Below are 201,320 nucleotides of genomic sequence, written 5' to 3'. Positions count from 1 at the left end.
TGGCTTTCGAAACTTCAAAAACTTTAAAACTAAAATTCTTATCGCTTTGAACATGCAAAGAGAGAGAACCAATCTGATTCTCTCTCGTGCTTAGTTATAAGTCACCCACTACAGTTGACAAAGAGCCTTTTTATTCTGGGGTGATGGCCACTGACCGGTTTAATCGTGCTTTAAGGTGGCCGCAAAGCGTGCGACTTTACTTTTGGCATACTTGAAGTCAACACTGTTGCGCTCCAGAAAAGCTTTAAAATCAGCTTTGCCTTTTTCAGCGTCAGAGACTTCCAGCTCTAATTCGTAATCTTTTTTATTAGCATAGACATTGACATCAAGAGCCATGAGACCGATATTTGTTTGGCATTCTCGGCGGGTCGTAGTGAGATTTCCTAAAATCGTCAGTTCCTCCAAAATGATACCATTCTCTAACAGAATAGTTTTGATCTGACAGTCAGGAAAATCCAGTGTTTTGGTTAATTGTTTGGCTTCTTGGAGATTCAGTTTGACATTATATTCCATATTGCCGACTTTTTCTGGGATTTTTAAGGTTAACTCGCCGTGACTGGGAAGCGTCCGAATACGCAACGATAACTTTTTAGCTTTCATATTGCTATTTGGCGTATCAATATAATAATTGGTCTGGGTAACTGGCGCTACGTGGGAGAAGAGCACTGTCAATCGATTGTATTCATCTTTGGTGAGAAGAGTTTTGTACTCAATCTCTAAGTGATTCATAGATAGCCTCCCTTGTTTTCGTCTCATGTCTATTGTGGTATAATGTTTTGTATTAGTTTTATTTTATAAAAAACAAGCCTATTTGACAAGGAGGACTTAACAGTTTGGCTATGGATTGGGAAGAATTTCTAGATCCCTATATTCAGGCGGTCGGTGAATTGAAAATTAAGCTGCGCGGCATTCGTAAGCAGTTTCGTAAGCAAAAACGCCATTCTCCTATTGAATTTGTGACAGGACGTGTCAAGTCGGTGCAGTCCATTCAGAAAAAAATGGTCTTGAGAAATATATCGCAGGACAATATTGCTCAAGATATGCAGGATATTGCAGGCTTAAGAGTTATGGTGCAGTTCGTTGATGATGTTGATGATGTTTTGGAATTGCTGCGCCACCGCGGGGACATGACTATTGTTTCAGAGCGAGATTATATCCGCAATCGAAAGGGCTCAGGCTACCGTTCTTATCATGTGATTGTATCTTATCCTGTAGATACGATTAGCGGCAGAAAGACTATCCTGGCGGAGATTCAGATTAGAACCTTAGCGATGAATTTTTGGGCAACTATTGAACATTCCCTAAATTATAAATATCAAGGAAATTTTCCTAATGAGATTCGACTGCGATTGGAAAATACGGCCAAAATGGCCTATAATTTAGATGAAGAAATGCGTAAAATCAGAGATGACATTCGAGAAGCACAGCTGCTTTTTGATCCTGTCAGCAGAAGTTTAAGTGATGGTATAGGAAACAGTGATGACACAGACGACGAAATTTTCAGATGAAATCAAGGTAGCGATTATTGCTAATGGTAAATATCAGAGCAGGCGGGTAGCTGCTAAGCTTTTTGATGTTCTGAGAGACGATCCTGACTTTTATTTGACCAAGAGAAATCCTGATGTGGTCATTTCCATCGGAGGAGATGGCATGCTCTTGTCTGCCTTTCATGCTTATGAGAGAGAATTGGATCATGTGCGTTTTGTTGGAATTCATACGGGACATTTGGGCTTTTATACGGATTATTTAGATGATGAGGTAGATAAGCTGATTGATAATCTGCGCAAGGATAAAGGAGATAGGGTATCTTATCCCATCCTAAATGTTAAGCTGACTCTGGCTGATGGGCGTTCTTTTACCTCACTGGCTCTCAATGAAGCTGCGCTCAAACGTCATGAAAAAACCATGGCTGCTGAGGTATTTATTAATGGGGTGGCTTTTGAAAGCTTTCGCGGAGACGGTTTGTCTGTATCCACACCGACAGGTTCTACTGCCTATAATAAATCACTGGGAGGAGCGGTGCTGCACCCAACTATAGAAGCCCTGCAATTAACAGAAATTGCTAGTTTAAACAACCGTGTTTATCGGACATTGGGCAGTCCAATTATTGTACCAAAACATGAGAAAGTAACCATTTATCCTAAGCGAGTAGGCAGCTATACTTTGTCTGTTGACAATAAGACTTATACCAATCGCAATGTGGATAAGGTTGAGTTTTCTATTGATGAGCACAAAATTTCCTTTGTAGCAACTCCCAGCCATACGAGCTTCTGGGAACGCGTACGAGAATCCTTTATTGGAGATGTGGAGGAATGATTTATACTTTTACGGTTCATCGTTCTTGTCAAGTTAAAACTTTTTTAAAAGAACATGATGTCTCAAAGAGTCTTTTAGCTAAAATTAAATTTGGCGGCGGCCATATCTGGATTAATGGAGAAGAACAGTTTGCAACTTATCCTGTCCATGCTGGTGACCTTGTCAGTATTGAAATTCCCAACGAAGCCCCTCATCATAATTTGGCTCCCATTCCTTTTGACTTGGATATTGTTTATGAAGATGAGCATTTTCTGGTGCTGAATAAGCCTTATGGCTATGCTAGTATACCGAGTGTTAATCACTCCAATACTATCGCTAATTTTGTTAAATACTATTATATGAGTAAGGGCTATCCCAATCAGCAGGTGCATATTGTAACCCGTCTGGATAAGGATACTAGCGGTCTCATGCTCTTTGCTAAGCACGGCTATGCCCATGCCCGAATAGACAAACAGCTGCAGACAAAGAGTATTGAAAAACGCTATTATGCTCTGGTTGCAGGTGATGCAGAGCTGAAGAAACAGGGAGAGATTATTGCACCTATTGCGCGTGATGGAGACTCTATTATCACCCGCCACGTTGATAAGTCAGGTAAATATGCTCATACCAGTTATCGTTTACTAGATGACTATGGGCCGGTCAAACTGGTAGACATTAGACTTCATACGGGGAGAACACATCAGATTCGGGTACATTTTGCCTACATAGGTCTGCCACTTTTAGGAGATGATCTTTATGGTGGCAGTCTTGAGCATGGCATTACCCGTCAGGCTCTTCACTGTCACCACTTGGCTTTTGTCAATCCTTTTTCTAAAGAAAAGATGGTCTTTCGTTCAAACTTGACAGATGACTTTGAAAACGTTATCATAGATTTACAAAATAAATAGAATAGAAGGTGTTTTATGTTGCGTTCTTTATTCGGTAGTCTTCGCGAGAAAATTGTTGGTAAAAACATTAAGATTGTCTTTCCAGAAGGAAACGATGACCGTGTAGTTCGTGCGGCAGCACGGCTGAAATTTGAAGGATTGGTGGATCCTATTATTCTTGGAAAACCAGAAGAGGTTCGTGCGATTTTAACCAGACTTGGTTTTGCAGACCCTGGCTACACGATTCTTGATCCAGACAACTATGCTGATTTTGAAAAAATGAAAGAAACCTTCCTTGAGTTGCGCAAAGGAAAAGCAACTCCTGAGGATGCGGATAAATTGCTGCACGATGTCAATTACTTTGGTGTGATGCTAGTCAAACTGGGATTAGCTGACGGTATGGTTTCAGGGGCTATTCATTCAACAGCTGATACAGTGCGGCCTGCTCTGCAAATTATTAAAACTAAACCAGGTATCTCACGAACTTCAGGTGTCTTTCTGATGAACCGTGAAAATACAAATCAGCGTCTCGTTTTTGCAGATTGTGCTATTAACATTGACCCTAATGCTCAAGAGTTAGCTGAGATTGCGGTCAATACGGCTGATACAGCAGCTATTTTTGATATTGATCCCAAGATTGCTATGCTGAGTTTTTCTACCAAGGGTTCTGCCAAAGCACCTCAGGTTGAAAAAGTGTCAGAAGCAGTAGTTATTGCTAAAGAACTTAATCCAGATCTTTCCCTAGATGGTGAATTGCAGTTTGATGCAGCCTTTGTACCGGAAACGGCGGCTATTAAGGCTCCAGACAGCGATGTGGCCGGTCAAGCTAATGTCTTTATTTTCCCAGATCTTCAAGCGGGAAATATCGGTTATAAAATTGCTCAGCGCTTGGGAATGTTTGAGGCTATCGGTCCTATCCTTCAAGGACTTAACCAACCGGTTAATGACTTGTCCCGCGGTTCTAGTGCGGATGATATTTACAAATTGGCCATCATTACAGCTGCTCAAACTCTGGATGGCAAATAGAAAAAAGAGTTGGATGATTAATCCAACTTTTTGTCTTAAGGAGGTAAAAAATGGCAGCCTAGCTTACCTAAAAGAACCTACCACAGTTTACACTTAAGACTCACTGCAATTTATAATATACTGGCCTTAATAACGAATGATAATAAAGAGAGGAGCTAACATGAAACAGAAACCACAAGACCGCCTTTACCAGCTTTACCGCCATGCTTTCCAGCTTTTGGAGGAACAAATCGCTTTTTACATCAAGGAACATTACTCCAGAGTCAGCAAGATTGAATTCTCGCCTATCTTTATAGATGGGGATGGTCGATTTACGATTTTAACCCTAAATGTTGTACCAGTCATTTATGATAATGATGGCAATCGAGTAGTGTTTGGTAAGGAAATTGGAAACTTTATTCCGCCATCATATGGATTGTTAAGTGGAATTCCTACCCTTGATATTGATGTTTATGGTAATGATTTTATTTATTTATCACGTTCTGCGACAGGTGAAGAAATTAATGTGTCGAAATATAATCATCTACCTGATGAGGCTAAACTATCTAAGCATAGTAGTATAGATGAAAATATTGAACTTTTGGTTGAAGATGGTCAAATTAAAGGGGTTGAAAAGGATGCGTTAGGCAGTCCTCAGGCTGAAATTATTTACAATCTAGAAATTCAAAGGGGAGAGTATTGGGAATGGGATTGAAGATGAAAGACAAAGGACAAGACCGCCTTTACCAGCTTTACCGCCATGCCTTCCAGCTTTTGGAGGAACAAATCGCCTTTTACATCAAGGAACATTACTCCGGAGTCAGCAAGATTGAATTCTCGCCTATCTTTATAGATGGTGACGGCCGATTTACGATGTTTAGAATGCATGTTGTTCCTCGGATTTATGATAATTATGGTAGTAGAAGCATATTAGGTGGTGAAATTGACGATTTAACTTATGATAAATATGGGTTGTTACATGGGTTATCTACTTTGGATATAGATGTTTATGGCAATGATTTTATTTATTTATCAAACTCTGCAACAGGAGAAGAAATCAATGTTTCCAAGCATGATCATTTACCTGATGAAGCTAAATTATCTACTAGTAAAAAAATTGATCTTAATTTAGAAGGATTGATATTGGATGGACAGTTAAAACAAATTATGAAATCTGATGCTGGTAGTCCAAATGTCGAAATTCACTACAATTTAGAAATTCAGAGGGGGGACTATACCGAATGGCATTAACAGACGAACAAATGCAGGATCTTCAAGAAATTGTTAAAGATGAAGTGGCGAAAGGTCATTTAACTTTATCAGGTAAACCTAGGAAGATTGTAGTAAAAGATCAATTCTACCAAATTGCTCATAACCTCAACGACGTCACTCAAGCCATTGCTGTTTCTCCCCTTGATGAAGCTGGCAATCCCAACTACCAAAGCACCGCCATTGTTATAACCTACCTAAAAGAATCTGCCGCAGTTTACACTTAAGCCTCACTGCAATTTGTGGTATACTGACTTTAATAACAGATAATAAGAGAGGATTTAAGATGAACCAAGCCCCAAACGACCGCCTTTACCAGCTTTACCGCCATGCCTTCCAGCTTTTGGAGGAACAAATCGCCTTTTATATCAAGGAACATTACTCCGGAGTCAGTAAGATTGAGTTTTCGCCAATTCAATTAAGTGGTGATAATTTTTTCACAATGCTGTCAATAACGATCGACCCTTATATTTATGATGAATTTGGAAATAAGGTCATGTTAGGTGGACGAATCGGACGAGTTGTTTATGGAAGTTACGGTTTACTAGGAGGAATTTCTACTCTTGATTTTGATGTTTATGGTAATGATTTTATTTATTTATCACACTCTAATTCGGGTGAAGAAATCAATGTTTCCAAGCATGATCATTTACCTGATGAAGCGAAATTATCCGTTGATAGCCATATAGACGAGATTATTGAAGTACTTACTGAAAATGGACAATTGAAAGGTATTTCTAAAAAAGAAAAGGGAAGCTCTCAGGCAGAAGTTATTTATAATTTAGAAATCGTAAGGAATGATTAACTATGTTATTAACTGATGAACAGATTTAAGAACTTCAGGTTGGGTTAAAAGATAATTTAACAAAATTTAAATTAAAAGCAGGAGATACTTTAAAAACTGTCACCAATAATAGTATTTAGTTATTAAAAATATCAATGACATCACCCAAGCCCTAGCTGTTTCTTCTCTTGATGAAGCTGGCAATCCCAACTACCAAAACACTGCCATTGTTGTAACCTACTTAAAAGAACCTGCCGCAGTTTACACTTAAGCCTCACTGCAATTTGTGGTATACTGACTTTAATAACAGATAATAAGAGAGGATTTAAGATGAACCAAGCCCCAAACGACCGCATTTACCAGCTGTACCGCCATGCCTTCCAGCTTTTGGAAGAACAAATCGCCTTTTACATCAAGGAACATTACTCCGGAGTCAGCAAGATTGAGTTTTCGCCTATCTTTATAGATGGGGATGGACGGTTTACGATGTTTAGTATAGATGTTGTACCAGTCATTTACGATAATGATGGCAATCGGGCAATATTAGGTGGGGAAATCGGTAATGTTATTTATGATTCTTATGGATTATTGAGTGGGATAGATTCACTTGATATAGATGTTTATGGCAATGACTTCATTTATTTATCAAAATCTGCAACAGGGGAAGAAATCAATGTTTCTAAATACAATCACCTACCCGATGAAGCTAAATTGTCTGAGGATGTTTGTACTGATGCGAATATTGAAGCTCTTGTCCAAGATGGACAATTACAATCAGTTCACAAAGATATTAATGGGAGTCCAGAGGCTGTCATCACATATAATCTAGAGATAAAACAAGGGGATTTTACAAAATGGCATTAAGTGATGAGAAAATTCAAAATTTACAGGGACTTGTTAAGAAAAGATCTAAAGATGCGACTGGCAAGGTATTTTTCTCTAGAAAAGATAATCAATTCTACCAAATTGCCCACAGCCTCAACGATGTCACTCAAGCCCTAGCTGTTTCTCCTCTTGATGAAGCTGGCAATCCCAACTACCAAAACACCGCCATTGTTGTAGCAGGAACCCAGCTCTATGTAAAGGAGGGGCTTCAGCCAACAGCTATGAAGTCCACCATAAACGCCATTGACGCTAGCGGTGTTTTCGGTTTGAAGCAAGGACATTTGACCAAGCAGTATGAGACGGTCAAGCGTTTTTATGAAGAAACGATGGCTAAGATTGCACCTTACCAGGGCCGTGTTTCCAATATGTCTGGTTTCAGTCAGTCTGGTCCAGCGGTTGCCAAGGTTGCAGCAGACTACCATGTTGAAAAGGTGACCAATTTCATGGATTGGGGCAGTCAGATGGCGGTCAAGAATGGCGATATCACTGCTAGTGATTTGGCCTATCTGAACGAGCATGCCACGGTTTACAGTGATGCAGGGAAAAATTTGACCTATATTGATGGCGGCCGCGGTCAGATTGCCTATGGACAGGTTAAAACGGTGGAAGGAAGTCCATCTCCTAAAGCACCGTGGAAAGATCATGATCCAGGCTTTCCTAATATTAGAGAAAACGACTTGGCTATTGATAAATACTTTCTCAAAGGAAGCTTTTGTTCAGGCATGACACAGGAGCAGGTTCAGCGTGTATCAGAGGTTAAGGCAAGTCAAGGGGGTCAGAGTGCAGAGAGCTATCTGGCTGCTTATGAAGGAGTATATGGTCCTTTTGCTTCCTCTGAGCGTCAGCACTTATCCAAAGAAGGTCGTAGATTAGGGACAGCCTCTGCCATATCGGCAGGGGAAAAGAGGACGTCGAAGGAACAATTGCGAGAGGTTAAGCGAACGCGTCCTGAGGTAGTAGAGGCTACAAGGCGAGGTCGAGGCCGAGGCGGCGGTCGTGATGACAGAGGAGATGATGGCCGCGATTAGGGTGGCGGAAAGGAGCTAGTTTGATGAAAGTGGAATATTGGGAGCAGATTGCAGATAAATGGTGCTTGATAACAGATGGTCTTGATGCTTTGCTTGTCTCAACGGAGACGGATTTATCGGATCCAGATTTGTTGAAGAGATTTCAAGCCGAGGCAAAACCGCTGGCAAAGGAACGCTTGCGGCTTTTTCAGCGCTGTGTTGCACGGAAGATAAGGATCACGCCATTTGATATGAAGCAGTATTTTTTGCGTCAGGGAGATATGGAGAACCATGGTAAAGCAGAGCAATTAGCTAGTGATTATCCTGGTGCAGGGATTCGGCAAATTAAGGATGAGCTTGATTATTTTGGGCAGGCTTTTTTGGCAGGCTTTTTAGATTTTTACCATCAGCGGCTGACTAAGGAGGTTGAAGGTTATGAAAGAGTGCTGCATCTTCTTGAGGAGAGGAACTTAAGCGGAGAAGCTGCTGCCTTTTATCTTGTTAAGGCAACTAAGGGAGCTTTAGATATTGTTATATCGGGTTTTAGTGATTTAGAGGAGGCTAGGGAAAGCTTGTTGCATTTCTATGAAGAGTGAGGCTTTTAGGGGATGTATTTGGTTTATTACTCAGCCCTTTATTTTTAAGGAGGTAAAAAATGGCAAAAACAGTAATGATTACAGGTTCTTCGGCAGGTTTTGGTTTGGCAATGGCAAAGCTATTTGTTGCTAAGGGGTATCGAGTGATAGGAGCGGCTAGACGCTTAGATAAATTACACAGTTTAAAAGCAAAGCTGGGAGATAATTTCTACCCGCTGGCTATGGATATGGTTGATAAAGACAGTATTTCACAGGCGCTTGCTAGTTTGCCAGAGAAATGGCAGACCATTGATATTCTTATCAATAATGCAGGATTAGCTTTGGGTCTTGATAAAGCTTATGAGACTGATTTTGCTGACTGGGAAACCATGATTAAGACAAATATTATAGGATTGACCTATTTGACGCGTCAGCTATTGCCCAAAATGGTAGAAAGAAATCAGGGGCTTATTATCAATATGGGCTCAACCGCTGGAACAGTGCCTTATCCTGGAGCTAATGTCTATGGTGCCAGTAAAGCTTTTGTTAAGCAATTTAGTTTAAATTTGCGGGCTGATTTAGCGGGAACTAAGCTGCGCGTAACTAATATTGAGCCTGGGTTATGTGAAGGGACAGAATTTTCAAATGTTCGCTTTAAAGGAGACAATGAACGGGCAGATAAACTTTATGAAGGGGCTCATGCTATTCGTCCAGAAGATATTGCTCAAACGGCTCTTTGGATTGCAGAGCAGCCGGAGCATCTCAATTTTAATCGCATTGAAATCATGCCAGTATCACAGACCTTTGGTGCCCAGCCGGTTTATCGAGATTAAATCAAAAACAGCTGCCGATCAAGGCAGCTGTTTAATTTGGTTTAATACCCAATAATCTCCCTTGAAACAATGTCTATAATTTCTTGGGGAATATCAGATATTTTTAAAAGAAGGACTTTATTTTGTCTAGGATTATAGATACCTAATTTTTTTATAGAGTTAAAATCAGGGATAACTGAATGCTGTCCCATAATATAATAAATAAGTAATTGCATAGTTTGCTCTTTTGTTGGCTTGGATTTTGAGATTTTAAAATCCCATAGTGTATCTAATGTTAGAAAATCACCATCTCCAGAAGTTATTGTATCAGTATACCCACCATCAAAAGTAAAACCATCCTTTGTAATCGGTCCATAGAGTTTAAAGAAGTTTAAACTTCTTTCGATCATCGTACGAATATTTGATATTGTTTCTGAATCGGGATTTATTGCCTCAATTGGTTTATAACCCCGGGGTCCAGATCTAAAAACGACATCAAAGCCAGCAAGTTTACAAGCACTGGTTATTGATTGATTGTCTAATCCCCTAATGCTCTTTAAAAGTCTTTTGGCTACTTTTTCTTTATTTATACGCTGTGCTCCTCTTAAAGAAATTTTGAATGCTTCCTCAGTGTCACTCCCACTCATAAATCTTGACATATAGTCAACACAAATTCCTACTAATGACGGATGAATATTCTCTACTGGGGTCAGTTCTGTATCGTTGACCAGAAAATTCTCTTCAAACAATTTTGGCGGTAAATATCCTCCGCGTGGTTGGTTAATCTGCTTTATTCTTTGAGTTACAGATACCATATTGTTTCCTCCAATTTATAGATAGTTTTAAATACATTATAACATTTTTTAAAATATTGTAAATTTAATCTTTTGTATTTGTTTTTTAAAATAGAGCATTTAGATGTTATTAAGAGTTTGAAATGTTATAAAAATCTTGTCATGAAATAAAAAGACTGCTATGCTCGGCAGCTGTTTTTGACAGGTTATTCTGTTTTTGTCTGAGATGGTTTGATGCTAGGGCCGCTGGTTGCGTCTGACCAACCGACAAGAGCCTGACCAGATTCGTTTAGGTAGGTATTTAGCATTGGCTTTAGATCTTGAATATAGCTGCAAATTCCTTGGAAGACTCCTTCATTATCATAGAGAGCTTGATAGGTTTGAATTAAGATGCGTTCAAAGGCATCGTCTGCCACGGGAAGGTGAAGTGATTTATCTGGTGCAGTTTGAAGAGCTTCCCAAATCCATTTTGGCAGTTCTTGCTTCTCAGCATCTGGAAAGAAAGAGCCATCGGATTGGTTGTTGCTGTAAATGAGCTGCAGGTTCTTATCGTAGAGACTAAAGCGATAAGGCAAAAGAGTGAGGAAATCTTGTGGAGCTTTGCTATTTAACATAGTTTTATAATAAACACTTTCGCTTAAAAAGGCAACTGGCTTGCTTAGGTATGGCACCCACCAAATAGGGCAGTGCCCTTAGCTGTCTGTTTTTTCTTTTTGACAAAAATGGGCATGTCATGCTCAGTCAAAATAATTCTTAGATTGAAAATATGGGCAAAGGCTTGATTCAATTTGGGATGGAGAAAATAGAATCCCAAGATTCCCAAAGCAAATAGAATCCCACCTATCCAAAAATTCGACATCATCATAAAGATAGCATAAACCAAATAGATTAAAAGGACATAAATAGCGATCAAAAAGTAGTAGTAGAGACTGTTATAAAAAAATATCACGTTTGCAGTAGTGTTCTTGATAAGCCGAGTCGATTTTTTCAAAACTGGGAAGGGCGATATATCCGTCTTCGTTGCTACTATAATAAGTTAATGCGGCTTTGGCATGATAACCAAGAAGCCGACAAATTTTATAAATTATATTACGAATGATGAGATAAGCAGCAACAGCTGCTGCAAGACGATGAGGGCTGATGTTAGTCTGAGAATTATAAAGAACAATCGTTACAGTGATGAATAAATTGATTAAAGATAGATACATGGCAACTAAGAAGTTGAACGTGCGTTTATACGAAGCAAGTTTTTGAAGGCTAAACAATTTCATGATAAAAGCTTCTGTCTAAATAGCACGTGAAAAAGGCTTTGCTTTTTGCCAACTGTTCATAGGATAGTACCAGATCGGGGACTTATACTACAAGAAAAATGTAACTTTTAAGGGTATAATACTAATCAAAGAAGAGAGATGAGGTAACAATATGAGTAAAATTATCTTTTTAGATGTAGATGGAACCTTGGTTGATTACCACAACCGTATTCCCGAATCTGCAGTGATTGCTATTCGTCAAGCACGCAAAAATGGACATCGTGTTTATGTTTGTACTGGCCGCAGTCGGGCTGAAATGCAGCCTGAAATTTGGGATATTGGTTTAGATGGTATGATTGGCGGCAACGGCTCTTATGTTGAAGATGACGGTCAGGTTATCTTGCATCAATTGATTTCTGAACAAGATGCTCATGCTATTGTAGATTGGCTGCAAGAACGCGGACTGGCATTTTATCTTGAAAGCAACAATGGTCTTTTTGCCAGTCCCGATTTTCGTGAGGCTGCCAGACCCGTTTTAAGAAAGTACATGCTTCAAAAAGGAAAAAGCGAGGAAGAACTTATTGGTTTAGAGGCAGAAGATGTTATGCACGGCATGATTTTTGACGGTCAGCTCTACCGCGATGATCTCAACAAAGTCAGTTTCATTCTGAATACTTATCAGGATCATTTAGATTCTAAAGAAGCTTTCCCGAATCTTAAGGCGGGCACTTGGGGCGGCCGTGGCGAAACAGCGCTTTTCGGTGATTTAGGTGTTAAAGATATCAGCAAAGCCTATGCCATTGATGCGCTTTTGGAGCATTTAGGCGCTGAGCGTTCAGATACGATTGCTTTTGGCGATGCTAAGATTGATATTCCCATGCTGGATTATTGCGCTGTTGGTGTTGCTATGGGCAATGGCGGAGCTGAAATTTTAGCTATGGCTGATATGATAACTGACGATGTTGAAGAAGACGGACTCTATCATGCTTTTGACAAATTAGGCTTACTTGATTAACAGCTATTGATCTAGGTTAACATTGTAAAAACCTGTATTCACAAAATTCCTCTGAATGATATAGGTAGAAAAAAGCGACCGAAAGGTCGCTAAGACGACAGTTGCCGCCGTGGTGATGAGATTGTTGCCCGTTTCGGGCAACAATCATGGGGATTTTCGAGACCTTAGGCTCGAAAATTAGGCATGGAACGACGTAGTCGGCCGCTGCCGTCCCCACCACTTAAGGCAGACTGTCACAAAAATTCTTATGAATACAAGTTCTAAAAATTAACTATCTAAATAAAGCGTCCCATACTAAAATCTTTAAAGGGCTGATGTTATATAAGGAGACATTACATGAAAGCCATTCAAGTAAAAATGGCAGGTGGACCAGAGGTTTTGGAACTGGTTGATTTGCCAAAACCAAATCTTAAGGAAGGCTGGTCCTTGATTAAAATAAAGGGATTTGGACTCAATCGTTCTGAAATTTTTACACGGCAGGGATTTTCTCCCAGTGTTCAATTTCCCAGAGTTCTAGGAATTGAATGTGTTGGCATCATTGAAGAAACAACAGATAATGAACGTCTTCCCATAGGCCAGAAAGTGCTGTCTACTATGGGCGAGATGGGGCGTGCTTTTGACGGTTCTTATGCAGAATACGTCCTAGTTCCCAATGAACAGATTTTTCCTATTCAGACAGATTTAGCTTGGGCAGATTTCGCAGCTATTCCGGAGTCTTATTTCACAGCATACGGGTCAATGCTGCAGCTTAAAATTGCTGAAAAAGACACGATTTTGGTTCGAGGAGCTGCATCTGGTGTTGGTCTAGCCTTTGTTAATTTGGTAAAGTCAGCTTTTCCGAATACGCGAGTCTATGGCTCAGTTCGGAATCTTTCAAAAAAGGCCAAGCTGTTGGTAAAAGGCTATGATGGTATCATTTTGGAGCATCATGGAAAATTGGAAACAGATCTGATCTTTGATAAGGTTCTTGAATTGGTTGGACCTAAGGTGATCAAGGATAGCATAAGTCATATGGCAAAGGGCGGCATTATCTGTAATACGGGTCAGCTGGGCGGCCAGTGGTATCTGGAGGATTTCGATCCTATTATGGAACTTATGAACGAGATTTATCTGACAGGCTTTTATTCTGGTTTCGTTTCTGCTAAAAAATGGCAGAGCTTGTTTGATTTTATTGAGCAATATCAGGTGACAGTGACACCTGAAAAGGTTTTAAGTTTGGAAGAAGTAGCAGCTGGACACGCTTATATGGAAAGTCCAAATGCATTTGGTAAGGTTGTTGTCCTACTTGATAAGGACTAAACGATACATAAAAACACAGTACAAAAATAAAAGACAAATCTCATTTCGAGGTTTGTCTTTTGTCTAAAATGAGCCAAGGATCGTTTTTTGATTAGGCTAACAGCGTAAAGTCTTTTTTCTTAAGCTGAAAAGTCATATCTGTTTCCTGAGCAACCGCTGTCTCATGCGTAACGATAATAACGGTCTTGTTTTGATTGTGAGCAATATCTTTGAAAATAGCAACGATATCCTGTGTGGTTTCTTCATCAAGATTACCTGTAGGTTCATCAGCAATAATAATATCGTGATCGGTTGCCAAAGCACGAACGATTGCGACACGCTGCTGCTGCCCGCCAGAGAGCTGCAAGACAGGTTTGTCAATCATTTCTTTAGGAATACCGACTTGCTGAAAAAGTGCTTCAATTGTAGCAGCGTCAGCTGTTTTTCCAGCAATATCAAGTACTGTTTCGATATTTTGACGAGCCGTCATGTAGGTCATGAGGTTATAGGACTGAAAAATGGTTGACACAGAATTCTTACGGTAGTTGGTCAATCCAACTTTACTGATATCCTTATCATTCAGGAGAATTTGCCCTGCTTTTGGTAGATCAAGTCCAGCTAAAAGAGAAAGAAAGGTCGTTTTTCCGCTTCCTGACTGTCCAAGAATAGAATAAATTTTGCCTTTTTCAAAGGTGATATTTACATCTTTAAAGAGATAATCATCAGGATTATCGCCATACCAATAGCTGATGTTTTGTGTTTGTAATGTCATAGTCTGACTCCTTTAGTTTGAGCTGAGGATGTCCTTAGGCTTCATGCGGACAATGCCGATAGAAGCAAGGATAGTTGAAAAGAAAGAAATAAGAAGAGCAATACCGCCTAATTTTGCAACATCGGCAGCTGAAAGCTTAATATCTAATTGATCTATTTTCGCAGAACCTGCAAGAGGTGTCATCACACTGCCTCCTGATGGCGCATCAGCTGGAGCTTGTTCTTGTTTTTGATTGCTGTCAGAGTTGGAGATAGAGCTGTTAGAGGTGTCTGGCTGAGGAGCACCGCCATTTTCATCTGGCCTTTGGCTGACCTGTTGGGTAGTGTTAGATACTGAGGAGAGCAGCTGATTGCCAAGAGCATTGCCAATAAAGTTGCCTGCAAATATTGCAATAAAGACCGAAACGACTGTTACCATAAAGAGTTCCATGAAGAATTGGCCGATAATCTTGAGACGGCTTTCACCAAGACTCATGAGAACCCCTATTTCATAGCGGCGTTCGCGGATGTTAAGAATGACAATGAGCGTCAGAATAACAGCACCGGCAATCGCGACTAGAATCACAATATTTTGAGCGATAGCGGAAATATTGTTGAGAGGCTCCAGCATTTGTTGGTAGATTTCATCAGAAGTCGTAACAGAATAGTGATCGGTATCAATTTCAGATTCCACTTCTGAAGCGAAGCTTTCCACCTTTTCGGGATTTGAAAGGGTGTAAACTGCTGCATCAAGCGCATCAGATTCTCCTTTTAGCGTATTTGCTGTTGCTAGATTGGTATAGATATTATTTTGCGGGTTTGAGGCATTAGACATCATTTGGGCTGTTGTAGCTGTTGATGAATTGTCGTAAATACCAATAACAGTCAATGTATAAGAGCTTTCTGTACCATCAACAGTTGCAGTAACTGAGAAAGTATCGCCGACTTGCAAATTATTAGCTTTTGCTAAGTCAGACGAAATGACTGCTGAATTGTCAGCACTGTCTTCAGTGATTCCTTCCCCATCAGTAATTTCTGATGTTCCAGATGTAAAATCTGTTGCATTGGCAGTTGCATTTACCCCAGTGATAGTGAAATCACCTGAAGCCATCTTCCCTTTGCCGTCATCGGACATGCTGCTATTGGAGTCGCTTGAACTGCTTGCAGAGCTGGAATCGGTTGAAATAGCTGAAATTCCATCACCTGCTGAGACTGTAGTAGTAGAAGTAAAGAGGTAACTTGAGATGCCGTCTTTATCTAAAATGCTCTGCGCTGTTGCCAGAGAGAGGGCGGTCGTATTTGTCTCTTCACTTGATGAATCATCAGAGCTGCCGCTATTAGAATTCGGGTTCATAGCCTTCATCATAGCCTCACGATTGACTTGAAGTGTTACAGTTGCGCCAGCTTCACTCTTGGCTGATTCAACGGCAGAATCGGCAGCGTTTTTTATTGTCAAACCTGCTAGAACGAAAACTAAGATAGCGGAAGTCACCAAGGTTAATAGGAGTGTTCGGCCTTTTTTGGCCTTGGTGACCCACCAAGCACGTTTTATAAAATTCATTGAGAAATCCTCCAAAAAATTTGATGATTCAAAATTAACTTAAGTTTCTTAATCCTCACTGAAAGAAGTCTGAAAAACCCCTTAAGTTAGCATTTTTTAGAAGAAAACTAATGATTTCCCATTTTAAAAACACTTTTTGGTTGCTGGTTTTAAAAAGCAATCAGCTTGTATTTTAAGCTGATTGTCGTTTGATTAGTTATGTTGGAAACAGCATTTTCATCCAAAATCATTGAAACAAATGCTATCAGAGTGCTGCTTTATTATAGACGCTCAGGTTTATGCAGCTGAGCATTTGGCTTTTTGCAAATCAATCGATCCAAGGGATGGATTTTGATTGTGGACGAAGGCATCAAGGGGACTGTTTCGGGTGATTATGACACCACGCAGAAGTAAGGAGAACAGATGAGTGATAAGAAAAATTATTGGATGATTGCAGCAGCAAACGGGCTTATCGATTTTTATGATAAAAATCATATAGTAAGATGAACAAAAGGTGTCCGCACCTTTTTTCTTTTGGCAAAACAGGCCTTTGCGCCCATCTTTATGGTAAAATAGAAGAAAAAATTAGGAGATTTGCCATGCGCGACAATCATTTACATACCTATTTTTCCTATGATTCCGATGCTCAGTTTGAGGACTACCTGACTCACTATGATGGCGACATCGTCACGACTGAGCACTATGACCTGTCAAACCCCTATACCCAGCAGGATGACGTTCCCGACTATGAGGCTTATTCTAGGAAAATAGCAGAGCTTAATGCTAAATACGACAACCGCATCAAGCGCGGCATTGAAATCGGCTATTACCAACCCCGCGAGGCTGACATTCTCAGCTTCCTAGCCGATAAGGACTACGACCTCAAGCTCCTTTCCGTCCACCATAACGGCACCAATGACTACTTGGACGACGAGGTGGCTGATATGGACAAGGAAGTCATTATCCAAGAATACCTAGACAAGCTGGAATACGCCATTGGGCGCGTGGAAGCTGATGTGCTGGCGCATTTCGACTATGGTTTTCGCTTGTTTGACGTGACGGTTGATGAATTGAAGACCCATGAAGCCCAGCTGCGCCGCATTTTCCAAAAAATGATTGACTACGACCTAGCCTTTGAGCTCAACAGCAAATCCATGTACCTCTATGGCCACGAGCACCTCTACCGCTATGCGCTTGATCTAGTCAAAAACTTAGGCTGTCATAAATACTCCATCGGCTCCGACGGCCACAAACTCGAACACTTCCGCCTAGCCTTCGACAAAATCCAAGCAATCTTGGATGAGTATGGGATTGAAGAAGGGGAGGTGATGTGATGGAAAATAGAGAAGTTAATATTTGGAAGATGAGTCACAGTGGCGATGTTACAAAATATAGAGAAAAATTTTTAGAGCGACAAGTTATTGTACTACACGAACAGACGGGTAAAAATCAAGGGAAATTTTTCAGAGAAGAATTAAAAAAGGGAGACCTATTTTATCTATGCTTTGGTAGCAGTTCTATTAAACTAATCGGGAGAGTCACTTCTGATAATGCTGTTGAAAATCCAGAAATGGGTAAAGGGTGGATAGAAAGAAAGTACGAGATAGTTAGAAAATCAACGAGTAATAACAAGTTTAAGGGGTCTTCTAAATGGTGGCTTCCTTCTGGAAACACAACAATTAGGAAAATCAAAGCTTTAGAGTTATCAGAGTTTGAGGAAATTATCTTAAAACCTTTTTTTGGAATTACATTAGATCAAATAGAAGGGGCAAATAAAAGAGACATGATAAGTTATGTTAATAGACTGAAAAAGAGTAAAAACCTCATCCTCCGCGGTGCGCCAGGTACTGGGAAAACTTACCTTGCTAAGCAGGTTGCTAGTGAGTTAATCAGTAATGGTAAGAAGCATGAATGGGAAGAACTTTCTGATGATGAAAAATTGCAAATCGGCTTTGTTCAATTCCACCCGTCCTATGATTACACTGACTTTGTGGAAGGGTTGAGACCTGTTACTCAGGAGAATGGTCAGATTGGATTTGAATTGAAGGATGGGATTTTTAAAGACTTCTGTGCGAAAGCGAAGAAAGCTACTGATAAAAAATTCGTCTTCATCATTGACGAAATCAACCGTGGGGAGATTTCCAAGATTTTTGGGGAGCTGTTCTTTTCGATTGACCCGGGCTATCGCGGTGAAAAGGGAGCTGTTTCAACGCAATACGCCAATCTGCATACATCAACTGAGAAATTTTATATTCCCGAAAATGTTTATATCATTGGTACCATGAATGATATTGACCGTTCTGTTGATACCTTTGACTTTGCCATGCGCCGCCGGTTTAGGTTTGTGGAGGTGAAAGCTGAGGATAGATTGGAAATGTTGGATGAGGAATTAGGCGATAAGGCTGAGGAAGCCAAGACACGTTTGACCAATCTCAACAATGCCATTTCTGACACTGAAGGTCTCAACAGTCATTACCATATCGGGCCAGCTTATTTCTTGAAGTTAGAAGATGTTAACTACGATTACAGTGCACTCTGGTCAGATTACTTAAAGCCGCTTTTAGAAGATTATCTGCGTGGGTCTCATGACAAAAAGGGAAAACGGAAGGAGTTAGAAAAAGCCTACAATTTAGTAGAAAAGGAAGGGTTAGATGATACTGACGGATAATCAGCAGAAGTTCCCAAAATCTGATTTTGAAAATGAATTTCCTAATTTATCAGCTTATCTTCTAGACAGAACTCTGGAAAGTCTTTCCGAAGAGGACAATATCTTTATTTTTCCGCATGACTTGCTGGCGTCTCCTGATTTGGAAAAAGACGGCAAGGTGCTGGAGACGGTCAATAATCAGATTAAAACACGGAATATTATTGGTTTTCTGGGCTGTGGTGATGAGCGTTTGACCATTCATTCTCGCTTTACTGATGATGACAACGATTATTTTCTGCATTATATGCTGCAAAAGGTACTGCAGCTTAACCTGACCAGTCTGGATATCGGTCTGTCTCGTGAAGACAGCTGGTATCAACTTTTAGTTTACCTTTTTCCAAAATATCTTCAGGCGGCCTTGCGCAAGGGACTTTACAAGGAATACCAGCGTTTTTCCTACAATGACAGCCATGTTAAGGGGACAATTGAGGTTGCTAGGCATATCAGGCAAAACACGCCTTTTACCGGAAAGATTGCTTATTCGACCAAAGAATTTTCCTATGACAATGCCCTCATGCAGCTGATTCGGCATACCATTGCCTTCATTCAGCAAGTTGTTCCAAATGGCAGAGCGCTTTTAGCTAATGCGCCTTCGGTCAAGGAAAATGTGACTGAAGTGGTGCGCGTGACACCTTCTTACAAGCTTGCAGACAGATCCAAGATTATTCGGCTGAATCAGACACATCCTATTCGGCATGCCTATTATCATGAGTATGGGAAATTGCAGCAGCTTTGCCTGATGATTTTGCATCAAGCAAAGCATGGGTTGAATCAATCTAATCAAAAAATTCACGGAATTCTTTTTGACGTTGCCTGGCTCTGGGAAGAATATCTAGCGACCTTGCTGCCTGAGTTTGAACATCCGCAGAATAAGGCGGGAAAAGGTGGTTACTCTTTATTTAACGATGGAAATGGCAGGATTTATCCCGATTTTTTACGGCTTTCAGATTCTCCCATTGTTGCCGATGCTAAGTACAAACCTATTGAAAACATCAAAGGACGGGATTATTTGCAGGTAGTAGCTTACATGTATCGTTTTAATGCTAGATTAGGCTTTTATCTTTTTCCGCATAACAAGAATGACGAGAGTACTAGTCAATTTAATTTATTGCAAGGAAAAGGTGAAATGCGAGATACTAAGGTTGTTGTTGAAAAATTAGGACTTAAAATTCCCCAAGACAGCAGCAGTTATGATCATTTTGTCAATACAATCCAAGACTCTGAAAAAACGTTTCAGGAAACTATTCAAAATAACCTCAACGAAAGCGAGTTAACCTAATGACTGAATCAACTTTACGGAGAAACAGCATAGGAAACTCATTTTTTTGCATGGTTTAGGTCAGGACAAGACGGCTTGAGACGGGGTGATGACAGCTTTACCTAATTATGACTGTTTAGCGCTGAATTTATTTGACAATGGTCGCTTACCAGACAGTTTTGAGGATTTGCAGAAGCAAGTAAGGCAGGTGTTGGATAAGCAAGAAGATTTTATTTTAATCGGCCTATCCTTGGGCGGAATCTTGGATTTGACGTTGAGTAAATACACCTTTCCCCATCTAAAGGGTTTTATCGCTTCTGGTGCTCAGCATGATTTGAAGAGAAGTTTTCTTTACAAACTGCAGCTTTTCATCAAGTTTGGATTCTATAAGTTGCAGGATTTTATACTCAAAGAAAATCAAAATCAGATTAGGCAACGAGCCGCAGGTAGTACTGGAGTACGGCAAGGCGAAGTTAACGACGTATTATTTTGATTTTCAAAGAGTGTTATCTAGCTCTTGGGACTCTCAGCTTGGTTACAGTAGCAGGTGTTTATATTGGTGCTAGTTTACATAGATATAGTCATTTCGTTTTGAAACGGTAAAGACAACTTTTTATAAATCTGCAGGAAACAACGGAAGATACCTAAAGCCAGTCGCCGCAGTAGCCATGAAACCGCAGGTTTGCTGGCGTGCCGAACACCTAATACTCAAAGAAAATCAAAATCAGACTAGGCTAGGATACTAGTTATAAACTAAATAACTATAAAAAAAGCATATCTGACCAAATGAAATAAAATTTAGTGATATGCTTTTTCGTTATATAGTAAAGAATTGTTATTGAATACGTTTTTCAGTCTCTAAGTCAAAGAAGTGTCCTTTAGCAACGTTAAAGGTTAATTTGACCTTTTCACCAGGATTATGAGTATCTCTGGCATTCACACGAGCGGTAAATTCAGTATGACCGAATTTGACATAGAGCACGATTTCGTTACCTAGTAATTCTGATACTAAAACTTCGGCTGTTACGTCAGCATTTGGGAAGGTTTCGTGAACAATTTGATTGCTTGAAATATCTTCTGGACGAATACCAAAGATGACTTTTTTGCCTAGGTAACCCTTCTGCTCAAGAATTTTTTCTTGTCCTTGAGGAAGAGCAAGGCTGAGTCCATCCTGATTAACTAACTGTTCTTTTTCAACGGTCACTTCAAAGAAGTTCATGGCAGGACTTCCGATAAAACCAGCTACAAATTTATTAGCAGGTTCATTGTAGAGTTCCTGTGGTGTTCCAATTTGTTCAATACGACCGATAGAACCAGTCTTGTCTGGATTTGGAGTAGCGCTCATGATAACGATACGGTCTGCCAGAGTCATTGCTTCTGTTTGATCGTGAGTGACATAGATCGTCGTTGCTCCAATGCGACGATGGATTTTAGCGATTTCAGCCCGCATAGAAACGCGAAGTTTAGCATCTAAATTTGACAAAGGTTCATCCATCAAGAATACCTTGGCATCTCGAACAATAGCACGTCCCATAGCGACCCGTTGACGTTGACCACCAGACAGATCTGCAGGTTTTCTTTCAAGGAATTCTGTCAGACCAAGAATCTCGGCAGCTTCATGGACACGTTTATTGATTTCGTCTTTTTTATATTTACGAAGTTTTAGACCAAAAGCCATATTTTCGTAAACAGTCATGTGAGGATAGAGAGCGTAATTTTGGAAAACCATGGCAATATCACGATCTTTCGGCGCTTCATCATTCATTAACTTGTCATCAATATAGAAATGACCTTCGGTGATATCTTCTAAGCCAGCAATCATGCGAAGTGTGGTTGACTTTCCACATCCTGAAGGTCCAACAAAAACGATAAATTCTTTGTCTTTAATATCAAGATTAAATTCTTCGACAGAGTAGTGAGTACTATTTGGGTATTTTTTATAAATGTTATCAAGTTTTAAAGTTGTCATAATATCTTTCCTTATTCTTTTTATTTAACAGATCCACCAGTAATGCCTTCAACATAATATTTTTGCATAAAGATGAAGAGTATCGTGATTGGAATGGCAATCAATACGGAACCTGCTGCAAAGGCCATGAACCAATTATTGATGGTATCGGCTTGAAGCATAGAGAATAGACCGATAGCTACCGTGTATTTGCTGGTAGCATCACCGAGAATAACTTGAGCAAAAATAAAGTCAATCCAAGGACCAATAAATGCTAAAAGGGCAGTGTAAACAATGATAGGTTTAGAAAGTGGCAAAGTAATTTTTAAGAAAATATCTTTACGCGTTGCGCCATCAATCATAGCCGATTCATCTAGTGAATAAGGAATAGTGTCAAAAAATCCTTTAGCAATATAAAAGGTCAAAGCAGCTCCCGCTGAATAGACAAAGACTAAGGATGTTAATGTTTGGGTGAGGCTGAGTGCTTTTAAAATATAATAAACAGCAATCATACTCATAAATCCCGGAAACATATTAAGAACAAGAGCTAGTTTTAAGAAACCATTACGATGTTTAAATTTAATACGGCTAAGAGAATAAGCCATTGCTACAGTAATAAAAGTGGAAAGGATACAAGTAGCTGTTGAAACTGCTAATGTATTTAAAAACCAGCGTCCAAATGGGAAAGAAGAGTTGGTAAATAGTTTGACATAATTATCTAAAGTCCATGTTTTTGGAATAAAGTAAGGGACATAAGCTGTTCCCTCACCACGAAAACTGGTTAAGACAACCCAAGCAATGGGAAAAAGCCAAATGAGGGATAGGAAAACTAATAAGGCATAAGTTAAACCGAGCTGGAGACGTTTTTTTCTTTTCATTATTTAACAGCTCCTTCCTTGTATGATGCTGTGCGGGTATAAGCTAAAAGACTGAAGATAGCTGAGATGGCAAAAATGAAGATACCAATAACAGAAGCTAGATTATAGTCTGCAGCATTCACTGTTAGTTTATAAAGCCAGGTGACCAATAGGTCAGTAGTGCCGGCTTGGTAAAATTCTGAATTAGTCGGTCCACCACCAGTTAAGAGATAAATAACATTGAAATTATTAATATTTCCAATGAATTGTTGGATTAAAGATGGCATCATAATTAAGAGAATTTGAGGAAAAGTGATAGATTTGAAAATTTGGAATTTACTTGCTCCATCAATTTCTGCGGCCTCAATTTGTTCACTTGGAAGGTTCATGATAATTCCTGTTGCAACTAGCATTGTAAAAGGAATACCAACCCACATATTAACGAAGATGATCGAGAATTTAGCCCAAGTAGGATCTGATAAAAAAGGCATAGAATGCGAGATTAGTCCAATTTTTTCTAGAAAAGCATTGAGAGGACCTTGGTCATTGAGGAAATTTCTCATCAATAGAAGCGAAATAAATTGGGGAACGGCGATGGTAATAACAAAGATAGTTCGCCACATTTTTTTCAATTTTAGACCCTTAGCATTGATGATAAGAGCTAAAATCACCCCAAAAAGGAAGTTTGTCACGGTTGCGAAAACAGCCCAGATAAGTGTCCAAGAAAGGACAGGGAAGAAGGTTCCAGCCATGCGACCATTCAAGACATTACCAAAATTAGCCAACCCTACCCAATCAAAAAGGGATTTAGGAGGAAGATGATTGTGATCATAATTGGTAAATGCTAAACAAATCATGTAAACAAGTGGCAAGATGGTAAAAAGAAGGACACCAATTAAAGGAATAGCCATTAATGTCATATGAAAACGTCCATTTGCCAAGGTCATAAAATCTTCCTTGAAAGATGGAATGTGACGGCCTTCTTTTTTCAGGACATAAAGATTTCTGGCACTTTTAAGATTGCACCAGTAGACATAGGCGAAAACTAAACAAAAAATGAGTGATGCCAATCCAAAAATAAGCATCAGCATAGAATTGTCGCCTTCAACTGCCACCTGCATCTTAATACCGTCTACAATTTTTTCGTGCATCCCTTGTGTTTTCGTACCGAGAGTTATCAAGCCTGTGAAGCTTGGAATAACTTGTGTGACAAAAGCAATAAGAAAAGCTATTTCACTTAAAAGAAAGAGAGCGCCTTTTATAAATTGCTTATTCATCAAATTGGCAAATCCCATAATTAAAAATGATAATTTGATATCTGTTTTCCCTTGTTTAAAAGCTTCAAGTACAGATACCTGATTATGAGAAGATGATTGGCTCATGTTTATCTCCTTTACTTTAATTATTCAATTAAGTTAAAAGAATAAGTGAGGAGATTTAGTTTCCCTCACTTATGATGTTTTATTTAGCAGCTGCTAAATCTTTATCAAATTGTTCTAATTTAGCAAGGTAATCACTTTCTTTAATTTTACCATTGTAAGCATCACTGAGAATAGCTGCGCTTTCAGTCCAAAATGTTGTCATTTGACTGAGTTTAGGCATAACAACAGTATAATCTGAAGAAGATCCCATTTTGATAACAGCTTGTGCTAGTTCACCATTTTTGACTGCATCGGAGTTTTGAACAGTCTTGTTAGATGGGATGATGTCACGTCCTTTTGTTTTAAATTGATTTTCTTGACTTTCAGCGCTGGTTAAGTAAGAAGCCAGTTTGTAGCTAGCAGCAATACGTTTTGTATCTCCATTTGAAGGTGCTTGGTTAACAGCATATAGTTTGACACCTAAGAAGGCTTTTTGTTGGACTTCTTGGCCATTGATATTTATTTTTGGATAAATAGCAACGCCTAAATTGTCTTTACCGATGGCTTTTTGTGCAGCTTCATAATCCCAAGGACCTGATTCGAAGGAAGCGACGGAACCATCACCAAATTTAGACATGACATTATTATCGTCAAGATTGACAAAACCAGTGTTGGTTTTTTGACTAGCAATCCATTTCAAAACAGACACACCAGCATCATTTCCCCAGTTAGTTCCTTTGACATCTTCACCATTTTCACCAAAGATGGTATCGCCTACTGATAAGAAGAGAGGAGCAGTTGCATAAGCATTAACTTGTTTAAATTTTGCTCCAAAACTTGCCTTGCTCGTAATGGTTTCATAAGATGTCACGTCATCAGCTGTAAGTTGAGTTTTATTGTAGTAAAGAACCTGAGACTCGATTCCAAAAGGAAAAGCATAGGTTTTACCCTTGTATTTAGCTCCTTCTACAGCTTGTTCTGTTTCGCTTTCAGCGATTTCCTTTGAATATTTTTCAGGAATTTCCTGAATAACACCAGAATCAACTAATTGTCCTAGCTGATCATGCGGCAGTGAGAAAACATCTGCAGCTGTGCTAGGGTCCTTCTTAATTTTTTCTTGAGCTTTAGTATCTTCAGATTCAATAATCTTAACTTTGTAGTTTGAATCTTTTTCAAATTTCTTTACGATTTCTTTATAAGACTCTTTAGCTCCTGTTGGAACCCAAAGTTTAATGGTTTTTGAATCTGCGCTACTTGATTTGGAATCTTTTGACCCACAAGCAACGAGAATGCTGCCTGCAAGCAAAAGGCTCGCACTACCGACGACTAATTTTTGCCATGTTTTCATAGCTATCTCCTCCTGAAATTGTTTTGTAACATTTCTTACAATAATTATTATGCAACCGGTTTCATAAATTGTCAAGCTTTTTTTTGATATTTTGATGGAATGTTATTTTATTTTTCTTTCTATTTAACAATTTTCTATTAATCTTGCAAGCAGTGCAGAACTGTTGTAAAATAGGTTCATTAAGCATAAAGGAAAGTCATATGGTTACTATTAAGGATGTAGCAAGGGAAGCAGGAGTCAATCCCTCTACTGTCAGCCGAGTTTTGAAAGATAATCCCTCTATCTCGCAAAAAACAAAAGATAGAGTCAAACAGGCCATGGCGGATTTGGGTTATGTGCCTAACTTGGCTGCTCAAACCTTGGCTAGTGGCTTAACTTACTGTGTTGGTGTGGTTTTGCCGCCCTTGGTGAGTCCAGATCGTTTAAATGAGCCTTTTTTTATGGAAATCTTGACAGCGATTAATGATGAGGCTAATCATAATGAGTTTACTGTTTCAATTGCAACAAGTGATACTTTGACTGATTTAAAAGATCAGGTACAGCTCATGTATAAGCAAAGACGAGTGGATGGTTTTATTGTTCTCTATTCGGAAAAAGAGGATCCTGTAAGTCAATACCTAATCAAAAATAAAATTCCTTTTGTTATTATTGGTGCTCCAGTTGATTCTAAAAATAAAACGACCTATATTGATAATGATAACCAATTGATGGCAAAAATTGCTGTTGATTATCTCTATCAAAAGGGGCATGAGCAGATTTTATTTGTCACTAATGATCAGAAAAGTGATATTTGTATTGAGCGTTTTATTGGATATCAAAGAGGCATGCAAGCATTAGGGTTAAACTCTTATGATAGTGTGCTTTTTGATCCCAAGCAGACTGCTACATTAGAAGTTTTTATGGAAAAAATTCAGCAAGAAAAAATAACGGCTCTCCTTATTATTGGTGACGTTGTTTCCCTTCGGATTATTCAATTTTTATCTTATTATGGGATAGCAGTGCCGGATGATATGTCTATCGTATCTTTCAACAATTCTAGCTATGCTACTATTTTACATCCGTATTTAACAACATTTGATATTAACGTTGACCGTTTAGGAAGAAAAAGTTTGCATTGTTTACTGGAAAAAGTTCAAAAGCGTCAATCAGAAGATCAAAAAGTGACCGTTCCTTTTACGTTGAAAGAGCGTGAGAGTGTTCGTGATCTTAAGAAAAGCTAGAGATATCAGTCTTTGTCTCTAGTTTTTTTATTTTTGAAAAAATTCTTGATTTATGCAAACGATTGCGCTATACTCTTTTTTAGAATGATAATTAAAAAAGTTAGGAGAATATATGGAAAAACGTGCGAGTGGTATCTTGATGCATATCAGTTCTCTACCAGGAAAATTTGGAATTGGCACTTTCGGTCAGGAAGCTTATGATTTTGTTGATTTCCTTAAAAAAACAGGTCAAACATACTGGCAACTCTTGCCTTTGACAACAACGAGTTATGGTGATTCTCCTTATCAGTCTTTTTCTGCTGTTGCTGGTAATGTGAATTTTGTTGACTTTACTAAATTGCAAGAAGCTGGTTTATTAGATGAGGCTGACTATAATTCTGTTTCTTTTGGAGAAGACGAAGAAGCTGTTGATTATGCTCTTTTGTTCAAAGTGCGCCGGCCTATTTTAGAAAAGGCTGTTGCTCATTTTTTAGCCAATCAATCAAATAGAAAAGCATTAAGTCAATTTGAAAAAGAAAATGACACTTGGCTATCTGACTATGCTGAGTTTATGGCAATCAAGGAACATTTTGGTCACAAGGCCTTGCAGGAATGGGGAGATAAAAAAGCTATTCAACGTGATGAAGAGCGTCTCGTGCACTATCGTCGTCTTTTGGCCGATGAAATTAACTATTATAAAGTAACCCAATATTTCTTTTTTGAACAATGGCTGGCGCTGAAAGCATATGCCAATAAAAATCATATTAAAATTATTGGCGATATGCCCATTTATGTCGCCAAGGATAGTGTTGAAGTTTGGACGATGCCTGAGCTCTTTAAGATGGATGAGGATCTGCAGCCTCTATCAGTTGCAGGCTGTCCACCGGATGAGTTTAGTGATGAGGGCCAGCTTTGGGGAAATCCTATTTATGATTGGAAAAGTCATCGCGAAACAGGTTTTGCTTGGTGGATTTATCGTATTCAAGAAAGTTTTAAAATCTATGATATTTTGCGGATAGACCATTTTAAAGGCTTCTCAGATTACTGGGAAATTGAAGGAGGTTCCGATACGGCTAAAAATGGTAGTTGGCAACCTGGTCCTGGCATAGCGCTTTTTAGAGCTGTGCAAAATGCCTTGGGAGACTTGCCAATTATTGCTGAAGATTTGGGGTATGTTGATGATAAGGTAAGAAAACTGCTAAAAGATACAGGCTTTCCTGGCATGAAAATTTTAGAGTTTGGTTTCTATGATTTGACTGGTCACAGTATTGACATTCCCCACCATTATGTTCCCAATAGTGTTGCCTATATTGGGACGCATGATAATGACGTGGTTAATGGTTGGTATGAGAGCCTCACTGTTGAACAAGAGGAATTTGTGGATGCTTATACTCATCGCAAACCTATTGAGCCAGTTAATCAGGCCATGCTTAGGTTGCTCTTTTCAACGGTTAGTAAGACAGCCATCTTAACGATGCAAGATTTGCTCAACAAACCGGCTAATTCTAGAATGAATACCCCATCAACTATCGGTGGTAATTGGCAATGGCGTATGCGAGCAAAAGATTTAACACAAGACAAGATAGACTTTTTAAGTAAAATAACGAAACTTTATCAAAGAGGAAATGAAGAAAATGACACAAAACGTAAAACAGTTCAGTAACTATGTTCAGGAAAAAACAGGTCAGGACTTAGCACAATTAAGCAATGAAGCGATTTATATTCAACTCTTGCACTTTGTCAAAGAAGTGGCCAAAGATAAGCCTAAAAATACTTCTAAACGCAAGGTTTATTATATCTCTGCTGAGTTCTTAATTGGGAAGTTGTTATCTAATAATTTGATTAACTTAGGTCTTTATAAGACCGTTAAGGATGAATTAGCTGCCGCTGGCAAGTCTATCAGCCAAATAGAAGATGTGGAATTAGAACCATCACTTGGTAACGGTGGTTTGGGACGTTTGGCTTCTTGCTTTATTGATTCCATGTCAACGCTTGGTATTAACGGGGAAGGTGTTGGGCTGAACTATCACTGTGGACTTTTCAAGCAAGTTTTTCGTGATAATCAGCAGGAAGCTGAACCGAATTATTGGATTGAAGACAATTCTTGGTTGGTTCCAACTGATATTTCTTATGATGTGCCTTTCCGTGATTTTACGCTTAAGTCCAAATTGGATCGTATTGATATTTTAGGTTATCACAAGGATAGTAAGAACTACCTTAATCTCTTTGATATTGATGGTCTTGATTACGGTTTAATCAAGGATGGCATCACTTTTGATAAGACAGAAATTAAGAAGAACTTGACTCTCTTCCTTTATCCTGATGATTCTGATAAAAATGGGGAATTGCTGCGCATTTACCAACAGTATTTCATGGTTTCAAATGCTGCTCAGCTCTTGATTGATGAAGCGCTGGAACGTGGTTCCAATTTGCATGATTTGGCTGACTATGCCTATGTGCAAATCAATGATACTCATCCGTCAATGGTTATTCCAGAGCTTGTTCGTCTCTTAAATGAAAAACATGGCTTGGACTTCTATGAAGCAGTGGACATTGTTAAGAACATGATTGGCTATACTAACCATACCATTCTAGCAGAAGCTCTTGAAAAATGGCCTTTGGAATATTTAAATGAAGTTGTTCCACATTTGGTAACCATCATTGAGCATTTAGATAGTATTGTTCGGAGTGAATACAAAGATGATGCTGTTCAAATCATTGATAGAGATAATCGGGTTCACATGGCGAACATGGATATTCACTTTTCAACCAGTGTTAATGGGGTTGCTGCTCTCCACACTGAAATCTTGAAAAATAGTGAATTGAAACCTTTCTATGATATTTATCCTGAAAAATTCAATAACAAAACCAATGGAATTACTTTCCGTCGTTGGTTGGAATTTGCCAACCAAGATTTGGCAACCTACATTAAAGAATTAATTGGTGAAGGTTACCTTAAAGATGCTACTGAGCTTGAAAAATTGTTGGCCTTTGCGGATGACAAGACTGTCCATGGCCAATTAGCAAAGATCAAGTTTAATAATAAATTGGCTCTCAAGCGCTATCTTAAGGACAATAAGGGGATTGAGCTTGATGAAAATTCCATTATTGATACTCAAATCAAGCGTTTCCACGAATACAAGCGTCAGCAAATGAATGCTCTTTATGTTATTCATAAATATTTGGAAATCAAAAAAGGCAATCTTCCAAAACGCAAAATTACCGTTATCTTCGGTGGTAAAGCAGCACCAGCCTATACCATTGCCCAAGATATTATTCATTTGATTCTTTGTTTATCGGAACTGATTAATAATGATCCTGAAGTCAGTCCTTACCTGAATGTCTTTTTGGTTGAAAATTATAATGTTACTGTGGCCGAAAAATTGATTCCAGCTACAGATATTTCGGAACAAATTTCCTTGGCTTCAAAAGAAGCTTCTGGTACAGGTAACATGAAATTCATGCTTAATGGCGCTTTGACGCTGGGTACTATGGATGGTGCCAATGTGGAAATTGCTGAATTGGTTGGTTCAGATAATATCTACATTTTTGGTAAGGATTCAGATACCATTATTGATTTGTATGACAAGGGAACTTATGTTTCTAAGGATTATTATGCTAATGATTCTGCTATAAAAGAAGCTGTCGATTTCATTGTTAGTGATGCCATTCTTGCTTTGGGTAAAAAAGAACGCTTGGAACGTCTTTACCATGAACTTATTAATAAAGATTGGTTCATGACCTTGATTGACTTAAGAGAATATATTGTCAAGAAAGAAGAAATGCTGGCTGATTATGAAGATCAAGACGTATGGAACAAAAAGGTCATTCAAAACATATCTAAAGCTGGTTTCTTCTCATCAGATAGAACCATTGAACAATATGATAAGGATATTTGGCACAGTTTGTAAGAAACAAATCTAAAAAACGAGATTCATTCAATAAAATCATAAAATAAAAGTAAGCAAATCTATTTCGGTTAAGCTCCGAAGTAACATTTGCCTGCTTTTTCCTTTTGACCTTCACTCAATTTGATATGTCAATTACAGTTTTTAGTTTACTTTTAGTATCAGACAACGAGCAGCAGGTAGCTCAAAAGGTCCGGGGAGCTTTTGAGGTTATGGCAATAAGGAAGCTTGCCTTTCCTCAAAAAGTACAGCAAAGCGAGTTAACGAAGTCATAAAAGAAAAACTGAATGGCTATATATGACAAATCCTAGGAACTTTTGTCCCAACCTCTAGACATGATTGAGTTGAATTGATCAATAGAAATGGATTGTGAATAAAAAAATGAATTAAAAATTGGAGGATTAAGTATGCAGGAAGAAAATAAACAGTCATTGTCATCTGAAAATAAAGAGGGTAGGAAGAAAAGAAATCGTCATTTGGTGAAACGTATTATTCTGGGGCTTTTATTCTTTTTCTCTAGTGTTTGTTGTTTTTCAATGATTGCCGGTGTAGTATCGCATCGTTTTGTGATGGAAAATATTCTTGCTATCATTGGATTTATATTTTCTTTCTTTCTGTTAATCGTCTTTGAAAGATGGATTTTACAGATGGAACAGAAAATTAATTCTAAGAAGATTTTATTTTTACCAATTCTGCTTATCATTTCTATTTTTATCGTAACATTCGCATTAATGGCATATCAGGTAAATAAATCTTCTCCTTATGCTGCACTTGGGAAAAATGTAAATACTTCTGGCTACAATCATGATTTTACAGATTTTGGAAGTGATGATCTGGAAAAACTAATTCAAAAATCTCTTGTGAAATCTAAGGACAAGCCTATCGCACGTATTGATTTGAAAGATTATCATGAAGTTTTTGTGAGTACAGGAAATGAGATTACGGCATATGAGTTTGCCGAACAGGATCACAGATATTTTTATCTTGGAATGCGAGACCTCCTCTATCATGCTGACTGGTATCCATCTGCTTCATACAATGGGCAGGAAACTGTGTTTTGTGATGCATCACAAAGTCGTTCATCTCATGGAATCCGAATGTTTCAGGAGGGGGACAGTGATCCTGCATGGGGTGTAACAGAGTTTAATCCAGAAAAAGCTATAAAGATTAAAGACAAATATCCGGATCAGGTTGAGAAAATAAAGATTGGATCAGACTCGGTTATATATCTTTGGATTTATTATAATCTGGATAATACAGAAAAACTCAAGCTTAAAGATGTAGAAGTGGTAGAACCATAACTTTATTATAGAATTATTGAAATATCTACCTTGATTTAGGATTACATAGTTACTTCAACAATAAAGCATATATGGAAATTCTTAATGATATGCAATGGTTTTTAAACAAACTATATTTAAAAATTAATACTCAAAGAAAATCAAAATCAGATTAGGCAACGTCTTAAGAAAATCCGCTAATGCTGGATTTTCTACGCCAAGCTCTATGAAGCTGGCTAAAAACCTTACTAGCTCGTTGGTGAAATAATATCGATTTCACCTCCTCTAAATCGGTATCATACGGTTTTCTTATCATATCTTTAGTTTAACATTTTTTTGTGAATACAGGTTCTCAGTTGCTTCCCAAGTCTTTTTTTAAAAAACAAAAATTAGATAAAGTTACTTTTCTTGCATTTTTAAAGTTCATTTTTGGGAATAACTTGCTAATTTATTAAAAAAGTTCTACAATTTAGATGTAAAATTATTAAAGTAATATTAGGAGGACTTTAAAATGAAACTTTCTACGCATTTCAAACTTCACAAAGTTAAAAAGCATTGGGTAACGATTATGGGGACAGCTATTGTCCTTACAGTGCTTGCTTCTGTGAGTACAACTGTTACCGCTGATGAAGTCTCTCAAACGCAAACAGAAACAGATACGGAACTAGTTTCTGAGCAAGTCAGCAACACGACTGAAGATATTCAGCAAACAACCGAAACTCCTATCAATGATGAAAATGCAGCTACTGTCTCTTCAGAAAATGCTTCAACTAACAGTAACTCTGAAACCACATCTAACACAGTTGCCTCTCAAGATGTTAGGGAAGTCCTAACAAGTGAAACAGAAGGGACTCCTGAGACTAAGCAAAGTGAGACGAGCGCCTCTGATGGAGCTAAAGAAACGGCAGAAAGCGAAACCGTTTCCAATCAATCTGAAATAAATCAGGTTCAAACTGAAAGCGAGACACCTCTGGAAACGACTGGTACAGAAGAAGCAGCTAGTTCATCTCAAGGTTTCTACGAAAAAGATAATAATTGGTATTACAAAAATGATAGTGGGCAATTAGTTACCGGTTACCAAACTATTGATGGCTTTAATTATTATTTTGATGAGGATGGTCGTCAGCTTAAAGGAATAGGCTACGATACGAATGGGAAATACATTGCAACAGATCATGATACGGGTGTGCTCCTAGAGGGAGGAGCAGCCAAAACAGCTCAGTACCGTGATCAAGTCAGCAGAGAATTTACCAAGGGCAAGGCCGATATTATCTATTATGATGAGAATGGCAAAACTGTCAGCAACCGTTTTGTATTGGATAAGTACTATCCAACTAACATAAAGAGAAGCGCTCATCAGACAGGATGGCTTTACATTGGGGCAGATGGTAAGGCAGTCACAGGAGACCAGCTCATTGATGGTGTACTTTATCATTTCGATAAAAAATACGGCGGTCAGTACAAAGACACTGTTTACCATCAGCAAGAACAAGGTTTAGATGGTAGTTCAGCTGGTTACTATTATTTAGACGATAATGGCCGTCCAGTTAAAAATTCCTTTATCCAAGTAACCACTGATAATTATCAAGGTTATTACTATGCAGATCAGGATGGACAATTAGCTGAAGGCTGGAAAAATATTGATGGCAAGACTTACTATTTTGCTAAGTTAGATGATACCACTTTCTATAATGATCATCGGACTAGATTTGGGCAAATTAAAGGACAAATGCTGCTTATTGATGGTGCCAAATATTACTTTGATCCTAACACCGGTGAACTTTTGAAAAATCAAACAGTAACTGTCAATGGAAAAGATTACACCCTAGGACAAGATGGTAAAGTTCAGGAAAACTATGGTTTTATTACCAAGGAAGATGGACAGACTTATTACCAGCTGGAAAATGGTGATTATGCCAAAGGCCTGACTGTTATCAATCATAAGAACTATTATTTCGATAAAGAAACCGGACAAATGGTTAGAGATAAAATTATCTTGGACATGGATCACTATCTCTACGGTTTTAAGGGCAGTCACTATTACAGTACCTACTACTTTGGTAAAGATGGCTATGGCGTTCAAGGTTTCCAAACCATTGATGGTAAACTCTACTACTTTGGAGCTGGCGGTCGGTCTGTTTCCAGTAACTACTCACAGGCTATTTCTGTGGAGGATGACTATTACTTCATAGAAGATGACCAAGTTGTTACAGATCAACTCGTCAACTACGGCCTCTTAACATTTGGCTACAATCCATATTATGAAAATAAGGTTGGTTATTTCGGTTCTGATGGCAAGCTCCAACAGGGCTGGTACGAAAAAAATGGCCAAACTTACTACACTATTGAGCCTGAAAATAGTAGATCCGAAAATTACAGACCATCCTATACTCGTGCTGAAGGACTGACTAGTATTGATCATAATATTTACTACTTTGACAAGACTACAGGTCAACTCAAATCTAACGGTTGGTATCAAGTAGATCCAAGTAAGAATGAATGGCGCTATATGGATGCAAATGGCAAAGTCTTAACAGGTTGGCAAGTGCTTAATGGAAAAACCTATTATTACAGCACTGGACAAATAGATAATGGCGCTTCATCTAAGTCGACAACCAGTGTTGGTATCCAAGTCAAAGGTAAATTAGTTGATATTGATGGCAGTCAATACTATTTTGACCCAGATTCTGGTGAACTCTGGACTAATCGGACATTAAACTATGACGGACATACCTACCAACTTGATGATAAAGGAAAGGCAACTCAACTATAACAAAGAGTTTTGAACAATAGTGTCTTAATCCAAGAAAAAAGCAATGGTTGCGGACTGCACCCCAAAAGTTGGACACAAAATCTAACGATTGGGATGCAATTCATGCGGCTGTTGCTTTTTGCATTGGAAAGAGTTAGAACCTGTATTCACAAAATTCATCTGAATGATATAGGTAGAAAAAAGCGACCGAAAGGTCGCTAAGACGACAGTTGCCGCCGTGGTGATGAGATTGTTGCCCGTTTCGGACAACAATCGTGGGGATTTTCGAGACCTTAGGCTCGAAAATTAGGCATGGAACGACGCAGTCGGTCGCTGCCATCCCCACCACTTAATACTCTTTGAAAATCAAAACTATACTTTGTTGACTTCAGCTTGCCGTACTCCAGTACTGTCTGCGCTTCGTCGCCTCGTCTAATTTTGATTTTCTTTGAGTATAAGGCAGACTGTCACAAAAATTCTTATGAATACAAGTTCTTATAGAGTCCGTTCAATCAATTTAGAAAGGATTCCATGCACATTTGCTATCGCACAAATCAAACGATATTAGCATTAGAGCTGTCATCATGTTTACCATCAAGTTATGCTGTTTTTACCATTGAAAAAGTGAGCACAGAGATGTCTGATGAACAGTTTACTCTTTTTCATCATGCTCTCAGTCGTTCGTCTTATCTTCCTAAAATGCTTCTGGCTATCCTGTTATTTATCTACTTATAGAGGATATTTTTAGGATGGAAAATTGAAAAAGATGGTAGAAAACAAGGATATGGAATATCTAATATGAGTTTATCGCATCATCAATTGTTTTCGTGTGACTGCCAATATTAAAGTATGAAAGCTATCAAGAAGTATGTGAAAGGCCTATCCTAGACTGTTTTATTTTCATTATTAACTGCGTAATAGTTATGCCTTTTTATTAGGTTTATTAAAAATATATAAATTAAAAACTAAAAGCATTTAAAATTTTTGCTATTTTTATCTTTTTGTGCGATAATAATACTATCTTAATACAATTTTTAACGAGGAGGGATAATCAATGGATAGTAAACAACGTTTTTCATTGAGAAAATCAACTTTTGGAGCAGTTTCTGTTTTATTGGGAACAATTTTTTTGCTGATGACAGCACCGCAGGCGGCTGCAGAAGAGCTGAAAACTGATACAAAGGCAGCGGTAAGCACAGAGCAGGTTGTGCAAACTGATACTTCAACTGTCAAACAAGAACAGGCTGAACAAGTACAGGAGACAGATAAGGTCACAAATAGTTCTAACAGTCAAAGTGCAAAAGAGCAGCCTAGTTCTTCGGTCTCAGAGGTGAATGCTGCAGGCGACAATCAGCCTCAAGCCTCACTTTCAGAAGTAAGCAATGCGGCTAACTCTCAGACGCAATCTACTGTTTCATCAGAATCTCAGACAGATTTAGCAAGTTCAAGTGAAGCAATAGAATCTAAAACGGAGCAGGCGGCTAAATCAACCGTTTCAGAAGGAGGTCAGCTTCAATCAGATGTTGCAGATAGCGGCAGTTCCAAAGAACAAGAAGATAAGAGTCAGGCCAGCTCAGAGAGTCAAGCAAACAGCTCCAGCTCTGCCATTTCTCAGACCCAAGAAACAAGTGATACAGCCTCAGAGCAGCCAAGTTCTGGAGAGATTTCTCAGTCTAATCTTAACATAATCTCAGCGACAGATGCTTGGAAAAAAGGCTATAAAGGGGAAGGGACAGTTGTAGCAATTATTGATACAGGACTGGATGTTAATCACGAGATGCTAGGCTTAACAGATATCTCAAAGGCTAAATACCAAAATCAAACGGAGCTGGAAATGGCTAAAGCTGCAGCAGGTATAGACTATGGTAAATGGTACAACAACAAGGTTATCTATGCTCATAACTACTATGATGTTAGTGAAGAGATTAAAGAAACAAAATCTTCTTCTCATGGCATGCACGTAACTTCAATAGCGACAGGAAATCCCACTGATGAAGACGAAGCTACTGATTTGTCTATCTATGGGGTTGCGCCAGAAGCTCAAGTTATGCTTATGCGAGTCTTTTCAGATCGTAATGGAAGCAGCAATGCTGGTTACTACATCCAAGCTATTGAAGATGCTGTAGCTTTAGGAGCAGATACTATTAATCTTTCCTTAGGAGGTGCAGGTGGGTCAACTAGTGAAGTTGGAGATGGTCTCAAAGCAGCTATTCAAAAAGCTAAGGAAGCAGGTGTGACTGTCGTTATGTCTGCTGGTAATGATGGTTATTATAGTGCTGGTGCTGCTACACCATTAACAACCAATCCTGATTACGGTGTTGTAGGCAGCCCCTCAACAACAAAAGATGGGATTTCTGTAGCTTCCATTAATACCGACGAGATAGTGCGGGATGCTCTTACCATCAAAAACAGTGATGGAACGGAAACAAAGGCTGTTTACTCGACATCTTATGATACCAGCGGAACTACTCAATTAGCCGCATTTAAAAATGGAACCTATGACTATGTTAATGCTGGCAAAGGAACAGTCAAGGAATTGGCTAATCTGGATTTGACAGGTAAGGTAGCCTTGATTGAACGCAGTGATTTAGATTTCAATCAACAAGTGCTCAATGCGCAGGCTAAGGGAGCCGTCGGAGTGGTTGTTTTTGATAATGTTGATGAATACGTTTATTCAATGTTTCTTGATGAATCAGCGGTTTCCATCCCCTCTGTCTTTATCAGTAAGGAAGCAGGACAGACTCTTATCTCTGGAGAACACCAATTAGTTTTTGATGATTCTAAAGCTTTTGGGAAATTTTGGTCAGCGGGTTCTTTATCCGATTTTTCAGCTTGGGGAATGACAGCTGATGGTTACTTAAAACCAGATCTGACAGCTCCAGGGAGTATAATCTATGCGGCAGCCAATGATAACGCTTATATTGATAAGAGCGGGACCAGTATGGCTTCACCGCATGTAGCAGGAGCAGCAGCCATTGTCAAAGAATACCTTCAGAAAAATTACCCCAACATTACAGGCAGTCAGCTGAGCGATTTGGTTAAAAATCTGTTGATGAGTACGGCTGATCCGCATTATGATAAGACCACCAACGCTTATTCGTCGCCGCGTAAGCAGGGTGCAGGAGTCATTAATCTTGATAAGGCGACTTCGACAGGCCTGTATGTGACGGGTGCGGATAATTACGGCAGTATCACCCTAGGTGAGGTTGAGGATTCCTTTGGTTTTGATGTAGTGGTTCATAATATCACCAATGAAGATAAAAGCTTGAAATATGTGACCAATCTGAATACAGATAACACTGATGGTCAGCATTTCGCCCTGACTCCTAAAGCTCTGTCTGAAATTACGGGACAAACCATCACTGTTCCAGCTAACGGTACGACAACTGTCAGAATTTCAGTTAACGCATCCGAATATGCCAATGCCTTGAAGAACCAGATGCCTAATGGCTACTATTTGGAAGGATTTGTGCGTTTCCTTGATACGATGACAGGCGCAGATGTTGTTTCTATCCCTTATGTTGGTTTTCGTGGTGATTTTGACAATTTGCCTGTCCTCGAAGAATCTATTTATGACCTAGTAGAATTTGGCAAACCAGGTAATTATGTCACTATTGACAATAATGGTAATTTTGCTGACGAAGCGACTTATACGGCTCTAATGACGGAAAGCACAGACAAACTCTACAGTCAAACCTATACACCTGTAGCGACCACTAAAGTTTTGGGAAGCCATGCGAACGCAGACGGTACTTGGACGCTTTATCAAGACAGTAATGGCAAGACTCAGCTGGCTATTTCTCCGAATGCTGACAACAACCAAGACAGTCTGACCCTGCGCGGAACATTCCTGCGCAATTATAGTAATCTTACCGCAGCTGTTTATGTAGCAGATGATGCTAACTTGGAAAATCCTATCTGGACCTCAACAGCTGGCGGTGGAAGAAAAAATTATTTTGGCTATGGTGATCTAGGTGAAGAAAAAAGCACTCTCGTAGCTGCAACCAAATGGGATGGTAAAAATAGTCAAGGACAAACGGTGGCAGATGGTAAATACAAGTATGTACTGACCTATAATTCAGGAGTCCCAGGCAGCAAAACACAAAATATGACCTTTAATATCGCAGTTGATACTGTTGCTCCGGAAATACCGACTGGAAATCTTGTCAGCAATGCAGACGGCAGCTTTACCTTTGCTTCTCATACGGCATCAGATACAGGATCAGGAATAGCAAGTGAGCAAGTCTTCTACCTTGTCAAAGGCGATAATGGCACTTATACCAATATTGCGACTGACAGCACAACGGGTACAGTTACAATGACGGATAATAAAGTAGTAATAACACCTAATAGCAACGGAACTTATACGATTCCAAAAGGTGTGGAATTATCAAAGGTTTATCATGTTGTTACCGACTATGCTGGGAACTCTGGCTATAGAACTTTGGATAGTTTAACATCTGTTCCAGTAAATTCTGGACTTGTTCAAGTTGGTCTAACTAATGGTGAAAGTTTTGTGGCAGGCGCATTTCTATTTACCTACCGTGTGACTGACAGTAATGGTAAACAGGTTGTTGCCGACTTTTATGTTGATGCAGCGACTGGACAGCCTATGTTAGATAATCTTGTTCTTCCATTCGGCACTTATACCTTTGAGTTGGTCAGTTATAACACGGACTGGGGAACTGTAGTTGGCGACCGAACCAAAAAAATAACCCTAACGGCTGATGATTCTATTCAAGGTGTTTTCTTTACCATAGATATCGCAAAAACAAGCACTGTTCAAGTTCGTTTCAATCAAAAATTAGGAGAGGGCGTCAAAGTCTATGCTGTGGCTGAAGATGGCAGTAAAACAGAACTAGCTGGTGCGATTTACAATAAAGACGTTTATGTAGCTGATTTGAAAAATGGGGTTTATACCTTTGAAGCTGATGGCTATGAGTTCTTATCAGACAATAAAAAAGATATCACTCAAAACAGTGAGTTTACCTTTGATGTGGTCAATAAAGAGGTTCTGCGCCAAAAAATAGCAGAGCTTAGCAAGGCGACAGAAACAAAAGACTATTCAAAAGCTGATAATAACCTAGTCTCAGCCTACCAAATCGCCTACACTGCAGCAAAGGAAGCCATAGATGCAGCTTCAGATCAAAAGACTATTGATACAGCATTGGATAATTTGAATGCAGCCTACTTTGCCTTAACTACTCAGACGAGTTCATCTGCAGCAGCAGACAGCAAGATTGTCACGGTTTAAAAGCTTTTGCCGAAAGGCGGCACTTATAGCGATTTGATTTATTAAATGAGCACTAAAAAACCCCTTGGCTTTATTAGCCAAGGGGTTTTAATTGAGAGTAACGTCAAAATTTTTCGATTGTTTTGAACAGAAGCATTTAGCGAAAAAATTAGCAATAAAGCGGTCTGAGGATAGAGCGTTTCAGACTCTAAATCAGACTTGCTGAACAATTGACTTCTATAAATGGTATCTATTATCTACTTGCTTAATTTCTAATCAAATAATCAAAGGCACCTAAAGCTGCTGTAGCTCCAGCACCCATGGAAATGATAATTTGTTTGTAGGCACTGTCTGTGCAATCCCCAGCTGCAAAAATAGCCGGAATATTGGTTGCGCCATCTTTAGCGACGATGATTTCACCTTTTTCATTGAGCGCCAGTCCACTATCTTTTAACCAATCGGTACTAGGAACTAGACCAATTTGAACGAAAACACCTTCCAAATCAAGCAAGTGTTCTTCATTGCTTGTACGATCGCTGTAACGAAGGCCTTCCACGTGGTCATGACCAATAATTTTTTTCGTTGCAACATTGGTTAGAATGCTAATATTATCAAGAGCTTTTGCACGATCTTGTAAGATTTTATCAGCCTTTAACTCAGGCAAAAATTCTAAAACATAGACATGGCTAGCCAATCCAGCCAAATCAATAGCTGCTTCTAAGCCTGAATTGCCGCCACCGATGACAGCCACTTTTTTATCAGTGAAAAGCGGCCCATCACAGTGTGGACAATAGGTGACACCCTTATTAAAGAGTTCTTCTTCTCCGGGTACATTGATTTTACGCCACTTGGCACCTAAGGCCAAAACAGCTGTCTTTGCTTTCAAATGAGCTCCATTATCAAGCTCAACTTCAACTAAATCTTTCTTCTTAATAGATTTTGCACGCTGGGCTTTCATAATATCAACAGAATAGGACTTGGTATGTTCTTCCACCTGAGCCATTAATTGGGAGCCCTCAACATAAGGGGTACCGATCATATTTTCAATACCAACCGTCTCCATGACCTGACCGCCCATGGTTTCAGCTAACAGTCCTGTTTTGACACCTTTTCTTGCAGCATATATAGCTGCGCTATTCCCAGCAGGACCGCCACCAATGACAAGGACATCAAAGATTCCCTTATCATCAAAAGCTTCTTCACTAAGGGGACCTGTAATCAAATCCAGTAACTGCTCTATGCCAGCACGCCCCGAGGTAAATTCTGTTCCATCTTTATAGACAGTTGGCACAGACATAATTCCCTTAGCCTCGACTTCAACTTTAAACATGCCACCTTCCACCATTGTATGTGAAATGTTAGGATTAACAACTGACATGATATTGAAGGCCTGAACAACATCTGGACAATTATGACAAGTCAAACTGACATAGGTTTCAAAATGCATAGGTTTATCAATAGCTTGAATGCGTTTGACAATATCAGCTTCTATCTTAGGCGGACGCCCTGAAACTTGTAAGAGAGCCAAGATAAACGAAGTAAATTCATGACCAAGAGGTAAACCAGCAAATTCAACACCAGAGTCTTGCCCCTTTTTAGCTATGCGGAAACTAGGTGTTCGCGAAAGTTCCTTTTCTTCCAAAGAAATCATAGGAGACATTGCAACGATTTCTTGGAGGAATTCCTTAACTTTTTGAGAATTAGCATCATCTTTTAATTGAGCTTGTAAAACAATCTCAGACTCAAGTAATTGAAGATACTGTCCTAATTGCTCTTTGATTTCTGCGTCTAATGCCATAGTTTCTCCTTAAATCTTACCAACAAGATCCAAACTTGGTTTTAAAGTTTCAGCTCCTTCTTTCCATTTGGCAGGACAAACTTCGCCTGGATGCTGACGAATATATTGAGCTGCACGAACCTTATCAATCAAGGTACTTGCATCACGACCGATACCATCAGCATTAACTTCCATCATTTGAATGATTCCATCTGGATCTACAATAAAGGTTCCACGTTGTGCTAAACCATCTTCACCTAAAACTTCAAATCCTTGTGAGAGAACATGCGAAGGATCCCCAATCATGGTATAAGTAATCGTTCCAACGACATCTGAATCATCATGCCAAGCCTTGTGAACAAAATGGGTGTCTGTTGAAACAGAATAAACTTCCACACCTAAAGATTGCAAGGTTGCATATTGTTCTTGAAGATCACCTAACTCAGTAGGGCACACGAAAGAAAAATCTGCTGGATAGAAACAAAAGACTGCCCATTTCCCTTTAACATCCTCATTGCTAACCGTGACAAATTCTCCCTGATGATAAGCTTGGGCTGAAAATTCAACCATTTCCTTTCCGACTAAAGACATAAATTTTCCTCCTTTTATTAAATTATTTTCATTATATGAAAGCTATCTAAAAAAGTCCAATGATTAAACCGCAAATAAATCTTGAAAACAAAAAGAAAAAGCGTGAGTTTTCACACTTTTTTCGATTGAGAACGATACCCCACAAAGCGCTTAAGCGTTAAAACGAGATAACCTACCAAGGTGTAGACAAGAGTAATTAGAATAACATTGCATCCAACAGTTCCCCAGCCGTAATCAGTCACATTAATGAAGAAATAAGCAAAAGGGCTGTCTTTGGAGCCAGGGATTGGCAGTTTTAGGATAAGACCATTGATGAGAGCAAAGCCAAAATAAAGAAGAGGCATTAAAGTCCATGCAAGAGGAAGAAACCAGCGATAGGATTTTCTAAGGTCAAAAAATAGCGTATCAGCAACAAAAGCCCACGGTACGATATAATGAACAATGATATTCTGAACCGTCCAAAAATGGCTCTGCGATACCTTGGGAGCTAATAAGATATGATAGATAACACCCGTAATCATAATAGACATGGTCACTCCGCCCTTAAACCAAAGGAGATGCTGATTTTGATTAATATCGCCCTGCCTTTGCTCATAGATAACCAGATAAAACAGAAAAGACCAAACCAAGATGTTTGATAAGACAGTATAATAGAGCAGCATCCCCCATCCGTTTTGATAGAGTTGAATAGAAACACCTATAAGACCAATAATGGCCAGAAGGCTGCGGTAGATTTGAGTGAATGACATAGAAATCCTTTCTGATAAATCAGCTTCTTTTATCATATCATATTTGTTCTTGACGCAACAGGCAAATATCGGTAGAATTGACGGGATAAGATAGAAAAAGGAAGGTTTCATGGCTAATATTTACGACTACATCCTAACAGTTAAAGATAAGACTTTTGAGGAATTTCCGCTCAATCTTTTGGATAAAACCTGTCTCAATGAAATTGGCTATATTTTCTATGGTGAACTCTTAAGTCAGGATTTTGATTTGCATCAAAAATTAGTGCTTAAACACTTGCTCAGCCATTATTCAGATAGCAGCAGTACTAATCTGCCTTATAATTTCACCATGACTAAAGAACGTGTACAGTTGTTTGAAGCTATGATTAAGAGCAAACGGTTTGCCGATTTAGAACTCAGTCATTATATTAATGACGTTGATACCGATTATGAAAAGCAATTTGCCGCTATGATTTTCAGTCTGCCTGAACTTGCCTATCATCAGATTGTTTTTAGAGGGACAGATGACAGCTTGGTAGGCTGGCAGGAAGATTTTCGTTTGACCTATATGCGAGAGATTCCTGCTCATCGCTCGGCCATTTCCTACCTCAAGCGCTATCTGCCTGATTTGGAAGGTCAGATCGTTATTTCTGGCCATTCTAAGGGCGGTAACTTGGCGCTTTATGCGGCAGCTCATTTAACAGACCTTTTGCAGGGGAAAATAGCAGAGCTGGTTTTGCTGGATTCGCCTGGGCTGATGAAAAACCAGCTGTCTCATGCTGGCTATCAGCAACTGCGCTCAAAAATGACAGTCATTAGGCCGCAGGATTCAATTGTAGGAGTGATGCTTTACCTTGATGTTCCTGTAAAGATTGTCCAGTCCAGCGGCATTAGCATTTCTCAGCACAAAACCACCAACTGGCAAGTGGACTTTACGGGTGATTTTCTGACAGCCAATCAGCCGACAGAACTTAGCAATACCCTTGAAAAGACCTTTAAAGAGTGGACTGAAATTCTGTCTAACCGTGAATTGAAGATCTTGTTTGATACCTTGTTTGGCACTCTGATGGATTCGGGAATTGAAAGTATAGACGACCTCAAGATGTCTTCTGCGGCCAAACTGCCGACGGTTCTTCAATCTTTTAGAGGCTTAGGGCAGGCTCAAAAGGCTGTTTTATTAAAATCTGCCAGTCAGTTTATTTCTGTTTTTTGGAACCAAGCTGATTTTGTTGACAATCAGCGCACCAAACTAGTTCAAAACCTCCCTCAGTTTCCTTTTCGAGAACGACTTGACAGAGGAAAAGATGATGATTCGGACGGTAAAAATCAAGCTCAATAATACTCTCTAACAATGCCGTCTTTATTTTTGAAAATACAATTATTTCTGGATTCAAAAGGCCTGAGAAATGATTCTCAGCCTTATTTTTTGCGGTTTATTGATGAAGGCAGTTGTTATTTTTTAGGTAAGCAGACCTGCATTTTTTATCAAAATAGGATAAAATAATAAGCGTAATTTTAAAGTAAAATGAGGGTTTTGGAATAGAAGGCGAGGTCAAAAAGTGTAACATTAGGAGATAAAAGATGGCCTGTAGTAAAGGACCTATTGTTGTGGTGAAATGGTATGGCTTATCTGTGCGGTATTCTGCTAAGGAGACTGCATAGATGGCTTTTTATCTGTTCTGCTTAGTTTAAGCGAACATTCAAAAGTAAAACGAGGGGGTTAGACATGTTTTTAAAAACGATTTACGGCAAGAAAAGCAGGGCTTGCAGTCTCTGTGGTTTTGCTCTGACAGCCTTTTTATTGGGAAGAGCTGCTGTGTCTGTATCGGCGGATGAAAAGGACAGCAACAGAGCGGTATCAGAAATAATTGAGTCATCTAGCAGTGATTTACCGGCATCCGAGTCTCAAGTGCTGTCTTCTGAATCTGACCAAACACTGACATCTGAAACAACTAGTGAGGCACCAGATGATTCTGTCAGCGTCAGCCAGTCAACTGCTAAAAGCAGTGGGACTGTTAGTGAAAAAGCGATCAGCAGCAGTTCATCCAGCTCTGCTATGGTTAAAAAAGATGAAAATAAAACGGAAGCTGAAAGTCAGGGATTAATCACTGGTAATCAATCGCAAATTAATAGAGAGACTTTAGAGACGAAAGCAGGGCAAATTGAGGAGTCAAAGAGCGATCCGGTCAGTGCGGATGTCAACGGTAAAATGCTCAGTCTGCAGTATAATGGGCAGATTGCTTCTGGTGAAAGTATCCTGTTTGCTGTTTGGTCAGAGGCTGACGGTCAGGATGATTTGGTTTGGTACAATGCCAGTGTAACAGGCGCCGCTTATATTGATTTGTCCAAGCATAAAGCTTATGGTGTTTATAATATCCATACTTACTCCAATATTGCAGGTAAGATGATTGGCAGAGACGGCCGAACGATTGAAGTAAGTAAATCAAATCCTAAAGTCACAGTGACTAATCCAGCTTTGGGACAATATCAGGTGACGCTGTCAAATATTGCTTCGGATATTTCTTCCATCAGTCTGCCTATTTGGTCAAATAAGGACGATCAAGATGACATTAAATGGTATACAGCCAGTAAACAGACTGACGGTAGCTACACTGCAATGATTCATACAGCTGATCACAAGGCTGACACAGGCAGCTATACTATTCATGTTTATGGACAGTCGGTTATTACTGGAGGTATGATTGGGCTAGGTTCAGCAACTTTCACTAATGATACAGGAATTACAAATCATGTAACAGCCGACTTGACTAAGGAAGGTATTATCATTCAGCTAGCCTCTAATCAAGTAACGGACTTTAGCAAGGTTAACTTTGCTGTTTGGTCGCAGGTTAATGATCAAGATGATCTCAAGTGGTATTCTGCAGATAGTAGAGGAAGGGTTCTGGTTCCTTATACTAATCATACGGGTTACGGTACTTATAATATTCACACTTATGGAACAGTAGAGGGTTCTTATAAAGGGCTTGATGCCACGTCTTTTGACCTTGCAGCTCCGTCTGTTTTGGTCAAAATTGAACAGATCAATGATGAAACCTATCAGGTGGTTATTGACAATGTTCCTTATTATGTGGCAGCTCCGTCAATTTCTGTGTGGACCTCTGCTAATGGTCAGGACGATATAGAATGGTTAACTGCTGATCAAAGCGATAAGACAAGCTATAGGGCAAAAATTAATCTAGCCAAGCATAACAATGAAAAAGGACATTATAATGTCCATGTCTATGGCAAAGAACTTTTAAATAAAAATGTCCAAGGTGATTTAGCAGCAACTGCAGGGTTTGATGTGATAGAAAAATCAATAGAAAATCCTGCTTCTACCGAATCTGCTGCGTCGGATGAGAGGGATGATTCCTCAATGATAAATACAACCAACAGCGAACAGACGTTTCAGGAAACTGTGCAAAAAAGTATTGAAATCAAAGATATTAATGCTATTGTTTTATACAGTTTTAAAGATGGGAAAGCAACAGCTTACCGAACCTTATCCGAGCTGCCAAGCGACATTTCCAATTATTTTGTTAAGGTGACTTCAGATAAGACAAGGGAGTGGCTTTTGCCAGTGACTGCTATTGTTGAAACTGTAGTGGATGGGCGGACAGCTTACCAAGTGACAGCAGAAGCACCTGCCTTGGTATCAGACAGTGCTGACAATTCGCAATCTGCCTATCAAAATGGTTTTAGTTTTATTATTGAACAGCCAGCAGCTGCGCGTGAGGGAGTTTACACGACCTTTTCGAGTTTGATTGAAGCAATGGCGGCTAACCCGTCAGGTGATTTTATTGTAGGTGCTGATCTTTATGCAGATGAATACAGCTTAGATCCTTCTAAAACAGCTTATATTACAGCAACCTTCAAAGGCACTCTGACCGGTACTTACAATGGCCATCGCCATGCTATTTATAACCTTGCTATGCCGCTCTTTAACGTCCTTAGCAATGCGACCATCAAAGAACTTGATTTGAAAAATGTATCCATCACAACAAGTAGAGAACGTGTCGGTGCGCTAGCTTCCACAGCAACCAAAACAACAGTGTCTGATCTTTCTGTAGAAGGAAGTGTAACCGGCGGACGGGGTGTCGGAGGCATTGTTTATATGATGTCTCTGCAATCGCAATTTGATACCATTTCTTTTAAGGGAACCGTGACTTCTACGGCGACGGCTATAGAATCTAATGTTGGCGGAATTGCTGGCGCTAATACCGCTTCAGCCATTTCAAATGCTTATGTGGATGCCGTTGTAACCAATACTGGAGCGACTGCCTTCTTCCGTACGGGAGGGATTGTCGGCTGGGTCAACGGAGCAAATGCAAGCGTTAAGAATGCCTATGTTAAAGGACAGGTTATCAATAAAGGCAGTCTGACAGTGTTCACAGGTGGAATTGCCGGATCGACCTACAGTTCTTCTGGAAAAACAGGTCTGCTATCTTCAGTCGTTTCAGAAGCGGAGGTAATCAACGGTAATATTGTTAATGGCTATGTTGGTGCTTCATCCAATAACATGATAGATGTCTACACTGTTGAATCGAAAGCCTCTGGAACGTCTAACAGCCTTTCTATAACAATAACAAGCGAAAAAGCAGCGGAGCTATTGGCCGTTATAACAAAAACAGGCAAGCAAGGTCAGTCCCAATCTCAATCGGATCCTGTTGCTGAAACCCAAAACTACAGTCTTTCTACAGACTACATGAAGTTAAAAGGTGCCAAGGAAGGTTACGAAACAGCCTATAACAATGCAGCAAAACTCATGCCGCTGTACAATAAAGATCTTATTGTAAAGTATGCCAATAAAATAGACCCTTCAAGTAAGCTCTACAGCACAGAACTGATTTCAGTGACACCGTTAGCAGACAAAAAGCCAGTGTCAGATATTGCCAGCAATAAGACAGCTGTCAATCATCTTTTGCTCTATTATGCAGATGGCAGCTTGGAAACACTTGATGTGACTTATACAGGAGATTTTGAAGGCATTCTTGCAGAATATGCCATTGCAGATACGGGTCTCATCTATACTAGTGAATCCTATCTCTCTAACTATGATAATATCATTGCGGCAGTGTCAGATAAATTGAAAGCCGCAGTCTTCAATTCAAAAACGACAGCAGCCATTCTCGGTCTGTCTGATACAGATTATGAGACAGAACTGGCTCAATTGTATTTGCAGGATAGTTTTACTCAGGTTCAAGCCAATATTGATGCCATTCTTCGTCAGGTATTGAGTACAAGTGCCAGTATTAATAACTCGGGCGGTGTCATTGAGGATTACCTTATTCGCTACATCACAGATAATGCAGAGCCGCTGTTGCTTGGTTTGGCTTATATGAATCGCTGGTATACAATTGATTTTGATGGTATTGATTTGGCTCAATTGCTGAGCTATAATCAAGACTTCTACGGGACAGCGGTCAATAGTTTGGAATGGTTGGTTAGTCTAGGCCGAGCGGGATACAATGCTATCTTACCAGCTAACAATCTGCTGACTTACGCAAACTACTTGGCGGGAAATACTAAACAGGCTGGCTTAATTGATTTCCTTAGCTTTAATCGTCAGCTTCTTACCGATTATAAGACGGACAATGACTGGTTTAAAGCAACGAGTAAGGCCACCATTGTAGAAGCAGCGTCAGCAGAAGCTCCAAACGAGGACGTTTCTGTTTGGAGCGTTTTAACAAACAATGCCTCTCAGCAAAATGGCATTTTACCGCTTTTGACGGCTCAGCAAGGTATCTTTATCATTACGACGATAGCTTCTGTCACCTATGGAATGTATGACCGTTATTCGGAGTATACGACGGATCAGATTGACAGTATGATTGCTCAGGCGGCAGAATGGCAGAAAAATTATTTTGACACTTGGTACCGTCTTCTGGGTGAAGAAGGCAGGGCGAAATTATTGGCTAAGCAAACGGTTGTTTGGGACGGTTACTTGGTTAAAGGCAGCTGGCAGAGCATGTATGGCAATACCAGCCAAGCTATTTTGGATTTCTTTGGTCCTGTTGGCTCGCGTGCCAGCTATGCTTATAAAAATACAACTGGAGCCTATACTGCAAATGATGATACAGTGCGCTTCATTGTTGACAGGGTGCTCACCCGCTACGGCTCTGCCGTTTTTAGTCATGAAATGACTCATATCAATGATAGTGACATTTATCTCTTTGGTTACGATATTCGTGAAGGCTTGGGAAGTGAGACTTATACCAAAGGTTTACTGGAATCTGCTTATATCTACAATCAAAGCTATATCAGCCTCAATACCATGTTTGATTATAGCAATTATAAAGACGATTCTGCGCGTTTGACTGCTGTCAGCAGCCAGCGTTACCAGTCACTTTCGGATATTGAGGACTATGTCTCTGGCATGATGGATGTACTTTATGTTCTAGATTATACAGAGGCCAATGCAGTGCTGGCACAAAGCGACAGTATCAAAGCCAACCTGTATTACCTTCTTGAAAATGTCTACAGCAATAAGGAAGACGGCAGCAGCTATATTTCTGCTCAGCAATATCGCCAATTAACAGCAGATGAAGTGGCTAAGCTCAACTTAAACAGTATTGATGATTTGATTGATGCCAATATTATGACCCGCCGTGACTACAATATCAACAGCGGGACAAGCAAGACTTTAAGCATGGATGGTTATGAGACGGTTAGCCTGTTTGCACCGATTTATGCAGGTATTTCCAGTGATACGGGCGCCTCAAGCAGTTTAATTGCCAAGCAGCGAGCCTATGAAGTTTTAGCTGCGGGCGGCTATGAAGCATATCTGGGCTATCTATCAGATAAATATAAAGAAACTGCAGCAGCAGAAGGTAAGGTTTTTTCAGACGATTATATCCTGTCTAAACTCTTTGATGGCCGCTATCAAACTTGGGCTGATTTTAAAAAATCGCAGTACAAAGCGCGTATTTCTAAGCTAGATCAATTACAGCCAATTACGATTACTTATTTGGGCAATACGGTAACAATCTCAAACTATGGTGAGCTGCAAAATCTGATGAATGAAGCCCTTGCCTATGATGTCACACTTTCAAGTCCTTATATTGCTGCTATTTCACATGTAAATGCTCTTAAAACAGCTGTATACAATGCCTATCTTCGCCAAACAGATGATTTTAGGACATCCATTTTCAAAGACGCTTAAAAAGAACTGGAACACAGTTCTTTTTCTTTTAATTAAGCACAGTGAACTTTATGATATAATCTTAGAGAATAATTTTTAGGAAAGTATAACACATGAAACAGACAGTGATTGATCTTGAAAAATACCATCAGCTGGCGCTCCAAAAGCAAAAAGAGCACCGCAAATTTTTAGCAAGTCTGAAGAAAAAGCCTCCTAAAAATCTGGACAGGATTGCCAAAGAAATTCATGAAGAAGTTTTTGAAGAAATTGACTGTACAGCCTGTGCCAACTGCTGCAAGACTCTAGGACCGGATTTTAAGGAAGCTGATATTGTTCGCATTGCCAAATATTTCAAAATGAAACTGCCTGCTTTTGAAGCAGAGTTTCTGCAGGTTGATGAGGATGGCGATAAAGTTTTCAAGTCCATGCCCTGCCCATTTCTAGGAGAGGACAACCTTTGCAGCATTTATGAGGTTCGTCCTAAGGCCTGTCGCGAATTTCCTCATACTGACCGCAAAAAAATTTATCAGATTAACCATCTGACTATTAAGAATACCCTGACTTGCCCAGCAGCCTATCTTTTTGTCGAAAAGCTGCAAAAACGACTGTAAATTCAGCCAGAAGGAGAGAAAAAAGATGACATTAGAAGAACAAAAACAGTACATTCTAAGCGGTCAAATGTATAATGATCTAACCCCAGAGCTGGTAGAGGCGCGTGAGCGCACAGTCTTTTTGACCAACGACTATAATGCCAGTTTTGGTCAGCCGCCTTTAGAGCGTGAAAAAATTCTCGAAAAACTTTTAAAATCCATAGGCAGTAATGTGCATTTTGAACCGACATTTCGCTGTGAATTTGGCTATAATATCTCTATCGGGAATGATTTTTATGCTAATTTTGACTGTGTGATGCTAGATGGTGCTGAGATTAAGATTGGAGACCATGTGCTTTTTGGTCCTCGTGTTGGTCTTTATACCTCCAACCATGCTATAAATGCAGCAGAACGCCGCAGCGGGGGCTGTTATGCCAAACCTATTCATATCGGAAATGATGTTTGGGTTGGTGCAGGAAGTCATATCAACCAAGGAGTGTCTATTGGTGACAATACCATCATTGGATCAGGCAGTGTTGTCACAAAAGATATTCCGGCAAACGTTATCGCAGCCGGTGTTCCTTGCAAAGTCATTCGTGAGATTACTGACGAAGACAAGACAGGATTTTGTCCGTAATAAAAAATCTAGCAAATACTTAGAATTCCTTTGATAGATTGATAAAATCATATTGGTTCTGCTTTGAAACCAGCGATCGCCCCATTTAATCGGCCGGTCGTTTTTTTTGAAATATTTAAAATGTTTTTTTGACAATCGCAGAGCTTTGCAGTTTAGACAAGAGAAAAGCCTTGGCTGATTTTGCCAAGACCTTATTGACTGACATTTTACAAGGAAAGCCTTATGATAAACCAGACAAATCTAAAGATGGCATGGAATAGTCATATGCATAAACAGGAGCATCAGGAAGATTCGTAATGTCCAAAGAATAAGTTGCAACCGTGTTGTCATCACTGTCTAAAAATTTGATTTTAATAGCAGATGTTAGATTAGCAACCTTGTAATCATTAACCACTTCTTTAGTTTCTTTAGGCGCAATGTCCACGTTAATGGCAGCTAAGTCTTCTTCGTCATCCTGTCCAAGCACAGTCGTACTTTTCACTTCTTTTTTATCCTGATAGATTCCCTCAGTGTGATCCAGCAAGAGCGCATAACCATTGTCTTTTTTGGAGCTTAGATTTGTAATTTTATAGTAAATACGAACAGCATTTTCATTGTCAGATAAAGAAATTTTGGCTGCCTTGATGACTCGGATTTTAATTTCCCCATTTGAAAAAGTCCTGTTTTTCTTAAAAAAAGACCAGTTTTTCACATGGGAATGATTCATTGCAGAAAATACAGCCGAAGCGGCTGCGATAAGAAATAAGAAAACTGCCGCAGCAATTATCAATTTTTTAACTTTCATTCCTGTAATTCCTTTTCAATAACAAAATTTTTTGTCTGTTTTTTACTATAACATAATAGTTTAGGATAACAGAAAGCGATTTAACCGTTTTTTGTCAAAAAACAGCCAATCAAGTGCTTTAATCGCTATGTAGGATTGAAATTTCAAAAGATAAAGAAATTGTTCAAAAAAGGATTGACTTAAAGCAGACTTTAAGTATTAAAATAAGAGAGTAGCAGAAAGGAGAAACAAAGTGCCTTATACGATAAAAGAAGTTTCAGAGATGATAGGAGTCAGTCCGTCAACTTTGCGGTATTATGAACAGCAGGGACTTTTGCCAATGGTTTCACGTAAAAATGGAATTCGTGTATTTGAGGATGGGGATTTTGAATGGCTCCATATTTTACACTGCTTGAAAAAAACAGGAATGCCCATTAAAAAAATTAAGAAATATGTTGATTTATCCAAAAAAGGAGACAGCAGCTTGGAGAAGCATTATCAGCTCATACAGGAGCAAAAGGAAAGGGTTCTGTCTCAGATTGAGGAATTACATTATTTTTTAAAGGAAATAGAAGCCAAAGAGGAATATTATCAGAAGGCTCTTAAACCGTTAAAAAATCATTGAGTAATTGGCTTTTTGCGGTGTTAACTGCAAAAGAGATAAGGTTTAAAAAGCAAAAGAAAGCAGGTGTACTTATGGCTATCAAAGATAAGGTTGTTATTATTACGGGAGCCTCATTAGGAGCCTTTTAATCATGTGGCTAGGTGCTTTTTGAATGTTATGGTATACTGAAACAATAATGTTATTTTGTGCTAGGTTAAAAGAGAGGAAACATTGTAAACTGTGAGTGGACATATAAAAGGTTTAACGAGTGCAGAAGTGCAAAAACGTATTCAGGCTAAGCAAACCAATCATTTTAAAACAAAAACAAGTACCAGTAATTGGGAGATTTTTAGAAGAAATGTCTTTACTTCTTTTAATGCTCTAAACTTTGTTATTTTTCTAGCACTTCTAGCAGTTCAAGCTTGGTCAGATCTCTTTTTCTTTGGAGTTATTGTCATTAATTCCTTATCGGGTATGCTGACAGAGTGGCGAGCCCGTCATATGATTGATAAGTTAAACCTTATGAATAAGGATTCTGTTCGTGTCGTTCGCGACGAACAAGTCATTTCTATTGAACCAGAAGATCTCGTTTTAGATGATATTCTTTTGTTATCTGCTGGGGAGCAAATTCCCAGTGATGCAACGGTTGTTCAGGGCATTACCGAAGTCAATGAAGCTATGTTGACAGGAGAAAGTGATTTAATCATGAAGACTAAGAACTCAGATTTGTTATCTGGCAGTTACTTAGTCAGTGGTCAGGTCTATGCCAAGGTGATTCACGTCGGAGCAGATAATTATGCGAATAAGCTTACGCTAGAGGCAAAAACTCATAAACCAATTGTTTCTCGTATTCTTTACAATATGGACAAGATTGCCAAGTTTACAGGGAAAATTATCATTCCATTTGGACTTGCCCTCTTTTTGGAAGCCTTTTTTATCAAATTACTTTCTTTAAAAGATTCCATAGTCACCAGTTCAACAGCTCTGTTAGGTATGTTGCCTCAAGGAATTGCCTTGCTGACGATTACCTCTCTTTTAACAGCTGTTATCAAGTTAGGGATGAAAAATGTTCTGGTGCAGGAAATGTATTCTGTTGAAACTTTAGCTCGGGTTGATGTCCTTTGTTTGGATAAGACAGGAACTATTACGCAAGGAAAAATGACCGTTGACAAGCTTCTTCCTCTAACGCCTCACTATTCCTTGGACACAATTCAAACAATCTTGGCTGCTTATATGCAGACCAGTGAGGATAATAATGCGACAGCTCGAGCTATTCGAGATGCCTACGAACATTTAGAACACTCTTATACAACCGGTCCACTCATTCCTTTTTCTAGCGACAGAAAGTGGGGAGCTATGACGATTGAGGGAGTAGGGCAAGTCTATCTTGGAGCTCCTGAAATGTTGCTGACAGAAAATCTTCAGGCTGTTCAGGATGCTCAGTCACGAGGCTCTCGTGTATTGATTGTAGCACTGAGTCAAACGGCATTTCACACTAATCAGGTGCAGATACCAAAGGACATTGAACCGCTGGCTCTGCTGGAAATTGCCGATCCTATTCGTGAAGATGCAGCAGAGACGCTTTCTTATTTGCATTCACAGGATGTCCTCTTAAAAATCATTTCTGGAGACAATCCTATCACCGTATCCTACATTGCTAAAAAAGCAGGTTTTGAAGACTACACGAGTTTCGTTGATTGTTCCAAAGTAAGTGATGAAGAACTAGTAGCAAGAGCTGAAACAACAGCGATTTTTGGTCGTGTTTCCCCTCATCAGAAAAAATTACTGATTCAAACATTTAAAGCTCAAGGACACACTACCGCTATGACTGGAGATGGTGTCAATGATATTCTTGCTCTTCGTGAAGCAGATTGTTCTATTGTTGTGGCAGAAGGTGATCCAGCCACAAGGCAGATTGCTAATCTGGTGCTTTTGGATTCTGAATTTCGTGATATTCCCCAAATTCTCTTTGAAGGGCGTCGTGTTGTCAATAACATTGCTCATATTGCCCCAATTTTTCTCACTAGGACCATCTATTCTTTTTTACTAGGATTGCTTTGTATTGCCAGTATTGTGCTTGGTAAGGCAGAATATCTTCTTGTTTTTCCCTTTATTCAAGTTCAGATGACCTTAATCGGACAGTTCGTTGAAGGTTTTCCCCCTTTCGTGTTAACTTTTGAGCGAAATGTACGTCCTGTTAAAAAACATTTTCTGAGAAGAGCACTTCAACTTGCTTTACCGAATGCTCTGATAGTTGTCTTTAGCATTCTTATTTTTCACTTGATGCAGGTTTATGGGGATCTGACGATGGAGGACATGCTGACCCTGTCGTATTATATGCTTGGATCAGCAGGTCTATTAGCTGTTATTCGTGCCTGTATTCCTTTTACTAAAATTCGTTTGGCGCTTATTATTTATTCAGTATGTGGTTTCTTCGTTAGCTCGTATTTTTTACACACTGTGATTGAAATTATGCCGCTAACTAGTCATACGATGACCATCTACCTAAGTTTGATGTGTGTCTTTACTCCGATATTTTTCTGGATTAGTTACAAACAAGGTGCTTTCAATAGTCTATAAAGGCTAACTTCAACTTGAAATTTGCCAGATTGTCAAATTAGCTGAAAAAGCTGAAAATTCAGGCGATTTTCTTGACTTTTTTCAGGAATGTGGTATCCTACTAGTAGATACATCTGAAAGGAAGAAGTCAAATGACAATTGCAGCTTCAACAGCTTTGCTATTGCGATATGAGGGCTAGTGCAAAAGCATTAGTCCTGTTTGGCTTACCAAGCGGGATAAAAAACATCTCGCTTGTCCGTGAGATGTTTTTATTTTATCTAAAATGTTATGTTTCTAATTTGGAAAGAGGTATGTATGCGCAAAGTTGAATTTCTTGACACAACCCTTCGTGACGGTGAACAAACGCCAGGTGTTAACTTTTCTGTAAAAGAAAAGGTTGCTATTGCCAAGCAATTGGAAAAATGGGGAATTTCTTCGATTGAAGCAGGTTTTCCAGCTGCCAGTCCAGATTCGTTTGAGGCTGTTAAACAGATTGCATCAGCTATGACAACGACTGCTGTTTCAGGTTTGGCACGCTCTGTAAAATCTGATATTGATGCCTGTTATGAGGCTATTAAAGATGCTAAATACCCGCAATGTCATGTTTTTATTGCAACTAGCCCAATTCACCGTGAATTTAAACTTAAAAAATCTAAAGAAGAGATTCTTGAGATTATTAAAGAGCATGTCTCTTATGCCCGTCAGTATTTTGATGTTGTTGAATTTTCACCAGAGGATGCGACTCGCACAGAGCTTGATTTCTTACTTGAAGTTGTTCAAACCGCTGTTGATGCAGGAGCGACTTATATTAACATCCCAGATACCGTTGGTTTTACAACGCCAACAGAATTTGGCCATGTTTTTGAATACCTCATTGAAAATGTAACATCTGATCGCGAGATTATTTTCAGCCCGCATTGTCATGATGATCTTGGAATGGCCACCGCCAATACATTGGCTGCTATCAAAGCAGGGGCTGGCCGTGTCGAGGGGACAGTTAATGGTATTGGTGAACGTGCAGGAAATGTTGCTCTTGAAGAAGTTGCTGTCGCACTCAATATCCGTGAGGATTACTTCCAAGCGACTTCGGACATTGTTCTTAACGAGACGGTCAACACATCTGAATTAGTCTCACGTTTCTCAGGTATTGCTATTCCTAAGAATAAGGCTGTGGTTGGCGGCAATGCCTTTTCACACGAATCAGGCATTCACCAGGACGGGGTACTCAAAAATCCTCTTACTTACGAAATTATCACGCCTGAATTGGTTGGTGTTAAGAAAAATTCGCTGCCGCTTGGAAAATTATCAGGACGCCATGCATTTGTTGAGAAGCTAAAAGAACTCGAATTAGAATTTGAGGAATCAGAATTAGCAGTGCTTTTTGCAAAATTTAAAAAATTAGCAGATAAAAAACACGACATTACGGATGCAGACATTACAGCTCTTGTGGCAGGAACTGAGATTGAAAATCCAGAAGGTTTCCATTTTGGGGACTTAAAATTAACATCAAATGCGGATGAAACAGTGACAGCTATTGTTACCATGGTCAATACTGATGATGAGGCTGTTGATGTGGTTGCAAATGGTAAAGGTTCTGTTGAAGCTATTTTCAACGCTATTGACAAATTCTTTAATCAGACTGTCAGATTGGAAAGTTATACTATGGATGCTGTGACAGATGGTATTGATGCTCAGGCACGTGTTGCTGTTTCAGTTGAAAATGTTGACTCAGGAACAATATTTAATGCCTTTGGTATTGATTTTGATGTCCTTAAGGCAGGGGCTATTGCTTATGTGAATGCCAATGTTCTTGTTCAAAGAGAGAATGCTGGTGAAATTGGACGTACGGTTGATTTTCGTGATGTGCCAAATGCTTAAATCCGGCAATAGGCCGTAAGAATAAGCTTTCTATTTTCATCTTGCAGAAAGGAACTGAATACGGGCTAAAAGCGTCGTGAAAATTTGAGAAGGAACGCATTTGTTTTCTCCATCGCCGTAAACGTCTGGACTTTCTTTGATGTCATCTGTGAAAGTCTCAGTCGTTCTGGCGGGGGTGCGTCTGCAAAATCATAGATTTTGGACTTACCGCCTATTTTCATCTCGCTTTTTGACATCTGAACTAATGCACGATGCAGAAAATGCTCATAGGCATTTTCGTTTAGTGGCGTGAAGCTTGTCTTCCGCCGTTAATCATCGGGCAAATGCCCTTTGTATCTTACAGAAAGGAACTGAACATGGGCTAAAAGCGTCGTGAAAAAGATAAGCTTCCTCGTGTGCAGGTCACACGTCGTCAGCTTCCTATTTTCATCTCGCTTTCTAAACGCCCTTTGTATCTTAATATGACTAAAAAAATTGTGGCTCTTGCCGGTGATGGTATTGGGCCGGAAATTATGGCGGCAGGGCTGGAAGTTTTAGCGGCTGTCGCACCCAAAATTAATTTTAATTATGAAGTGGCCGCCAAGCCTTTTGGCGGTGCGGGTATTGATGCAGCAGGCCATCCTCTGCCTGCTGACACTTTGGCTGCTGCTAAGGCTGCTGACGCTATTTTGCTGGCAGCTATTGGCAGTCCTCAGTATGACAATGCAGCTGTGCGGCCTGAACAAGGACTGCTGGCTATCCGCAAGGAACTTAGGCTGTTTGCCAACATTCGTCCAGTCAAGATTTTTGACGCTTTGAGGCATCTGTCCCCCTTGAAAGAGGAGCGGATTGCTGGCGTGGATTTTGTTGTGGTGCGAGAGCTGACCGGCGGTATTTACTTTGGCGAGCATATCTTAGAAAAAACTGCTGCGCGGGACATCAACGACTACAGCTATGAGGAGATTGAGCGGATTATGCGCGTGGCTTTTGAACTGGCAGAAAAGCGGGGCAAAAAGGTAACCAGCATTGACAAGCAAAATGTGCTGGCGACTTCCAAGCTGTGGCGTCAGGTGGCGGATAAGGTGGCCGAGGATTACCCGAATGTGACTTTGGAGCATCAACTGGTTGACAGCGCAGCCATGCTCATGATTACCAATCCGGCTCGCTTTGATGTGGTGGTAACGGAGAACCTCTTCGGCGACATTTTGTCAGACGAGTCTTCCGTCCTGCCCGGAACTCTGGGAGTTATGCCCTCTGCCAGCCATTCGGATAAGGGTCCCAGCCTTTATGAACCAATTCACGGGTCTGCCCCTGATATTGCAGGACAGGGCATTGCTAATCCCGTTTCCATGATTCTGTCCGTAGCTATGATGCTGCGTGATTCTTTTGGAGAAATGGCTGGTGCTGATATGATTGAGACAGCTGTTGCCAAGACTCTGAACGCCGGTGTGCTGACCCGCGATTTGGGTGGTGAAGCCTCTACGGCTGAGATGACCTCTGCCATCATAGGTAATCTGTGATGCTAAGCTATGTTTTAGCGGGCCTGGCCGCATGGAATCTATTTGTCTTTTGCCTCTACGGTCTTGACAAGAGAAGAGCAGTCCGCGGCCAGTGGCGGATTCCTGAAAAGACGCTGCTTTTGATGACTGTCTGTTTAGGCGGTCTGGGTGCCTTATTAGCAGGCAGATTATTCCACCATAAGACACGAAAATGGTATTTTATAGGGAGCTGGTATGCGGGAGTGATTCTCATCGCAGTCACTGTCTATTTAGTTTGGAGAAGGTAATGAGCGGAAAATCGATTTTTGATAAGCTGTGGGACAGACATGTTATCACAGGAAAAGAAGGTGAGCCTCAGCTCATGTATGTGGATCAGCATTATATCCACGAAGTGACCAGTCCTCAGGCCTTTGACGGGCTGAGAGAAGCAAACCGCCGGGTGAGAAGGCCTGATTTGACCTTTGGAACCTTTGATCATAACGTTCCGACTGTCAATATTTATGATATTCAAGATGTTATTTCCAAGGCTCAGATGGATGCTCTGGCCCGCAATGTTAAGGAATTTGATATTCCTCACGCACCGCACGGCTCTGAAAATCAGGGTATCGTCCATATGGTTGGTCCCGAGACCGGCCGGACTCAGCCGGGGAAATTTATCGTCTGCGGCGACAGCCATACGGCGACCCACGGGGCTTTTGGCGCTATCGGTTTTGGTATCGGAACGACTGAGGTGGAGCATGTTTTTGCCACCCAGACCATTTGGCAGGTTAAGCCCAAGAAACTCTTGGTCAAATTTGTCGGTAAGCCGCAAAAAGGCGTTTATTCCAAGGATTATATTTTGGCTTTAATTGCCAAATACGGCGTGGCAGTTGGTGTCGGCTATGTTGTCGAATATGTCGGCGAAGCGATTTCCGACCTTACCATGGAGGAGCGGATGACTATCTGTAACATGTCCATTGAGTTTGGTTCCAAGATGGGCATTATGAATCCTGACCAGACGACTTTTGACTACCTTAGAGACAAGGAACATGTGCCTAAGGATTTTGAAGCAGCAGTAGCTGACTGGAAAACGCTGGTTTCCGATTCTGATGCAGTCTATGACAAGGTCATTGAGCTGGATGTAACCGATTTGGCACCCATGGTGACTTGGGGAACCAACCCTTCTATGGGAGTAGCATTTGGACAGTCCTTCCCTGAAATCCGTGATATGAATGACGAGCGTGCTTATGACTATATGGATATGAGTCCAGGCCAAACAGCTGCGGACATTGAACTTGGCTATGTTTTTCTAGGTTCTTGTACCAATGCTAGGCTCAGTGATTTAAAAGCAGCGGCTAAATTTGTCAAGGGAAAACGGGTCGCCGACGGTGTGACAGCTATCGTGGTGCCGGGCAGCCGTCCGGTAAAAACAGCAGCTGAAAAAATTGGTCTGGATAAGATTTTTAAGGAGGCTGGCTTTGAATGGCGGGATCCGGGCTGCTCCATGTGTCTGGGAATGAATCCCGACAAGGTGCCCGAAGGGATGCACTGTGCTTCAACCAGCAACCGCAATTTTGAGGATCGTCAGGGTGTGGGAGCCAAGACCCACCTTTGCAGTCCAGCCATGGCAGCAGCAGCGGCTATTGCCGGCCGGTTTGTTGATGTACGTCAGCTGCCGGAAGCTCAGTAGAAAGGCAGAGATAAGAAGTGGAAAAATTCACCGTTTACACAGGAACAACGGTTCCTCTTATGAATGACAATATCGACACCGACCAAATTCTGCCCAAGCAGTTTCTTAAGCTGATTGATAAGAAGGGCTTTGGCAAGTACCTCATGTATGAGTGGCGCTATCTGGATGATGATTATACAGAGGATCCGAACTTTATCTTTAATACCGCCCCTTACCGCAAGGCAACCATCCTGATTACCGGAGATAATTTTGGAGCGGGTTCCTCACGGGAGCACGCCGCTTGGGCTTTAGCAGATTACGGTTTTAAAGTCATTGTCGCAGGCTCCTTTGGGGATATTCATTACAATAATGACCTAAACAACGGTGTCCTGCCCATTGTCCAGCCTCTGGAAGTCCGTCAGAAACTGGCTGCGCTCAAGCCGACTGATGAGGTGACTGTTGACCTTTATGAGCAAAAAATTCTATCACCTGTGGGTGAATTTGCCTTTGACATTGATGGCGAGTGGAAAAACAAGCTACTCAACGGTCTTGATGATATCGGCATTACCCTTCAGTATGAAGATTTGATTACGGAATACGAAAAGAACCGTCCAAGTTATTGGCAGGAGTAGTTTGGACATTTAGAAGATTCAGAAAAATTGCTTGCTTGTTACCTATTATCATGATAGAATAATAAGCGTATAAATTATTAGTATTAGATGGAGATCATTTATTATGACAAAACATGTCCATTGGGATGGTAAGCTTAATCAAGAGGGTTTTGAAATTCTTAAAGGTGATGGTGGCTGTATTGTGACCCCCACTAAAGTTGGTTACATTATCATGACAAGCGATAAGATAGGCCTTGAGCGTAAATTTGAAGCTAAAGAGCGCAACCGTAACAAACCAGGTGTCGTTCTTTGCGGCAGCATGGATGAATTGCGCAGCCTTGCTCAGCTGACACCAGAAATTGACGCTTTCTACCAAAAGCATTGGGATGAAGATATTCTTCTTGGCTGCATTCTTCCTTGGCGTGAAGATGCTTATGCAAAACTTCAAGCTTTCGGAGATGGACGTGAAGAACTGATGACCGATGTGCGCGGTACATCATGTTTTGTTATTAAATTTGGTGTTGCTGGCGAGCAAATTGCTAAGGAAATGTGGGAAAAAGAAGGCAAGATGGTTTATGCTTCATCTGCTAACCCGTCAGGTAAAGGCAATCGCGGTAAGGTTGAAGGTATTGGTGAACGTATTGAAAATGCTGTTGACCTTGTCATTGAAGCAGACGATTATGTTGCTTCTATCCAACCTGACAAAACAGTTGAAACACGCTACGAACAAGGTGTTATGGTTTCAATGGTTGATGCTGATGGTAAACTCATTCCAGAACAAGGTGCAGGCAGCCGTTCGATCAATAACTGTCCAGTGGTTATTCGTAAAGGGCTTGATATTGATAAAATTATGATGCACCTGTCAGATACTTTCAATTCTTGGAACTACCGTCAAGGTGAATATTATTAAGTCTATGTGATAGAAAGAGCAGCCTCAAGGCTGTTTTTTGGTTTTGTAATGCTGATAAGAAAAAATATAACCCGCCATTTTTCGGATTTTAAATTGGTTGATTCCCTAAACCATGCTGCTTTTCCCAAAAACGAGCGGGTGCCTACGCAGGATTTAATTACCTTTGCAGCTTTTGACGAGGGTAGAGCCTTCCAAGCGTTTTATGATAACGATGTTTTTATTGGTTTTACTAGTTTTGTAGTGGCTGAGGACATCTTATACATCGGATTTTTGGCTGTGGAGACTGATAAGAGAAGCAAAGGCTATGGCAGAAAAATATTAAAAAATCTGCAAGCCTCTTATCTCAATCGTCCAGTAGTCCTTGAAATTGAGTCGGTTCAATCAACTGCAGACAATCTGCTAGAGCGTCAGCGGCGTTTAAAATTTTATAAGCATAACGGCTTTCAATCCTCGCAAATGACTTTGCACTATGATCATTTGGTTTTTGAAGTCTATTATTGTGGAGACAATTTTCCAGAGCAGAGCTATCGTGCAATTTTAGATGATCTTATGCCAGTGGCTTTTGATTTAATTAGAGAAAGCTGAGCTCTGCAATTTTTTCAAAAAACAGTATGTTATAATAGGAATGATGAAAGGAGGCTGCTATGTTTGCTCAGTTAGATACAAAAACGGTCTATAGTTTTATGAACAGTGTGGTTGATCTGCCATCTTATGTGGCGCGTGCAAAAGCGTTAGGCTATCAAAAGATCGGAATTATGGATCAGGACAATCTATATGCTGCTTATCATTTTGCAAGACTAGCTGAAAAAGAGGGACTTCAGCCTCTTTTAGGAATGGAAGCGAATTTGATTTATCAAGAGCGCACTTTTTCTTTTCGTCTGTTAGCGCTCAATAATATTGGCTACAAGAACCTCCTTAAGTTAGCAACGGAAACAACGCTTGGCAACAGAGAGTTAGAAGGCTTACAATCTTTTTTTGAAGGCTTAGCTTTTATTCTTCCTCAAGCGGAGTGGGAGCCGGGGCTTGATTTTGGGATGGATTTTTATATTGGTATAGAAGCTCAAGAAGAACGTCGTGTTTTTGACCGCAAACTTTTGCCTCTTCATACGGTTCGTTATTTTGATAATCAGGAACGCAGTACCGTTCAGATGCTCAATGCAATTTCGGCTAATAAACCTCTGGCAGATACAGCGCTCGCTCCTGCAGGACAGCTATTGCTTAGTCCTAAGGCTATGGAAGAGGCTTTTTCAGCTTATCCAGACGCTCTGGCAAATTTGGATGAATTGCTGGCAGAAGTATCCTACCAGTTTGATACGGATTTGAAACTTCCGCGTTTTAATCGAAACAGACCGGCTGTTGAGGAGCTCCGTCAATTGGCGCAAGATGGTCTGTGCACTAAAAAATTAGATACTCCTGTCTACCAAGACCGGCTTGATAAGGAGCTGTCAGTCATTCATAAGATGGGGTTTGATGATTATTTCCTGATTGTTTGGGATCTATTGCGGTTTGGACGCAGCCGCGGTTACTACATGGGAATGGGTCGTGGTTCTGCGGCAGGGAGTCTGGTTGCTTATGTGTTGGATATAACAGGTATTGATCCTGTTGAAAACAATCTGCTTTTTGAACGTTTTCTAAATGAAGAACGCTACAGCATGCCTGATATTGATATTGATTTGCCTGATATTTACCGTAGCGAATTCCTGCATTATGTGAGAGATCGCTATGGCAGCCGTCATTCAGCACAGATTGTGACCTTTTCAACGTTTGGAGCCAAACAGGTTATTCGTGATGTTTTCAAGCGTTTTGGTGCTGCTGAGCATGAATTAAGCAGCCTTACTAAAAAAATTGGCTTTAGAGATAACCTTAGTTCTGTTTATGATAAGAACATGTCCTTTCGTCAGTTGATTAATCAGCGGCAGGAATATCAAAAAGCCTTTGAAATGGCAAAAGCTATTGAAGGACAGCCTAGGCAGACTTCTATTCATGCAGCAGGAATTGTAATGAGTGATGATGACCTGACCAATCACATTCCTCTGAAAGCAGGGGACGATATGATGGTTACTCAGTATGATGCTCCTTCGGTTGAAGCTAATGGTCTTTTGAAAATGGATTTTTTGGGACTCCGTAACTTGACTTTTGTTCAAAAAATGCAGGAGAAATTAGTAGAAGATCAAGGAATTATCATTGATATTAAATCAATCAATTTGGAAGATGCTAAAACCCTTCAGCTCTTTGCAGCTGGCCGTACAAAAGGTATTTTTCAATTTGAACAGGCTGGAGCCATCAATCTGTTGAAACGTATCAAACCAGCTCGATTTGAAGAAATTGTGGCAACGACCTCACTTAACCGTCCAGGAGCCAGTGACTATACGGATAATTTTGTTGCCAGAAAATATGGTAAAGAAAAGGTAGATTTGATTGATCCTACAGTCGCGCCAATTCTAGAATCAACCTATGGGATTATGCTTTATCAGGAACAGGTTATGCAAATTGCCCAGATTTTTGCAGGTTTCACCTTAGGAAAAGCTGATTTGCTGCGCCGCGCCATGTCCAAAAAGAATGCAGCTGAGATGGAGAAAATGTCAGCTGATTTTATGGCTGGAAGTCGCAATAATGGGCGTGATCTTCAAGTCGCCGAGCGTCTTTTTAGCATGATGGCCAAATTTGCGGGTTATGGTTTTAACCGCAGTCACGCCTTTGCTTACTCAGCACTGGCTTTTCAGCTGGCTTATTTTAAGGCGCATTATCCGAGTGTCTTTTATGATATTATGCTGAATTATTCTTCCAGCGATTATATCACTGATGCTTTGGAAAATGGCTTTGAGTTGGCTAAACTTGATATCAATAAGGTTCCTTTCAATGATAAAATAGCTGATGGCAAAATAGTCTTGGGACTTAAAACATTAAAAGGCTTTCCGAGGGACTTGAGCCTCTGGATTATTGAAGAACGGCAGAAAGGGAAATTCATTTCTATCGAAAATTTTCTGACTAGAATTCCTGAGAAATACCAAAAATCAGAAATCATCACCCCCTTGATTCAAATTGGACTTTTTGACAGTTTTGAGAAGAACCGTCAAAAAATTGTAGTGAATTTGCCTAATCTTTTTACTTTTGTAAACGAATTAGGAAGCCTTTTTGCCGAGTCTTCCTATTCTTGGTTTGAAGCTGATGATTACAGCCTCGTAGAAAAATATCAGCTGGAACAGGAACTGCTTGGTGTTGGACTTAGTCCGCATCCTTTGAAGCAGGTTCAAAAAAATACCATCAAACCCTATACAGCACTTTCAGATTTGGCGGTTAATAGCAGAGCTACCATTCTTGTGCAGATTGAAAGGATTCGTATTATTCGAACAAAAAAAGGAGAGCAGATGGCCTTTTTGAGCGTTACAGACACGCTTCATAAGACTGATGTTACACTGTTTCCTGAAACTTATTATCATCAGAAAGATAAGTTGAAAGAAGGCGGCATTTATTACATGACAGGACGCATTCAAGAAAGAGACGGACGTTTGCAAATGATTTTGTCTGACTTAGAAGAGACCAGCCCAGAACGTTTTTGGATTTTGCTCAGCAACCATGACAAAGATTTGGAAGTTTCACAAATATTAGCAAGATACCCTGGCAATATTCCTGTAATTCTTCGTTATGAAACAACTAAGGAAACAATTCAAAGCAGTCGTTTCATGGTTTCAAAAGAGTTGGAATTAGAAAAAAATCTTTCTGGTTTAGTTATGAAAACGATTTTTCGTTAAAAAAGTATCGAAAAAGCAGTCATTTAGAAATGTTTATGCTATAATAAGATGGTTAAAAATTAAAAAGGAGTATCAGGTAGAATGAAACGTATTGCTGTTTTGACCAGTGGCGGAGACGCTCCTGGTATGAATGCTGCTGTTCGTGCAGTCGTTCGTAAAGCAATTTCAGAAGGAATAGAAGCATATGGTATTAACCGTGGGTATGCAGGTATGGTTGAAGGGGATATTTTCCCACTTAGCGCTCATGCGGTATCTAATACCCTTTCATTCGGCGGAACATTCCTTCAATCTGCTCGCTATCCAGAATTTGCTGAACTTGAAGGGCAATTAAAAGGAATTGAGCAGCTTAAAAAGCATGGCATCGATGGTGTTGTGGTTATTGGTGGAGATGGTTCTTATCATGGAGCTATGCGCTTGACTGAGCATGGATTCCCAGCAGTTGGTGTTCCAGGAACAATTGATAACGATATCGCTGGTACCGATTATACAATTGGTTTTGATACAGCTATCAATACAGCTACAGATGCTTTAGATAAAATCCGTGATACTTCATTCAGTCATGGACGTACATTTGTTGTTGAAGTAATGGGACGTGGTGCTGGCGATATCGCTCTTTGGTCTGGAATTGCTGCTGGTGCTGACCAAATCATTATTCCAGAAGAAGAGTACGATATTAATGAAGTTGTTCGTAAAGTACGTGAAGGTTACGAGAAGAAAGGGAAACACCGTCATATTATTGTACTTGCTGAAGGTGTTATGCATGCTGAGGAATTTGTTGAACTGATGAAAGAAGCTGGAGATACTAGCGATCTCCGTGCGACAAATCTTGGTCATATCCTTCGCGGTGGTGCGCCAACTCCGCGCGACCGTGTTATCGCTTCATGGATGGGAGCACATGCTGTTAAACTTCTTAAAGAAGGCCGTGGTGGACTTGCTGTTGGTATTCATAACGAACATCTTGTAGAGAGTCTAATTCTGGGTACTGCTGAAGAAGGAGCATTGTTCTCCTTGACTAAAGAAGGCAAAATCATTGTTAACAATCCTCATAAAGCTCGTCTTGATTTAGCACAATTAAATCGTGACATTGCACACTAAGGTTGTTGAGTTATCATTAATTTTAAGTAGTTAATAATGTCGGTAATCGACTATAAATAAAGGGAGTTTCATATTTATCATGAATAAACGCGTAAAAATCGTTGCAACACTTGGTCCTGCGGTAGAAATCCGTGGTGGGAAAAAATTCGGTGATGATGGTTATTGGAGTGAAAAACTTGACCATGAAGCATCAGCACAAAATATTGCACAATTGATTAAAGAGGGTGCAAATGTTTTCCGTTTCAATTTCTCACATGGTGATCATTCAGAACAAGGCGAACGTATGGATGTTGTTCGCCGTGCTGAAGAGATTGCTAATCAAAAAGTTGGCTTTCTCCTTGATACTAAGGGTCCGGAAATCCGTACAGAATTGTTTGCAGACGGTGCTAAAGAATATTCATACAAAACAGGTGAAAAGATTCGTGTAGCTACTAAACAAGGTATTCAATCAACTCGTGATGTTATTGCTTTAAACGTTGCTGGCGCCCTTGATGTTTTTGACGATGTTGAGATTGGCAAACAAGTACTTGTTGATGATGGTAAACTTGGACTTCGAGTTATTGATAAAGATGCTGATAAGCGTGAATTTATCGTTGAAGTTGAAAATGATGGCATTATTGCTAAGCAAAAAGGTGTCAACATTCCTTACACTAAGATCCCATTCCCAGCGCTTGCTGAACGTGATAATGCAGATATTCGTTTTGGTCTTGAACAAGGTCTTAACTTTATTGCCATTTCATTTGTACGTACCGCAAAAGATGTTAACGAAGTTCGTGCAATCTGTAAGGAAACAGGCAATGAACACGTACAGCTTTTTGCTAAAATTGAAAACCAACAAGGTATTGACAATATTGATGAAATCATTGAAGCTGCAGATGGTATCATGATTGCCCGTGGTGATATGGGTATCGAAGTACCATTTGAAATGGTTCCAGTTTATCAAAAAATGATTATCACTAAAGTCAATGCAGCAGGCAAAGCAGTTATTACAGCAACAAATATGCTTGAAACAATGACTGATAAGCCACGTGCAACTCGCTCAGAAGTTTCTGACGTCTTCAATGCTGTTATTGATGGTACTGATGCGACTATGCTTTCTGGTGAGTCAGCTAATGGTAAATACCCAGTTGAATCTGTTCGTACGATGGCTACTATTGATAAAAATGCACAGACTCTTCTTAACGAATACGGCCGTCTTGATTCATCTAAATTTGCTCGTACGACTAAGACAGAAGTTGTAGCATCTGCGGTTAAAGATGCTACAAAATCAATGGATATCAAATTAGTTGTTACGGTTACTGAATCAGGGTTCTCAGCACGCCAAATTTCCAAATACCGTCCAGATGCAGACATCTTGGCAGTGACCTTTACTGAAAAAGTTCAAAAATCACTGATGATTAGCTGGGGAGTTATTCCAGTTGTAACTGAAAAACCTCAATCTACTGATGATATGTTTGAATTAGCGGAAAAGGTTGCCCTTGAACAAGGACTTGTAGAATCAGGAGATAATATTGTTATTGTCGCTGGTGTGCCAGTTGGTGTATCAGGTTCAACAAATACAATGCGTGTTCGCACTGTTAAATAAATACCTAACTTTGAGACCTATTACTTGTGATAGGTCTTTTTTGTTGCCTATTACAAAACTTGATAAATCAATACCTAATCAATTTTAATGACATTGAAAAAATGCTGAAAATGGAGTAAAATGAAAGATAGATTTAGTTTAAAAGGAGTTTGCTATGAAAAACAAACGCTTGATTTGGACTTTGATTTTCCTAACGGTTCTAACAGTGGGATCAATCGTTTATGATGTTATTGGGAAAGAAACGGGTTCACCTGATAAAGTTGTTAAGGTTGGTATTCTTCAATATGTAACTCATGACGCTTTAGATGAGGTTGAACGAGGAATTGAAGACGGTCTTAAAGAAGCAGGTTATTCGGGAGATAATATTGATTTGACTGTTCTTAATGCTGAAGGAGATCAATCTAAAATTCAGACAATGTCTAAGCAATTGGTTAATGATGGCAACGATGTTTTAATTGGCATTGCGACACCGGCAGCACAGGGGTTGGCTTCAACCACTGATGATATTCCAGTTGTGATGGGAGCTATTTCTGACCCAGTCGGAGCAAAATTGGTTTCAAATATGAAAAAACCTGAAGGGAATGTCACAGGAACTTCTAACCAGGTTCCTATTGAACAAACGGTAGATTTGATTACAGAAATAACGCCGAACGTTAAAACTGTGGGAGTTCTTTATGCTTCAAGTGAAGACAATTCAGCCTCACAGGTAGCCTCTTTTAAGAAATATGCTGAGAAGGCAGGTTTGACTGTCCTTGAATATGCTGTGCCTTCAACCAATGAGATTACAACAACAATGTCAGTCATGACAGGGCAAGTAGATGCTATTTGGACACCGCAGGATAATACGATTGCATCAGCTTTTTCAACAGTGGTATCTGCTGCTAATGAAGCTAAGATTCCAATATATACGAGTGTAGATACTATGGTGAAAGAAGGAGGTCTAGCTTCTGTTGCCCAAAGTCAGTATGATTTGGGTGTGGATACAGCTAAAATTGCGGTGCAAATTCTAAAGGGGACTCCTGTCAAGGACATTCCAGTGGATATAATTGATGACGGGACACCGACTGTTAATTTGAAGGCTGCTAAAGAATTGGGAATTACAATTCCGGACAGTGTCCTTGATAAGGCTACGGTAGCAGTAAAAGCAGACGAATAAGGAGAGACAATGATTATTTCATCTATTTATCAGGGCCTTTTATATGGAATTTTAGGCCTGGGAATTTACATGACCTTTCGTATTTTGGATTTTCCTGATTTGACGACAGAGGGTTCGTTTCCCTTAGGCGGAGCTGTTGCAGTTACTCTCATGAATTTAGGCTGGCACCCTATTTTAGCTACTTTGGTTGCTATATTAGCCGGCTGTTTGGCTGGTTTGGTTACTGGCTTGCTTTATACCAAAGGGAAAATTCCAACAATTCTGGCAGGGATCCTGGTTATGACTTCGCTTAATTCCATCATGCTTATGATTATGGGACGAGCCAATCTTGGACTTCTGGATATTAAGACAATTCAGGACCTTTTACCTTTTTCAAAAGATTATAATCTTTTGATTGTAGGACTTTTTGCAGTTGTCATTGTTATTGCTGGATTGATTACTTTTTTGAATACCCGTCTTGGACAGGCTTATATTGCAACAGGCGATAACCGTGACATGGCAAAATCTTTTGGTATAAATACGGATTCCATGGAAGTGATGGGACTGGTTTTATCCAATGGAATTATCGCTTTTTCAGGTGCTCTGATTAGTCAGCAGGATGGCTATGCAGATATTTCTAAAGGAATAGGGGTCATTGTCATTGGTTTGGCAAGTATTATCATCGGAGAAGTTTTATATGCGACAAATTTAACTCTTTTGGAGCGTCTGCTGGCCATTTGTGTTGGTTCTATTTTCTATCAATTTTTACTGACAGCAGTTATCGCACTTGGTTTCAATACCAATTATCTTAAACTTTTCAGTGCCATTGTTTTGGCAATCTGTTTGATTTCACCTGTCCTTAGACAAAAATTTTTCAAGGGGGTTCAAATATCACGATGACAAAAATTGTAGAATTAAAAGAAGCAACAGTCCAAGTCAATAATGGTTTTGATGCCTATAAAACAATTTTGGATCATGTCAATTTAGATATTTATGAAGGTGATTTTTTGACAATTCTGGGTGGCAACGGTGCTGGAAAATCAACGCTCTTTAATGTAATTGCTGGGACTCTTACATTGACCAGCGGCAGCATTTTTATCCTAGGAGAAGATGTCACTAATCTTCCTGCTGAAAAGAGAGCTAAGTATCTGGCACGCGTTTTCCAAGATCCTAAAATGGGAACCGCACCGCGAATGACGGTAGCTGAAAATCTTTTGATTGCAAAATACCGCGGGGAGAAGCGCAACCTCAAATCACGTCAGATCCACGCCCACAAAGAAGAATTTCAGACTCTTATTGAAAAGATTGGTAATGGCTTAGATAAACACTTGGAGACTCCGACAGGTCTTTTGTCTGGCGGTCAACGTCAGGCTTTAAGCCTGCTCATGGCGACACTTAAACGTCCAGAATTATTGCTTTTAGATGAACATACGGCTGCGCTTGATCCCAAGACCAGCGTGTCATTGATGAATCTAACAGATGAATTTGTGAGTAAAGATGCTTTGACTGCTCTTATGATCACGCATCATATGGAAGATGCTCTTAAATTTGGTAACCGTTTAATTGTTATGAAAGATGGAAAAATTATCCAAGATTTAGCAGCTGATGAAAAGGCAAAAATGACGATTTCGGATTACTATCAAGTTTTTGACTGATTGAAACTTTACTTAAACAATAGAGCTAAATTGAAAAATATGCTTAAAAGTTGTATACTGTAAGGGTATGCAGCTTTTTTGCTGTGGCCTGTAAATCGACATGTTGACTGTTCGCACGAACGTTCAGCAGCATGGACCGTTTGTATGAAAATATGCTCTGCTAGGGAGCAAAAAATCAAAGGAGAAAACATGAGCGATATTAAAATTATAGCGCTTGGCGGGGTTCGTGAAAATGGTAAAAACCTGTATGTCGTTGAAGTAAACGACTCCATTTTTATCTTAGATGCTGGTCTTAAGTATCCAGAAAATGAACAGCTTGGGGTTGATGTGGTCATCCCTAATTTAGATTACTTGGTGGAAAATAAGAAACGGATTCAAGGAATCTTTCTAACGCATGGACATGCTGATGCCATCGGGGCATTGCCATATATTCTTCAGGACATAAAAGCGCCTGTTTTTGGCTCTTCCTTAACGATTGAGCTAGCTAAGCTTTTTGTGAAAAATTCGGGACCTAAGAAATTCAATAATTTTCACGTCATTGATGCTGAGACAGAAATTGAGTTCGGAGATGCAGTGATTTCATTTTTCAAAACAACGCATTCTATTCCTGAATCAATGGGAATTGTTGTGGCTACCGATGAAGGTAATATTGTTTATACAGGTGATTTCAAATTTGACCAAGCTGCCCGTCCGTATTACAGGACTGATTTAGGCCGTTTAGCTGAAATTGGGCGCGAAGGGGTTTTAGCCTTGTTAGCCGATTCTGCCAATGCTATCAGTGTTGAACAGACGGCTTCTGAATCTGAAGTTGGTCAGGAGATTGACGAAGTCATTGCTGATGCAGAAGGTCGTGTTATTGTGGCAGCTGTTGCTTCCAATCTGGTTCGTATTCAGCAAGTCTTTGATTCTGCCGCTGCTCATGGCCGCAGAGTAGTTTTGACAGGCTATGATGTTGAAAATATTGTCCGCACAGCTATTCGTCTGAAAAAAATCACCATGGAACACGAGAGACTTATCGTCAAACCTAAAGATATGAATAAGTTTGAGGACCATGAGCTGATTATTTTGGAAAATGGCCGCATGGGTGAACCTATTGATGGGCTGCAAAAAATGGCTGTTGGCCGTCACCGTTATGTACAGATCAAAGATGGCGATTTAGTTTATATTGTCACGACACCAAGCATTGCTAAAGAAGCAGTGGTGGCGCGTGTTAATAACCTAATCTACAAGGCAGGCGGTGCTGTTAAAATGATCACTCAAAACCTGCATGTTTCGGGGCATGCCAATGGTCGTGATTTGCAGTTGCTTCACAATTTGATGCAGCCTAAATACCTTTTCCCAATTCAAGGAGAATACCGCGATCTGCAGGCACAGGCTGAATTAGCTCTGGAAGTTGGTATTTTACCAGAAAATATTTACATTGTTAAACGCGGCGATATTATGCACCTATCTGATCAAGGCTTTCTCCACGAGGGGGCAGTGCCAGCTGGTGATGTCATGATTGATGGAAATGCTATCGGAGATGTGGGAAATATCGTCCTTCGCGATCGTAAAGTGCTGTCAGAAGACGGTATTTTCATCGTGGTTATTACTGTCAACAAGAAAGAACGCAAAATTGTATCTAAAGCCAAAGTTAATACGCGCGGTTTTGTTTACGTTAAAAAAAGCCGTGATATTTTGCGTGAATCTGCTGATATTGTCAATAAAACGGTTGAAGATTACTTGGCTGGTGAGACCTTTGATTGGGGTGAGCTGAAAGGAGCTGTTCGTGATGATGTTGCTAAGTTCCTTTTCGACCAAACAAAGCGTCGTCCTGCCATTTTGCCAGTTATTATGGAAGTACGTTAATTGAAAATCTTTGTAAATGAAGAGCTGGGTACGCCTAGCTTTTCTTCTCTTGTTTTTATAGAAAGCGGTATGTAGAATGGCTTTTATGCAAATTGAATACTCTTCTCAAGTCTTAGGACAGTATCGTCAGGTGGATGTTATTTATCCAGATCGTGACCAGATTTCAATGGATGAAGCAGACAGTGATATTCCAGTTCTTTATTTACTGCATGGTATGGGCGGCAACCATAATTCATGGGCATTTCGGACCAATATTCAGCGTTTGCTGCGTAAAACCAATCTAATTGTTATCATGCCTAATTCGGAAAATGGCTGGTATACCAATACAAAGTATGGCATCAATTACTTTGATGCTATTGCTAAAGAGTTGCCAAAAGTCATGAAACGATTCTTTCCGTCCATGACTAGTAAACGTGAGAAGACTTTTATTGCAGGTCTGTCTATGGGAGGATACGGCGCCTACAAGCTAGCCCTTTTGACCAATCAATTTGCCTGTGCAGGCTCTTTTTCGGGAGCACTTGCTATCGGGATTGATGGTAAAAATTTAGTAGAAGTTGCTGGCGAATCTCAAAATTACTGGCAAGGTATTTTTGGAGATTTGCAAGGAGATAGTTTACAGGAACATTTTCTTACAACACTAGCAGAGCGGTCTGATAAAAAAACGAAATTTTATGCTTGGTGCGGTTATGAAGATTTTCTTTATCAGTCTAGTGAAGTAGCTGTTCAAAAATTACGGCAGTCAGGCCTTGACATTGATTATCGAACTGACCATGGGACTCACGATTGGTATTACTGGGAAAAGCAGTTGGAAGTCTATTTAGAATGGCTTCCCATAAATTATGTTAAGGAAGAACGCCTATCTTAAAAGATAATTCTTATGTCTTTTTATGTTAGAATCCTTTGGTTTTCTTTAAAGTCTTTATGTTAGCCTATCAGAAATAAAACAGTTGCTTTGAGGCGGTATAGTTCTTTTAAAGCTAGTGAGATCCTCACATCTGCTTTTTAGTTGAAAAATTTATTAGTACCTGTTACACTAAAAATTCCAAAAGGAGAACATGCATGAAAACAATTTTAAAAGTACTCTTGTTCATTCCTAGGCTGATTTGTGAGATTCTCTGGAATCTCTTCTGGGGGCTTCTAAAATTAGTCCTAATTGTTGGTATTGTCGTTTTTGGTTTAGTTTACTATGCCAATCATTCAAGCTCAGATTTGGCTTCTAATATCTCTGTAGCTATTGAAAATGTATCCTCTTATTTTAATGGAAATGGCACAGCTGATTTGAAGGAAAATCTCTCAAATCTTTCAACAGATACGACCACTAACAGTGATGGATCTAGGTGGAATCAAGCCAGTGCCACAGTCTATATCCAATCTACAAACGAGACCTTAGTGGCAGTTTATCAAGATGCTATCTCTGTGTGGAATAAAACAGGAGCTTTTACCTTTACGGTAACAACAGATGCGGCAAATGCGGATATTATTGCAACAGATCAGTCAGATGCCTCTTCACAGGCGGCAGGAGTAGCAGATACTCAAACAAATCTTATGACCAATCGTATCACGCATGTAGATGTTAAACTTAACAGTTACTATCTTCTTGATGATCAGTATGGTTATACCTATGAACGCATTGTCAATACAGCAGAACATGAACTTGGCCATGCTATTGGTTTGGAACATGATGATGCAGAAGATTCGGTTATGCAATCTGCGGGTTCTTACTATGGTATTCAACAGGTTGATATTGATCGAGTTACTCAGCTTTATGCAAGTTAGGAAGGAATTATGATAGATTTTATTGGGCGTTTAGTGAGACGTCACCCTTTGCAAAGCTCTTTGATATTATTTAATATGGGCGTTTTTACTTGGCTGCAGACAACGGGAACAGCTATTGCTGATAAGCTGGGGATTTCAACTGATAGTGCTCTTTCTTTGATCCCTGACTGGCTCAGAACTTTAACGCATAATTCTTTAGGGACATTGCAGAGCTACTATGGATCAAGCGGCTGGGCTTGGCTTATTGGTTCCATGCTGATAATGATGGTCATTTCTTTTATTAAAGGAGTGATAAAATTTATTCTAGTAGTGGCTTTGATTGCTATTGGCATTTGGCTGATTTACCGTCATCAGGAATTGCTGGGAAATTTGAAACTGTCTTAGAAAGAAAGGACAGTTTTTCTTTTGCTCGGCCTTACATTGCCCTTAAAATATGCTATAATAAAAATGATTTATTGTTTTTGGAGGAAATTATGGCTTTAGCAAAAATTGTTTATGCCAGTATGACAGGTAATACCGAAGAAATTGCAAACATCGTTGCGGAAAAGTTAGAAGAATTGGGACACACTGTTGACATTGATGAATGCACGACTGTTGACGCTGAAGATTTTGAAGATGCGGATATTGCCATTGTGGCAACGTATACTTACGGTGACGGAGATTTACCTGATGAGATTGTTGATTTTTATGAAGATTTAGCAGATCTAGATTTGTCAGGAAAGGTTTTCGGCGTTATTGGCTCAGGAGATACTTTTTATGATTATTTCTGCAAGTCGGTAGATGAATTTGAAACACAGTTCACTTTTACAGGTGCTACTAAAGGAGCTGATTCAGTCAAAGTTGATTTGTCTGCTGAGGACGAAGACATTGAGAATTTAGAACGCTTTGCTGAACAGATTTCTGCAGCAAGTTCCTGATTTTTGACAGCTATATGTTAGAACGTTTTAGCAAAAAACCTTGGTGGACAAAATTTCTCATTGTAATTGGTCTCGTTCTTATCGTCCTTAATATTTGGGGGATTGTGCTTCATAAATGGTCAGCGATTATGTCCTTTGTGGAGATTGGTCTAAACCCTACTGAACTTGAAAAGCTGATTTCAAAGCCAGATGCACTGGATTATTTGCTTTTAATCTTGCTGACAGCTCTTATGTCAGCTGTTCCATTTTTTTCCAGTTCTGTAATTTGCGTAGTTAATGGTGTTATTTTTGGTCCTGCGCTAGGGTGTATGGTTAATATAACAGGAAATAGTCTGGGAAATGTTGCAGTTAGTCTTCTTATGCATAAGATTGACTTGCAGGAGAAAACTAAGCGCATGGGGAACTTTGTTGAAGATTTATCCCACTATAAAAATAAAAGGCTAGGGCTGACTCTAGGTTACATGATTCCCATTATTCCTTCTTTTTTGGTCAATTATACAGCCTTGCAGCTTAAATTATCTTGGAAAAAACTTCTGCCTTGTATAATAATTGGGGTGACTCCGTCATCACTTCTTTATGCTTTTGGTGGTCATGCTATTATAACTGGAAATATAAAACAATTGCTGCTTATTCTTTTAGTTGTACTTGTTTTACTGATACTTTATAGACGGTTTAAAAAAAAGAAAGGCTAGAAGCGAAGCCTTTTTTTTGCTATAATGAAATAAAAGGAGAGGCTATGGACTTACAAGAAATTAGAGCACAAATTGATGATGTGGATAAAGAATTGGTACAGTGTTTAGAAAAACGAATGACTTTGGTCAGTCAGGTGGCTGATTATAAAAAAGCTAGTGGCAAGCCTGTTTTGGATTCAGAACGCGAACAGTTATTACTAAAAAAAATAGAAAGTCTTATTGTAAATGATGCCTATCGTTCAACTATTTTAGCCACTTTTACTGATATTCTTAAGCATTCTAGGAATTACCAAAGGAGAGCCTTAGATGAGGATTAATATAAAATCCTTTCTTGATTTAAAGAAAAACAGTCGCCTATTCTTGATTTCAGCTGCTGCTGTTGTGGTTGGGGTCTTGGTTGGTGTTGTTGATATGATTTTTGGTGTTGTCTTGAATGCTTTAACAGCTTTTCGAGAAACACATTTTTTATATCTTATTCCTTTTCTTTTTTTGGCAGGACTTCTGATTGTCTTTCTTTATGACCATTTTGGTGGTAAAAGTATCAAGGGAATGGGCTTGGTCTTTGATGTCGCTGACAAAAGAGAGGTAGCTATCCCCAAAAGATTAGTTCCCTTAGCAATCTTTTCAACTTGGTTGACTCACCTTTTTGGCGGCAGTGCTGGTCGGGAGGGAGTAGCTGTTCAGATAGGTGCAGCCTTATCTCATGCTTTTTCACCTATTTTTAAATTCGAAGAGTCGTCTAGAAGCTTTTTGATTATTGGGATTGCCGCTGGTTTTGCTGGTTTATTTCAAACACCCATGACAGCTATCTTATTTGCTCTTGAAGTGCTTGTTATTGGTCGTTTGGAATTATCAACGTTATTGCCAACAAGTCTAGCTGCCTATACTGCCAGTTATACCTCTCATTTATTAGGGTTAAAGAAATTCACTCGTCTTGTCAAAGTTAATATTGAATTGAATCCCATCTTATTTTTGAAATTTGCTTTATTGGGTATTATCTTTGGCTTGGTGGGAACTTTGTTTGCTTATTTGTTAAGAAGGACAAAATTAAGTTTAATCTTACGTTTTAAAAGACCTTATCAGCGTATTATGATAATGGGGCTTGTACTAAGTGTTTTGTTTATTATAATGGGAGTAGGACGTTACTCTGGCTTGAGTACAGGCTTAGTGACTGCTAGCTTTTCTAATGGGACGATTTATCCTTTTGATTGGCTGTTTAAGTTAATTTTGACAGTATTAACTTTATCGGCAGGTTATCAAGGTGGGGAAGTGATGCCCATGTTTACCATTGGAGCAACGCTGGGTGCGGTATTAGCTCCCTTAGTTCATTTGCCATCAACTTTTGTTGCTGCTTTGGGTTACGCCAGTGTCTTTGGCAGTGGCACCAGCACCTTTTTAGCTCCAATTTTTATTGGTGGTGAAATTTTTGGCTTTGAAAATATTCCCTACTTTTTTATTGTGGTTTGCTTTGCCAGCATTGTCAAGAAACAAATCAGTGTTTATGCTGCACAAAAAGTCACTGCCTGATATCGGTTGATTAACTAAAGAGAAAGGTCAGTCTTGAGAAGATAAGCATCCTTTTTCTTGTCGTTTATTTTATAATTATTTAGTTTATAACCAATATTCCTAGCCCAGTCTGCCTTAGGTGGTCGGCACGCCAGCAAACCTGTGGTTTCATGGCTAAATGGAAAACCAAAAGTCTTTCCATTTACCTGTATCGTTAGCAAAAGCTAACGATACTTAGACCACTGCAGCGACTGGCTTTAGGTATCTTCCATTGTTTCCTATAGATTGATAAAAAGTTGTCTTTACTGTTTCAAAACGAAATGACTATATAAAAAGAAAGTATTATGATTGAAAAAAAGATTAAAGAAGCCAATGACTTGTCCTATTCTACTTTGTTTTTCTTAGCTTTCATGGGCTTAATCATTGGTGCTCTTGTGGGTCTTGTTGATACTGTCTTTGGGCGGGTTTTAATCCATTTGAGTGCTGTCAGAGATGCTCATCCTTGGTACTGGCTGCCTTTTTTGGGATTTGTCGGTTTGATAATTGTTTATTTATACCAAAAGTGGGGTGCTAAAAGCAGCAAAGGGATGAGTTTAATCTTTCAAGTCGGTTTTGAAGAGGAAGATCTGATTCCTAAGCGTCTCATCCCCATGATTATTGTCACAACTTGGTTAACTCACCTTTTTGGTGGTAGTGCTGGTCGTGAAGGCGTTGCCGTTCAGCTAGGTGCGACAGTTTCTCATTGGTTTAGCCGATTTTTTCATTTTCCTAATAAATCACGTGTTTTTCTGCTGACAGGGATGGCAGCAGGCTTTGCAGGTTTGTATCAGACACCGATGGCAGCTATTTTATTTGCCTTAGAAGTGTTGGTTCTTGGCAATCTGGGACTCGCTGCCTTGGTTCCCATGACCATTGCTTCCTTTACAGCTAGTTTGACCTCGCATAGTCTTGGTTTGGAGAAATTTGCGCATACTTTGTCAAGAACGATTTCTTTGACACCAACTGTTTTTATTCAGCTGCTCATTTTAGGACTTATCTTTGGTTTAGCCGGTAACCTATTTGCTTATTTATTGGCTTGGTGCAAACAGTGGCAGGCACGATTGTTTCCTAATCCTTATAGACGTATTTTAGCTGTTGGTCTCTTGCTTAGTTTGTCTTTATTGCTCCTTTATCAGGGACGTTATTCTGGCTTGGGGACTAATCTGATTTCTGCTAGCTTTTCTGATGGGAAAATTTATGTTTATGATTGGCTGTTAAAGCTATTGTTAACCGTTGTAACCTTGGCAGCAGGTTTTCAAGGTGGAGAAGTGACACCTTTATTTGCTATCGGTTCTTCTTTGGGCATTGTTTTGGCCAGCATTTTTCATCTCCCCTTAGAATTTGTAGCAGCTCTAGGCTATATTTCTGTCTTTGGCAGTGCAACCAATACATTTTTAGCCCCTATATTAATCGGCGGAGAAGTCTTTGGTTATCAAAATTTGCCAGCTTATTTTATTGCAGTGACCTTTGCCTATGTTGTTAATCGTAAGCAATCCATCTATGCGCTTCAAAAAATTAGAGAACAATAGTTTGGCTTTGTTAGGAAGGCGCATCCAGCCAAAATATTTCTCTTTACAAGAAAGCTAAAATTTGTTAGAATATTTTTTGTGTGTAATGGACGCACGAAAACGGCTAATCCGCTGAGACAGAGCGCTTATGATTAGTAAGAGAAGGAGAATAAAAAATGAATCCATTAATTCAAAGTTTGACTGAAGGGCAGCTTCGCACAGATATCCCTGATTTCCGTCCTGGTGACACTGTTCGTGTACATGCGAAAGTTGTCGAAGGAAATCGTGAACGTGTTCAGATTTTTGAGGGTGTTGTTATTTCCCGCAAAGGTCAAGGAATTTCAGAAATGTACACAGTTCGTAAAATTTCAAGCGGTATCGGTGTTGAACGTACTTTCCCAATTCATACACCACGTGTTGAAAAAATTGAAGTGACTCGTCACGGTAAAGTCCGTCGTGCTAAACTTTACTACCTCCGCGCATTGCAAGGTAAAGCTGCACGTATCAAAGAAGTCCGTCGTTAAGTAAATTTTCTTAGGACGTCACAAAGGAGTCTAGGATATGTATCCTAGACTCCTTATGTTAATATAAAAAGGTAATAAACTATTGTTTATATTACCTTTTAACTCCCCTTAGTTAAATGGATATAACAACTCCCTCCTAAGGAGTCGTTGCTGGTTCGATTCCGGCAGGGGAGATAGTATGTAATAAAAAAACGCCGTAAAGGCATTTTTTTAATGTGAGACACGTTTGCGAGCTGCTTTTTTACGATTTTCTTCGATAAAAGCGGCTTTTTTTTCTTCAGGTTCAATAATGGTTTTTTTAACAGCGTAGGCCGCTCCACCAACAGCAGCAGCCGTTGTTGCGATTCCTGTCACAAGCCCTTTAACAAATGATCCTTTTTTAGCCATGAGAAGTTCTCCTTTTCTTATGTTATAATGGTTATATTATCTAAAAAAAGAAATAGAAGTGCAAGTAAAAACTTTATGAAAACAAAAGTAATTGTGGTTACTGGTCCAACAGCTGTTGGAAAGACTACTCTAGGCATTCAACTGGCACAGCAATTTGACGGAGAAATCATCTCAGGTGACAGCCAGCAGGTTTACCGACAGCTTAGTATTGGAACAGCCAAGGCGACAGCAGAAGAACAAGGCCAAGCAGTGCATCATTTGATTGATGTGCGTGATGTTAAGGAGACCTATTCAGCCTATGATTTTGTGGTTGAAGCAGAAGCTGCTATCAGAGAGATCACAAGCCGCGGCAAACTCCCTATCATTGTTGGCGGAACGGGCCTCTATTTGCAGAGTTTGCTGGAAGGCTATCATCTTGGCGGTAAGGTAGATCAGGAGGCTGTTTTGGTTTATCGTTCTGAGCTTGAGACTTGGTCTGACGATTTGCTTTTTGAAAAAATAGCAGAGCTTGATCTTGCTATCCCTCAGTTAAATCGGCGCCGTGCCATAAGAGCACTTGAATTAAATCGCTTCGCTGCTAAACTTGAAAATAAAGAATCTCCTTATGAGCCTTATATTATTGGTCTGGATGATGAGCGTCAGCTTATTTATCAAAGAATCAATGAACGTGTAGATAAGATGATGAATCAAGGGTTATTGGAGGAGGCTAAATGGCTCTATGATAATTATCCTAAAGCGCAGGCAGCTCGTGGGATTGGTTATAAGGAACTTTTCCCCTATTTTGCAGGTGAACAATCGATCGAAGAAGCAATTGAGAAAATTAAACAAAATACGCGTCGTTTTGCCAAGCGTCAGTTGACTTGGTTTCGCAATCGCATGGCTGTTAATTTCTATCAGATAACGGCGCCTGATTACCCGCAAGCCGTTTTTAAAAAGGTTCGAGATTTTCTGGAGGATAACAATTAAAACAGTCTCACGACTGATTTTTTGTTATAATAGAAAATATGAAATACGAGAAAAAAATCAAGACTTATCAGCTTTTACTGGAGCAGGCAGAGGGATTGTTTGCTGCTGAGAGTAACGTTCTTGCTAATTTGTCAAATGCATCTGCTTTAATTAAAAAAGAACTGCCTCATTCTGTTTTTGCTGGTTTTTACTTGTATGATAGACACGAGCTGATTTTGGGGCCGTTTCAGGGACAAGTCTCTTGTGTTAGGATTGCTCTGGGTAAGGGAGTCTGCGGAGAAGCAGCCATCAAGGGTAAGACGGTTATTGTCCCTGATGTAGCAAAGCATGACAATTATATTTCTTGCGATTCAGCTGCTAGGTCTGAGATCGTTATTCCTATTATTAGCAAAAATAACTTACTTGGCGTTTTGGATTTAGATTCTGATCTTGTAGACGATTATGATGAAATTGACCAAGAATATCTTGAAAAATTTATAGCGGTCTTATTGGAGAAGACCGTTTGGAATTTTGAAATGTTTGGAGTAGAAGATTAATGTATCAAGCGCTTTATCGAAAATATCGTAGTCAGACTTTTGAAGAAATGGTAGGACAAACCGTTATCTCTACCACTTTAAAACAAGCAGTAGAGACTGGGAAAATCAGCCATGCTTATCTTTTTTCGGGCCCGCGCGGTACTGGAAAAACCAGCGCAGCTAAGATTTTTGCCAAGGCTATGAACTGTCCTAATCAAGAAAATGGAGAGCCTTGCAACCATTGTGATATTTGCCGTGATGTTACCAATGGCAGTTTAGAAGATGTTATCGAAATTGATGCGGCTTCCAATAACGGTGTGGATGAGATTCGTGATATTCGGGACAAATCAACCTATGCCCCCAGTCGTGCGACTTACAAGGTTTATATCATTGATGAAGTGCATATGCTTTCAACAGGTGCTTTCAATGCCCTTTTGAAGACCTTGGAAGAACCGACGGAAAATGTGGTTTTTATTCTTGCGACAACAGAACTGCATAAGATTCCAGCCACTATTTTGTCGCGTGTGCAACGCTTCGAATTTAAGGCTATCAAATTATCAGCTATTCAAGAGCATCTAGCTGATATTCTTGATAAGGAAAAAATTGGTTATGAAGCAGAAGCACTGACTTTGATTGCCCGTCGAGCAGAAGGGGGAATGCGAGATGCTTTATCCATCTTAGATCAAGCCTTGTCTTTATCTGCAGACAATCAAGTTACTGTGGCTGTTGCTGAGGAAATCACGGGTTCAATTGGTCTGGCGGCTTTAGATGATTATGTAGCAAATATACGTCAGCAAAAAGCGACAGAGGCTTTGGATAATTTAGAAGTTCTCTTTGACAGTGGGAAATCTATGAGCCGTTTTGCAACTGACCTCTTAGAATACCTGCGGGATCTGTTGATTGTGCAGACAGGTGGCGAAAATACGCATGCTTCACAGATTTTTGAAGAAAACCTGTCCTTTGAACAGAATCAAGTATTCGCTATGATTGAGACAGTGACAAAAGCTCTGCCTGAAATTAAAACAGGTACGCATCCTAAGATTTACGCTGAAATGATGACTATTCAACTGGCGGATCACAGCTCTGCTATGCCCCAAGAACTTCCTGAGAATTTACAAGAAGAATTAGCCGGTTTGCGCCATCAGGTGCTGGAAATGCAAAAGCTCATCCAAAATTTGCAGAAACAGCCACAACTCAAGTCCAATTCTGCCAAATCTGCGCCAAAGGCCTCAGCTTCCTACCAGTATAAAGTAAATCGCGAAAAGGTTATGGAAATCATGCATGAGACTATGGAAAATCCAAAAAAATCCAGAGAGTGTTTGGAAGCGCTCAAAGGAACCTGGAATGAGATTTTAGATTCTATCAGTCCCCAGCATCGTGCTTTGTTAAATGGATCTGAGCCCGTTTTGGCTAATCAGGAAAATGCTATTTTAGCCTTTGATGCAGCTTTTAATGCAGAGCAGGTTATGAAACGTTCAGATCTCAATGACATTTTTGGCAATATTATGGGTTCGGCTGCAGGTTTTTCGCCCAATATTATGGCTGTGCCTAAGTCCGAATTTGAGTACTTACGTTCAGAGTTTGCCCGTAGTCTTAAACCCAAAGAAGAACTGGAACGTGAAGAACGTGAGACCTACATTCCGAACGAGCTAGAGTTTCTTGCTGATATCGTAGAAATTGAAGAGTAAAGAAAAGATTAGAACGAATAGAGTATCTCAATACTTCATATCGGTGAAGAACTTCGCTGATGTCTTTTGAAGAGGCTGGGACAAACCACGATGATTGCTGTGCAACCACCCACAGAAGAATGTAATCGTGAAGATTACGTATAAAAAGCCCCTAGGATTATCATATATAGTCATTCAGTTTTTCTTTTATGACTTCGTTAACTCGCTTTGCCGTACTCTAGTATTATCCGCAGCTCGTGTTCAATTATTAAGATACGGCAGAGGATTGTTATCTAAGTGCTCAGCACTTGATAACAAACGCCAATCACCATAGTGAATTGGCTACCTCTCCCGCTAACTTCGTTTGGTTAGTAAGAGCGACTAACCAAACGAAGTGTCGCAAAAAGTGTTTACGAGCAAGGGCAAAATAGGAGTTTTGACGAAGAGTCACAAGACTCTAGGAGAAATTATCTTTTTGCCACAGCTCGCAGCTCGTGTTCAATTGCGCAAGTGATAGCTCCAACAGTTTGGGAAACTATTGGAGCTTATCTAATCCAATGAACGTTAGTTCATATCAATCCCTAATCAACTGTGCGGGGGTGGGACTACAAAATCAAATTCTTCAAATTTCCGATTCGCTTTTTTGTTTTTAAGCTCATGAAGAAAACATCCATTGGATATTTTCTTTATCCCACTCTCTTTAAAAAAGAGTTCAGAGACTTACCTTGTCTTGAACTCTTAATTTTTGTATAATAAAGTTTATGAATAAACAGATTATTATTTTGACCGTGGAAACTGCTATTGAAACTTATTTGTTCAACCTTAGCTTTCAGCACGGGCATATCCTATTTACCCTCTTTTTTGGTTATCTCTTATTACGTCGCCTTTATACAACTTTTATTATTTCTCGTATTGCCAAAGCTGTAGATAAGGCTACCAAGAAGTAAGACTGACTTCACCAGAACTCAGCCATCTTTTGCTGCCATCTGGGAAAGTAATCTCCAATTCACCGCGATCAGAAATAGCTGTCGCCTTACCACTAATTTGCTTTTGATTATCCATAAAGCTCACTTGCCTGTCCAAGACAAGTGATTTTTCTTTGTAAACTTTGATAAGATCAGCTTGCGGAATATCCTGAAAAAGACGCCAAATCTCAATAATCAGCTGGTCACGGGTGATAGCTGATTGGCCTTCAGGAAAAAGACTGGTTACCTTACCGGTCAATTCTTTTGGAAACTCAGTGATAGCAAAATTAATTCCAATACCAATGATAATATCTGTGATGAGACCTGTTTCGACGGAACTGATGGCTTCAGTCAAGATACCAGCTACTTTTTTTTGATCCAGATAAATGTCGTTAACCCATTTGATTTGTGTATCGATACCAGTCAGACGCTGAATGGCTTTGACTAAACAGGAAGCTGCCATGAGGGTATAAGGAGGAAGATCAGGATAATGGCAATTAGGTTTGAGATGAAGACTCATGTAAATTCCCCCTGTTTTTCCCGCAAAAAAACTGCGCTCAAAACGCCCTTTAGCTGCTGATTGACTAGGTGCTAGATAAAGTGCAGGAACAGAGGCAGCCGTTTCAATCCCCTTTTTCGCATCTAGCTGGGTAGACAATGAATCTTCCTTGTAATAAACAGGCATATGGAGAGCTTGTGAAATAGCATAAGGAGAAAGTAAGTCCCCGCTGATTAGGCGATACCCTCTTTTTTTCACAGATTCTATAACCAGCCCCTTTTTCTCTAGGGTTTGAATGGCTTTCCAAATCGCTGTGCGTGAAATTCCAAGATCGCAGGCAAGCTGCTCACCAGTAGTAAAATTAGCCTTTGTCAATAAGCGTTCATATACACGTTGATAAGTTTTCATAAGATTAGTATAATACAAGTCGGCTAAAAAATCTCGTCAGACCTAATGTTTGATCCCATATTTTGATAAAGAGCTTGAATTATCATTGAAAATTTTTAACACCCCATAAAAAATAGTTATATTAAAATAACATCATTTCATGGTATAATGGTGGAGTTATGAAGTCCCGATAAGGTGGTGGAAATATTCCATCAGTTCTTTGTAACCTAGTAACACGTGATAAAAGTCAAAATTTTTGATTTTTATGACGAGAATCATTATTTTAAGGGGGACATTTTATGTCAGAACGTAAACTTTTCACGTCTGAGTCGGTATCTGAGGGACACCCAGATAAGATTGCAGACCAAATATCCGATGCTATTTTGGATGCTGTTTTGAGTCAGGATCCAGATGCGCATGTCGCAGCTGAAACAGCTGTTTATACAGGATCTGTCCATGTGTTTGGCGAAATTTCGACTACAGCCTATGTGGACATCAACCGTGTGGTACGTGATACCATTGCTGAGATTGGCTACACCAATGCGGAATATGGCTTTGCAGCTGATTCTGTTGGCGTGCACCCGTCCTTGGTTGAGCAGTCACCAGACATTGCTCAGGGGGTCAATGAAGCCTTGGAAGTTCGCGGAGATTCAGATCAAGATCCGCTTGATTTGATTGGTGCGGGAGACCAAGGTCTCATGTTTGGATTTGCTATTGACGAAACGCCAGAACTCATGCCGCTGCCGATTTCACTCAGCCACAAGTTGGTTAAGAAATTGGCTGATTTGCGTAAATCGGGAGAAATTACCTACCTTCGGCCAGATGCCAAATCGCAAGTTACCGTCGAATACGATGAAAACGACAAGCCAGTTCGTGTTGATACCGTTGTTATCTCAACCCAGCATGACCCAGATGTGACCAATGCTCAAATCCATAATGATATCATTGAAAAAGTGATTAAAACAGTTATTCCTGACCAGTATCTTGATGACAAGACCAAGTTTTTCATCAATCCAACAGGCCGCTTTGTTATTGGTGGTCCTCAGGGCGATTCTGGCTTAACGGGACGTAAGATTATCGTGGATACTTACGGTGGTTATGCTCGCCATGGTGGCGGTGCTTTCTCTGGCAAAGATGCAACCAAAGTTGACCGTTCAGCATCGTATGCTGCACGCTACATTGCGAAAAACATCGTTGCAGCTGGTCTTGCCAGCAAGGCAGAAGTGCAGTTAGCTTATGCTATCGGCGTGGCTCAGCCAGTTTCTGTCCGTGTGGATACTTTTGGAACCAATACGGTTTCTGAAAGCAAGTTAGAAGCAGCAGTGCGTCAGGTCTTTGACCTTCGACCAGCAGGTATTATCCAAATGCTCGACCTCAAACGTCCTATCTACAAACAAACAGCCGCTTATGGCCATATGGGGCGTACCGATATTGACCTTCCATGGGAAAAATTGGATAAGGCTGATGCACTTAATGCAGCAATAACAGTTTGATTAAGAGAGTGGAACAAAGCTCGGTAAAACATAGTCTTATTTTGAGCTGCTAACCTGAAACAGCCTCTCCTCAGGCTATTTTGACATAAGCATCCTCAAGATACTTTAAAGGGATAAATCGTTAAAAGATTCTCCCAACTATGGTGTTTTACAAACGGAATAACAAAAACTCAAGGAGAGTTTGGGACAAAAGTCGTTCCAAACTCTTTTTAGTAACTGGGGAGATGGGAGATGCGAAGCGCAGTGTTTGGGACTCAAAACGTCCAGTTGACGATTTGAGGTAACCAAGTAACTTTCCTCAATTTAGAGTTTCCCCTAATAGTGAGGTCAATAAAACGCCTGTTTGACGAGTGGTTTTGATTGGAAAAGATATTGACTTCATTGTGGTTTTATGAGCTTATACAATCAGTGCTATTTTTCGAATGAAATACCTTAAACTATGTTATAATAAAAAGATGAATATCATAAATACTTCAATCACTATTATCAGTCATTTAGTGTTTATTAGCCTAAGTTACCAGATGCTGATTAGTCTTTTTGATTGGTCTAAAATAATTAAAATACCGGCCGAGAATGAAGGGAAGCTTCGTTTATTTTTGCTTTTTCTATCAATTGCTCTAGGCTATCTGGTCTCTTCTTTCTTATTGGCTATTTTGCAGCTTAGCCAAGAAATTGTGATGACGATTTCTTAAATGAAAAGCAATTAAAAAGAGTATTTTGATACTATTGTATATAACTATAATTTTTTGAGAAGAAGGGATTTTTCCTTATGGATAACATTATTGTTGAAGGCGGCCAGACCCGTTTATCAGGTGAAGTGGTCATTGAAGGAGCTAAAAATGCAGTGCTTCCTTTATTGGCAGCGACGATTCTTGCTTCAGAAGGTCAGACGGTTTTAAGCAATGTTCCCATTTTATCAGATGTCTTTACGATGAATAATGTGGTTCGCGGTCTTGATATTGCTGTTGATTTTGACGAAGAGACTAATCAGGTTACTGTTGATGCCAGTGGCAGTATTTTGGATGAGGCACCCTATGAATATGTCAGCAAGATGCGTGCTTCTATTGTTGTTTTAGGGCCGATTCTTGCTCGCAACGGTCATGCCAAAGTATCCATGCCTGGAGGCTGTACAATCGGAAGCCGCCCTATTGATTTGCACCTCAAAGGTTTAGAGGCGATGGGGGCTAAAATTACTCAAATAGGCGGTGACATTACGGCAACGGCTGACAGACTGATTGGTACTAATATTTATCTGGATTTTCCGTCAGTCGGTGCAACCCAAAACTTGATGATGGCGGCAAGTTTGGCAGAAGGTACAACAGTTATTGAAAATGCTGCGCGTGAGCCTGAAATTGTGGACTTGGCTGTGCTGTTGAATAAAATGGGAGCCAATATCAAAGGAGCTGGAACAGAAACATTGGTTATTTCAGGCGTTGATAAACTTCATGGGACGGAACATGCAGTTGTTCAAGACCGTATCGAGGCTGGAACTTTCATGGTAGCAGCTGCAATGACTTCAGGTGATGTTTTGATCAAGGATGCTATCTGGGAACATAATCGTCCTCTTATTTCAAAATTAATGGAAATGGGCGTAAAAGTGACAGAAGAAGCAGAAGGTATTCGCGTTCAATCTGATGTCAGCAAACTTAAACCAGTAACGGTGAAAACGTTACCTCATCCGGGTTTTCCAACAGATATGCAAGCTCAATTTACGGCTCTCATGGCAGTTGTTAAGGGTGAATCAACTATGATTGAAACGGTTTTTGAAAATCGCTTCCAGCATTTGGAAGAATTGCGTCGTATGGGACTACATTCAGAAATTTTACGGGATACAGCCATGATTCATGGTGGTCACAATCTTCAAGGTGCACGCGTTATGTCAACTGATTTACGTGCCAGTGCGGCTCTTATTTTGATGGGGATGGTAGCTCAGGGAAAAACTACTGTTGGGAAATTAAGCCACTTAGATAGGGGCTATTATCGCTTCCATGAAAAATTAGCTGCCCTAGGAGCTAATATTAAACGTATCAGTGAGTGAGGTTTTTATGGAAACTGGAGGAAAGTATGTTCTCAGACAGTTGCTCTTCATTTTTATCATTTTTTTGTTAAGCCTTCTTTTTCTAGCTATTGGTCTTATGATTGGTTATTCGCTTCTGGGCGAAGGAAATAACCCTTTGGATATTTTGAAACCAAGTACATGGCAGAGCATTGTGGATAAGTTTATTGGCAACTGAGATAAGGAAAGGACTTGAGTGAAACGTTTGAGCCCTTTCTTTTTATTGAAAATTTTTAGAGAGATAATTTATTATGGCAAAGAAAAAGAAATTAAGTCGAAAACAGATACAGCAGCTCTTTTCTGTCGCAGCAGCTCTTCTGATTTTAATTCTGGGATATGTGTCTACTAGTGATCGTATCTCTCCCAATAATCCCGTTAAACAAATAGCCAGTCTTGTTACTGGACAATCAGCATCTGTCACCTCAAATGGTTCTTCCGTTAATGAAGCTACCCCTTCACAAAAATTAGCCGAAACGGTACTAACAGAAAATGTCAAATCGCAGCTGGGCTCAGATTTGCAATGGAATGGTGCCGGTGCTTATATTGTGAAAGGAAACAAGACGGACTTGAATGCCAAAGTATCCAGCAAAGCTTATGCCAATAATAAAACGAAAACAGTTCAGGGAGAAACGGTGCCGACGGTTGCAAATGCACTTTTGACTAAAAATACTCGTCAATATAAAAGCCGTGAGGAGACTGGAAATGGTTCGACCTCTTGGACTCCTGCAGGTTGGCATCAAGTACAAGGCTTATCGGGAGAATACAGTCATGCCATTGATCGCGGTCATTTGATTGCTTACGCTTTAGTAGGAGGGCTTAAAGGATTTGACGCTTCCACTTCAAATGAAGCCAATATTGCAGTACAGACGGCTTGGGCCAATCAAGCAAACAGCGAGGATTCAACAGGACAAAACTATTACGAAACTCTAGTTCGTAGGGCTTTGGATAGCAATAAGCGTGTTCGTTATCGTGTAACCTTGATTTATGATGGTGATCATCTGATTGCTTCAGGGACTCATTTGGAGGCTAAATCATCTGATGGCAGTTTGGAATTTAATGTTTTTATTCCAAATGTTCAATCAGGAATCACCCTAGATTATTACAACGGACAGATTTTGGTAAATACCGAGTAATAGATATTTTCCAACAATTAAAGGATAAGAAGCAAAAGAACCTGAGTTTTCTAACTCAAGTTCTTTTTATTTTTGAGATTTTAAACGATTGTAGCGGTACCTTGCTCATCAAATTTGTAAGTGACACCTTTGATTGTCAGCGTTGTATTTGTGACACGAGCGCCTGAATCTGGATCATAGTAGCGTGTAACACCGTTTTCGGTAACTAACTCCCCTTTAGCTTGTCTGCCATCTTTATGGAAATACACCGTATCGCCATTAATTGTCGCTTCTCCAATAATTGCGTTGGCATCATCACCAAAGTAATACCAGCTATTGCCATATTGGACATAGCGATTCTTGACCGCTGAACCAGTTTCCGCATCAAAATAATAAATTTGGGTGATATTCGCATATGGGCTGTAGCCATAAACACGTGCATATTTAGAATTAGATTCAAAATATGCAAGATAATCTTTGCTTAGACGTCCCGTTCTAATTCGCTTAGATGCTCCTGAGCTTAAGAAATAATAAAGATTTCCATCAATAGTTTGCAAGCCAGATAGTTTTTCACCTTTATCATCAAGATAGAAGTAGCTACCATCAATTGTCTGAACCCATCCTGCTTTTGTAACTTTAGCACCAGTATCCTTATCATAATAAGCTCCTTGTGTAGAAGCTTCTGTGAAGTAACCTTCAAAATCTCCTTTGATTTGGAAGCCATGGTATGAGTGGAAATAAACCTCGTCACCATTGATGGTTTGCGCCCCTTTAAGAACTTCTCCGTTTGCCCCAACATAATACCATTTACCCTTGTATTGGACATAACGGTTAGTCCAAAGAGCTCCTGTATCTTGGTCGTAGTAGCGTTGCAAATAATCGGTATTAGTTGCTGGTAGGCCTCCTTTAACCTGTACACCGTTAGCTTCAAAGTAGACTTGAACACCATCAATCGTTTGAGCACCAGTCAGGTTGTTGCCGTTCGCGTCAACATAGTACCAATTTCCTTTTTCATCACTGTAGTAATGGGCACCAGTTGAATTGTCTTGGTTAGCAGCAGTGGTATAGCCTGAAGTAACAGGAGCTTGGTTATCACTGTCAGCTTCAGTTGCTGTCTGACTGGACTCTTCAGCATTTGCAGTTTCAGTAGCGCTTAGTGCCGCTTGATTAGAATCGTCTGAAACAGCAGTTTCCACAGTATATGTCACTGTCTGATTAGAATCTTCAGTATTTGCCGTTTCAGTAACGCTTGTCGCTGCTTGAACAGAGTCATCTGAACTTACAGTTTCTGTCGTATTGGCTGACGCTGTCACAAGTTCAGTCGTTTCAGCAGCGCTTGATGCTGTTTCCTCAGCAAAAGCGGGTTTTGCGACTAGAGAGAAACTTGCCAAGGCTGCAGCACAAGACAAGGTGATAATATGTTTCTTAGATAAATTCCAAGATGAATGAAAATGTACTTTCATAAGTTCTCCTTTTTCTTATTGTATTATTATTATATAAAAAATATACGAGAAATCAAGCTGATTAATAAAGTTTAAAATTGTCATTTCGTTTTGAAACAGCAAAGACAACTTTTTATCAATCTGTAGGAAACAACGCAATTATACCTAAAGCCAGTCTTTCCATTTAGCCATGGAACCGCAGATTTGCCGGCGTGTCGACCGCCTAATACTCAAAGAAAATCAAAATCAGACGAGGCAACGTCTTAAGAAAATCCGCTAATGCTGGCTTTTCTACGCCAAGCTCTATGAAGCTGGCTAAAAACCTTACTAGCTCGTTGGTGAAATAATATCGATTTCACCTCCTCGCGTCGCAACGTCTTAAGAAAATCGGCTAATGCTGGCTTTTCTACGCCAAGCTCTATGGAGTTGGCTAAAGACCTTACTAGCTCGTTGGTGAAATAATATCGATTTCACCTCCTCGCGTCGCAACGTCTTAAGAAAATCGGCTAATGCTGGCTTTTCTACGCCAAGCTCTATGGAGCAGGCTAAAGACCTTACTAGCTCGTTGGTGAAATAATATCAATTTCACCTCCTCGTGTCGCAACGAGCCGCAGGTAGCTCAAAAGGTCCGGGGGAGCTTTTGAGGTTATGGCAATAAGGAAAGCTTGCCTTTCCTCAAAAAGTACAGCAAGCTGAAGTCAACAACGTAATATTTTGATTTTCAAAGAGTATAAGGCAGACTAGGCTAGGAATACTAGTTATAGACTAAATAACTATAATATGAAATAGAGCACTAAGGTGAGGAGAACAAGACACAACAGCCTATCCTTATAATGCGTCATTTTTTTCAATTTCTTGAGCACCTTGATTCAGAATATCAATCAAACTGATTGTTTGCTCGTCCTGAACTAATTTTTGTTTACCCTCAGCCAAACTTTGATATAAGGCTTGGTAAAAAAGGCTATAATCCCCAATCTCGGAAACAACCTTTTCTTCATGATAATTATCTTTTTCGTCTAGATAAGTTAAAAGGCCATAATCTTCAGGTCTATCAAGACCAAAATCATCGTGATCGGGCAAATAAAAGTGTTTCAAATCATATTCTTGGCGGTCTTTCTTTTCCTTGACAAAGACTCCCTTAGTCCCATAGAGAACAAAGCTGGGACGTTCTTTCAGTCTAAAATAACTGGATTTCACAGAAATTTTCAAAGGATGTTCATAATAGAAATCAATATCAAAATAATCATTCATTCTATTTTGACCTAACAATTGACGGACATCATAATGAATATGCCGAGGCTGACCCCAATAGGAAAGCACTTGATCAACAGTATGGCAGGCATGGTTGAAGAGATAGCTGCTTCCTCTTGAGTATTCTTGAATAGATTCAGGAACTTCTGGTCTATAATAATCATAATGCATTTCAACTTCCAATAATTGTCCTAAACGACCGGACTCAATTACCTTTTGAGCAGTTAGAAAATCTGAATCAAAACGGCGGTTTTGATAACCTTGAATCATCAGTCCTTTTTCCCTAGCTAGTTGGAACAGCTCTCTAGCTTCTTCTGGCTTCTCAGTAAAAGGTTTTTCCAGCAAAACATTGTGACTGTGCTCCAAGGCCAGCTTAGCATAGTGATAATGCCATTGATTAGGTGTTGTAATGATGACCAAATCTAAATCATCATTCTGCCAAACATCATCAATATTAGTTGTATAATGGACGCCGGCTAATTTAGCCCAGTCATCTTTTATCGTGCGGGCATAGATAGTCTTAACGCGGAATTTCTTTGTTTTAAGTAAGAAAGGCAAATGGTAACGATTGGTACTTTTACCATTCCCTATAAAGGCAACATTTAACATCATTTTCTCCTATTCTTCCTCAAGATCATTTTCAATTGTTTTAATAAGCTTGGCGGGTACACCGCCTACAAGACTGTTAGCCGCTACGTCCTTAGTTACAACTGCTCCAGCAGCAATAACCACATTATCTCCAATCGTAACTCCTGGCAAAATAGTACAGTTTCCGCCAATCCAGACATCATTGCCAATTCTTACAGGCTGCGCCTTGCCCAAATGCTGTCTTCGTCCTTGCGGAGACAGAGGATGGCCGACTGTTGTAATCAAAGTATTTGGTCCAATCATAACATGATTGCCAATTTCCACAGGGGCAATATCCAAAATAATGCCATTGTAATTGATAAGAAAATCATCGCCAACATGGATATTCTTTCCATAATCACAATTAAAAACCGGTAAAACAGTTGGATTGTCTCCAACAGAGCCAAAGAGCTCTTTTATCATAGTTTGACGTTTAGCAGTCTCTAAAACACTCACATTGTTAAGTTTTTGACAGCCTTCTACAGCTCTCAATTTGCGTTTATCGACTTCTTCATCAGTGAAGTCGTAAGGTAAGCCACCTTCTAATTTTTCCAATTCCGACATGGTCATTTTCAGTCACCTCAATTCTTAATCAGCAAAATTGATTTCTGTTAACACCTGTTAGTTTTATTTTAACATTTGTAAAAGCTTAATTAAAGATATAGTTATTTAGTTTTAAGATAGTATTCCCGACAAGACTGAATAGAATCAAATTTTCTCAATATCGTCATTTCGTTTTGAAACAGTAAAGACAGCTTTTTATCAATCTACAGGAAACAGCGGAAGATTCCTGAAGCCAGTCTTTCCATTTAGCCATGAAACCGCAGGTTTGCTGGCGTGTCGATCATTAGGCTAGGAATAGTGGTAATAGACTAAATAACTATAAAAGATATCTAAAGAATAAGTTCAAAGACATTTATTGAGATCAAAATGGTAGTTTATCCCTGAAAACATAAGCATCAAGCAAAATGAAAAGGATTGAATCCAATAGAAGAATCAATCCTTTTGATGCTATAATCAAATTAAAATCAGCAACTTACTAAAGAGCTTATTTCATTCGTTTTTTGAATTGGCCAGCAGCTAGAAGTCCAAGGCCAGCGATGAGAAGTGTTGCACCAACAATCGGAAGAACAGCACTTTGCTTTTCACCTGTTGTTGGTAAACTATTTGGATCTTCTGCAGGAGCAGTTGCTTGATCTGTAGCTGCAACTTGAGGACCGTTGCTTATTGGTGCTGCAGGAGTAGCAGGCTGCGTATTACCGTTATCACTAGGATTAGTGATTTGTGGATCTTGTGTAGTATTAGCCGCATTATTATTGGCTGTTACGTAATGGAAAGTTGTATTTGGCAGGAATTTCACAGGTGTTCCATTATAGTAAAGTACCCATTGACCATCTCCATTTTTAATTGCACTAAAGCCGTCCTTATTTTCTCCGCTGCCGACAGAACCGAAGATTAATTGACCATACCAGCGGTCAGCTTGACTGCCTGTTCCGTTAGCGTATCCGAATCCCATACCTACTCCGCTAGTAGATAAAATACTAATGGTATGTCCAAAATTGACGAGACCATCGGTGTCACTTTGTGAGATGTTGAAGTAATCTGAGAACCAAGACAGAGCAAGGTAGTAAGCAGTCGCTTGGTCAGAACCTACGGCTCCAGTACCAATTGTAGCTTGGCTATCGTATTGGCCATCTTCGCCATACCAACTAACACCAGATGGGAAGTTCAATGTAGTCGCATGATCTAAACCATCAGATTCATTAGCTTCTTCTTGAGCGCGAGCCTGAGCAAATTGTTGCATGACTTGGTCAACAGATGGTACAGGAATATTTATCCCATTAAGCGTACGCAATTCTGTTAAATATTGGTTAAGGTAGTTAGCAATATTTTCAGTATTTGGTGTATAAGGCTGAGAAGGATCAATCATGATAGTTTCATCAGCAGTTCCGTTATAAGTCACGTTAGCTACGTTAGCGGATTTTTTATACGAACCAATAATATCATTAAAGTTAACGCGGTTGACTTCGGTTGTTTCACCTGCACTTGATTGAGGTGCAGTAACATTATTTGCTTCTTGAACATTGTTGGCTGCCTGGTTTGCCGAGTCAGAAGTACTTGTAGCAGTTGATGAAGCAGGTGAGCCTGCACCATTGTCAGAAGTATTGGTACTATCTGTTTGGCTATTAACAGTTTCTTCACTTGCAAAAGCAGTTTGATCAGCTGTGCTTTCTTCGATTGAAGTGTTGCTATTTTCGACTTCATCGCTTGTTGGAGAATAGTAAGATTCTTCTGGAGTAGCTGATGTCTCAGTTTCAACTGTTGTATCTGCAGTATTAGAAACTGTTGTTTCTGATAATACTTGATCAGTTGCAGTTTGATCTTCGGTGTTAACTGTTACAGTTTCCTGAGCTGTGACAGCATTTCCTGTTTGATCAGTTTCGTCTGCATGTGCAGCCGTTCTAGTCCCCACGGCAATGACTGCGGTAGCTAAAATGGTACCACAAAGGCCTGCGGCCTTATGTTTACGTTTGCTAAATGTCAATTCATTTTTAAGCATGTGTCTTGTTAAAACCTCCTAATGTAAATCTCTCTTAGTTTACCATATTTTTAGGAAATCTCAAATTATTTTCTCATACAAATGACGCATAAATTAGGAATTTAGCTTCAGATTCCTAATGTTAATCAGACGACAAAGGATTTTATTACTAATTGGAGATAGTTTAAAATCTGAATAAATCCTTATCATTGTCATAGTTTGGTCTTTTGTGAATGTTACATAAAAAACTCTAGCGATGAAGTGCTAGAGTTTTTGAAGAGTTTGTTAAATATTATTCTCCTGCTTGAGCCCAGCGTTTTGCTAAATAGCGAGAGTAGCTGGAGATGGCAAAGTTAACAATGAAGTAAGCTAATGCTACCAGTCCATATAGAGTAAAGAGCTGAGCGGGTTCATAGTAGCTTCCCATCAGGATCTGACTTTTACCAAAGAGTTCTTGCAGAGCGATGACGGAATAAAGGAAACTGGTATCTTTTATAACCGTTACGAACTGAGAAATGATGGAAGGCAGCATTTTGCGAATAGCTTGCGGGAAAATAATATAAATGAAGATTTGGAAATTAGTGAAGCCCTGTGAAAGTCCAGCCTCAGTTTGACCAGCATCAATAGAATTGAGACCTCCGCGAATAATTTCGGCTAGGGCAGCGGTAGTAAATACAGTGAAAGATGTGATACCAGCCTGCGTTGATTTCAATTGGAAAACCAAGAAAATAATAAAAATCCAGAGCAAGTTAGGCACATTACGAACAAATTCAATGTAAATACTGGAAATCCATTTTAGAATAGGATTTTTTCCATTACGCATAATTGCCAATATAGTTCCAAATAGTGTTGACAGCACAATGATAAAGAAAGACAAATAAAGCGTTGTCCAAAGGCCTTGTGCCAGGAACTTTAGATTTGTAGTTGTTAATACTTCTGACATTTGAGACCTCCTTAGTAAGCTGCTTTATTTTCTTCTTCTTTACGGCGTGCCCATGTTGCCAACGGGAAACACATGATAAAGTAAAGCAGTGCCGCACCAGCAAAGGCAGGGACATAGTTAGTGGTATCATAAGCCCATGCTTTAGCAGTGAACATGATGTCTGCACCGGAAATAATGGCCACAGTAGATGTATTTTTAATTAGGTTAACAACTTGATTGGTTAATGGCGGCAAGATAGTCCGAACAGCCTGCGGCAGGATAATGAGGCGCATCGTATCAGTATAGGTAAAACCTTGTGAAAGAGCAGCTTCCGTTTGACCTTTAGGCACTGCCTCAATCCCTGTTCGAATAATCTCAGAAATGTAAGCGCCAGTATAAACACCAACACAGAGGATAGCTGTTACAGATATGGGCAGTTTAAGGACACCATTGGTTGCAATAGAAAAACCATAGAAGACAACAACAAACTGAACAAGTAAAGGGGTATTTTGAAAAATTTCTACGTAGACACGAGCAATAGCACGCAAGATTTTATTACGAGAAGAGCTCATTGCTCCGAAGATAATTCCTAAAAGCAAAGCAACAATTAAGGCTCCGATAGAAATACCAAGTGTATAAAAGAAACCTTTGATAAATTCTCCAAAATTAGCGAAGAATTCTCCCCAACGATAAAGGGCGAAAGGTCCCGTTGAATCAAGTAATGTAAACATGGATGCTCCTTTCTTAGTTATCATCAGCTTTTGCTGGTTTTAAATCGTATTTATCGTAGAGTTTATTAAGGCTGCCATCAGATTTCCAATCTGTCAGAAGTGTATTGACATAGTCAATTAAGTCTTGATTAGATTTTTTAGCTGCCACACCATATTCTTGCGTTGAGAAACCTTCATCAAGGATACGAGCATTTTTACTTTCGTATCCTGTCAGAATTGATTTATCTACTGAGAAAGCATCAATACGATCAGCATACAAAGAGATAGCAAGTTCTGGATATGAACCGAGCTGGACGTAATTAAAGGTCAAATCATGAGCTTTGGCATATTCTTCAAGAGCAGCTTTAGTAGAAGCACCTTGTGCAACTCCAATAGTCATACCATCCAAATCGGAAATTTTTTGAATATTTGATTTGGAACGTACCAAAAATCCTATCTCATCGTAGTAATAAGGATTTGAAATAGCATAGGAAGCCTGACGTTCTTCGGTAATGGTATAGGTTGCAATGAGTAAATCAATAGTTCCATTATCCATCAGTGCCTCACGTGTTTGAGCCGTTACAGGCGTAAATTCAACCTTAACACCGAGCTTATCCGCAATTTTTTTAGCTAAATCAATCTCCATACCCTCGTAGTTTCCAGACTCAGCAGAGTAGTAACCGAAGTTAGGGACATCTTGTTTGACACCGACTTTAAGGACACCGGCTTTAACGATTTTTTGAACAGTCTTACTTGAGAGCAAGTCAGATGCTGTGTCAGCTTGACTTGGCTTTGAAGTCAATAGCAGAGCAGCTGCAAACGCAGCTACTGATAAAAGTAGAAGGCGAGTAAATCTTTTGAGAGTCATAAGCTGCCTCCTTAATCTTCCACACTGACTTTATCAGAGTTATGGTTAATAATTTTAGAAAGGAATTGAACAGCACGAGGTTCCGTTGGATTGTCAAAGAAACCATCAACATCTGTAGTATCCACCAGAACTTGTCCCTCAGCCATAAAAATGATACGATCTGCAACAGAACGGGCGAAGCCCATTTCGTGTGTAACGACAATCATATTCATTCCTTCTTTGGCTAGTTTCTGCATAACGGCAAGAACATCTCCGATGGTCTCTGGATCAAGAGCAGAAGTCGGCTCGTCAAAGAGCAGGAGTTCTGGATGCATAGCTAGTCCGCGGGCGATAGCAATCCGCTGTTTTTGACCGCCAGACAGCATTCCAGGGAAGGAATCTTTTTTATCCCACATATTAACATAACGCAGATATTTCTCAGCAGTTTCTTCAGCCTCTTTTTTGCTGACTCCTAGAACTTTAATGGGAGCCATTGTGACATTTTCGAGGACAGTTTTATGCGGATAAAGATTGAAATGCTGGAAAACCATCCCAGCCTCTTTACGCAATTCAACCAGTTCTTTAGAAGTAGCTTTGGATACGTTGTGTCCATTAACCAAAAGAGTTCCTTGATCAATAGATTCCAAAGCATTAATTGTGCGAATAAGAGTTGATTTTCCAGAACCTGAAGGTCCTAAAAGAACGACTACCTGTCCTTTTTCAATTTCTAGGTTAATATCGCGCAGCGCGTGATAGTCACCGTAATATTTATTGACATTTTTGAATTCGATAAGTGCCATAAAAGCCTCCTAAAAGGGTATAATATCATTGTTAGATTTTCTAACATAGTGATAGTAGCTTATCACAAAAAGCTGCAAAAGTCAAAAGTTTCTGACAATTTATCGTTAATGTTCGTCTTTTCTGGAATGTTTTTCATCAATAATGACGTTAGTCTTAGAAATTTGGAACTGAAATCATATTTTGGTATAATAGTGATTGAAAGTTTTTGTGCTCTGCCATTTTAGGGAGAAAAACAATACAGCAAGAATCGGATGAGGTATTTACTTATGAAGAAAATTCTAGTCGTTGACGACGAAAAACCAATCTCAGACATTATTAAATTTAATTTAACTAAAGAAGGCTATGATGTTGTAACAGCTTTTGACGGACAGGAGGCTTTAGCCCAGTTTGAAGCAGAATCTCCAGATTTGATTATTTTGGATTTAATGCTTCCTGAATTAGATGGTCTAGAAGTGGCTAAAGAAGTTCGAAAGACAAGCCATATTCCAATTATCATGCTTTCTGCCAAAGATAGTGAATTTGATAAGGTTATCGGTCTCGAAATTGGGGCAGATGATTACGTAACTAAACCTTTTTCAAATCGTGAGCTTTTGGCTCGTATTAAGGCACATTTGCGCCGTACTGAAACAATTGAAACGGCTGTAGCAGAAGAAAATGCTAACACTGGCAGTCAGGAAATAGCTATTGGAGAGCTGGTTATTGTTCCAGATGCTTTCATCGCTAAAAAGCATGGCAATGAAGTGGAATTGACCCATAGAGAATTTGAATTGCTCTACCATCTGGCGACTCATATGGGACAAGTTATGACGCGTGAACATCTTTTGGAAACTGTTTGGGGTTATGATTATTTTGGTGATGTCCGTACGGTTGATGTTACTATTCGCCGTCTTCGCGAAAAAATTGAGGATACACCAAGCCGTCCCGAATATATTTTGACCCGCCGCGGTGTTGGTTATTACATGAAGTCTTATGAGTAAATTTGGGTTAAACATTACAAGCTTTGAGTTAGCTCTTCTATTTACCCTGCTTTTTGTTGCTGTTTACTTTATTTATTTGGCTTATCGTGATTATCGAATGGCAAAAAATATTCGTAAACTAAATAACCGCATCAAGTCACTCATGTCGGGAAATTATAATGAGGAACTTTCTATCAAGGGCGATAGCGGCATTTTAGATTTAGCAGATAGTCTTAATGATTTGTCAGATGTTTTTCGGCTGACCCATGAAAATTTAGCTCAGGAAAAAAATCGCTTGACTTCTGTTTTATCATACATGAGTGACGGTGTCGTTGCGACAAACCGCCGCGGTCAAATTACTATGATTAATAGTACAGCTCAGCGTTTGCTGAATTTAGAACATGACAAAGCTCTGAAAATGTCTATTTTGGATATTTTAGACGGAGACAGTTCGTATACTTACAATGAACTTTTGTCTAAGACACCGGAAATTCTCATATCACGCCGTGACGCTAATGATGAATTCGTGACCTTACGAATTAATTTTGCTTTGATTCGTCGTGAGTCTGGCTTTGTTTCAGGTTTAGTTGCTGTGATTCATAATGCGACTGAGCAAGAAAAGGAGGAGCGGGAGCGCCGTCTCTTTGTTTCTAATGTCAGTCATGAACTGCGTACCCCTTTGACTTCTGTAAAATCTTATTTGGAAGCTTTGGATGATGGTGCGCTGGATGATAAGGATATTGCGCCGAATTTTATTCAGGTATCTTTAGATGAGACTAATCGAATGATGCGGATGATTACTGATCTGCTCTCTTTGTCTCGTATTGATAATGCCAGTCAAACCCTTGACGTTGAGCTAACAAATTTTACCTCTTTTATGACCTATATTCTCAATCGTTTTGATCGTATTAAAAATCAGGAAACTATGCCTGATAAGTCCTACGAAATTATCAGAGATTACCCTCTGAACTCTATTTGGGTTGAAATTGATACGGATAAGATGACTCAGGTATTTGATAACATTCTTAATAATGCTATTAAATATTCGCCTGACGGGGGACAGATTACGGTTAGCATGAAAACGACAGAGACTCAATTGATTGTCTCTATCTCTGATCAGGGCTTGGGGATTCCTAAAAAAGACTTGCCGCTTATTTTTGACCGATTTTATCGAGTGGATAAGGCGCGCAGCCGTGCTCAGGGCGGTACAGGATTAGGACTGGCTATTGCTAAGGAAATTATTAAACTTCATAATGGCTTTATTTGGGCCAAGAGTGACTATGGTAAGGGTTCTACCTTTACTATTGTGCTCCCTTATGCCAAAGACGCTATGTTGGAAGATGAATGGGAGGAAGAGGATGATGATAAATGACATCTGACTTAGGTTTTAAATACAGTATTTTAGCTTCTGGTTCTACAGGAAATTCCTTTTATTTAGAGACTTCTAAGAAAAAAATATTGATTGATGCTGGTTTATCAGGTAAAAAGATTACCAGCCTTTTGGCCGAAATTGACCGAGATCCAGCTGATTTGGATGCCATCTTAGTTACCCATGAGCATAAGGATCATATTCATGGAGTTGGTGTTTTGGCACGTAAGTATGGTATGGATATTTATGCTAATGAAAAAACTTGGGAAGTCATGGAAGCAGGCAATATGTTAGGCAAGATTGATGCCAGTCAGAAGCAGATTTTTGAACGTGAAAAATTGCTGACTTTTGGTGACATTGATATAGAATCTTTTGGTGTCAGTCATGATGCCATTGATCCGCAATTTTATCGTTTTATGAAAGATGGTAAAAGTTTTGTCATGCTGACAGATACAGGTTATGTGTCAGACCGCATGGCTGGTATGATTGAAAATGCAGACGGTTATCTCATCGAATCCAACCATGATATTGAGATTTTGCGAGCGGGTTCCTATCCTTGGTCAACTAAGCAGCGCATATTGTCTGATAAGGGACATCTTTGTAATGAAGATGGAGCAGATGCCATGATTCGTACTATTGGCAATAAGACGAAAAAGATTTATCTAGGCCATTTGTCTCGAGAAAATAACATCAAGGAATTAGCGCATATGACGATGGAAAATCATTTGGCTCAGGCTGATTTGGGTGTTGGAAGTGATTTTCAGATTTTTGACACCTCACATGACACGGCTACGCCATTGACAGAAATTTAATGTTTTAGTCTAACCATCATAATAAAAAGTGGAGCGGAAGCAGTCAAATAGCTATTTCCGCTCTTTATTGTTATATTCTGTTGTTTTACAAAAAGGAGGGAAATTATGTATCAAACACAAGTATTTGGAGATTACCTTTATCACACGACCTCAGCTGGATATGGTGATACGATTACTCTTTTTGGGGACACGAAGGACGGCGAAACACCTATGAGTTTAGTAACAATTGCCTTGTCTTCTTGCGTGACAATGTGTGCACAAGGCTATTTTGCCCGTTATTATCAGATTAAAGAAATTCCAATACAGCTAAAGGCTAGTTTTGAGGATATGCTTTTCAAGATTGATTTGACAATAGATTACCCCTTGACTGAGCAAATGATTGCAGAACTAAACGATTATATTGATCGCAATTGCCGTGTCAAAAAACTGCTCAAAGAGGAACTTGTGATTGCCTTAACGATTCATCCTAGTTAATTGGGATTATAGAAAACAGTAATAAAAGTAGCTTGAGTCCTTATTTTTCAAGCTCACAATTTTTACGCAAAAAAAGCTTCCGCAGATTTAACTGTAGAAGCTTTTTTGATCTCTTTAATGGTTATTGCGGCGCTTTTTACGGATGTTATAAGCCCAATTAGATAGTTTATAAAGAGCTTTATTAACTGGGAGATTAAATTCGCCAATAAATTCTTCAATGTTGGGATTGAAGTTAGATTTGAATTTGGTCAGACCATCGTCTAAACTTCCTTCAACACCGCCCATATTTGCCCAAATAATCCCATCAGCATAAGCATCCTCAAATACTTTTGGATAGAGGCTGTACTGTGGGTAGAACTTTTTAAATTCATCATTCATACCAGCATAGAGCATTTCCATAGTATTTCCAAAACGAACAGAAAGAATACCTGCAATAATGAGCTCGTCGTCATATTTGCCGACATAATTTTCAAATTCTGCGATATATTTTTTGACAGAATTTTGTTGCTGAGTGAGTTTGGTTAAGCGTTTTTTCTGATGTTCCGCCGTTTCTGATAAGTCTTTTTCAATTTGAGCCAATTGTTCCTTGTACTCCGCCAAGCGTTTTGGCAGATTGACTTTGGCTAAATGAAGGTAGGCGTCATCTCCGTAAATAGTCATCATTTTACGGAAATAATCTTCGTTGCGCAGGGCAACTCCTTTACGATCTTCGGTCAAGGCTACAACATCAGCAAAGGCTTTGATATCAGCAATGGTTCCACGGCTAGTCACTACACCGCGATTGATAGCATCTTTCATCAGCCGTTTAGTGTGTTTAGGAAAAGTCGCGGTCATATCTTTTTGAGTATAGACATTGGCTTGGTAACGCGGCTGAATACTCTCAGCAATGGTTAGCGTACGGCCAGTCCAATCAGCACCAGATTCTTGCAAGGCTGCTAATTTTGCCAAAGTATCAGTGTCTTCTTCAGTATTTTCACCAATCTTGTAAGATTTAAGCAAAAGTGCAGGATCAAACTTAATAAACAAAGCTCGCTTGGTCTTTCCATAAGCTTTGAGGGATTTTAAGACATAGGACAGCAAATCCTTATCTGAATAATCCATAATAGGACCGCGCGGGATGTAAAGCATAGTGAAACCCGCAGGCAGTTTACGAATCAGAATAGAAGCAGAAGCAACTAAGGTTTCGTCCTTGTAAAAGCCAATACGTTCATTACCCCAATTATCCTTAATTTTAGCCCAATTTGAACTTTGAAGGAGATTTGTTTGACCGCTGTTTTTGGCGAAATTATCATGTTCTTCAGCTGAAATGCCAACTGTATATGTGTATGTCATTAATCCAGTACCCACTCTCTAATGGCGTGTGCAACGCCAGATTCGTCATTTGATTTGGTGATGTATTTAGCGATTTTTTTAAGGTTAGAATTGCCATTTTTCATGACGACAGGGTTGCCGACCACTTCCAACATAGCGCGATCGTTTTCCTCATCACCAATGGCCATTGTCTCGTCAATAGTATAACCTAATTTTTCAGCTAAATGCGTTACAGCCAGCCCTTTACTGGCCGTTTTCTTAAGAATTTCAAGATAAAATGGTGTTGACTTAACAACGGTGAACCGCTCATAAAAACTTTCGGGAATCTTAGCGATAGCAGCATCTAATATAGCTGGATCGTCAATAAACATCGCCTTGACAAATTCTTTGTCTCTGTTTTCTTCAGGTGTTCGGTAATAAATAGGCATACCGACTAAGGATGATTCGTGAACAGTGTAGGTTCCAATATCACGGTTGCTGGTGTAGATACCATTTTTGGTAATGGCATGCGAATGAACCCCAAGTTTAGTCGCTAAAAGTTCAATATCAAGATAGTCCTCATAGGCCAGTGTTTCCTTGATAAGCTCATTACCGGTCGCAGTTTCTTGTACTAAGCCCCCATTAAAAGTGATGACATAATTATCTGGTTGATTGAGATGGAGTTCTTCTAAGAGGTTTTGTACACCGACAATAGGACGTCCGGTTGCGATGACGATTTTTACGCCAGCTGCCTTAGCTTCTTGAATAGCCTGATAGACCTCTGAAGTGACTTGCCGTTGACTATTGAGCAGGGTTCCGTCAATATCAACAGCAACAAGTTTGATAGACATAAAAGTACCTGTTTTCTAAAAAATATCCTTATTTATTCTACTAAAAAAACCTATCTTTGTCATATGGAAATGGTCTTTTTAGGAACAATGGCAGAGCCTTTAAGCCTTAAAGCTAAAATGACCATTTGAAAGATAGGAGCTAAACACTTCCTTATCAACTGTGAAAAGGTCATCTGCAATTAGCATTTCTTTAGGGAAATAAAAGCGTCTGTCGCCGTATGTAGATCCGGTTAAAGCTGCTACAATAGGTGAAAGACTGGATAGTTCAGCTAAGCTGCCATCTTTTTGCGAAATTTCAATCTGAGTACGGGGATTCTTAGCTTCTGGTTTATAGATGTCATAAGGAAGGTCAAAATTAGCGTGTATTCCTGTATAGTAATCAGGATCAAAGCCAACAGATTTGACCAAGTCAGACAGACGATAGAGCTGGCTTTCTTCCTCTTGTCCGAAAGTAACAGACTTAAAGACTTTTCGGTTGATGAAGCGGCTGGCTAGGTCGCTGAGAATGGCATCTTTTGACGTTATCCAATTTTGGAAATAAGTATTCAGGACACCATCATCTAAAGCAAGATAGTCAGACAGCTCTGCCTTATTTTCAAAAAAAGGAAGCAAACGAGGAGAGGTAGCCTCAAAGTAAGAACGGTTTTCTCCATAGAGTTCCTTGGCGCGTTTTAACAGCTTTTGCAGGAGTAGCTCCATTGCTCGGCTGGCTGGGTGGAAGTAGACCTGCATATACATTTGATAACGGCTGACAATATAGTCCTCTACGGCGTGCATGCCATTATAAGAAAAAGCAATACCGTTATCCACAGGGTGGATGACCCGCAAAATCCTTGTCAGATCAAAATGTCCATAAGACGCTGCAGTGTAATAAGAATCACGCAGAAGATAGTCCATACGGTCGCAGTCAATTTGGCTGGAGATGAGCTGGACAACCTGTTTGTTAGGATAAGTGTGATTAATAACACTGGCTACTTTATCTGGAAAATCTGGTGCTACTTTTTTAAGAATAGCATTGATTTCCGTTTCAGGATTAGTGATAATTTCCTGCGTATAGACTTCGTGGTCAGTGTCAAAAAGCCGTTCAAAGGTGTGTGAATAGGCTCCGTGTCCAATATCATGCAATAAAGCAGCAGCCATAGTGACAAGATTTTCATCGCTGTTCCAACGTTCAGGATATTCTTTATCAAAAATTTCCGTAACTTGGCGGGCAATTTCATAAACACCTAAACAATGTGAAAAACGATTATGCTCAGCACCGTGAAAAGTGTAACTGGTTGTTGGAACCTGCTTAATGCGGCGCAGGCGCTGAAATTCCTTAGTATTAATCAGATCGTAAATCACTTGGTTATTGACATGAATATAGTTATGGATAGGATCACGAAAGACTTTTTCATTCATAATTAGTCCTCAACTTTCATGTCAATATTATAACAAAAATTGTCAAATATGCTGTTTTTCAATGGTCTGCTGGCAAAAATTTCTTTTTGTATTTACGGATTCCTAAATTTACATTATAATGAACTAATGGCAAATCATTTCATACTGAATATTATTCAATTACTGTTGATCGGGCTGATTACTTGGATAATGGGAACCATTTTATTGCATGCTCGTCAGCACAAAATTAATTTAAAAGAAAAATTTTTAACAGGATTTTGGATTGGTTATTTGACTGATCTTTTAGATACTTTAGGCATTGGAACTTTTGCAACTACAACAACACTTTTCAAAGCGACGAAATTGGTTGAAGATGATCGAAAAATTCCTGCCACCATGTCAACTGCTCATGTTATTCCTGTTTTAGTTGAGGCACTGTGTTTTGTAACCATTGTCAAAGTAGACATTGCCACTCTGGTTTGTATGGCAGCAGCTTCTTTTACAGGAGCCTTTGTTGGAACACGGATAACTAAAAACTGGAATACTCGACAGGTTCAATGCGTTTTAGGAATTTTACTCATTATTGCGGCTCTAGTCATGATTTATCGTATGCAGACTAATCCAGGAGCAGGGATCTCATCTCAGATTAGAGGGCTAAAAGGCATTTGGCTTTTAGTTGGCGTTATTTTTGATTTTATTATTGGCATGTTAATGACTATGGGATTGGGTAATTATGCGCCAGAATTGATTTTCTTTTCATTGATGGGCATTAATCCTTCCATTGCTCTCCCCGTTATGATGCTGGATGCAGCCATGATTTTAACAGCTAGTTCAATAGCATTTATTAAATCTGACCGCGTTCATTGGCCGGGTACCTTCGGTATCATTATTGGTGGTATCCTTGGCGTTTTAACAGCAGCCTTCTTCCTCAGTAATTTAGACATTAACAATCTCAAAATTTTAGTTATCTTTATTGCCTTCTTTACGGGAGCAACATTGTTGCGTTCTTCTATTATAAGAAGATAGCATAATAGTTAAAATCAGAAAATGATTGAAGGAGAAATATGCAAATCCATTTAAGAAATGAAATTGACCTTGATGGTCAAAAAGAAGTGATAGACCAAACCTATTGGGTTGATTTGACCGAGAAAAATGGTTTTTCTTACTTTATTTTTGTTAACGAAGAAAAGGAAAGGGTGGTCATTAAGTGCAATGATCAGGAATTGATTATGACACGTTTTTCAAGTCCAAAATCCATCCTGCGTTTTCATAGAGAAGTAGAAGCTTTGGTGACTATTTCCACACCTATGGGTGTTCAACATCTGATGACAGAAACCAGTAAATTTGTTTTTGATAAATCGAATCGATCTATCCAGCTTAACTATGTTCTCAAACAGCCGGATCTAGAAACACAAGATATTTTTGCAAAATATCAATTAGAACTGACTTGGTTTTAAGAAGAATCAACAATTCCAAAATAGCAGTGTTTTGGAGAATATAAGCATGATATCTAGGTTTGTTTGTGTACTAGAAACTATAATAGAAATACTGCTTATAAACTGAAAACTATAAAAATAAAAAAACGAATGATAATAACTTGCAATAGTTTTATTTGCAAAATTCATTCGTTTTTTTGATTTTATTTTATACAAATTTTTTATTTCAGCTCTAAATTTGCTTTCCTGTAAGTCGCTCAACAATCCAAACAATCTTATTTTTTTGGAAAGAAATTTTCATCCAGTTTATTGTACTATAAAGTTTTAAGGCATTAGACTGTAAAAAAACGTTTCAAAAAGAAACTAAAAAAGAAAGAATAGAATAAATGACTAAACTTTATTTTGTAATGTTTCATTTTGCTTCGTATTTCCTTGTAGAAATCTTCTAAACTCCTATCAAAATAAGTATAATGATGATGATTAAAAACAAGAAATCCCCTTTTGGGGTAAAGGAGAAACACATGAACAATATTGAGCTAAAAGGAATCATCACTCCCATTTTAACTCCAATGCGAGAGGATGAATCGGTAAATTTAGATGAATTACGAAATCAAATTGAACGTCTAATTGAAGGTGGCGTACATGGTATTTTTCCGTTTGGAACAAATGGAGAAGGTTACATTTTAAGCTATGAAGAAAAACTTGACGTTTTGAAAACGACGATTAAACAAGTTAAGGGAAGAGTACCTGTTTATGCTGGTACAGGTTGTATTTCGACTAAAGAGACTATCCAATTGAGTAAGGCTGCACAGGAGTTGGGAGCAGATGTTTTATCTATTATCACACCAAGTTTTGCTCTTGCCTCACAAAAGGAACTTTATGATCATTATGTAGCAGTTGCAAAAGAAGTTGATTTACCGATTGTTTTGTATAACATTCCAGCGAGGACAGGAAATAAACTTTTGCCTGAAACAGTTGAAAAATTAGCACGTGACGTTGATAATATCATTGGTGCAAAAGATTCAAGTGGTGATTGGGAGAATCTAAAAGAATATATCCACAGAACGAAAAATTTAGACAAGAAATTCTTTGTGTTATCTGGAAATGATGCTCTCATTTTGCCAGCCTTAAAAGAAGGTGGAGCAGGAGGGATTGCAGGCTGTTCAAATGTCTATCCACATGTTCTTTCATCAATCTACAATCTTTTCCAAGAAGGAAAACTTGAAGAAGCCCAACAGGCTCAGGACTCTATTGCTGATTTTAGAGCTGTTTTCCAATATGGCAATCCAAATACTGTCGTAAAAACAGCTGTAAAATTATTAGGTTATCCTGTTGGCGACTGTCGTCGTCCCTTCAATTATTTACCGGAAGAAGCAATAGTTGTTTTAAATACTGTTTTGGCAGCTAATAAAGAAAAAGGAATGAATTAATCTGAGAGCAAATAGAGGAGGATAATTATGACAATTCAAATGATTATTGCGTTAGCAATCACTGTCTTTATGATTATTTTAATCATGATAGATAAATTGCCTTTTGGAGCTCCGCCGCTTATTGCCTTGCTTTTGTTGGTTGTGACAGGGGTAACTGATATTAAAGGTGCTTTTGCAGGCTTTGCCAATTCGACAATTATGATGCTTGCCGCTTTTATGGCTATTATTGCTGCTTTACAGAAGACAAGTTTTATTACTAAATTTAAAGAAGCAATGTTTAATATGGCTAAAAAGGGTGGTTATAAAGCCTATGTCCTATTAATTGTCATTGTCACGCTAGGAACAAGTTTGTTTGGTACAGGCTCCACAGCTTATTATGTTTTAGTCATTGGGCTCTTGTCTGCTCTGCCTGAAAATAAAGCACTTACTCCCTCTAAAGTCTTGATGCCCGCAGGCTTTGCTGCTAATCACCCTTTGCTACCATTTAATACAGCCTTACAATATGGGATTACTGTTGCTGTGCTGCATGCTGCTGGAGCAACCGCTAAGGTTAATCTTGTCAAATTTTCAATTGTAAACCTTATTCTTTCTTTGGGTTTCCTTGCATGGTCAGTTCTGGCTTATAAGTTTTTACCAGAACATCCAATATCTAAGGGGGCTTCGGATAACAAAGTAGATCAGAGTCAGGACACTCATCTTACAAAAAAACAAGAGCTAGTAACTTATTTGTCTTTTGCACTTGCTGTAATTGGCATGGTTTCACAAAGCTATATAGGTGATGCTGGCTACGCTTTGACAGGTATTGCGGTTATCCCAATTTTCTTAGTAGGTGTTCTAGATTTCACTGAAATAAGAGATGCTATTAGTGCACCAATCATTATTATGTCAGCTGGTGTTATTGGCGTGGCAGATGCTTTAGGAGGCACCGGTCTTACAGAAATGGTTGGTAAATCTGTAGCTGGTATGCTTGGCTCTCATATCAATCCTTTCTTATTGATATTTGTATTCTGTATTTTAACCAGTTTATTAGCCACTTTGACTGGTTCCACGATTGGCACTGTCTATGTTTTTGCACCATTGGCTATTGCAACTTGTTTAAAACTTGGATTTGATCCAACTGCTGCGGCAACAGCCATTGTCATTTCCGGTTGGTGTGGTCATTTCTTACCTGTAGATGGAATGCCAGCTTTGATTATGGGGACAGGGAATTATACGATGATTGAATTTTGGAAATTTACTATTCCTCAGTACTTTATCCGTTTATTTGCACTTACAGCAGGAGCATTGCTCTTATTCCCAGTTTAATATTTTCGAGGTTTCATTATGAAAAATACATTTGAATTAGCCCACATTGGGATCAACACAGAATCTGAAGAACAAGCCTTAGAGCTGGCCAAATTGTTAAGTTTTATGTTTAACTTAGAACCTAGGCATGGAATGAAGTCAGAATTTGCAGGTAGTTATTTTGAATGCCTTAAGAGTCCTTATCTAGGTAAAAACGGTCATATTGCCATGATTACTGCGGATGTAGAATCTGCCGTTGCAGAATTAAAGGAAAAAGGATTTAGCTTTTTAGAGGATACCATTCAGTTGACTGAAGATGGAAAACTTAAAAATATTTATATTGATGGTGAATTTGGTGGGTTTGCTATTCATGTTTTAAGAAAATAAGATAAATGACAAAAAGGTTTTGGGTTACGTCCAAAACCTTTTAATCATTCATTTTGAGATAGCGCCAAAGTGTCGTTCGGCTGATACCTAGTTGCTTGGCGGTCTTTGTTTGATTTCCTTTATTATATTCAAGAACAGTACGTACAATATCTTGACTGTAATCAAAGAGACTCTTTTCTTCGATAATTACCGGTTTAGATTTTTTGGAATGATTTGAAGAATCTAGCTGCAGATGATTTTGGTGTCTGCGTTCCTCGGATAGAACTTCTATGACTGCATTCTCTAAAATATAATAAGAATTCGCAGAGAGGATTAACTTTTTAATGACCCTTTCTAACTGGTAAAAATTACCAGTCCATTGAAATTCTTGAAGAGTATGCATGGCCTGAGGTTCAAAGCCGATAACCTGTGTATGACATTCAATATTAGCTTTATTAAGCAGGAGAGTAATAATGCTTGCTAATTCTGTATGGCGTTCAGATAGTGAAGAGGAATACAGGCTTGCACAGTTAAGTTCTTGCATGATTTCCTTAAAAATCAGCTTATCAGGGTCTGCTTTTTTGGTTGTATATGTGAATATAATGTTTTGTCTTTGCAGTAAGTTGCTGCTTTTTATTAGTTCTAAAAGTTTGCGTAAATCCTCCAGAGATAATTGCTCACAATGTTGGAAGAGAAGGGTATTGCCAGAGTAAAGTAAAGGACTGTTACTGGTGTGACTAAGATATTTCCAAAGACGTTCACCAAATAACTTACAATTTATACTGATAAGATTTGCTGTATGGTATTGAAATTTTAAAAAGCAGGAATAGGCAAGGCTTGTTTTTGTCGTTCCTTCTTCTCCAAAAATCATCATAGCATTATAATGTTTTAGGAGCTGGGACATGAGAACGAGATTTTTCTCTTGAATAAAAGAAGCGAAGAGTAATTTTTGGGATATATTATCTTCAATTACTGAACGACTGCTAAATGTCACACCAAATTGCTGGTGAATTAAAGGGGGGGTTACCATTTTTAATTCACAATGGTAATAAGGCTGTTCATTGAGGGTCAAAACATTGCTTCTAACCTGATAGGTTTGCCCTTTGTGTGTATGGTAAAGTTGCTGGTTATCCAGCTGTTTTTGTTTTTTTAGAAAACGGATTAAAGTATGCGTGAGCTCTGTTGAGAGATTAGAGGAGATAGGTTTGAAGTCTTGGTTTAAGACGAGTGTTGCTAGCGCTTGCTTGGAGAGTACCTCTTGAAGTAAATCTCGCTGAGTTTCTATTTTTTGAATGTATTTAGTAAAGGTTATAGCCTGTTGATAAGCAGTTTTGATGCTTTCTAATCCAGAAGTAATTAAAATTGTATTTAAGGAAAGTCTAAGGGCTGTATGGTTGGTGATAGCATCACAAAGAACTAACTCACAGCCTTCCTGTTTGAGTTTTATGAGGGTGTCAGCAGTCTGCTCAGGCTGTTCAATTGTGATAATCTTGATATTATATTGCAGAACATTACAGATAAGATGAGCATTTTTAGTAATGCTTTCATATCCAACAATTGCTATATTTTGGCTGTAATTATAGGCTAATTTGATGCTGCTCAAAATATCATAAACAGAAATGGAAACATCAATTACAGGGATGTCAACAGCATCTTGAATAAGATAAGCTGTACCTCCGCGAGAAATAATAGCATCATAATCATTATGAGCCAATTGTATAGCTAAGTCTCTTCCTTCTTGCAAGTTTGCATTGAACACATCTATAGATAATGAATCAAATTGCTGGGCAACCAGATTCATAGAGTGGTTTAGTTCCTCATAGGGAGCAATGCCGAGTAAGTGAATAGGTCTCATCGCAGCCTCCTGTTTCATTTTTGAACTATTATATAAATATTTCTAAAAAAAATCAATATTCTTTATGATGGTTCAAAAAGAGACAATTATTTTTTTTGAAACCTGGTATTTTTTTCTGACAAGGTATAAACTAAGACTATAATACTCAAAGGAGGTGTTGCAGTGTTACAGCTGTTAGTTTTGGCTGATGATTTTACGGGTGCTCTTGATACAGGCGTTCAGTTTTCAAGTCAAGGTATCAATACATTGGTAACGACCAATCAATCAGTAGACTATGCCAGTTTAGAGAATGAAATAGAAGTGCTGGTCATCAATACAGAAAGCCGCTATCTGTCCTTTGAAGATGCCTATCAGCTAGTCAGCAACATTTTATCTGATGCTAAAAATTATGGCATCCCTTATTTTTATAAAAAAGTGGACTCGGCTCTTAGAGGAAATATCAGCAGTGAGATAAAAGCTTTTTTAGATCAATTTCCCAAGCAAAAGGCAGCAATGGTTCCTGCCTATCCAGCTATTAAGCGAGTGGTTCGGGAGGGAAAACTGTATATTGGTGAGCTACTGGTTTCAGATAGTGTTTTTGCTAAAGATCCTTATGAGCCTGTGACTGAAAGTGACATTGCCAAACGTCTCAATCAAGAGGTTGGTATTGAAACATCATTGGTAAGCAGCCAATCATTTTTGAAAGCTCAGCAGCAATTGCTTTTATTTGACAGTGAAACAGAAGAAGAGCTAGAAGCAATTGCAGCTAATCTGTATCAGCAAAACCAACTGTCAATCAGTATCGGCTGTGCAGGCTTTGCAAAGTATTTGGTTAAGCAGCTTTTTCCTAAAAAGGAAGTTTTAAGACCACGGCTTACTAAACCGCTCCTTGTCATCTGTGGCTCAGTTAATCCGATTACCAGACAGCAAATTGAATACGCTCAAGAAAAACACCACTTACGTATTTCCTTAAATTCTCAGGAATTATTGGAAGAAAATTATTGGCAGAGTGACAGTGGTCAAGCTCAATTAGAGACTTATTTAGAGAGTATCTTACAAAGTGATTTAGCTATTATTGAAACGTTGGGTGAAAAAACCAGTCGTGATATTGTAGCTTATGCTCAGGCACAGGGATTAGACAGAAATGCTATCCGTTTTAAAATCGGTCGTTCTCTAGGAGAACTCACTGAGCAGCTTTTAGAGAAACAATTAGTTCGAACCTTTCTTTTTACAGGAGGAGATACACTTTATCAGTCTATGCAGGTATTGCAGATTGATCAGATAAAACCGATATGTGAAGTCAGTGCAGGCGTTGTTTTAGCTGAACTGACATGGAAAGACAAGGTGATTCAAGTCATAACAAAATCCGGTGGTTTTGGACATCGGGAATTATTTGAAGATATTAATAAAATGATACAAAAGGAGGAAAACCATGTTAACTGATTACAGTTTGAAAATGCCTAAAAATGTCTTAGCTGGGGAGCATGCCTTAGAAGAAATGAAGACGGTTATTCCAGCAGATACTGAAAAAGTCGTGATTTTTACCGATAAGGGCATCATTGCAGCAGGGCTAGTGCAGCTAGTAGAAGAGGTTTTAAAAGGTCTAGATTTGCTTTATAAGGTAGTATCAGACATTCCTGCAGAACCGACTTATCATCAAGTGCAGGAGGTGGTTGATCAGTTTAAGGCAGAAAAAGCGGACTTTATCATCGCAGTTGGCGGCGGATCAGCCATGGACTCCGCCAAATTGGCTTCTATCCTTTCGACAGATGACTATGGCGTTAAGGATTTACTGGACAATCCGCTTTTGGCTAAAAAACAAGTGCCTAGCTTATTGATTCCGACAACTGCAGGGACTGGTTCTGAAGCAACTCCGAATGCTATCGTGTCGGTGCCTGAAAAGAATTTGAAAGTTGGTATTGTCAATGCAGAAATGATTCCAGATTTTGTTGTTTTAGATGCTCGTTTTATTAAAAATTTGCCTGCTAAAATTGCAGCAGCTCCTAGTGTGGATGCTATGTGTCATGCGATTGAATGCTTCACTTCTAAGAAACGCAATCCTTTTTCAAATTCATTTGCCTTAGAGGCCTTTGACTTGATTTTCAATAATATTGTGGAAGCCACTCTGAATCCAGATGCTATGGAGGCTAAGAAGAAGATGCTGATTGCAGCTTTCTACGCTGGTGTTGCCATTACGGCTTCTGGTACAACAGCTATCCATGCCTTGTCTTATCCATTGGGCGGTAAATACCACATTGCACATGGTGTTTCCAATGCCATTCTTCTCATGCCCGTTATGAAATTTAATGAGCCAGCTATTAAAGAATATTTGGCAGAAGCTTATGACCGTGTTGTTCATGATGGAGACAAATCATTATCAACTGAGGAAAAGTCACATTACATGATTCAGGAAATGGACCGAATTGTTGAAGTTCTCCAAATTCCAAAAAGCCTGACAGAGTTTGGTGTTCCCAAAAGTGATTTGGAAGAATTGGTCGCTTCTGGTATGGAAGTTCAGCGGCTGCTCGTCAATAATATGCGTCCCCTAACGGCAGATGATGCCCGTGAAATTTATCAGCAAGTTTTGTAAAAAAGAGTGAAATAAGGAGGAAAAGATGTCTAAGAAAATTATTGGTATTACCATGGGAGATCCTGCTGGAATTGGTCCTGAAATTTCAATAAAGGCCTTTAATAAAGCAGAACTTTATGAGCGTTGTCAACCACTTCTTGTGGGTGATGCTTCAGTTTTGAGTTATTATTTAAGCAAACATCCTGAGCTCAATTTAAAAGTTAATGTCATCCAAAATCCTAAAGATGGCAAGTATGTCCATGGAACGATTGACTTAATTGATTTGGGTGTTGTTGACATGGCTCATTTTAAGATTGGTCAAGTCTCAACAACTGGTGGAGATGCAGCTTTTCAATATGTCAAAAAGGTTATTGAATTGGCTTTGGCTAAGGAAATTGATGCAACAGTGACTAATCCGCTTAATAAAGAAGCCATGAATGCAGCGGGTCACCATTATGCAGGCCATACTGAAATCTATGCTGATTTAACAGGAACGGATAAATACACCATGATGTTAGCTGATGGCAATTTGCGTGTTGTTCATGTCTCTACCCATGTTTCACTTCGTGAAGCTTGTGATCGTGCAACAAAAGAACGTGTATTAGATGTTATTCGAATTGCGGATAAGGCTTGTAAGAATCTTGGCATTAAAGATCCAAGAGTGGCTGTTGCAGGACTTAATCCTCATTGTGGCGAAAATGGACTTTTTGGTCGTGAGGAAATTGAAGAAATAGATCCAGCAGTTGCAGCGGCTAAGGCAGAAGGAATTAATGTTGAAGGCAGTCTTCCAGCAGATACACTTTTCTCCAAGGCTAATGGTGGCATGTATGATATTGTTGTGGCTATGTACCATGATCAAGGACATATTCCTTTGAAATTACTTGGTTTTGTTTATGATCAGGAAAAGGGTGCTTGGCAAGCTGTTCAAGGTGTCAATATTACCCTCGGATTGCCGATTATTCGTGCTTCTGTTGATCACGGAACTGCCTTTGATCAGGCGGGTAAGTGGACGGCTAGTGAGTTGAGTTTGGAGAATGCCATTGACTACGCCATTCGCTTGGCAGAAAATTCAAATTAGAGGAGCCCTTTTTATGATTATTGATCGTGTTGAACGTTTAGAAAAATATGGTGCTCTTTTGCCTAAAATAAAACAGGCCTTAGAAGTCATGGATGCCCATAAAAATAATTGAGAGGTTGGTCAACGTTATGCTTTTGATGGTGGTCTTGTTTTCTTTCAATCTGGACAAACAAAGCCACTATCGGGATCGCAGTTTGAGGCGCATCGAAAGTTTATTGATGTGCAGGTAGTTTTAGAAGGTGCTGAGTATGCAGCACTTGAAGACCTATCAAATTTAAACGTGGCTATTCCTTATAATGCTGAGCGTGATGTGGAAAAATATATTGCAGAAACAAATCATTTGATGAAAATGACAGCAGGTATGGCCTATGTTTGTTTTCCTTGGGATGGTCACAAGGCAGTTTTTCATGTAGATGAGCCTTTAACCTTCACAAAAGCTGTCATTAAATTAGAAGTAGAATAAAGAGGTGAATTATGGTTACAGAACTACCGAAAGTAAGAATTTCAGCTCCTAATGGGACTGTTTATCGGGATGAATTTTTAGGTGTAGACTTTGCCTTGATTCCAACTGGAGGTAAGGCAACGGCTCATGCTCCAGCTCTTATTGAAACCAAAGATGGCGGTCTCTTGTGTGCTTGGTTTGCAGGGTCGTTTGAGGGAAGCGGTGACATTTCCATTGCTGTTTCCAAGCTCAATCCAGAAACGCAAGTTTGGTCTGTTCCTGAAATTGTCTCCAAAGGTAAAGACCGAAGTGAACAAAATCCTGCCTTTTTCCGTGCTCCAGATGGTCAAATTTGGTTGATTTATACATCGCAACTTAGTCGCCAAGAAGGTAAGGATAATATGCAGTTCACTTCTGTTATTATGGTTCAAAAATCAAGTGATGAGGGTCAGACGTGGGAAGAACCTCAAGTCCTTTTCCCAGAAGAGGGAACTTTCTCGCGCCAAGCTATTCAAATTTTGAGTAATGGCCGTTGGCTTTTTGCTACTTGGCTTTGTGAAGATTCAGCAGAAGGGTTGACCAATGATCCAACTGAATTCCGTGTTTCTGATGATGAAGGACAGACTTGGAAACGTGTTCGCATGCCAGAAAGTAATGGTCGTGTTCATGCTAATGTGATTGAGGTTGAGCCAGGACATTTAGTAGCCTTCATGCGCAGCCGTTTTGCAGATAATATTTATATCAGTGAGTCTCATGATTTTGGAGATAGTTGGACTGTTCCCCAAAAAACAGTTTTACCAAATAATAATGCGAGTATTAGCGCTATCAAATTACAATCTGGCGAACTCGCTCTAGCTTATAATGTCAATGCGACTCGCCATCCAGAATTCGGGAAAGTGGCATGGCCTGGTTTACGTAATCCAGTTGCTGTTTCAATCTCAGAAGATTTTGGAAAAACTTGGCCTATCGGTCGTGTTTTAGAACCGGCTGAAGGTTTTATTGGCATTGAAAACAAAACCAATAATGCTCAATACGAATATCCAACTCTTTATCAAACTAAGGATGGTTTATTGCACCTTGTCTATGCTTACAAAAATAGACTTTGTGTTAAATATGTTCGCTTTTCTGTAGCAGATATTTTTGGACAAAAAAGAGAAGCAGATGCTGTTTATAACCCAACATCTGGTGAAGGAGTCAAAAAGACATAATATAAGACTTCACTAGTCACTTAACTTTAATAAAATTGTAAAAAATGAAGTGTTTTTATCACTTTTCATTATTGAAAAGGCTTTTATTTATGGTATAATAAAAATTATCAAGGGAGTAGCTAGCGGTTTTTCCGTGATGTTGTCGTCAATCCGAAACTGTTTTCCGGCAACATTTTAAATAGCGAGACTTGTTTATTCATTAAACAGGTCTTTTTCTTTTAAAGACCGAGGAGGAGAATTATTTTGCCCAAAGAACAAAAAAAAGATACTTTTTACGTCCAAGACGAAGAAGCTGTCTTAGCGAGTTTAGAATCCTCTAAAAAAGGATTGACAAGTGCCCAAGCTAGACAACGTTTGACTGACTACGGTCACAATGAATTGGAAGAAGGTGAAAAACGCACTATTCTTGCTAAGTTCATTGATCAATTTAAGGATTTGATGATTATCATCTTGCTTGTTGCTGCAGTTCTTTCAGTTATTACTGAAGGAATGGGAGGACTGACAGATGCGATCATTATTCTAGTAGTTGTTGTTTTAAATGCTGCCTTTGGTGTTTACCAAGAAGGGCAGGCAGAAGCAGCAATTGAGGCTCTCAAATCAATGTCAAGTCCGCTTGCTCGTGTTCGACGTGACGGTCATGTGACTGAAATTGACTCAAAAGAATTGGTGCCTGGTGATGTTGTTATGCTTGAAGCTGGTGATGTAGTTCCAGCTGATATGCGCCTTCTAGAAGCTGCTTCATTGAAAATTGAAGAAGCTGCCCTGACAGGTGAATCTGTGCCGGTTGAAAAAGATATTACAGCTACAGTAGCTGAGGATGCTGGTATTGGTGATCGTTTGAATATGGCCTATCAGAATTCGAATGTTACTTATGGTCGTGGTATGGGCGTTGTTACCAATACTGGCATGTATACAGAAGTTGGTCATATTGCTGGCATGTTGGCTAATGCAGACGAAACAGATACACCATTGAAACAAAGTTTGGATAATCTGTCTAAGGTATTGACATATGTCATTGTTATCATTGCGGTTATCACTTGCTTGGTTGGAATTTTTGTTCGTCATGAACCACCACTTGAAGGTTTAATGGTTGCTGTTGCTCTAGCTGTAGCTGCTATTCCAGAAGGATTACCTGCCATTGTTACAGTTGTCCTGTCACTTGGTACTAAAACACTGGCAAAACGTAAGTCCATTGTTCGTAAATTACCGGCTGTGGAAACACTTGGTTCTACTGAAATCATTGCTTCAGATAAAACCGGTACTCTTACCATGAATCAGATGACTGTTGAAAAAGTCTATTATAGCGGTCGATTAGTTGATGCTAATGATGATATTGACATTAATAATATGGCCCTTCGCGTTATGAATTTTGCTAATGACAGTAAGGTTGATGCCAATGGCAAGTTAATTGGGGATCCTACTGAAACAGCTCTTGTTCAATATGGTTTTGATCATAATTTTGACATTCGCGAAGTGCTTAAAGTTGAACCACGTGTAGCAGAATTACCATTTGATTCTGACCGTAAGCTGATGTCAACTATTCATAAACGTGATGGCGAGAAATATCTGATTGCCGTTAAAGGGGCACCGGATCAACTGCTCAAGCGTATTACGCAGATTGAGATAGATGGTAATATTCGCCCTATAACTGAGGATGACAAAAAGACCATTCTTGATATGAATAAGTCTCTTGCCAAACAGGCTCTTCGCGTTCTCATGATGGCTTACAAATATGAGTTTGAAATTCCAAAACTAGAAACGGCAGTCGTTGAAAATGATTTGATCTTTGCTGGCCTTGTAGGGATGATTGACCCAGAACGCCCAGAAGCGGCAGAAGCCGTTCGTGTGGCTAAGGAAGCTGGTATCCGTCCAATCATGATTACAGGAGACCATCAGGATACTGCCGAAGCGATTGCCAAACGTCTTGGTATCATTGATGATGATGGTATTGACCATGTCTTCACCGGTGCTGAACTCAATGAACTTTCTGATGAAGAATTCCAAAAAGTCTTCAAACAATATTCCGTTTATGCGCGTGTATCACCAGAGCACAAGGTGCGCATCGTCAAGGCATGGCAAAATGATGGTAAGATTGTTGCTATGACTGGTGATGGCGTCAACGATGCCCCATCGCTCAAGACAGCTGATATTGGTATTGGTATGGGAATTACAGGTACGGAAGTGTCTAAGGGTGCTTCTGATATGGTACTTGCCGATGATAACTTTGCAACCATTATTGTTGCGGTTGAAGAAGGGCGTAAAGTTTTCTCCAATATCCAAAAATCAATTCAATACTTACTTTCAGCTAATATGGCAGAAGTCTTCACTATTTTCTTTGCAACCCTCTTTGGTTGGGATGTGCTTCAGCCCGTTCATCTGCTTTGGATCAATTTGGTGACAGATACTCTACCAGCCATCGCTCTTGGTGTTGAACCGGCTGAACCTGGTGTCATGACTCATAAACCTCGTGGACGCAAGTCAAGCTTCTTCTCAGGTGGTGTTATGGGAGCCATTATCTATCAAGGTATCCTACAAACCCTTCTTGTACTTGGTGTTTATGGTTGGTCTGTTTTCTTCCCTGAACATGCGACACGTACAGAAATTCATGCAGATGCTCTTACCATGGCCTTCGCAACACTTGGTTTGATTCAATTGGTGCACGCTTATAATGTTAAATCGGTTTACCAGTCCATTTTCAAAGTTGGTTTCTTTAAAAATAAAACATTTAACTGGGCCTTACCAACCGCTTTGATTATTATGCTTGCTACAATTGTCATTCCAGGCTTTAATAAATTCTTCCATGTGTCTCACTTGTCAGTGACCCAATGGTGTGTTGTTGTAGGAGGAAGCTTGGCTATGTTTGTCATTGTTGAAATTGTGAAAGCTGTTCAACGTGCTCTAGGACAGGATAAAAATGCTATTTAAGACATTTAGCTCTATAATAATAAAAAATCAGATCTTGCGGTCTGGTTTTTTTGAACTAAAAAGAAGCTGAGACAAAAATACTCAGCTTCGTTTGTTTATATAGTCATAATTACAAGACGCTAGTGGTTGGGAGAAACTCTGTTGACTTTAATTGAGTTAGAGTTTTCCCTACACAATTCATTAGGTATTTTTTGATACTTGTTTCGCAAGTCTTATTTCCCATCTCAAACAACTCTCAATTGTTTGAGCAATAAACCACTGCTGGTTGGATATTTTTTACTGCACAAGTAACAGAAACTATCTTATCTCTAACTAAGATTAATGACTTTAACCGTAAAACGGAGAGAAGCCAGAAATATAATCTGAGCAATAACAGTTATAGAAAACCTCTTATTTAGAAGAATCAAAAGTAAACCGATAAGCTGACTTAATTGTATTTTAATCCAGATCAAAAAGGGTCATGGAGTTACAAAATTCCCTTGCCAGCTCTGCCTTTTTATAAGCTTGAAAATCGCTGCGCCTTTTAACTAGATTATAGCGCTTGGATAGGTTCCAAGTACCAGTAGGATTTAACTCGGGATGTTTGCTGACAAAATTAATGGTCAGATCCCATTCACGCACATAGCCAAGCGGACGTGAATGATAGCAAACACCGTCAATTTCAACATCGCCGTAAGAACGATGGGCATGTCCAAAAACAACATTCTGAACATGGTGCTTGACGAAAATATCATGATAAGCTTGACTTCCCAAAAAGGCATTAAAAGGAATAAAGCGTTCATGAGTCATAGTGAAATGGCTATGCGGAACAAAATGCATGGCAACAATAAGTTTGCTTGTATCCAAGCCTTCCAAAGTTTGATCAAGTTTTTCGAGAATATTCTGATTGATATTGCTGTCTGATTGCGAACGCTGCAGTCGTCTGTCAAACCAAAATTTTTTCTTGAAAGATAGATTTTCTGCTCTTGTCTTTTGAGGAAAAAAGGAGTAGTCATACCAACCGTGAAAACTTAGAAGTTGCTTGCTGCCAAGATTATAAATTTTAAAATCCTGCTCTGCAATTTGTTGTTCACTCAAATCCAGCATGTCGTGATTGCCTAAATTGTAAGTTACTCGAAAATGCTTCGCCATTTCGTCAAGGAAAGGAAGAGAGAGCTTGTAGTGGTGGTTAGAGATGTCGCCTGCCAAATGAAGATGGCTAACCTGCTCTCTCTGAAGGGTGTCAATAAGAGTTGTACGCTCAAGATCACTGAATTGATTAAGATCAATATGAAGGTCACTCATGATTGCCAGTTTTGTCATAGGCATATTGTAGCAGAAAAATGTTATCCTGTCGTTACATTTTGTCACCTGATTTTACAAATCTGACTTGCAGGCTTGAGATTTTTACATTATGATAGAAGCATGGACATTAAGGCAGAGATTCAGTCACTGGCCAAGGAAATTGGCATTTCAAAAATAGGTTTTACAACAGCAGATGATTTTGCTTATTTGGAAAAATCGCTACGCTTAGCGGTTGAAGAAGGTCGAAATTCAGGTTTTGAACATAAAGTTATTGAAGAGCGCATTGATCCTAAGCTCAGTCTTGCTTCTGCCAAGACTATTATTTCAATAGCGGTCGCTTATCCTCATAAACTGCCTGTTCAGCCTCAAAAAACGCCCTACAAACGCGGAAAAATCACCCCCAATTCTTGGGGCTTGGATTATCATTATGTTTTGCAGGATAAACTTGATCGCTTGGCACAAGGTATTAGAGAGCTCTGTAAGAATTTTCCCTTAGAATATAAGGCTATGGTAGATACTGGAGCATTGGTTGATACAGCTGTTGCCAGACGTGCTGGTATTGGTTTTATCGGCAAAAACGGCCTTGTTATTTCCAAAGAATTTGGCTCTTATATGTATTTAGGAGAATTGATTACCAATCTTGAAATCGAACCTGATCAGCCCGTTGACTATGATTGCGGCGACTGCAGACGCTGTTTGGATGCCTGCCCCACATCTTGCCTTATTGGTGATGGCAGTATGAATGCCAGACGCTGCTTGTCTTTTCAGACTCAAGATAAAGGCATGATGGATATGGAATTTCGTAAGAAGATAAAAACGGTCATTTATGGCTGTGATATCTGCCAAATCTGCTGCCCTTATAATAAAGGTATTAACAATCCTTTGTCCAGTGACATTAATCCAGAACTTGCTCAGCCAGAGCTGATTCCCTTTCTTGAATTAAGCAATAAATCATTTAAAGAAAAATTTGGTATGATTGCAGGATCTTGGCGGGGGAAAAACATTTTGCAGCGTAATGCTATTATCGCACTAGCCAATGCTCATGACAGAAGTGCTGTTGTTAAACTCATGGAGATTATTGATAAAAATAACAATCCTATCCATACAGCAACAGCTATCTGGGCTTTAGGTGAGATTGTCAAAAAACCTGACGAATCGATGCTGGATTTTATGCGCAGCCTTTCCTTTCAAGATGAAAATGCTCAAAGGGAATTGGAACTTGTGCGTGCAAAATGGCAATTTTAGGGACTTTATGATAAAATAAAGGGTAAACTGTTTTAATTGAGCCTGCAATGCAGCAGGTATCTTAATCAATGGAGGAAGATCTACCCATGGAAGTGGCAGAAATTCGCCAGAAAATTCTAGAGAATACTGAGAAGCTGGCAAGCTTCGGGAGGTCTCTTTGACTTAGAACGTTTGGAGGAAGACATTGCACTTCTGGAAAACCAAATGACTGAGCCAGATTTCTGGAATGATAATATAGCGGCGCAAAAAACGTCGCAGGAGCTTAACGAGCTTAAGCTTAAATATGAAACTTTTAACAATATGAAAGAGCTGTCTGATGAAACAGAAATCTATCTTGAAATGCTGGAAGAAGATGACAGTCTTAAGCCGGATTTAGAAGAAGCTCTTGAAAAGCTTGATAAGATAATGTCTAGCTATGAAATGACCATGCTCTTGTCTGAACCCTATGATCACAACAATGCTATTTTAGAAATTCACCCTGGTTCAGGCGGAACTGAAGCTCAGGATTGGGCAGATATGCTGTTGCGTATGTATATGCGTTATGGCAATGCTAAAGGCTTTAAAGTTGAAACTTTAGACTATCAAGCAGGAGATGAGGCAGGTGTTAAGTCTGTCACCCTCTCTTTTGAAGGAGCCAACGCATATGGTTTTCTCAAATCGGAAATGGGAGTCCACCGCTTGGTAAGGATTTCGCCCTTTGATTCTGCCAAACGCCGCCATACCTCCTTCACCTCCGTTGAGGTTATGCCTGAACTTGATGATACTATCGAGGTGGATATTCGTGAAGATGATATTAAAATGGACACCTTTCGTTCAGGAGGTGCCGGAGGGCAAAATGTCAATAAGGTATCAACTGGTGTGCGTTTAACGCATATTCCAACAGGTATTGTGGTGGCGTCAACCGTTGACCGTACTCAGTATGGTAACCGTGATCGTGCTATGAAAATGCTTCAAGCCAAACTTTATCAGCTGGAGCAGGAGAAGAAGGCTGAAGAGGTCAATGCTCTTAAAGGTGATAAAAAAGAAATCACTTGGGGCAGTCAAATTCGTTCTTATGTGTTTACACCCTACACCATGGTTAAGGATCACAGGACTGGCTACGAAGTCTCCCAAGTGGATAAGGTTATGGATGGAGATATTGACGGATTTATCGATGCTTATCTCAAATGGCGTATGGATGAGTAGCAATTATATTGATAATATTTATTAAATTGGAAAGGACTGAAAAACCTATAGTTGCATTTGTAGGTTTTATATCTTAAATTATGGCTCTTATTGAATTAAAAGATGTTACTAAGAGATACCAACGTTCAACAACGGCACTTCGCCATATTGATTTATCTATCAATTCAGGTGAATTTGTTTATATTGTTGGTCCCTCTGGTGCTGGTAAATCCAGCCTGATTAAACTCTTCTATCAAGAGGAAAGAATTACCAGCGGAAAAATGAAAGTTGGTGAATTTGATTTAACCAATCTTCGTAAAAAACATATTCCCTTGCTTCGTCGCTCTATTGGCGTTGTTTTTCAGGATTATAAACTACTGCCTAAAAAGACAGCTTATGAAAATGTTGCTTATGCTATGGAAGTTATCGGTGAAAAACCGCGTCACATCAAAAAACGTGTAGCAGAAGTCATGGAATTAGTCGGTCTTAGGCATAAAATGCGATCTTTCCCAGACCAATTGTCTGGTGGTGAACAGCAGCGTGTTGCTATCGCGCGAGCTATTGTTAACAATCCTAAAGTTTTGATTGCTGACGAGCCTACTGGTAACCTTGATCCCGAGATTTCATGGGAAATCATGCAGGTATTGGAACGTATTAACCTGCAAGGAACAACTGTTTTAATGGCAACCCACAATGCTACAATTGTTAACAGTCTTCGTCACCGTGTTGTAGCTATTGAAGAGGGCGAACTTGTCCGCGATGAAGAGGAAGGAGAATACGGTTACGATGATTAGAAATTTTTTCCGACACCTTTGGGAGTCGCTTAAAAACCTCAAACGTAATGTTTGGATGACCTTAGCCGCTGTGTCATCGGTTGCTATTACTTTAACTCTTCTTGGTATCTTTGCTTCAATCTTGTTAAATACACAGAAATTGGCTTCTGATATTGAGAAAAATATTCAAGTTAATGTTTATCTGGATCCAGATTCAACAGATGCTTCAAAAACAGTTGTTGATTTATCAGGCAATACCCAAAATAACGAAAATTATCACAAGGTTTATAACGCTCTAAAAAAGCTTGATGGCGTTGATACAGTAACATTTTCAAGCAAAGATGAGCAGATGGACAATTTAGTTGCTGTTCTTGGTGATGAATGGAAATCTGTCTATGGTGATGCCAACCCGTTATCAGATGCCTACATCATTCAGACTAAATCTCCAGATGATGTTGCAAAAGTTGCTAAGGCTGCTGAAAAAATTGATGGTATTGACAATGTCAACTATGGCGGTACGGATTCGGAACAATTAATGAGTGCTTCTAGTACAGTACAACTTTGGGGTACCATTGCAACAGTACTTTTGATTTTCGTTGCAGTGTTCCTGATTTCAAACACTATTCGTATCACTATCATGTCGCGTTCAACAGAAATTCAAATCATGCGTTTGGTAGGAGCGAAGAATTCTTATATTCGCTGGCCATACTTTCTTGAGGGAGCTTGGATTGGGGCTTTAGGAGCAATTTTGCCGTCTGCCTTAGTCGCTCTTCTCTACCGCTGGATTTATGGTGCAGTGAACCCTGATTTTGTTAAGGTTGGTATTTCGATGTATGATCAATCTTGGTACTTGCCTGCTCTGATTGCTTCATTGTTTGCTGTGGGTATCATCATTGGTTCTGTTGGTTCAATGATTTCAATGCGCCGCTACTTAAAATATTAATAGTAGAGCGGATAACTGATTTAGTGTATTTCTATTAATTACAAAAAACCACTCATTTGAGTGGTTTTTAAAATCGTTATATGCTATTTGCCAAACAGTCCTTTAACAGTATCAAGGATCCCGTTAACTCCGCCTGCTCCTGCAACAAGTGTCTTAGCTTGTTCTAGGTATTCTCCTAGATTATCTTTATTATCTTCAACAAATTTCTGTGCTGTTGCGAAATCTTTCTTTTCAACCAATTCTTTTACTTGATTGAAGAGTTCTTGTGGGTTCATAATATGCCTCTTTTCGTTTTTTATTTGATATTATTAAACCATCTTAAATGCAGTAGGTAAAGTTTATTGCTCAAAAACCAGACAAGTGGGTTCTGGAACTTGAAAATCAGCGGATAATAACTGCAGCTTCCCGTCATTCAAGCGTTTAAAAATGCTGATATTATCCGATTCTTGATTGCCTACCAAGAGATAGCTGTCATCTGGACTTAGTGTCATATCTCGAGGGATTTGACCGTGACTGGGTATAATGTCCAATAGTTTTAAATAGCCATCTAGGCCAATAGCATAGCAGGCAATGGAGTTATGTCCTCTATTTGAGACGTAGAGGAACCTCCCATCTCTAGTCATCTGGATAGCTGCGCTGGCATTATCGCAACTTTTATTTTGGGGAAGAGTTGATAAGGACTGATAAGGCTCAAATTGTCCATATCCATCATAGATAAGAACCTGAACCTCAGAAGATAATTCACAGACCAAATAGGCTAATTTATGATAGGGATGAAAAAGAATATGGCGAGGACCAGAACCATGAGCGGTTTGATAGGAGCGAAGGGCCTGAGCCTTTCCATGGGAGTCAAGCGTATACGTTTCTAACCTGTCAGTTCCCAAATCACAAGTTACAAGGAGTTTATCAGGTGTCAGTCCGGCAAAATGCGGGTGAGCCTTTGGTTGCTCAGGAAGACTTGTAGTTTCATTGTGTGTAATAGTGTCAATGAGTTTCAGTCTCTCATTAAAAGAGTAAATATGAATAAGTCCAGTATGATAATTGGCGGTAAAGAGGTATTGATTGTCTGCGTCAGCTGAAATATGACAAGCTTGCGGGCCAGCTTCAAGAGTTTTATCTGTTCCTGTCAATTTTTGAACACCAGCTTTGCCATTTTCTGCGAAAACAGAATACCAATCGTCCCCTGCTTGAGTCAAATAGGTGGGAGAAGAGACACTTTTTTCTAAGTTTAGATTGCTTATTTGACCTGTTGTCTGATCAAAGTCAGCACTGTAGATACCTTTGGCACAGCGCTTAGTATAAGTTCCCAAAAATAGTTTATAGCTCATTATCTGTCTCCTTATAGTCAATATGCAAATTATAGCACAAGTTTTGGTATAATAGGAGAAAAGCCTAAAAAGGAACACCTATGACTAAACTAGCAACTATTTGTTATATTGATAATGGTAAGGAACTTTTGCTGCTTCACCGCAATAAAAAAGCAAATGATGTTCACAAAGGCAAGTGGATTTCCGTTGGAGGAAAGCTAGAGGCAGGGGAAACCCCAGATGAATGTGCCCGTCGTGAAATTTTTGAAGAGACCCATTTAAAGGTGACAGATATGGATTTCAAGGGGATCATTACTTTTCCTGACTTTACACCGGGTCATGATTGGTACACTTATGTTTTTAAGGTAACAGGATTTGAAGGTGAATTGATTTCTGACGAAGAGTCTCGAGAAGGGACTCTGGAGTGGGTTCCCTACAATCAGGTTCTTTCAAAGCCTACTTGGGAAGGTGATTATGAAATCTTCAAATGGATTTTGGAAGACAGTCCTTTTTTCTCAGCTAAATTTATTTATAACCAACACCAACAATTAATTGATAAATCGGTAACTTTCTATGATAAAAATAAGGAGAATAAATGAAACGACAGCAAGATCAAAAAATTTCAAATACTTGGTTTTACAAGTGGATTCTCAACAATCAAGCCGTAATAGTAGTTCTAATTTCTCTTTTGGTCTTTTTGACCATTTTAGTTTTTACTAAGATTATGCCTATTTTTGAACCGGTTGTGCAGTTCATATACATCATTATGCTGCCACTGGTCATTTCTATGCTGCTTTATTATCTTATTAAGCCCTTGGTTTTGGGCCTAGAAAAATTAGGACTCAAACGAGTAGCTGCAATTTCTGTTGTTTATGGTATTTTAGCCTTGCTTTTGGTTTGGGGGATTTCCAGCTTAATACCAAGTCTGCAAGAGCAGCTGATTATTTTGGTGAAACACTTGCCTTCTTATATTCAAAGAGCTAATAATCAGGCAGAACGCTGGCTTGACTTGCCTTTTCTTTCAAATTACAGAGGACAGTTGGAAAGTTATTTGACTGATTTTTCAAATAAAGCAGTTGATTATGCTGAGACTTTTTCTCAGTCAGCACTGAGCTGGGCGGGGAATTTTGCTGGAACCATTGCCCGTGTGACTATTGCTGTCATTTTGTCGCCTTTTATTCTTTTTTATCTGCTTCGTGACAGTCAAAAAATGAAAAATGGCTTCGTTAAGGTACTGCCAACCCGTATGCGTCAGCCTATTGTTCGTATGTTAGGAGACATCAACGACCAACTGCAAGGCTATGTACAAGGTCAAGTAACAGTCGCCTTCATTGTCGGTGTTATGTTTTCCATTATGTTTAGCTTAGCTGGCCTGCGTTACGGGGTGACTTTTGGTATTATAGCAGGTATTCTTAATATGGTTCCTTATTTGGGAAGTTTTGTGGCTATGATACCTGTTGTTATTATGGCTCTGGTTCAAGGGCCAATCATGCTAATCAAGGTTTTGGCTATATTTGCTATTGAGCAGACTATTGAAGGACGTTTTGTAACGCCTGTTGTTATTGGAAATAAGCTGAGCATTCACCCAATTACCATTATGTTCATTCTTTTGACGGCCGGATCTCTTTACGGAGTCTGGGGAGTTTTTCTAGGCATTCCCATCTATGCTTCAATCAAAGTTGTTGTCAAAGAAATTTTTGAATGGTACCGTTCAGTCAGTAAGTTTTATCAGGACGATACAAAAGATGTAAAGGAAAAAATGAAAAATGCTGAATAGTGAAAAGATGATTGCTTCTATTAGTAATCAAGACTTAGCGCATGCACAAAAATATTTAGACAGAGCCTTGTCAGAAGATCCTTCAGAGGTTTTGCTTGAACTAGCTGACTATCTTGAATCTATTGGCTTTTTACCTCAAGCAAAGACAGTTTATGAACATTTGCGCAGCGATTTTCCAGAGGTTAATATCAATCTGGCGCAAATTGCGGCAGAAGACGGTGACAGTGATAAGGCCTTCCTCTATCTGGATGCTGTCGCTGAGGATTCAAAGGACTATCTGTCTGCTCTCATGGTTATGGCTGATCTTTATCAAATGGAGGGACTGACAGATGTGGCGCGTGATAAATTATTACAGGCAAATCAGCTTTCTGACGAACCTCTGGTGATTTTCGGACTGGCAGAACTGGAATTTGAATTGGGTAATTTTGATGAGGCTATTCGTTATTACGCACAGTTAGATAATCGCGAGTTCCTAGAACTAACTGGTGTTTCAACATACGAACGTATTGGGAAAGCTTATGCCAGCCTTGGGAAATTTGAAGCAGCTGTTGAATTTTTGGAAAAGGCAGTTGAGATTGAATATGAAGATTCTGCTGTTTTTGAATTGGCAGTCATCTTGTTTGACCAAGAGGAATATCAAAAGGCCAATATTTATTTTAAACAGCTGGATGCTATGAATCCGGATTTTGAGGGTTATGAGTATGTCTATGCCCTCTCTTTACATGCAGAACATAAACTAAAAGAAGCATTGACATTAGTTCAGCAAGGGCTTTCAAAGAATGAATTTGACAGTCAACTTCTATTATTGGCCTCCCAGCTTTCTTATGAAAGTCATGATACAGCTTCAGCAGAACATTATCTTAAATTGGCTCTGCCATTGGCAGAAGATGAAGATGACATTGTTTTGCGGCTGAGCAATATCTATCTGGAAGAGGGACGCTATGACGAAGCAGCAGCGCTTAGTAAATTTGAAGTTGATTCTTTATTGGCTAAGTGGAATATCGCCAAGGCATATAAAGCTGTGGAAGACGAAGAGAAAGCTTTTAAACTCTATGAGGACTTGTCTTTAGATTTGGCAGATAATCCTGAGTTTTTAGAAGACTATGCTTACATTCTGCGTGAATTTGGCTATCATGCGCGTGCCCGCCAGATAGCAGAAAAATACTTGACTTTGGTGCCAGACGATGTCAATATGATGGAGTTTTTACATGAGGAATAACTATCGCTCTGCCCTGATTAATAACCTTATTACGATTATCATCATCTTTTTACTGTTATCTTTTTTTGATCATTCTGGGAATAATGAGCGCAATACGATTTTGGTTTTGGCTTGGTTTGTCATCATGATGATTTATGATTGTTTGCGCATCTGGCTTAGAAATCGCAAAAATCGTAAGTAAAATATTTGATTTAGATTGGCTATTTATCGGAGTTACAAGATTGTTACTTAGTGTTATCAAGTTCGAATATTTGTTTCAGATTTTTTAAAAACCTAAAGAAAGCTTAAAACAAAGGCTGTCTGACCGTTATAAAATGGTAAGATTGCAGTAAAAGCTCCTTTTTTTCTAATTTAGTTTATGATATAATTTTTCTACAAAAGTTAATTGGAGTTATTATGGTCAAAAGAGATTTGATTCGAAATATTATTTTAGCAGCGCTGATTATTGTTATTATTTTATTGCTGCGTATTTTTGTTTTTTCAACCCATAGAATTACAGATAGCCAAGCCAATTCTTATTTGCACAGCGGTGACTATGTCACCTTTAACAAAAATGTGGAGCCTACTTATAAAGACTTTGTTGTTTATACTGTTGATGGTGAAGATTATGTTGGACGTGTTATTGCCAGTCAAGGACAGACCGTGACCTTTATGGATGATATTCTTTATGTTGACAATGAAGTGGTAGATGAACCCTACATTGAGGCAGAAAAAGAAAAGTATCTGAGTTCAGTTCAGGCTGGATCTGTTTTTACAGATGATTTTACAATTGCAACACTGACTAATTCTAATCAAACTAGCATTAAGAAAGGACAGTATCTGATTTTAAATGACAATCGCAGAAATACTAAAGACAGTCGAGAATTTGGTTTAATAAGTGGCAGTCAGATTAAGGGAGTTGTCTCTTTTAGGCTCTATCCATTGTCGAAATTTGGCTTTGTTAAAACGAATTAAAGGAGTAGGAAAGAATTCAGCAACTAACAAAAGAGTTCATCAGTAAAATGTTATTTTACTTACTGATCTGAAACAGTCTAGGGATAGACTGTTTTTGATACTTGCTTCGCAAGTTTTAATTCACCCGAACAGTTTCAAAAAATTCGGTAACTTTTTCAACTGGCAGAATAAAGTCAAGTGAAATTGGACATCAAATTAGATCAGGTCAAGAGCATAAACGCGAACGAAATTGCCATTCAATAGAGTGGTTGATGGCACTGAAGTGCCTGGTGAACTATGCAGGGGAAACTCTAGGTTAGCTAAAGCCACTTGGCTACCTCACGTTCACTGGACGTTTTGAGTTCCAACCCACTGCCTTAAGATGTTAAAGTGAATTCTAATTGAAGAGGTTGGACTTTTTGCCCACCCTCTTTTTGCTTGCAATGTTCAGCAGACTCCCACTAATTTTTGCGTTTTTTTGACAACATGACATTATAGTTAAAAACTATCTGAAAACTTGATAGAATATTAAAATTTTGATATAGTGATATTATGGCTATTAAAGAAAAATACACCTTAAAAAAATCAAAAACGTACGGTCTCTGCAGTGTTGCCTTGGCAAGTTTCTTTCTTGCAGCAAATGCAGCGCAAGTTTCGGCTGATGAAACTGTAGACAGTTCAAAAGAAGAAAGTGCTTTGGTAAACGTACAGGATGCTTCTGATGTAAATGATAACCCCAGTTCTGTGACAGAGGTAACAGCGGAAGATTTTCAAAGTGCAGAAAATTCTGCTGCAACCACATCAGACGAAACTTCAGGGAGTGCCAGCACAGCCGTTTCAGCTTCTGACAGTCAGACACTTACTTCAGAAACAGTTGAAACAAATGCTGTTTCCGAACAGACTAGCACTCAGTTAACTGTAAATCAGTCGAACAGCAATAACCAAACTGCTGGATTAACGACTTCGTCAGAAGAAAATGAAATTGAAGAAGCCACTGTTAGTGAAGAGGCCGCTAGCCGTTTGCAAACAAGTCGTTCTTCAGCTATCGAAGAGAGTCAAACCAGTGAGACGACTTCTGCAACAGTTGCAGGTAAAACGCTGATACTTCAGTATAATCGTGATACTTCAGCTGATGAACAAGTCTATTTTGCAGTTTGGACGCAAAATAGAGATCAAGACGATTTAGTTTGGTATCAAGCAGATGTCACAGGAGCTGCCTATATTGATTTGTCTAGGCATAAAGAATACGGGACTTATAATATCCATACGTATTCTAATATTAACGGAAGAATGGTTGGACGTGATGCTAGTACGATAACGGTTGCTCAGCCTGAACTATCAGTCAAATTTGATAAAATTTCGACAGGAAATTACAAAATGACCATCTCAGGTGCAGATGACTCTATTACTTCAATTTCGGTACCTGTCTGGTCTGATAAGAATGATCAAGATGATATCAAATGGTATGCAGCAGCTAAGCAGCCAGATGGAACCTATACCGTAGACATTAATACCAGTAATCATAAGTCTGACAAGGGACATTATTCTGCTCATATTTATGGACAATCGGCTATCACAGGCGGTACAGTAGGGCTCTTAGCAACTTCTGGATTTGATAATGAAACTAAAGAAGCGACAGTTTCTATCTCAGGTTATTCAGAGAATTCCAAAAACTTTACGGTCAATATTAATGGAGCTGACAGCAGTAAAACTCTTTCATCGGTCAATATTGCTGTTTGGTCTGAAGAAAATGGTCAGGACGATCTCAAGTGGTATACACCTGCCATTAACGGCAACTCAGCTTCACAGCCTATTTCTATTCTTAATCATGGAGATGTTTCTGGCAATTATACCGTGCACGTTTATACGACTTATACAGACGGTACAACTAAAGGAACTAATCTTGGTACTTATAAAATCACTAAACCTGCGGATTCAAATATAACTACAGCAACTCTAACAGAGTCTGGTATACACCTGCAATTGGTATCAAACACCGTTACTGATTACGATAAGGTTAGATTTGCTGTTTGGTCAGAAATAGGGGATCAAGACGACCTCAGATGGTATTCGGCAGCCAGTGATGGCACAGTAACAGTACCGTACTCAGACCACACAGGCTATGGCACCTATAATATTCATACCTATTTGTCACAAAAAAGTGGCATGAAAGGCTTAAATGCAGCGACGATGACGATTGCAAATCCTTCTGCAAGCGCCAGTGTATCTAAAGTTGATAATTATACTTATCAGGTGACTGTTTCAAATGTGCCCTATTATATGACATCTATTAGCGTACCAGTTTGGTCTGATAAAAATGATCAAGATGATATCAGATGGTATCAAGCTAAACAAAAAGATGCTACTACTTGGACAGCGGATATTTCACTGAAAAATCATAATTTTGAAACAGGAACTTACAGTGTCCATATTTATGGTAATTCAACTTTATCGGGTGGATCAACTGTTGGTCTAGGGACAAGCAGTTTTACGCTTACCGATAAAGTGACTCCGACACGCCCGAATGTATCAGTTACTGAGCATAAAGGAGGCGAAGGCTGGCTTAAGGTTACAGCCACTGAAACCAATACATCATTAGGCATTAAATCAATACAAGTAGCAGCTTGGTCAGAAGCCAATCAGTCTAATATTCACTGGTACACCGTAGAAGCAGACGCAGACGGAACAACTGATGTTGTCGTTGATCGAAAAAACCATAGTAATCTTAATGGAAATTATACGGTTCATGTTTATCTGACCCTTTCGGACGGAAGTAAAGCAGGTTATGATTTAGGAAATTATGATTTTTATTATGCTAATACTTGGGTTTATTCAGATAGTGACCTGTTGTGGCATTATTATGACGAATCTGGGAAAGAAACTAAGACTTCAAAGACGATTTCAAGTTCACAAGCTGGCAAAATTAATAACAGCTTCTTAGCAGCTATTTATGATGGTGCAGTAGCCAGTCTGCAGTATGGTGTCTTACCATCTATCACAGCAGCGCAAGCTATTTTAGAAAGTGGATGGGGAAAATCAACTTTATCTGCAGCACCTAATAATAATCTTTTCGGCATTAAAGCATCAAGCGATTGGAGGGGAGAAACGGTAACCGTTCCAACACAGGAGTATGTCAATGGTCAGTATGTAACGGTTAATGCTGCTTTCCGCAAATACAATTCGTGGAATGAAAGCGTTCTGGATCATGCGAAATTCTTTACAGAAACAGCATGGCGCCGTTCTAATTACAGCCAGTTTGTAGGAGAACGCAACTATAAAGTAGCTGCTCAAAAGCTTCATGAAGCAGGTTATGCAACTGATCCAGGCTATGCAAGCAAATTAATCAATCTTATTGATACTTATAAGCTTTATGAGTGGGACACGGTTTCTTGATAACTCATATTTATTGGAGATTTTGATTTAGTAGAATCTATGACGAGTTTGATTATCACCTAGTACTTGAACACAGCTAGGTGAAGGAATTGGGATTATGATTTCCCTTATTTAGGAAAGGTATGGTTTATGTCAACCAAATATATTTTTGGCTTTAAGAAAAACAAGGCTTACGGTCTTTGCGGAGTTGCTTTAGCAGGCTTTCTTTTGACTGTTTGTTCGGGAGATGTTTTAGCTGATGAAAATAGCGTAAATACGGCTGACAGCTCTGCTATTGTTTCTGTTTCAGAAAAAGAACAGGAGACTTCTGAAACATCAGTAAATTCAGATGAAGTGACCGCAACAAAAGAAGAAAAAGAGACAGCAGTTTCAGATGCTGTTGCAAACACCTCAGAAGCTGCTCAAAAATCTAATTCTGAAATTGAATCTGTTGTAACAGTAGCCAGTCAGAATCAAGCTGACAGCTCAGAAATGAACAAGCCAGTGACTTCTGCCAGTTCAGAAGCAGCAACAAAAGCTGATGTCGCAGCAACTTCTGCAGCTGAAAATGCAGTCAAAGAACCTGTTACTGAAGAATCAGAGGCAGCAGAAGTAACGACAGCGACAGTTGTTGGTAAGACAATGACATTGCGGTACAATAATACTATTGCTCAAAATGAAACGATTTATTTTGCGGTTTGGACTCAAAATCGCGATCAGGACGATTTGGTTTGGTATCGTGCGGATGAGGCAGGCGCAGCTTATATTGACCTTTCTAAACATAAGGAGTACGGTATTTATAATGTTCATACCTATTCGAGTGTATCAGGGCAAATGATAGGCAGGAATGCTCAAACTGTAACAGTTGCAGTACCCAAAGTAACAGTAGCAGCCACTAAAAACAGTAATGGTAACTTTACTGTTTCTATTTCTGGGGTTGATGATTCGATTACTGATGTTCAAGTACCAGTTTGGTCTGATAAAAACGATCAAGACGATATCAAGTGGTATCAAGCCAGCAAACAGGCTGATGGAACTTATACAGTTGATGTATTAACCAGCAATCATAAATCTGATTGGGGCCATTACACGGCTCATGTATATGGAAAATCAGCTATTACAGGAACACTTATTGGATTGGCGGCTTCTGGTTTTGATAATGTTGATACACGTGCTAATGCGGTTATCAACTTAACAGATTATGCGGAAAATTCTAAAACATTCACTATCACTGTTGATGGCAGCGGTGATACTAAAACTGTACAATCTGTTTCCATTGCAGTCTGGTCAGAAGAAAACGGTCAGGATGATTTAAAATGGTATTTCCCAGCGATTCGCAATAATTCGGCATCTCAACAGGTCTCTATTGTTGATCATGGTGATGTTTCTGGCAATTATACAGTCCATGTTTACGTCGGTTATTCAGACGGTTCAGCGACTGGAACCAATCTTGGGACCTACAAAATTACAAAGCCTGCCGATAGTAATGTTACCAAAGCCGATTTGACTGAAAAAGGCATTAAAGTTCAGCTGGAATCAAATACAGTTGTTGACTACACAAAGGTTCGCTTTGCGGTTTGGTCGGCAGAAAATGATCAAGACGATATCAAGTGGTACAATGCTTCAAGCGACGGTAGTGCAGTGGTACCATATTCTGATCATAAAGGTTATGGAACCTATCATATTCACACTTATCTATCAGAATCCGGTGGTATGAAAGGTTTAAATACTACAACGATTTCAATTGCACAGCCGTCTGTGAAAACAGCAATCAGTAAACTTAATGATTATCAATATCAAGTGATGGTTTCGGATGTTCCGTACTATATATCTAGTGTCTCTGTTCCTGCTTGGAATACAGAAAATGACCAGGACGATATCAAATGGTATAGTGCCACTAAGACTGATTCAACGACTTGGACAGCAACTATCAACTTGAAAAACCATGATTTCAAGACAGGGAACTATCTTGCACATGTATATGGCAATAGTGAATTGCAAAATAATGCAACAATCGGTTTAGCAGGTACAGACGGTTTTACAGTGACCAATCCAGTAACGCCAACTAAACCAGAGGTCTCTGTCATTAGTCACGATGAGTCAAAAGGCTTGGTAACTGTTTTGATTTCAGAAACTGATACTTCAGCACGTCTCAAATCAGTCAGTTTGGCAGCTTGGTCCAATGCTGATCAGTCTAACATTCATTGGTATACCTCATCAAATATCTCCGATGGGCAGGTTATTATAACGGTAAATGAACGCTACCATAACTACATCAAAGGCAATTACACAATCCACGCCTATGTAGATACAGTAGATGGCAATAAAATAGGTTATAACCTAGGTCAGTATAGTCTCCAAGCTAAAAAATCAGGTTCGGCTTCTCAAGGAAATTATGATGTCTTTAATAAGGTAATTTACTTAGATGCAGGCCACGGCGGTTCAGATCCAGGTGCTTCTTATTATGGTCTTCAGGAAAAAAATCTTTCTTTGGCTATGCAAAATCGGCTTAAGTCGAAATTAGAGGCAGCTGGTTATACTGTTATAACTACTAGAACTAGCGATGCTTATGTTGATCTTTTAGAGCGTTCAAGAAAAGCTAACGCCTCAGAATCTGATATATTTATCTCTCTTCATTTTAATGCCTCAAGCAGTTCAGCAGCATATGGTATTGAGACTTACTATTATCAGTATTATTCGGAATATCAGCCATCTATAAATGGAACTTATCATAACAATGCAACTCGTCTGGATATGAGTTCAACGCTTGCTAGCGCTATTCAGTCCAATGTAGTCTCTGTTACGGGTGGCAAAAATAATGGTGTAAAACGCAATACTTTTGCGGTTCTTCGTGAGACAACAGCACCGGCAGTCCTCTTGGAGCTTGGCTATCTGTCCAACGCTACAGAAGCTAATAATATCTCAAATGCAGCTTATCAGGAAAAACTAGCAAACGGAATTGTAGCTGGCATTCTCCAATATTACAGTACCTACAGTTAATAAAGGTGACATATACTAATATTAAAAAACTTACCAGTAATGGTAGGTTTTTTGCTATAATAAAAAGGAATTTAACAGGAGCAGTAAAAGGAGCTAAAATGACTTACGAAAACTTGCTGGAGCGCTTTATACGTTACGTTAAGATTAATACCCGCAGTAACGATAGAAGTACTAGTACTCCGACAACCCAGAGCCAGATTGATTTTGCGCTTAATATTCTAAAACCAGAACTAGAAGAATTAGGGTTGAGCAACATTCATTATCTGACCGAAAATGGCTACCTAGTAGCCACCTTGGCAGCTAATGACTCTAATCTAACTCGGAAAATTGGCTTTATCTCACATATGGATACAGCTGACTTTAATGCTGAGGGAATCAATCCTCAGGTTATTGAGGCTTATGATGGCGGAGAAATCACTCTTGGAGATTCTGGCTTTCGTTTAAGTCCGAATGATTTTCCGAATCTCAAAAATTATTTGGGACAGACCTTAATCACAACAGATGGACAGACACTTCTTGGGGCAGATGATAAATCCGGTATTGCTGAGATTATAACAGCACTTGCTTACTTACAAGCTAATCCTGACATAAAACATTGCGAGATTCGCGTTGGTTTTGGACCTGATGAAGAAATTGGCATTGGTGCTGATAAATTTGATGTTGAAGACTTTGATGTTGATTTTGCCTATACTGTTGATGGTGGTCCTTTGGGTGAGCTCCAGTACGAAACTTTCTCAGCTGCAGCCGCAAATCTAACCTTTTTAGGTCGCAATGTCCATCCTGGGACAGCGAAAGGACAGATGATTAACGCTCTGCAATTAGCAGTAGACTTTCACAATCAGCTTCCTGCTGAGGAACGTCCTGAATTAACTGAGGGATATGAAGGGTTCAATCACCTTCTTCAGTTGCAGGGAACCGTTGAAGAAGCTCACAGCGCCTATATTATTCGTGATTTTGATTCTGATGCTTTTGAAAATCGCAAAGCTAATTTTCAAAAAATTGCTGCTCAGATGAATCAAAGATTAGGAAGTGAGAGAGTATTACTTGACCTGCATGACCAATACTATAATATGCGGCAGATCATTGAGAACGATATGACCCCCATAAAACTAGCTAAAGAAGTTATGGAAAAGCTTGATATCAAGCCTATTATCGAACCTATTAGAGGCGGAACAGATGGGTCGAAAATTTCTTTTATGGGCATTCCGACTCCAAATCTATTTGCTGGCGGAGAAAACATGCATGGCCGTTTTGAATATGTTAGCCTGCAAACCATGGAAAAAGCTGTCGACGTGATTTTAGGAATTGTCAGCCAATCTTAGAGTTATACTTTGCGAATTTTTAAAATTATGATAAAATAAAAGAGTTGGAGGTGCTGAGATGATTAAAATTTTTGGCAAGTACCGCTACCATTGGCAGCCAGAATTATCTTGGCTTATCATTTATTGGTCAATAGCAATTATTCCAATTTTTATCGGAGCAGCTATGATATTTGAACGATATGATGTTCCCATACATGTGCTTGCGCTCTTTAGTCTGTTTGCGATTCTTTTTTGCCTAGGTCTTCACCGTTATTTTGTGATTGAAGATGATGGTATTTTAAAAATCATATCACTTAATATTTTTAAGCCGCGGAAAGTGCAAATTGCAGATATCAAGAGGGTAGAAGTTACCAAAACTGGACTTTTGCTAATCTCTAAGGATGATTCTCGGAGGCAGTTTTACATGCGAAAATGGCCTAAAAAATATTTTTTAGACGCATTAGCTGTTCATAAAGACTTTAAAGGTGAAGTAGAATTGACAGATCATATGGTACGGTTTGATTATTTTGCTTTTTATGAAGAGTCAAAGAAATTATCAAAAAGCTTTTTTAATCACAAACAATAGCTTTTGTTGGACATGATTTTGCAGCTAAAGTAGCATCCGCTGAATCTGGAATTTCTACACTGAGCTGGTCAGACTGGCTGAATCGAACGATTCCCTCATCGTCGTAGTCAAACAGTGGTGAATAGGTCTGACAAAGTCCGCAGGCAATACATTTTTCTGGTATAATTGATATTTTCATAATATCATTTTAATATGCATTAACTTATTTTACAAGGAGAACATCATGAGTAAGAACCCATGGGAAGATAAAGTATCTGAAGAAGAAATTGATGAAGTTGAAGTTATTGACGCTGAGGAAGTCTCAGCGGATACTGACGCTGATTTAGCCGATGAAGAGGAGAATGAGAAAGTCAATCGCAGACCTGTTAGAAATCGTGCACGCCGGAGAAGTTCAGGCTTTGCAGGGATTTTAGACACATCCTTTTTGACTATCCTTTTGGGGCTTTTCTTTATCATTGTTGTTGCGATTCTTTTCTTTGTATTTTATACTTCTAATCTTGGTGGAAATGATACAGCAACTTCAGATTCATCTTCTGGCTTTTATTCATCATCAACATCATCTGTGGAAAGCTCAACAGCTGCTAGTTCAGCAGGATCTGCCAGTTCGTCAGAGGAAGCTTCAAGCAATTCAACTAATGAGTCGTCCTCAACAAGTTCGTCTTCAAGCGGCAATGGCCAAACAATAACTGTTCAATCGGGTGAAGGAGCCGCTTCTATTGCAGCGCGTGCAGGCATTTCAGTTGAGCAATTAGAGGCACTCAATCCTGATCATATGACTATGGGATACTGGTATGCCAACCCAGGTGATGAGGTTTACATTAGTTAGAAAATAAAGGGGAATCATGAAATCAATTAAAATCGCAATTGACGGTCCAGCGTCAAGCGGTAAAAGTACAGTAGCCAAGATTATAGCTAAGAATCTTGGCTATACTTATCTTGATACAGGTGCTATGTACCGCTCAGCTGCTTATTTGGCACTTCAAAATGGCTTAACTGATCAAGATGTACCTGCCATTCTCAAAGTTTTAGCTGAAAATCCTATTAGCTTTGGAAAGGCTAAAGATGGAACGCAGACAGTCGTTGTTGGTGGTAAAGATATCAGCTTAGCTATTCGTCAAAATGATGTGACTAATAACGTTTCTTGGGTGTCGGCTATTCCTGAGGTGCGCAGGGAGTTAGTTGCTCAGCAGCAGCGTATTGCTGAAGGCGGTGCTATTATTATGGATGGTCGTGATATCGGAACAGTTGTTTTACCGAATGCCGAGCTTAAAATTTTCTTGATTGCTTCCGTTGAAGAAAGAGCAGAGCGTCGTTTTAAGGAAAATCAAGAAAAGGGTATTCCAACTGATTTGGAAACCTTGAAAAAAGAAATAGCAGAGCGTGATTATAAGGACAGCCACCGGGAGGTGTCGCCTTTAAAACCAGCAGAAGATGCTATTGTTTTTGATACGACTGGTATTGATATTGATGGGGTAGTTTCCTTTATTTCAGAAAAAGCAAAGAAAATCATTGACAGTAAATAGTTCCCATGTTATACTTGTAATAATGAGAAAAGCAGAAGTGAGAACTTCTCGCCTTGCGACTAACGTTGTCTGGCTCTACATGTCAAGTTTCATAAGATGGAATATTATTGTAGTGCGGGCTTGGTTTGACAGGTCCGCTTTCGTTTTTCTCTAAAAAATAGAGAGGGTGAAGATTATCGCTAAAAAAGATCTATTTATCAATGATGAAATTCGTGTCCGTGAAGTTCGTCTAGTTGGCCTTGATGGTGAGCAATTAGGAATTAAACCATTAGCAGAGGCGCAAGCAGTTGCTGATGATGCTAATGTTGATCTTGTTTTGATCCAGCCGCAAGCAACACCGCCTGTTGCTAAAATTATGGATTATGGTAAATTTAAATTTGAATACCAAAAGAAACAAAAAGAACAGCGTAAAAAGCAAAGCGTTGTAACTATCAAGGAAGTTCGCCTCAGTCCCGTTATTGATAAAGGAGACTTTGAGACTAAACTTCGCAATGGCCGTAAATTTCTTGAAAAAGGCAATAAGGTCAAGGTTTCTATTCGCTTTAAAGGGCGTATGATTACCCACAAAGAAATTGGTGCCAAAGTTTTAGCTGATTTTGCTGAAGCGACGCAAGATATTGCAATTATTGAACAAAGAGCTAAGATGGATGGCCGTCAAATGTTCATGCAGTTGGCGCCAATTACTGACAAGAAATAATTGTCATAGTTAATATTATTTAAGAGGAGAATTTTTAAAATGCCAAAACAAAAAACACACCGTGCATCAGCTAAACGTTTTAAACGTACAGGTTCAGGTGGATTAAAACGCTTCCGCGCTTTTACCTCTCACCGTTTCCACGGAAAAACTAAGAAACAACGTCGTCATCTTCGTAAAGCATCAATGGTGCATTCAGGAGATTTCAAACGTATTAAATCAATGCTTACTCGCTTGAAATAAGAGTAGCTGTAAAAGAATAAAAAGAAATTATCGGAGGATTTATAAATGGCTCGTGTTAAAGGTGGCGTTGTTTCACGCAAACGTCGTAAACGTGTACTTAAATTAGCTAAAGGTTATTATGGCGCTAAGCATATCTTGTTCCGTACAGCAAAAGAACAAGTAATGAATTCATACTACTATGCTTACCGTGATCGTCGTCAGAAAAAACGTGACTTCCGTAAACTATGGATTACTCGTATCAATGCGGCAGCTCGTTTGAATGGACTTTCTTACTCACAATTAATGCATGGTTTGAAGTTGGCTGAAATTGAAGTGAATCGTAAAATGCTTGCTGACTTAGCAGTCAATGATGCAGCAGCTTTCACAGCTCTTGCCGATGCAGCTAAAGCAAAACTTGGGAAATAATCTGTTGGATACTTTTTCTTCTTTGTTAGAAATTTAATAAGCAAAGAAGATTATCCAGTGGATAATTTTGACCGCACTTAAGCGTAAGAAGTATAAATTTGTAAAATGGCCTTAGGGTCGTTTTTTTGTAGGGAAAGGAATGTATATATGGCTACCATTCGTTCAGCAGAACTGGCAGATATTCCTGCTGTTCAAAAACTATTGGCTCAAATTCTTCTAGTTCATCACGAAGCTCGCCCTGACCTGTTTCAAGCTAAAGGCAGTAAATTTACAGACGAAGAGTTAAAAAAGATTTTTCAAGACCGCAAGACTCCAGTATTTGTTTATGTTGATGATAATGATAAAATAGTGGGCCATCTTTTTACTGTTATTCAAGAAACTCCTGAAAAGTCAACTACTCAAGTACAGCATAAGACGCTTTTTATTGATGATTTGTGTGTGGATGAGGCTTCGCGCGGACAAAAAATTGGTGAAAAGCTCTATGAATTTGCTAAATCATATGCCAAAGAAATTGGTGCCTATAATTTAACTCTCCATGTATGGAATGACAATGTCGGTGCAGTACGTTTTTATAAGCGTCTAGGAATGTCGCCTGTTTATACTTCGATGGAAGAAATTTTATAGAAATAAAACGTTTTCTTTTTAAAAGTGCTTACGAAGATAATTCTTTTATGTTAGACTAGGTAAGGAATAAGGACTTACGTCCTTATTTTAATTTAGAAATGGAGTTTTATAATGCCTCGTAACTTTAAAGAAGCTATTATTTTTACTTGTCTTATGTGCGGAATGATGGTGCTTGGAATGAGTATTTGGAATCTAATTGCAACAGGGCACTTTTCTTGGGGCCACCTAGCAGCTGGCTATCTACCAGGTTTTATTGTTGCATTTATTCTTGATGTCGTAATCGTAGGACCAATTGCTAAGAGTATCGCCATCTCGATCATCATGAAAACACCGCATCATGAGAAGCGTTGGGTGAAAATTATTGGTATATCAGGCTGCATGGTTCTTGGAATGGTAACAGTTATGTCACTTTATGGCTTGCTTTATAATCTTGGTTTTTCAGGTCTTTCTTGGAAAGCCTATGGTCAAGCTTGGCTGACTAATTTTATTGTTGCTCTGCCTTTGAATTTTCTTATCGTTGGCCCGATTTCTCGCTTTATTTTGGGACATCTTCAAAAGCCCTTTCCGAACGAAGATAAAGTTGAAGACTTCAAAGATGATGAAGAATTACCAACTATTATTTAACTGTTAAGAACGTATGTTGATTATCATAAACAAAAAGTCCTTTCCAAAATTTGAAAAGGCTTTTTTCTTATGATTTTTTCTTCATTTCGCCGTGAGGGTAATAAGTTCCTTCCGGCATATCGTTAATAAAAACATGGATAGCTTCTTTGGGAGCTTTGGCAATACGTGAAACAACCTCAGTCACTTCACGGGCAAGTTCAATCTTTTGTTCCTCTGTACGCCCTTCAAATAAATCAATTTTCACAAATGGCATGTGTCATCCTCCAATTTTTGATAGCTTTATTATAGCACAAAAGAAGATGTTTACCAGTCTAAACTCAGGAACGGTTGATTTAGAGCGCTGGCTTGAAGGGAAATTATTGTCTTTTGAAGTGATTCAGTTACGAATCTAGCTGCAGCAGATTTTTAAAATAGTATCAAGTTTGGTTATATCTCAGTCCAGACTGTTAAGATTGGAGACTTTTTGATAGAATAAGGAAAGCTAAATGAAATTCTTAAAAAGAATTAAGTATTACGATACTACAATATATTTAGGAGGTATTTATGATTATTGATTACCGTGCTGAAATTGATAAACGTCAAGAGGATTTTTTAGAAGACTTATTCAGTTTAATTCGGATTAATTCTGAGCGTGATGACAGCCAGGCAGATGCAAGACACCCCTTTGGGCCAGGTCCAGTTAAGGCTTTGGAGCATTTTTTGACGATGGCTGAGCGTGATGGCTATAAAACAACCAATGTTGATAATTATGCAGGTCATTTTGAATTTGGGCAGGGCGAAGAAGTTCTTGGAATTTTTGCGCATCTGGATGTGGTGCCTGCAGGTTCTGGTTGGGATACTAATCCTTATGAACCTGTCATTAAAGATGACAAACTTTATGCGCGGGGCTCTTCAGACGATAAAGGGCCAACTATAGCAGCTTACTATGCCCTAAAAATTATTAAGGAACTTAATTTGCCAGTCTCTAAAAAGGTCCGTTTTGTGATTGGTACCGATGAGGAATCTGGCTGGGCTGATATGGATTATTATTTTGAACATGTTGGCTTGCCTGAACCTGATTTTGGCTTTGCTCCTGATGCGGAATTTCCCATTATCAATGGAGAAAAAGGAAATATCACAGAGTATCTTCGTTTTGGCGGTGAAAATAGCGGTGCTGTAGTACTTGAACGTTTCGTTGGCGGCTTGCGAACCAATATGGTTCCTGAATCTGCGACAGCTCTGCTCTCAGGGTCTGTCAGCGCCAGCCAATTATCCTCAAAAATGAAAACCTTTGCTGCTGAAAATGGCCTTCAAGGCACTGTAGAAGAAATTAATGATCAGGTACAGGTTAGCTTGGTTGGTAAATCGGCTCACGGAATGACTCCTTTTGCTGGTGTTAATGGCGCTACCTATTTAGCGGTCTTCTTGAGTGATTTGAAGCTTGCCGATGATGCTAAGGCTTTTGTTGATGTTGCTGCACAAACGCTTCATAAGGACTTTTATGGAGAAAAACTTGGTGTGAGCTGCAGGGACGTTAAAATGGGCGAATTAACGATGAATGCTGGTATTTTTGATTTTAAAAACGGTGCTTCCGATAATCAGATTGCTCTTAATTTCCGTTATCCTAAGGGAACTAATCCAGAACTAATCAAGGCTGAATTAGAGAAACTTAGCGGAGTCAAGAAAGTGACCGTTGATGCTAAAGGACATGTTCCGCACTATGTTCCGGCCGAAGATCCTTTGGTGACCACTTTGCTTGATGTTTATGAGCGTCATACAGGGGTTAAGGGGGAAGAACAAATTATTGGAGGGGGTACTTTTGGCCGTCTTCTAAAACGAGGTGTGGCTTTTGGTGCAATGTTCCCGGGGTATACCAATACGATGCATCAAGCTAATGAATTTGTGGATATTGAAGACCTCTACCGTGCAGCTGCAATATATGCGGAAGCTATTTATGAGCTGATAAAATGATACTCAAGTTTCAACTCAGTATTCTGCTATTATTAGCGAAGTAAAAAGAGAGTGGGATAGACAGCTTCTTGTATTTCACCTAATTAAAATGCGGATTGAAATTTTTCTCATGTCCAATAGTCGTGTCCCAGCCATGGCCTGGATAGACAAGGTAATGGTTAGGTAAAGTAAAGAGCTTTTGGCGGATGCTGTTTAGCAGCTGTTCGTAATCTCCAGTAGGCAAATCAGAGCGGCCGATAGTCTCTCTAAAAAGAGCATCACCAGAAAAAACGAGTGCCTCATGCTCAAAAATAAAGGAAACACCCCCAATAGAATGCCCTGGCGTAGGAACGACTTTAAAATCAAATCCGGTTAGATGATAAGGCTTTTCGTATTGGAAAAAATGCTCCGCTGGAGCAACAATAACGTCAGCCATATCAGCATGTCGCGGTAAGCCAGATAGGTTGTTAACTGGTGAGCTCAGCCATTCCTTCTCAGCTTCGGCGACATAAACAGGCGGTTGCTGACAGTGTTTTCGAATGGCTTCTACACTCATAATATGATCATAATGGGTATGCGTCAGCAAGATAGCAGTGACTGGTTTTTGAATCTGCTGCAAAGTTTCTAAAATTTTTTCCTGATTGCTGCCAGGATCAATGACTAGACAGGCCTGATCATTTTCCAAAATATAAGTATTTTCCATAGCAACAGGATTAAGGATACGTTCGATATTCATAGCCCTAGTGTAGCAAACTTCAACGATTTTTCCAAATTTTCTTTTGAAAATAGTAATGTTCCTATGAGAAATATAACTTTCGCATGGTATAATAAAATAAGAAAGATAAAGGGGTGCCCTTATGACATCAGAAAAAGATATTCATATTCCAAGACATCTCAGCCGTTTGGCGCAGGCTATTGAAAACGGAGAAAATCTCAGCTCAATTAGCCTTAAGGAAGGGTTGGAAGATATTGATCAAGCTATTAAAAAAGCAGATGACCAAGAAGAAGCACAGGCTTTAGAAGACCTTCGTAAACAGGTTTTAGCACTCTATGAAAGCAGAAGAAATGATAAAACAAAACATATCTGGCTGGCCAGTCTTGGTGCTCTGCTTATACTGATATTTGTCATTTCTTTTGTCATGTACGCTTATGAAAATTCTTCATCAAAAAGCGGTTGGGCCTCAGCCAGACCTTCTGACATCAGCACTGTAAAAGAAAGTTCTTCCAAAAATCCTACACAATCTCTCGAAAGTTCAAATAGTGAGACTAACAGCTCTGCTTATCCTTCAAATCAAGACTCCGCTAGCATTAGCACTGTTACAAGTTCAGAATCAAATGCTAGTTCTACAGAATCCAGTGTTGATACGAGGTCTTTGACAACAGGTCAGGTGTCAGACTGGGTGGTGGAAACTTACTTAGCAAGTCAAGGAGATACGTCTTTTACTGCCGAGGACTACATTGTAACTTCTGAGACTGGCAATGACGGTTTGGTCTACAGCCAAATAGCTGAAAACCATAGTTCTGCCGCTATGCAGGCAGCAGGAGCAGATCCAAGTGTTAATCCTGTTGTTGGTTTTTATCGTGTCAATGATCAAGGTCAATTAGAATCCTCTGATGATGGAGGGGTAACTTGGGCTGTTGTTAGTGATTCTTATTAAGAAGAGCTGAGGGTTTATCTCAGCTTTTTTTGATGGGAAAAATATGCTATAATGTTGGGGTTATGACCAAGAAGACAAAGGAAAAATATGCGGTTGTAGACTTGGAAGCCACATCAGCTTCTTCATCTGCCAATATCATTCAAGTGGGAATTGTCATTGTTGAAGATGGCGAGATTATAGACAGTTTTGAAAGTGATGTTAACCCACACCAAAAGTTAGATACGCATATTATTCAATTAACAGGGATTACAGATGAACAGTTGGCCCAGGCTCCTGATTTTTCCCAGATTGCTAAGCCTGTTTATCAGTTGATAAAAGACTGTATCTTTGTAGCTCATAATGTCAAATTTGATGCCAATTTATTAGCGGAAGCTCTCTTTATGGAGGGCTACGAACTGCGAACTCCTAGAGTTGACACAGTGGAGCTCACTCAAGTTTTTTACCCAACTTTGGAAAAATATAATTTGTCTTATTTGGCGCAGGAATTAGAACTTGAACTGACAAATGCTCATACAGCTATTGCGGATGCCAGAGCAACAGCTCAGCTATTGCTGCGCCTTATAAACAAGATGGAAAGTCTTCCCAAAATTACTTTGGAAATGCTTTTGAATTTCTCTGATAATCTGATTTTTGAATCAGAATTTCCTATTCGGCAGGCTTTTAGTCGGGCAAAAACAAAACTAGCTCAGGATTTTGTGCAGGAAAAAGGTATTGTTTTGAAACGAGTCAAAACTTATTCTAAAGAGTACAAAGTCTCTCAGGATTTTGCGACCAATATTGCTTTGCTTAATTTACAAGAGCGTCAGCAGCAGACAGAATTTGCCCAGACCGTTCGGTCGCAATTGGATAATTCAGCTGTTTCCTTTATTCAAGCGCAGACCGGAATTGGCAAGACTTATGGTTATTTGCTATCAATTTTGGCGGCACAGCCCAAGGATAAGATTGTGGTTGCAGTACCAACTAAACTTTTACAAGATCAAATCATGGATCAGGAAGGGCGTTGTTTAGAAGAGACCTTTCATATTAATTGTCATAGTTTAAAAGGACCGCAAAATTATATTAAGCTGGATGCTTTTTATCAGACGCTTTTACGCTCTAACGATAATCGGCTGGTAAACCGTTATAAGATGCAGGTTCTGGTTTGGCTGACTGAAACACATACGGGCGATTTAGATGAAATCAAGCAAAAGCAGCGTTATCAGGCCTATTTCGATGAGATAAAGCATGATGGCAAGCTGCAGGCAGATAGTTTGTTTGCTCTGCATGACTTTTGGCAAATGTCTTATGAGAAAGCAGAGCAGGCACATGTGCTGATTACGAATCACGCTTATCTCTTGACGCGGATAGAAGATGATTCTGCCTTCATTGCTGGAAAAGTTTTAGTTATTGACGAAGCCCAAAAAATGGTGTTGGCTCTGGAGCAATTTTCTCGAAGGCAGTTAAACGTAACAAAACTCTTGCAGGATATTCATCAGCTTTTAGAAAAAGAGGGACTTTCTCTTTTAGAGCAGCGTTTATTAGAGAGCCTGCAATTTGAATGGACGCGCCTTTTGACTGCTTACCAGCAAAATCAGATCGCTTCTCTAACTAGGGAGGATTTGATAAAAATTAGCCAAGATGTCTGTGAGTTGGATGCCTCGGAACTGGCAGATTTGGCAGATATGTTCTCTCCTCAATTTGATACTTATTGGTTTGAAGTTGAAAATTTTCAGGATAACCGCATTATTTATTTTAAGGCAGCACGCCATCAATTGATGCGTTTGTCGGATTATTTGACTGAAGCCAAGAAAGTATTAGCTATTTCGGCAACTTTAGCTATCAGTCCGCAAGTAGAACTCGCCGATTTGTTAGGATTGAAAAACGTTAACTGCTTCAGTCTAGCTAATACTCGTATTAACCAGCAAAAAATCTGGATTGACCAGTCTATGCCTAGTATTGGACAAATATCAGACAAGGACTATGCAGAATCTATTTCTAAAAGAGTGATGGAACTTAGCACTTTGAAAAAACCGATTTTGGTGCTTTTCACTTCCAAACACAGTATGTTAGCTGTGTCTCAGTTTCTTGAGGACAATGAGCTCCGCCATTTAACACAGGAAAAAAATGGTACGGCTTTTAATATAAAAAAACGTTTTGACCGTGGAGAGGCTAATATACTTTTGGGAATGGGTTCTTTTTGGGAAGGTGTTGATTTTGCTCAGCAGGATCAACTGATAGAAGTGATTGCGCGTTTGCCTTTTGATAATCCTAAGGATCCCTTTTTCCAAAAAGTAAAAACTTGGCTGCATAATCAAGGTAAACAAGCATTTGAGGACTATAGCCTGCCAATGACAATTTTACGTCTAAAACAAGCTATTGGAAGAACAAGGAGGAGCCAGAAACAGAAGTCAGCAGTGATTATTTTAGACAATCGCCTCCTTCACAAAAGTTATGGCAGCAGTTTTATGAGAAGTTTATCTGAAGAAGTTCCTCTATCTTGCCAAAATTTCATGGAAATCTTAACTGAAATTACAGATTTTTTGCTATAATTAAGAAAGCAACATTTTAATAGGAGGTTTGATGAAAGAACAAGGTTTGACACCGCTCAAGCAAGTACTTATCGGCAGTGTTTTAATCATCATTGCGGTCATTGTTTCTATCACTTCAATTTTAGTTGTGTCTACCAAACCTTACCGTGATGCTAAAAAAGAGACAACTCAGTTAGCTGCACGTTATGCTAAAGTGTCTAAAGTCACTGACTTTACTATTTACAATGGCAAAGCGACTTACTATAGTGTTTTAGGAATAACCTCAAAAAAGCAGGGTAAGGCCGTTATTGTTAATTCTGATACAGGAGCTATTGATGTGTACAATCAATCAGATGGTATTACAGCTAATCAAGCTAAAACCGTTGCCCAATCTCAGGGTGCCAAAAAAATTTCAGAAGTAAAATTAGGCATGTATGACGATACTCCTATTTGGGAAGTTAAAGCAGGGACAAAATATTATTTAGTCGGATTTATTTCTGGCCATGTTTTAAAAATAGAGGGACAGTAAATGACAAAATTATCAAATCGTGTATTAGAAATGGAAGAAAGTGTTACCTTGGCGGCAAGTGCACGTGCCAAAGCTTTGAAATCTCAAGGGCGTGATATTTTATCGTTGACTTTGGGAGAACCGGATTTCGTGACACCTAAAAATATTCAAGATGCAGCTATTGAGTCTATTCAAAATGGTAAGGCAAGCTTCTATACGGTTGCTTCAGGTTTACCAGAGTTGAAAGATGCGATTAGTAATTACATGGAAAATTTCTATGGCTATTCTGTTAATCGTGACCAAGTGGTGGCAGCAACAGGAGCTAAATTCATTCTATATGCTTTCTTTGCAACAGTTCTCAATCCAGCTGATGAAGTCATTATTCCAACACCATGTTGGGTATCTTACGTTGATCAAGTTAAGATGGTTGAGGGTGTTCCTGTGACCGTGGCCACAAAAGAAGCCAATGATTTTAAGGTGACCGTAGAACAACTGGAAGCAGCACGTACAGACAAGACTAAAGTTCTCTTGCTCAATTCTCCGTCAAATCCAACTGGGATGATTTATAGCAGAGAAGAATTGCAAGCCATCGGCGACTGGGCCGTGGCACATAACATTCTGATTTTGGCGGATGATATTTATGGCCGTCTGGTTTATAATGGCAATGAATTTACTGCTATCTCCAGTTTGTCAGAAGCTATTCGCAAGCAGACTGTTGTGGTCAATGGTGTGTCTAAGACTTATGCCATGACGGGCTGGCGTGTCGGTTTTGCTGTCGGAGATCCAGAAATTATCTCTGGAATGGCAAAAATTATTAGCCAAACCACTTCAAATCTGACCGCAGTTTCCCAATACGCTGCCATTGAAGCCTTGACTGGGGATCAATCTTCTATTGAAATCATGCGACAAGCCTTCGAAGAACGCCTTAATACCATCTATCCACTTCTCAACGAAGTACCAGGATTTGAGGTGATTAAACCGCAAGGTGCCTTCTACCTTTTCCCAAATGTCAAGAAAGCTATGGAGATGAAGGGCTATACTGATGTGACAGAATTTACTAATGCTATTCTTGAAGAAGCAGAAGTTGCTTTAGTAACAGGTGCGGGATTCGGTGCTCCTGAAAATGTCCGTCTTAGCTATGCAACAGGCCTTGATACCCTTAAAGAAGCCGTTCGCCGTATCAAGGCATTCATGGAAAAATAGCCAATGAAAATGCGTAGGTGGTTCTTCCTTGCCTTGTTGGCATTGGCGATTAGCAATATTTGTCTGGCTGGCTTGCTTTATCAAGCAAAGCAAGAAGTTCATGTGCTAAAAATTCAGGCTCGAAATATTATTTGGGATATTGATGATATTCAAGTTCAAAAAAATGATGACAACTTTAAGCTTACCTTTGCAAGCAATGGTTCAACAGGATATGATTGGTTGGTTAAAGATGTTCCATCAGGCTTAAAATTGGGAAAAATTTCTAATAAGAATGTGTCCGTTTTTGAAAGTGAACCAAATGAGTTGAGAACAGGGAGTTCAAGTCTTTCTTATCTTAAAGGAAAGGCTTTAAAAGATGGCAAATATGACTTTCAGTTGATTTACAAGAGGTCTTGGGAGGATAAAGCGCTCTATGCCTATCGGATTAGTCTTGAGTGCATTAACAAGAAGATTGTGTCAATAACTATTCAAGATACTTTAGAATAAAACGGAAAAATCTAGAATCAGAAATGCTGCGGCAAACCTAACAGAACAGGAGATAGCCCGTTCGTCTTATCAAGGCATTTCAGGAGGAAGTAAATGATTGATCATTTTAGTATTAAAGTAAAAAATTTAGAGGTTTCTAAGGCTTTTTATCAAGCAGCGTTAGCTCCTTTAAATTATCACATTCAATTTGATACATAATACGCAGCGAGTTTTGCAGAACCTAGGAATACCGATCCTACAGGTGATTTTTGGCTAAATATTGGCCAACAAGAACCCGAGCATTTTGCTTTCAGTGCTCAAAATGAAAAGGAAGTTGAAGCCTTCTATCAAGCAGCTTTGGCAGCCGGCGGCAAGGACAATGGTGCTCCAGGTGAGCGCAGTCAGTATCATCCAGGTTATTATGCCGCCTATGTCATTGTTCCAGACGGCAATAATATTGAGGCTGTTTATCATAAAAAGTAAAGGAAAAGAGAAAAAATTTAATGACGAAAGATTTAGTAACTATCATTGATGTCCCAAAGTATGTCGGTAAAGAAATTACCATAGGCAGCTGGGTTGCCAACAAGTCAGGTAAAGGAAAAATTGCCTTTGTCCAGCTGCGTGACGGCTCTGCCTTTTTTCAAGGTGTTGCCTTTAAGCCAAACTTTATTGAAAAATACGGTGAAGAAGCTGGTCTTGAGAAGTTTAATACCATTAAGCACCTGAATCAGGAGACCTCTGTCTATGTGACAGGTATTGTCAAAGAAGATGAGCGCTCTAAGTTTGGCTATGAGCTGGACATTACCGATATTGAAGTTATCGGCGGCTCTCAGGATTACCCGATTACGCCAAAGGAGCACGGAACGGACTTCCTGATGGACAACCGTCATCTCTGGCTGCGTTCGCGTAAACAGATGGCAATCATGCAGATTCGCAACGCTATTATCTACGCTTCCTATGAATTTTTTGACCAGAATGGTTTTATCAAGTTTGACAGTCCAATTTTGTCCGGTAATGCGGCTGAAAATACGACAGAGCTTTTTGAGACGGATTATTTCGGGAATCCAGCCTTTCTCAGTCAGTCCGGTCAGCTCTACCTCGAAGCAGGTGCCATGGCGCTCGGCCGTGTCTTTGACTTCGGACCGGTGTTCCGCGCGGAGAAATCAAAAACGCGCCGCCATTTAACAGAATTTTGGATGATGGATGCAGAGTATCCTTTCCTGTCGCACGAGGAGTCGCTTGACTTGCAGGAAGCTTATGTCAAAGCCCTTATCCAAGGTGTGCTTGACCGTGCACCGCAGGCTCTTGAACTGTTAGAGCGTGACACAGAGCTTCTCAAAAAGTACATAGCAGAACCTTTCAAACGCGTATCTTACGATGATGCCATTTCTCTTCTGCAGGAGCACGAGGCAGATGAAGATGCGGATTATGAGCACATTGAACACGGTGAAGACTTTGGTTCGCCGCATGAAACATGGATTTCCAACTATTTCGGTGTGCCGACTTTTGTTGTGAACTATCCGGCTAGTTTCAAAGCTTTCTATATGAAGCCAGTTCCGGACAATCCAGAGCGTGTGCTCTGTGCGGATCTTCTGGCACCGGAAGGCTACGGCGAAATTATTGGCGGCTCTGAGCGTGAAACGGATTACGATAAACTGCTGGAGAAAATCAGAGAAGAAAATCTTGACCCAGCTGATTATGAGTTCTATCTGGATCTGCGTAAATACGGCTCCGTTCCGCACTGCGGTTTTGGACTCGGTCTGGAGCGTATGGTAACTTTCGTTGCAGGAACCAAGCATATTCGCGAAGCTATTCCATTTCCACGGATGCTGCATCGTTTGAAACCATAAGTTTTATATAGGTCTGATGCATTAAAACAGTTTCTCTGCAATAGAAAATAATGTAACATACTAATATAAAACACAAAGTCTTGCAATATCATGCAGGGCTTTTTTTATGAATGATTAATTATATTATAAATTCAACTCGTACCCTATTTTAAGAAAATTTTATGGTATAATTAAAATGTTTTGCAAGAATTATTTGGGGGTATTTATGGAAAAGCAAACACATTATAAATTACGTAAAGTCAAGAAAAAGTGGATAACAGTTGCCGTAACAACAGCAACCGCTACGCTTGCGGGCCTATCTGCAACTGTCTCAGCAGATGTGGTTACTTCAACTGATTCAGCCAACCAGACGATTGCAGTACAGTCTGAAGGAGAAATACAGGATTCTACTGTATCTGAGAATCAAAATCAAAACATTAGTGCTTCTCAAAATGTAGCGTCAACGGCAGAAGTACCAGAAACTGCGCAACCTGAGCAAATATCTCAGACTGTGGCTGATGTTAATAATCAAACAGCTGAACAAACCAATCAAGCATCTGATTCTAATACAGTTGTTAACCTTTCTGATAATTCTAAACAGATTCAAGTATCAGAAATCAATAACGAAAGTCAAATAACTTCTGACAGTAATAAAGCAGTGCAACAGTCTACCGCCGTTGCTCCTAATGGTATTATTGAATCCCAATTTGCTAAAAGGGTGAACAATGTTGTTAAAAAACTTGTTGTTAATAACAACGCTAATGTCAATGCCTTTGCTGAAACTGGCACAGCTACAGCTGCAGCAAGTACTGATGTATATGACACTAATAATCGGGCTCATAGCAACTCAGCCAATGATTTTGAACAAGTTGATAATTATTTAACAGCAGATAGTTGGTACCGTCCAAAAGCTATCTTAAAAGATGGGAAAGTTTGGACAGATTCTACAGAAACAGATTTTCGTCCAATCCTTATATCTTGGTGGCCAGATACAACAACCGAAGTGAACTATATCAATTATATGAATAAGTATTTTGGCAAGACTCAGACTTACACTAATCAAAGCAGTGCGTCAGATTTGAAAAAAGCTGCTCAAGCTGTTCAAGTAAACATTGAAGAAAAGATTTCACAGGTTAAGAGCACTGACTGGCTTCGGACAGTTATGAGCGACTTTGTTAAAAGTCAAACAATTTGGAATATAGACAGTGAATCTCCTGAGCCAAATACAAACAAAGTCAATTTTCAGCGTGGAGCACTACTATATGTTAATGGTTCATTAACTCCTCAAGCTGACTCTAGCTATCGTTTATTAAACCGTACGCCATCTAATCAAAAGGGAACCAGCAATTACTTAGGTGGTTATGAATTCTTATTGGCTAATGATGTGGACAATTCTAATCCTGTGGTTCAAGCAGAACAGCTTAATTGGTTGCATTATTTAATGAACTTTGGTTCTATTTATGCTAATGATGCAGACGCTAATTTTGATGGTATTCGTATTGATGCTGTTGATAATATAGACGCTGATTTGTTGCAAATTGCAGGAGAGTATTTTAAAGCGACTTATGATGTTGATCAAAATGATGCTAATGCTAATCAGCATATTGCTATTTTAGAAGGTTGGGATCAAAATGATGCCGCTTATACTGTTAAACATGGTGGCAGTCAGATTACTATGGATGATAAATTCCGCCGAGCTCTTTTGTCTGTGTTGACAAGTTCGTCAGGTGAACGTGGTGATTTGTCTTTATTGATTAACAATAGTTTGGTTAACCGTCAGAATAACAGTACGTCAAATTCAGCAACTCCAAACTACACTTTTGTGCGTGCTCATGACAGTGAGGTTCAGACAGTTATTGCCAAAATTATCAAAGAATTTAATAGTGAATCAGATGGTTATGTGGTGACAGAAGCTGAGCTGAAAAAAGCTTTTGAGATATACAATGCTGATCAGAAAAAAACAATCAAATCCTATACTCAGTATAATATTCCTGCGGCTTATGCCTTACTCTTAACCAATAAAGATACCATTCCACGTGTCTACTATGGAGATCTTTTTACTGATGATGGCCAATACATGGCAACAAAGTCGCCTTATTATGATGCTATTGATACTCTTTTAAAGGCACGGGTCAAATATGTTGCTGGTGGTCAAAGTATGGCTGTTGTAAAATTAAGTCCGACAAATCGCAGCCTTAACAATCAAATTTTAACCTCTGTTCGTTATGGTAGCGGTGCAATGACAGTTACAGATACGGGGGATTCCAATACTCGTACACAGGGAATGCTTGTTCTAGAAAGTAACAATCCTAAATTAGGTATGTCTTATCGAGATAAGCTAACTGTAAAAATGGGGGCTGCGCATAAAAATCAAGCTTACCGTCCATTGCTTCTCACTACAGCAAATGGTATTACGACCTACCAATCTGATAGCGCAGCTTCAAAATTTATTAAGTATACGGACAGTCAGGGGAATTTGACTTTCACTTCTGAGGATATCAATGGTTATAGTAATCCACAGGTATCCGGTTATTTGGCCGTTTGGGTACCAGTAGGGGCTAGTGATACTCAAGACGCGCGTGTTAGCGCAAGTAGTAGCAAAACATCTGATGGTCAAGTTTTCCATAGTAATGCTGCTTTGGATTCTCATTTGATTTATGAAGGTTTTTCCAATTTCCAAGCGTTTGCAACAGATACATCTCAATACACTAATGTAGTCATTGCTAAGAATACAGACTTATTCAAATCTTGGGGAGTAACAGATTTTGAAATGGCTCCTCAATATGTTTCCAGTACAGACGGTACTTTTCTTGATTCTATTATTTTGAATGGCTATGCGTTTACTGATCGTTATGATTTAGGTATCAGCAAAGCTAATAAATACGGAACAGCTGAAGATCTTGTCAAAGCTATTAAGAATTTACACGGTGCAGGTATTAAAGTCTTGGCAGACTGGGTTCCCGACCAAATTTACAGCCTTCCTGAAAAAGAAGTTGTTACAGCTACTCGAGTTGATGTTTATGGAAATAAAGTTTCAGGTGCCACCATTGATAAGACGCTTTATGTTGCAAATACTAGAGGTGGAGGTAAATATCAAGCTCAATATGGCGGTGCTTTTCTTGAAGAACTGAAGTCTAAGTCTAAGTATGCAAAATTATTTAGCACCAACCAGATTTCGACTGGGAAAGCAATTGATCCTTCTGTGAAAATCACGGAATGGTCAGCAAAATACTTCAATGGAACTAATATTTTAGGACGTGGTTCAGGTTACGTCTTAAAAGACAGTGCTAGTGGAACTTATCTACATGTTGGCGATACAGTTGATCTTCCTAAGGCTTTACTAAGTGATTCAACTACTACGAACGGGCAGTCTGGAGCTGGCCAAAAAGCAGATTCAGATGATAGCAGTTTGACTTATTATTATCCAGACGGCCGTCAGGCTAAGGACGCTTTTGTCAAGATTGATGATAAGAATTATTATTATGGTAGTGATGGTAAGCAGTATCGTGATAATTATTATTTCATTGGTAATGATTGGTATTATTTTGACAGCAAAGGAGTTATGGCTGTAGGCCTTGTAACAATAAATGGTGCCAGTCAATATTTTGAACAAGACGGTAAACAGGTTAAAGGGCGTTTTGTTACAGGTAATGATAAGAAAGTTAGATATTTTGATCCAAATTCTGGAAATCTAGTAAAACAGCGTTTTGTAACCGATGGTTCTGGTAATTGGTATTATCTTGGTTCAGACGGATCGGCTGTTACTGGTCAGCAAACTATCAATGGACAAAAACTCTATTTTAAAGCTAATGGTCAGCAAGCCAAAGGAGTTTTTGTAACAATTGATAACAAAATTAGGTATTACGATGCTAATTCTGGTGAAATGATTACTAACCGTTTTGTAACCGATGGTTCTGGTAATTGGTATTATCTTGGGTCAGACGGATCGGCTGTTACTGGTCAGCAAACTATCAATGGTCAAAGACTCTATTTTAAAGCTAATGGTCAGCAAGTTAAAGGTGAATTTATAACCGTTGATAATAAACTCAGATATTATGATTCTAACTCAGGTGAGATGATCACAAATCGTTACATGAGATATAATGGAAGATATGTCTATTTTGACATTCAAGGTATTGGACGCTATTTTTGGTGGAATTAGTAGTCGTTTTCAGCTGATTCTGGTATAATAGGCTTAATTAGGTAAAAGAAGGAGTCTTATTCATGGCAAAAACAATCCATACAGATAAAGCACCTGCAGCTATTGGACCATACGTTCAAGGAAAAATTGTTGGAAATCTTTTGTTTGCTTCAGGTCAAGTACCATTGTCACCTGAAACAGGAGAAATTATTGGAGAAACGATTCAAGAACAAACTGAACAAGTGTTAAAAAATATTACAGCTATTCTAAACGAAGCTGGGACTGATTTTGATCATGTGGTTAAAACCACTTGTTTCCTTAGTGATATCAATGACTTTGTTCCCTTTAACGAGGTTTACGCAACAGCTTTTAAGTCAGATTTCCCTGCCCGCTCAGCGGTAGAAGTGGCACGTTTACCAAAAGATGTGAAAGTTGAAATTGAGGTTATTGCAGAAATCGGCTAACTAGATAAGAGAGTTGAGTTTATACTCGGCTCTTTTTTGTGCAGTAATAATATCAAAATGCCGCTTTTCTTTAATTTAGAGCTTTTTTCTGCCTGTGTGGTATAATAGTAATCGTAATTAGATACTAAGGTGGATTAATATTTTATGGCTTATAAAATAAAAAAGACTGAAGATATTAAATTTGGTCAGGTTGATTTAAACCTTCGCAAACGAATGCTGCGTGATTTTCCAGATTTGATTGAAGATAGCATTGTCAGTCCTTTAGATTTAATGAGTTATCGTTTGGACTATTTGGATGAAGTCATTGACAAAGCCAATAAGAAGAATGATTATGTCAAGGCGACCGTTTTTGATGTCACCAAAGACCGTGAATTCAGTCAGTTGGATGTTCAAGAGCAATTGGATCGTAAGATTACTTTTGGACAAAAGGTAGCCGATGATGTTGCTCGTTTTGGGGGATCTTGGACTTTTATCATTTCGTTTATTATCTTCATGGCTGTTTGGATGGCAATCAATGTGATTCGGCCTTTTGGAATCGCTTTTGACACTTATCCATTTATTCTGCTTAATCTTGCCCTGTCAACGATTGCTGCTATTCAAGCTCCTTTGATTATGATGAGTCAAAATCGTGCTTCTGATTATGATCGCCTGCAGGCCAAAAATGACTATTTGGTTAATAAGACATCAGAAGAGGAGATTCGATTGCTGCATACGAAATTAGATCACTTGGTACAGCAGGATCAGTCTGATTTATTAGTTATTCAGAAATTACAAAGTCAAATGATTGCTTCTTTAGGTCAGCAAGTTGAGGAGCTAAAAACTACCATTGAAATGCTCGGCCATGAAACAAAAGAAAGGAAAGAAACAGATGTCAGATAAAAAAATTAATGTGGTCATCGTAACGGGAATGAGCGGTGCTGGGAAAACAGTAGCTATCCAGTCCTTTGAAGATTTGGGGTATTTTACTATTGATAATATGCCTCCTACACTGGTACCTAAGTTTATCGAACTTGTCAAACATAATGAAGATACCGATAAATTGGCCTTAGTTGTTGATATGAGAAGCCGTCTCTTTTTTAAGGAAATCCCAGCCATTTGGGATGAATTAGAGACTGATGAAGCTATTGATTTTAAAATTCTCTTTTTAGATGCGACAGATGGTGAACTGGTTTCACGTTATAAAGAAACCAGACGCAGCCACCCTTTGGCTGCAGATGGCCGTGTTCTTGACGGTATCAAACTAGAACGCGAACTTCTAGCTCCTTTGAAAAGTCTCTCTCAGAATGTTGTTGATACGACTGAATTGACCCCGCGTCAGTTGCGTAAGACAATTTCTGAACATTTTTCATCGGATAATGATGCGGCTGTTTTTCGCATTGAAGTTGTTTCGTTTGGCTTTAAATACGGCTTACCTTTGGATGCTGATTTGGTTTTTGATGTTCGTTTTTTGCCCAACCCTTATTACCTTCCTGAATTGAGAAATAAGACTGGTTTGGAGAAAGAAGTGGCTGATTATGTGATGAATCACGAAGAATCAGAAGATTTCTACCAACATTTACTTGCTTTAATTAATCCCATTTTACCTGGCTATCAAAAAGAAGGAAAATCTGTTTTGACAATAGCCGTTGGCTGTACAGGCGGACAGCACCGTTCGGTTGCTTTCACCCACCGTTTGGCAGAAGAATTAAAGAAAAACTGGGTTGTTAATGAAAGCCATCGTGATAAGGAACGACGTAAAGAAACGGTGAACCGCTCATGAGAAAACCTAAAATTACAGTTATAGGCGGGGGAACAGGGATTCCTGTTATTTTGAGAAGTCTCCGCCATCAAGAGGTGGATATTACAGCAGTTGTAACCGTAGCAGATGACGGAGGCTCATCTGGTGACTTGCGCTCTGCTATGCAGCTGACGCCGCCGGGGGATTTGCGTAATGTCTTAGTTGCAATGAGTGACATGCCTAAACTCTATGAGCAGGTTTTTCAATACCGTTTTGAGCAGACAGACGGTGCCTTGGCTGGCCATCCATTGGGAAATCTCATCATTGCAGGTATTTCCGAAATGCAAGGATCAACCTACAATGCTATGCAGTTACTGACTAAATTTTTTCACGTAACAGGAAAAATTTATCCAGCCAGTGAATCCGCCTTGACCTTGCATGCCATTTTCCGAGATGGTCATGAGGTGATTGGTGAGAGTTCTATTTCTAACTATAAAGGAATGATTGATCATGTTTACGTGACCAACAGTTATAATGACGAAGAACCTAAAGCCAGCCGAAAAGTAGTCAAAGCTATTATGGAGTCTGACATGATTGTGTTAGGACCTGGTTCTTTATACACGTCTATTTTGCCCAATCTGGTTATCCCTGAAATCCGTCAGGCCTTGCTGGATACAAGAGCAGACGTTACTTATATTTGTAATATTATGACTCAGTATGGTGAAACAGAACATTTCACAGACGCTGATCATCTAGCGGTTCTCAACCGTCATTTGGGAACCGATGTTATTGATAATGTCTTGGTTAATATTCAAAAGGTTCCTCAAGATTATATGACAAGTAACCGGTTTGATGAGTATCTGGTTCAGGTCAATCACGATTTTTCAGGCCTTTGTTCTCTAGCTAAAACAGTTATTTCTTCTAATTTTTTACGTTTGGAAAATGGCGGAGCTTTTCACCATGGAGAGTTAGTCGTTGAAGAACTCATGAATTTAGTGAGGATTAAAGCATGACGTTTACCATTCAAGTCAAAGAAGAAATCCTAGCAGCTTCGTTAGGAGATAAGGCGGAGCTGTCTGCTTTGATAAAAATGTCAGGGTCGCTTGGTCTAACAGGGCAAAGGCTGACTTTGTCTATATCAACTGAAAATGCTAAAATTGCCCGTCATATTTATGCCTTGATTGAAAAAAGCTATCATATTAATCCAGAAATTAAGTATCATCAAAAAACAAATCTCAAAAAAAATCGTGTTTATACCGTTTTTGTAGCAGATAAGGTTAGCGACATGCTGGCGGATTTACAGCTAGCAGATTCTTTTTTTGGATTTGAGACAGGAATTAAACCTCTCATCATGAAAGATGATAAGGCAGGGCAGTCATATTTACGTGGAGCTTTTTTATCAACGGGAACTGTCCGTGACCCCGAATCCGGCAGATACCAACTGGAGATTTTCTCAATTTACCAAGACCATGCAGAAGATTTAGCAAATCTTATGCGAAAATTTATGTTAGATGCCAAGGTTATTGAACATAAAAACGGAGTCGTAACCTATCTGCAAAAAGCTGAAGATATTATGGACTTTTTGATCATTATTGGAGCAATGTCTTCTAAAGAAAATTTTGAAGAGGTTAAAGTTTTAAGAGAAACTCGAAACGATCTCAATCGAGCCAACAATGCAGAGGCTGCTAATATCGCCAGAACGGTTAATGCCAGCGTAAGAACCATCAATAATATTGTCAAAATTATGGAGACCGTGGGCATAGATACACTTCCTGCTGAACTGCGTCAGGTTGCTGAGATTCGCGTAGAAAACCCTGATTATTCCATTCAGCAGATAGCAGATAGTTTAGATACACAATTGACCAAAAGCGGTGTTAATCATCGTTTGCGCAAGATCAATAAAATTGCAGATGAACTTTAATATTTATCAGAAACCTAAAAAGAAGGGAGTTCCTTATGACCTGTACAACTATTCTCGTTGGGAAAAAAGCATCGTATGACGGTTCTGTCATGATTGCTCGAACAGAAGATTCCCAGTCGGGTATCTTTTGCCCTAAAAAGTTTGTTGTTGTTAAAGCAGAAGAACAGCCGCGACACTACCAATCTACCTTAAGCACTTTTGCTATTGATTTGCCAGAAAAACCGCTGCGCTATACTTCAGTACCTAATGCCCTTAATGACGAGGGAATTTGGGGTGAAGCAGGGATTAATGCAGCTAATGTTGCCATGAGTGCTACGGAAACTATCACGACAAATGCGCGTGTTTTAGGTGCCGATCCGCTGGTTAATTCGGGAATTGGCGAAGAAGATATACTGACATTGGTTTTGCCCTACATTAAAACCGCTAGAGAAGGTGTGGAGCGTCTGGGCTCTCTTTTAGAAAATTACGGCACCTATGAGTCAAATGGCGTTGCTTTTGCCGATACAGAAGAAATTTGGTGGCTAGAGACTATTGGAGGCCATCACTGGATTGCTCGTCGTGTTCCTGATGATAGTTATGTGACGATTCCCAATCAGTTAGGACTGGATCATTTTGAATTTGATAATCCAGATGATTATCTAGCTTCGTCTGATATTAAAAATTTTATTCAAAAGTATAATCTTGACTTGACCTATTCAAATGAGCATTTCAATCCGCGTTACGCTTTTGGAAGTCAGCGTGACAAAGACCGCCATTACAATACTCCCCGCGCATGGGCTATTCAGAAATTTCTTAACCCGGAGCGTGAACAAAATCCAAAATCATTCTTTTTACCGTGGTGCCAAAAACCTTATCGCAAGATAACCATAGAAGATATTAAATATGTTTTGAGTCTTCATTATCAAGATACCGAATTTGACCCTTATGGTCCTCAAGGGGATCAAGTCAGCAGACATCAATTTCGGCCTATCGGTATTAACCGCACCAGTCACACAGCTCTTCTTCAATTAAGACCCGATAAGCCTTCTCAAACGACTGGGATTCAATGGCTGTCTTATGGTTCTATGCCTTTTGCTGCCTTTGTTCCTTTTTGGACTCAAGTTGAAACCACACCGGCTTATTTTCAAAATACTACTGAAAAAGTCAGCACGGATAGCTTTTACTGGACGAACCGTCTAATTGCTGGTTTAGCTGATTCTCATTTTCATCAGCATGATGCAAGGCTTGACGATTATATTCAGAGTACGTTGGCTCTCGGCCATGCTATGATTCATTCTGTCGATGAGAATTTGGAAAATGGCAAAGCTGTAGATCTTGAAAGAGAAAATCAGCAGATAAGCGATCAGGTTCAAACGGAGACTGATAGACTTTTATCTGACGTTCTTTACACAGCAAGTAATCTTATGGCCAATAGTTTTTCGCTTAGTGATTAAGATTCATTGAACTCGCCTTGAAAAATAAGGTGAGTTTTTTTGATAAAAGACTTGCAAAAATCTTAAAGTGTAGTATACTTAACTAGTAAATCATTAACCAGTTAAGTATCTAAAAGGAGAAATTTATGAGAAAAAAACGTGTAGCGGCGCTGTCTTTAATTGCTGCCATATTGATAGCTGCAGGAGGCATTATCTACTATAGCATAGCTCAAGAAGAGGTAAAAAAAGCAAACAATCTGGAAGTTGTGACTACTTTTTACCCTGTTTATGAGTTTACCAAGGAAGTTGTTGGAAAAGAAGGAGAGGTGTCTTACCTGATTAGAGCAGGCTCCGAACCGCATGATTTTGAACCTTCCAGTAAAAATATAGCTGACATTGAAGATGCAGATGCTTTTGTTTATTTAAATGATAATATGGAAACTTGGGTTCCAGATATTGAAAAAAATATTGCAAAATCAGATACAGCTATCATAGAAGCAACAGGAGATATGCTGTTGTTAGCTGGCAACGGTATAGAAAGTGATGAAAAAAGCCACAAAGGACACAGTCATGAATTGGATCCGCATGTTTGGCTTTCTCCCAAACGAGCGATTACTCTTGTTGAGACTATTCGAGATGGTTTGATTAAGCAATTCCCTAAGTACAAAGAGAGTTTTACTAAGAATGCTGCTGCCTACATTCAAAAGCTGAGAGCGTTGGATTCAAGCTATACAGAGGCTCTTAGTTCAGCCAAACAAAACAGTTTTGTAACACAGCATGCAGCTTTTGCCTATCTCGCTTTGGATTATGAATTGAATCAGATACCGATAACAGGAGTTTCTGCTGAAACAGATCCATCTGCTAAACGAATTGCTAGTCTATCAAAATATGTTTCCAAATATAATATTCATTATATTTATTTTGAAGAAAATGCTTCTAGCAGTGTTGCTAAAACTTTAGCGGATGAAGTTGGTGTTAGTACAGCAGTTTTAAATCCTATTGAATCGCTGACGGATAAACAGCTCTCTTCTGGAGAAAATTATGTTACAGTCATGGAGGAAAATCTTAAGAACCTGCGCTTGACAACGGATGTAGAGGGAACGGCAATAGAACCTGAAACAAAGGAAACAAAAACTTCTGAAAATGGTTATTTTGATGATAAGGATGTTTCAAACCGTGATTTAACAGATTGGTCTGGAGAATGGCAGTCTGTATATCCATATTTACTTGATGGCACCTTGGATCAGGTTTTTGACTATAAAGCTCTAATAAATAAGGATAAAACTGCTCAAGAATATAAGGATTATTACACAAAAGGCTATACTACAGATATTTCTAAAATTAAGATTAATGGTGATGAAAAGAAGCTAACCTTTACCAAAGACGATGGGAAAAGCAACACCTATACCTATGAATATGCGGGGTATAAGATTTTGACTTATGAGTCTGGTAAAAAAGGTGTACGCTATTTGTTTACAGCAAAGGAAGCTGATGCTGGTCAATTCAAATATATACAATTTTCAGACCATCAAATTTCAAAAAATAAATCAGAGCATTTCCATATTTTCTTTGGCGGTGAAAGTCATGAAGCATTACTAAAAGAAATGGATAATTGGCCAACTTATTATCCGAGTCATTTGACAGGTCATGAAATTGCTCAGGAAATGGTGATTCATTAATGTAAAAAAGGGCAGGAAGACTGAGAGTATCACGATAATCAAGTCTGTCGTGCTCTTTTTCTTTTTTGAAAAGGATTGCAATTTGAGCTTGAAAAGACCTCTAATAAATCCTACAATAGAAGTCTAGGGGTAATCCTAGAAATCATTTTAACGCTCTGAAAGGAGATGATATAGATGACTCATAAAGAAGTCGGACACAATTTTCTTGCCAAATTAGGGAAGAAACGCTTACGGCCTGGAGGAATTACAGCAACTAACTGGTTAATTGAACAAGGCTATTTTTCTAAGGACAGTAAAGTTCTGGAGGTAGCCTGTAATAGGTGTACAACCTCTATTGAACTGGCTCAGCGATTCGGTTGTCAAATAGAGGCTGTTGATATGGATCCTCAGGCTTTGGACCAGGCACGCAGCAATATTGGGAAAGCTCAAGTTGGTCATTTGATTAAGCTTCATCAGGCAAATGCTATGAAACTTCCTTTTGAAGATGACAGTTTTGACATTGTTATCAATGAAGCTATGCTGACTATGCTACGCAACAAGGCTAAAGAAAAAGCTGTAGCAGAATACCTGCGCGTACTTAAACCAGGAGGGATTCTTTTGACACACGATGTTTCCTACGAAAATTCTCATATGGAAGAAGAACTCAGTCAGTTGTCTCAAACAATAAATGCCAATGTAGAACCCCTGCATGTGAATAAGTGGATAGACCTTTATAAAAATGCAGGCTTTTCAAAAGTCACTGAAAGTCATGGCAGAATGACTCTGATGTCAACATCGGGAATGATTAAGGACGAAGGGCTTTTTGCCGCTTGCCTTATTCTTTATCGAGGTATGAAGAAGGAAAATCGAGATCAATTTCTTAAAATGTATCGATTCTTCAATAAAACAGGTAAAGATTTGCGTTACATTGCTGTCGCATCACAAAAATAAAAAGGAGAAAAAAGATGACTTATATCAACAAAATTCCACAAGAAAAAGTTCTTGATCTAAGAAAAGAAGTACCGATTGAAGAAAATCAAATGCTGTCTCGTACCTTGGTACAGCGGCAGGACCTTGGTGTAACTATTTTCTCACTGGACAAAGATCAGGAAATCGCCCGCCATACTTCTCCTGGAGATGCCATGGTTAATATCTTGTCTGGCCTAGCTAGAATTCTCATTGGAGATAAAGAATATATGGTATCGGCAGGAGAGACCCTTATTATGCCTGCTAATATCCCCCATGCTCTCTATGCCCAAGAAGCTTTCCAAATGTTATTGGTAGTGGTTAAACCGGAGGTTTGAAATGACTCTAAATCTTAATCATCTGATAAAGGTTCATCCTTATCAAATTGCCAGTCGTAATCTTTCCAAAGATTTAAATATTACAGAGTCGGTTACTCTTTTTGCAATGGCCAAAGGGGAAACCATTAGTTCGGAAAAAGCCGAGCTTCAGAAATTTGTTATCATTTTAGAAGGAAATCTGTTACTTACGATTGATGGCGTTCAGACTGAGCTGTCTCTGCATGATTTTTTGGTTATTAAACAAGGACAGGTTCATGAATTGGAAGCTCTTGACGATAGTAAATTTCTTCAAATTCAGCAAAATTGAGAGTGTTTGAAAAATCAGTAAATTTATTATTTTGATTAAGAAACTAAAGAAATAGAACTTATCTATACTTATATAAACATTGTTATATCAGTTTTTATAAACTTTATGAAAAAATTCATAATTTATAAAAAATAGCTATAAATTTCCTCATTTTAGTGGTACAATAAAGGTATGATATTTGACCACTAGGAGATGCCCATTATGAACCAATATTTAGTTGCTATTCATTATATTGAACTTATTGAAGCAGAGTTTGATATTTTTCTTAAGGATTCCCGTTTGCTTTTTGATTTAAAAGTAGAACCTAGCATCGTTAAGGAAGAATTAAAAGAACTAAAGGCGGCAGCTCTGCAATTATCAGACAAAAACCGTTATATTGAAGGAACGATTTGGTATCAACCAACTCTATTTGATATCATTGATAAAAATTTAGGGGTTATTGATGATTGGTTGGGAGAGATTGATGTTTTCTTAGCAATTTCCTACAAAACGGAGATTGTACAGGCGTTACGCAATCAAGAAAAAGGATCTTATCACCTGTTAGTAGGACTTTATGATTATTTTGAAACTATTTTAACCGATATAAAAGCTTACCGATTAGCACGGTAAGCTTTTTATATGTAAGTAAAGATGGAGTTATTAATGTTATCATTACCACAAACCTAAAAGTTTTTGTATTCCGAGGGAAACACAGATGATTATAATCCAGCAAACACCGCCCAGAATCAGAGCATGACCGCCTTCTCTTACTAATTTTTTAGGATTGGTATTGAAACCAATAGCAGTCATTGCCATGACAATCATAAATTTAGACAGAGACTTTAAAGGTGTAAAAATATTTGTTGAGAATCCAAAAGAAGTAAGAAAGGTTGTTATTAAGGAAGCTAATAAAAACCAAATGATAAATTTAGGGAAAGCTTTTACTATCGAATAAGAAGACTGGGCTTTAGCATGTGATTTTTTAATTTGATGTAATGATAAAAACAGGGTAATAGGGATAATGGCAAGCGTACGGGTCAATTTGACAACTGTGGCCTCGTTTAATATGGCTGTTTGATGAATAGCATCCCAAGAGCTAGCTGTTGCTGTAACAGAAGAAGTATCATTAACTGCAGTTCCAGCAAAAATGGCAAAACCGTGATTTGACATTCCAAGCCAAGAACCAAGGTGAGGAAAAAGAAGCGCAGCCAGAATATTATAAAAGAAAATAACAGAGATAGCTGTTGCAATTTCTGAATCTTTTGCCTTGATTATAGGAGCGGTTGCAGCAATGGCAGAACCACCGCAAATAGAAGACCCTACCCCAACAAGAGTTGATACTTCTTTGTCAAAATGAAAGATCTTTTGAAAGAGATAAGCGGTAAGGAGTGCTGATAAAATAGTAGCAAGAATAATGGGTAAAGATTGGCTGCCAACGGCAAAAATTTGAGAAAAATTCAACCCAAAACCTAATAAAATAACAGCATATTGCAATACTTTTTTTGAAGAGAACTGTATCCCTCCCTTTAATATCTCTTTATGAGAAAGAAAGAGTCCGCTTACTATTCCCAATAAAATTCCAAAAACAGGACTTCCAATCAATGGAAAACATAATCCGAGCCACCAAGCTAGAGCGGAAATGAGTATAATAATACTAATACCGGGTAAAATTTTTCTAAAACTCATAAAAGACCTCCTTATTCTTGAAAAATATTATATCTAATTTGATAAAAAATGTAAAGATAATGTAATAAAAACGCTTAAGGCAATAGGATTGCAGAAGTTTTCCACAGGGCGACAGAAAAGTCCAATCAAAGCTATTGAATGTGTATCATTTTTCTGCTATGATAGTATCAAAATATTGAAAAAAGACGATCAAGGAACTCATTATGCTAAAATATTTAAAAAAATATATTATTTTTCTAGGATTGGCTTTCTTTGCCTCCTTGAGTTTAGTATTGGCATTCACTACGGAAGCAAAAGATAATTACTCGGTAAAAGCTTCAGCGGATACAGAAACTATCTATAGCCAATCAACAGTGAATTTTATAAATTCAGTTGGAGAAACGGCGCGTCAAATTGGACAAGAATATGATATCTATGCTTCTGTATTGATTGCGCAAGCTATTCTTGAATCAAATTCTGGGCAGTCTTCTCTAAGTCAAGCACCTTATTACAATTACTTTGGTGTTAAAGGTGATTATAATGGTAATTCTGTCACTATGAAAACGTGGGAAGATGATGGCAGCGGCAATGCTTATCAGATTGATGACGATTTTCGTTCTTATGGAAGTCTTTCTGAATCTTTTAATGACTATGCTGCTTTATTGTCAACTAGTTATTACTCAGGAACATGGAAATCTAACACATCAAGTTATATGGAAGCAACAGCTGCTTTAACTGGAACCTATGCAACAGACACTTCCTATAAAGATAAATTAAACAGCATTATTGCTTATTACGATTTAACAGTTTATGATCAACCTCTGATTTCTAATGCTGAAGCAGCAACAGATTCAAATGGCAGTGTCTGGAACAGTTATCGTGGTTCTTATACTGACTCAGAAACACTTGCAGAAGATGAAGCTTGGGCAGAGCGTGACTAAAAAAGCTAGGATTTCCTAGCTTTTTATTTTTTTAGTATTAGCATAACAGATATTATCCGAATCATAGTTTTTGAATACTAAGTTGTTTACTGTTTAAGATTGCTTTTATTAATAATCAATATCATCGAATTGAACTTCTTCAAGTAGATAATCAATAAATTTTTCTCCCATCTTTGAGAGATTAGCTTTTTCATGCCTGATATAAACAATATCAATCTCGTCTTCAACATCAAGCGGAATGGAAACAATATTATCACCGTTGAGATTGCTGTTTAAAATACCAGTAGCGATAGTGTATCCGTCTAAACCAATCAGTAGGTTAAAAAGAGTGGCACGATCCGATACGACGATAGATTTTTTGTGAGGGATTTGAGATAAAATTTCTTCTGAGTAATAAAAAGAATTGTGAATTCCTTGGTCATAGCTTAGATAAGGAAAATCTTCTAAATCACTTAATTTTACGAGATTACGGTCTGCCAAGGGATTGGATTTGCTGACGAAAATATGCGGGTGCGCTTTGAAAAGGCTGGTATAAGTCAATCGATTATCATCAAACATTTTGGTCAGAACATCGCGATTATAACTGTTTAGAAAAAGCACACCGATTTCAGAGCGAAAGTTCTTGACATCTTCTACGATTTCCCAAGTGCGGGTTTCCCGTAGAAAAAGCTCGTATTGAGACATGTCAGTTCCTTTTAGCAATGAGACAAAGGCGTTGACAACAAAGGCATAATGCTGTGCTGATACGCTAAAAAGCTCACGTGTTTCATTTTTTGATTTATAACGCTCTTCAAGAAGTGTGGTTTGTTCTACAACTTGACGTGCATAGGATAAAAATTCAACACCATCTTTTGTCAATGTAATACCTTTGGGATTTCGGATAAAAATATCAATTCCCATTTCACGTTCAAGATCTCGAACCGCATTTGATAGACTAGGCTGAGTGATAAATAATTGTTTTGCCGCTTCATTCATAGAACCTGTTTCGACAATTTTGATAATGTAATGTAATTGTTGGATACGCATGTATTCATTATAGCATATTAAGGCTTAGTCTGGTATGTTCGATTTATTTTGAACCGCTCAGCATGTTTAGGACTATACCAATTTTATACTTGACAGTGAAAAAGCAAAAGAATATACTGTCTTTATCTGTTTAGTATCTTTTTTGATAACTATACCAATTTTAAAAAGGAGAAGTGATCTCAAGGGAGATTACTAATAATTTATATGTGTGGTATTGTAGGTGTTGTTGGTAATAGAAATGCTGTAGATATTTTAATGCAAGGACTTGAAAAATTGGAATATCGGGGTTATGATTCGGCAGGAATTTATGTTACCAATGGAGATAGATCAAGTCTAGTCAAATCGGTTGGCCGCATTGCAGACCTTCGTGCCAAAATTGGTATTGATATAGCAGGTACCGCTGGTATCGGTCATACACGCTGGGCTACTCACGGTCAAGCCACTGAAGAAAACGCGCATCCGCATACTTCAGCAACTGGCCGTTTTGTATTGGTTCACAATGGTGTCATTGAAAACTATCTGCAAATCAAGGAAGACTATTTAGCTGGTCACAATCTGAAAGGTGAAACAGATACCGAAATTGCTGTTCATTTGATTGGACAATTTGTAGAAGATGGTTTGTCTGTACTTGAAGCTTTCAAAAAAGCTTTGCATATCATTGAAGGTTCTTATGCTTTTGCGTTGGTAGATTCACAAAATCCAGATACTATTTATGTCGCTAAAAATAAATCACCACTTTTAATCGGTCTTGGTGAAGGTTACAATATGGTCTGTTCAGATGCTATGGCTATGATTCGTGAAACATCTGAATTTATGGAAATTCACGACAAGGAATTGGTTGTTTTGACCAAAGATTCAGCAAGAATGATGGATTACGATGGCAATATTATTGAACGAGAATCTTATACGGCTGAACTTGACCTCTCTGACATCGGTAAAGGAACCTATCCTTACTACATGCTTAAAGAGATTGACGAGCAACCAACAGTTATGCGTAAATTGATTTCAACTTACGCTAATGAAAATGGTAATTTAACAGTTGATCCTGCTATTGTGAAGTCTGTTCAAGAGGCTGATCGCATTTATATTTTGGCTGCTGGAACATCTTACAATGCTGGCTTTGCTTCGAAATCAATGATTGAAAAATTGACTGATACACCAGTGGAGCTGGGTGTTGCTTCTGAATGGGGCTACAATATGCCGCTTCTCAGTAAGAATCCTATGTTTATCTTATTAAGCCAATCTGGTGAAACAGCTGACAGTCGTCAAGTATTGGTTAAAGCCAATGAAATGGGCATACCGAGTCTGACAGTAACCAATGTTCCTGGCTCAACACTGTCTCGTGAAGCGACTTACACCATGTTATTACACGCTGGGCCTGAAATTGCAGTTGCTTCTACCAAGGCTTATACAGCACAAGTTGCAGCACTGGCCTTCCTTTCAAAAGCAGTTGGCGAAGCTAATGGCAAAAAAGAAGCGCTGGAATTCGATCTTGTACACGAACTATCAATCGTAGCACAATCTATTGAGGCAACTCTTTCCGAAAAAGATTTGATTGCTGAAAAAGTTAAGAATCTACTAGCAACAACTCGCAACGCTTTTTATATTGGCCGTGGTAATGATTATTATGTGGCAATGGAAGCCTCATTGAAATTAAAAGAAATTTCCTATATCCAATGTGAAGGGTTCGCTGCTGGTGAGTTGAAACACGGTACAATTTCGCTGATTGAAGATGGAACACCTGTGATTGGTCTGATTTCATCAAGTGAAGCTGTTGCAGCTCATACGCGCGGAAATATTCAAGAAGTTGTTGCGCGTGGTGCTCATGTTTTGACTGTTGTTGAAGAGGGTCTAGAAAAGGATGGGGATGATATTGTGGTTAATAAGGTTCACCCTTATTTGACAAGTATTTCCACTGTTATTCCCACTCAGTTAATTGCTTACTTTGCTTCCTTGCAACGTGGTCTTGATGTTGATAAACCACGTAATTTGGCTAAAGCGGTAACGGTTGAATAGGTTTAAACGCCTAAGAATTATCTCGATGTTTTTAGATTTGCAGGTTTATTCAATCTTGTCAAATTAAGACATCTAATGTTAGAATAAAAAGAGTAGCTGATAAGTTCAGCAATATTCAAAAGGGAGAAATTATAATTAATGTCTTTACCAAATTGTCCAAAATGTAATTCAGAATATGTTTACGAAGATGGTATTCTCTTGGTTTGTCCAGAGTGTGCTTATGAATGGGCTCCCAATGAAGCTGCAGAAGAAGAGGGATTGGTTGTCCTTGACAGCAACGGCACACGTCTTTCTGATGGTGATACAGTCACCGTTATTAAAGATCTCAAGGTTAAAGGAGCACCCAAGGATATCAAACAGGGGACACGTGTTAAAAATATTCGCCTAGTTGACGGTGATCACAATATTGATTGCAAAGTGGACGGGTTTGGAGCTATGAAGCTTAAGTCTGAATTTGTGAAAAAACTGTAAATGAGACAAGAAGAAAGATCAGAGTTTTCTGGTCTTTTTTTGATAGACAGGCTCTATGTCCTCTAATAATTAGCTATGCCTTTACCTTAAAATTTGCTATAATGATAGTATCAGTTTAAATAGGAGTTTTTATGTCTTACGTCTTAGATATTTTGCCTGCCCTTTTGAATGGTGCAGTTGTCACCCTTGAGGTATTTTTTATCGTTATTATTCTCTCCATACCTTTGGGAATACTTTTGGCCTTTTTGATGCAAATCAAATTTAAGCCGCTGAACTGGCTGTTGACTTTGTATGTTTGGATTATGCGCGGGACTCCGCTCCTTTTGCAGCTTATTTTTATTTATTATGTCTTACCAAGCGTGGGAATCGTGTTTGATCGCTTACCGGCAGCTATCATTGCTTTTACGCTTAATTATGCGGCCTATTTTGCTGAAATTTTCCGCGGTGGAATCGCAGCTATTCCAAAAGGGCAATATGAAGCGGCTAAGGTTTTGAAGTTTACTCCCTTTCAAACTGTTCGCTATATCATTTTGCCGCAAGTGGTAAAAATTGTCCTTCCTAGCATGTTCAATGAGATTATTAATTTGGTAAAAGATTCATCGCTTGTTTATGTTTTAGGTGTTGGTGATCTTCTTTTGGAGAGCCGTACCGCAGCTAACCGCGATGCTACTTTGGCACCAATGTTTGTTGCAGGAGCTATTTACCTTATTCTGGTTGGTCTTGTTACCCTAGCTTCCAAACAAATCGAAAAGAAATTTAATTACTACAAATAGGAGACTGCATGTTAGAATTAAAAAATATTTCCAAACAATTTGGTCAGCATAAAATTTTTGAAGGATTTAATTTAAAACTTGAAGAAGGAAAGATTTTGGCAGTTGTCGGTCCTTCAGGCGGCGGTAAAACAACTCTTCTTCGCATGTTAGCAGGGCTTGAAACCATTGATTCAGGTCAAGTTATTTATAAAAACGAGGAAATACCATTGGATCAGATGGAGGCTAGAAATTTACTGGGCTTTGTTTTTCAGGATTTTCAGCTTTTTCCTCACCTGAGTGTTTTAGATAATTTGATCTTATCGCCAGTAAAAACAATGGGAAAATCAAAGGCAGAAGCAGTAGAAAAAGCAAGAGACTTGCTTAACCGTCTGGGGTTGACAGAACAAGCAGAGGCTTATCCTTATTCATTGTCTGGCGGTCAAAAGCAGCGTGTAGCTTTTGCTCGTGCCATGATGATTGATCCAAAGATTATCGGTTATGATGAACCAACATCGGCACTTGATCCTGAATTACGCCAAGAAGTAGAAAGATTAATTCTGCAGAATCGCGAAACGGGGATTACACAGATTGTTATCACTCATGATCTTCAATTTGCAGAACATATTGCAGATGATATTGTAACAATTAATCCTAAATAGCAGGGTGGTTAAATGATGAAGAAAGTAATCAAATATATTCTTTTGACGGTTTTGATTGTCATTCCGATTTTAACGTTAAGTGCCTGCAGTTCACGTTCCAATTTTGCAACGAAAACGGATCAATGGGAGACTTATGTCAAAGAAAAAAAGATTAAAATTGGTTTTGATGCAACCTTTGTTCCTATGGGCTATGAGGAAAAGGACGGCAGCTATATTGGATTTGACATTGATCTTGCTAATGCCGTGTTTGCCCTCTACGGTATCAAAGTGGAATGGCAGGCTATTGACTGGGATATGAAAGAAACCGAACTGAAAAATGGAACTATCGATCTCATTTGGAATGGTTATTCTATCACTGATGAACGTCAGGAAAGTGTTCTTTTCACCGTACCTTACATGATTAATGAGCAGGTGCTTGTCACCAAAAAATCATCAGGTATTACAGCTTTTGCTGGTATGTCTGGCAAAGAATTGGGTGCCCAAGCAGGTTCTTCTGGCTATGATCTTTTTGAGAGTAAGCCAGATATTCTTAAGAATATCGTTGCAGGCAATAAAGCCACACAATATTCAACTTTTACACAGGCTCTCATTGATCTTGAACACGGCCGTATTGATGGGTTGTTAATTGATCGTGTGTATGCTAATTATTATCTCCAGCAAGAAGGAGAAATTGAAAATTACAATATTATTGCCTCGGAATTTGAAGGAGAAGATTTTGCCGTCGGGGCTCGTAAGGACGATAAAACACTTGTTGAAAAAATTAATCAAGGTTTTCAAACACTTTACCAAAATGGCACATTCCAAAAGATCTCTGACAAATGGTTTGGTGAAGATGTCGCCACACAGGCTGTAAAGGGGCACTAACACTCAAAAAGGCTTTGAAATCAGTATTTCATAGCCTTTTTTGTTAGTTTTAAATTATTCCCACTCAACGGTTGCAGGTGGTTTGCTGGTAATATCGTAGACAATGCGATTGACATGGTCAACCTCGTTGACAATGCGAACCGAGATTTTTTGGAGCACGTCCCAAGGAAGTCTTGCAAAGTCAGCTGTCATGCCATCAATAGAAGTGATTGCGCGGATAGCAATGGTGTAATCATAGGTTCGACCGTCTCCCATGACACCAACAGAGCGAACGCCGGTATTAACCGTAAAGTATTGCCAAACATCGCGTTCAAGACCAGCTTTAGCGATTTCTTCGCGTAAAATAGCGTCTGATTCACGAACCGTTTCAAGTTTTTCCTTGGTGATTTCTCCCATGATACGAATAGCAAGGCCTGGACCTGGGAATGGCTGACGCCAGACGATTTCATCAGGCATACCAAGAGCGGTACCAAGAGCGCGTACTTCATCTTTAAAGAGGGTGTTAAGTGGTTCAATCAGTTGGAACTGCATGTCCTCTGGAAGCCCACCAACATTGTGGTGGCTCTTAATGGTCTGAGCCGTTTCTGTTCCTGATTCAATAATATCAGTATAAAGGGTTCCCTGAGCTAGGAAGTCAACACCTTTTAGTTTGCTGGCTTCATCATCAAAAACGTAAACAAATTCATTACCAATAATCTTACGCTTTTTCTCAGGATCGTCAATGCCTGCGAGTAAATCAAGGAAGCGTTTTGAGGCATCAACACGAATAATGTTGAGGCCAAACTTGCCTCCCAACATAGTCATAACCTGATCGCCTTCTCCTTTACGAAGAAGGCCATGGTCAACGAAGATACAGGTCAGTTGGTCACCAATAGCCCGTTGAAGCAGGACACCGACAACTGATGAGTCAACACCGCCTGATAAGCCGAGGAGGACTTTGCGTTCACCAACAGTTTCACGAATTTTAGCGATTTCTAAATCAATGAAATTTTCCATTGACCAGTCACCTTTAGCACCGCAAATATTAAGAGCAAAATTTTTCAAAATGGCATTGCCATAGACAGAATGACGAACTTCTGGATGGAATTGGATACCGTAGAAGTTTTTCTCAGGATTTTCCATGGCTGCAAAAGGACAATCTTCAGAATCACCAACAAGATGGAACCCTTCAGGGATTTCAGTGACAGCATCTCCATGACTCATGAGTACAATTTGTTCCTCTGGGGTTTCAGAAAAAAGTTTCGATTTTTCGTGAAGGCGAAGTGTTGATTGACCGTATTCACGGTTGCCAGCCTGACCTGCAGGCAGAACCTTGCCACCCAATTTATGAGTGATGAGCTGCATGCCGTAACAAATCCCTAAAATTGGGATTCCCAGTTCAAAAATCTGCTCATCAATTCCAAAAGCATCATCAGCATAAACAGAATTTGGACCGCCTGAAAGTACAATACCAATTGGCTTAATGTCGCGAATTTCGTCAGCGGTGATTTTGTGACTCTTAAGTTCAGAGAAAACACCGAATTCACGAATGCGACGCGCAATTAATTGGTTGTACTGGCTACCGTAGTCTAAAACAATGATTTTTTGAACATCATTTAAAATAGAATTGTCAGTCATTATAACCCTTTCTTTCAAATGGCACAGGCCAAGTTACATTCCTTTTTATTCTAGCATAAAATAATCTATTTAGCACTAGAATTTCTAATTATCTTGCTGTATTGCCATTTTAGAAAGTTATTGGAAAATAGCGGTCAATGTGCTAGAATAAATAGTTGTATTATTGAGTTATCGAGGTCAAATGTGAATAAAAAAAGACACTATAAACGAAAAAGAAAAGGTTTGTTCCGCAAGAGAGAACTAGTAGCCTTGGCTCTTTTTATTAGTTCTGTTTTACTATTGTTTGCCCTAACGGGGAGTTTTTCAGTTATTGGATTGCTGTTCAAGGAAAAAAATAAATCTGTTTTTCAAGAAGGACAGGAAATTCAAATTTCTTCTCAGGCAAGTAAAACAAGCAGTGATAAGGACTTGAGCCAGTACCACAACTGGATCGGAAAGGTTCAAAAGATTAATTCTAAAGAAGATAATGAAAAAAATGTAACCTATACTTATCAGGTAAGGTTTGAAAATGGTTCTAAAATAACAGGCGTCGGCGAAAATGAATTGACCAAAGTTACGGAGTCAAAATACAAAAAGGGTCAAATTCTTCAAATCTCAAAATTAGCAGATAAAGATTTGGATAATGCCAGTTTGGTTGATTATCGAGGTGAGATTGTAACCATTCAAGAAGCTGCACCTAATTATTCCAATCAAGACGGCGGTTATAAATACAATGTCATTCTTGATGATGGCAGAACTATTACCAATGTTCCTGAGTCTGCTATATCTGACACCTACCATATTAAGTTAAGTTCTGAAAATACAGCAGAGCAAAACAATACGATTTTGAAAGAGGCTTTCACCTATGCAAAAAACAATCCTAACACAGCTCTAATGTTGCCCGAAGGGGAATTTTCAATAGGAAGTGACTCTCCAGAGACAGATTATCTGACTTTGTCTTCAGATACAGTTTTGCGCGGGAACAATACCACTCTGAAAGTTCAAGGATCTGCTTACTGGATTGGTTTTGCAACAGGAACGGGAGCTAGCGACGGTGTCAGAAATTTCACCATGACTGGAATTGATTTTACTGCCAGTGATTTATCAGCAGGAAATCAGTTTATGATTATGGCAAATCATGGTGATAATTGGAAAATTAGTAACAATAGCTTCACTATGGTACACAAAAAAGGCAGTCATATTTTTGATTTGGGAGCTCTTCAAAATTCGACCTTTGAAAACAACGAATTTATTGGTTATGCCCCAGATTTGACTGCGGTAACAAGCATTCCTGATAATGCGGAGCTGCATGATTATTATGCCGAAGCGATTCAGTTTGATAAAACAGATAACAGCGGTGTTTGGGATGGAAATATCATTAAAAATTCGGATGCTAATTACAGCGCTTATAATCAAACGGAGCATCTCTGCAATAATATCGTTGTTGCTAATAATTCTTTCTTACCTTATAAAGACAGCAGTGGCAATATCATTGCTTACAGTGCAACGATTGGACAGCACTCGTCTGATACGGGGGTGATCGATGTTCATGACAATGTTTTTGAGTCGGTCTTGACAAATCGTTATCAACAAACAGCAACTGACTGGACACTGCAGCCAATTCATTTTTCAGACAGCTCAGAAGATACTGTCTATAACAATCTTATCCAATAAGTTTTATTTGAATTGGAAATCATAGGAATAAAAGGGGAACTAATATGATGCTGCCAGCTTATATTCAGATTCATGATCATATTAAGGCAGAGATTGATGAAGGCGTTTGGAAAATCGGGCAGCGACTGCCTAGTGAGCGTGATTTGTCAGATGATTTTGAAGTCAGCCGTATGACCGTTCGTCAGGCTATTACTCTGTTGGTAGATGAAGGGATTTTAGAACGTCGTATGGGAGCGGGAACCTTTGTTGCTTCCAGTCGGGTCAAAGAAAAGATGCGGGGGACAACTTCCTTTACTGAAATTGTAAAAAATCAGGGCAAACAGCCGTCCAGCCGCCTTATCTCTTACAATCGGATTCGGCCTAATGAATTTGAAATTAAACATTTGGGACTTCAGCCTAAATCTTATGTTGTGCGCATGGAACGTGTACGCTATGCTGACGATCTTCCTGTGGTCTATGAGGTGGCTAGTATTCCTGAGAAGCTTATCCGAGACATGAACAAAAAAGAAGTGACAGAACATTTTTTTAAAACACTGACAAATAATGGTTACAGTATTGGCAAAAGTCAGCAGACGATTTCGGCCAGTTTAGCTGATAGTAAATTAGCTAAATATCTATCTGTTTCTAAAGGAGCAGCTATTTTGAATTTAACACAAGTTTCTTTTTTACAAGACGGTCAGGCCTTCGAGTATGTGCGCAGCTATTATGTCGGCGGACGATTTGAATTTTATTTGGAAAATAATTGAATAAAAATTATAATTCTAAAGATTAAGCAATAAAAATACAGCACAGCCATTGTGGTCTGTTGCTGTTAAATGACTGTTAAATATGGTAAAATAATTTCCATGGAAATTGAAAAAACCAATCGAATGAATGCGTTGTTTGAGTTTTATGCCGCGTTGTTAACGGACAAGCAAATGAATTATATCGAGCTTTATTATGCCGACGATTACAGTTTGGCGGAAATTGCTGAAGAATTCAATGTCAGCCGTCAAGCCGTTTATGATAATATCAAACGTACGGAAAAAATCTTAGAAGATTATGAAATGAAACTGCACATGTATTCGGACTATATTGTACGCAGTCAAATCTTTGATGAGCTGACCGAGAAGTATGCGGCTGATGCGTTTTTGCTTGAAAAAATAGCAGTGCTGAGCAGCATTGATAATCGTGATTAAACACATTTTTGAATAATAAATGAAAGGAAATGAGTTGCGGGGCTTTATTTGTGAATTGGTCTCATGTTCATGTTGTGCAGAAAGAGAATTTAACATTATGGCGTTAAATTCTCCGATGGATATTTGCAGCTCAGGGTATCTTAATTATTATGGCATTTGAAAGCTTAACAGAACGCTTGCAGGGCGTTTTCAAAAATCTGCGTCGCAAAGGCAAACTTTCTGAAAAAGAAGTTCAGGAAGTTACTAAAGAAATCCGTCTGGCTTTATTGGAAGCGGACGTTGCTTTGCCTGTTGTCAAGACTTTTATTAAACGTGTCCGTGAGCGTGCTGTAGGTCATGAAATCATTGATACGCTGGATGCCTCACAACAGATTATCAAAATTGTCAATGAAGAATTGACTGAAATTTTGGGGTCTGAAACGTCAGAACTTGAAAAAGCACCAAGGATTCCGACTATTATTATGATGGTTGGTCTTCAAGGGGCAGGTAAAACGACATTCGCAGGAAAGCTTGCTAATAAACTTATCAAGGAAAATACAGCTCGTCCTTTGATGATTGCAGCAGATATTTACCGTCCAGCAGCTATTGACCAGCTGAAGACTCTGGGTGAGCAAATCAGCGTTCCTGTCTTTGATATGGGGACGGATCATTCTGCCGTTGAGATTGTCAAACAAGGTTTAGAGCAGGCGCGTGCAAATAATAACGACTATGTTTTGATTGATACGGCTGGTCGGCTGCAAATTGATGAAACCCTCATGCAGGAACTTCGTGATGTCAAATCGCTAGCACAGTCAAATGAGATTCTTCTCGTTGTTGACAGTATGATTGGTCAGGAAGCAGCCAATGTCGCCCGAGAATTTAATGAACAATTGGACATCACGGGAGTTGTGCTGACCAAAATTGATGGGGACACCCGTGGCGGTGCAGCGCTTTCTATTCGTGAAATCACAGGAAAACCGATTAAATTTACCGGTACCGGTGAGAAAATTACGGATATTGAAACCTTCCACCCAGACCGAATGGCCAGCCGAATCCTAGGCATGGGAGATTTGCTTACTTTAATTGAGAAAGCAAGTCAGGAATACGATGAGCAAAAATCAGCCGAGCTGGCTGAAAAGATGCGTGAAAATAGCTTTGATTTCAACGATTTCATCGACCAGCTGGATCAGGTGCAAAATATGGGGCCTATGGAAGATATCATGAAAATGATTCCAGGTATGGCAAACAATCCAGCTCTGGCCAATGTTAAGATTGATGAAAAAGAAATTGCTCGAAAACGCGCAATCGTCTCTTCTATGACGCCAGAAGAGCGTGAAAATCCAGATCTTTTAAATCCTAGCCGCCGCCGCCGTATTGCAGCAGGTTCAGGAAATAGTTTTGTTGATGTCAATAAATTTATTAAAGATTTCAATCAAGCCAAACAAATGATGCAAGGGGTTATGTCTGGAGATATGAGCCAGATGATGAAGCAAATGGGGCTCAACCCCAATAATATGCCTAAGAATATGCCAAATGGAGGCATGGATATGTCAGCCATTGAAGGCATGATGGGCGGTGCTGGTATGCCAGATATGGGCAATATGGATCTCAGTCAGCTGATGGGCGGCGGTCTCAAAGGTAAAGTCGGCAGCTTTGCGATGAAACAAGCTATGAAACGTCAAGCAAACAAGATGAGAAAAGCCAAGAAAAGGCGCAAGTGATGTAAAAAGAAGGCAGAATTCTCTTGAATTTACCTTCTTTTTTTGATACACTAATGTTAGTTTATTAACTTACGAGGTGATGCTATGTTTTCAGGTCAAAGGCTCAAAGACATCCGAGAAGAAAAAGGATACAGTCAGGCTGAAGTTGCTAAGCGGTTGGGAATCTCGCGTTCATCCTATTTTAATTGGGAAAATGGAAAAACAAAGCCCAATCAAAAAAATCTTTCTGTCTTATCAGAAATTTTCGGAGTGACTGAGACTTACTTTTTATCGGAGCACGAAATCGTTGATGTCTATTTGAAATTATCGTCGGAGAACAAGAAAAAATCGCTTGATTTTGCTAAGAAGCTTCTGGCACAGGAAAAACTCAAGCAAGAGGAAGTTGAGAAAGCACCTGTTGTGGAACTGTTCAGTTACAAGGTGTTTGAAAAACTGTCGGCTGGTACAGGTTTTTCCTATTTCGGAGACGGTAATTATGATGAAGTCTTCTATGATGAAGCCTTAGATCATGATTTTGCCTCTTGGGTTTTTGGAGATTCAATGGAACCTACTTACCTAAACGGTGAAGTTGTCCTTATTAAGCAGACAGGATTCGATTATGATGGTGCTGTTTATGCAGTGGATTGGAACGGTCAGACCTATATCAAGAAGGTCTATCGTGAGGAAGAAGGTCTCCGTTTGGTATCTCTCAATAAGCGCTATGCCGATAAATTTGCTCCCTATGATGAAGAACCGCGGATTATTGGTAAGATTGTCGGAAATTTTATGCCTATTGAAGCTTAACTTTTGACAATAGCAGAGCTATTTATTTCTTTTACAATAAAAGCTTAGAGCAGCAGGCTTTAGCTGCTCTTTTTCTCTTTCCTAACCAAAATTAACTACAGCTAATATTGGAAAGTTTTTTTATTTAAGGGTATACTAGCCACTAAGATTTATTAAGAATAAGGGGACGAAAAATGGTTGTGTATAATGGAACAGGGCGATTGAGAAAGGTTTTGCTTTCTTCTCCCAAATATTTATTTGAAGCGGCGCCGATTAACGAAATTTCCAAAAAACACCAAGACGGCTTGAATAACGCTAAAATGATGGCTGAATTTCAAGACTTGGTTCAGACCTATCAGGATAATGGTGTAGAAGTTGTTACGGTTGATGCTCACGAAGGTGTTCCGGAAGCTATTTTCGCACGTGATTTTGGCGGGAATATTCGCGAAGGTTATATTTTGGGCAAGTTTGTCAGCGATGTTCGCTTTGAGGAGAGAAACTTTTATGAAAACATTATGAAACAGCTCGGCATTAAGAAAATTGCTCAAGTTCAAGAGGGTCACTTTGAAGGCGGTGATTTTGCTTTTATTGATGAACACACGCTGGCTATTGGTATGATTCAGCGAACGGATGAAAAAGGGGTGGCTGAAATCCGTCAGGCTTTAGAGCCTCTAGGGTATCAGGTTTACGGTGTGCCGGCTAATCCTGATTATCTTCATTTGGATATGTGTTTTAATTTGGTTGCTCCCCAATTGGCCATCGGCTACAGAGACGGTCTGACTGAGGACTTTCTAAACTTATTAGCCCAAAAAGGGATTGAGCTGATTTCTGGCGATGAGGCTATGATTTACCGCCATGCTTATAATGTTCAGGCTTTGGGGAACAACCGTGTCCTTAGTCTTTGTCAAAATACTTTTATCAATAATCAGCTGCGCCAGCATGGTATGACGGTCATTGAAGTTGATATCACAGAAATCCTTAAAGCCGGCGGGGGTATTCATTGTATGACATTTCCTCTGGAAAGAGACAAGAAATAAATGTAGCTTATAAGAGATGTTGTACGCCAAAGCTTTAATTTTCTTCTACGTAGCGTTATTTCATGAAAAATAGTATAATTTACGTAACTATAATGATAGAGACTCAGCATCGCCTCTTGCATCTGCAATGCGTACCAGTGCTGGGTCGTTTTATTTACATGGTATTTCTGATAAACTAATCTGCCAGCAAGGTTTTAAAGATAGTTGTCTCAACATCCCCAAATTATCAGATATGCTATAATAGATATAAAAATGTATGAACAGGAGAAGACATGGCTACTATTCAATGGTTTCCCGGTCACATGTCCAAGGCACGCAGGCAGGTTCAGGAGAACTTAAAATATGTTGATTTTGTAACGATTTTGGTGGATGCACGTTTGCCTCTGTCCAGTCAGAATCCCATGCTGACCAATATTGTGGGCGATAAGCCAAAACTTTTGATTTTAAACAAGGCGGATCTGGCGGATGCCAATCTTACCAAGGAATGGCGCAGCTTTTTTGCCAAAGAAGGAATAAAGACTCTGGCCATCAATTCCAAGGAAGGAGCGGCAGTTAAGCTGGTGACGGCTGCTGCCAGGGAACTTATGGCGGATAAGCTGGCCAAACTGCGTGAGCGGGGGATTCAAAAAGAGACATTGCGGACCATGATTATCGGCATTCCCAATGCAGGCAAGTCAACGCTGATGAACCGACTGGCCGGCAAAAAAATCGCTGTGGTCGGCAATAAGCCGGGTGTCACCAAGGGTCAGCAGTGGCTCAAGTCCAATAAAAATCTGGAAATCCTTGATACGCCGGGAATTCTCTGGCCGAAGTTTGAAGACGAAGAAGTCGGGCTTAAACTGGCTCTGACCGGTGCCATTAAGGATAACCTCTTGCCTATGGATGAGGTGACTATCTTTGGCCTCAACTATTTCAAAGTCCACTATCCGGAGCGTCTGCTGGAGCGTTTCAAGGGGATTGATTTGGACGATGAAGCGCCTGAGATGATTATGAATTTGACGCAAAAGCTAGGCTTTCGTGAGGACTATGACCGTTTTTACAGTCTCTTTGTTAAGGAAGTCCGCGACGGCAGACTGGGCCGCTATACACTGGACAGGCCGGGAGAAGATCATGGTGACAGTTAAGGACATCAAAGCGCAGCTGGCGGCCATTTCTGAGCTCTCTGACCCGCGCTGGGCAGATTTTGAAGCAGACGCGCGTGCTGGGGTTCAGGCGGCGGTCAAGCAGCGCAGGCGAGCCATTCAGGCTGAGATTGATGAGGATTTGCGTCTGGAAAAAATGCTGCGCTACGAAAAGGAGCTTTACGCTCAAGGCTATGAGGCCATCGCAGGCATTGACGAAGTAGGCCGCGGCCCCTTAGCAGGTCCCGTTGTCGCAGCCTGCGTTATTCTTCCTAAAAATTGCAAAATCAAGCGCCTCAATGATTCCAAAAAAATTCCAAAATCCAAGCACGAAGCTATCTATGAGCAAGTTATGCAAAAGGCTCTGGCTGTCGGTATCGGTATTATAGACAATCAGGTCATTGACCGCGTTAATATTTATGAAGCCACTAAGCTAGCTATGCTGGCGGCCCTAGAAGACTTAGACTGCCGGCCGGATTTTCTGCTCATTGATGCCATGAAGCTGGACACACCGCTTCCTCAGCAATCCATCATTAAGGGTGATGCCAGTTCGCTGTCAATTGCGGCAGCTTCAATTGTTGCCAAGGTCACGCGTGACCGCATGATGATAGACTATGACGAACAATATCCCGGTTATGATTTCGCCCACAATGCTGGCTACGGAACCAAGGCTCACTTGACAGGACTTGATAAACTAGGCATTACCCCTATTCATCGTAAGACCTTTGAACCCATAAAATCAATGGTGGAGAAAGAATGATTTATTTATTTTTGGGAAGTATTGTTTTATTTTTTGCAGTTTATCTTTTTGAAAGGCGAACTATTTGGCTGGGGAGCCTATTTTGGTTAATGATGCTTATGACGTATTTGTACGTCTTATCAAAACTTCCTTATCCTTGGTCTTATATCACCATTCTGCCAATTATCTTAACTATGGTTGTTGGCCCTGTTGTCTTTGGGATTCTTTGTCTTTATAAGAGTTTTCAATTGTTACATCGGGAAAGGCGGCGCTGGAGTAATTTTTTATCGCTGGGTCTAGGAATTGTAGCTATTTTACTTGTTTTTTCTTATAGCTATCTCAATCTTTACACCAAAATTGAGCAACAATACGGGCTTCTTATCCCTTATGTTGTTTTTACTTTTCTTGTTTTGTATCTGCTCATGCAGCTAGTCTTTTTTACAACAGCTGCTTTACTGAATAACCTTCATTTATTTCCCCGAAAACTCAATGTTGTTATTGTGCTAGGAGCGGGACTAAATGGCGACAAGGTTACACCGCTTCTCGCTTCTCGAATTAATAAAGGAATTAGTCTCTATCGGAAAAGTTCAGGCAGCAAACTCATCATGTCTGGTGGTCAAGGAAGTGATGAACTGATTAGTGAAGCAGAAGCTATGCGCAATTACGCCATCAGTCAAGGTGTGCCAGAACAGGATATTTGGCTAGAGAAGAAGTCCAGAAATACCCGCGAAAACCTTCGTTTTTCAAAAGAGCTTGTTCCCGAAGGTGCTAAGATTGCTATCGTGACCAGCTATTACCATCTCTTTCGTGCTCTGACTTTGTCGCGAAAGGAGAAAATCAGTTGTATCGGCTATGTATGGTGCTAAGACAAAATTCTACTTTAGCCTCAATGCCTTTGTGAGAGAATTTGTTGGTTATTTGGTTCAAACAAAAACATGGCAGCTACTGATCTTTGGGACATGGGTACTCTTTTATCTCTTGTCATATGTTATTAAATAAAAAAGGAGACAATCTAGTGACAGAACGTGAAAAAATGTTAGCAGGTCAGCTTTATGATGCCAGTGATGCGGAGCTTGCTGCACTGAGACGCTTGAAATATGATAAGATGACAGCTTTTAATAATGAACCTAATCCTGACAAACGTGCCAATATCCTGAAATCTTGGTTCGGTAAGACTGGCGAGACTATCTACATGGAACCTCGTTTTGTTTGTGATTATGGCAGCAATATTTATGTTGGTGAGAATTTTTACGCTAATTTTAATCAGACTTTCCTAGATGTCTGTGAGATTCGTATTGGCGACAATGCTATGATTGGTCCTAATTGCCAGCTTCTGACTCCTTTACACCCTCTGAATGCACAGGAGCGTATCTCCGGACTTGAGTACGGAGCACCTATTACTATAGGGGATAATGTCTGGCTTGGTGGCGGCGTGACGATTCTTTCGGGTGTGACTCTGGGAGACAATGTGGTTGTCGGTGCCGGCAGTGTCGTAACGAAGTCTTTTGGCGATAATGTTGTTCTTGCCGGCAATCCGGCTCGAATTATTAAGGAGTTAAACTAGATGGCTGCTTATTTGACCATTGACATCGGCGGAACCTTTATCAAGTATGGTCTTGTGACAAGTTTCTATAAGCTGGATTGCACAGACAAAGTGAGAACTCCAGATAATCTTGAAGGCTTCAAAAACACTCTCAGCACTATTGCCAAAAAATACCAAAACAGCATTCAAGGAATTGCCATTTCATGTCCTGGAGAAATTAACAAGCGAACAGGTCTTGTTTTTCGCGGCGGTTTGATTCCTTATCTAAAAAACCTTCCCTTGAGCAAGTGGCTGAATCAGGAAACAAATTTGCCTGTTTCTGTTATCAATGATGCTGACGCTGCTGGATTGGCAGAAGCCAGAGCTGGCGCTTTACAAAATTTACGGTGCGGAGCAATTTTAGTTCTGGGAACAGGTGTGGGCTGTGCTATCGTTTCTGGAGCTCATCTCATGACTCTGCAGGGGGGTAGGCCTTCTGAAAAAACAGAGCCTTTAGAAAATCTCACTTTAAAAGAAAGTACCGAGCGATTAAAGGGACAATTTAGCCTAGCTATGCGCGGACTGCAAAATCTCTTGACCAATACAGGATCGGCTGTTGGTTTTGTCAGGCAGGCTAGTCAAATTTTAGAGATTGAAGAAGATGGTTCACAAGTTTTTCAAGCTTTAAAAAAGGGTGACAATATACAGCTGCAGAGGCTTTTTGAAGATTACTGCCGTAATATTGCTTATCTGATTATGAATTTGCAGACCTTTTTACCGCTTGAAAAATTAGCTATCGGCGGAGGTATTTCAGCTCAGAATAGTTTGATTGAACAAATCAAAAAGTCCTATTGGGAATTGACTGCAGAGACTGATGTTGCCAAAAACAGACTGCAATTACCAATCGTCGCCAGTCATTTTCGTAATGATGCCAATCTGCTTGGAGCAGTTTGCCATTTTTTAGATTTATACTAGAGTTTCGGGCAAGGCTCGAAGCTTTTTTATAGCAATGCTGTCATAAGTAAAGCAGCAGCCTATCTAAATTTGAAGAATAATTGAAAAATTCAACATAAAGATTTTTGCTGCTATTCTCCATATTTTTCGTATAGATATAGTGGAGGTACTTATGAATAATTTTGAAATCTACAAATTACGTCAGGCTGGATTGACAAATCTGAACATTATAAATATTATCAATTACGAAAAAGCACAGAAAAAATCATTATCCTTGCGTGATATGGCAGTGGTATCTAAATGTAAAAATCCTATTATTTTTATGGAACACTATAAAAATTTGGATACCAAGGCACTGCGTCAGGATTTTAATCGTTTTCCCAGTCTTTCAATTTTGGATAAGGAATATCCGCCAGCTTTAAAAGAAATCTATAATGCTCCAGCTCTGCTGTTTTACCAAGGCAATATCGAGCTTCTGACAAAACCTAAATTGGCAGTGGTGGGGTCTCGTAAATGCAGTGAAACAGGCAGCAAATCGGTTCAGAAAATTGTTAAGGAGCTGGGCAATCATTTCGTTTTGGTATCAGGACTTGCGCGTGGCATTGACACTTCGGCTCACGTATCGGCTCTGAAGAACGGCGGAGCAACTATTGCGGTTATTGGTACAGGACTGGACGTCCATTACCCTAAAGAAAATGCTGCGCTGCAGGACTTTATAGGCAAAAATCAGCTTATTTTAACCGAATATGGTCCGGGAGAACAGCCGCTTAAATATCATTTTCCAGAGCGCAATCGAATCATTGCAGGTTTGTCTCAAGGTGTTATCGTTGCCGAAGCAAAAATCCGTTCTGGCAGCCTCATTACCTGTGAACGTGCCATGGAAGAAGGGCGTGATGTTTTTGCCATTCCCGGCAGTATTTTAGATGGAAAATCGGATGGCTGTCATCATCTTATCCAAGAAGGCGCTAAGTGTGTTGTGACAGGATTTGACATTTTAAATGAATGCAGTTACTAAATATCTTTTCCTATAGGAGAAAGTTTTTTATTGACAGTTTAAGTTTTCTGGGTTATTATGCTAGAAGTTTGTCTAAACAGGAGTGAAAGCTCCGCCATTTTCAAAATAGAAAAGAGAATCGTATGGCAACTGCTAGTGCAACAAAAGATAAAAAAACGACAAAGAAAACAAGTAAGAGAAAAACGAGCAAAACCAAGAAAAATTTGGTCATTGTGGAATCACCCGCAAAAGCTAAGACCATTGAAAAGTATCTGGGAAGGAACTACAAGGTTGTTGCCTCTGTCGGGCATATACGTGATTTGAAGAAATCCAGCATGTCTATTGACTTTGATAACAACTATGAGCCGCAATATATCAATATTCGCGGTAAAGGGCCGTTGATCAATGATTTGAAAAAGGAAGCGAAAAAAGCCAAACAGGTTTTTCTGGCCAGTGACCCGGATCGCGAAGGAGAAGCAATTTCATGGCATTTGGCTCACATTTTAAATTTAGATCCTAAAGACCGTAATCGCGTAGTTTTCAATGAAATTACTAAGGATGCGGTTAAGAATGCTTTTGTAGAGCCGCGTGAGATTGATATGGACTTGGTAGATGCTCAGCAAGCCCGCCGCGTGCTGGATCGCATTGTGGGGTATTCTATCTCACCGCTGCTTTGGAAAAAGGTCAAGAAGGGGCTGTCTGCTGGGCGTGTTCAGTCAGTTGCCCTTAAACTTATCATTGATCGTGAGAATGAAATCAAAGCTTTCAAACCAGAAGAATATTGGACGATTGATGGTGCTTTTAAAAAGGGAACAAAGAAATTTCAGGCAGCTTTCTATGGTTTGGACGGTAAGAAGCTGAAATTAACCAACAATGATGATGTCCAAGCAGTGCTGGCACGTATTAAAGGTGATGCCTTTGCTGTTGATAAGGTCGAAAAGAAGGAACGCCGCCGCAATGCACCGCTGCCTTATACAACCTCATCTATGCAGATGGATGCTGCCAATAAGATTAATTTCCGCACCCGAAAAACAATGATGATTGCTCAGCAGCTTTATGAAGGTATCAATTTGGGCAGCGGTCAGCAAGGTTTAATTACCTATATGCGTACAGATTCTACACGGATTAGTCCAGTGGCACAAGCTCAGGCAGCAGAGTTTATTACAGAGCGTTTCGGGGAAAAATACTCTAAGCATGGCAGCCGCGTACGAAATGCGAGCGGTGCTCAGGATGCCCATGAAGCTATTCGTCCGTCTAATGTCTTTCAGACACCGGAGTCTATCGCTAAGTATCTTGATAAAGACCAGCTTAAACTTTACACTCTGATTTGGAATCGTTTTGTAGCTAGTCAGATGTTAGCTGCCGTTTTTGATACAATGAAGGTTACCATTTCTCAGAATGGTGTTATTTTCATAGCTAATGGCAGCCAAGTTAAGTTTGATGGTTATCTGGCTGTTTATAATGACTCCGATAAAAATAAAATGCTTCCAGATATGGCAGAAGGAGATACAGTCAAAAAGGTGCTGACGACACCGGAACAGCATTTCACACAGCCGCCTGCCCGCTATTCTGAAGCTACGCTTATCAAGACCTTAGAAGAAAATGGTGTTGGCCGTCCGTCAACTTATGCTCCTACCCTTGAGACGATTCAGAAACGCTATTACGTTAGATTAGCAGCTAAGCGTTTTGAACCAACTGAATTAGGGGAAATTGTTAATTCTCTTATCGTAGAATTTTTCCCAGATATTGTCGATGTGACATTTACAGCTGAAATGGAAAGCAAACTTGATGATGTCGAAGAAGGAAAAGAAGAGTGGCAAAAAGTCATTGATTCCTTTTATAAACCTTTCGAGAAAGAGCTAATCAAAGCTGAAGAAGGTATTGAAAAAATTCAGATTAAAGATGAACCTGCAGGTTTTGATTGCGATCTTTGCGGTCATCCTATGGTTATCAAGCTAGGACGTTATGGTAAATTCTATGCCTGCAGCAATTTCCCAGATTGCCACAATACCAAGGCTATCACTAAAGAAATCGGAGTGACTTGTCCTGTTTGCGGCAAAGGGCAGGTTATTGAACGCAAGACAAAGCGCAATCGCATTTTCTATGGCTGTGACCGCTATCCAGAATGTGATTTTACCTCTTGGGATATACCAGTCGGACGTAATTGTCCTAAGTCGGGTGATTATCTGGTTGAGAAAAAGGTCCGCGGTGGCGGCAAACAGGTCATCTGCAGCAACGAAGAGTGTGATTACAAAGAGGAAAAGGTCAAGTAAGCTATTGGTTTAGAAACGAGCGCTCAAGCATGTTTACAATAACAATGCTTGACTTTCCTGTTTTGTCTATTTAAACGGATAAAAACACAAATATCTGTTTAAATAGACATTTTTTATTATGTCTGTTATAATAGACATAAAAGGAGGCGAGTATGATTTATTTAGCTGTTATTGGTGATTTGATTGCTTCAAAAGAGCTGGCTGATGAGCGTCAGCAGGTTCAAGAAAAAATGTTGCTCGCACTGAGTGAGATTAATCAAGTTTATGCTGACTATATTGTTTCCAAATTTTCGATTACTCTGGGAGATGAGTTTCAAGGACTGCTAAAAGAGAATGCGCCCATTTTTCAGATCATAGATGATATTAACAGGAGAATTTATCCTCGTAAGCTCCGCTATGGCCTTGGAAAAGGAGAGATTTTGACGAAAATTAATCCAGAAATCAGCATCGGATCAGATGGTCCAGCTTATTGGCGAGCCAGAGAGGCGATCCAGCAGGTTCATCAGAAAAATGATTATGGAAATACTCAGGTATTTGTAAGGGTTAATGATGCCTTTAAAGATACTTGTCTCAATGCTCTTATATCGGCTAGCGAAGCAATTAAATCCGATTGGCGAAACAGCCAAATGGAGTTATTGAATGTTCTTTTAGAGCAGGGTGTTTATGATGAGCGCTTTGACCATCAATCTTTAGCAGAGCGGTTAGGTATTCAGGCCAGCGCCCTATCTAAGCGGTTAAAAAGCAGCAGTCTCAAGGTTTACCTTAGAGCTAGAAATACAGCTTTAACGTTACTTCAATCATCTAAAAAGGAGGGGGAGCAATGACAGGACTTTCAATTTACCTTCAAGAACACACTGCTTTGACACTCTTTTTGATTTGTCATTTTCTCAGTGATTTTCATCTACAGAGTCAAACGGTTGCTGATCGTAAAGATACGGAACGGATTTATCTACTTAAACATTTGGCAGGAGTCGCTTTCCCATTGATTATTGTTATTTTGGGGGTTCCTCGCCTCGTCTTACCGGCTGTTTTTATCTTACTTAGTCACGGTCTTATTGACTTTCTCAAACCCAAAGCAGCAGAAGGATTAGGTCTCAATCCAGCTGTGACTTTTACTTTGGATCAAGCCGCTCATATTGGGATTATTTTATTTCTAGGGCAAATAGCAGAGCAGAGTATTTCAATTAACTGGCTGCGACCCCAGCTGCTTTTAATTATTTTGTTTCTGCTTTTGATTACCAAGCCTACTAATATTGCTTTTCGGATTTTCTTCCAAAAATATCAGCCTCGCTTAAATAGCGATATGGATACTATAGCTGGGGCAGGAGGAACAATTGGTTATCTTGAACGCATTATTATCGGTATTTGTCTTCTTTTCGGTCAGTTTGCCTCCATCGGTTTGGTTTTCACAGCTAAGTCCATCGCCCGCTACAATAAAATTTCTGAAAACCCTGCCTTTGCGGAATATTATCTGATTGGTTCTCTTTTTAGTATTCTGAGCGTACTGGCTGCGGCCTGGATTTGTCTGTTTTAGCTGAGACGACGAGGCCTTTAAGCTAAAATATCACCTCGTTTGGAAAATTCAGGAATTAGGGTATAATAAACACGTATCACAAATAGAAAGATTTGAGCTGGGAAATCCCGGCAAAGAGGTATTGGTTTTGTCTCAATCTTACATTAATGTTATCGGAGCCGGTTTGGCGGGTTCTGAAGCGGCTTATCAGATTGCCAAGCGCGGCATTCCTGTAAAACTATACGAAATGCGCGGTGTTAAGCCAACGCCGCAGCATAAGACTGACAAATTTGCTGAATTGGTCTGTTCTAATTCTTTTCGCGGCGACAGCCTGACTAATGCGGTTGGTCTGCTCAAGGAAGAAATGCGCCGTTTGGATTCTATTATCATGCGCAATGGCGAAGCCCACCGTGTGCCTGCTGGCGGTGCTATGGCTGTTGATCGTGAGGGGTACGCTCAGGCGGTGACCGCGGAGCTGGAAAATCATCCGCTCATTGATATTATTCGCGATGAAATTACGGAGATTCCAGACGATGCTATTACGGTGATTGCAACGGGCCCTCTGACCAGCGACAGCCTAGCGGAAAAAATTCACGCTCTCAACGGTGGTGATGGGTTTTATTTTTACGATGCGGCAGCGCCTATTATTGACAAAAGCACGATTGACATGGACAAGGTCTACCTCAAGTCACGCTACGACAAGGGGGAAGCGGCCTATCTCAACTGTCCCATGACCAAGGAGGAATTTCTAGCCTTTCACGAGGCGCTGACGGCAGCAGAAGAAGCACCGCTTAATGCCTTTGAAAAGGAAAAATACTTTGAAGGCTGCATGCCCATTGAAGTCATGGCTAAGCGCGGTATCAAGACCATGCTTTATGGCCCCATGAAACCAGTCGGACTGGAATATCCTGATGACTACAAGGGTCCGCGTGACGGTGATTTCAAGATGCCTTATGCCGTTGTTCAGCTTCGTCAGGACAATGCAGCCGGCAGCCTGTACAATATTGTCGGTTTCCAGACTCACCTCAAATGGGGCGAGCAAAAGCGTGTCTTCCAGATGATTCCAGGTCTTGAGAATGCTGAATTTGTTCGCTACGGCGTTATGCACCGCAATTCCTATATGGATTCGCCAAATCTGCTGACCCAGACCTTCCAGTCCCGAAAGAAGACCAACCTTTTCTTTGCCGGCCAAATGACAGGGGTTGAAGGCTATGTGGAATCAGCGGCTTCAGGCCTCGTTGCAGGTATCAATGCAGCCCGTCTCTTCAAAGGTGAAGCACCGACTGTTTTTCCGCAAACGACAGCTATCGGTAGCCTGCCTTACTACGTGACCCATACCGACAGCAAGCATTTCCAGCCTATGAATGTCAATTTCGGCATTATCAAAGAACTGGATGGTCCGCGCATTCGTGATAAAAAAGAACGTTATGAAAAGATTGCAGAGCGTGCTTTGAAAGATTTAGCAAGTTTTCTTGATCTTGATAATGATATAAAATAAAAAACCAGTCTCTCTTGAGTGCTGGTTTTACTGTATTTATGCCCAGAATTTAGCCGCAATTTCTTGACCTTGTTTGATTTTTTTCCACTGTTGAGGAATGGCTAATTCATTTCCAGAATCACATGAAGCAAAGCCGCATTGATGTGAGAGGAAAAGACGTTCTTTAGGTAAAATTGCACTGGCCTCTTCGAGGAGCTGAAGTGCACGCGCTTCATTGTCAAGATTAGTTGTTTTTGATGAAAGCAAACCTAAAACAACCTCAGCATCTTTGTCTTTGAGGGCCTCAAGTGCTTTAAGGTCGCCAGAAACTTCACTGTCCCATTCAAGGAAGAAACGATCGTAATGCTGATCGCGTAAAAATTTAGTAGCGATAGCTTCGTAGGTTCCTTTAGCAGCAGAACGGCTTTCGTAGTTTCCACGGCAATTATGCGTCCAGACAGTTAAACCGATTTCATGAGCGTAGTCAACGACTTCATTGTTAATAGCGATGAACTCATCTGCTAGATTAGCTAATCCTTCATTGCCATCTGCAAAGAAAGAAGCGGAATTAGATTCATCAAATAGCTCCCAAAGACAATCATCAAATTGAACGATTTGTCCGCCAACTTCTTTATATTCTGCTAAAAATTCTTTGTAAGCCTTAATCAATCCTGCTTTTAGCTCGGCATTTGTTTCATAAACTTGTCCTGGACCAGCCAGCCCATCAAAAATAGCAAGCTCAGTATAAGCGTGTGCCGGTCCCCAAATTGTTTGTTTAGTTGTTTGCCCGCCAGCTTCCTCTTTGACCAATTTGTAGATGTCAAGAAAATGATGATTTTTTCCTGAAAGAGGTTCAGTGATACGAATACCAATATCTTTACGTGTTTCAAACTGACCGCCATCATGATCCTCGAAAGTATAGCCATGATCAGCAATGTATCGCTCAATACCTTTAAGCCCCCAAACAAAGTCTAGGTGCCACATGGAACGGCCGAACTCACCGTCAGTTAAAACATCAATGCCGTTTTCTTTTTGATCTGCCACAATTTGCTTAATATCTGCGGTTTCAGTTTCGTGATAGCCAGCAAGAGCATCATAGAAAGGATAACTAATGTCATCACGATGCTCAATTTCGTCCTTGTATTTACGCAAGTCTGCTGGGCGCAAAAGTGACCCAACAAGCTGAAATTTAGATTTAGTCATAAAATACCTCAATTGTTTTGATGGTTACTATCATATCGGAAAATGCTGTGCTTGAAAAATAGTTAATTGTAAGGTTTTGGTATAGGTTATAGCTATAACTGGATTGTGCTTTGTTATAGTTTACGACCTCTGTATGTCATAAATTAGCTTAGGGAAGCTTTTGAAGGATATATATTTTCAGAAAATTCCTAGAATTCTGTCTGTTTTTGTGATAAAATAGGGGTAATTTATGGAACAGAGGTAATTAACATGGATCGTCCATTGAATTTCGTTATGATTTCGCCTCACTTTCCAGCCAACTTTGAGCCCTTTGCCCATCGTTTGCAGGAAAATGGGATTCACACATTGGGTATTGCAGATACACCTTATGATCAGCTGTCAGAAGGATTGCGCAGCCATTTAACAGAGTATTATAAAGTTGATAACATGGAAGACTATGATCAGGTCTACCGTGCAGTAGCTTATTTCGCTCATAAATACGGGCGCATTGATCGTATAGAATCTCACAATGAATATTGGCTTGAATTAGATGCTAAACTACGCACAGATTTTAATGTTTTTGGCTATAAAAATGAGGACATGCTGGCCATCAAAACCAAGCGTCAGATGAAAGAGATTTTCCGTCAAATAGGTCTCAAGGTTGCAAACGGAGATGTCTTTCATTCAGATGAAGAAGCCCGTGCTTTAGTTGAAGAACTCAAGTTTCCGGTTATTATCAAACCCAATTCAGGTGTTGGTGCTTCAGATACTTATAAAATCAAATCTCAAGATGAACTTGAAGTCTTTTTCAACTATAAAAATCCAAATGTTGAATACATCATGGAAGAATTTATTGACGGAGACATTGTAACTTTTGATGGGCTGACGGATCATGAGGGTAACATTGTCTTTTACTCTAGTTTGGAATATTCAGAAGCAGTTTTGGATACCGTTGAAAAAGACGGGGATATGTTCTACTATGTTCCGCGTGATATTTCCCCTAAATTAGTTGAACTTGGTAAAAAATGCGTGAAGGCCTTCAAAGTAAAAGAACGTTTCTTCCACTTTGAATTTTTCCGTGTGAAAGAAACTAAAGAACTGATGGCTCTGGAAGTGAACTGTCGTCCGCCAGGCGGTTTGACTATTGATATGTGGAATTATGCTGATGATTTCGATATTTTTAGCGAATATGCTCATATTGTCAAAGATAATAGCTTCCATGCAAATATTACGCACAAATATAATGTTGTCTATATTTCTCGTAAAAATAATCAGCACTATAGCAATAGTTTAGAAGCTGTCCGTAAGAAATTTGGTTCTAAGATTATTTCTATCCAGTCTGTTCCAGGTATTTTTGCTAAAATTATGGGAGAAAATGGTATTTTGGCACGCACAGAAACTCTTGACGAAATGCGTGAACTGATTCAATTTGCTCATGCAAAAGACTAATCATACAATCACTCTAAAATTTTTAACAGAAAGGCTGCGGATGGTATTCGTGCAGTTAAACACGAAAGAATATGATGCTAAAAGAATAAGACAGTAAAATATAATATAAGCTATTCTTATCTTGTGTATTTCCATCCCTTGTATCTAATTATGCACTTTGAACGACGCTCACATTGGTCAGGCGAACTTGGCCGTGAGATGTACTTTAATGTTTATGGCCATGCTGGCAAGCCCGTTGTGGTATTTCCGTCATCAGGCGGCAGTCAGAATGAATACGGTGATTTTGGCATGATTGAGGCTTGTCAGGATTTTATCAACCGTGGTTTAGTGAGATTTTACACACCAGATTCTCTGGACAATGAATCTTGGCTGGCACAAGGCAAGTCTGGTCATGATATGGCTTTAGCTCACGAAGCTTATGATCGTTATATTATTCATGAATTATTGCCTCTTATCCGCTATGAAGCCAATTGGCAGGGAGGCTTAATAGCGACAGGCTGTTCAATGGGTGCTTTTCACGCAGTCAATTTTGCTTTACGCCATCCTGATGTTTTTGATGTGTCAATAGCACTTTCTGGTGTTTATGATGTGCGTTTCTTCACGGGAGAATATTTCGGTGATGAGCTGGTTTATTATAATTCTCCTATTGATTATCTTTGGAATCAGGAAGATCCATGGTTTCTGGACAGATATCGCCGTAATTGTTTTATCGTAGCGGTTGGTCAGGGAGCATGGGAAGGTCCGCACATTGAAGACACGCATCGCTTGGAAAATGCTTTCGCTGCTAAATCAATTCCTGCTTGGTTTGATTATTGGGGCTATGATGTTGCACATGACTGGGAATGGTGGCGGCTGCAAATGCCTTATTTCCTAGGTGAATTAGAAGCCGAAGGACGAATTTAGCCCGTAAGAGCAAAAAGATTTGCAGAGCAACTCAAAAAGAGATAAGAGGCTGGATTTGATTCTGCTTACAAAATAATAAATAAGGCTGAGACAAAAGTCCAGCCTTATTTATTATAGATATATTGAAAATTACAGCTTATTGCAGCGGGTGGGAGTAGAACCGACAGACCTTATTGATTCTAGATTCAAAACTTAAAAGCGATAGTTTGAGGTATCGTCAGCAGAGTTATTTCTCAATGAGCAGAATCAATGACTGTCTAACCACAAATCCCCCACTAAGACTGTACTTCTAGTGAGGGATTTGTGATTTAGCTTTCATTCTTTGAATGCAAATGTTAAAAATTCCAAGAAATGATCCGCCCAATATTTTTCATGGTGAATTTCATTGGCCATGATGCGCAGCAAAATGTTGTCCATAGGATGTTTGGTACGCAAAAGAGACTGATAGTAGTGCAGGCTGCAGTCAATATAGGCCTGATTCATATTAGGGGCAAAGGTCTCATCAACTTCGTCACCTTCTTTAGTGCCCACCTGAATATAAACCTTTGTTTCCTGCTGCAGCGGATGATTGTCACAGAATCTTAAAAAATCGCGTTCGCTAAACCATGAAGCGAGAGAGAAAACACCAAGGTTGCCAAAGATATTAGGATAGGCAGCTCCCATGTAAGCTGTTATAATCCCTCCCATAGAAGATCCTGCCAACAAAGTGTGCTCACGATCGGGTTTGGTACGGTAAGTTTCATCAATAAAAGGCTTCACGGTATTAACAAGCCAATCGGCGTAAGCCATACCATCTCCGCCAACACTGGCAGTTTCAGGGGTTGTCCCAACATCTGTCATCCAAGGGGCATACTCGTTAAGACGATTTTCCTCAGCATTATCAATACCTACCACAATCAGTTTAGGAAGTTCTTTGTGATATTTCAGAGTTGGGATAATTTTCCAAGAGTAGCCTGAAAAAGACTCTTTGCTGTAAAAGATGTTTTGTCCATCATGCATATAAAGAACAGGATAGCTAGCCCAGTCTTCCTTGTCGTAATCTTTAGGCAATAAAACACGAATACGCCTTTCTTCATCATAATAAGAAACATGGAGGTGGTGTTCTTTCATCTCTAAATAGTAGTTATTTAATCGTGTTTTTTTCATATTTTTCCTCTGAATTATTTTTTTCCATTATAGCATAGAAAGTACTTAAATCAAAAGCTTTATCAATGAAGGGAGAAAATCAAAAATAAAAATTGTAATCTTTTTCTTTGATTTTTTTAAGAAAATTATTATAATAATAAAAAATGAAATTTATTGGAGGTAACACTATGTCTAAAGTTGCTATTGTCACAGGTGCTGGTCAAGGGATTGGCTTTGCTATTGCCGAGCGTCTGCACAAAGATGGTTTCAAAGTTGGGATTTTGGATTACAATGAGGAAACTGCTCAAGCAGCTGTTGCTAAATTGTCTTCTGATACAGCATTTGCTGTGGTAGCAGATGTTTCAAAACAAGATCAAGTTAATGCTGCATTTGATAAGGTTGTAGAGCATTTTGGTGATTTACATGTTGTGGTTAATAATGCTGGTGTAGCACCAACCACACCGCTTGATACCATCACGCCAGAACAATTCGAACGTGCCTTTGCTATCAATGTAGGCGGTGTCATCTGGGGCAGCCAAGCAGCTCATAGGCATTTTAAAACACTTGGACATGGTGGAAAAATTATCAATGCGACCTCACAGGCAGGCTGTGTCGGCAATCCTAATTTGACTGTTTATGGCGGAACAAAATTTGCAGTTCGAGGAATCACACAAACCCTAGCCAAAGACTTAGCTCAGGATAATATTACTGTGAACGCCTATGCACCAGGGATTGTAAAAACTCCGATGATGTACGATATCGCTCACAAAGTGGGCAAAAATGCTGGTAAGGATGACGAATGGGGCATGCAGACTTTTGCTAAAGATATTACCTTGAAACGTTTGTCTGAGCCAGAAGATGTAGCGAATGCTGTTAGTTTCTTGGCAGGGGCAGATTCAAATTATATTACAGGTCAAACTATTGTCGTTGATGGCGGCATGGTATTCCATTAATCTTAAAATAGCAGATCTGGGAATTTTCTTTCTCGGCTCTGCTATTTTTCATAAGAAAATATCACAAAGACTTTAGTCTGGCTCTTTTTTATGCTAAAATTAAATTGAACTATTTGTATTAGAAAGAAAATGATGCCAACTATTGAAGAATTAAAAGAACGACAAAAAAAGATCCGTAACTTCTCGATTATTGCTCATATTGACCACGGGAAATCAACTTTGGCGGATCGGATTTTGGAACAGACCGAAACGGTATCTGACCGTGAAATGCAGGCGCAGCTGCTGGATTCTATGGATCTGGAGCGGGAGCGCGGAATTACCATTAAACTTAATGCTGTTCAGCTTAATTATAGAGCCAAAGATGGAGAAAACTATATTTTTCATTTGATTGACACACCGGGACATGTAGACTTTACCTATGAGGTTTCGCGCTCTTTAGCAGCCTGCGAAGGAGCGATTCTTGTCGTTGATGCAGCGCAAGGGATTGAGGCGCAAACGCTGGCTAATGTTTACTTAGCACTTGATAATGACTTGGAAATCTTGCCCGTTATTAACAAGATTGATTTGCCAGCAGCAGATCCAGAACGAGTCCGTCAGGAAATTGAAGATGTGATTGGCCTTGATGCGTCAGAAGCTGTCCTTGCCTCGGCTAAGGCAGGTATTGGGATTGAAGAAATTCTGGAGCAAATCGTGGAGAAGGTGCCAGAACCAACGGGCGATATAGAGGCGCCGCTGCAGGCTCTTATTTTTGATTCAGTTTATGACACTTATCGCGGTGTTATCCTTCAGGTTCGTATTGTCAATGGCATGGTTAAGCCAGGTGATACCATTCAGATGATGTCTAATGACAAGACCTTTGATGTAACCGAAGTCGGTATTTTTACGCCAAAAGCAGTTGGTCGTGATTTCCTAGCAACAGGAGATGTCGGCTATATTGCGGCTTCCATCAAGACTGTACAGGATACACGTGTGGGTGATACTGTGACTCTGGCAGACAATCCAGCTGACGCACCGCTCCATGGCTATAAGCAGATGAATCCTATGGTTTTCGCAGGGCTTTATCCTATTGAATCTAACAAATACAACGACCTGCGTGAAGCTTTGGAAAAGCTCCAGCTAAATGATGCCAGCCTCCAATTTGAACCTGAAACTTCACAAGCGCTAGGCTTTGGTTTCCGTTGCGGTTTTTTGGGGCTGCTGCATATGGACGTTATCCAAGAGCGGTTAGAACGTGAATTTAACATTGATCTCATCATGACAGCGCCATCTGTTATTTATAATGTCAATACGACTGATGGAGAAATGCTGGAAGTGTCTAATCCATCCGAATTTCCTGAACCGACAAGAATCGAAAGTATTGAGGAACCTTATGTTAAGGCTCAGATTATGGTGCCGCAAGAATACGTTGGTGCGGTTATGGAATTAGCTCAGCGTAAGCGAGGCGACTTCGTCACCATGGAATATATTGATGATAACCGTGTCAATGTGATTTATCAAATTCCGCTGGCTGAAATTGTTTTTGATTTCTTTGATAAACTCAAATCATCAACTCGCGGTTATGCTAGCTTTGATTACGAAATTTCAGAATACCGCCGATCTAATCTTGTTAAAATGGATATTTTGCTTAATGGCGACAAGGTGGATGCACTCAGCTTCATTGTCCATAAAGAATTTGCCTATGAGCGCGGCAAGCTTATCGTGGACAAGCTTAAGAAAATCATTCCTCGCCAGCAGTTTGAAGTGCCTATTCAAGCGGCTATCGGTCAAAAGATTGTGGCGCGTACCGATATTAAAGCTCTGCGCAAGAATGTTCTGGCTAAATGTTACGGCGGAGATGTTTCCCGCAAACGCAAACTCCTTGAAAAACAAAAAGCCGGTAAGAAGCGCATGAAAGCTATTGGTTCTGTCGAAGTGCCGCAG

Annotated in this window: 183 protein-coding genes, 1 tRNA gene, 3 pseudogenes and 1 other annotated feature (1 of these 188 cut by a window edge); of the genes and pseudogenes, 147 read left to right on the top strand and 40 right to left on the bottom strand. The window is 39.4% G+C overall.

Going from position 1 to position 201,320, the window contains the following annotated elements; genetic code table 11:
* Nucleotides 1-159: 159 nt before the first annotated feature.
* Nucleotides 160-729: a CYTH domain-containing protein gene (locus ACVRZ8_RS01450; RefSeq protein ID WP_447447544.1), complete on the bottom strand. Its 570-nt coding sequence runs from the start codon at nt 727-729 to the stop codon at nt 160-162.
* Nucleotides 730-833: 104 nt separating this feature from the next.
* On the opposite strand from ACVRZ8_RS01450, the gene yjbM reads away from it, so the two are divergent.
* The 12 genes from yjbM to ACVRZ8_RS01390 all read left to right on the top strand — a co-directional run bounded on the left by yjbM (nt 834) and on the right by ACVRZ8_RS01390 (nt 9,540).
* Nucleotides 834-1,508, top strand: a complete 675-nt coding sequence (gene yjbM, locus ACVRZ8_RS01445) for a GTP diphosphokinase (protein WP_447447543.1) — start codon at nt 834-836, stop codon at nt 1,506-1,508.
* Nucleotides 1,480-2,316, top strand: coding sequence for an NAD kinase (locus ACVRZ8_RS01440; RefSeq protein ID WP_447447542.1), 837 nt, complete (start codon nt 1,480-1,482; stop codon nt 2,314-2,316). Before yjbM ends, ACVRZ8_RS01440 begins: the two co-directional genes overlap by 29 nt.
* Nucleotides 2,313-3,203: an RluA family pseudouridine synthase gene (locus ACVRZ8_RS01435; RefSeq protein ID WP_447447541.1), complete on the top strand. Its 891-nt coding sequence runs from the start codon at nt 2,313-2,315 to the stop codon at nt 3,201-3,203. Before ACVRZ8_RS01440 ends, ACVRZ8_RS01435 begins: the two co-directional genes overlap by 4 nt.
* A gap of 15 nt (nt 3,204-3,218) precedes the next feature.
* On the top strand, nt 3,219-4,208 hold the full coding sequence (gene pta, locus ACVRZ8_RS01430; RefSeq protein WP_447447540.1) for a phosphate acetyltransferase: 990 nt from the start codon (nt 3,219-3,221) through the stop codon (nt 4,206-4,208).
* A 160-nt stretch (nt 4,209-4,368) separates the two neighbouring features.
* Nucleotides 4,369-4,902, top strand: coding sequence for a hypothetical protein (locus ACVRZ8_RS01425; RefSeq protein ID WP_447447539.1), 534 nt, complete (start codon nt 4,369-4,371; stop codon nt 4,900-4,902).
* Nucleotides 4,893-5,438 (top strand): hypothetical protein, encoded by a 546-nt coding sequence (locus ACVRZ8_RS01420; protein ID WP_447447538.1) that lies wholly within the window; start codon nt 4,893-4,895, stop codon nt 5,436-5,438. The genes ACVRZ8_RS01425 and ACVRZ8_RS01420 overlap by 10 nt, the downstream gene beginning before the upstream one ends.
* A complete protein-coding gene (locus ACVRZ8_RS01415; RefSeq protein WP_447447537.1) occupies nt 5,429-5,683 on the top strand; it encodes a hypothetical protein in 255 nt (84 codons plus the stop codon). The genes ACVRZ8_RS01420 and ACVRZ8_RS01415 overlap by 10 nt, the downstream gene beginning before the upstream one ends.
* Nucleotides 5,684-5,742: 59 nt before the next feature.
* A complete protein-coding gene (locus tag ACVRZ8_RS01410) occupies nt 5,743-6,261 on the top strand; it encodes a hypothetical protein (RefSeq protein WP_447447536.1) in 519 nt (172 codons plus the stop codon).
* Between the two features lie 309 nt (nt 6,262-6,570).
* Nucleotides 6,571-7,104, top strand: coding sequence for a hypothetical protein (locus ACVRZ8_RS01405; RefSeq protein WP_447447535.1), 534 nt, complete (start codon nt 6,571-6,573; stop codon nt 7,102-7,104).
* A complete protein-coding gene (locus ACVRZ8_RS01400) occupies nt 7,095-8,153 on the top strand; it encodes a hypothetical protein (protein ID WP_447447534.1) in 1,059 nt (352 codons plus the stop codon). The genes ACVRZ8_RS01405 and ACVRZ8_RS01400 overlap by 10 nt, the downstream gene beginning before the upstream one ends.
* A gap of 23 nt (nt 8,154-8,176) precedes the next feature.
* Nucleotides 8,177-8,728 carry a hypothetical protein gene (locus tag ACVRZ8_RS01395; RefSeq protein ID WP_447447533.1) on the top strand — a complete coding sequence of 184 codons (552 nt, stop codon included), beginning with the start codon at nt 8,177-8,179 and terminating at the stop codon, nt 8,726-8,728.
* Nucleotides 8,729-8,787: 59 nt separating this feature from the next.
* Nucleotides 8,788-9,540, top strand: coding sequence for an SDR family oxidoreductase (locus ACVRZ8_RS01390; RefSeq protein WP_447447532.1), 753 nt, complete (start codon nt 8,788-8,790; stop codon nt 9,538-9,540).
* A 41-nt stretch (nt 9,541-9,581) separates the two neighbouring features.
* On the opposite strand, the gene ACVRZ8_RS01385 is transcribed toward ACVRZ8_RS01390, so the two are convergent.
* From ACVRZ8_RS01385 to ACVRZ8_RS01370, 4 genes are all read right to left on the bottom strand, one after another.
* Nucleotides 9,582-10,334 carry a hypothetical protein gene (locus tag ACVRZ8_RS01385; RefSeq protein ID WP_447447531.1) on the bottom strand — a complete coding sequence of 251 codons (753 nt, stop codon included), beginning with the start codon at nt 10,332-10,334 and terminating at the stop codon, nt 9,582-9,584.
* 185 nt (nt 10,335-10,519) lie between these two features.
* Nucleotides 10,520-10,927, bottom strand: coding sequence for a sodium transporter (locus ACVRZ8_RS01380; protein WP_447447530.1), 408 nt, complete (start codon nt 10,925-10,927; stop codon nt 10,520-10,522).
* Nucleotides 10,928-10,971: 44 nt separating this feature from the next.
* A complete protein-coding gene (locus tag ACVRZ8_RS01375) occupies nt 10,972-11,262 on the bottom strand; it encodes a hypothetical protein (RefSeq protein WP_447447529.1) in 291 nt (96 codons plus the stop codon).
* On the bottom strand, nt 11,246-11,584 hold the full coding sequence (locus tag ACVRZ8_RS01370; protein WP_447447528.1) for a hypothetical protein: 339 nt from the start codon (nt 11,582-11,584) through the stop codon (nt 11,246-11,248). The genes ACVRZ8_RS01375 and ACVRZ8_RS01370 overlap by 17 nt, the downstream gene beginning before the upstream one ends.
* 151 nt (nt 11,585-11,735) lie before the next feature.
* Here ACVRZ8_RS01370 and ACVRZ8_RS01365 point away from each other — a divergent pair, with 151 nt between their 5' ends.
* Together ACVRZ8_RS01365 and ACVRZ8_RS01360 are read left to right on the top strand one after the other, a co-directional pair.
* Complete coding sequence (locus ACVRZ8_RS01365) at nt 11,736-12,578, top strand: HAD family hydrolase (protein WP_447447527.1); 843 nt, start codon at nt 11,736-11,738, stop codon at nt 12,576-12,578.
* A gap of 336 nt (nt 12,579-12,914) precedes the next feature.
* Complete coding sequence (locus ACVRZ8_RS01360; protein ID WP_447447526.1) at nt 12,915-13,877, top strand: alcohol dehydrogenase catalytic domain-containing protein; 963 nt, start codon at nt 12,915-12,917, stop codon at nt 13,875-13,877.
* A 91-nt stretch (nt 13,878-13,968) separates the two neighbouring features.
* Here the strand turns inward: ACVRZ8_RS01360 and ACVRZ8_RS01355 are convergent, their stop codons facing one another.
* Both ACVRZ8_RS01355 and ACVRZ8_RS01350 read right to left on the bottom strand, forming a co-directional pair.
* The gene (locus tag ACVRZ8_RS01355) at nt 13,969-14,628 is read right to left on the bottom strand and encodes an ABC transporter ATP-binding protein (protein WP_447447525.1); all 660 of its coding nucleotides are present in this window, start codon (nt 14,626-14,628) and stop codon (nt 13,969-13,971) included.
* A 12-nt stretch (nt 14,629-14,640) separates the two neighbouring features.
* Entirely contained in the window at nt 14,641-16,167 is a 1,527-nt protein-coding gene (locus tag ACVRZ8_RS01350; protein ID WP_447447524.1) for an ABC transporter permease, read from the bottom strand.
* A 578-nt stretch (nt 16,168-16,745) separates the two neighbouring features.
* Between ACVRZ8_RS01350 and ACVRZ8_RS01345 the strand changes: the two genes are divergently transcribed.
* The 4 genes and pseudogenes from ACVRZ8_RS01345 to ACVRZ8_RS01330 form a co-directional block, all read left to right on the top strand.
* Nucleotides 16,746-17,480, top strand: a complete 735-nt coding sequence (locus ACVRZ8_RS01345) for a PHP domain-containing protein (protein WP_447447523.1) — start codon at nt 16,746-16,748, stop codon at nt 17,478-17,480.
* Nucleotides 17,480-18,814, top strand: a complete 1,335-nt coding sequence (locus ACVRZ8_RS01340) for an McrB family protein (protein ID WP_447447522.1) — start codon at nt 17,480-17,482, stop codon at nt 18,812-18,814. The genes ACVRZ8_RS01345 and ACVRZ8_RS01340 overlap by 1 nt, the downstream gene beginning before the upstream one ends.
* The gene (locus tag ACVRZ8_RS01335) at nt 18,798-20,132 is read left to right on the top strand and encodes an McrC family protein (protein ID WP_447447521.1); all 1,335 of its coding nucleotides are present in this window, start codon (nt 18,798-18,800) and stop codon (nt 20,130-20,132) included. The genes ACVRZ8_RS01340 and ACVRZ8_RS01335 overlap by 17 nt, the downstream gene beginning before the upstream one ends.
* Nucleotides 20,133-20,220: 88 nt before the next feature.
* Nucleotides 20,221-20,478 (top strand): annotated as a pseudogene (locus ACVRZ8_RS01330) (alpha/beta fold hydrolase); the annotation flags it as partial.
* Between the two features lie 468 nt (nt 20,479-20,946).
* Here ACVRZ8_RS01330 and ACVRZ8_RS01325 read toward each other — a convergent pair.
* The 4 genes from ACVRZ8_RS01325 to ACVRZ8_RS01310 form a co-directional block, all read right to left on the bottom strand.
* A complete protein-coding gene (locus ACVRZ8_RS01325) occupies nt 20,947-22,080 on the bottom strand; it encodes an ABC transporter ATP-binding protein (protein ID WP_447447520.1) in 1,134 nt (377 codons plus the stop codon).
* 20 nt (nt 22,081-22,100) lie between these two features.
* The gene (locus tag ACVRZ8_RS01320; protein WP_447447519.1) at nt 22,101-22,937 is read right to left on the bottom strand and encodes a sugar ABC transporter permease; all 837 of its coding nucleotides are present in this window, start codon (nt 22,935-22,937) and stop codon (nt 22,101-22,103) included.
* The gene (locus ACVRZ8_RS01315; protein ID WP_447447518.1) at nt 22,937-24,298 is read right to left on the bottom strand and encodes a carbohydrate ABC transporter permease; all 1,362 of its coding nucleotides are present in this window, start codon (nt 24,296-24,298) and stop codon (nt 22,937-22,939) included. Before ACVRZ8_RS01315 ends, ACVRZ8_RS01320 begins: the two co-directional genes overlap by 1 nt.
* A gap of 79 nt (nt 24,299-24,377) precedes the next feature.
* Nucleotides 24,378-25,625: an extracellular solute-binding protein gene (locus tag ACVRZ8_RS01310; protein WP_447447517.1), complete on the bottom strand. Its 1,248-nt coding sequence runs from the start codon at nt 25,623-25,625 to the stop codon at nt 24,378-24,380.
* Between the two features lie 200 nt (nt 25,626-25,825).
* Here ACVRZ8_RS01310 and ACVRZ8_RS01305 point away from each other — a divergent pair, with 200 nt between their 5' ends.
* The 7 genes from ACVRZ8_RS01305 (at nt 25,826) to ACVRZ8_RS01275 (ending at nt 40,018) form a co-directional block, all read left to right on the top strand.
* Entirely contained in the window at nt 25,826-26,845 is a 1,020-nt protein-coding gene (locus tag ACVRZ8_RS01305; RefSeq protein WP_447447516.1) for a LacI family DNA-binding transcriptional regulator, read from the top strand.
* 112 nt (nt 26,846-26,957) lie between these two features.
* Entirely contained in the window at nt 26,958-28,487 is a 1,530-nt protein-coding gene (gene malQ / locus ACVRZ8_RS01300) for a 4-alpha-glucanotransferase (protein ID WP_447447515.1), read from the top strand.
* Nucleotides 28,459-30,735, top strand: a complete 2,277-nt coding sequence (glgP, locus tag ACVRZ8_RS01295) for a glycogen/starch/alpha-glucan family phosphorylase (RefSeq protein WP_447447514.1) — start codon at nt 28,459-28,461, stop codon at nt 30,733-30,735. Before malQ ends, glgP begins: the two co-directional genes overlap by 29 nt.
* 404 nt (nt 30,736-31,139) lie before the next feature.
* Entirely contained in the window at nt 31,140-32,033 is an 894-nt protein-coding gene (locus tag ACVRZ8_RS01290; protein WP_447447513.1) for a hypothetical protein, read from the top strand.
* Between the two features lie 490 nt (nt 32,034-32,523).
* Nucleotides 32,524-34,785 (top strand): KxYKxGKxW signal peptide domain-containing protein, encoded by a 2,262-nt coding sequence (locus tag ACVRZ8_RS01285; RefSeq protein WP_447447512.1) that lies wholly within the window; start codon nt 32,524-32,526, stop codon nt 34,783-34,785.
* A gap of 510 nt (nt 34,786-35,295) precedes the next feature.
* On the top strand, nt 35,296-35,499 hold the full coding sequence (locus ACVRZ8_RS01280) for a hypothetical protein (protein ID WP_447447511.1): 204 nt from the start codon (nt 35,296-35,298) through the stop codon (nt 35,497-35,499).
* A 319-nt stretch (nt 35,500-35,818) separates the two neighbouring features.
* A complete protein-coding gene (locus tag ACVRZ8_RS01275; RefSeq protein ID WP_447447510.1) occupies nt 35,819-40,018 on the top strand; it encodes a S8 family serine peptidase in 4,200 nt (1,399 codons plus the stop codon).
* Nucleotides 40,019-40,262: 244 nt separating this feature from the next.
* On the opposite strand, the gene ahpF is transcribed toward ACVRZ8_RS01275, so the two are convergent.
* From ahpF to ACVRZ8_RS01260, 3 genes are all read right to left on the bottom strand, one after another.
* Nucleotides 40,263-41,795, bottom strand: coding sequence for an alkyl hydroperoxide reductase subunit F (gene ahpF, locus ACVRZ8_RS01270; RefSeq protein WP_447447509.1), 1,533 nt, complete (start codon nt 41,793-41,795; stop codon nt 40,263-40,265).
* A 9-nt stretch (nt 41,796-41,804) separates the two neighbouring features.
* Entirely contained in the window at nt 41,805-42,365 is a 561-nt protein-coding gene (gene ahpC, locus ACVRZ8_RS01265; protein ID WP_151416236.1) for an alkyl hydroperoxide reductase subunit C, read from the bottom strand.
* A 110-nt stretch (nt 42,366-42,475) separates the two neighbouring features.
* On the bottom strand, nt 42,476-43,114 hold the full coding sequence (locus ACVRZ8_RS01260; RefSeq protein ID WP_447447552.1) for a Pr6Pr family membrane protein: 639 nt from the start codon (nt 43,112-43,114) through the stop codon (nt 42,476-42,478).
* Nucleotides 43,115-43,223: 109 nt separating this feature from the next.
* On the opposite strand from ACVRZ8_RS01260, the gene ACVRZ8_RS01255 reads away from it, so the two are divergent.
* From ACVRZ8_RS01255 to ACVRZ8_RS01240, 4 genes are all read left to right on the top strand, one after another.
* Nucleotides 43,224-44,432 carry an Mbeg1-like protein gene (locus ACVRZ8_RS01255; RefSeq protein ID WP_447447508.1) on the top strand — a complete coding sequence of 403 codons (1,209 nt, stop codon included), beginning with the start codon at nt 43,224-43,226 and terminating at the stop codon, nt 44,430-44,432.
* Between the two features lie 387 nt (nt 44,433-44,819).
* Nucleotides 44,820-50,255 carry a ZmpA/ZmpB/ZmpC family metallo-endopeptidase gene (locus ACVRZ8_RS01250; RefSeq protein ID WP_447447507.1) on the top strand — a complete coding sequence of 1,812 codons (5,436 nt, stop codon included), beginning with the start codon at nt 44,820-44,822 and terminating at the stop codon, nt 50,253-50,255.
* Between the two features lie 92 nt (nt 50,256-50,347).
* Nucleotides 50,348-50,845 (top strand): YkgJ family cysteine cluster protein, encoded by a 498-nt coding sequence (locus ACVRZ8_RS01245; protein ID WP_447447506.1) that lies wholly within the window; start codon nt 50,348-50,350, stop codon nt 50,843-50,845.
* 25 nt (nt 50,846-50,870) lie between these two features.
* On the top strand, nt 50,871-51,461 hold the full coding sequence (locus tag ACVRZ8_RS01240; protein ID WP_447447505.1) for a sugar O-acetyltransferase: 591 nt from the start codon (nt 50,871-50,873) through the stop codon (nt 51,459-51,461).
* A gap of 220 nt (nt 51,462-51,681) precedes the next feature.
* Here the strand turns inward: ACVRZ8_RS01240 and ACVRZ8_RS01235 are convergent, their stop codons facing one another.
* On the bottom strand, nt 51,682-52,245 hold the full coding sequence (locus ACVRZ8_RS01235; protein WP_447447504.1) for a DUF5067 domain-containing protein: 564 nt from the start codon (nt 52,243-52,245) through the stop codon (nt 51,682-51,684).
* A 232-nt stretch (nt 52,246-52,477) separates the two neighbouring features.
* On the opposite strand from ACVRZ8_RS01235, the gene ACVRZ8_RS01230 reads away from it, so the two are divergent.
* The 28 genes from ACVRZ8_RS01230 to ACVRZ8_RS01095 all read left to right on the top strand — a co-directional run bounded on the left by ACVRZ8_RS01230 (nt 52,478) and on the right by ACVRZ8_RS01095 (nt 80,119).
* On the top strand, nt 52,478-52,849 hold the full coding sequence (locus ACVRZ8_RS01230) for a MerR family transcriptional regulator (protein WP_447447503.1): 372 nt from the start codon (nt 52,478-52,480) through the stop codon (nt 52,847-52,849).
* On the top strand, nt 52,846-52,977 hold the full coding sequence (locus tag ACVRZ8_RS01225; RefSeq protein ID WP_447447502.1) for a hypothetical protein: 132 nt from the start codon (nt 52,846-52,848) through the stop codon (nt 52,975-52,977). The genes ACVRZ8_RS01230 and ACVRZ8_RS01225 overlap by 4 nt, the downstream gene beginning before the upstream one ends.
* Before the next feature lie 91 nt (nt 52,978-53,068).
* Complete coding sequence (locus ACVRZ8_RS01220) at nt 53,069-55,408, top strand: HAD-IC family P-type ATPase (RefSeq protein WP_447447501.1); 2,340 nt, start codon at nt 53,069-53,071, stop codon at nt 55,406-55,408.
* Nucleotides 55,409-55,703: 295 nt separating this feature from the next.
* Nucleotides 55,704-57,266, top strand: coding sequence for a 2-isopropylmalate synthase (locus ACVRZ8_RS01215; RefSeq protein ID WP_447447500.1), 1,563 nt, complete (start codon nt 55,704-55,706; stop codon nt 57,264-57,266).
* A gap of 139 nt (nt 57,267-57,405) precedes the next feature.
* On the top strand, nt 57,406-57,558 hold the full coding sequence (locus ACVRZ8_RS01210; protein WP_447447499.1) for a hypothetical protein: 153 nt from the start codon (nt 57,406-57,408) through the stop codon (nt 57,556-57,558).
* 169 nt (nt 57,559-57,727) lie between these two features.
* Complete coding sequence (gene leuB, locus ACVRZ8_RS01205; RefSeq protein ID WP_447447498.1) at nt 57,728-58,765, top strand: 3-isopropylmalate dehydrogenase; 1,038 nt, start codon at nt 57,728-57,730, stop codon at nt 58,763-58,765.
* Nucleotides 58,765-59,031, top strand: coding sequence for a DUF1294 domain-containing protein (locus ACVRZ8_RS01200; RefSeq protein WP_447447497.1), 267 nt, complete (start codon nt 58,765-58,767; stop codon nt 59,029-59,031). Before leuB ends, ACVRZ8_RS01200 begins: the two co-directional genes overlap by 1 nt.
* The gene (gene leuC, locus ACVRZ8_RS01195) at nt 59,031-60,413 is read left to right on the top strand and encodes a 3-isopropylmalate dehydratase large subunit (RefSeq protein ID WP_447447496.1); all 1,383 of its coding nucleotides are present in this window, start codon (nt 59,031-59,033) and stop codon (nt 60,411-60,413) included. The genes ACVRZ8_RS01200 and leuC overlap by 1 nt, the downstream gene beginning before the upstream one ends.
* A 17-nt stretch (nt 60,414-60,430) precedes the next feature.
* The gene (leuD, locus tag ACVRZ8_RS01190) at nt 60,431-61,024 is read left to right on the top strand and encodes a 3-isopropylmalate dehydratase small subunit (protein WP_447447495.1); all 594 of its coding nucleotides are present in this window, start codon (nt 60,431-60,433) and stop codon (nt 61,022-61,024) included.
* 103 nt (nt 61,025-61,127) lie between these two features.
* Nucleotides 61,128-61,913, top strand: coding sequence for an L-threonylcarbamoyladenylate synthase (locus ACVRZ8_RS01185; RefSeq protein WP_447447494.1), 786 nt, complete (start codon nt 61,128-61,130; stop codon nt 61,911-61,913).
* Between the two features lie 48 nt (nt 61,914-61,961).
* A complete protein-coding gene (locus tag ACVRZ8_RS01180) occupies nt 61,962-62,498 on the top strand; it encodes a GNAT family N-acetyltransferase (RefSeq protein WP_447447493.1) in 537 nt (178 codons plus the stop codon).
* A gap of 59 nt (nt 62,499-62,557) precedes the next feature.
* Complete coding sequence (locus tag ACVRZ8_RS01175; RefSeq protein ID WP_447447492.1) at nt 62,558-65,665, top strand: DNA polymerase III subunit alpha; 3,108 nt, start codon at nt 62,558-62,560, stop codon at nt 65,663-65,665.
* Nucleotides 65,666-65,746: 81 nt separating this feature from the next.
* Nucleotides 65,747-66,760, top strand: a complete 1,014-nt coding sequence (pfkA, locus tag ACVRZ8_RS01170) for a 6-phosphofructokinase (protein WP_447447491.1) — start codon at nt 65,747-65,749, stop codon at nt 66,758-66,760.
* Between the two features lie 79 nt (nt 66,761-66,839).
* Complete coding sequence (gene pyk, locus ACVRZ8_RS01165) at nt 66,840-68,345, top strand: pyruvate kinase (RefSeq protein WP_447447490.1); 1,506 nt, start codon at nt 66,840-66,842, stop codon at nt 68,343-68,345.
* 154 nt (nt 68,346-68,499) lie between these two features.
* A complete protein-coding gene (gene trpX / locus ACVRZ8_RS01160) occupies nt 68,500-69,501 on the top strand; it encodes a tryptophan ABC transporter substrate-binding protein (RefSeq protein ID WP_447447489.1) in 1,002 nt (333 codons plus the stop codon).
* Between the two features lie 9 nt (nt 69,502-69,510).
* Nucleotides 69,511-70,380 carry an ABC transporter permease gene (locus ACVRZ8_RS01155; RefSeq protein ID WP_447447488.1) on the top strand — a complete coding sequence of 290 codons (870 nt, stop codon included), beginning with the start codon at nt 69,511-69,513 and terminating at the stop codon, nt 70,378-70,380.
* On the top strand, nt 70,377-71,135 hold the full coding sequence (locus ACVRZ8_RS01150) for an ABC transporter ATP-binding protein (protein ID WP_447447487.1): 759 nt from the start codon (nt 70,377-70,379) through the stop codon (nt 71,133-71,135). Before ACVRZ8_RS01155 ends, ACVRZ8_RS01150 begins: the two co-directional genes overlap by 4 nt.
* A gap of 189 nt (nt 71,136-71,324) precedes the next feature.
* Nucleotides 71,325-72,983 carry a ribonuclease J gene (locus ACVRZ8_RS01145; RefSeq protein WP_447447486.1) on the top strand — a complete coding sequence of 553 codons (1,659 nt, stop codon included), beginning with the start codon at nt 71,325-71,327 and terminating at the stop codon, nt 72,981-72,983.
* Nucleotides 72,984-73,059: 76 nt separating this feature from the next.
* Nucleotides 73,060-73,848, top strand: a complete 789-nt coding sequence (locus tag ACVRZ8_RS01140) for an alpha/beta hydrolase (RefSeq protein ID WP_447447485.1) — start codon at nt 73,060-73,062, stop codon at nt 73,846-73,848.
* 194 nt (nt 73,849-74,042) lie between these two features.
* On the top strand, nt 74,043-74,759 hold the full coding sequence (locus tag ACVRZ8_RS01135; protein WP_447447484.1) for a matrixin family metalloprotease: 717 nt from the start codon (nt 74,043-74,045) through the stop codon (nt 74,757-74,759).
* A 9-nt stretch (nt 74,760-74,768) separates the two neighbouring features.
* Nucleotides 74,769-75,143 carry a hypothetical protein gene (locus tag ACVRZ8_RS01130; protein WP_447447483.1) on the top strand — a complete coding sequence of 125 codons (375 nt, stop codon included), beginning with the start codon at nt 74,769-74,771 and terminating at the stop codon, nt 75,141-75,143.
* 89 nt (nt 75,144-75,232) lie between these two features.
* Entirely contained in the window at nt 75,233-75,676 is a 444-nt protein-coding gene (locus ACVRZ8_RS01125; RefSeq protein ID WP_447447482.1) for a flavodoxin, read from the top strand.
* 14 nt (nt 75,677-75,690) lie between these two features.
* Nucleotides 75,691-76,368 carry a TVP38/TMEM64 family protein gene (locus ACVRZ8_RS01120; RefSeq protein ID WP_447447481.1) on the top strand — a complete coding sequence of 226 codons (678 nt, stop codon included), beginning with the start codon at nt 75,691-75,693 and terminating at the stop codon, nt 76,366-76,368.
* A gap of 44 nt (nt 76,369-76,412) precedes the next feature.
* A complete protein-coding gene (locus tag ACVRZ8_RS01115; protein ID WP_447447480.1) occupies nt 76,413-76,685 on the top strand; it encodes a chorismate mutase in 273 nt (90 codons plus the stop codon).
* Nucleotides 76,675-77,895 carry a chloride channel protein gene (locus tag ACVRZ8_RS01110; RefSeq protein ID WP_447447479.1) on the top strand — a complete coding sequence of 407 codons (1,221 nt, stop codon included), beginning with the start codon at nt 76,675-76,677 and terminating at the stop codon, nt 77,893-77,895. The genes ACVRZ8_RS01115 and ACVRZ8_RS01110 overlap by 11 nt, the downstream gene beginning before the upstream one ends.
* 323 nt (nt 77,896-78,218) lie before the next feature.
* Nucleotides 78,219-79,442 carry a chloride channel protein gene (locus ACVRZ8_RS01105; RefSeq protein ID WP_447447478.1) on the top strand — a complete coding sequence of 408 codons (1,224 nt, stop codon included), beginning with the start codon at nt 78,219-78,221 and terminating at the stop codon, nt 79,440-79,442.
* A 155-nt stretch (nt 79,443-79,597) separates the two neighbouring features.
* The gene (gene rplS / locus ACVRZ8_RS01100; protein WP_447447477.1) at nt 79,598-79,945 is read left to right on the top strand and encodes a 50S ribosomal protein L19; all 348 of its coding nucleotides are present in this window, start codon (nt 79,598-79,600) and stop codon (nt 79,943-79,945) included.
* Nucleotides 79,946-80,047: 102 nt separating this feature from the next.
* A tRNA-Arg gene (locus tag ACVRZ8_RS01095) sits at nt 80,048-80,119 on the top strand.
* Between the two features lie 36 nt (nt 80,120-80,155).
* Here the strand turns inward: ACVRZ8_RS01095 and ACVRZ8_RS01090 are convergent.
* A complete protein-coding gene (locus ACVRZ8_RS01090; RefSeq protein ID WP_447447476.1) occupies nt 80,156-80,332 on the bottom strand; it encodes a DUF3042 family protein in 177 nt (58 codons plus the stop codon).
* 75 nt (nt 80,333-80,407) lie between these two features.
* Here ACVRZ8_RS01090 and miaA point away from each other — a divergent pair, with 75 nt between their 5' ends.
* The 4 genes from miaA (at nt 80,408) to ACVRZ8_RS01070 (ending at nt 84,427) form a co-directional block, all read left to right on the top strand.
* Nucleotides 80,408-81,298: a tRNA (adenosine(37)-N6)-dimethylallyltransferase MiaA gene (gene miaA, locus ACVRZ8_RS01085; protein WP_447447475.1), complete on the top strand. Its 891-nt coding sequence runs from the start codon at nt 80,408-80,410 to the stop codon at nt 81,296-81,298.
* 38 nt (nt 81,299-81,336) lie between these two features.
* Nucleotides 81,337-81,834 carry a free L-methionine (R)-S-oxide reductase MsrC gene (gene msrC, locus ACVRZ8_RS01080; protein WP_447447474.1) on the top strand — a complete coding sequence of 166 codons (498 nt, stop codon included), beginning with the start codon at nt 81,337-81,339 and terminating at the stop codon, nt 81,832-81,834.
* On the top strand, nt 81,834-83,501 hold the full coding sequence (gene dnaX, locus ACVRZ8_RS01075; protein WP_447447473.1) for a DNA polymerase III subunit gamma/tau: 1,668 nt from the start codon (nt 81,834-81,836) through the stop codon (nt 83,499-83,501). Before msrC ends, dnaX begins: the two co-directional genes overlap by 1 nt.
* A gap of 740 nt (nt 83,502-84,241) precedes the next feature.
* Nucleotides 84,242-84,427 (top strand): DUF3272 family protein, encoded by a 186-nt coding sequence (locus ACVRZ8_RS01070; protein WP_447447472.1) that lies wholly within the window; start codon nt 84,242-84,244, stop codon nt 84,425-84,427.
* Here ACVRZ8_RS01070 and birA read toward each other — a convergent pair.
* Nucleotides 84,414-85,352: a bifunctional biotin--[acetyl-CoA-carboxylase] ligase/biotin operon repressor BirA gene (birA, locus tag ACVRZ8_RS01065; protein WP_447447471.1), complete on the bottom strand. Its 939-nt coding sequence runs from the start codon at nt 85,350-85,352 to the stop codon at nt 84,414-84,416. The two genes, ACVRZ8_RS01070 and birA, sit on opposite strands and share 14 nt — an antisense overlap.
* A 278-nt stretch (nt 85,353-85,630) precedes the next feature.
* Between birA and metK the strand changes: the two genes are divergently transcribed.
* The 5 genes from metK (at nt 85,631) to ACVRZ8_RS01040 (ending at nt 90,013) form a co-directional block, all read left to right on the top strand.
* Nucleotides 85,631-86,824 carry a methionine adenosyltransferase gene (gene metK / locus ACVRZ8_RS01060; protein ID WP_447447470.1) on the top strand — a complete coding sequence of 398 codons (1,194 nt, stop codon included), beginning with the start codon at nt 85,631-85,633 and terminating at the stop codon, nt 86,822-86,824.
* 455 nt (nt 86,825-87,279) lie between these two features.
* Complete coding sequence (locus ACVRZ8_RS01055) at nt 87,280-87,516, top strand: DUF1146 family protein (RefSeq protein ID WP_447447469.1); 237 nt, start codon at nt 87,280-87,282, stop codon at nt 87,514-87,516.
* Nucleotides 87,517-87,593: 77 nt separating this feature from the next.
* Nucleotides 87,594-88,862 (top strand): UDP-N-acetylglucosamine 1-carboxyvinyltransferase, encoded by a 1,269-nt coding sequence (gene murA, locus ACVRZ8_RS01050; RefSeq protein WP_447447468.1) that lies wholly within the window; start codon nt 87,594-87,596, stop codon nt 88,860-88,862.
* A 7-nt stretch (nt 88,863-88,869) separates the two neighbouring features.
* Nucleotides 88,870-89,058 (top strand): DNA-directed RNA polymerase subunit beta, encoded by a 189-nt coding sequence (locus ACVRZ8_RS01045; protein WP_447447467.1) that lies wholly within the window; start codon nt 88,870-88,872, stop codon nt 89,056-89,058.
* A 73-nt stretch (nt 89,059-89,131) separates the two neighbouring features.
* Entirely contained in the window at nt 89,132-90,013 is an 882-nt protein-coding gene (locus ACVRZ8_RS01040; protein WP_447447466.1) for a DNA/RNA non-specific endonuclease, read from the top strand.
* A gap of 80 nt (nt 90,014-90,093) precedes the next feature.
* Here ACVRZ8_RS01040 and ACVRZ8_RS01035 read toward each other — a convergent pair whose 3' ends face one another.
* From ACVRZ8_RS01035 to ACVRZ8_RS01000, 8 genes are all read right to left on the bottom strand, one after another.
* Nucleotides 90,094-91,455: a hypothetical protein gene (locus ACVRZ8_RS01035; RefSeq protein ID WP_447447465.1), complete on the bottom strand. Its 1,362-nt coding sequence runs from the start codon at nt 91,453-91,455 to the stop codon at nt 90,094-90,096.
* Between the two features lie 807 nt (nt 91,456-92,262).
* A complete protein-coding gene (locus ACVRZ8_RS01030) occupies nt 92,263-93,294 on the bottom strand; it encodes a Gfo/Idh/MocA family oxidoreductase (protein ID WP_447447551.1) in 1,032 nt (343 codons plus the stop codon).
* A 9-nt stretch (nt 93,295-93,303) separates the two neighbouring features.
* Complete coding sequence (locus tag ACVRZ8_RS01025) at nt 93,304-93,882, bottom strand: sugar O-acetyltransferase (RefSeq protein WP_447447464.1); 579 nt, start codon at nt 93,880-93,882, stop codon at nt 93,304-93,306.
* A gap of 478 nt (nt 93,883-94,360) precedes the next feature.
* Entirely contained in the window at nt 94,361-95,872 is a 1,512-nt protein-coding gene (locus tag ACVRZ8_RS01020) for a putative cross-wall-targeting lipoprotein signal domain-containing protein (RefSeq protein ID WP_447447463.1), read from the bottom strand.
* A 271-nt stretch (nt 95,873-96,143) separates the two neighbouring features.
* The gene (locus ACVRZ8_RS01015) at nt 96,144-96,794 is read right to left on the bottom strand and encodes an amino acid ABC transporter permease (RefSeq protein ID WP_447447462.1); all 651 of its coding nucleotides are present in this window, start codon (nt 96,792-96,794) and stop codon (nt 96,144-96,146) included.
* 11 nt (nt 96,795-96,805) lie between these two features.
* Entirely contained in the window at nt 96,806-97,504 is a 699-nt protein-coding gene (locus ACVRZ8_RS01010) for an amino acid ABC transporter permease (RefSeq protein ID WP_447447461.1), read from the bottom strand.
* A 13-nt stretch (nt 97,505-97,517) separates the two neighbouring features.
* A complete protein-coding gene (locus ACVRZ8_RS01005; RefSeq protein WP_447447460.1) occupies nt 97,518-98,351 on the bottom strand; it encodes a transporter substrate-binding domain-containing protein in 834 nt (277 codons plus the stop codon).
* Between the two features lie 11 nt (nt 98,352-98,362).
* Nucleotides 98,363-99,130 (bottom strand): amino acid ABC transporter ATP-binding protein, encoded by a 768-nt coding sequence (locus tag ACVRZ8_RS01000; RefSeq protein ID WP_447447459.1) that lies wholly within the window; start codon nt 99,128-99,130, stop codon nt 98,363-98,365.
* Between the two features lie 267 nt (nt 99,131-99,397).
* Here ACVRZ8_RS01000 and vicR point away from each other — a divergent pair, with 267 nt between their 5' ends.
* The 4 genes from vicR (at nt 99,398) to ACVRZ8_RS00980 (ending at nt 102,742) form a co-directional block, all read left to right on the top strand.
* Entirely contained in the window at nt 99,398-100,108 is a 711-nt protein-coding gene (gene vicR, locus ACVRZ8_RS00995; protein WP_447447458.1) for a cell wall metabolism response regulator VicR, read from the top strand.
* Nucleotides 100,101-101,459 carry a cell wall metabolism sensor histidine kinase VicK gene (vicK, locus tag ACVRZ8_RS00990; RefSeq protein ID WP_447447457.1) on the top strand — a complete coding sequence of 453 codons (1,359 nt, stop codon included), beginning with the start codon at nt 100,101-100,103 and terminating at the stop codon, nt 101,457-101,459. Before vicR ends, vicK begins: the two co-directional genes overlap by 8 nt.
* A complete protein-coding gene (gene walJ / locus ACVRZ8_RS00985) occupies nt 101,456-102,268 on the top strand; it encodes an exodeoxyribonuclease WalJ (RefSeq protein ID WP_447447456.1) in 813 nt (270 codons plus the stop codon). Before vicK ends, walJ begins: the two co-directional genes overlap by 4 nt.
* Before the next feature lie 105 nt (nt 102,269-102,373).
* Nucleotides 102,374-102,742: an OsmC family protein gene (locus ACVRZ8_RS00980; RefSeq protein WP_447447455.1), complete on the top strand. Its 369-nt coding sequence runs from the start codon at nt 102,374-102,376 to the stop codon at nt 102,740-102,742.
* 114 nt (nt 102,743-102,856) lie between these two features.
* Here the strand turns inward: ACVRZ8_RS00980 and ACVRZ8_RS00975 are convergent, their stop codons facing one another.
* From ACVRZ8_RS00975 to ACVRZ8_RS00965, 3 genes are all read right to left on the bottom strand, one after another.
* Nucleotides 102,857-104,074, bottom strand: a complete 1,218-nt coding sequence (locus ACVRZ8_RS00975; RefSeq protein WP_447447454.1) for an aminoacyltransferase — start codon at nt 104,072-104,074, stop codon at nt 102,857-102,859.
* The gene (yidA, locus tag ACVRZ8_RS00970) at nt 104,074-104,883 is read right to left on the bottom strand and encodes a sugar-phosphatase (protein WP_447447453.1); all 810 of its coding nucleotides are present in this window, start codon (nt 104,881-104,883) and stop codon (nt 104,074-104,076) included. Before yidA ends, ACVRZ8_RS00975 begins: the two co-directional genes overlap by 1 nt.
* Nucleotides 104,884-104,982: 99 nt before the next feature.
* A complete protein-coding gene (locus ACVRZ8_RS00965; protein WP_447447452.1) occupies nt 104,983-106,284 on the bottom strand; it encodes an HD domain-containing protein in 1,302 nt (433 codons plus the stop codon).
* A 126-nt stretch (nt 106,285-106,410) separates the two neighbouring features.
* Here ACVRZ8_RS00965 and ACVRZ8_RS00960 point away from each other — a divergent pair, with 126 nt between their 5' ends.
* The 5 genes from ACVRZ8_RS00960 to ACVRZ8_RS00940 all read left to right on the top strand — a co-directional run bounded on the left by ACVRZ8_RS00960 (nt 106,411) and on the right by ACVRZ8_RS00940 (nt 110,800).
* Complete coding sequence (locus ACVRZ8_RS00960; protein ID WP_447447451.1) at nt 106,411-107,289, top strand: TSUP family transporter; 879 nt, start codon at nt 106,411-106,413, stop codon at nt 107,287-107,289.
* A 38-nt stretch (nt 107,290-107,327) separates the two neighbouring features.
* Nucleotides 107,328-107,720, top strand: coding sequence for a YwiB family protein (locus ACVRZ8_RS00955; protein WP_447447450.1), 393 nt, complete (start codon nt 107,328-107,330; stop codon nt 107,718-107,720).
* A 500-nt stretch (nt 107,721-108,220) separates the two neighbouring features.
* A complete protein-coding gene (dapA, locus tag ACVRZ8_RS00950; RefSeq protein WP_447447550.1) occupies nt 108,221-109,129 on the top strand; it encodes a 4-hydroxy-tetrahydrodipicolinate synthase in 909 nt (302 codons plus the stop codon).
* A gap of 27 nt (nt 109,130-109,156) precedes the next feature.
* Nucleotides 109,157-110,434, top strand: a complete 1,278-nt coding sequence (locus ACVRZ8_RS00945; RefSeq protein ID WP_447447449.1) for an SLC13 family permease — start codon at nt 109,157-109,159, stop codon at nt 110,432-110,434.
* Nucleotides 110,435-110,452: 18 nt separating this feature from the next.
* The gene (locus ACVRZ8_RS00940) at nt 110,453-110,800 is read left to right on the top strand and encodes a 2-dehydro-3-deoxyphosphogluconate aldolase (protein ID WP_447447448.1); all 348 of its coding nucleotides are present in this window, start codon (nt 110,453-110,455) and stop codon (nt 110,798-110,800) included.
* A 40-nt stretch (nt 110,801-110,840) separates the two neighbouring features.
* On the opposite strand, the gene ACVRZ8_RS00935 is transcribed toward ACVRZ8_RS00940, so the two are convergent.
* Nucleotides 110,841-112,652, bottom strand: coding sequence for a PrpR N-terminal domain-containing protein (locus tag ACVRZ8_RS00935; protein ID WP_447447447.1), 1,812 nt, complete (start codon nt 112,650-112,652; stop codon nt 110,841-110,843).
* Nucleotides 112,653-112,796: 144 nt separating this feature from the next.
* On the opposite strand from ACVRZ8_RS00935, the gene ACVRZ8_RS00930 reads away from it, so the two are divergent.
* The 6 genes and pseudogenes from ACVRZ8_RS00930 (at nt 112,797) to ACVRZ8_RS00905 (ending at nt 120,835) form a co-directional block, all read left to right on the top strand.
* Complete coding sequence (locus tag ACVRZ8_RS00930; RefSeq protein WP_447447446.1) at nt 112,797-114,056, top strand: four-carbon acid sugar kinase family protein; 1,260 nt, start codon at nt 112,797-112,799, stop codon at nt 114,054-114,056.
* A complete protein-coding gene (locus ACVRZ8_RS00925) occupies nt 114,046-115,203 on the top strand; it encodes an iron-containing alcohol dehydrogenase (RefSeq protein WP_447447445.1) in 1,158 nt (385 codons plus the stop codon). Before ACVRZ8_RS00930 ends, ACVRZ8_RS00925 begins: the two co-directional genes overlap by 11 nt.
* A 25-nt stretch (nt 115,204-115,228) precedes the next feature.
* Nucleotides 115,229-116,260 carry a 4-hydroxythreonine-4-phosphate dehydrogenase PdxA gene (gene pdxA / locus ACVRZ8_RS00920; RefSeq protein WP_447447444.1) on the top strand — a complete coding sequence of 344 codons (1,032 nt, stop codon included), beginning with the start codon at nt 115,229-115,231 and terminating at the stop codon, nt 116,258-116,260.
* A gap of 145 nt (nt 116,261-116,405) precedes the next feature.
* Nucleotides 116,406-116,723 (top strand): annotated as a pseudogene (locus tag ACVRZ8_RS00915) (NanQ anomerase/TabA/YiaL family protein); the annotation flags it as partial.
* An 11-nt stretch (nt 116,724-116,734) separates the two neighbouring features.
* The gene (locus ACVRZ8_RS00910; protein WP_447447443.1) at nt 116,735-117,910 is read left to right on the top strand and encodes a sialidase family protein; all 1,176 of its coding nucleotides are present in this window, start codon (nt 116,735-116,737) and stop codon (nt 117,908-117,910) included.
* Between the two features lie 243 nt (nt 117,911-118,153).
* Nucleotides 118,154-120,835: a cation-translocating P-type ATPase gene (locus ACVRZ8_RS00905; RefSeq protein WP_447447442.1), complete on the top strand. Its 2,682-nt coding sequence runs from the start codon at nt 118,154-118,156 to the stop codon at nt 120,833-120,835.
* Nucleotides 120,836-121,273: 438 nt separating this feature from the next.
* On the opposite strand, the gene ACVRZ8_RS00900 is transcribed toward ACVRZ8_RS00905, so the two are convergent.
* Complete coding sequence (locus ACVRZ8_RS00900; protein ID WP_447447441.1) at nt 121,274-122,137, bottom strand: putative phosphoesterase; 864 nt, start codon at nt 122,135-122,137, stop codon at nt 121,274-121,276.
* 102 nt (nt 122,138-122,239) lie between these two features.
* Between ACVRZ8_RS00900 and queG the strand changes: the two genes are divergently transcribed.
* From queG to ftsX, 4 genes are all read left to right on the top strand, one after another.
* Nucleotides 122,240-123,364, top strand: coding sequence for a tRNA epoxyqueuosine(34) reductase QueG (gene queG, locus ACVRZ8_RS00895; protein WP_447447440.1), 1,125 nt, complete (start codon nt 122,240-122,242; stop codon nt 123,362-123,364).
* Nucleotides 123,365-123,450: 86 nt separating this feature from the next.
* Nucleotides 123,451-124,549, top strand: a protein-coding gene (gene prfB / locus ACVRZ8_RS00890; protein WP_447447439.1) for a peptide chain release factor 2 whose coding sequence is annotated in 2 segments (ribosomal slippage) — nt 123,451-123,522 and nt 123,524-124,549 — 1,098 coding nt in all. Because the reading frame shifts where the segments join, the coding sequence is not laid out codon by codon here.
* Between the two features lie 80 nt (nt 124,550-124,629).
* Nucleotides 124,630-125,322: a cell division ATP-binding protein FtsE gene (gene ftsE, locus ACVRZ8_RS00885; RefSeq protein ID WP_447447438.1), complete on the top strand. Its 693-nt coding sequence runs from the start codon at nt 124,630-124,632 to the stop codon at nt 125,320-125,322.
* On the top strand, nt 125,315-126,244 hold the full coding sequence (gene ftsX / locus ACVRZ8_RS00880; RefSeq protein WP_447447437.1) for a permease-like cell division protein FtsX: 930 nt from the start codon (nt 125,315-125,317) through the stop codon (nt 126,242-126,244). Before ftsE ends, ftsX begins: the two co-directional genes overlap by 8 nt.
* Nucleotides 126,245-126,327: 83 nt before the next feature.
* Here the strand turns inward: ftsX and ACVRZ8_RS00875 are convergent, their stop codons facing one another.
* Nucleotides 126,328-126,519, bottom strand: coding sequence for a hypothetical protein (locus ACVRZ8_RS00875; RefSeq protein ID WP_447447436.1), 192 nt, complete (start codon nt 126,517-126,519; stop codon nt 126,328-126,330).
* A 63-nt stretch (nt 126,520-126,582) separates the two neighbouring features.
* Nucleotides 126,583-127,572, bottom strand: a complete 990-nt coding sequence (locus tag ACVRZ8_RS00870; protein WP_447447435.1) for a lactonase family protein — start codon at nt 127,570-127,572, stop codon at nt 126,583-126,585.
* 80 nt (nt 127,573-127,652) lie between these two features.
* Between ACVRZ8_RS00870 and ACVRZ8_RS00865 the strand changes: the two genes are divergently transcribed.
* From ACVRZ8_RS00865 to ACVRZ8_RS00825, 9 genes are all read left to right on the top strand, one after another.
* The gene (locus tag ACVRZ8_RS00865; protein ID WP_447447434.1) at nt 127,653-128,150 is read left to right on the top strand and encodes an NUDIX hydrolase; all 498 of its coding nucleotides are present in this window, start codon (nt 127,653-127,655) and stop codon (nt 128,148-128,150) included.
* Nucleotides 128,147-129,328 carry an AI-2E family transporter gene (locus ACVRZ8_RS00860; RefSeq protein WP_447447433.1) on the top strand — a complete coding sequence of 394 codons (1,182 nt, stop codon included), beginning with the start codon at nt 128,147-128,149 and terminating at the stop codon, nt 129,326-129,328. Before ACVRZ8_RS00865 ends, ACVRZ8_RS00860 begins: the two co-directional genes overlap by 4 nt.
* A complete protein-coding gene (locus ACVRZ8_RS00855) occupies nt 129,318-130,547 on the top strand; it encodes a tetratricopeptide repeat protein (protein ID WP_447447432.1) in 1,230 nt (409 codons plus the stop codon). Before ACVRZ8_RS00860 ends, ACVRZ8_RS00855 begins: the two co-directional genes overlap by 11 nt.
* Complete coding sequence (locus ACVRZ8_RS00850; protein WP_447447431.1) at nt 130,537-130,728, top strand: sec-independent periplasmic protein translocation protein TatC; 192 nt, start codon at nt 130,537-130,539, stop codon at nt 130,726-130,728. Before ACVRZ8_RS00855 ends, ACVRZ8_RS00850 begins: the two co-directional genes overlap by 11 nt.
* A 215-nt stretch (nt 130,729-130,943) precedes the next feature.
* Nucleotides 130,944-131,501, top strand: coding sequence for a signal peptidase I (gene lepB, locus ACVRZ8_RS00845; protein WP_447447430.1), 558 nt, complete (start codon nt 130,944-130,946; stop codon nt 131,499-131,501).
* Nucleotides 131,502-132,032: 531 nt separating this feature from the next.
* Nucleotides 132,033-134,873, top strand: coding sequence for a GBS Bsp-like repeat-containing protein (locus tag ACVRZ8_RS00840; protein ID WP_447447429.1), 2,841 nt, complete (start codon nt 132,033-132,035; stop codon nt 134,871-134,873).
* 129 nt (nt 134,874-135,002) lie between these two features.
* On the top strand, nt 135,003-137,852 hold the full coding sequence (locus ACVRZ8_RS00835; RefSeq protein ID WP_447447428.1) for a GBS Bsp-like repeat-containing protein: 2,850 nt from the start codon (nt 135,003-135,005) through the stop codon (nt 137,850-137,852).
* A gap of 98 nt (nt 137,853-137,950) precedes the next feature.
* On the top strand, nt 137,951-139,174 hold the full coding sequence (pepT, locus tag ACVRZ8_RS00830; protein ID WP_447447427.1) for a peptidase T: 1,224 nt from the start codon (nt 137,951-137,953) through the stop codon (nt 139,172-139,174).
* 58 nt (nt 139,175-139,232) lie between these two features.
* Nucleotides 139,233-139,739 (top strand): EbsA family protein, encoded by a 507-nt coding sequence (locus ACVRZ8_RS00825; RefSeq protein ID WP_447447425.1) that lies wholly within the window; start codon nt 139,233-139,235, stop codon nt 139,737-139,739.
* Here the strand turns inward: ACVRZ8_RS00825 and ACVRZ8_RS00820 are convergent.
* Nucleotides 139,723-139,917 (bottom strand): ferredoxin, encoded by a 195-nt coding sequence (locus tag ACVRZ8_RS00820; RefSeq protein ID WP_447447424.1) that lies wholly within the window; start codon nt 139,915-139,917, stop codon nt 139,723-139,725. The genes ACVRZ8_RS00825 and ACVRZ8_RS00820 overlap by 17 nt on opposite strands.
* 45 nt (nt 139,918-139,962) lie before the next feature.
* Here ACVRZ8_RS00820 and ACVRZ8_RS00815 point away from each other — a divergent pair, with 45 nt between their 5' ends.
* The 7 genes from ACVRZ8_RS00815 (at nt 139,963) to ACVRZ8_RS00785 (ending at nt 143,852) form a co-directional block, all read left to right on the top strand.
* Complete coding sequence (locus tag ACVRZ8_RS00815; protein WP_447447422.1) at nt 139,963-140,565, top strand: SAG1386/EF1546 family surface-associated protein; 603 nt, start codon at nt 139,963-139,965, stop codon at nt 140,563-140,565.
* A 16-nt stretch (nt 140,566-140,581) separates the two neighbouring features.
* Complete coding sequence (cmk, locus tag ACVRZ8_RS00810; protein ID WP_447447420.1) at nt 140,582-141,262, top strand: (d)CMP kinase; 681 nt, start codon at nt 140,582-140,584, stop codon at nt 141,260-141,262.
* 23 nt (nt 141,263-141,285) lie between these two features.
* Nucleotides 141,286-141,414 (top strand) — a sequence feature (ribosomal protein L20 leader region).
* A gap of 14 nt (nt 141,415-141,428) precedes the next feature.
* Complete coding sequence (gene infC, locus ACVRZ8_RS00805) at nt 141,429-141,959, top strand: translation initiation factor IF-3 (protein WP_447447418.1); 531 nt, start codon at nt 141,429-141,431, stop codon at nt 141,957-141,959.
* Between the two features lie 39 nt (nt 141,960-141,998).
* Nucleotides 141,999-142,199, top strand: coding sequence for a 50S ribosomal protein L35 (rpmI, locus tag ACVRZ8_RS00800; RefSeq protein WP_205017493.1), 201 nt, complete (start codon nt 141,999-142,001; stop codon nt 142,197-142,199).
* A 45-nt stretch (nt 142,200-142,244) separates the two neighbouring features.
* Complete coding sequence (rplT, locus tag ACVRZ8_RS00795; RefSeq protein WP_002885090.1) at nt 142,245-142,604, top strand: 50S ribosomal protein L20; 360 nt, start codon at nt 142,245-142,247, stop codon at nt 142,602-142,604.
* 147 nt (nt 142,605-142,751) lie between these two features.
* Complete coding sequence (locus tag ACVRZ8_RS00790) at nt 142,752-143,228, top strand: GNAT family N-acetyltransferase (RefSeq protein ID WP_447447414.1); 477 nt, start codon at nt 142,752-142,754, stop codon at nt 143,226-143,228.
* Nucleotides 143,229-143,339: 111 nt separating this feature from the next.
* On the top strand, nt 143,340-143,852 hold the full coding sequence (locus ACVRZ8_RS00785; RefSeq protein WP_447447412.1) for a DUF2798 domain-containing protein: 513 nt from the start codon (nt 143,340-143,342) through the stop codon (nt 143,850-143,852).
* A gap of 67 nt (nt 143,853-143,919) precedes the next feature.
* On the opposite strand, the gene ACVRZ8_RS00780 is transcribed toward ACVRZ8_RS00785, so the two are convergent.
* Nucleotides 143,920-144,105 carry a 4-oxalocrotonate tautomerase gene (locus ACVRZ8_RS00780; RefSeq protein WP_447447411.1) on the bottom strand — a complete coding sequence of 62 codons (186 nt, stop codon included), beginning with the start codon at nt 144,103-144,105 and terminating at the stop codon, nt 143,920-143,922.
* Between the two features lie 290 nt (nt 144,106-144,395).
* On the opposite strand from ACVRZ8_RS00780, the gene pepV reads away from it, so the two are divergent.
* Nucleotides 144,396-145,802: a dipeptidase PepV gene (pepV, locus tag ACVRZ8_RS00775; protein ID WP_447447410.1), complete on the top strand. Its 1,407-nt coding sequence runs from the start codon at nt 144,396-144,398 to the stop codon at nt 145,800-145,802.
* A gap of 79 nt (nt 145,803-145,881) precedes the next feature.
* Here the strand turns inward: pepV and ACVRZ8_RS00770 are convergent, their stop codons facing one another.
* Nucleotides 145,882-146,517 carry an MBL fold metallo-hydrolase gene (locus ACVRZ8_RS00770; protein WP_447447408.1) on the bottom strand — a complete coding sequence of 212 codons (636 nt, stop codon included), beginning with the start codon at nt 146,515-146,517 and terminating at the stop codon, nt 145,882-145,884.
* A gap of 121 nt (nt 146,518-146,638) precedes the next feature.
* On the opposite strand from ACVRZ8_RS00770, the gene ACVRZ8_RS00765 reads away from it, so the two are divergent.
* The 19 genes and pseudogenes from ACVRZ8_RS00765 to ACVRZ8_RS00675 all read left to right on the top strand — a co-directional run bounded on the left by ACVRZ8_RS00765 (nt 146,639) and on the right by ACVRZ8_RS00675 (nt 167,484).
* The gene (locus tag ACVRZ8_RS00765; protein ID WP_447447406.1) at nt 146,639-147,439 is read left to right on the top strand and encodes a hypothetical protein; all 801 of its coding nucleotides are present in this window, start codon (nt 146,639-146,641) and stop codon (nt 147,437-147,439) included.
* A gap of 62 nt (nt 147,440-147,501) precedes the next feature.
* A complete protein-coding gene (locus ACVRZ8_RS00760; protein WP_447447405.1) occupies nt 147,502-149,967 on the top strand; it encodes a bifunctional DnaQ family exonuclease/ATP-dependent helicase in 2,466 nt (821 codons plus the stop codon).
* A gap of 31 nt (nt 149,968-149,998) precedes the next feature.
* The gene (locus ACVRZ8_RS00755) at nt 149,999-150,475 is read left to right on the top strand and encodes a cell wall elongation regulator TseB-like domain-containing protein (RefSeq protein ID WP_447447403.1); all 477 of its coding nucleotides are present in this window, start codon (nt 149,999-150,001) and stop codon (nt 150,473-150,475) included.
* A complete protein-coding gene (locus tag ACVRZ8_RS00750) occupies nt 150,476-151,657 on the top strand; it encodes a pyridoxal phosphate-dependent aminotransferase (protein ID WP_447447401.1) in 1,182 nt (393 codons plus the stop codon). It abuts the gene before it with no gap.
* Between the two features lie 3 nt (nt 151,658-151,660).
* Nucleotides 151,661-152,143, top strand: a complete 483-nt coding sequence (locus ACVRZ8_RS00745) for a protease inhibitor I42 family protein (protein ID WP_447447399.1) — start codon at nt 151,661-151,663, stop codon at nt 152,141-152,143.
* 93 nt (nt 152,144-152,236) lie between these two features.
* Nucleotides 152,237-152,605, top strand: a pseudogene (locus ACVRZ8_RS00740) (VOC family protein).
* A gap of 20 nt (nt 152,606-152,625) precedes the next feature.
* Nucleotides 152,626-153,972 carry an asparagine--tRNA ligase gene (asnS, locus tag ACVRZ8_RS00735; protein WP_447447397.1) on the top strand — a complete coding sequence of 449 codons (1,347 nt, stop codon included), beginning with the start codon at nt 152,626-152,628 and terminating at the stop codon, nt 153,970-153,972.
* Between the two features lie 205 nt (nt 153,973-154,177).
* Nucleotides 154,178-158,113 (top strand): glycoside hydrolase family 70 protein, encoded by a 3,936-nt coding sequence (locus ACVRZ8_RS00730; RefSeq protein ID WP_447447395.1) that lies wholly within the window; start codon nt 154,178-154,180, stop codon nt 158,111-158,113.
* A 62-nt stretch (nt 158,114-158,175) separates the two neighbouring features.
* Entirely contained in the window at nt 158,176-158,556 is a 381-nt protein-coding gene (locus ACVRZ8_RS00725) for a RidA family protein (protein WP_447447393.1), read from the top strand.
* Between the two features lie 144 nt (nt 158,557-158,700).
* Nucleotides 158,701-159,435, top strand: coding sequence for a DUF1003 domain-containing protein (locus tag ACVRZ8_RS00720; protein WP_447447391.1), 735 nt, complete (start codon nt 158,701-158,703; stop codon nt 159,433-159,435).
* Nucleotides 159,425-160,315, top strand: a complete 891-nt coding sequence (gene rapZ / locus ACVRZ8_RS00715; protein WP_447447389.1) for an RNase adapter RapZ — start codon at nt 159,425-159,427, stop codon at nt 160,313-160,315. The genes ACVRZ8_RS00720 and rapZ overlap by 11 nt, the downstream gene beginning before the upstream one ends.
* The gene (locus ACVRZ8_RS00710) at nt 160,312-161,286 is read left to right on the top strand and encodes a YvcK family protein (RefSeq protein WP_447447387.1); all 975 of its coding nucleotides are present in this window, start codon (nt 160,312-160,314) and stop codon (nt 161,284-161,286) included. Before rapZ ends, ACVRZ8_RS00710 begins: the two co-directional genes overlap by 4 nt.
* Nucleotides 161,283-162,194, top strand: a complete 912-nt coding sequence (gene whiA, locus ACVRZ8_RS00705) for a DNA-binding protein WhiA (RefSeq protein ID WP_447447385.1) — start codon at nt 161,283-161,285, stop codon at nt 162,192-162,194. Before ACVRZ8_RS00710 ends, whiA begins: the two co-directional genes overlap by 4 nt.
* 35 nt (nt 162,195-162,229) lie before the next feature.
* A complete protein-coding gene (locus ACVRZ8_RS00700; RefSeq protein ID WP_447447383.1) occupies nt 162,230-163,627 on the top strand; it encodes a C69 family dipeptidase in 1,398 nt (465 codons plus the stop codon).
* Between the two features lie 125 nt (nt 163,628-163,752).
* Entirely contained in the window at nt 163,753-165,285 is a 1,533-nt protein-coding gene (locus ACVRZ8_RS00695) for a zinc ABC transporter substrate-binding protein AdcA (protein WP_447447381.1), read from the top strand.
* A gap of 174 nt (nt 165,286-165,459) precedes the next feature.
* A complete protein-coding gene (locus tag ACVRZ8_RS00690) occupies nt 165,460-166,215 on the top strand; it encodes a class I SAM-dependent methyltransferase (protein WP_447447379.1) in 756 nt (251 codons plus the stop codon).
* Between the two features lie 14 nt (nt 166,216-166,229).
* On the top strand, nt 166,230-166,568 hold the full coding sequence (locus tag ACVRZ8_RS00685) for a cupin domain-containing protein (RefSeq protein ID WP_447447378.1): 339 nt from the start codon (nt 166,230-166,232) through the stop codon (nt 166,566-166,568).
* Nucleotide 166,569: 1 nt separating this feature from the next.
* The gene (locus tag ACVRZ8_RS00680) at nt 166,570-166,875 is read left to right on the top strand and encodes a cupin domain-containing protein (RefSeq protein WP_447447376.1); all 306 of its coding nucleotides are present in this window, start codon (nt 166,570-166,572) and stop codon (nt 166,873-166,875) included.
* 201 nt (nt 166,876-167,076) lie between these two features.
* Entirely contained in the window at nt 167,077-167,484 is a 408-nt protein-coding gene (locus ACVRZ8_RS00675) for a hypothetical protein (RefSeq protein WP_447447374.1), read from the top strand.
* A 42-nt stretch (nt 167,485-167,526) separates the two neighbouring features.
* On the opposite strand, the gene ACVRZ8_RS00670 is transcribed toward ACVRZ8_RS00675, so the two are convergent.
* On the bottom strand, nt 167,527-168,540 hold the full coding sequence (locus ACVRZ8_RS00670) for a YeiH family protein (RefSeq protein WP_447447372.1): 1,014 nt from the start codon (nt 168,538-168,540) through the stop codon (nt 167,527-167,529).
* Between the two features lie 203 nt (nt 168,541-168,743).
* Between ACVRZ8_RS00670 and ACVRZ8_RS00665 the strand changes: the two genes are divergently transcribed.
* Nucleotides 168,744-169,460 (top strand): glucosaminidase domain-containing protein, encoded by a 717-nt coding sequence (locus ACVRZ8_RS00665; RefSeq protein WP_447447370.1) that lies wholly within the window; start codon nt 168,744-168,746, stop codon nt 169,458-169,460.
* A gap of 108 nt (nt 169,461-169,568) precedes the next feature.
* Here the strand turns inward: ACVRZ8_RS00665 and ACVRZ8_RS00660 are convergent, their stop codons facing one another.
* Nucleotides 169,569-170,486: a LysR family transcriptional regulator gene (locus tag ACVRZ8_RS00660; protein ID WP_447447368.1), complete on the bottom strand. Its 918-nt coding sequence runs from the start codon at nt 170,484-170,486 to the stop codon at nt 169,569-169,571.
* Between the two features lie 204 nt (nt 170,487-170,690).
* Here ACVRZ8_RS00660 and glmS point away from each other — a divergent pair, with 204 nt between their 5' ends.
* The 5 genes from glmS to ACVRZ8_RS00635 all read left to right on the top strand — a co-directional run bounded on the left by glmS (nt 170,691) and on the right by ACVRZ8_RS00635 (nt 175,248).
* The gene (gene glmS / locus ACVRZ8_RS00655) at nt 170,691-172,502 is read left to right on the top strand and encodes a glutamine--fructose-6-phosphate transaminase (isomerizing) (RefSeq protein ID WP_447447366.1); all 1,812 of its coding nucleotides are present in this window, start codon (nt 170,691-170,693) and stop codon (nt 172,500-172,502) included.
* A 138-nt stretch (nt 172,503-172,640) separates the two neighbouring features.
* Nucleotides 172,641-172,973 carry a zinc ribbon domain-containing protein YjdM gene (locus tag ACVRZ8_RS00650; RefSeq protein WP_447447364.1) on the top strand — a complete coding sequence of 111 codons (333 nt, stop codon included), beginning with the start codon at nt 172,641-172,643 and terminating at the stop codon, nt 172,971-172,973.
* A gap of 131 nt (nt 172,974-173,104) precedes the next feature.
* Nucleotides 173,105-173,746: an amino acid ABC transporter permease gene (locus ACVRZ8_RS00645; RefSeq protein ID WP_447447362.1), complete on the top strand. Its 642-nt coding sequence runs from the start codon at nt 173,105-173,107 to the stop codon at nt 173,744-173,746.
* 8 nt (nt 173,747-173,754) lie between these two features.
* Entirely contained in the window at nt 173,755-174,384 is a 630-nt protein-coding gene (locus ACVRZ8_RS00640) for an amino acid ABC transporter ATP-binding protein (RefSeq protein WP_447447360.1), read from the top strand.
* Between the two features lie 15 nt (nt 174,385-174,399).
* On the top strand, nt 174,400-175,248 hold the full coding sequence (locus ACVRZ8_RS00635; RefSeq protein WP_447447549.1) for an amino acid ABC transporter substrate-binding protein: 849 nt from the start codon (nt 174,400-174,402) through the stop codon (nt 175,246-175,248).
* Nucleotides 175,249-175,302: 54 nt separating this feature from the next.
* Here ACVRZ8_RS00635 and guaA read toward each other — a convergent pair whose 3' ends face one another.
* Entirely contained in the window at nt 175,303-176,865 is a 1,563-nt protein-coding gene (gene guaA, locus ACVRZ8_RS00630) for a glutamine-hydrolyzing GMP synthase (RefSeq protein WP_447447358.1), read from the bottom strand.
* A gap of 183 nt (nt 176,866-177,048) precedes the next feature.
* Between guaA and ACVRZ8_RS00625 the strand changes: the two genes are divergently transcribed.
* The 16 genes from ACVRZ8_RS00625 (at nt 177,049) to trmFO (ending at nt 193,809) form a co-directional block, all read left to right on the top strand.
* Nucleotides 177,049-178,518, top strand: coding sequence for an HlyD family secretion protein (locus tag ACVRZ8_RS00625; protein ID WP_447447356.1), 1,470 nt, complete (start codon nt 177,049-177,051; stop codon nt 178,516-178,518).
* A 47-nt stretch (nt 178,519-178,565) separates the two neighbouring features.
* Nucleotides 178,566-179,264: a GntR family transcriptional regulator gene (locus ACVRZ8_RS00620; RefSeq protein ID WP_447447548.1), complete on the top strand. Its 699-nt coding sequence runs from the start codon at nt 178,566-178,568 to the stop codon at nt 179,262-179,264.
* Between the two features lie 99 nt (nt 179,265-179,363).
* The gene (locus ACVRZ8_RS00615; protein ID WP_447447354.1) at nt 179,364-179,696 is read left to right on the top strand and encodes a putative DNA-binding protein; all 333 of its coding nucleotides are present in this window, start codon (nt 179,364-179,366) and stop codon (nt 179,694-179,696) included.
* Nucleotides 179,697-179,845: 149 nt separating this feature from the next.
* Complete coding sequence (gene ffh, locus ACVRZ8_RS00610; protein WP_447447353.1) at nt 179,846-181,396, top strand: signal recognition particle protein; 1,551 nt, start codon at nt 179,846-179,848, stop codon at nt 181,394-181,396.
* 84 nt (nt 181,397-181,480) lie between these two features.
* Nucleotides 181,481-182,179, top strand: coding sequence for an XRE family transcriptional regulator (locus ACVRZ8_RS00605; protein ID WP_447447351.1), 699 nt, complete (start codon nt 181,481-181,483; stop codon nt 182,177-182,179).
* Between the two features lie 173 nt (nt 182,180-182,352).
* Entirely contained in the window at nt 182,353-183,195 is an 843-nt protein-coding gene (locus tag ACVRZ8_RS00600) for a dimethylarginine dimethylaminohydrolase family protein (protein WP_447447349.1), read from the top strand.
* Nucleotides 183,196-183,467: 272 nt separating this feature from the next.
* Entirely contained in the window at nt 183,468-184,319 is an 852-nt protein-coding gene (gene ylqF, locus ACVRZ8_RS00595) for a ribosome biogenesis GTPase YlqF (RefSeq protein ID WP_447447347.1), read from the top strand.
* Nucleotides 184,306-185,076 carry a ribonuclease HII gene (gene rnhB, locus ACVRZ8_RS00590; RefSeq protein ID WP_447447345.1) on the top strand — a complete coding sequence of 257 codons (771 nt, stop codon included), beginning with the start codon at nt 184,306-184,308 and terminating at the stop codon, nt 185,074-185,076. Before ylqF ends, rnhB begins: the two co-directional genes overlap by 14 nt.
* Nucleotides 185,073-185,921: a YdcF family protein gene (locus ACVRZ8_RS00585; protein ID WP_447447343.1), complete on the top strand. Its 849-nt coding sequence runs from the start codon at nt 185,073-185,075 to the stop codon at nt 185,919-185,921. Before rnhB ends, ACVRZ8_RS00585 begins: the two co-directional genes overlap by 4 nt.
* 119 nt (nt 185,922-186,040) lie before the next feature.
* Nucleotides 186,041-186,619 (top strand): sugar O-acetyltransferase, encoded by a 579-nt coding sequence (locus tag ACVRZ8_RS00580; protein ID WP_447447341.1) that lies wholly within the window; start codon nt 186,041-186,043, stop codon nt 186,617-186,619.
* Nucleotides 186,620-187,552, top strand: coding sequence for an ROK family protein (locus ACVRZ8_RS00575; RefSeq protein WP_447447339.1), 933 nt, complete (start codon nt 186,620-186,622; stop codon nt 187,550-187,552). It abuts the gene before it with no gap.
* Nucleotides 187,553-187,703: 151 nt separating this feature from the next.
* The gene (gene dprA / locus ACVRZ8_RS00570) at nt 187,704-188,546 is read left to right on the top strand and encodes a DNA-processing protein DprA (RefSeq protein WP_447447337.1); all 843 of its coding nucleotides are present in this window, start codon (nt 187,704-187,706) and stop codon (nt 188,544-188,546) included.
* A gap of 122 nt (nt 188,547-188,668) precedes the next feature.
* Complete coding sequence (topA, locus tag ACVRZ8_RS00565; protein WP_447447335.1) at nt 188,669-190,798, top strand: type I DNA topoisomerase; 2,130 nt, start codon at nt 188,669-188,671, stop codon at nt 190,796-190,798.
* 152 nt (nt 190,799-190,950) lie between these two features.
* The gene (locus ACVRZ8_RS00560; RefSeq protein WP_447447333.1) at nt 190,951-191,622 is read left to right on the top strand and encodes a SatD family protein; all 672 of its coding nucleotides are present in this window, start codon (nt 190,951-190,953) and stop codon (nt 191,620-191,622) included.
* Nucleotides 191,619-192,332 (top strand): DUF3307 domain-containing protein, encoded by a 714-nt coding sequence (locus ACVRZ8_RS00555; protein WP_447447331.1) that lies wholly within the window; start codon nt 191,619-191,621, stop codon nt 192,330-192,332. Before ACVRZ8_RS00560 ends, ACVRZ8_RS00555 begins: the two co-directional genes overlap by 4 nt.
* Before the next feature lie 127 nt (nt 192,333-192,459).
* Nucleotides 192,460-193,809, top strand: a complete 1,350-nt coding sequence (trmFO, locus tag ACVRZ8_RS00550) for a methylenetetrahydrofolate--tRNA-(uracil(54)-C(5))-methyltransferase (FADH(2)-oxidizing) TrmFO (RefSeq protein ID WP_447447329.1) — start codon at nt 192,460-192,462, stop codon at nt 193,807-193,809.
* A 36-nt stretch (nt 193,810-193,845) separates the two neighbouring features.
* Here the strand turns inward: trmFO and ACVRZ8_RS00545 are convergent, their stop codons facing one another.
* Entirely contained in the window at nt 193,846-194,991 is a 1,146-nt protein-coding gene (locus ACVRZ8_RS00545) for a cobalamin-independent methionine synthase II family protein (RefSeq protein WP_447447327.1), read from the bottom strand.
* Between the two features lie 249 nt (nt 194,992-195,240).
* Between ACVRZ8_RS00545 and ACVRZ8_RS00540 the strand changes: the two genes are divergently transcribed.
* Both ACVRZ8_RS00540 and ACVRZ8_RS00535 read left to right on the top strand, forming a co-directional pair.
* Nucleotides 195,241-196,419 (top strand): ATP-grasp domain-containing protein, encoded by a 1,179-nt coding sequence (locus tag ACVRZ8_RS00540; RefSeq protein WP_447447326.1) that lies wholly within the window; start codon nt 195,241-195,243, stop codon nt 196,417-196,419.
* A 150-nt stretch (nt 196,420-196,569) separates the two neighbouring features.
* Nucleotides 196,570-197,322, top strand: coding sequence for an esterase family protein (locus ACVRZ8_RS00535; RefSeq protein WP_447447325.1), 753 nt, complete (start codon nt 196,570-196,572; stop codon nt 197,320-197,322).
* Nucleotides 197,323-197,637: 315 nt separating this feature from the next.
* Here ACVRZ8_RS00535 and ACVRZ8_RS00530 read toward each other — a convergent pair whose 3' ends face one another.
* A complete protein-coding gene (locus ACVRZ8_RS00530; protein WP_447447324.1) occupies nt 197,638-198,468 on the bottom strand; it encodes an alpha/beta hydrolase in 831 nt (276 codons plus the stop codon).
* Nucleotides 198,469-198,635: 167 nt separating this feature from the next.
* Between ACVRZ8_RS00530 and ACVRZ8_RS00525 the strand changes: the two genes are divergently transcribed.
* Together ACVRZ8_RS00525 and lepA are read left to right on the top strand one after the other, a co-directional pair.
* On the top strand, nt 198,636-199,400 hold the full coding sequence (locus tag ACVRZ8_RS00525; protein WP_447447322.1) for a (S)-acetoin forming diacetyl reductase: 765 nt from the start codon (nt 198,636-198,638) through the stop codon (nt 199,398-199,400).
* Between the two features lie 132 nt (nt 199,401-199,532).
* On the top strand, nt 199,533-201,320 hold the 5' portion of the coding sequence (gene lepA / locus ACVRZ8_RS00520) for a translation elongation factor 4 (RefSeq protein WP_447447547.1). 45 nt of this gene lie beyond the right edge of the window; only the first 1,788 of its 1,833 coding nucleotides appear in the window; it begins with the start codon at nt 199,533-199,535; the stop codon falls past the right edge of the window.

Source organism: Streptococcus dentiloxodontae (genome assembly GCF_053206925.1).
This window is presented reverse-complemented; position numbering and strand designations above follow the sequence as displayed.

Coding starts and splice junctions, on each gene's coding strand:
- ahpF (WP_447447509.1), bottom strand. CDS start 41,795: ATGGCATTAGACGCAGAAATCAAAGAGCAATTAGGACAGTATCTTCAA.
- ACVRZ8_RS01110 (WP_447447479.1), top strand. CDS start 76,675: ATGAGGATTAATATAAAATCCTTTCTTGATTTAAAGAAAAACAGTCGC.
- ACVRZ8_RS01145 (WP_447447486.1), top strand. CDS start 71,325: ATGAGCGATATTAAAATTATAGCGCTTGGCGGGGTTCGTGAAAATGGT.
- ACVRZ8_RS00650 (WP_447447364.1), top strand. CDS start 172,641: ATGTCTTTACCAAATTGTCCAAAATGTAATTCAGAATATGTTTACGAA.
- ACVRZ8_RS00750 (WP_447447401.1), top strand. CDS start 150,476: ATGACAAAATTATCAAATCGTGTATTAGAAATGGAAGAAAGTGTTACC.
- pyk (WP_447447490.1), top strand. CDS start 66,840: ATGAATAAACGCGTAAAAATCGTTGCAACACTTGGTCCTGCGGTAGAA.
- ylqF (WP_447447347.1), top strand. CDS start 183,468: ATGGCTACTATTCAATGGTTTCCCGGTCACATGTCCAAGGCACGCAGG.
- ACVRZ8_RS01410 (WP_447447536.1), top strand. CDS start 5,743: ATGAACCAAGCCCCAAACGACCGCCTTTACCAGCTTTACCGCCATGCC.
- ACVRZ8_RS01325 (WP_447447520.1), bottom strand. CDS start 22,080: ATGACAACTTTAAAACTTGATAACATTTATAAAAAATACCCAAATAGT.
- ACVRZ8_RS01175 (WP_447447492.1), top strand. CDS start 62,558: ATGTTTGCTCAGTTAGATACAAAAACGGTCTATAGTTTTATGAACAGT.
- ACVRZ8_RS00635 (WP_447447549.1), top strand. CDS start 174,400: ATGAAGAAAGTAATCAAATATATTCTTTTGACGGTTTTGATTGTCATT.
- ACVRZ8_RS00620 (WP_447447548.1), top strand. CDS start 178,566: ATGCTGCCAGCTTATATTCAGATTCATGATCATATTAAGGCAGAGATT.
- ACVRZ8_RS00685 (WP_447447378.1), top strand. CDS start 166,230: ATGACTTATATCAACAAAATTCCACAAGAAAAAGTTCTTGATCTAAGA.
- ACVRZ8_RS01105 (WP_447447478.1), top strand. CDS start 78,219: ATGATTGAAAAAAAGATTAAAGAAGCCAATGACTTGTCCTATTCTACT.
- ACVRZ8_RS01450 (WP_447447544.1), bottom strand. CDS start 729: ATGAATCACTTAGAGATTGAGTACAAAACTCTTCTCACCAAAGATGAA.
- ACVRZ8_RS01155 (WP_447447488.1), top strand. CDS start 69,511: ATGATTATTTCATCTATTTATCAGGGCCTTTTATATGGAATTTTAGGC.
- ACVRZ8_RS00925 (WP_447447445.1), top strand. CDS start 114,046: ATGTTAACTGATTACAGTTTGAAAATGCCTAAAAATGTCTTAGCTGGG.
- ACVRZ8_RS00695 (WP_447447381.1), top strand. CDS start 163,753: ATGAGAAAAAAACGTGTAGCGGCGCTGTCTTTAATTGCTGCCATATTG.
- birA (WP_447447471.1), bottom strand. CDS start 85,352: ATGAAAACTTATCAACGTGTATATGAACGCTTATTGACAAAGGCTAAT.
- ACVRZ8_RS01405 (WP_447447535.1), top strand. CDS start 6,571: ATGAACCAAGCCCCAAACGACCGCATTTACCAGCTGTACCGCCATGCC.
- ACVRZ8_RS00535 (WP_447447325.1), top strand. CDS start 196,570: ATGCACTTTGAACGACGCTCACATTGGTCAGGCGAACTTGGCCGTGAG.
- ftsX (WP_447447437.1), top strand. CDS start 125,315: ATGATTAGAAATTTTTTCCGACACCTTTGGGAGTCGCTTAAAAACCTC.
- miaA (WP_447447475.1), top strand. CDS start 80,408: ATGAAAACAAAAGTAATTGTGGTTACTGGTCCAACAGCTGTTGGAAAG.
- ACVRZ8_RS00710 (WP_447447387.1), top strand. CDS start 160,312: ATGAGAAAACCTAAAATTACAGTTATAGGCGGGGGAACAGGGATTCCT.
- ACVRZ8_RS00690 (WP_447447379.1), top strand. CDS start 165,460: ATGACTCATAAAGAAGTCGGACACAATTTTCTTGCCAAATTAGGGAAG.
- ACVRZ8_RS01130 (WP_447447483.1), top strand. CDS start 74,769: ATGATAGATTTTATTGGGCGTTTAGTGAGACGTCACCCTTTGCAAAGC.
- ACVRZ8_RS01250 (WP_447447507.1), top strand. CDS start 44,820: ATGTTTTTAAAAACGATTTACGGCAAGAAAAGCAGGGCTTGCAGTCTC.
- ACVRZ8_RS00725 (WP_447447393.1), top strand. CDS start 158,176: ATGGCAAAAACAATCCATACAGATAAAGCACCTGCAGCTATTGGACCA.
- ACVRZ8_RS01025 (WP_447447464.1), bottom strand. CDS start 93,882: ATGACCATGTCGGAATTGGAAAAATTAGAAGGTGGCTTACCTTACGAC.
- ACVRZ8_RS01340 (WP_447447522.1), top strand. CDS start 17,480: ATGGAAAATAGAGAAGTTAATATTTGGAAGATGAGTCACAGTGGCGAT.
- metK (WP_447447470.1), top strand. CDS start 85,631: ATGTCAGAACGTAAACTTTTCACGTCTGAGTCGGTATCTGAGGGACAC.
- ACVRZ8_RS01000 (WP_447447459.1), bottom strand. CDS start 99,130: ATGGCACTTATCGAATTCAAAAATGTCAATAAATATTACGGTGACTAT.
- ACVRZ8_RS00875 (WP_447447436.1), bottom strand. CDS start 126,519: ATGAACCCACAAGAACTCTTCAATCAAGTAAAAGAATTGGTTGAAAAG.
- ACVRZ8_RS00605 (WP_447447351.1), top strand. CDS start 181,481: ATGTTTTCAGGTCAAAGGCTCAAAGACATCCGAGAAGAAAAAGGATAC.
- ACVRZ8_RS01435 (WP_447447541.1), top strand. CDS start 2,313: ATGATTTATACTTTTACGGTTCATCGTTCTTGTCAAGTTAAAACTTTT.
- ACVRZ8_RS00585 (WP_447447343.1), top strand. CDS start 185,073: ATGATTTATTTATTTTTGGGAAGTATTGTTTTATTTTTTGCAGTTTAT.
- trpX (WP_447447489.1), top strand. CDS start 68,500: ATGAAAAACAAACGCTTGATTTGGACTTTGATTTTCCTAACGGTTCTA.
- ACVRZ8_RS01020 (WP_447447463.1), bottom strand. CDS start 95,872: ATGCTTAAAAATGAATTGACATTTAGCAAACGTAAACATAAGGCCGCA.
- ACVRZ8_RS00580 (WP_447447341.1), top strand. CDS start 186,041: ATGTTATTAAATAAAAAAGGAGACAATCTAGTGACAGAACGTGAAAAA.
- ACVRZ8_RS00540 (WP_447447326.1), top strand. CDS start 195,241: ATGGATCGTCCATTGAATTTCGTTATGATTTCGCCTCACTTTCCAGCC.
- ACVRZ8_RS01345 (WP_447447523.1), top strand. CDS start 16,746: ATGCGCGACAATCATTTACATACCTATTTTTCCTATGATTCCGATGCT.
- ffh (WP_447447353.1), top strand. CDS start 179,846: ATGGCATTTGAAAGCTTAACAGAACGCTTGCAGGGCGTTTTCAAAAAT.
- ACVRZ8_RS00760 (WP_447447405.1), top strand. CDS start 147,502: ATGACCAAGAAGACAAAGGAAAAATATGCGGTTGTAGACTTGGAAGCC.
- ACVRZ8_RS01255 (WP_447447508.1), top strand. CDS start 43,224: ATGGCTAATATTTACGACTACATCCTAACAGTTAAAGATAAGACTTTT.
- ACVRZ8_RS01305 (WP_447447516.1), top strand. CDS start 25,826: ATGGTTACTATTAAGGATGTAGCAAGGGAAGCAGGAGTCAATCCCTCT.
- ACVRZ8_RS00640 (WP_447447360.1), top strand. CDS start 173,755: ATGTTAGAATTAAAAAATATTTCCAAACAATTTGGTCAGCATAAAATT.
- ACVRZ8_RS00575 (WP_447447339.1), top strand. CDS start 186,620: ATGGCTGCTTATTTGACCATTGACATCGGCGGAACCTTTATCAAGTAT.
- ACVRZ8_RS00785 (WP_447447412.1), top strand. CDS start 143,340: ATGCCTCGTAACTTTAAAGAAGCTATTATTTTTACTTGTCTTATGTGC.
- ACVRZ8_RS00600 (WP_447447349.1), top strand. CDS start 182,353: ATGGTTGTGTATAATGGAACAGGGCGATTGAGAAAGGTTTTGCTTTCT.
- ACVRZ8_RS01030 (WP_447447551.1), bottom strand. CDS start 93,294: ATGTTAAATGTTGCCTTTATAGGGAATGGTAAAAGTACCAATCGTTAC.
- malQ (WP_447447515.1), top strand. CDS start 26,958: ATGGAAAAACGTGCGAGTGGTATCTTGATGCATATCAGTTCTCTACCA.
- ACVRZ8_RS00755 (WP_447447403.1), top strand. CDS start 149,999: ATGAAAGAACAAGGTTTGACACCGCTCAAGCAAGTACTTATCGGCAGT.
- ACVRZ8_RS01055 (WP_447447469.1), top strand. CDS start 87,280: ATGAATATCATAAATACTTCAATCACTATTATCAGTCATTTAGTGTTT.
- ACVRZ8_RS00850 (WP_447447431.1), top strand. CDS start 130,537: ATGAGGAATAACTATCGCTCTGCCCTGATTAATAACCTTATTACGATT.
- pdxA (WP_447447444.1), top strand. CDS start 115,229: ATGTCTAAGAAAATTATTGGTATTACCATGGGAGATCCTGCTGGAATT.
- ACVRZ8_RS00870 (WP_447447435.1), bottom strand. CDS start 127,572: ATGAGCTATAAACTATTTTTGGGAACTTATACTAAGCGCTGTGCCAAA.
- whiA (WP_447447385.1), top strand. CDS start 161,283: ATGACGTTTACCATTCAAGTCAAAGAAGAAATCCTAGCAGCTTCGTTA.
- pta (WP_447447540.1), top strand. CDS start 3,219: ATGTTGCGTTCTTTATTCGGTAGTCTTCGCGAGAAAATTGTTGGTAAA.
- ACVRZ8_RS01440 (WP_447447542.1), top strand. CDS start 1,480: ATGACACAGACGACGAAATTTTCAGATGAAATCAAGGTAGCGATTATT.
- ACVRZ8_RS01290 (WP_447447513.1), top strand. CDS start 31,140: ATGCAGGAAGAAAATAAACAGTCATTGTCATCTGAAAATAAAGAGGGT.
- ACVRZ8_RS00780 (WP_447447411.1), bottom strand. CDS start 144,105: ATGCCATTTGTGAAAATTGATTTATTTGAAGGGCGTACAGAGGAACAA.
- ACVRZ8_RS01240 (WP_447447505.1), top strand. CDS start 50,871: ATGACATTAGAAGAACAAAAACAGTACATTCTAAGCGGTCAAATGTAT.
- asnS (WP_447447397.1), top strand. CDS start 152,626: ATGACGAAAGATTTAGTAACTATCATTGATGTCCCAAAGTATGTCGGT.
- ACVRZ8_RS01275 (WP_447447510.1), top strand. CDS start 35,819: ATGGATAGTAAACAACGTTTTTCATTGAGAAAATCAACTTTTGGAGCA.
- ACVRZ8_RS00955 (WP_447447450.1), top strand. CDS start 107,328: ATGCAAATCCATTTAAGAAATGAAATTGACCTTGATGGTCAAAAAGAA.
- ACVRZ8_RS01135 (WP_447447484.1), top strand. CDS start 74,043: ATGAAAACAATTTTAAAAGTACTCTTGTTCATTCCTAGGCTGATTTGT.
- ACVRZ8_RS01015 (WP_447447462.1), bottom strand. CDS start 96,794: ATGTCAGAAGTATTAACAACTACAAATCTAAAGTTCCTGGCACAAGGC.
- yidA (WP_447447453.1), bottom strand. CDS start 104,883: ATGTCTATCAAACTTGTTGCTGTTGATATTGACGGAACCCTGCTCAAT.
- ACVRZ8_RS00820 (WP_447447424.1), bottom strand. CDS start 139,917: ATGAAAATATCAATTATACCAGAAAAATGTATTGCCTGCGGACTTTGT.
- ACVRZ8_RS01235 (WP_447447504.1), bottom strand. CDS start 52,245: ATGAAAGTTAAAAAATTGATAATTGCTGCGGCAGTTTTCTTATTTCTT.
- ACVRZ8_RS01365 (WP_447447527.1), top strand. CDS start 11,736: ATGAGTAAAATTATCTTTTTAGATGTAGATGGAACCTTGGTTGATTAC.
- ACVRZ8_RS01335 (WP_447447521.1), top strand. CDS start 18,798: ATGATACTGACGGATAATCAGCAGAAGTTCCCAAAATCTGATTTTGAA.
- ACVRZ8_RS01260 (WP_447447552.1), bottom strand. CDS start 43,114: ATGTCATTCACTCAAATCTACCGCAGCCTTCTGGCCATTATTGGTCTT.
- cmk (WP_447447420.1), top strand. CDS start 140,582: ATGAAATCAATTAAAATCGCAATTGACGGTCCAGCGTCAAGCGGTAAA.
- ACVRZ8_RS00555 (WP_447447331.1), top strand. CDS start 191,619: ATGACAGGACTTTCAATTTACCTTCAAGAACACACTGCTTTGACACTC.
- topA (WP_447447335.1), top strand. CDS start 188,669: ATGGCAACTGCTAGTGCAACAAAAGATAAAAAAACGACAAAGAAAACA.
- ACVRZ8_RS01380 (WP_447447530.1), bottom strand. CDS start 10,927: ATGTTAAATAGCAAAGCTCCACAAGATTTCCTCACTCTTTTGCCTTAT.
- rplS (WP_447447477.1), top strand. CDS start 79,598: ATGAATCCATTAATTCAAAGTTTGACTGAAGGGCAGCTTCGCACAGAT.
- leuB (WP_447447498.1), top strand. CDS start 57,728: ATGACTAAAAAAATTGTGGCTCTTGCCGGTGATGGTATTGGGCCGGAA.
- rplT (WP_002885090.1), top strand. CDS start 142,245: ATGGCTCGTGTTAAAGGTGGCGTTGTTTCACGCAAACGTCGTAAACGT.
- ACVRZ8_RS01070 (WP_447447472.1), top strand. CDS start 84,242: ATGAATAAACAGATTATTATTTTGACCGTGGAAACTGCTATTGAAACT.
- ACVRZ8_RS01385 (WP_447447531.1), bottom strand. CDS start 10,334: ATGGTATCTGTAACTCAAAGAATAAAGCAGATTAACCAACCACGCGGA.
- ACVRZ8_RS00940 (WP_447447448.1), top strand. CDS start 110,453: ATGAAAAATACATTTGAATTAGCCCACATTGGGATCAACACAGAATCT.
- ACVRZ8_RS01200 (WP_447447497.1), top strand. CDS start 58,765: ATGCTAAGCTATGTTTTAGCGGGCCTGGCCGCATGGAATCTATTTGTC.
- ACVRZ8_RS00660 (WP_447447368.1), bottom strand. CDS start 170,486: ATGCGTATCCAACAATTACATTACATTATCAAAATTGTCGAAACAGGT.
- ACVRZ8_RS01360 (WP_447447526.1), top strand. CDS start 12,915: ATGAAAGCCATTCAAGTAAAAATGGCAGGTGGACCAGAGGTTTTGGAA.
- ACVRZ8_RS01350 (WP_447447524.1), bottom strand. CDS start 16,167: ATGAATTTTATAAAACGTGCTTGGTGGGTCACCAAGGCCAAAAAAGGC.
- ACVRZ8_RS01390 (WP_447447532.1), top strand. CDS start 8,788: ATGGCAAAAACAGTAATGATTACAGGTTCTTCGGCAGGTTTTGGTTTG.
- ACVRZ8_RS00770 (WP_447447408.1), bottom strand. CDS start 146,517: ATGAATATCGAACGTATCCTTAATCCTGTTGCTATGGAAAATACTTAT.
- ACVRZ8_RS00790 (WP_447447414.1), top strand. CDS start 142,752: ATGGCTACCATTCGTTCAGCAGAACTGGCAGATATTCCTGCTGTTCAA.
- ACVRZ8_RS01090 (WP_447447476.1), bottom strand. CDS start 80,332: ATGGCTAAAAAAGGATCATTTGTTAAAGGGCTTGTGACAGGAATCGCA.
- ACVRZ8_RS00815 (WP_447447422.1), top strand. CDS start 139,963: ATGAGTAAGAACCCATGGGAAGATAAAGTATCTGAAGAAGAAATTGAT.
- dprA (WP_447447337.1), top strand. CDS start 187,704: ATGAATAATTTTGAAATCTACAAATTACGTCAGGCTGGATTGACAAAT.
- ACVRZ8_RS00980 (WP_447447455.1), top strand. CDS start 102,374: ATGTATCAAACACAAGTATTTGGAGATTACCTTTATCACACGACCTCA.
- ACVRZ8_RS01280 (WP_447447511.1), top strand. CDS start 35,296: ATGCACATTTGCTATCGCACAAATCAAACGATATTAGCATTAGAGCTG.
- ACVRZ8_RS00945 (WP_447447449.1), top strand. CDS start 109,157: ATGACAATTCAAATGATTATTGCGTTAGCAATCACTGTCTTTATGATT.
- ACVRZ8_RS00855 (WP_447447432.1), top strand. CDS start 129,318: ATGCTGAATAGTGAAAAGATGATTGCTTCTATTAGTAATCAAGACTTA.
- ACVRZ8_RS01035 (WP_447447465.1), bottom strand. CDS start 91,455: ATGAAAGTACATTTTCATTCATCTTGGAATTTATCTAAGAAACATATT.
- ACVRZ8_RS01310 (WP_447447517.1), bottom strand. CDS start 25,625: ATGAAAACATGGCAAAAATTAGTCGTCGGTAGTGCGAGCCTTTTGCTT.
- ACVRZ8_RS01355 (WP_447447525.1), bottom strand. CDS start 14,628: ATGACATTACAAACACAAAACATCAGCTATTGGTATGGCGATAATCCT.
- rapZ (WP_447447389.1), top strand. CDS start 159,425: ATGTCAGATAAAAAAATTAATGTGGTCATCGTAACGGGAATGAGCGGT.
- ACVRZ8_RS01370 (WP_447447528.1), bottom strand. CDS start 11,584: ATGAAATTGTTTAGCCTTCAAAAACTTGCTTCGTATAAACGCACGTTC.
- guaA (WP_447447358.1), bottom strand. CDS start 176,865: ATGACTGACAATTCTATTTTAAATGATGTTCAAAAAATCATTGTTTTA.
- dapA (WP_447447550.1), top strand. CDS start 108,221: ATGAACAATATTGAGCTAAAAGGAATCATCACTCCCATTTTAACTCCA.
- ACVRZ8_RS00560 (WP_447447333.1), top strand. CDS start 190,951: ATGATTTATTTAGCTGTTATTGGTGATTTGATTGCTTCAAAAGAGCTG.
- ACVRZ8_RS00645 (WP_447447362.1), top strand. CDS start 173,105: ATGTCTTACGTCTTAGATATTTTGCCTGCCCTTTTGAATGGTGCAGTT.
- ACVRZ8_RS00835 (WP_447447428.1), top strand. CDS start 135,003: ATGTCAACCAAATATATTTTTGGCTTTAAGAAAAACAAGGCTTACGGT.
- ACVRZ8_RS00825 (WP_447447425.1), top strand. CDS start 139,233: ATGATTAAAATTTTTGGCAAGTACCGCTACCATTGGCAGCCAGAATTA.
- ACVRZ8_RS01010 (WP_447447461.1), bottom strand. CDS start 97,504: ATGTTTACATTACTTGATTCAACGGGACCTTTCGCCCTTTATCGTTGG.
- ACVRZ8_RS00720 (WP_447447391.1), top strand. CDS start 158,701: ATGGCTTATAAAATAAAAAAGACTGAAGATATTAAATTTGGTCAGGTT.
- vicK (WP_447447457.1), top strand. CDS start 100,101: ATGAGTAAATTTGGGTTAAACATTACAAGCTTTGAGTTAGCTCTTCTA.
- rpmI (WP_205017493.1), top strand. CDS start 141,999: ATGCCAAAACAAAAAACACACCGTGCATCAGCTAAACGTTTTAAACGT.
- ACVRZ8_RS00730 (WP_447447395.1), top strand. CDS start 154,178: ATGGAAAAGCAAACACATTATAAATTACGTAAAGTCAAGAAAAAGTGG.
- ACVRZ8_RS00665 (WP_447447370.1), top strand. CDS start 168,744: ATGCTAAAATATTTAAAAAAATATATTATTTTTCTAGGATTGGCTTTC.
- ACVRZ8_RS01125 (WP_447447482.1), top strand. CDS start 75,233: ATGGCTTTAGCAAAAATTGTTTATGCCAGTATGACAGGTAATACCGAA.
- ACVRZ8_RS01285 (WP_447447512.1), top strand. CDS start 32,524: ATGAAACTTTCTACGCATTTCAAACTTCACAAAGTTAAAAAGCATTGG.
- ACVRZ8_RS00615 (WP_447447354.1), top strand. CDS start 179,364: ATGGAAATTGAAAAAACCAATCGAATGAATGCGTTGTTTGAGTTTTAT.
- ACVRZ8_RS00900 (WP_447447441.1), bottom strand. CDS start 122,137: ATGACAAAACTGGCAATCATGAGTGACCTTCATATTGATCTTAATCAA.
- murA (WP_447447468.1), top strand. CDS start 87,594: ATGGATAACATTATTGTTGAAGGCGGCCAGACCCGTTTATCAGGTGAA.
- ACVRZ8_RS00525 (WP_447447322.1), top strand. CDS start 198,636: ATGTCTAAAGTTGCTATTGTCACAGGTGCTGGTCAAGGGATTGGCTTT.
- walJ (WP_447447456.1), top strand. CDS start 101,456: ATGACATCTGACTTAGGTTTTAAATACAGTATTTTAGCTTCTGGTTCT.
- queG (WP_447447440.1), top strand. CDS start 122,240: ATGGACATTAAGGCAGAGATTCAGTCACTGGCCAAGGAAATTGGCATT.
- ACVRZ8_RS01315 (WP_447447518.1), bottom strand. CDS start 24,298: ATGAGCCAATCATCTTCTCATAATCAGGTATCTGTACTTGAAGCTTTT.
- ACVRZ8_RS01005 (WP_447447460.1), bottom strand. CDS start 98,351: ATGACTCTCAAAAGATTTACTCGCCTTCTACTTTTATCAGTAGCTGCG.
- ACVRZ8_RS01320 (WP_447447519.1), bottom strand. CDS start 22,937: ATGAAAAGAAAAAAACGTCTCCAGCTCGGTTTAACTTATGCCTTATTA.
- ACVRZ8_RS01140 (WP_447447485.1), top strand. CDS start 73,060: ATGGCTTTTATGCAAATTGAATACTCTTCTCAAGTCTTAGGACAGTAT.
- ACVRZ8_RS00680 (WP_447447376.1), top strand. CDS start 166,570: ATGACTCTAAATCTTAATCATCTGATAAAGGTTCATCCTTATCAAATT.
- lepB (WP_447447430.1), top strand. CDS start 130,944: ATGGTCAAAAGAGATTTGATTCGAAATATTATTTTAGCAGCGCTGATT.
- ACVRZ8_RS01180 (WP_447447493.1), top strand. CDS start 61,962: ATGCTGATAAGAAAAAATATAACCCGCCATTTTTCGGATTTTAAATTG.
- ACVRZ8_RS00965 (WP_447447452.1), bottom strand. CDS start 106,284: ATGAATGAAAAAGTCTTTCGTGATCCTATCCATAACTATATTCATGTC.
- ACVRZ8_RS01215 (WP_447447500.1), top strand. CDS start 55,704: ATGCGCAAAGTTGAATTTCTTGACACAACCCTTCGTGACGGTGAACAA.
- ACVRZ8_RS00910 (WP_447447443.1), top strand. CDS start 116,735: ATGGTTACAGAACTACCGAAAGTAAGAATTTCAGCTCCTAATGGGACT.
- pepT (WP_447447427.1), top strand. CDS start 137,951: ATGACTTACGAAAACTTGCTGGAGCGCTTTATACGTTACGTTAAGATT.
- ACVRZ8_RS00670 (WP_447447372.1), bottom strand. CDS start 168,540: ATGAGTTTTAGAAAAATTTTACCCGGTATTAGTATTATTATACTCATT.
- ACVRZ8_RS01400 (WP_447447534.1), top strand. CDS start 7,095: ATGGCATTAAGTGATGAGAAAATTCAAAATTTACAGGGACTTGTTAAG.
- ACVRZ8_RS00545 (WP_447447327.1), bottom strand. CDS start 194,991: ATGACTAAATCTAAATTTCAGCTTGTTGGGTCACTTTTGCGCCCAGCA.
- ACVRZ8_RS01185 (WP_447447494.1), top strand. CDS start 61,128: ATGACAAAACATGTCCATTGGGATGGTAAGCTTAATCAAGAGGGTTTT.
- ACVRZ8_RS01395 (WP_447447533.1), top strand. CDS start 8,177: ATGAAAGTGGAATATTGGGAGCAGATTGCAGATAAATGGTGCTTGATA.
- ACVRZ8_RS01415 (WP_447447537.1), top strand. CDS start 5,429: ATGGCATTAACAGACGAACAAATGCAGGATCTTCAAGAAATTGTTAAA.
- ahpC (WP_151416236.1), bottom strand. CDS start 42,365: ATGTCTTTAGTCGGAAAGGAAATGGTTGAATTTTCAGCCCAAGCTTAT.
- glgP (WP_447447514.1), top strand. CDS start 28,459: ATGACACAAAACGTAAAACAGTTCAGTAACTATGTTCAGGAAAAAACA.
- ACVRZ8_RS00975 (WP_447447454.1), bottom strand. CDS start 104,074: ATGACATACACATATACAGTTGGCATTTCAGCTGAAGAACATGATAAT.
- ACVRZ8_RS00865 (WP_447447434.1), top strand. CDS start 127,653: ATGACTAAACTAGCAACTATTTGTTATATTGATAATGGTAAGGAACTT.
- dnaX (WP_447447473.1), top strand. CDS start 81,834: ATGTATCAAGCGCTTTATCGAAAATATCGTAGTCAGACTTTTGAAGAA.
- ACVRZ8_RS01425 (WP_447447539.1), top strand. CDS start 4,369: ATGAAACAGAAACCACAAGACCGCCTTTACCAGCTTTACCGCCATGCT.
- vicR (WP_447447458.1), top strand. CDS start 99,398: ATGAAGAAAATTCTAGTCGTTGACGACGAAAAACCAATCTCAGACATT.
- ACVRZ8_RS01150 (WP_447447487.1), top strand. CDS start 70,377: ATGACAAAAATTGTAGAATTAAAAGAAGCAACAGTCCAAGTCAATAAT.
- pfkA (WP_447447491.1), top strand. CDS start 65,747: ATGAAACGTATTGCTGTTTTGACCAGTGGCGGAGACGCTCCTGGTATG.
- ACVRZ8_RS00700 (WP_447447383.1), top strand. CDS start 162,230: ATGACCTGTACAACTATTCTCGTTGGGAAAAAAGCATCGTATGACGGT.
- ACVRZ8_RS00745 (WP_447447399.1), top strand. CDS start 151,661: ATGAAAATGCGTAGGTGGTTCTTCCTTGCCTTGTTGGCATTGGCGATT.
- ACVRZ8_RS00935 (WP_447447447.1), bottom strand. CDS start 112,652: ATGAAACAGGAGGCTGCGATGAGACCTATTCACTTACTCGGCATTGCT.
- ACVRZ8_RS00765 (WP_447447406.1), top strand. CDS start 146,639: ATGACATCAGAAAAAGATATTCATATTCCAAGACATCTCAGCCGTTTG.
- ACVRZ8_RS01210 (WP_447447499.1), top strand. CDS start 57,406: ATGTCATCTGTGAAAGTCTCAGTCGTTCTGGCGGGGGTGCGTCTGCAA.
- msrC (WP_447447474.1), top strand. CDS start 81,337: ATGAAATACGAGAAAAAAATCAAGACTTATCAGCTTTTACTGGAGCAG.
- ACVRZ8_RS01045 (WP_447447467.1), top strand. CDS start 88,870: ATGGAAACTGGAGGAAAGTATGTTCTCAGACAGTTGCTCTTCATTTTT.
- ACVRZ8_RS01040 (WP_447447466.1), top strand. CDS start 89,132: ATGGCAAAGAAAAAGAAATTAAGTCGAAAACAGATACAGCAGCTCTTT.
- pepV (WP_447447410.1), top strand. CDS start 144,396: ATGATTATTGATTACCGTGCTGAAATTGATAAACGTCAAGAGGATTTT.
- ACVRZ8_RS01420 (WP_447447538.1), top strand. CDS start 4,893: ATGGGATTGAAGATGAAAGACAAAGGACAAGACCGCCTTTACCAGCTT.
- leuC (WP_447447496.1), top strand. CDS start 59,031: ATGAGCGGAAAATCGATTTTTGATAAGCTGTGGGACAGACATGTTATC.
- ACVRZ8_RS01120 (WP_447447481.1), top strand. CDS start 75,691: ATGTTAGAACGTTTTAGCAAAAAACCTTGGTGGACAAAATTTCTCATT.
- ACVRZ8_RS01115 (WP_447447480.1), top strand. CDS start 76,413: ATGGACTTACAAGAAATTAGAGCACAAATTGATGATGTGGATAAAGAA.
- rnhB (WP_447447345.1), top strand. CDS start 184,306: ATGGTGACAGTTAAGGACATCAAAGCGCAGCTGGCGGCCATTTCTGAG.
- ACVRZ8_RS00860 (WP_447447433.1), top strand. CDS start 128,147: ATGAAACGACAGCAAGATCAAAAAATTTCAAATACTTGGTTTTACAAG.
- glmS (WP_447447366.1), top strand. CDS start 170,691: ATGTGTGGTATTGTAGGTGTTGTTGGTAATAGAAATGCTGTAGATATT.
- ACVRZ8_RS00840 (WP_447447429.1), top strand. CDS start 132,033: ATGGCTATTAAAGAAAAATACACCTTAAAAAAATCAAAAACGTACGGT.
- ACVRZ8_RS00530 (WP_447447324.1), bottom strand. CDS start 198,468: ATGAAAAAAACACGATTAAATAACTACTATTTAGAGATGAAAGAACAC.
- ACVRZ8_RS00675 (WP_447447374.1), top strand. CDS start 167,077: ATGAACCAATATTTAGTTGCTATTCATTATATTGAACTTATTGAAGCA.
- ACVRZ8_RS00960 (WP_447447451.1), top strand. CDS start 106,411: ATGGCAAATCATTTCATACTGAATATTATTCAATTACTGTTGATCGGG.
- ftsE (WP_447447438.1), top strand. CDS start 124,630: ATGGCTCTTATTGAATTAAAAGATGTTACTAAGAGATACCAACGTTCA.
- ACVRZ8_RS01245 (WP_447447506.1), top strand. CDS start 50,348: ATGAAACAGACAGTGATTGATCTTGAAAAATACCATCAGCTGGCGCTC.